Here is a 230,686-nt window from a genome sequence, read left to right on the forward strand (position 1 = left end):
GCCGCAAGATCCGTCACACCATCCCCGAACCACGCGATCAACGCGCCCACCGCCGCCGGCGCGGCTCGGCCGGAGGACGACCCACCGGCTTCGACACCGAACGCTACAAGGGCAGAAACGTCGTCGAACGGGCGATCAACCGGCTGAAGAACTTCCGGGCGGTGGCCACACGCTATGACAAACGCGCCTACATCTTCCTCGGCACCGTCACCCTGGCCGCCCTGGCCATCTGGCTCCGAACTTGATCTAAGAAACAGCTCTTAGGCCAGGGTGTACTCCCACCCCGGCTGCCACGCGAACGGAGCATCGACCAGCTCCGCCAACTCCGCCCCCTGGAGCAGGTTCTGCAGCGCCCACCGATTGGCCGAGTGCGAGATGACCAGCACCGAACACCCCTGCCACTTCTCCATCACCTCCTCAAGGAACGCCGCGGTCTCGGCCACCACCTGCCGATAGCTCTGCCCCCCTGGCCACGGCACCTCGACGAACCGCCGCCGCAATCTCGCCACCTCACTGACCGGCCGCCCGTTGTAGATCCCGTAGTCGCACTCCCGCAACCTGGAGTCCAGCCGAATCGTCTGTTCGTCGCCGAACGCCACCTCCGCCGTCTGCACCGCCCGCCGCAGATCAGAGGCGTACACCACATCCACGTCCCGCCGCCGCACCCCCAACTCCACGGCCAGCTCTCGCCCGGCCTGGGACAACTCCCCTGGCAACCAGCCGGTGGCGATGCCCGTCTCGTTGTCGACCGTGAGGGAATGCGTCTCGTAGATCAGCCTGACCGCCATGCCACCGACGCTACCGGCCGATCAGTGCCGTTGGCGTACGCGCTGAGTGAACGAGGACGATCTATGCTGGCATGGTGGCTCAGGTGTGGAAGGATGCATGTTTGCAAGGGGCGGTAGCTCAGCCGGTCAGAGCATCGGACTCATAATCCGTGGGTCGTGGGTTCAAGTCCCACCCGCCCTACTTTCTAATGCCGCGTTCGACCTGGGGTTTCTCGGTTTCCACTGCCTCTGACCCCTGGTTGCTCGGTGGTCGCTCGTGCGTACGGATCGTGTATCGCGGTAGGTCGTTCAGGCGGCCTTCGTCAACTCAGACCCCAGTGATGAGCAACAGAAGATCAAGTCAGAAGGCCTGCTCATCATCGTTCGGCTTGGGCCTCCGTGCGACGGCCCATGCGGACAAAGCTCGGCTGCGGCGCGGGCCACCTCGGCATACGGTTCCGTCTCGCCGACCGTCGTGACCCGCTCCCCGTTTCCCACCCGCTCGGCGTGCCACATCTCGACGCCCTCCATGTCCGCCGAGACCATGGCCGGCTCCGGAGTCAGCCCTTTGCCCTGGGACACGGACAACGTGTAGCCGTTCGGGCAGATCGCCTGGAATGTGGACGCTTTCCTGCATTCTATTATTTGGCCAGACGGCGGCCCATTTATGCGCCCCCGCCACGGGAAAGAAACTCACTTCCATTTCTTGGAAGCAACATGCCGAGGTTCTGTCGCCGCGAGTGGTCACCGAACGTCGCCTGCGAACCTGGCCTGACCAGGTGCGCAACGATCCAACAACGAGTTCGCAACGACCTCCGGAGACTATCGAATTGTCGGCGCGATATCGCCACGACAACTCCCGTCCGAACATCTACACCGACGAGCTCTCAACGATTTCTGTGATCAACGTGAAAGAGAGGCAGTAACACCATGATGACAAAAGTCAGAAGTGGGATCGGACACCTCAGCGACCGGATGCTCGCGCGCATCGTCCCGCACAAGACCGCTGACGCGGTCGTCTGTGTCTGGGAAAACTGCTGCGTGTTCGGAGCGAACTGGGTGGCCTATCGCGGCACACGGCAGGTCGACCCGCTGCACGGCACAGGGTGCACCGCGTGCTACACCCGCTACATCGACAAGTGTTAATGACGCTGTGGTGCTCTCGCTAGGCGTCATCGCGGTGCCATGACATATCTGAGCTTCGCCGGCCACTGGTTGCTCGGGGTGGTCTTCGCGATCTCCGCGGTGAGCAAGTTGCGCGGCCGGGTGGCGTTCACAGAGTTCGTCGCCACCACGCGCAACCTGCTCCCGTCGCGGTGGCGCGCATTGAGCATGACGGTCAGTGCTGTCGTGGTCGTCCTTGAGGCGGCGGTTCCGGTGCTGCTCTCCGTTCCCGGATGGCGACCGGGCGGGCTCGGCTTGGCGATGATCCTGCTGGCCGGGTTCGGTGCCGGTATCGCGGCCGCGTTGCGTCGGGGTGAGCGTACCGCGTGCCGCTGCTTCGGGGTTTCGCGGGCGCCGCTCGGCATTCGGCACCTGGTCCGCAACAGTCTGCTCGCGGCTGTGGCGGTGCTCGCACTCGTCGGCGGGAACTCCCATCCCGCCGACGCGGCCGGCCTGGTCGTCGCAGGCGCGGCTGCCGGTGTTCTCGCCCTGCTGGTGATCCGCTTCGACGACGTGATCGGCTTGTTCGTACCCCCTTCCTCAACAAGGCGGAACCGATGGTTGTATTGGCTGCAGCGGTGACCCTGGTCGGCGCGCTGTGTCTGCTGAACCTGCTGCTGACTTTCGGTGTGATCCGGCGGCTGCGAGACCACACCGAGACACTGACCAACCTCATGCGATACGGCGGCGGCGCCGCGACCGATATTCCCGTCGTCGGCGCGGCGGTCGGCGAGTTCACCGCCTCCACCGTGGACGGTGACCCGGTGTCGACCGACCTGCTTACCGGCACCACGGCAGTGGTGTTCCTCTCCTCGGAGTGCACGACCTGCCGCGCCCAACTGCCGAGCCTGGCGGTATGGGCCGGCGAGCGCGACCGGGAGCGGGTGCTGGTCGTGATCGATACGACCGCTTCCGACGGCGCTGATCTCGTCGCGGCGTTGACGAACGTGGCCAGGGTGGTGCGCGATCCGGCCGGTGGGCCGGTATGCGAAGCGTTCGGGGTGAGCGCGTTTCCTGCGGCTTGCGTGGTCACCGACGGCGTGGTGGTCGCGACGGCGCCAGACTTCTCCCGGCTGCCGGCACTGGTGTGACCACCGTGTCTCGGATGGCCACGCTGATCTGGCGGTCGGCCCCCCTGCACATCGTGGCGTACCTGGCGGTGAGCGTGGCGGTCGCGCTCTCTTCGGTCACCGTGGCCTGGCTGACGAGGTCGGCGCTGGACCAGCTGGTGTCGCGCGGTCCGCTCGGCGTACTCGTTGGGCTGGCGAGTGGTATCGCGGTGTGGGGGATGGTCGGCGCGCTCAGCCCCCAGCTCGGCCAGTTCCTGCGCGCGGAGCTGGACCGCCGCGTCGGGCTGCGCGCCAAGGACAGCTTGTACGCCGCCGTCGAACGGTTCGACGGCATCGGGCGGTTCGAGGACCCGACGTTCCTGGACCGGCTGCGGATGGCCGACATGAGCGTGACGAGTTCGGGTCAGCTGGTCGACTCGACGTTCCTTGTCGTCCGGAGTGTGCTGACGCTGCTGGGTTTCCTCGGTTCGCTGGCCGTCATCAGCCCGTGGTTCACCGTGGTGGTGCTGACCGCGACCGTTCCCGCATTCGTCGTCGAGCTGCGGCTGGCCCGGCAACGTACCGCGATGATGTGGAATATCAGCCCGGTTCAGCGCCGTGAACTGTTCTACGCGGGGCTGCTCGGCACCGTGCAGGCCGCCAAGGAGATCCGGCTGCTGGGGCTCGGTGCTTTTCTGCGCGAGCGGATGCTCGACGAGGTGCGGCGAGGGAATGCCGCCCGCCGTCGGATGGACCGCAGCGAGCTGCTGCGGCAAGGTGGATTGATCGCGCTCGCCGGCCTCGTCGCGGGCGGCGGCCTGGTCTGGGTGATCATGTCCGCTGGGCGGGGCACCCTGTCCGTCGGTGACGTCTCGATGTTCGTCGCGGCCACCGGCGGGGTGCAGGCGGCAGCGGCCGGACTGGTCGGCGCGACCGCCGGTCTGCGTCAGCAGATGCTGCTGTTCCGGCACTACCACGCGGTGGTGACCGCCGGGCCTGACTTGCGGGTCCCGGCGCGACTCCGCGAGCTTCCAGCACTGCGCCGCGGTATCGAGCTGCGCGACGTGTGGTTCCGCTACGCCGACGAGCACCCATGGGTCCTGCGCGGCGTGAACCTGTTCCTGCCCCACGGGGCGACGGTCGCGGTGGTGGGACGCAACGGCGGAGGCAAGAGCACGATCGTGAAGCTGCTGTGCCGCTTCTATGACCCGACCCGCGGTGAGATCCGGTGGGACGGCGTGGACATCCGCGACGTGCCGGTCGACGAGCTGCGGGCCCGGCTGGGGGCGGTGTTCCAGGACTTCATGGCCTACGAGTTCAGCGCGAGCGACAACATCGCGGTCGGCGATCTGCCCGCGCTCGACGACCACGATCGGATCGAACTGGCAGCCCGGGAGGCAGGGGTGCACGACACCCTCGCCGCGCTGCCCCGCGGCTACGACACCCTGCTGACCAGAGCCTTCCGCAGCCAATCCGAATCAGACGAACCACAGGCCGGAGTGGCGCTCTCTGGCGGCCAGTGGCAGCGGGTGGCACTGGCCAGAGCCTTCCTGAGAAGAGACCGCGACCTGGTCATCCTGGATGAGCCGAGTGCCGGCCTGGACGCCGAGGCTGAGCATGAGGTGCACACCCGGCTCCGGAAGCTCCGGGCGGGCCGCACGAGTCTGCTGATCTCCCACCGGCTCGGCACCATCCGGGACGCGGATCACATCGCCGTACTCGCCGACGGGGTAATCATCGAACAGGGCACTCACAGCGAACTCATGGCGGTGGACGGCGCCTACACCCACCTGTTCACCCTCCAAGCCGCCGGCTACGCCGACGCAAATGAGCCATCGTCTGCCTCCGGATGCACCAGGACCGCGGGCCCATGATCGCTACGGCCCTCCCCGTGCTGCTCTGTCTGCTGCTCGCGACCGGGGCTCTCTGGTTACGCCGACGGTACGCGGTGATCACTGTGCGGGGCGAGAGCATGAGCCCCACCTACCGGCCCGGGGATCGCCTGCTGCTGCGCCGGAACACCGCGATACGCGCTGGACAATGCGTGGTGTTCGCCGGCCGGCAGTCGGCGACGACCGGACGCCCAGGTGGATGGATCCTCAAGCGAGTCATCGCGGTGCCCGGTGATCCAGTACCCCGCGAACAGGTACCCGCATTGAGAGAGGTGCGCGAGCAGCGCGTGCCGCCCAGCCAACTCGTGGTGATGGGCGACAACGCGGTCCACTCGACCGACTCGCGGCACCTCGGTTACATCGCCGCGGACCGAGTTCTCGGCATCGTGCTACGGCGGCTCTGACGCCGTCTACCTCCACGTGAATCGGGGAGCGGCCGGAAAAAGAATGGCGAAGAACGAAGCCCGCGCGAATGCCCACATGACGACGCGGTGGTTCTCACTATTTCACGTGCAGGTGTGACGCAGCATGCTCCACTCCATCAACTGGGCCTTTTGCGACCTCCGGTGAAAATACTTTCCAGCAAGAGGAGATCAGATGAGAAAAGGGTTCGTGACGCTGCTCACGGCCGTGGCGGCGATCGCGACGAGCGTCGTCGTCGCTCAACCGGCCTTAGCCGCCGGCCCCCGCCCCGATTTCCGCGCGCCGTGGCCGTGCGGCCAGGTGCGGGACTACTACCACCACTCCGGCGAGGTCGCCAACGCGATCGACTTCAACATCGCGGGCAGCGGCGACCTGGGCACCCCGGCCCTGGCGTCGGCGCCGGGTACGGTGATCGACACCGTGACCGGAGATCCGGGGTACGGCAACTACGTCCGTGTCGATCACGGCGGCGGCTGGACGAGCCTGGTCGCCCACCTGGACCGGATCACGGTGTCCAGGGGGGCGTGGGTCAACGCGGGCCAGGAACTCGGCAAGGTCGGTACGACCGGCAATTCCACCGGCCCGCACCTGCATTACGAGCAGGAGGCCGACGGCGTGAACCAGCCGGTCATCGTCGATGGCGTGGCGATGAACTACGACGGCCAGACGCGCCGTCACACGAGCGGCAACTGCGGCGGCGGTGGTGGTGGCTCGTTGATGCTTGGTGGTTCGCCTGCCGATTTCAATGGTGACGGTAAGGAGGACATCGTCACCTTCACCCACAACGCGAGCGGCGATGTCTACGTGGCCCTGTCCACCGGCAGCGGTTTCGCCGGCACGTCGGTGAAGTGGCACGACTACTTCTCCATCGGTGGTGAGACACCACTGACCGGTGATTTCAACGGTGACGGGAAAGACGACATCGTCACCTTCACCCACGGCGCGGCGGCCGACGTCTACGTCGCCCTGTCGGACGGCACCAAATTCGGCACGTCGGCGAAATGGCATGACTGGTTCGCCCCCACCGGCGAGATCCCGGCGGTCGGCGACTTCAACGGCGACGGAAAAGACGACATCGCCACCTTCACCCACAACGCCACCGCCGACGTCTACGTCGCCCTGTCCACCGGCACCGGCTTCACCGGCACATCGGTGAAATGGCACGACTTCTTCGCGCCGGCCGGCGAATTCCCCGCCGTCGGCGACGTGAACGGCGACGGAAAAGACGACATCATCGTCTTCACCCAAGGCAGCAGCGGCGACGTCTACTGGGCGCAATCGACCGGCAACAGCTTCCAAACCTCCGCCAAGGTACACGACTGGTTCGCCCCCGCCGGCGAACTACCACGAGTCGGCGACTTCAACGGCGACGGAAAAGACGACATCGCCACCTTCACCAACAGCGCCACCGCCGACGACGCCTACGTAGCCCTGTCCACCGGCACCGGCTTCGGCCCCGGAACCAAATGGAACGACCACTTCGTCCTGCCCGGCGAATTCCCCTACACCGGCGACTACAACGGCGACGGAAAAGACGACATCGTCACCTTCACCCTCGGAAAGACCAACGACGTCTACGTCGGAATCTCCAACACCACCTCATTCGGCACCGGCACCAAATGGCACGACTTCTTCGGCCTCCCCGGCGAGATCACCCTCTGATGGCACAGCATTTCAAGGCGCTGGTGCTGCTGATGAGCACGCTGACCGCGTTGTTCATCGCGGCGCCGGCGCCGGCCACAGCGGCCGCTGCCGACAAGGGGCCGATCGGGTGGGACGTCTTCCGCAGGCTGGACCGGCTGCCGTACCTCAGCCCCGGAACCGACACGCGGCAGTTCTCCAGCTTCGACCGGGCGGGCGGCAACCCCGACGACGGATTCACCGGGCAGTACTCCTGCTTGCGGACCACCGGCACCGGCTGCGTGATAGCCGAGGACAGCGGGCCAGGTGAGATCTCGTCGATCTGGTTCACCAGGGACGGCGGCGACGTCACGGCGACCGGGACGATCACCATCGAACTGGACGGCGCCGTCGTCGTCAACGCGTCCTTGCAGGCTCTGGTCAACGGCCAGGTCGGCGGGCCGTTCGTGTACCCGCTGGTGGCCAACGCGAACCAAAGCTCGGGCGGCGTCTACATCAAGGTGCCGATGCCGTACCGGGAGTCCATGCGAATCACCACGCGCAACAACCCGTTCTTCCATCACGTGACGTACCGGCATTTCGCCGACGCCGAAGGCGTGAAGCGCTTCGACGCCAACGAGAACGCCACCGACGTCGTCAACCTGGTCAAGGCGTCCGGAACCAAGGACCCCAAGCCGGCGCAGCCCGGCGCTACCACCGTCGGCCAGAAGAGCACCCTGACGGCAGGGCAGCAACTGCAAATGGCGCAGATCACCGGGTCAGGCAGCATTTCGGCGCTGCGCATCCGGATTCCCGACGCGCAGGCCTCCGACGACACGCTCGCCGAACTGCGACTGCGGATCGACTTCGACGGCCGTAACACCGTCGATTCGCCGGTCGGCGAATTCTTCGGCGGCGGGCTCGGGGAGAGCGCGGTGCGGTCGCTGCTGTTCGCCATGGATACGTCGGCGGGCGGCTGGTACACCACCTGGTGGCCGATGCCGTACCGCACCGAGGCCAGGGTCAGCCTGGTCAACGGCACCGGACGGCCGCTGAGCGACCTGGAGGTGCAGGTCACCTCCGCGCCCGACGCCACCTGGTCCGACGCGTTCGAGGGTGGAAAGGCGGGCTATTTCACCACCGAATCACGGCGCGGCGACGTCACACCCGATGCCGACTGGCTTTTCGCCGATCGGACCGGGCGCGGCAAGTTCGTCGGCGTCTCGCACACCATGGAGAGCCGCGTTACCACGACGCGCGCATACCTGGAAGGAGACGAACGCGTCTACGTCGACGGCTCCCTCAGCCCACGCATCCACGGGACGGGAACCGAGGACTTCTACGAGTCGGGCTGGTACTTCAACCGGCAGCAGTTCACCAATCCGCTGAACGGCAACACGGCGCACGAGAAGAACGGCGGCGGCTGCCTCTACGAATGCGACGCCGCGTACCGGCTGATGCTGTCGGACGGGGTCGACTATTCAACCGCGCTGCGTTTCGGCATCGAACACGGCCCACAGAACGAGACGGCGGCCGTCTACGGCTCCACCGCCTTCCTGTACGCGCAGCCGACCTTCGGGGCGCACCGCACCAGCGTCCTGGACCTCGGCGACGCCGCCGCCAGGGCGAACCACGACTACAAGGAGACGGGCGCGGCGACCCAGGCCACGCTGACCTCCCTCTACGAGGGAGATGAGGACCCCCTGACCGTACGGGACGTCGTCCGCTCGACGGCGAGCCCGGTGTCGTTCCTGCTCGCCGTCGACCGCGACAACAACGGCGTGCTGCTGCGGCGCATCAACGACCAGGCCGTCGCATACCAGGCGGCCCGAGTGCTGGTCGACGGCATGGACGTCGGGCTGTGGCAGCAGCCGCTGTCCAACGGTATACAGCGATGGCTGGCCGACACGTTCCCGCTTCCGGCCAGCGTGACCGCCAACAAGAGCGCGATCCGGGTGGAACTGCGCCCGGTGCCCGGTTCCCCGCAGTGGACGGCGAGCCGCTACACCGCAGACAGTCTCCTCCCGGCGCAGCACATCGACGCGCGGGCCCCTTCGTCGTCCACCGGGCCGTCGCTGGTCGGCGGCGCCGAGCACGCGCTGCACCTCACGTGGCGCGAGCCCGATGACGACCTGGGAATACGCGAGTACCGCGTGTACGGGTCCACGACGCCCGGCACCCAGACCACCCGGCTCGGCACGACGCGCGGCCTGGGCTTCACCCATCGCGCCCTCGCCCCCGGGCAGACCTGGTACTACCGGGTCCAGGCCGTGGACCTGTCGGGGCGTACGGCCGACATCGGCTCGACGGTCTCCGGCCGTACGGGCAGACCGACCCGCACGGACGTCGACAACGACGGCAGGGACGACGTCGTGACGTTCACCAGGGGTCCGACCGCCGACGTGTACGTCTCGACGTCCGACGGCGCGAAGTTCGTCCAGAACGCCTGGAAGTGGAATGACTGGTTCGCCGCTGGCCAGGAGATCCCGCTGACCGGCGACTTCGACGGCGACGGCCGCGACGACATCGCCACGTTCACCAGGGGCGACAGCGCCGACGTGTACGTGGCGCTGTCCACTGGCACCGGGTACGGGACGGGCGTGAAGTGGCACGACTACTTCGCGGCCGGCACCGAGATCCCGCTGACCGGCGACTTCGACGGCGACGGCCGCGACGACATCGCCACGTTCACCAGGGGCGACTCCGGTGACGTGTGGGTGGCGCTGTCCACGGGGTCCGGGTTCGCCGGCTCCCGCAAGTGGCACGACCACTTCGGGCTCGGCACCGAGATCCCGCTGACCGGCGACTTCGACGGCGACGGCCGCGACGACATCGCCACGTTCACGCGGGGTGACAGAGCCGATGTGTACGTGGCGCTGTCCAGCGGGAGCGTGTTCCGGCAGGACGGCTGGCTCTGGCACCAGAACTTCGCCGTCGGGAACGAGACCCCCGCCGTGGGCGATTTCGACGGCGACGGGCGCGACGACATCGTGACGGTCACCGGCGGGAGCGCCGCCGACGTGTACGTGTCGCTGTCCGACGGTGGGAGGTTCGTCCAGAACGCCTGGAAGTGGCATGACGGCTTCGCCAGTGGCGACCAGGTGCCGGGCGTGGGCGACTTCAACGGCGACGGCAAGGCCGACGTGGTCTCCTTCACCCGGGGAAGCGCGGGCGACGTGTTCGTGACGACGTCCGACGGCGGACGATTCCTGCCGACGGTGGCGAAGTGGCACGACAACTTCGCCATCGGGACGGAATGGCCGCGTCCCAGCCAGCTGATGAACTGAGCAACCAAGATCCAACCCGTAAAGCGGTAGGAGCAGGGAGTCGCCCCGCACCCGCCAGGTGTGGGGCGACCCGCGCGAAGGCGACGCCGTCGTAGGGCTGCGCCCGCTCCGCTCGAACGGTCCTGCGCCCAGCACGAGAGTCGCCGCCACCCCGCGTCCAACGGCGATCCCGCCCGCTGCCAGTACCGGCACAGGAGTGACGAGATCCACCACCGCGGGCACGAGGCTGAGGCGAGCGCCGTTCGCGGTGGGGTGTGGTCAGACGGCTCGGGCTCGCGCTCGCACGGGCTCGACATGCCTGGCCGGCGTTGTGAGATCGTCGTGGGTTCGTCGCAGGTGCTGGACTCGTTCACTGCGCCGTCGGCGCTACCGATCCAGGTGATCGTGGATCTTGGGGCGGATCCGGTCGGCGTCGGCGTGGCCGAGCTGGTCGAAGATCTCCAGCGCGCACCGCCAGGCGTGGCCGGCCGGCTGGTCGTGGCCGGCGGCGTGGTGGGCGTCGCCGAGGCGTACGAGGGTGGCGGCCTCGTTGTAGCGGTCGGCGACCTCGCGGAACAGGTTCAGGGCCTGCTCGTAACAGGCGGCGGCTTGGGCGTGATGGCCGAGGTGCAGGTGCGCGTGTCCGAGGCTGTCCCAGGTGGTGGCCTGACCATGCTGATGGCCGAGTTCGCGGTGCAGGTCGAGGGCTCGCTGGCAGTGGATCAGGGCCTGATCGTGGTGGCCCAGCAGGGTGTGGTACCAGCCGATCGCGTTGAGCGCGTGCGCGAGTCCGGCTCGATGGCCGGCTTGCTGGTAGAGTTCGCGGGCCTGTTCGGCATGGCCGAGCGCCTCTTGATAACCCTGGTGGGTCTCCAGGAGCGAGGCGACGCCGCGGTGGGCGTTGGCCAGGCCGACCCGATCACCAAGCGCGCCGAACAGGGTGAGCGTCTGCTCGACGTGGGCGCGGACCTTGTCATGGCGGCCCAGCCGGGTGTAGACGCGTACGAGCCCTTCGTGGGCGTGGGCCTGGCCGAGCCGATCCCCGAGCCGCTGCGCGGCGGCCAGCGCGGTCTGCTGGGTGGAGAGAAGTTCCGGCCAGTGTCCTTGATGGTCGAAATAGGTGACCAAGGCCCAGGCCAGCTGCCAGGTGAGGGTGCCGAATCCCAGGTCGGCGGCCTGGCGCACGGCCGCGATCAGCACCGCGTGCTCGGCGGTGAACCAGGCCATCGCCTGCTGCGGATCCGTCAGGACCGTCGGACGCACTCCCTCACGGGGCGCGGACAAGGTGATCGGATGGCGGTGCGGATACAGCAGCAGCATGGCGGCGTGCGCGGTCTGCACATAATGATCCAGTACGCGATGCGACCCGGCACGCCGGACGGTCTGCGTATCGCGCGTGAGGGCCTGCTCCGCGGCGTAGGCACGCAGCAGGTCATGGAAGGTGTAGCGTCGCGGCCGGTGCTCGATGAGCAGGTGCGCCCGCGTCAGCTCGGTCAACAGCCGTCGCGCCTGAGCACGGTCCAGGGCGGCCATGCTGGCCGCCGCCTCCTCGTCGGCGTCTGGTCCGGGGTGTATGCCCAATAATCGAAACAGTCTGGCCGCCGGCGCGGACAAGGTGCGATAGGACCAGGAGAATACCGCCTTGAGGTCGGCGGCCGGCTCTCCCGCGTCCAGTGCGTCCAGCCGGGCCGAGTCCCTGCCCAGGTTCTCGGCCAGGGCCCGCAGCGGGAAGTCCGGGCGGATCTTCGCCCGGGCCGCGATGATGCTCAGCGCGAGCGGCAGCCCCGCGCACAGCTCCAGCAGGCCGGCCACCGCCGCAGGCTCGGCCGCGGCCCGCCGGCTGCCCACATGCCGGGTGAACAGCCGTCGCGCCTCGACCTGACCGAGAGGAGGCAACGTGATCGGGCAGGCACCGTGACCGGCCATCAGGCCGGCCAGCTCGTGGCGGCTGGTCACCAGCACGAAGCAGGACGGGTTCCCCGGCAACAGGGGCGCCACCTGCGTCGTGTCGCGGGCATTGTCCAAAACGATCAGCATGCGCCTGCCCGACACCAGACTGCGGTACAGCGCGACCTGCGCGTCCAGCGTCGGCGGGATCGCCGCCGGATCGACGCCCAGGGCGCCCAGCAAGGTTCGTACCGCCACCACCGCCGACATCGGCGCGTCGCAGGGGTCGAAGCCACGCAGGTTCACGTACAACTGCCCGTCGGCGAACGCGTCCGCGTTCCGGTGCGCCCAATGCAGCGCGAGCCAGGTCTTGCCGATGCCCCCGCAGCCGCCGACCGCGACGATTCGCACCGTGCCCGTTGTCAGCTGAACGTTCAGCGCGTCATCGAGCTCGGCCAACTCCCGGGCGCGGCCGACGAAAAGCGGCGGCGCCGCCGGCAATGTCCGCGGCACCAGGGCCACGTCCACCGGCGTCGGCGGTGTGCGCGGCACCGAGGCGACGTCGCGCGCCATCGATGGCGTGCGCGATGCCGCGCCTACGTCGGCCGTCGCGGGCACTCGGACCGGGGCGAGCGCGGGATCGGCGCTCAGAATCTGCTGATGGAGCCGCTGGAGGGTAGCGCCGGGGTCGGTCCCCAGGGCCTCGGCCAACCCGCGCCGGACCCGCGTGTAGCACGCCAAAGCGTCGGCTTGGCGACCGCTACGATACAGCGCGATCATGAGCTGACCGGCCAGCCGTTCGTCCAGCGGATGCACCGCCGCCAGCGCCGCGAGGTCGGCGAGCAACGTGGCGTCCTCGCCCCGCCGGAGCCGGAGGTCCTGACAGTCGAGCTGCGCGGCGAACCGCTCGGCCTGCAGCGTGTGCCGCAGCGCCGTCAACCAGGGGGTGTCCAGGTCAGCGAACGCCTCGCCGCGCCACAACGCCAGCGCCCGCTCGTACAGTCCTACTGGCTCCACGCCGTCCCGGCCGCCCCGCGCCTGCGCCAGTAGCCGGTGGAACAGATGCAGATCCACGGCCGCCTCGTCGACCTCAAGCAGATAGCCGCCGGAACGACGCCGGATGCCCCACTCCTCGACCACCGGCACCGCGGCCCGCAACCGCGACAGATAGCTGCGCAATGTACCCGCGGCCTGCGGCGGCCGGTCCTCGCCCCAGACCCGCTCGGCGAGTCGATCCATGGAGACCGGGTGATTCGCCTCCACCAGCAGCGCTGTCAGCACATACCGCTGCCGCGTCGGCCCGACATCGACCGGCTTGCCGTCCACCCGCGCGCAAACTTCGCCCAACAGCCGGAACTCGACTCGCATAGCCCTCCCTCAACCGGGCCGTACGATAACTAGAGTTGACTCTACAAAAGAGGGTCCAGGCCGCCTGAGACTTCAACAAAGCTCAAACTGATCGCGGCGCGGCAGAGCATGGAGGAGACCATCGTCCGCGCAGACGCCGCCGCGCGGGGACGGCTGACCGGCGACCTGGTGGCAGTCGAAATTCACTGACCCCGGTCATCCACGACCGTGGACCATGTCCCCGGTCCTGAGGGCACCGCATTGCGCGCCGAGCAGAGACGCATAACCGAGCTTCCGAACGGGACACGCGCGTAGACCGGGCCGGAGACTCCGGGAAGGGGGTCCCGTCGCGTTGCTCCTGGGGAAGCTCTCGGTCTCGCCGTTTCCGGGGCACGGTCGATCGCGGTGGGATCGTCCAGCCCGGGGGGAGACCCCGGGCTGACCTGGCATCAGCTGGCGGGGGTGTGGCCCTCGCCGGTTCTGGTGGCCTTCTTGGTGGCAGGGGTTGCCGCGTTGCCGGTCCTCATCGTCGGCACGCTCTTGGCGAACGTCTCGGTCGCGTAAGCGGCGCCGTCCGCGAGCTGGTCGAGGAGGGTCGTGTTGACGTTGTCGTACGTGTCACAGGCCAGGTGGTAGCAGGGGTCATAGGGCACCTCGTACACAGGACGCCGAAAGCGTCATGGACGCCTCTCGGGGCGCTTGGTTGACATTAATCACAGGGTGAAATGTCCAGTTTTGCGTGACAAGTCCAGTAATGGGGCGGCAGAATGCGGGACCACCAGTCTCCCCCGCCACTGAAGGAACCCATGCGTAGACCCCTGGGAGTACTCGCCGCCGTCGCCAGCCTCGCCGCCTGCACCCCGTCCGCCGATCAGCCGCCGGGCGGAGCGGCCGGAGCGGTGCCCGAGGTGACCGCGTCGGCCTCGACGCCCGCACAGACCGGAGCGCCGGTTCGACGGCCGGCCCCTGAATCGGACGAGTGCCGGGTGAGCGTGGTCAGGCCGGACATCTCCGCGCTCAGGATCCGGACCTCGGCCGCCCGCCGTGGCTGTGTGCACCCCGCGCTGCTGCGCATCCAGGTCAAGCGCGCCGTCCCCGGCGCCGATCCGGTCGTCAAGAGCGGCGCCACCAGGAAGAGCCGCATCGCTCTGCGACTGCCCTGCAAACCGGGTACGTACTACGCGGTCGCCACCGACTACCGGGGCGGCACAGCCAGGTCCAACGCCGTACGGCTGACGTGCGTCACGCCCGCCCCCACGGCGCGGAAGACGGAGACGCCGTCGACTCCTGAGAGGAAGGCGTCCGTCACGTCCGTCGGCACGGCGCTGGAGAACGAGGTCGTCCGGCTGACCAACGCCGAGCGGGCCAAGGGTGGCTGCGACCCGCTCAAGCACGACGCGCGGCTGCGCAAGGCCGCGTTCGGGCACTCGGCCGACATGGCGAAGAAAGACTACTTCGACCACGACTCTCAGGACGGCCGCGACATGGTCGACCGCATGCGCGCAGCCGGCTTCACCGGCTCGGCCTGGGCCGAGAACATCGCCATGGGCCAGCGGTCGGCGGCCGAGGTGGTCCGGACCTGGATGAACAGCGACGGCCACCGGCAGAACATCATGAACTGCTCGTACACCCTCATCGGGGTGGGCGCGGCCAAGGACGCGCAGGGACAGCTCTACTGGACGCAGGACTTCGCCGCCCGCTGACCCCACGACGGCCGCAGCCGCCACCTTGATCACGCTCTCGGTCTCGCCGTTTCCGGGGCACGGTCGATCGCGGTGGGATCGTCCAGCCCGGGGGGAGACCCCGGGCTGACCTGGCATCAGCTGGCGGGGGTGTGGCCCTCGCCGGTTCTGGTGGCCTTCTTGGTGGCAGGGGTTGCCGCGTTGCCGGTCCTCATCGTCGGCACGCTCTTGGCGAACGTCTCGGTCGCGTAAGCGGCGCCGTCCGCGAGCTGGTCGAGGAGGGTCGTGTTGACGTTGTCGTAGGTGTCGCAGGCCTGGTGGTAGCAGGGGTCATAGGGCTTCCCGGCCGTGCCGCCGAAGACGGCGGCCTCCTCGGCCGTCTTGACGGTGTCGGTGCGCGTCACTCACCGGCGAGGCCTCCGGTCTCCAGCAGCCGCCCGCCGGACAGCTCCAGCCGGCGGTCCACCTTGATCTCCGCGAGGAACCGCTCGTCGTGGCTGACCACCACGAACGCCCCCTCGTACGCGCCGAGCGCGCTCTCCAACTGCCCCACGCTGACCAGGTCGAGGTTGTTGGTGGGCTCGTCGAGCAGCAGGAGCTGAGGCGCCGGCTCGGCGCACAGCGCGCAGGCGAGCGTGGCGCGCAACCGTTCTCCGCCCGACAGCACCCCGACAGGCAGGTGGGCGCGGGTGCCCCGGAAGAGGAAGCGGGCCAGCAGGTTCATCCGCTCCGCCGCCGGCATGCCGGGGGCGAACGCGGCCAGGTTCTCCGCCACGGTGCGCCCGACGTCGAGCAGGTCCAGCCGCTGCGACAGGTAGGCCACCCGGCCTCCGGCCCGCCTGGTCGTGCCGTCGTCGGGCTCCAGGTCGCCGCTGATCAGGCGGAGCAGGGTGGACTTGCCCGCGCCGTTGGGGCCGGTCAGCGCGATGCGCTCGGGTCCGCGGATCGTCAGGTCGAGGCCCGGCTCGGCGAACAGGTCGCGGGCCCGCAGGTGTTCGCCGAGGAAGACCGTGCGCCCGGCGGGGACGTTGGTCCCGGGCAGGTTCAGCACGATCTTCTGGTCGTCACGCAGGGCGCGCTCCGCCTCGTCGAGCCGGGCCCTGGCATCGCCGACGCGTGCGGCGTGCGTCTGACCCGCCCGGCCGGCGGACTCCTGGGCGCCGCGTTTCATGTTCCCGGCGAAGATCCGCGGCAGGCCGGCGTTCTTGAGGTTGCGCGCGGCGTTGCTCGCCCGGCGCTCGGCCCGCTCACGAGCCTGCTGCAGCTCCCGCTTCTCGCGCTTGAGCTCCTGCTCGGCGCTGCGCACGTTCCGCTGGGCGGCCTCCTGCTCGGTGCGTACGGCCTCCTCGTACGCGGTGAAGTCGCCGCCGTAGAAGCGGACCTCGCCCCGGTCCAGCTCGGCGATGCGGTCCATGCGGTCGAGCAGGGCCCGGTCGTGACTGACCACGAGCAGGCAGCCGTTCCAGTCGCCGAGCACGTCGTAGAGGCCGCGGCGCGCGTCGAGGTCGAGATTGTTCGTCGGCTCGTCGAGCAGCAGGACGCCGGGCCGTTTGAGGAGCTGCGCGGCCAGGCCGAGCGAGACGACCTGTCCCCCGCTCAGCGTACGCAGCGTGCGCGCGAACTCGAGGTCGCCGAGCCCGAGCCGGTCGAGCTGAGCCCGGGTGCGCTCCTCGATGTCCCAGTCGTTGCCGATGGTGGTGAAGTGCTCCTCGCTCGCGTCCCCGGACTCGATGGCGTCCAGCGCGGCGATCACGGGAGCGATGCCCAGGACCTCGGCCACGGTCAGCTCGCCGGCCAGCGGCAGGCTCTGCGGCAGGTAGCCGAGCGCGCCGTCGACGGACACACTGCCGCCGCCGGGCTGGTACTCGCCGGCGATCAGCTTGAGCAGCGTGCTCTTGCCCGCGCCGTTCGGGGCGACCAGGCCCGTACGGCCGGCGCCCACGGTGAAGGAGAGCTCGCTGAAGACGGGGGTGTCGTCAGGCCAGGAGAAGGACAGGTTGGCACAGATGATGAACGCATCGGACATGCGAGATACCTCGTACGTACGTGATCCGGGGCGCGCCGAAGCCGCCCGGCAAAGGGACAGGGATTCGGGAAACGACGACCGAGGCCACATCGGCGGCGATCATGAGCGCCCGCCGGGGCCGGTCAACCTCCGGTCTCACCCGGAGATGTCGTCGTCGCCTGCCATGTCTGGTCTCCTAGCTCTGATCACGAACTTTCCACACGATAGCAGCCGTCCGCCGCCCAACGGCAAGGACGATCTTGAGATGCCGTCACCAGCATGGCCGCGCTCGACTCCGAGCTGCCGGCCGAGCTGGGGCACCCGAAGGCATCGTTTGACCCGCCCGTCAGGCGCCGGCCAGCACTCTGCGGAGCTTGTTCCGCGAGTTGACGTCGAGCTTGGTGAACACCTTGCCCAGGTGCCATTCGACCGTGCGAGGGCTGATGAACAGCTCGGCGCCGATCTCGGAGTTCGTCTTTCCGTCGGCGGCGAGCCGGGCGATCTGGGCTTCCTGCGCTGTGAGGTCCTGACGGAGCTCGACCGCGCGCTGGCGCACCGACTCGCCGGTGGCAAGGAGTTCGCGACGGGCGCGCTCGGCGAAGGCATGGGCGCCGAAACGGTGCAGCATCTCATAGGCGGTTCGCAGTTGTTCGCGCGCGTCGAGGCGCCGGTTCTCGCGGCGAAGCCACTCGCCGTACACCAGGTGGGTGCGAGCGAGGTGAACGGCGATCCGGCTGCGTTTGAGGTGCTCGATGGCCTCGCGGTAGAGCACGTCGGCGGCCCGGCCCTCGCTGAGCAGCGCTCTCGATCGGGCCAGAACGCCGAGTGCCCAGTCCGTGCCGCCGGCGCCGGCTCGTTCCTCGATCTGTCGCAGGGCAGCCTCGGCCGCCTCGGGGACATCGCAGCGGGCGGCCGCCTCGACGAGCTCGACGAGAGCGAAACCGTAGACTCCCAGATCCTCGTGCTCACACGCCCGTTCCGCGCTGGCCAGGGCGGCCTGGTACTGACCGAGGCCGTTGTTCAGCACCGCGATCAGGTAGGCGCCCAAACCGATCGCTCGCCCCTCACCCCAGGAGGCCGCGTCTCGGGCGTTGGCCTGGATCAGCGCCGCCGCCTGGGCATCCTCGCCACGCCAGGCGACGAGCAGGAGCGAAGAGTAACCGAGCGGCGAGTTGCGGGTCGCCTCCGTGATCGCGTCGGACTCCTCGATCAATGCCGAGGCCACGTCGAACTCTCCGGCGTGCACGTGCACGGAAGCGCGGTAGGTGAGGGCCAGGGGAAGGAAATTGAGCGCGCCGGCCTCGCGAGCCGTCCGGACCGCGTGCGTGGTCAGTTCATGCCATGTCTCGTCGTCCCACATGTCGGCGGCGACCAGCCAGGTCAGCCAGAGCCAGCGCATGATGTCGTCCCCGTTGCGTCCGGCGTCCCGCCGAAACGCCCGCAGAGCGCGCTTCAACAGCGGCGCACCCTCGACGTAGCCCTCGGCGAACCACGTCGCCAGGCCATCGAGAAGTACGTCCGCCGGCCGTGGTGGTCGCGGTCCCCGCGGTGCGGCGCGGGCGGCCTCGGCCACCTGCCGCACTCCGCCGCGTCCGTTGAGGCGGCCGGCGAAGATCGCCGCTCCGACCGCTTCGAGGTACGCCTCACGCGCCTGCCCGTCGTCGACCCGTTCCAGTCGGCCGGCCGCGTCGAGCAGGAGCGGCAGAGCATCGCCGCCGCGTCTGCGCGCGAAGACGATCTGGGCGCGGAGCCGGGCCAGCCGCCCGCGCCGGAGCTCGTCCAACGGACCCATCTCCGCGGCGGCGAGGAGCTCGAGCGCCGCATCCGGGGCGCCGGCCTCGAAGGTGGCCTGCGCCGCGGCCACCGCCCTCGCTCCGCGTATGGCCGGATCAGGCGTCAGCTCGGTCGCCCGCTTCAGGAACGCGGCCGCCGCCGCGATACCGCCGCGCGCCTGGGCCCGGTCGGCTGAGCGCTCCAGTTCGCCGGCCACGGCCTCGTCGGGTTCGACCGCCGCGTGGGCGCGATGCCAGGCTCGGCGATCCGGGTCGGACGCGGGATCGGTTGCCTCGGCCAGCGCACGATGGACGTCCTGGCGCTCTCCAGGATCCGCCGCGCGATAAGCGGCCGAACGTACCAGCGGATGACGGAACCGCACCGGTGTGCCGAACTCGATCAGCCCCGCCGCCTGGGCCACCGCCGCGGCGTCCGCCCCGATGTCGAGCCGCTCGGCCACCCGCCTCAGCAACGACACGTCCCCCACCGGCTCGGCGGCCGCCGCCAGCAGGAGCCGTTGCGTCGCACCCGGAAGCGACCCGATACGCCGCAGGAAACTCTGCTCGATCTGACTCGCCAGGGGCCGCGCGTCAGGACGCCCGAACCCACCGGCCAGCTCCGCCACCGTCAACCCCCGCGGCAACTCCAGCAGGGCCAGGGGATTACCGCGGGTCTCGGCGACGATTCGGTCTCTGACCCGCTCGTCCAGCCGCCCGGGGACCACCGAATCCAGGAGCGCGCGCGCATCGTCGTCGCGCAGGCCCCGGATCACGAGCTCCGGCAGCCCCAGCAACTGATCATCGCCTTGACCGAGCGGCGACGCACGCGCGGCGAACACCACCGCCACCCGCTCCGCGAGCAGCCGGCGCGCGACGAAGGCCAGCGTCTGCGCGGAGACCCGATCGAGCCACTGAGCGTCGTCCACCACGCAGAGGAGCGGCTGCTCCTCCGCCGCCTCGGCCAACAGGCTGAGCACCGCCAACCCGACCAGGAAACGGTCCGGAGCGCTCCCCGCGCTCAGGCCGAACGCGATGGCCAAGGCATCACGCTGCGGGCCGGGGAGACGATCGAGCTGCCCCATCTTCGGCCCGCACAGCTGGTGCAACCCGGCGAACGCCAGCTCCATCTCGGACTCGACACCGGCAGCCCGCAGGATCTGGTATCCCTTAGCGCTCCCCACCAGGTACTCCACCAAGGCGGACTTGCCGACTCCCGCCTCGCCGCGCAGCACCAGTACCTGACTCTGACCCGCCTTGGCGCTCGCGACCAACCGATCCAGCGCTTCACACTCGCCACGCCTGCCACGCAGACCGCGCCGAGGAGCGCTGCTCGACATTCACCACCACCATGCAGGTCAAGTGGGACAGACCCTGGTCGATTAGGGTCAGCCCAATTATGCCCTGCGAGGGGACGGTCCGGACAATTCGCCTAGGTGGCCCATCCCCGTTGGGGGCGGATCGAAAGATGGCCCTTGGCGAGCAGGTCGATGAGACGCGCCATGTCGCCGGCTCGCGCCGCACCGAGAAAGGCGTCGAACAGCCCATCTCGCTCCGCTGGATCGACCGGATTGCGCGGTCGTTCGGCGAGATGCTTGCGCGCCCGGCGCGCCAGTTGCCGCGCGTTGGCTTCGCTGAGCTCGAGTACTTCGGCGATCTCGCGGAACGGATAGTCGAACGCCTCGCGAAGCACGTAAACGGCGCGTTCGACGGGGGACAGCCGTTCCATCAGGAGCTGTACCGCGAGCTCGACCCCCTCACCGCGTTCTGCTTCCAGCACGGGATCGAGGGATGCGAGATCACGCTTCGGTGGCCATCCCCCGACACTGACCTCGCGACGAGCGCGGGCCGAGGTCGCCGCGTTGAGCGCCAGCCGCGTCGTGATGGTCACGAGGAACGCGACCCGATTCTGGACCCGCGCTCGGTCCGCGCCCTGCCAGCGGACCCACACGTCCTGAACGACGTCCTCGGCGTCGGCCGCACGACCCAGCAGCTGGTACGCGATCCCGAACAGTCGAGAACGGAGGTTTTCGAAGTCCGCCGCCGACGAGCCTGATTCCGACACGACATCGACGCTGCACGAGCGCATGACGATCTTCCCCCCTCACGGTGGCCTGGACCGCCGGGACCGGCTCCTCGTTCTCCAGGCCCGGCTCAGTGACATAGCCACCCTCGCCCGGCTCGGGTGCCGATCGCGCCCGTAGAACGCCCGGTCATATCCCTGGCCGGTGCACGGGGACGGCGACCTGCGGCGCGTTGTCACAAATCGGCGTGCTGCCCTGTCTTCAGGCAGGAGGGACTCACGGAGCGACAGGAGCGGGACCTTGCCACCAGCCAGCAGCACCATCCGGATCCGGGTCCGGATGAGCGCTCGTGCCATCGATGAGCCGCATCGCGTCTCCAGCCCGCTGGAGCTCCTGTTCGACCTCACCTTCGTGGTCGCGGTCGCGGCCGTCACCGCGCAGCTCGCGCACGGCATCGCCGATGGTCATGGCCTGGCCGGGCTGGTCCCGTTCTTGCAGGTGTTCTTCGCGATCTGGTGGGCGTGGATGAACTTCACCTGGTTCGCCTCGTCCTACGACACCGACGATGTCGCCTACCGGCTGCTGACCATGGTGCAGATGGCCGGTGTGCTGGTGCTCGCCGCCGGTGTGCCCGCCGCGGCCGGGCACTCCGACTACAGGTTCATCGCCCTGGGCTACCTGATCATGAGGGTCGGGCTCGTCACCCAGTGGTTGCGGGCCGGTATCGAAGACCCGGCGCGCCGCCGCACCGCACTGCGCTACGCCGCCGGCATCAGCATCGCGCAGCTGGGCTGGGTGCTGTGGCTGGTCCTCGTGGAGGCAGGCATCCTGCCCTCGGCCTTCCAGCTGCCGTTCTTCCTCTGCCTGGTCATCGGGGAACTCGCGGTGCCCCGGTGGGCGGAGCGGGCCAGGGCCACCAACTGGCATCCGCATCACATCGCCGAGCGTTACGGCCTGTTCACGATCATTCTGCTCGGTGAAAGTGTCCTGGCCGCGAGCAGAGGAGTCGAGGGAGCGCTCGAAGCGGGTGAGATCAGCGGTCCCTTCCTCGTGATCGCCGGCTCCGGTCTCGTCCTGTTGTTCGCCCTTTGGTGGCTGTACTTCCTCGTGGAGGCGGGGGAAGGTCTCAGTGACCGCCGTCATCGGTCGTACCTGTGGGGGTACGGCCACTATGGCATCTTCGCGGCCCTGGCGGCGCTGGGCGCCGGGCTCGAAGTGGCGGTGGAGCAGACCGGGCACGACGTCGCGGCATCACCGCTGGCGCTCGGCTACGCGGTAGCCATCCCGGTCGGGGTGTGTCTCGCTCTGCTGTGGGCGGTCCACGCGCTGGTCGCCGCGGCGCCCGTCATCTTTCCCGCCGCTGCTCTGAGCTGCGCCGCAGTCGTCCTGCTGCTCCCGCTCGCGGCGCCCTGGATCGGGGTGGCCGCCGTGGTCGCGCTGATCGCGGCCGGCTGCGTCGTGCTGGTAGCGGTCACGATCTGGGGCGCGGCCGCTGGGGGCCGCACCGGAAGCGCGCTGTCATGGCCCGGAACCCCCGCAAGGTAGACCGCCGTTCCCGACGGGATACGCGGACATCGAGTCACAAACCACACCGCTACCCGGTCTTGTTTTCAGGAATCGTTTTCTTCGACGTGGTCAGAGGAGCACCATGCACGCGCCAGAGCACCGGATCGCAACATCAGTCCTGGTCATCGGCACGGGAGGAGCCGGGCTGCGAGCCGCCATCGAACTCGCCGAGCGCGGCGTCGACGTCCTCGCCGTGGGCAAGCGGCCGAAGACGGACGCGCACACCTCGCTCGCGGCCGGTGGCATCAATGCGGCGCTCGCCACGATGGACCCCGAGGACAGCTGGCAACAGCACGCGGCGGACACCCTCAAAGAGAGCTACCTCCTGGCCAACCCGCACACGGTGCGAATTGTCGCCGAGGGGGCCGCGCAGGGTATCGAAGACCTCCAGCGCTGGGGCATGCCGTTCGCCCGCGAGCAGGACGGGCGGATCTCGCAGCGCTTCTTCGGCGCCCACACCTACCGGCGCACCGCCTTCGCCGGCGACTACACCGGGCTGGAGATCCAGCGCACCCTGATCAACCGGGCGGCGCAACTGGAGGTCCCCGTCCTCGACACCGTGTACATCACGCGCCTCCTCGTCCGCGACAACGCGGTCTTCGGCGCGTACGGGTTCGACCTGACCGACGGCAGCCGCTATGTCATCCATGCCGACGCGGTGATCCTGGCCGCCGGCGGCCACACCCGGATCTGGCGGCGTACCTCCTCCCGGCGTGACGAGAACACCGGCGACTCCTTCCGCCTCGCCGTCCTGGCCGGCTGTCGCATCCGCGACGCCGAGCTGGTGCAGTTCCACCCGTCCGGTCTCATCGCACCCGAAAACGCGGCGGGCACCCTGGTGTCCGAAGCGGCCCGGGGCGAGGGCGGAATCCTGCGCAACCAGCTCGGCGAGCGCTTCATGTCACGGTACGACCCTGAACGGATGGAGTTGTCCACGCGCGACCGCGTCTCACTGGCCGCCTATACCGAGATCAAAGAAGGCCGCGGCACTCCGAACGGCGGCGTCTGGCTGGACGTGTCCCACCTGCCGCGCGAGACGATCATGACGCGGTTGCCGCGGGTGTACCAGACGCTCCTGGAACTGCAGATGCTCGACATCACCAAGGAGCCGATCGAGATCGCCCCGACAGCGCACTACTCGATGGGCGGAGTCTGGGTGCGGCCGGAGGACCACAGCACGGGCGTCGACGGCCTTTACGCGATCGGAGAGGCGGCCAGCGGCCTGCACGGCGCCAACCGCCTCGGCGGCAACTCCCTCATCGAACTGCTCGTCTTCGGCCGCATCGTCGGACAGGCGGCGGCCGAGTATTCCGCGGCCCTCGACGCCCAGCGCCGCTCGGCCGAGGCACTCGACGCGGCGCGGGCGGAGGTGGACGAACTCCTCGCCACCGACGGCCCCGAGAACGTGCGCTCACTGCAGCGCTCCCTCCGCGACATCATGACCGAGTACGCCGGCGTGGTGCGCGACGAGAGCGGCCTGCGCAAAGGCCTCGCCGAACTCACCGCGGTACGGGCGCGCATCGCCGACGTCGGCGTGCACCCGGACCTCGCCGGTTTCCAGGACCTGGCCCACGCCTTCGACCTGAAGTCCGCGGCGCTGGCCGCCCGGGCGACGATCGAGACCGCACTGGAGCGCCGCGAGACCCGCGGCTGCCACAACCGCTCCGACTATCCCGAGCTCGACCCCGCGCTGCAGGTCAACCTCGTGTGGTCCGGTCCCGGATCGGTGGAGAAGGAGGCCATCCCGCCGATTCCCGGCGAGATCGCGGCGCTCATGCGCGAGGTCTCGACCGTCGGAAAACTCGTCGAGTAGATCGGCGACCGGAGATCGGCCGGCTTGTCAGCGGCCGGTGGATCCGTCGATCCGCTCGCGGAGGATGTCGGCGTGGCCGGCGTGCCGGCCGGTCTCCTCGATCATGTGCACCAGGACCCAGCGCATCGATGGTGCCGGACCTGGGCGCGAGGGTCGCGGGGCGGGCAGGGTCAGGTCTGGGCAGGCGTCGATGACCTGGTTCGCTCGCTCGACGGTCTTCCGGTAGTCGGCGAGCACGCCGTCGATGGTGTCCTCCGCGGACGGCCGCATGGTCGCGCCCCAGTCGCCGGCGTCCTCACCGAGGAAGTAGAACCGTTCGACGTACGCCAGATGCTTGAGCAGTCCGAGAAGGTTGGTGCCCGAGGGCACGCCGCCCGTTCGGACCTGCGGTTCCGGCACGCCCGTGACCTTGTCCGCGATCGAGTTCCGCAGATAGTCGAGGAAGCCCCGCAGGGTGGCCTTCTCGTCAGCGCCGGTCCGCGGAGGCTTGGTGTCCTTCGCCCTCGTCCTGGATGGGTTCTCTGGCATCGGGTCACTCCGGTCCGGCGGATCGCTGGATGAGCAGGACATTGTCGATGACCGTCGCGGTCTCACCAGCGGGTCCGGTGGCCTGGCGGCGGGGCATGTCGGCGCGCAGAACGGGCCAGTGCGCGGGGTCGAGATCGAGTTCGGCGGCGATCTCGGTGGGTGTGGGGTAGCGGATGTCGGGGTCCTGGTTCCACGACCAGGGCGCGGTGGAGCCGTGGTCGACGATCAGCAGCAGACCGCCGGGGCGCAGGGCCCGTGCGGCGGTGCGCAGGACTCGGCCGCGGAGCAGCGGGAACGGGGTCTGGAAGTACTGGGCGGAGACGAGATCGAACTCTCCGTCCGGGAAGGTTCGGGCCAGATCGTGCTGTTCGGTGGCGACCCGGTCCGCGACGCCGAGTTCACGGGCGCGTTCCCGCACCCGTTCGACGGCGGTGGTGGAGATGTCCACCGCCGTGACGTGCCAGCCTCGCCGGGCGAGCCAGATGGCGTCGCCGCCGGCGCCGCAGCCCAGATCCAGGGCGGCGCCGGGACGCAGTGGAGCGGCGGTCTCGGCGAGCAGCGCGTTCACGTGTGCGTCCCAGGTACGCCGGGTGCGGTAGTGCCGTTCCCAGAACAGTTCGGCGTCCTCGGTGGGTAGTCGGGCGGAATCCATCTGCGTTGTCCCTTCGACGCCGGTGATGTGCGAAGAGCATCGCCGCCGCGGTTTCCCCCTTGCAAGAAAAGTTGCGGATCCGCATTATCGGGGGCATGGATCACCCCGAAGAAGATGTCCTGGCCGGAGTCGGGCCGCGGCTGCGTGCCCTGCGCCGGGCGCGGAGCGCCACGCTGGCGGCGCTGGCAACCGAGACCGGCCTCACGGCGAGCACCTTGTCCCGTCTCGAGAACGGCAAGCTCCGCCCCACGCTGGAGCAGCTCCTGCCGCTGGCCCGGGCGCACGGCGTCCCGCTCGATGATCTCGTCGCGGCGCCGCCCACCGGCGACCCGCGCATCCACCTGCGGCCAGTGCGGCGAGCCGGGCTGGTGATGGTGCCGCTGACCAGGCGGGCCGGTGGCATCCAGGCCTACAAGGTGATCTATCCACCCGCCGGCCGAGCGCCGGCGATGCGCATGCGGACCCACGAGGGATACGAGTGGTTCTACGTCCTCAACGGACATGTCAGGTTCGTGCTCGGCGAGCAGGAGTTCCGGCTCGGCGCCGGCGAGGCCGCGGAGTTCGACACCCGCGTACCGCACTGGATCGGCAGCGCCGACAACCAGCCCGCGGAGCTGCTCACCCTGTTCGGCGCGCAGGGAGAGCGCGCCCATCTGGCACCGTCCAAGCGCTGAAGCACCCTCGGAGGTTCAGACGCGCACCACCGCCGTGCGGGCGTGGCCGCGGCTGCCGCCGACCTCCACCTTGATCGCGCGCTTGGACTTACGCACGCCGCGGTCGCTCTCCTTGATTGATTTCACCGGCCAGGGCAGTTTGATCTTCACCTCGTCGGCGGTCCTGGACGGGTCGGAGACCGCGAGCCGTACCCCCTTGTGGTCGCGGCGGACCAGCAGCGTGCAAGGGCCGTCGGCGGTGAGCGGTCCGTAGGCGGTCTCGACGGTCCCCGCGCGCCAGAAGACGGCGGCGAGCAGGTCGTCGCGGGAAATGGCCTGGACCACTCGGGAGTTGGCGAGGACCTCGACCCGCCCGCCGTAAGCCGCGGTCTGCGCGATGGAGGCGTCGGGCAGCACGGCATAGGCATAGCGCGCCTTGCGCGGATCGACGCCGTGGTCGATGACGATCGTCGTGTAGTGCCTGGTGACGGGGGTCTGGTCGCCTCCGGTGGTGGCGCCCTTGTCGATGTCCCGCCAGCGGCCGGTGCGCTGCTCGCGGATCACCTTCGCGTCGGCGCCGTCGAGCAGCGCGTAACCGGCCGCACCGGACAGGTGGATCCAGCCGTCGCCCCGGGTCAGCGGCGGATGCCGGTCGTGGGTGTTGCGGTTCTCCACGATGGTCTCGATGCGGCGGCCATCGGAGGCGGCGATGCCGGCGCCGAGCGCGATCACCGCGTCATCGAGGAGGAACCACGCCTTCTTGGCCCGTAACGAGGAGCCGTCGGCGATCAGCTTCATGGCCGCCACGCCGTACTCGCCGTCGAGTGCCACACCGCCCGCCCACGGGGTGGGTGGCAGGCGGCGCTTGCCGTACGGGAGATCGGCGCGTCCGCGGGTGTCAACCGTCGTGCCCGGCAGCCGGTACGGGTCGATGGTGGGCCACAGCTCATCGTTCCAGTGGGTGAGATCGCCGGTGTAGAGATAGGTCATGCCGTCACCGGTGTACCAGCCGTGCAGGTTCTCCTGGTTCATGGCCTCGGCCGCGCCGATGCGCTCCGAGCTCATCGCGATCGCGCAGGCCCAGGTGGGACGGCGGTGCACGACGCGGTCCATGTCGGCGAAGACGTACGTGCCCGTCATGCGCGGGCCGACCGGCACCGACGGGTCCTCCAGCAGGGCCTTGGCCCCCGCGATGCTCGCCAGTGGTGCGAGCGTGCCGACGGGGCCGACCTGGTTGCGGATGAGCCAGCCCTTCACCATCGGTCGCCAGCGCCGGGCATGGCGCTCGGGCGCCGTCTCCAGCAAGGTGAGGATGGACTCGACCGCCTTCTGCCCCGAGTGGTAGTCGCGGTGGCCCTGCACCGAGATCTGCCGGCCGCGTACGCAGTCCATCATCAGCCCGTCGAAGATGAACGGCACGAACGAGCGATCCACGATGTCGTAGACGTTCCCGATTCCGGTGATCTCCCACGGTGACCTCGCGAGCACGGCGATCAGCTTGGCCACGCTCTCCAGGTAGTCCACGCCGTAGCTGCCGGTGTAGGCGTACACGTCGTGCTGGATGAACGACCCGTCACGGTAGAAGCCGTCGCCTGGGCCCCTGGTCGGCCGCAGCAGGTCGGAGACCGCGTCCCGGGCCCGCTTGATCAGGCGTGCGTCGTGGGTGAGTAATCCGCGGATCGCCACCGCCGTGGCCTTGCCCGCCCGGTTGGCGCCGGTCTCGACGACGCCGGGGTGGCTGACGCGGCGCTCCGGGTCGGGGCACCAGCGGTGCAAGGGGCGCAGCCAGCGCTCCAGGTGGTCCTTGGGCAGGCCGTCGTACAGCAGGGCGCAGGTGTCGGTCAGCGCGCGGGGGACGCCGATCTCCCACCAGTACCAGTTGCTGTCCCGCCGCTTGAGCCCCTCGTGGTAGGCGTGCTCGTACAGGAAGTCCAGCGCCATGACCGCGGTCTCGGCGACCTGACCGTCCCGGTGCATGACGGTGCCCGGCGTGGCCCAGCCCAGCGCCAGCGTGCGCATGCGGTTGTAGGCGCGGTTGAAGTTGCCCGTCCGGGGGTCGTCGAGCGGCAGGTCGGGCCACAGGCTCGGGCGGCCGGGGGTGGGCTTCAGCTTGCGCAGCACCGCGTTGGCCGAGCCCTCGACCGCCCGCGTCTTGTCGGGGTAGGCGGCGTCGTACGACCCGCCGGCCAGCAGGCTCACCCACCGTTCACGCGCGGCGTCGAACGCGGCGGCGCCGACCGCCTCTGCCGGTCTCTCCCACACGGCCAGGCCGGCCACGGCCGCGGCACCCAGCAGAGCGGACCGCCGACTGAGGGGGTGGATCATTGCGGCCTTTCCGACAGTCGGGCAAATAACATACGAAAAGATCCTAATCGTCGATGACCAGTCCCTTCGCTTCGAGGACGGCGGCGAGGTCGCTGACCTCGATGACGCTCTTTCCGGCACGGTAGGCGGCGATGTACCCGGCCTCGGCGTCGACGCGCTCCTGCGACTTCCGCACCACTTCGCCCACGTCTTCGCGCCGGACGACCACGACGCCGTCGGCGTCACCTCGCACCACGTCGCCAGGACGGACGATCTCGCCGCCGATCAGCACGGGCTCCGCCATGGGACCGACGGTCTCCTTGACCGTGCCCTTGATGGAGACGCTGAAGGAGAACACCGGGAAGCCGAGTTCGCGCAGTTCCCGGGTGTCGCGGACGCCCGTGTCGGTGATCAGCCCGCCCAGGCCCTTGGCCACGCAGGCGTTGGCCAGTACGTCGCCGAAGGAGCCGGCCTCCGCATATTCGCCGGCGGACACCACGACGACATCGCCGGGCTGAGCGTGCGCGATGGCGACCTGGAGCATGATGTTGTCCCGGGGGGCGCAGCGCACGGTGAAGGCGGGTCCGCACAGCGACATGGCGTCGTCGACCGGCTTGATCGTGGAGCTCAGGGCGCCGAGCCGGCCCTGCGCCTCGTGAATGGTGGCCGACGAATACGCGCTCAGCCGCTCGACCAGCGCCGGATCGGGGCGGTCGAACTTCGTGTTGACACGCAGCATGAGTCTCCTACTCCAAGATCAGGAAAGGTCGGCGCAGGCGCGGGCGATGCGCTCGCAGCCCTCGGTCAGGACGGAGCTCGACGTCGCGAAGGAGACGCGGAAGTAGCCTGGCGCTCCGTAGGCGGATCCGTGGATCACCGCCACCTGCTGCGACTCCAGCAGATAGCGGGCGAACTCCTCGTCCGTACGGATCTCTTCGCCGGCCGGGGTCCGGCCGCCGAGCAGCGCGGCGCATCCCACGAGCACGTAGAAGCCGCCGCTCGGCGCGGTGCAGGTCAGGCCGGGGACGCCGGTCAGCATCTTGACCGTCTCGTCCCGCCGGGCCCGGTAGACGGCGACGCAGTCACCGATGAAGCTCTGGTCGCCGGTGAGCGCGGCGGTGGCGGCCGCCTGGCTGATCGACGAGGGGCACGAGGAGATCTGCGACTGCAGCTTGTTGACCGCCCCGACCAGCTCCGCCGGACCCACGCCGTAGCCGATCCGCCAGCCGGTCATGGCATACGTCTTGGAGACGCCGTTCGTGAGGAACACCTGGTCCGCCAGGCGCGGTTCGACCGCGGCCAGGGTGCTGGGCAGCTCCGGCTCATACGAGATCTCGTCGTAGATCTCGTCGGTCAGCACCATGACGTGCGGGTGGGCGAGCAGCACGTCGGCGAGCGCGCGGAGTTCGTCCGTGGTGTAGGCGGCGCCCGTGGGGTTGTTCGGGGCGTTGAGGATGACCCAGCGGGTCGCGTCGGTGATCGCGGATTCCAGCCGTCGCGGCGTCAGCTTGAAGCCGTCGGCCTCCGGGCACGGGACCACGACGGGTGTGCCGTCGTTGGCCAGCACCATGTCCGGGTAGGAGACCCAGTACGGTGCCGGGACGATGACCTCGTCCCCCGCGTCCAGCGTGGCCGCCAGGGCGAGGAAGATGATCTGCTTCGCCCCGCCGCCCACGGTGATCCGGTCGGTGGGGTAACGCAGTCCGTGCCGCCGGGCGAGCTTGTCGGCGATGGCCGCCCTGAGCTGCGGGGTTCCGTTGACGGGGGTGTACTTGGTCTCGCCCCGCGCGATCGCCTCGATCGCGGCGGCCTTGACGTGGTCGGGGGTGTCGAAGTCGGGCTCGCCCACCGTGAGGTCGAGGATCTCGTGGCCCTGCGCCTTGAGTTCGCGTACGCGCTGGGCCGCGGCCGTGCTGGGCGAGGGTTTGATGCGGTTCACCCGCTGCGCCAGTGCCATGTCAGTCGGCCCGCCTTTCGAAGTTGAGGCCGCCGGGCACCTGGAAGGTCGGCATGATCTCCAGGTGCCCGATGTTCACATGGCGGGGCGAGCCGATGGCGTAGTCGATCGCGTCGGCGATGTCCTCCGGCTTGAGCGACTCGTACCCGTCGTAGTACAGGCGCTGGGCCGCTTCCATGTCGCCGAGCAGCCGGCCGAAGATCTCCGTCTCCACCCGGCCGGGGCAGATCTCGGTGACCCGGATCCGGCGGCCGTACCCGTCGACGCGGAGCTGACGGGACAGGGTGTGCACGGCCGCCTTCGTGGCGTGGTAGATCGTGTTGCCGCCGAAGTTGTAGACGGCGGCGATCGAGCTGATGTTGATGATGTGGCCGAGATCGCGTTCCACCATGCCCGGCATGATCAGGCGTACGAGGTGCAGCACCGCCTGGATGTTGACCGCCACCTGCTCGTCGATGGCGAACTCGTCGGCCGACAGGATGTTCCCCGGGCGGGAGACCCCCGCGTTGTTGACGAGGACGTCGACGTCGATCCCCCGCAGAGCCTCGGTCAGTGCGGCGGTGTCCGTGATGTCGACGGCGTGCGGCGTGCATCCCGTACGCCGGGCCAGGTCGCCGAGCCGCTCGGCGTCGCGGGCCACGGCGTGGACGTCGAGCCCCCGCTTCGCCAGGCGCTCGACGACCACCGCCCCGATTCCGGTGGAGGCGCCGGTCACCAGAGCGGTCTTGTAGTCCGAGAAGGGCATGTGAATCTCTCCGCGTGAGGATGAGTGGTGCGGTGGGGTGCTACGCGTCGCGCAGCGGCTGGTGTGCCCTGTCCTTCACCCGGGACACGGCGATGAGCGTGCCGAGCGCGGTGAGGACCGCGTAGAAGGCGGGCATGCCGGTGTTGCCGGTCTTGGCGATGAGGAAGGTCATCAGCAGCGGCGCGGTGCCGCCGAAGAGTGCGGCCGAGACGTTGTACCCGAGCCCGTAGGCGGAGTAGCGCACCCGGGTCGGGAAGAGTTCGACGAGCAGGATGTGGATGACGCCCGTGTGGCCCGCGAAGATGATCGCCATGACGCACGCGCCCAGGATGGCGAGCGGCATGCTGCCGGTGCCGATGAGCAGATAGCAGGGGATCCCGGCGATCGCCATGGCGATGGCGGCACCCGCGAGGACCCGCTTGCGCCCGACCCGGTCGGACAGCCGGCCCATGTAGGGGATGGCGACGCAGATGGCCACCAGGCTGGTCGCGGTGACGAGCAGGGCCTGCACCTTGCTGAAGTGCAGCTGGGCGTTCATGAACGTCGGCATGTAGGTGAACAGCACGTAGTAACCGGAGCCATTCATCAGCGGGATGAACAGGGCGAGCAGCATCGCGCGGCGGTGCTCGGCGGAGGAGAAGGCCTCCTTAAGCGGGTTCTTCGCCAGGTTGCCGCTCTCCTGGAGACGGGTGAAGTTCGGGGTGTCGCTGATGCGCTTGCGGATGTAGATGCCGGTGATACCGAGCGGGATGGCCAGCAGGAACGGGATCCGCCAGCCGTACGCCTCCATGCGGTCCGGGCCGAGGCCGCTGGTCAGGGCGGCGGCGATCAGCGTGCCGGTGAGCAGGGAGAGGAAGGAGGCGATCTGGGCGTAGCTGGTGTAGAGGCCGCGCTTGCCCTCGGGCGCGTGCTCGGCGAGGAAGCTCATCGCGCCGGACGCCTCGCCACCGACCGAGAAGCCCTGCATGACGCGCATCAGGATGAGCAGGGCGGGTGCCGCGATGCCGACGCTCGCGTAGGTCGGCAGCAGGCCGATGGCCGCCGTCGCGACGCTGATCAGCAGGATGACGAAGACGAGCATCCGCTGCCGTCCGATGCGGTCGCCGAGGTGACCGCAGATGATGCCGCCGAGGGGCCGGAAGAAGAACGAGACGGCATACCCGAGGAAGACGAGCTGGATGGCGTTGGCCGAGTCCGGGAAGAAGACGGTGCCCAGAGTGCCGGCCATGAAGCCGAAGATGCCGTTGTCGTAGAGCTCGGCGAAGATCCCGATGCACCCCGCCAGGGTGACCTTACGGGCGGTTTTCGGATCGACGGTGTTGGGTGTCGGTTGTGCGGCCACGGTGGCCATGGCTGTCTCCTTCACTCGCTTACTGGGTGGGGGGTGAGTGCGTCGAACACCGTGCGTACGCGAGTGCGCAGGGAGTCTATGTCGGCGCGTTGTGACCGGTACGCGGCCACGGCCTCGGCCACCGTCCGGCGCCGGAACCGGACGGACTGACCGGGGCGGGCCTGCCCCAGTGCGGACAGGCCGGTCGAGGTGACGACCGCGAGGACGGGATAGCCGGCGGTGACGCCACGGCCGCGGTGCAGGACGAGCAGTTCGTCCCCGGCCGGCACCTCGACCGCGCCGACGGGCACGCCACGGGAGAGCACCTCACCGGTCGCCGTCCGGCGCGGCACGTCGCCGCGCATCCGCAGGCCGATGTGGTTGCTCTGGGGGGTGACGGTGAACTCCGACCGGAACAGCCGCTCCGCGGTGTCACCGAACTCCGCCAGGTCCGGGCCGTCGGTGACGTCGATCGTCCACGGTTCGCCGAAGCGCGGTACGGAAGCGTTCAACCGGAACAGCGGAATGTCGGAGAACGGGTGATCGACCGGCGGAAAGGGCGTACGAATGGCGAGCTGATCGCCGTCCCGCAGCGTGCGCCCGAACCCGAGGATCGTGTCGGGAGCGCAACTGCCCAGCAGGGACGGCGACTCCACCGAGCCGTGCACGGCGAGGTAGACGCGCAGACCCTGCCTGATGCGCGTGACGCGGATCGTTTCGCCCGCCCGGACCACGACCGGTTCCCACCGGGGACGCGGAACGTCATCGACGGTGATCTCGGCGGGAGCGCCGGTCACCGCGATGAGCACCTCGGCCGAGGGCGTGCAGGCGAAGCCCAGTGCCGTGATCTCCAGCAGTGGCGCACCTTCGTCGTTGCCGGTCAGAACGTTGGCGACGCGGGCGGAGTACTGGTCCAGAGCGCCGTTGACCGGCAGGCCGTAGCGGGAGCGGCCGAGCCGCCCGAGGTCCTGCACCACCGAGAGTCCGGCGCGGTGGACGGTGAGCGTGTCAGCCACGGGCCACCGCCTCAGCCGCGAGCATCGCGCCGTCGTGGTCGGACCACTCCTCGGGAGTGATCGATACGAACCGGAAGATGTCACCGGGCCGGTACGGAGTCAGCGGCTCGGAGTCGAGATCGAGGACACGCAGCGGGGTGCGCCCCAGCAGCGGCCACCCGCCCGGTGAACGCATGGGGCAGATCACGGCCTGCCGGCCCGCGACGGCGATCGACCCGGGCGGGACGCTGGTACGCGGAGAGGCCAGCCTCGGGACCGGTTTCGGGAACGCGGGGCCGTCCATCATCGGGGCTCCCACCGGTGCGCCGAGGCAGCGCACCATCAGGTCCCGGGCGGTGTGCAGGTCGACGACCTCCCGCTCGGTCAGCCCCAGCTGCTCCGCCACCACGGGCAGGTCGGGTCCGTACTCACCGCCGTACACCACCGGGACCGTGAACCGCCTGGGCGAGGGCGCCGGGGCCGGGCTCTCGGCGAGCCGCCCGGCCGCGCCCCGCAGGGCGCGGTGAACCGTGTCGTGATCCGTGGCGGAGCAGTCGAACTCGACGAGCAACGAGTCGTAGGTGGGAACAACGCCGTGCACCCCGTGGAGCCGGACCGCCTCGATCGCGTCGGCCAGGGCGTGCACGACCCGCCAGGCACCGCCGCCGGTGGCCTTGACCACGACGGCCGAGTCGCCGCAGTCCGCGATGTGGATGCCGTGGTCCATCTCAGCCGCCGTACCTGGCGTCGAGCACGTCTACCAGCGGGGCGATCGTCACGCCCGCCGCGATGAGTTCCTTGCGGATGAGGTGGGCGAGCGCGATGGCGCCGGGGGTGTCGCTGTGCAGCAGGACGGTGTCGCAATGGACGGGGATGTCCCGGCCGCCGACGCTGCGGATCACGCCTTCGGTCACCAGCCGGACCGTCCGCTCACTGATCTCTCGCTCGTCATGGATGACCGCGCCGGGTTCGCTCCTCGGCACCAGGGTGCCGTCGTCGAGGTAGGCCCGGTCGGCGATCCCGACGATGCCGACCCGCAGGCCACGGGCGCGGGCGGCGTCGGCGAGCTCCCCGTCCTGCGCCAGGACGATCAGCGAGGGGTCGAGGGAGGCGACCGCGTCGGCCACGGCGGCCGCGTAGTCCTGCCTGGTCGCGACCAGGTTGCCGAGCCGGCCGTGCGGTGCCACGTGGTGTACGCGGGTGCCGTGCGCGGCGGCGAACGCCTGCAGAGCTCCCACCTGGTACAGCACATCGGTACGGACCTCGTCCGGTGCCAGCTCCATCGCGCGGCGGCCGAACCCGACCAGGTCGGGAAAGCTGGGGTGCGCGCCGACGGCGACACCGCGTTCGACGCAGTGGCGTACGGTGGCGTCCATGATCCGCGGGTCGCCCGCGTGGAAGCCGCACGCGACGTTGGCCGAGGTGAGGACATCCAGCAGCGCCTCGTCGTCACCCATGGTGTAGGCGCCGAATCCCTCACCGAGATCGGCCACCAGATCGACCGTGTGTGCCATGTCGTCCTCCGCTCAAGAGGTCAGAAGGGGCGCGAAGCGCGATTGAGCTCGGCTGCGAAGATCCCGCCGGGGGTTGCCGGTCAGGCCCGAATTACCGTTTGGGTGACCGTAATCCGGGGAGATGGGCACATCAAATACACATTGCGTGTGACGTGATAGGTCCCCGCTATGACCGCGCACCTGCTCCGGCTCTGTGCCCGGCCCGTACGATGAGCCCCTGGCAAAGGCTGGAGGTAGCCGATGGACACCAGGCGTCTCTACTCGTTCGTCAAGGTCGTCGACGCCGGGAGCATCACGCGCGCCGCCGACATCCTGCATATCGCGCAGCCCGCGCTGAGCCAGCAGATCTCCATGCTGGAGAGCCAGTTCAAGCAGCAACTGCTGATCAGGAGCAAGCGCGGGGTGGCGCCGACCGAGGCCGGACGCGCCCTCTACCGCCACGCCCAGCTGATCCTGCGCCAGCTCGAACACGCGCAGGCGGCGATCGACGTATCCGGCCGGGCGCCCGCCGGAGGCGTCTCGGTCGGGCTGGCTCCGTACAGCACGGGCGCGGCACTGGCCCTGCCGCTGCTGCGGGCCGTGCGGGAGCGCTACCCCGACATCCTGCTGCACATCAACGAGAACTTCGGCGGCGTCATCAGCGAAGCGATCATGACGGGCCGCATGGACATGGCGTTCATCTACGACGCCGGGCCCATCCGCGGGGTCCAGTTCGAGCCGATGCGCACCGAGGATCTCTACCTGGTCGCCGCCCCGGGAACCGGCCTGGCGTCAGAGACGGACGACGTCTCCATCGCGGAGCTGGCCGATGTGGGCCTGCTGCTGCCGAGCCGCATTCACACCATCCGCCAGGTCGTGGACGCCGCCTTCCGCCATGCCTCACTCGAACCGAAGGTCGTCGGCGAGATCGAGTCGGTGCTGACCCTGGTCAGCGCCATCAGCGCCGGTCTGGGTGCCACGGTGCTGCCCTGGTCGGCGGCGCAGGCCATCCTCGACGTACGGAATCTGGTGGTGCGGCGGATCGTCAACCCCACGATCGAGGTCAAGCTCTCGCTGTGCACGTCCCACCATCAACCGCTGTCGGAGCCCGCCCTCGCGGTACACGATCTCTTTCACGAGCTGATCCTCGAATTCGGCAAGAATTCGGGTGGCCGATGACGTCACACACACTAGGTATTGGTCAAACCCGATGAGCTCTGACTAGCGTTCTCACGGCCCGACAAGTGGATGAAAGCGGTACCAGCGTGACAAGCAGCCCATTGTTCGACATCGAGGGACGCATCGCGCTGATCACCGGCTCCAGCCGGGGCATCGGCCGTGCGCTGGCCCAAGGGCTGCTGGAGGCCGGGTGCACAGTGGTGCTCAACGGCCGTGACGAGGCGGTCCTCGCGCGGACCCACGCCGAACTGGCCCCGGCCGGAAAGGTCTTCGCCCGAGCTTTCGACGTGACCGACTCCGCGGCCGTGGCCGCCAATGTCGCCGCGATCGAGGACGAGGTGGGACCGATCGACATCCTGGTCAACAACACCGGGACGCAACACCGCGCGCCGCTGGTGGACTTCCCCGACGAGGACTGGCACCGGCTGATCGGCACCAACCTCACCAGCGCCTTCCTGATGGGCCGGGAGGTCGCCCGCCGGATGGTCCCGCGCCGCCGCGGCAAGATCATCAACATCTGCTCGGTGCAGAGCGAGACGGTACGGCCCGGCATCGCCCCCTACGCGGCCACCAAGGGCGGGCTGAAGCTGCTGACCAAGGGCATGTGCGCGGACCTCGGCCCGTCAGGCATCCAGGTCAACGGCCTGGGACCGGGATATTTCGCGACCGAACTCACCGAGGCGCTCGTCGCGGACGAGGAGTTCAGCGCATGGGTGCGGGGGCGCACCCCGGCCGGCCGGTGGGGCCAGGTCTCCGACCTGATCGGTGCCTTGATCTTCCTGGCGTCACCCGCGTCCGACTTCGTCAGCGGGCAAGTGTTGTACGTCGACGGCGGAATGCTGTCCGTTCTGTGAGGGAGCACATATGCGTGCCTGCGTCGTCCACAAGGCGGGCGATCTCCGGGTCGAGGAGTGGGACCCCGGCCTTCCCCGCTCCGGGGAGGCGCTCGTGGCCGCGACCCTCGGCGGCATCTGCGGCTCGGACCTGCACTACTACCATCGCGGCTCGGTCGGTGACTTCCAGGTCCGCGAGCCCCTGGTGCTCGGCCATGAGGTCGTCGGCCGGGTCCACGCGCTCGGCCCCGGTACGGACGGCCCGGCCGCCGGCACACCGGTGGCGATCCACCCGGCCACCCCGTGCGGCGCGTGCCCGGAGTGCGCGGGCGGCCGGCGGAACGTGTGCGGTCAGGCCCGCTACCTCGGCAGCGCCGCCCGGATGCCGCACGTCCAGGGTGGTTTCGCCCAGCGGCTGATCGTACCCGCCGATCAGGTACGAGCGCTGCCTGCCGGGCTCGACCCGCGCCGGGCCGTGCTGGCCGAGCCGCTGTCCGTCGCTCTGCACGCGGTCCGCCGCGCCGGGGAGGTGGCCGGGAAGCGCGTGCTGGTCACGGGCGCCGGTCCCATCGGCGCCCTGGTGGTCGCCGCGTTGCGGCACGCGGGCGCCGCCGAGGTGACCGTCAGCGATCTGCTGGACGCGCCCCTGGACATCGCCAGGAGGGTCGGCGCCACAGCCACCGTCCGGGCCGACCAGCCCGACGACCCGGCGTGGCCGGACAACGTCGACGTCGCCATCGAGGCGTCCGGCTCCGGGGCGGGCCTCGGCACCTGCGTCCAGCGGGTACGTCGCGGCGGCACGGTCGTCCTGCTCGGCCTGCTCCCACCTGGCGAGACCGGCTTCCTCGGCAATGTGGTGGTCACCCGGGAGATCACCATGCGGGGTGCCTTCCGCTTCGACCACGAATTCGACGACGCGCTGTCGCTGCTGGCCGCGGGCTTGGACGTCCAGCCGGTGATCAGCCACACCCTCCCGCTGGCCCGGGCGGTCGAAGCGTTCGACCTGGCCGGCGATCGCGCCGTGGCGTCGAAGGTCCTGCTCGATCTGGGCGGCGAATGACCGGAACCGCCTCGCCCCGCTCTCAAGGGGTGGGGCCGGACCGAACCCCGGTGCGAGCGGCGCGGTATTCCTCCACAACCAGGTCGGTGAGTTCCTTCACGGAGGTCCGGGCGGTGGGTTTGTCGAAGGTGATGCTGCCGTGCTGGAGGAGGTTGACCCGGTCGCAGACCTCCAGGACCTGGGCGTAGTTGTGGGCGATGATCATTATGGAGACTTCGCCGCGGGATTTGAGATCGCGGACCAGGTCGAGGATCTGAACGCCCTCTTTCGCACCCATCGCGGCCAGCGGCTCGTCCAGCAGGAGGATCTTGGAGCGGGAGTAGACGGAGCGGGCCACGGCGATGGCCTGGCGTTGACCGCCCGACAGTTTGGCTACTTCCACATCCACCGACGGGATGTTGACGCCCATGTCGTTGAGGTGTTCGCGAGCCAGGCTGCGCATTTTGCGGTTGTTCAGCAGACAGCCGAAGATCACCGGCTCGCGGTTGAGGAACATGTTGTGGTAGACGCTCAGTTCGTTGATCAACGCCAAGTCCTGGTAGACGGTGTCGATGCCGAGTGAGCGGGCGTGGTCGACGGATTTGAAGGACACCTCCTCGCCGTCGAGCAGGATGCGGCCGGCGTCGGGCTGGTGGAAGCCGCAGATGATCTTCATGAGGGTGGACTTGCCGGCGCCGTTGTCGCCGATCAGGCCGAGTACCTCGCCCCTGGTCAGGTGGATGTTGACGTCGCGCAGCGCGGTCACCGTGCCGAAGCGCTTGGAGACGTGCTCCACGCGCAGGACGTCGACGGCACCAGTGGAGTCGGCGTTCGGAGAGGTCACGTCGTCTTGCCCGCCCTTCTCAGTCGGCTCAGGTACACGTTGGCGATCATCGCCAGGAGGATGGCGCCGCCGAGGATCAGGAAATACGGGTTGGCGGAGATGCCGATCAGGTTGAAGCCGTTCTGGAGCTCGGCCAGCACCAGCGCGCCCAGGGCACCGCCGATGATCGTCCCGGAGCCGCCGGCCAGGGCCGTGCCGCCGATGACCGCCGCCGAGACCGCGGTGAACATCAGGCCGGTGCCGCCACCGAGGTTGGGGTCGATCGTGTGAATCCGGAAGGCTTCCAATATCCCGGCAAGAGCCCCCAAAGTGCCCGCAATCATGAAATTTCCGACCTTGATGCGCCCTGTTCGGACGCCCGCCTCCTGCGCCCCCAGCAGGTTCCCGCCCACGGCGATCGTGTGCAGCCCCCACCGCGTACGCGTGAACAGCACGTGGAAGAACGCCACGATCACCAGAGCCCACACGAGATGCGCCCAGTTGGCCGCCCCCAGCCACTGCCCGATCCGGTTGTCCACCGACGCGGGAATCTCGGCCGGATAGGCGCCGGACGTGGTCAGCACGATCCCGGTCACCAGGTAGAAGGTGCCCAGCGTGGTGATGAACGAGGGCACTTTCAGCACGACCGTGACCAACCCGTTCCCCAGCCCGATAACCGTCCCGGTCAGCAGGGCGAGCAGAATCGCCGGGACACCTGGAACCCCCCAGTAGTCGATCGCGTAGTGCATCATGAACGGCGCCAGCGCCGCCACCACCCCGACCGACAGATCGATCTCGCCGCTGACCAGCAGCAGCACGATGCCGCAGGCGACGATGGCGCTCGGCGCGGCCGCCTGGGTGATGTTGACCATGTTGTCGCCGGTCAGGAACGCCTCGGAGGCCGAGGCGAAGTAGGCCCCCAGCGCCAGCGCCACGACCAGCACGCTCGCCTCGCGCCGCCGCAGGAACTCGTCCCTGATCCGCAGCAGGATCCGGTTCGCGCCGCGCCGCGCCCCGTTCCCCGTGGGCCGTCCGGCCACCTCCGCGGGCGCCGGCGACTCGCGGATACCATCGCTGATGTCGGGCACCTCGCCCTCCTCCACATGGATTGACTGGGTGTACGACTTGCGCCCCGCGCGTTCCCCGGACGCAAGCCGTACGTCTCAACTCCCGATCAACGCCTCTAGGAGGCGTGAGCGATGGCGCCGGACCGTTCGACCAGCTTCTGGGCGGTGTCCGAGCCCTCGAAGCGGGTTTTGGTGGTCTGGTACGGCCCCACGGTGTCCTTGGTCACGAAGAGCAGACCGGTGTTGGTCTCCGACGGGAACAGCAGCCCGCCGGAGAGCTTGTACAGGTAGAGGTAGAGCACCGGCAGGAATCCCTGCAGGTACGGCTGCTGGTCGATGGTGTAGTCCAGATCGCCGTTCTTGATGGCCGTCAGCGTCTCGGGCACCAGGTCGAAGCCGCCGGCCACCTTGAGCTTCTTCGATCGCATGTTGTACTTCTTGACGACCTGCCCGATCGACTGCGTCGATCCGGCGTCGACGGCGAGCATCCCGGCCAGGTTCGGGTGCCCCTGGGCATACGCGTCGATGATCGACAGCCCCTTGGTGATGTCGGCGTTCGTCCCGACCGACTCGAACGTGATCGCCTTGCCCGAGTCCTTGACCGCCTGGGCGGCGCCGTCGATCCTGGGCTGGATGTTCAGGGCGCCCGGGGTGGCGATGAACCCCACCACGTCGCCGGAGTCCACCTGCTGAAGGGCCCGCTGGCCCAGGGCGTAGCCGGATTCGTAGAGCCCCTGCCCGATGTACGCCAGCCGGCTGGTCCCCTTGTCGTCACGGGCGCCGTCGGCGTTGTAGGACACCACCGGGATACCCGCGTCCAGGGCACGGTTCACCGGCTCCTTGAAGGCCGCCTTGTCCACGACCGCCAGCCCCAGCCCATCGGCCTTGGCCGAGATGGCGGTGTTGGTCGCGTTGACCATCTCGGCCACGATCGAGTCCTTCGACCCGGTCCACTGGAACTCGGTGCCGAGCAGCGCGCACGCGTCCTGGGCGCCGTACTGGGTGGGGGTGAAGAACGGGTTGGTGGTGACGTGGCAGACGAAGACGAACTTCCACTTGGGCGTGGACGGGAAGTCCCCGGCCCCGGCCGCCGCCGCGGTGCCGCCTGAGGCGGCGGGCCTGTTCCCGCCCGAGTCACTGGTGCACGCGCTGAGCAGCGCGGCCGCGGCGGCCGAGGCGCTGACCAGGCCCGCCCCGGACAGGAGGCGACGGCGCGCGACCCGGTTCAGGTTGAGTGTGTCGAGGGCCTCCTCGACCTTCGGATGGATGTCTTTCATGATCCTGCCTCATGAGATCGGCGGGGGATTTCACGCAGTTGTCACACCGTGGAGAACGCGTAGATCGTCGTGGTCCGGTAGACCTCGCCCGGCCGCAGGACGGTCGAGGGGAAGTTCTCGTGGTTGGGCGAGTCCGGGAAGTGCTGCGACTCCAGAGCGAAGCCGGACCGCTTCGGGTAGAGGCGGCCGCTGGTGCCGCGCAGCGTGCCGTCCAGGAAGTTGCCCGAGTAGAACTGCAGGCCCGGCTGGTCGGTGATGACCTCGAGCACGCGCCCGCTGTCCGGCTCGACGACCCTGGCGGCCAGTTTGAGGCCCCGCCCGTGGCTCTGGAGGACGTAGTTGTGGTCGTACCCGCCGCCTCGCACGATCTGCTGGTTCTCGCTGTCGATGCGGTCGCCGATGGCGGTGGGCCGGCGGAAGTCCAGCGGTGTCCCGCCCAGCCGGGCGATCTTTCCGGTGGGGATGAGCGTCTTGTCGACCGGCGTGTAGCGGGAGGCGTTGATCTGCAGCTCGTGGCCGAGGATCGTGCCGTTGCCCTCACCGCGCAGGTTGAAGTACGCGTGGTTGGTGAGGTTGACGATCGTGGGCCTGCTGGTGGTGGCTCGGTAGTCCATCCGGAGCTGGTTGTCGTCGGTCAACGTGTAGACGACCTTGGTACGCAGCGTCCCCGGGTAGCCCTCCTCACCGTTCGGGCTGGTGTAGGTCAGCACGAGCCCCACGCTGTTGTGCCGCTTGACCGGGTGGGCCTGCCAGACCTGCTTGTCGAAACCCTTGTTGCCGCCATGCAGGTGGTTGGGGCCGTCGTTGGTGGCCAGCCGGTACGTCTTGCCGTCCAGGGTGAACCGCCCCTTGGCGACGCGGTTGGCGTACCGGCCGGTGATGGACCCGAAATACGGGCTCTTCTTCACGTAGTCGGACAGGTTGTCGAATCCGAGCGTCACGTCGGCGAACTTGCCCCCGCTGTCGGGGACCTCGATCGACTGAAGAATGCCGCCGTAGGTGAGGATCTTCACCCGCATCCCGTTGGAGTTCCGCAGTGTGTAGATGTCGATCTTCTTGCCGTTGGGCAGGATCCCGAACCGCTTCTTGGTGATGCTCGGCCCGCCGCCGGCGGCCTGCGCCGGGGGCACGGCCGCCAGGCTCATTCCCAGGGCGAGAACGGCCACGAGGACGACCCTGACGGTGGTGGCGAGTCTGTTTCGGATGCGGGCGCTACTGGGCATGGACGATCTCCCTTCAGCTGCGCTGATCTCCGTCATCGTCGGTAAGTCGCGAACCCCAGGCGCCCCAGAATGCTGCGGGTCATATGTCACCTGACGAATGGCCGTGGTTGCGTTAACAGTCCGCCCGGCAAGCGTGGGAATTGCGTGGTGCTACAGCAATGCGCAGAACTGAGAGGCCGCCAGAGGGGAGGCGCAATATGACCACACCTGGCTCCACCAGTGAGCCGGTGACTCCCGAATCACAAAATGAAAACGATTTAATGCAATCGTATTCATGGTTACGTTCCCATCAGCAGGGGGTCGTGTCAACACCGGTCCACTCCGAAGAGAGGAGCCTGGCACATGAGGACCCATCCCAGGTGGCCTGTCCGGGCGGCCGCGGCGGTGCCATTGCTCGCGGCCACCGCCTGCGGCCAGGAGGAGCCTTCGCCCTGCTCTACACCGCGCTCATAACTCCGTTCCTCATCATCGGCGGCTATCTGCTGGCACTGCTCACCGCCAGGAACACCGCCCTGCGCCGGGTCACCCGGACGGTGGTCTTCATCCCGGTCGTAATCGGTCTCGGAGTGTCGAGCCTGCTCTGGTACTGGCTTTTCAGCACCGATTTCGGTCTGGCGAACCGGGCGCTGCTCGATCTGGGGATCATCGACAAGCCCGTGCTGTGGCTGGGCGTGGACGCCGGCGTCTCCAACTTCGCGATCAGCGCCTCCGTGGTCTGGAAGGTGATCGGCTTCGGGATGATCCTTTTCGTCGCCGCGATCCAAGCCGTACCGACGGACGTGGTCGAAGCCGCCCTCGTCGACGGGGCGAGCCCCCGTCTGATGAGCGGAGCCGTCAAATAAGCGTTGGCATGATCGGTTTCAGCTCAGCGCCGGAGGTGCGGTCGAGTCCCGCACTATCAATTCCGGCTGGAAAATCTCAAGAGCCGGCAGGCGCTGGGCGTCGGCCGGTTCCCGGGCCAGCCTGACCGCCTGCGTAACGGCGTAGCCGACGATCTCCGATATCGGCATCCGCACGGTGGTCAGGGCCGGCACGGTATGCGCCGCGATGACGATGTCGTCGAAGCCGACGACCGACAGGCAATCCGGCACTGTCACGCCCAAGCTGTGCGCGGCGTGCAGCACGCCCACGGCCACCACATCGGTCGAGGCGGCGATCGCCGTGGGCGGGTCGGGCCGGTCCATCAGGCGCCGCAGCGCGGCATCGCCGCCGGCCAAGGTGCTGGGGCTGCGCTCGGCATAGCCCGGCGGCACGGCGCCGAATCGATCACGCATGAAATCGAGGTAGGCATCCTCCCGCGCCCGATATTCATTGGGAAGCTCAGCGTTGATGTAGGCGATCCTCTTGTGTCCCAGTGACACCAGATGGCGCAGGCCGGCCCGGATGCCGGCCCGGTCGTCGGCGTCAACGGTCGGGAACTCGTGCGGGCTCGTGCCCGGCCAGAGCGCGACCACCGGCACGATCGAGTTGCGCAGGTCGGCAAGGAACCGCGGATGCTGCTGCATGTCACCGAGCAGCACCACCGCATCGGTGTGCCGGGTCTCCAGCACGGTGGTCAGCGAGAGCGCCTCATCGCCCGCCCGGCCCGGCACGTGGCCCAGAACAACGTTGTAGCCGTGCGCCATCGACTCGACCACGAGCGCCTCGATCGCCCCGGCGAAGAAGAGATCACTGAAGTCGCGCACCACCGCACCGATGAGGTTCGTCGAGGCGCCGCGCAGCCCGCGAGCCAGCGGGTTGGGCCGATAGCCCAGCTCCCGGGCGGTCCGCAGCACCCGCTGGCGAGTCTCCTCCGCGATGGGCACGGCGGTGGGCGCGCCACTGAGGACACGGGACACGGTGCTCTGCGAGACGGCAGCCACAGCGGCGATGTCCCGCATGGTAGGCACTGACCGCCTGGCCGACCGGTCTTTAGACATCCAGCCGAGACTATCGCATCACGATGCAGGCATACGATTTCGCCCACCTAGGAGGCAGTCTTGCCATGAGCGACAACACGTACAACCTTTTGCACGGCCACGAACAAGTGCTCCGCGGGATTTCCAGATTCTGGCGTCGAGCCACCCAAGCTGCCTTAGCACGTGCGAGCTCGACCGCGCGGCTGCCGGAACTCTGGCGGGCATGAGGGACATCATCCTGATAATCGCCAAGTGTCCTGACAACAGGTGGAAGCCCAGCTTCAGCGGATATGTTCCGGGCTTTCGCCTTGTCGCGGTCGAAAATGACTCGACGCGGCGACACTGACGGCATCGACCCCGGCCTGCGGCTCGGCTGGATCGTGGTCGTCGCCGACTGCCTGGTCACGGCCACGCTGGTCAACAACCTCCGGTCGCGCATACTGAACGCCCGACTCGTCGAGTACAGCCGGAAGGCGCGGGCACCGAGGCCGGCGACGTCAAATGATGCGGGCACCCTGAGCCCCGAGGAGGCGAGAGCGTAGGGGACCTGACCAGTCGCGGATGTCGTCGGATTTCTGACCGGCCGTCAAATTCACATCAACAGCGGAGTGGATTCACCGGGTGGAGCAGGCGATGAGCTCAATGGTGGGAGAATTCTTCGACAGATCGCTTCCCTCGTGAATTTTATTTCTATTTTATACTCACCATTCATCCAATCGCAAAAGCAATACGCCAGGCGTACCTGTTCGTTCACGCCGAAGGCCACCGGAGCGATCGAGCTGCAACCTCGCCAGCACATATTCCCAGGCCAGAGCCATCTCGCCGGTTAAATGATCTTCCTTTTGAAGTGTGTTACGCAGTTGTTATCAGGCTTCCCCTTGCCCCCGGGTTGCAGACTATTCACTATTCGACTTTGGGCCACGAAAATCTTTTGTTCGGTACGGCCCGCGTGGGGGGAAGCACATGCGCGAAGGCAGGACTACGTCATTATGGATGCGGCTGTTAGCCGCGCTCGCAGCGCTTGTCGTGGTGGTGCCGATGGGTGGAGTGGCCGTCGCCACGCCCACCATCGCACCCGGCGCGTTCATGCAGATTGTGGCGCATGAGGACGACGACATCTTGTTCATGAACCCCGATATCGACGACTCGATCCAGTCGGGGGCGGCGAACGTCACGGTCTTCCTGACCGCGGGGCAGGTCACTGGAGACGGTGATACCGACGAGCAGCGGGCCCGTAATCGGCAGCGCGGCATGCTGGACGCCTACGCCCGGATGACGGGGGTGCCGGACGTGAATCCGGCCGCCCAGGAGGAGTGGACCGGGGTGGCCTGGACGATCGCGAATCGGCAGGTCGAGCGGTACACGCTCACGGATCATCCGCAGATCCAGCTGGTGTTCATGAACATGCGGGACAACGAGATCGGCTGGTTCAACTGGGTGGACGACTTCGTCGATCACACGATCATCCCCGAGGACGGCCTGGTGAGCGAGTCGTACACGTACGAGCGCGCTGACGTGATCGCCGTCCTGGCGGGGTTGATGAACCACTACCAGCCCAACGTCCTGCGCGCCCAAGACCCCATCGTCGACAACCGCTACGACCCGGGCCACGGCGACCATGTGGCCGCGGGACGGTTGGCCGGGGACGCGGCCCAGGCGTCAGGCTTGCCGATTCTGCTGGTGAACTACCGCGACTACAACATCGCCGACGCGCCGATGAACCTGACGACCGCGATCAGCGCCCGCAAGAGCGCGATCATCGATCACTACATCCAATACGACCACGCGTTCGACCCGAACGTGTGGCCTACCCGGATGTACTACCGCTGGGCCAGGGGAACCCATTGGGCGGGCCGGAACGCTGATGGCCGACCCCAGATCTTCGTGGTGCGCAACGGTGTGGTGAACACCTACGGGCAGACCCTGCTGGGAGCGTGGGACGGCCCGCACGTGCTGGCCGGCGCGGGCGGCGCCCTGGCGCCCGCGATCAGCGTGGGCAAGCAGGCCGACGGCCGCCTGGCGATCTTCGCCAGGCGAATGACCGACCACCACATCGTCACCATGTCCCAGACCGCGGCCAACGGCGCCTGGACAGGGAGTTGGACCGACCTTGGCAATCCCCACACGGACTGGGAGATCCAAGAGCAGATCGGCCTGCCCGTGGTCGCCTCCAACGCCAACGGCCGGATGCAGCTGTTCGTCAAGAACGGCAACGGCGGGGTCAGCAGCCGCGTCCAGACCGCGGCCAACGGCGGCTGGGGCGCGTGGCAGAACCGGGGCGGCACTGACGTGCAGGACGGCCTCACCGCCGTTACCACGCCACTGGGTCTCATTGAGGTGTTCGCCAGTTCCAGGACTCGACTGCTGCGCTGGTATCAGTCCACACCCAATGGCAGTTTCACTTTCGCCACCACCGTCCCGTCGATGACCCCGGCCAGCCCGCCCTCGATCGCTCTGTCCCAGGACGGGCGTCTCCACGTGGCCTACCGCCGCGCCGGCACCGCTGAGATGGTCGTCAGCTACCAGCTCGTCGCCGGTGGCCCCTGGAGCACCACGCCTGCTGTGATCGGGGGACACGCGGGGGTTGGTGAGCCCGCTCTCGTCACCACCCCGGCTGGTCCGGACGCGCGGATCCTGATGTTCGAGCGCAACGCCGGGACCGGGGTCAGCATGACCAAGCAGTTGACCGCGAACGGCAGCGGTTATGGCGCGTGGGCCGACCTCAGCGGAACCATTGTCGATTACCCTGCGGCCACTCTTGATGCGAGTGGGGCTGCCGTGATGTTCGCCATCGGCACCGATGGCGTTGTTCATGCCCGCAGGCAATCGGCGCCGGGAGCCGACAGTCCGTTCGGGGACTGGGAGGCTCTGCCCTGATTCACCTGGGGTTGCAGTGATCCTGTCGACGTTCTGGGAGGAGCTGTACTGGATCCGGCCGTGGACCTCCGCGGCCGGATCCAGCTAGCGGCAGACGCGGGCCCGCTCGATGTTCGCCGGCAGCACCGGCTTGCCGTCCACCGGCGGCGCCGGATCCCCGGGTGTCGGCTGGATGCCACCCGCGGCGATCCGGTCCAGCACGGCCAGCCCGGCGGCGTCCACGGTGCCGAAGATGGTGTAGCCCGGCCGCAGCCCTGAATCCCCGTACACCAGGAAAAACTGGCTCCCGTTCGTGTCCGGCCCCGCGTTCGCCATGGCCAGCACACCGCGCGCGTACGTCTTCCGCTCTCCCGTCGGATCCCCCGGCCACGGCGGCAGGTCGGTGGGCAGCTCGTCCTTGTACCGGTAGCCAGGCCCACCCTCGCCGGTGAAGCTGGGGTCGCCGCACTGCAGCACCTTCAACCGGTCGTAGGCGGTCAGCCGATGGCAGGAGGTCACGTCGTAGAACCGGTGCCGGATCAGGTGGACGAAGCTCTGCACGGTGCACGGCGCCTTGGCCGGGTCGAGGGTGAGCCCGATGTCGCCGTGGTTCGTCTTCAGCACGGCGGAGACGGGCCGGGTGGGCGTGCGGCGCGGGTCGGGCGGCAGCGGCACCTCGCGCACGGCGGGGTCGTCGGGCGTCTCGGTGTACTGGCACGGGCCCTTGGTCACCTTCGGCGGCCGGGCCCCGTTCGTGGTCGGGGCCGCGGCCGTCGTGGGCTCGTCCGGCTCCGCGGACGCGGGCGGCGCGAACGCCACCAGGCAACTCGCCGCCACCGCCAGTGGTAACCATGCTCTACGGATCATGACACCCGTTTAGTCGATCTCGACCGTCACGTCAACCATCGGTGAGCGCGGATTGTCCGGAAGTACCGGTCACTTGCCGCGCATCACCGCCGGCTCGTGTCGGCGCAGCATGCGGGCCACCAGGAAGGCGAAGACGATCGCGAGGACGGCCAGGACGCTCATGTCCAGGAACCAGGTGCCGAAGTCCTGGCTCCACAAGGGGTCCGGCGGATCCTGGACGTGCGGGATGAGCTGGCCCACGTCGAGCGTGCCCGCCAGCGCCGCCAGCGCCCAGCGAGCCGGTACGAGCCAGGAGATCTGCTCCATCACCGGCTTGCCGTCCAGGTGTACCAGCGCCCCGCAGAAGACGAGCTGGATCAGTGTGACGAGCACGAGCAGCGGCATGGTCATCTCGCTGGTCTTGGCCAGCGCGGAGATGAGCAGGCCCACGGTCATCGCGGTGAACGACAGCAGCGCGACGGCGAGCGACAGCTCGGTCAACGGCGCGGTGAACACCCCCTTGTCGTACGTTTCGACGTTCAGCATCGCCACGTAGGTCAGCACGATGCCCTGTGCCACGGTGATCAGGCCGAGCACGAGCAGCTTGGAGCAGAGATAGGCCGATCTGGACAACCCGACCGCCCGTTCTCGCTGGTAGATGGCGCGTTCCTTGACCAGTTCGCGCACCGCGTTCGCGGCGCCGGTCAGGCAGCCGCCGATGCACAGGATCAGCAGCAGGTTCGCCGCGTTGCCGTTGCTGTTCGGGGGTCCCTTCAGGTCGCCGGTCGGGACGACGCGGGCCAGCAGGCCCATGATGATCGGCAGGGCGATGGTGATGCCGAGGAACAACCGGTCCGCCACGATGCTCCGGCAGTAGCGGCGCACCAGCGTGCTGAGCTGCTCCGGCCAGCTCTGCGGTTTCGGCGGGAGCTCGCGCTGCGCGGCGGGTCGCGCCGAGACCGGCGCGATCAGGTCGGCCGCGATGTACTTCCGGTGCAGCGGAGATCGCGCGTACTCGCCGGCCCAGTCCCTGGCCTGGTCGTCGAACGCCAGGAACACATCCGCCCAGTCGGTGAAGCCGAGGAACGGCAGCGCCTCGTCAGGCGGCCCGAAGTAGGCGATCTTCCCGCCCGGCGCCATCACCAGGAGCCGGTCGCAGATGTCCAGATTGGCGACGCTGTGCGTGACGACGGCGACGGTACGGCCGTCGTCGGCCAGGCCCCGCAGCATCTGCATCACCGACTTGTCCAGCCCCGGGTCCAGGCCGGAGGTCGGCTCGTCGAGGAACAGCAGGGACGGCTTGGTCAGCAGCTCCAGGGCGACGCTGACGCGCTTGCGCTGTCCGCCGGACAGCGAGGAGATGCGGTTGTACTTGCGGTTGTCCAGCCCGAGCTGCCGCAGCACCTCGTCGACCCGCGCCTTCCGCTCGTGCTGCCGGGTGTCGTCGGGGAAGCGCAGCTCCGCGGCGTAGATGAGGGCGCGGCGCACGGTGAGCTGGCTGTGCAGGATGTCGTCCTGCGGCACGAGGCCGACCCGCGAGCGCAGTTCGGCGTAGTCGCGGTAGAGATCGCGTCCGTCGTAGGTGACGACGCCCTGGTCGGCCGGGCGCAACCCGGTGAGTGCGCGCAGCAGGGTGGACTTGCCCGAGCCGCTGGGGCCGACGATCGCCAGCAGGCACTTCTCGCCCACCGGGAACGACACATGGTCCAGGAGCACCTTGCCGCCTCCCACGGTGACGGTGAGGTCGTGCGCCTGGAGGCAGACCTCGCCCGTATCGGCGTACTCCATGAGCGTGTCGCCCACGAGCTGGAACGTCGACGGCCCGATGCCGATGAGATCGTCCGGGGAGATCTGGGCGCGCCGCACGCGCCGGCCGTTGACATAGGTGCCCATGCCGCTGCCCACGTCGACGATCTCGTGGACGCCGCCGGTGATCCGGAGCTCGGCATGTCGCCGGGACACCCGCAGATCGGTGACGACCATGTCGTTGTCCGGCGCCCGGCCGATGCGCACGACCTGCGCGCCGCCGACGTTCCTGACGGCGGCCGGCTGACGCCACTGCCCGGTGCGCGGGAAGCGGACTGTGGGCGTCGCCGGCAGTTCCGGAGCGCGGAAGCCGATGAGTTCGCCCTCCGCCGGGTCTCCGAGGTGGATCCTGGTTCCCGGTCCGACGACGACCCGCTGGACGCGGTGGCCGTTCTCGTACGTGCCGTTGCTGCTGCCCGCGTCCTCCAGGATCCACTGTCCGCCCTCGAACCGCAGCACGGCGTGCGTACGCGAGACGCGCTCGGCGCTGACGACGATGTCCGCCCCCGGGTCGCGGCCCAGCCGGTACGAACGGCCCGGATCGAGGGTCACCGACATGCCAGGGCCTTCGATGACAAGCTGCGTCACGAGACCGCCTTTCTCTTGGAGGGCCTACGCCGGCGTGACCGTCCCGAAACCGGTGCCGGCTTGCCGCAGCAAGTCCGCCAGCTCGGTTCGGGAGGTGATGCCCAGCTTGGGGAAGGCACGGTAGAGGTGGTAGCCGACGGTCCGCGGGCTGAGGAAGAGCTTGGCGGCGATGTCCCGGTTGGACGACCCCTGCGCGGCGAGGGACACCACGTGCCGCTCCTGCGGCGTCAGCCCGCGCAGCGCCTCCGGCAGCGGCTCCGCCGGGCTCGCCTCCCCCGTCGCGCTCAGCTCGGCCGCGGCGCGCTCCGCCCAGGGGGTGCTGCCGAGCTGCTCGAACGCGGCCCGCGCGGCACGCAGATGAGAGCGGGCCTCGGACCTGCGCCTGATCCGGCGGAGCCACTGCCCGTACGCGAGCTCGGTCCTGGCCCGCTGGAAGGAGGAGGCCGGGGACGGGCCGTGCAGATCGAGCGCGCCGGTGAAGAGCGGCTCCGCCTCGCCGTCCGGCGCGACCAGCGCCCGGCACCGCAGCGCCACCGCGCCCACCCAGCGCTGGCGCGTGTCGCCCGCCCATCGCTCCAGCAGGGCGAGCGGCTCGACGGCGGCGCCGGGCAGGTCGGCCTGGACGGCCGCGTCGACCAGGTCGGCCGCGCAGTGGACCGCCACCACCGGGTGGTGCGCGGGGCCGGCGACCACGCGCGCGAGGTGGTCCACGGCGGCGCCCGCCCGGCCCCGCCCCAGCTCCAGCAGGCCGAGCGCCCAGGTGGCCAGCGCCGCGCTGGCCGGCGCGTCGTGGTCGGCGCAGTAGGCCAGGCTCGACTCGGCGTAGGCCCGGCAGCGCTTCTCGTCGCCGCTCAACGCGGCGATCAGCGCGACCAGGCCGCTCAGGTGCCCGACCCGGTGGGTCTGGCCGAGGTCACCGGCGAGCTTCAGCCCCTCGGTGGCCTGCCTGAGCGCTTCGGCCTTGCGGCCGCTCAGCAGGAGGGCCTGGGCCTGGAGTTGCAGGGCGTACGGCAGGAGCCCCAGCAGGTCCTGGTGGCGGCAGTCGGTCACGAGCGTGGAGGTCAGCCGCAGCGCCGAGCCGGCGTCGGCGGCCATCAGCCCCAAAGAGGTGGCGGTTATGGCTTGCTGGGTGGCCAACGCGGGCGTCTGCTCGACCAGCTCGCCGATGGCGGCGAAGCCGCTGAACGGGTCACCGGCCATGATCTTCGCCAGCGTGGGCAACGATCGGGCCAGCGGAGCCGACCATGAGGGCTGGGCTCCTGACCGCGCGACCTGCGAAGGGGCTCGCGACGCCGCCGGTGCCGTGTCCGGCACCGGACCCGCCGGATCCTCGACCGCGCTGCCGGACGCCCAGACGGCGGCGGCGATCTGGGCGGCGAGCCCCTCGTCGCCGCTGTAGCCGAACAGCCGGATCGCGTCGGCGATCATCACGATGGCCATGGCGTGGTCGTCGTCGCCGATCCTGGCCGCCGCGTCGAGCAGCATCTGCGCGGCCTTGGTCGGCGAGCCGATCTCGGACTCCACGGTGGCCAGCACGCGGGCGGCCGAGGCCAGCGTCGAGGGTTCGGCGCTCAGCTCGCTCGCGCGGGTCGCCAGGTCCGTCGCGCGGCGGAGCTGGCCGGCGTCGCACGCGGCGACCGCGGCGGCCGCATAGCGCCGGGCGCGCGGCTGGGGGTCGGCGGTCAGTTCGGCCGCGCGTTCCAGCGCCGACGACGTCCCGATGGCCGCCAGCTCGCGCGCGATCTCCTCGTCCGGCCCCAGTATGGCAGCGGCGGCGAGATGCCAGACTCGCCGCTCGGGCGACACCTCGGCCAGGGCCCGGTGCGCGGCGATGCGGGCCGAGACCGGCGCGGACTGGTAGGCGGCGACCAGGATCAGCAGGTGGCGAGGGGTGAGCCCGGCCTGCCGCACCTCGACGAGCTGGGCGGTCTCGGCGGGCTCCAGATCAGCCGGGGTCGCTCCGGCGGCAGCGAAGAGCTCGGAGTGCGGGGCCGGAATCGCCCTTGTGGCGGCGAAAGACTCGGAGTGGGATGCCGGGATCGCCTCGGCGGCGTAAGGCGCGGAGTGAGGGGTCGGGATCGCCTCGGTGGCGGCGAGCAGTTCGGGCAGGGAGGCCGCGGGGTCGGTGGCGGCCAGCAGGAGGAGGAAGCGGGTCCGCTCGGGCAGGGCGCGTAAGCGCTCGCCGTACAACTGATCGGCCCGCCGCGAACGCCCGGGCCAGCCGGTATAGAGGCCCAGCGGCGACAGCCCGCCCTCGACCTGCGCGGGGCTGAGCCCCGCGGCCAGCTCGCACAGGGACAGCGGATTGCCGCGGGCGTCACCGACGATCCGCTCACGCACCTGCGGGACGATGCCCGGCCTGCGCTCGGCGACGATGTCCAGCGCCGCCTGCCGGTCGACACCGGGCAGGTCCAGCTCGTCGATCCCCCGCAGCGCGGGCAGGTCGCCCTCGCCGGCCACCAGGATCACCACGCGCGCGGCGGCGAGGCGGCGGACGCAGAAGGACAGGACCGCCAGGCTCTCCCGGTCCAGCCAGTGCGCGTCGTCGATCAGGCAGAGCACGGGCCCTCGCCCCGCCAGGTGACGCAGGAGGTTCCAGACCGGAAGGTACGGCCAGGCATCGGGGCCACGCGGTTCCGGCTCGCCCAGGTGGTCGAGGACGTCGCGCTGCTGGGCGGGCAGGTGTTTCCAGCGCGGGCGGGTGGTCGCCAGCAGCATGTGCAGGCCGCCGTACGGGAGGTGAGACTCTTCGGGGGTACCGGAGGCGCGGAGTACGATTTGATCACTCGCGAGCTCGGCGGCGAAGGCGAGCAACGCGCTCTTGCCCGCCCCGGCTTCCCCGCGCACCATCAGGGCGCCGCTCTCACCAGCGAGAAGTCGCATGATCCTGGCCTGCTCCGCGATGCGCCCGTGCAGCACGAGGCGAGAGTACCGGACTTGTAGTGGATCTCATACCTAACCGGGAAGGTTCGGACGACCTAGATCCACGTCCCCCGTACAGATGTGGGGCGGACAGGTGGCGATTACGGTCGCCGCCGGAGGTCTGCATGAGGAACCGTTGGGCTACCCGTCTTTGCGCTGCACTGACAGTGAGCACCCTTGTCATCAGCGTCGCAGCTCAGGGAGCCTCAGCGGCTCCCAAGGAGCCCACGCTTCCCGAGCAGCGGCTCGGCTCGGCGGCGAACCGTGCCCACCAGGTGGCGGCGGACGCGACCCAGGCGCGGACCGAGCCGGCGAAGCGGGCCGCCGCCAAGCCGCCCAAGGGGACCGTGCCCCAGGAGGCCCCGAAGACGCCCAAGCCTGTCTCCCGGCTGTCCAACAAACCACAGCGGGTGGGCGCGGCGACCGGCAAGCCGGGCAACGGGGAAGTTCACGGGTTCGACGCCAAGCAGAGCCAGGTGGTGCCCAGGCTGGGCGACGCGACGTCGAAGGTCTTCCAGAACCCTGATCAGACCTACACCGTACGCACCTACTCCAGGCCGGTGCGATATCAGACGGCCACCGGCGAGTGGAAGGACATCGACCTCAACCTGACCGGCGCGGCCGGGCGCTGGCGGCAGGCGGCCAACGACGTCGGAGTCGAGGTGGCCGACGACGCCGCCGACTCCAGGCTCCAGTCGATCACCTTGGACGAGGGGCACAGCCTGTCTTTCGCCCTCCAAGGAGCAAAAAGCACCAAAGCCAATATTTCTGGAAATATCGCGAAATACAGCGAGGTGCTGCCGGGGACCGACGTCGAGGTCGAGGCCACCTGGAACGGGATCAAGGAGTCGCTCGTCCTGACCTCGCGCCAGGCCGCGACGGGCCCCTGGGACTTCCCCTTCCAGGCCAAGGGTCTGACGCCGCGCAGCTCGCCGCAGGGTGTGGAGTTCGTCGACGAGCATGGCGCCGTCCGCATCACCGTCCCCGCCGGATTCATGCGCGACGCCGCGGGCGCCCGCTCCGACGCGGTCCATTACGCCCTCGTCGGCAACGTCCTGCGGGTCAGCGCCGACGAGAAGTGGCTGCACGCCGAGAAGCGCGCGTTCCCGGTGGTCATCGACCCTTCCTCCTACGTACGCACCACCAGCGGCGCCGCCTCCGACACCTACGTCGACAACCACTCGGGCGCCAACCACTCCGGCAGCGACCAGCTCCTGGTCGGCTCCCAGGACGGCACCAAGCGCAACAACTCCTACATCAACTTCAACCTCGCCTCCCAGATCCCGCACGCCTACGTGACCGGCGCCGCGCTCTTCCTCTACAACACCCTGTCGAACTCCTGCTCGGCCAACCCGGTCACGGTGAAGGAGATCACCAGCAGCTGGAACGTCGGCACGATCGCCTCCTATCCCGGCGTGACCCTCGGCGACACCTGGGGCTCGGCCAGCTTCAGCGGCGGTGTCACCTGCGGCGGCGCCGGCTGGGCGTGGATCGGGATCAACAGCGCGGGCCTGTCCGCCCTGTCGGACTGGGCCAACGGCGCGGGTAACAACGGCCTGGCGCTGACCGCCGACAGCTTCAAGGAGTTCGCCAGCGCCAACTCGGCCAACCCGCCGTACCTCCAGGTGGATTACAGCCCCTGGCGGGCGCTCTACGTGATCGGCTCCGACGCCACGATCGACCCGCCGGTGACGGCCACCACCGCCGGCAAGCTCCCCGTCACGGTGATCAACAATGGGATGAACTCCTGGTCCCCCGGCTCGGTCAAGCTGGGCTACAAGCTGTACACCACCGGCGGCACCTTCGTGGGCAGCTCCACCGCGGCCGCGAGCCTGCCCGCCACGATCGCCAACAACGGCTCGGCGAAGGTGAGCGCCACGATCGACTCGCTCAACCCGGGCTCGTACCAGATCTGCTGGGACATGGTGGCGAACGGGCAGTTCTTCTCCGACTGGGGTGTGCCCGTCTGGTGCGTCAGCCTGACCGTGGTCAACATCCCGCCCCAGATCGACTCGATGTGGCCGGGCAGCGGGTACGTGGAGTCCACGCTGACGCCGGAGTTCACGGTCACCGGCCATGACCAGGACGAGTGGCCCGGCGGCTCGCTGAACTTCATCTTCAACGTCTGCCTGCTCTCCGACACCAACACGTGCCCCGCGGCCGGCTTGGTGAAGGGCGACTCCAACACCGGTGAGCAGAGCGCGAGCTGGACGGTGCCGCAGGGCAAGCTCAAGTGGGGCGAGCGGTACGTGTGGCAGGCCCTGGTCACCGACGGCAAGACCTCCAGCCCGGCGACGGGGTGGAGCACGTTCAGCACGGTCGTGCCGCAGCCCCTGGTCTCCTCACACGTCTCCGACAGCGCGGGCACGGCCGCCGTCAAGGGCGTCGACCCGCTGACCGGCCAGTACGCGGCCACCACCACGGACGCCAGCCTGACCACCGCCGGTCCCGCGCTGGCGATCACCCGCTCGTACAGCAGCCTGAACTCCCGGACGGGGATGTTCGGCGTGGGCTGGACCACCGCGTACGACATGAAGATCGTCACCGACGCGGACTGGACGGGCAACGTCGTCGTCACCTACCCCGACGGGCGGCAGGCGCGCTTCGGCCGCAACCCCGACGGCACGTTCGCGCCGCCCGAGGGCCGGTCGGTGAGCCTGGTGAAGACCGACGCGGCCTGGTTCCTGCGCGACAAGTCCGGCGGCGCGTACGTGTTCGACCCGAGCGGCCGGTTGACCGCGATCTACGACGACGACCTGCACGGCGAGTTCCTCACCTACAACGGCGACGGCACCCTCGCCAAGGTCGTGAACAAGCTCAGCGGCCGCGGCCTCTACTTCACCTGGAACAGCGGGGTGGTGACCTCGGTCGCCACCGATCCCGCCCAGGGAGCGCCCGCGTGGACCTACGGCTACGGTTACGGCCTGCTCGCCCAGGTCTGCCCGCCGGGGACGACGACGGCCTGCACGAAATACACCTACAAAATGGTGTCGCACTACCGGACGGCCGTCGTGGACGCCGCCCCCGCGATGTACTACCGGCTCCACCAGGGCGCGACCAACGAGACCCACGAGTTCATCGGCCAGGACGACGCGGAGGCGGTCAACCTGGCCTACGGAGCGGCGGGCGCCCCGGCCGGGGCCACGGACGGCTCGGCGACGTTCAACGGCACGAGCTCGTACCTGCGCATGCCGTACAACATCACCGACGACACCACCTACGCGGCGGTCGGGATGTGGTTCAAGACCACCAAGGCCGGCGTGCTGTACGGCGCCCAGATGAACACGCTGGAGGACTCACGGGGCCCGCTCCCCTGGGGCTTCCTGCCGATGCTCTACGTCGGGACCGACGGGAAGCTGCACGGCCAGCTGTCCGACGACGGCAGCTGCGGATCGATGAGCTCGACCACGGCGGTGAACGACGGGGCCTGGCACCACGTGGTGCTGACCTCGAGCGGCACCTGGCAGGGCCTGTACGTGGACGGGACGATCGTCGACGACCGGTCCAAGCAGATCGTGCCGACCCGCCTGCCGTACGCCAGCGTCGGAGCGGGCTACATCAACACCTCGGGCTGGTGCCCCGCCGCGCCCGCCGACACGCGCGGCCACTTCACCGGCCAGATCGACGACCCCGCCTTCTACACCCACCCGCTCGGCCCCACGGCCGTCACCGCCCAGTACAAGGCCGGGCAGTACACGGGCGTGCTGGAGACGGTCAAGCTGCCCTCGGGCAAGCTGCAGGCCACGCTCGCCTACGACGCCCAGAGCGACCGCGTCGCCTCGGTGACCGACGCCAACGGCGGGCTCTGGCGGGTCTACCCCGCCCAGACGCAGGGCTCCACCGAGTACTACCCCAACGCGGTCCTGAGCGCCCGGCCGCGCGAGTACTACCGCCTCGCCGAGTACTCCGGCACGCGGGCGGCCAGCGCGGCCTACGGCGACGGACGTGACACCGACGCGACCTACCACAACGTCACCCTGAACCAGAGCGCGCCCATCGTCCTGGCCACCGGCGGCGACACGGCCGCCGGGTTCAACGGCACCAGCTCCTACCTGGAGCTCCCCGACGGCGAGATCAAGGGCGGCGGCGACCTGTCGGCCGAGCTGTGGTTCAAGACCGCCAAGCCGGGTGTGCTGCTCGCCTACCAGGCCCAGGCCATCACCGACCCGGCCGGGCCGCAGGCGAACTACACACCCGCGCTGTACATCGGGACGGACGGCAAGCTGCGCGGCCAGTTCTGGGACGGCGCCGCGGTCGCGCCGATCACCACGAGCACGGCCGTGACCGACGCGAGCTGGCACCACGTCGCCCTGACGGCCTCGGGCGGCACCCAGTGGCTCTGGCTGGACGGTGCCGTGGTCGGGACCAGGTCCAAGGGGCCGGTGTCCACGGTCGCGCAGAACCATGTCTACGTCGGCGCCGGCTTCATCGCGGGCAACTGGCCCGCCAAGCCCTCGGACACCCTGGGTCACTTCACCGGCACCATCGACGAGGTGGCGCTCTACTGGAACAGCCTGCACACGGACGCGATCCAGACGCACTACAACGACGTCGCGACGTTCGGCATCCCCGCCACCACCGTGCTCGCCGCCGATCCGGGCGGCAAGGCGATGGTCTACACCTTCGACCCCCGGCACGGCGGCCGCCCGACCTCACTGTACGACGCGACGGGCGGCACCACCCGCTACGGCTACGACCTCAACGGCAACCTGGCCTCGGTGACCGACCCGGACGGGCACACCACCCAGCTCTTCAACGACGACCGGGGCAACCCGGTCATGAAGGTGACCTGCCGGGGACCGCGCTCCTGCCAGACCTCCTACTTCACCTACTACCTGGACACCGGCAACCCGCTGAACCCCCGCAACGACAAGCTGACCGGCACGTTCGACGCCCGGGCCACCAGCACGGCCGACACGGACCACCGCACCAGCTACACCTACGACATCTCCGGCGACCTGCTCAGCGTCACCACACCTCCCGTGGGCGGATCCGCCACCGGCCGCACCACCAAGTACGCCTACACCGACGGCACCGAGGCCGCCGTGGACGGCGGCACCGTCCCGGACTCGCTGCTCGCCTCCGTGACCACCTCCGGCGGCAAGACCACCCGGTTCTCCTACCGCCAGAACGGCGACCTCGCCCAGATGGTGGACCCGGCGGGGCTCACCACGAAGTACGACTACGACAGCGCCGGCCGGCCCACCGCCGTGTCCCAGGTCTCCGACACGTTCCCGAACGGCGTCACCACCTCGATGGGCTACGACGCCCTCAACCACCTCACCGCCACCGTCGGCCCCCAGACCACGGACGTGATCAGCGGCGTCAAGCACCTCCCGTGGGTCATCTACACCTACGACGTCGACGGCAACGTCACCCAGGTCGACCGGATGGACCCCACCGGCAAGGACCCCACCCGCACCACCACCTACACCTACGACTCCGCCGCCCGCGTCTCGTCCGTCAAGGACGCCGCCGGTAACACCACCACCTACGGGTACGACGTCTACGGCAACCTCAACCGCACCGTGGACGCCACCGGCGCCGATTATCGGAGCGTCTACGGACCGACCGGACTGCTGCTGACCACCAGCCTCGCCAACTGGGTGGGCGACCCGCTGAACAGCGACTCCCCCAAGGAGCTGGTCCTCGAATCCCGCGCCTACGACCCGGCCGGACGCCTGGCCACGGTCACCGACGCCATGGGCCGTACCACCCGCAACCACTACTACGACGACAACCTGCTCGAATCGGTCTGGGCCGAGGGCTTCCGCAACGCCGACGGATCCACCCGGGACATCCCGCTCCAGCAGAGCACCTACGACAGCGCGGGCAACCTCATCCAGAGCGTCACCGGCAACGGCAAGAGCACGACCGCCTACACCGTGGACGCCGCCAACCGGACCACGGCGGCTCTGCTGGACCCCGCCGGCCTGAAGCGCAAGACCACGTACGGCTACGACGATGACGACCACGTGGTCTCCCTGGTCCAGGCGCAGGACAGCGGCTACACCTGGACCGCGTTCGACCTCGACGCGCTGGGCCGGCCCCTGGCCCAGAAGGTCTGGGACGGCGACAAATGGCTCACCACGTCCTGGACCAGGGACCAGCGGGGCCTGCCTCGGACGATGACCGACCCCCGTGGCGCGGTGACCGACTACACCCACGACGAGGCGGGCCGGCTCACCATGACCAAGGCGCCGACGGTGGCCGTCGAGCACCTGGGCAGCACGCCGTTCAACGTCAGGCCGCAGACGCGGGCCGGCTACAACAGCTTCGGCGACGTCGTGACGAGCGAGGACGCCGAGGGCTACCGGACCACGTTCGCCTACGACGCCATGAGCCGGCCGCTCAACGTCACCCTGCCCTCCTACCAGCAGGTCGGCACCGGTGCCACGGTGGCCGCGGGGTCCACCGCGACGTACGACGCGCTGGGCCGCGTGACGAGCTCCGTGGACGCGCTCGGCCACGGCGACACCTACACCTACGACCAACTGGGCAACGTGGTCGCCACGACCGACGCGGCGGGCAAGCAGTCGCGCTCGGGCTTCGACGTGGCCGGGGAATGGCTCTGGACCCGGGACCAGGCGGGACGGCTCACCGGGGCGACGTACGACGACCTGGGCCGCCGGATCTCCGAAACCGCCGTCGACCGCACACCCACCGCGGCCGGGTACACCACCGCCTACGACTACGACGACGCGGGGAACCTGACCTACGTCGCCACGCCGTCGGGCGCGCGCAGCCAGTTCGGCTACAACGCGGCGGGCGAGGTCGTGGTCGACGTCGACCCGCTCAACCAGGGCCACTGGTACACCCGTGACCACGCCGGCCGGGTGACCAAGGTCTCCAACCCGGACGGCACCAGCAGCACGGTCACCTTCGACGGTGCCGGCCGGGCGACCGCGATGGCCGATCTCGACGCGTCGGGCAAGCAGCTACGGCCGATGACGATCGGCTACGACGCGGGGAGCAACCCGGTCACCGTCAACAAGGCCGGGGGCGGGGTCACCACCTACGACTACGACGCGCTGAACCGGCTGACCGGCCAGCACGAGAAGACCACGTCGACGCACACCGTCAACACGACATTCGGCTACGACGCGGTCGGCAACACCACCCGCTTCACCGACGGCAACGGTAACGCGACCACGTACGGCTACAACCCATGGAACCTCCCGGTGACGATGCTCGTCCCGGCGACCACGGCCTACCCAGCCGTCGCCGACCGCCAGACGATCACCGACTACGACGCGGCCGGTCGCCCCGTCCAGGTCAAAAAGCCGGGTGGGGTCACCGTCGCCCGTACCTTCGACGCGCTGAACCAGCTCACCGCGGAGACCGGCGCGGGCGCCGAGACCGCGACGACCGCCCACAGCTTCGGCTACGACGCCGTGGGCCGGCAGACCTCGGCCGGGGGCGACACCTTCGGCTACGACGATCGCGATCATCTCGTCAGCACGGCGGGGCCGTCCGGCACGGCGTCCTTCACCTACGACGCGGACGGCCGTATGAAGACCCGCACCGACAAGGCGGGCACGGCCACCTACGACTACGACGCGGGGAGCCGCCTCACCACGGTCCGGGACCCGCTCACCGGCGGGACCTCGACCTACTCCTACGACTCGATGAACCAGCTCAAGGCCGTGGACTACGGCGGCGCCAAGCGTTCCTTCGACTACGACGCGTCGCACCGGCCCACCGCCGACACGCTCAAGAACAACGCGGGCGCGGTGCTGGCCGCCATCGCCTACGGCTACGACGACGCCGACCGGCTCACCAGCAAGACCACGACCGGAACGGCGGGCGCCGCGGCCAACACCTACGGCTACGACCTGGCGGGCCGGCTGACGTCGTGGAACTCGGTCGCCTACGAGTACGACGACGCGGGCAACCGGACCAAGGCGGGAACGGCCGCCGCCGTCTACGACGCGCGCAACCAGCTCGTCTCCGACGGGTCGGCCGGCTACGCCTACTCGGCGCGCGGCACCCTGAGATCCAGGACGCCGACCGGCGGGAGCGCGAGCGCGACGAGCTACGACGCGTTCGACCGGATGATCAGCGACGGTGCCACGACCTACGCCTACGACGGGCTGGACCGGCTCGCCTCCACCGCGGGCCGCACGTTCAGCTACTCCGGCCTGGGCAACACCCCGGCCGCGGCGGGTACCGAGCTCTACGGCAGGGATCCGGCGGGCAACGTCGTCTCCGTCGCGGGCCTGTACGCCTACACCGACCGGCACGGCGACCTCACCGCCACCTTCACCGGCGCGGGTGTGCTGACCGACTCGGTGGCCTACGACCCCTACGGGAAGGTCGTCGCCAGCGCGGGCACCAAGCGCGGCGTCGGCTACCAGGGCGGCTGGACGGACCCGACCAGCGGCAAGGTCAACATGGCCGCCCGCTGGTACGACCCCGGAACCGGCGCGTTCCCCAGCAGGGACACGCTCGAGGTGGATCCGATGCCGTCGGTGAAGGGCAACCGCTTCACCTACGCCGACGGCGACCCGCTCAACCGGGTCGACCCGACCGGCCACTTCGGCTGCCCCGCCTTCGTCTGCGGCACCGCCAAGAACGTGATCAAGGTCGTCAAGATCGACATCGCCAAGCCGATCCTGACCGCGGCCGACTTCGTCCTCACCGGTGGCGGGGCGGCCGGCGCGGCCGCGCGCGGCTCACGGTTCTGCGGTCCGCTCTGGCTCGGCTGCCTCGCGGCGGTCGGCGTCGCCGGCGGCCTGGGCTACCTGGCTGGGAAGTGGTGGCAGAACCACTGGTGGAAGGGCTGGCCGGACGGCAGCGGACCGTCCATCGACTACCCGGGCGGCTCCTCGCCCGGCAAGGGCAAGTCCGACGGCACGCCCGGCGACGGCGACCCCGGCACCACGCCCGGCAAGGGCACGAAGACCCCGCCCAAGGCGGACCCGCCGCCGCCTCCGCCGCCCACGCCCCAGGAGCTCGCCGACATCGCCGCGAAGACGCGCGCGACCAGGCCGGGCCCGATCGACCATGACCAGCTCCCCGGCCCGGCGGGCATCTCGCTGGCCGACGCGCTCGACAAGGGGCTCAATCACCGGGTCGACAACGCCATCGACAAGATCCTGGACAAGGTCGGCGTGGCCTTCACGCCGATCGAGGCCGGAGCGGGCGACGGGCAGCCCAACGGCGGCCTCGACCCGGCCCCGCACGTCATCGGCCAATGCTCAGGGGTGTTCGGCGCGGACGCGATGCAGGACTGCCGCGTCGATCCGGGCCCGGGCGTCCCGCCGGATCCGACGGTGCAGCTGAACCCCTGCCGTGGCGTGACGGGCGCCGGCGCCGCCTGCTCCTCCGAGGAAGGGCTGCCCCTGGAGGACGCGGGGTACGGCGGCGACGATGGTGCGGGCGCGCGGGGGCTGTTCGTCGGCGGTGACTCCGTCAAGCTGGCCCGCGCCAGGGATGCCAGAAGGCCGCACTGGAGCGAGAAGCTCCCGATGAACATGGACACGGTCCGGCGGGTGGCCCAGACCTGGGACATCCGGATCGACGACCTGCGCATCAGGATCGACAAGAGCATCGACGGGCAGGCCGGGGTGACCTATCCCGATCAGACGGTCAAGCTGCGGCGAGCGGCCTTCCGCAGCGAGGAACTGCTGGCCCGCACCCTCGCCCACGAGCGGTTCCACGTGGAGGAGCTGCGCGGGGGCCTCCCCTACCCGACGACCAACGAAGAGGCGGACCCGTACGAAGACCGGGCCTATGCCTTCGAGGACGATTGGTGGGACAACCATCCGCGTAACCGGTGACTCATGGGGTCGGGCGGCTCGTTCGGCGAGCCGCCCGGGCATCGATCGCGGTATATGTACGTAGAGCCGGAAGACGACCGAGGTGGCCCATTGTCGAACACTCAGGACGAGGCACTCCGATGGGAGAGCTGGCTTCAGGCCTATGTGCGGGCCCGTGACGAGCTGCCCGGACCGATCTCCGGGCATTGCCCGAACTGCGGGCGAGCCTGCCTCCGCCTGGTGTACCGGCTCCGGATCCCCCACCTGCTCATCGGTGACGCCCACTTCTGGTGTGACCACTGCCTGCAGGGCCCTTATCTCGGCCGCGTCGAGATCCCCGAAGCCGCGGCGGCGGCCGCGGACGAGCAGGAGTACCAGCGGCTGAAGCCCACGATCCCGAACTACGAGCTCGTCCCGCCCGCGGGCTTGTAGACCAGGTACAGCACGCCTGTCGTGAACGTCTCGGACTTGATCAGCTCCAGCGGGACCGGGTTCTCCCCCTCGTCGAACAGCCGCTCGCCCTTGCGGATGGCGATGGGGTGCACCAGCAGGTGCAGTTCGTCCAGCAGACCCGTGGCCAGCAGCTCGCGGACCACCGAGATCGAGCCGCTCACGGCGATGGGGCCGCCCGGCTCCTTCTTCAGCGCGCTCACGGCCTCGACCAGGTCGCCCGGCAGGAGTTCGGAGTTCCGCCAGGTGAACTCCAGGGGCTGGCGGGACACGACGATCTTCCGCGCGTCGCCGAGCGTCTTCGCGAAGTCGGCGTCCTCGCCGCCCGCGGCTTCCCGCTCCGGCCACGCTCCGGCGAAGCTGTCATAGGTCTTGCGCCCCAGGAGCAGGGTGTCGGACATCTGCGCCCCCACGGCGGCGCCCATCTCATCGTTGAAGTACGGAAAGTGCCAGTCCGCAGGGTTCTCGACAACCCCGTCGAGCGAGATGAACAGGCTCGCGGCGATCTTTCGCATGATGCTGCTCCTCGGTAAGGCGCGGGGGCCGTCCGGCCCCGCCGTTCTGATGTGCCTAAAGCGTCGCAGCACCTGCTTACGGATCTCTTAAGGTCTCCCTCTGGGCCGGGCGGGACGGCGCCCGCCCGGCCTGTCCTCAGTTGAGGGTGACGCGGTCGCCCTGCGGCGCGTGGATCGGCGAGTGCGCGACGAGGTACGTCGCCAGGGCCCCTGTGTCGTCCGGCCCGGCGGTGTACACGTTCGTACTCCAGTTCCAGGCCGGGAACCCCTCCTGGCCGGCCGCCAGGTTGTAGTTCGCGGCGATCCTGAGGACCTGGTCGTCGGCGACCTGAGCGCCGTTCAGCGTGAGCTCGGTGACCACCCCGCCGGTCAGCGTGTAGCGGATTGAGGCCGAAGGGGTCAGCACGCCGGCCGTCGGGCTCGCGTGGCCGAGCAGCGTCTTGAGCTGTGCGCCGGTCATCGCGTAGACGTTGATGGCCAGTCCGGCGGGTTGCACGTTCCAGACTTCGCCGAAGTCGATGGGACCCGCCGGCAGGTCCCAGCGGATCGCCCGTCTGCTGACCAGGGCGGCCTGCGCGCCGGACAGGGACTTGACCGACTCCAGTTGCGCGTCGGCGATCAGCTCCGCCAGCGGGCCGCCCATAGCGGTCCTGGAGATGTCCTCCTCGGCGACGCCGAACGTGGGGTCACCGACGGGGTTGCCGCACTTGAAGTAGTAGATGACGTTGGACGTCAGCGGGTCCGGCTGGTCGATCTCGATCTGGATCGAGGTCTTGGCCGACTCCCAGTCGTACTCCCAGTCGAGCGTCTCCAGCACGGTCGTGTAGACGCCACCGTGGCCGGCCGGCACCTCGACGGTCTTCCACTCCTCGGTGCCGACGAGGCGGTACCTGATGGTCTGAGCGCCTTCGGGCAGCCCTTCGAAGAAGCCGTGGACCTTGATGGTCACCGGACACTTCGACGCGGTGGTCCGCTCGAAGGCGAGGGTGAGTTTGCCCACGGCGTTCTGCGCGTCATCCGCCACAGAGACGGCGTTGGAGAGGGCTGGTCGCGGAACCGCCTGCGCTTCTGAGGCGAGGACACCGGACGCCACGGCGACGATGGCCACCGGCGCCGGTAACGAAGGACGGGGTACAGCTCAGGAGCTCATGGGCTGGGCCGTGCACCTACCGGAACCTCAACAGCGGCAAGTGCCTGGACATCTCGAACGGGTCGGCGGGGGCTCGGCGGGTCCGCAGGCTAAGGGACGCGGCCGACGCCGCCCAGGATGCCGCCCTTCTCCATCCCGGGGACGATGAACGGGTCGTCGTTGCGCCAGTTCTGCACCGGTACGAGGCCGGGTTCGAGCAGCTCCAGCCCGTCGAAGTACGTGCGCACCATCTCGTAGTCCCGCAGGTGCAGCGCGCCGGAGGTCGTACGCCGGTAGACGTCCTCGGTCTCGCTCCTCCGGTCGGGGATGCTCTGGCCCTTCTCCACGTACGCGTGGGTGATGATCAGCTGACTCCCCGGCACCAGCGGCTCGCGCAGGGCCTGGACGATGCCGGCCACCTCGTCGTCGTCGCTGAAGTAGTGGAACAGCGCCACGACCAGCACCGCCACGGGCTGGCTGAAGTCGAGGTGCTGGGCGGCGGCGGTCAGGAGCCCCTTGGGGTCGTGCGCGTCGCCGTCGATGATCACCGTGTCGGGGTTGTCGGCCAGCAGCGCCCGGGCGTGGACCAGCACGATCGAGTCGTTGTCCGAGTAGACGACCTTGGCGTCGGGGATGATCCGGTGCGCGACCTGGTGCACGTTGTCCTGCGTGGGCAGGCCGGTGCCGATGTCGAGGAACTGCCGCACGCCGGCCCTGGCCGCCGCCTCCACCGCGCGGACCAGGAAGTCGCGGTTCGCCCGGGCCATTTCCCGTACGTTCGCGCCGCCCTGGCTGCTCAGCTCGACGATCTTCTCGGCGGCCTCGCGGTCGGCGGGGAAGTTGTCCTTCCCGCCCAGGAAATAGTCGTACATTCGGGCGACGGTGGGGACAGTCGGATCGATCTTCCCCGGAGGTCGCTCACGCTCGGTCACGCCACACCCTTCCTCACCTTTGACCGCATCTTATGGGTAATCGGTAGGTCTGTGATCGGGATCCGCCAGATGCCCTGTATTTACCGAGGAATCGTTCCGGCCGCTGGACAGCAGGGGTCCACGTGCGGGTCAGCCTGCATCGGCCGACCGTGCACCTCCGGTAACAGAGCGTGTGGTCTATGCGGAACGCGCGGCGCCGTTCTTCGCGGGCGAGTCGGCGGCGGCTCGTTCGAAGGAAGGCTCTGGCGGGGTCAGCTCGGGCGTGGCGGAGTCCGTCACGGCCGGCCGCTCTTCGGCCTTCGGCTCCGCGGAACTGACAGCCCCCGCTGCCGGGGCGCTTGTCGCGGAGCGCTCGAAGAAACGCAGCAACTCCACGGGCAGCGGCATGACCAGGGTGGAGGTCTTCTCGGCGGCCACCTCCACGACGGTCTGCAGCAGCCGCAGCTGAAGCGCGCCGGGGGCCTCGGTCATGATGGCCGCCGCGTCGGCGAGCTTCCGCGAGGCCTGGAACTCCCCGTCCGCGGTGATCACCCGGGCCCTGCGCTCGCGCTCGGCCTCCGCCTGGCGGGCGATGGACCGCTTCATGCCCTCGGGCAGATGGACATCCTTGATCTCCACGCGGTCCATGTGGATGCCCCAGCCGAGCGCGGGGCTGTCGATCATCAGCGCGAGGCCCCTGTTCAGCTCCTCACGGTTGGAGAGCAGGTCGTCGAGATCGCTCTTGCCGATGATCGAGCGCAGTGAGGTCTGCGCCACCTGCTCGATCGCGAACAGGTAGTCCTGCACCGCGATGGCCGCCCGCAGCGGCTCCTCGACCCGGAAGTAGGCGACGGCGTCGACCTGGACGGAGACGTTGTCACGGGTGATGCCCTCCTGCGTGGGCACCGGCATCGTGACGATCTGTACGTTCACCTTCCTCATGCGATCCACGACCGGAATGAGGAGGGTGAACCCTGGCTGGCGGACCTCCCGCTGGACCCTGCCGAAGCGGAAGACCACACCGCGCTCTACCTGGTTGACGATCCTGATGCTGCTGACCGCCAGCCAGACCGTCAGCATGACGATCAGCCCGAGCACGATATTGATGATCATGGCGTGCCCCTTCCAGTTCAAGGCTAGATCCGGGTACACACCTGCCAGGTAAGGAATGCGTCAAGTCCTGGTCAGCGGCGTCGGCGCCGTCATGCGCCCGGGGCTCGGTAGTCCACCTCCTGCCGCGCCGCCTCGTCGATCTCCTCCGGGGTCAGCAGGACGACCGTCTTCGTCCGTGCTCCTCCGGCCGCCGTCACCGCGAGGCCTATGGCGGCCGAGGCCGCGTTGTTGGGCAGGTCCCCGATGATGTAGACGTCGTTCTCGCCGAAGGCGAAGTACATCTGCTCGACCCGGCCGCCGACGCTCTCCAGCATGCGCTCCACCACCCGGCATCGTGCGGTGCCTCCATCGCGAAGCACCCCCTTGATGCCGTCCACCGAATAGCTCGCCTGAATCAGGTATTTGGGCATGGTCGAACTCCCCTTCACGTGGCGCCGCCCTCACGAGAACGGCGGTGAATACGATCTCGTGGGCGAAGTTCTCGGTTTCGGGTGTCGGCAATCCCAGCCGGTGTACTGATTTCCGTCTGGAAGCTCAAGCGGCGAAAATCGGGTGTAACGCGCCACGCCACCACCTAAGGTCATGACCGTGACCAAGCTCAACCAGATCCTCGCGGTCGAGAAGGGCGTCAAGGCCAGCACGCAGCGTGCGGTGTCCGACGCCTACCACACCGTCCAGAAGGCGCCGCTCCTGTCCGGCCTCTCGCGTACCTACCAGCCGATCGACGACGAGGGCGAGCAACTGCCGCCGGAGTCGACGCGCGTGCAGGTGAAGACCGAGCAGGTCATCGCCGACGTGGCCGCGGCACTGACCAGGCTGTTCGACGTGACCGCGACGAAGGACTGGACGAACGCGCTCGCCAAGGCCGACGTGGTCGTCGACGGCCGGACGATCGTCTCGGGGGTGCCGGTCACGTACCTGCTGTTCCTGGAGAAGCAGCTCGTCGACCTGCACACGTTCATCTCGAAGCTGCCGACGCTCGACTCGGCCGAGACGTGGACGTTCGACGACAACGCCGAGACGTGGCGCACCGAGCCGGTCAAGACGACCCGCACCAAGAAGGTGCCGCGCAACCATGTCCTGGCCGAGGCGACGGACAAGCATCCGGCGCAGGTCCAGGTGTTCACCGAGGACGTCGTGGTCGGCTACTGGACGAAGACCACCTTCTCCGGCGCGCTGCCGGGCCGCCGCGTGAACGAACTGCTGGCCCGCGTGCAGAAGCTTCAGGACGCGGTGAAGTACGCCCGCGAAGAGGCCAACGCGACTGCCGTCGAGGACCAGGAGGTCGGCGACGCGGTGTTCCGTTACCTGTTCGCCTAACCTAGAGACTCCCCGTTGAGCGCGGGGTGCGCGAAAGCGCGAAGCTGAAGCTCAGATTGAAACTGACGAACGGCCCCAGCGGAGGTTCGAATCCTCCCCGCGGTACGAGCCGCGGTAGCCCAGTTGGCAGAGGCAGCCGATCAGACTCAGATTCTCGCTCTAGGCTCAGCATCGCCGTCGGCGCCAGATCAACCGAGGATGGACTGTGATTGTTGAGATGCCGGTTCGAATCCGGCCCGCCGCTCTTCATGCGGCGGTTGCTCAATGGCAGAGCGCACGTCGTCAGGACTGATCCGCCCTCTTAAACGCCGCTGGCGCCTTACATGGCGGCACAAGACAGGCCCCCCGGCTTGGGTAGTCCGGGGGGCCGCTGCCTGTCCAAGGTGCTGGCGCTCCACATCCTCGCTGATTACTATGCGTAGTGGAAAGGCTGCGTAGAGTAGTAGGAGGTTCCGTGAAGCGTCTCATCGCCACTCTCACCACCGCCACCATGGGCGTCGCGCTCGCCATCTGCCTGACCACCCCAGCCGCCGCCGAGCTCAGCAAGCGGCAAACCCTCAGCGAGCCACCCGGGCCTTCGTCGACACGTCTCATCGATTTCGAAGAGGCGCGGGTCATACCCGGGATCATCCCCAACACCTTCATCCTGGTCGTCCGTGGCGAGAAGCCCTATCTCAACATGCGGGTCGAGCTGGTGCCGCTGCGTTACGTCCACCGGCCCGACTACTGGGGCATCGAAGTGACCGGCAGACTCCCCGGCGGCATCGGCCTGCCGGTCACCACCCCGTACACGGCGTCGCTGCCGCTCGACGGCATCCTCGGCTACCGGGGCATCGAAGTCATCGGGGCGACCTCCAGCAAGAGGATCGACGTGCCCTCGACCTGACGGCTATGCGAGAGACGCCCCGTCCCCTTCGAAGGTGGACGGGGCGTCTTCGCGAAGCGCCGCTATTTGCTGACCTCGACCAGGTTGACGATGGCCACCGCGGCGCGGAAGTACTTGTTGCGGCCGAGATCGCCGATGGTCTTGATGTTGAACGCCTTGGCCAGCGACTCGGCGTCAGCGTCGCTCACACCGGCGAGCGCGCTGACCGGGGCGGTAGGAAGCTTGTCCAGGGCGTACTCCTCGAATGCCTTGTCGAGCAGCTTGTCGAGATTGGCGGTAATCGTCATGGCGCACCTCCGTGTGGTGATCGGATAGCGGGTCGCTAACCCCCACCGGGAGGTTTTCAGCCTTGTCGTGATCCGCCCCGGATCGACCCGGCTCCTTTCCGGGTCATGAGGCTGGCTTGCCGAATCGCTTTCCTACCAGTCGCCCTTGTAGAGCTGGCCGCGGATCGCGCCGCCGGGGAACTTGGCGGTGTGCAGGTTCACGTACCAGTTCTTCGGGTTCTTCCAGATGCGCTGGGCCACCGCGGTAGAGGTGGTCACGCTGCCGGCGACGCCGTTGACGCTGGGCGGCAGGCCCTTTTCGGCGGCGAAGAAGGGCACGACCACCGGCCCGTTCTTGCCCTTCGGGGCGCGGTGGATGTGCGAGCCGATCGGCGGCTCGATATCCCCCCATGAGGAGGCGAACCACACCCGGTTGCCCTCCGGCTGCACCAGCCAGCCGGCGAACCCGTTGTGGTCACCGACCTTCATGCCGGGCGCCGGCACCTCCTGACGCCCGTTGGCCCGCGCGGTGAGCGTGGTGCCGAACCCGTGCGACAGCACCGACTCCAGCTCCACCGGGCGGATCCGGTACAGCTGAGCCCGTACCGCGCCGCCGCCGAACTCGGCGTTGTGCAGGTTGGCGTACCAGTTGCCGGGGTTGTTGACGATGCGGCCGAGCAGGTTGAGGTCCTTGACCAGGACCGTGCCCTTGACCGCATGGAGCGAGGCGGGCATCGCCTCGCCGAAGAACGGGACCCTGACGTCGCCGTTCTCGCCCTGCTTGCCCTTGTGGATGTGGAACCCGCTGGGCGCGTCCACCTTCTGCCACCGGACGGCGTAGTCGACCCGGTTGCCATGGATCCGGAACACCGCGAGGGCGTTGCCGTCCACGTCACCTACCTTCATCCCCGCGGCCGGCACCTCGTTCGCGCCCTTGAGCGACGCGGCCAGGTAGATGGGGGTGCTGGCCTGCGCGGCGATGGGGCTGAGCGAGGTGGCGACCAGGGTGAGGGCGGCGGTCAGGCCAGGGATAACGAGGGGGCGCATGTTCATGATTACCCTTTCAGTTCTCTCTGGCCTGGTACGGCTGCCTTCCTTGCGGGGTTCAAACCACCTTGATTACTCGATGGCGCCGGACTGGGTGAGCAGGTTCTGATACCAGGTCTCGTAGGGGCGGTTGGTGGCCGGATAGTTGGCCGGCGGGGTGGTGGCGTCGCTCGCCGAGTCGAAGTCCCAGCCGCGTACGAGCCGACCCGCCTGTCGTGCCGCGGTGATGAACGAGGACTCGGTGGCGGGCGCCGCGTAGAACAGCGCGCCCTGCTGGAGCTCCGCGCTGTCGCCTTGCTGGTACTCGTCGAAGGCGACCTGCTGGTAGCGGATGCGGTCGCCGTTGGACCGGTCGGTGTCCAGCCGCAGGGTCTGGGCCGAGGTGGGGCCGTCGGCGCCGGTCCACACGTGTACGCGCGACGTGCCACTGGTCGAGGTGGTCTTGTCGTAGCGGGCGTCGGAGGTCTTGGCGTTGCCGCTCCACGAGACCGTCCCCGCGCCGGCGTTGAGCACGCCGTTCCAGTTCCAGTTCTGGGAGTTGCTCTGGCTGCGGTGTATCTCGCGCAACTGGGTGCCGGCCGCGTCGGTGAACCTGACCGTCGGCAGGACGCCGTTGTCGTACTGATGGCTGGACGACCAGGTGATTTCGCCGTCGGCACCGAGGTGGCCGACGCGGTACCACAGCGTGGTCGCGCTCTGGGACTGGTGGACCTCGACCAGGTCGCCGTTGTCGTTCAGGGTGACGGCCGGTGTGACGCCGTTGTCGTACTTGCCGTGGCGTAACCACGTCACGCGGCCGTCGGCACCGTACGTGCCGGTCCAGTACCAGAGCGCGCCGGAGCCCGAGTCGTGCACCTCCACGACCTGGCCGCGGCCGTTGATCGCGACGGCCGGGTTGGCGCCGACGTCACGCTTGTACTGGGTGCGGGTCTCGCCGTTGCCGGAGATCACCGCGAGCACCCGGCCGCGCAGCGTGTCGACCGTCGGCGGACTCGCCGGGTAGTCCTTGGCCTGCAACAGCCGGGAGCCGAAGACGGAGGTGAGTTCCTGGTTGAGCGCGGCCGGCTCGCCGGCGGCGAAGGAGGGGTTGTCGGTCAGGTTGTCCTTGACATCGAGCGCGACGACGATCGGTGCGGCGGCGGGATGCTGCGCGGACCAGGTGTTGATCACGCTGAGCCAGTCGCGCAGGAGGTTCGACGCGGGGTTTCCGGTGTGGTCCACCTGGTTGCCGGGCGAGTCATGGCCGATGGCGTAGTCGTGCGAGGTGGCGTAACCGTTGTCGTGTATGTCGAGTTCGATGAAGCGGATGCCGTGGTCGAGCTGGTAGGTGATCGAGTTCTTGGCGCCGTCGACGTTGCCCGAGTAGCTGTTGTGCGTGGCGCGGAAGATGGCCGAGGGTAACGGCGGATCCGCCGCCGCCTCGGCGTTTCCGCTGATCAGCAGCGTGGAGGCGGCGACGGCAAGTAAGGGGAGAACCGTTCTTGGTCGGGGCATTCTCTGATCTTCACACCGGGGGTGATCCCCGACAACACGATCACATACTTTGGGCCCGTGGCTCCGCGCCGCCTTCGTCGAGGCGTAGGAAGGTCGCACCCGCGGCGGCCGCGCGGGCTCCGAGGACGTGCCCGTCGCACATCCTCGTCTCCGTCCCGGCCCGGTCGATCACCTTCCACGCCACCGGCTCCTGGCACGGCCGGCCGCGCCGGTCGTGGTTCCAGGTGCGCCGGCACACCCGGCACGTGGAGACGCCGGCCGTGGAGGAGAGGGTGTTGCCGTGCTCGGGGCAGATGCCCCACGGCAGGCCGCACGGCTGGGCCTGGAGCCTGGCCAGGTCCTCGGCCGCGCGCTCCAGATCCTCGGCGCCTCGGGCCAGCCAGTTCGCGGCCTGCCCGGCCGCCACAAGGGGGTCGCGTTCCGGCGATCCGATCGGGGCGCTGTCGCAGAGCGCCCGGACCTCGGCGGCGAGCGCCTCGGCGCGGCTCGCGAAGGCGCTCAGGTGCGCGGGGGTGACGGTCATGCGGGCTTCCATCTCGCGAAGGACGACGGCTGGTTGCTGATCTGCACCCTACGTCCGCGAGGGCCTCGGGGTTACGAAGGTTGGCAGCCGGTGGCCGACAGGCTGCTGTTCCACGGAAGAGCCGTGCGGCACGTGTACCCGCCCGCCGCGGCGCCCGACCGGATGGTGACCGTCACGTCGAAGTAGCCCGAGCCGCTGCAGCCCCAGGCGGTCAGGGCATACTCGGCTCCGTCCTGGCTCCGCTCACCGAAGAAACAGTCGTGCGAGCCGTCCGCGTGCGCGGGCGTCGCGAGTAAGGGTGCCGCCAGCAGCGCTGTGGCGAGAGCGGCGAGGAGGCGTCTGATGGACATGTCTCGACGGTATGAGCTGGGAGCGACGTCCCATAGATGCCGTTTGTCACCACTGCCGGTGTGATTCCCACACGGCGCATCCGGGTCAGAGCAGGTGTTGCTTGATCAAGGCGGCCACCTGTCCGGCCTCCGATGAGGAGGTGGCCTCCAGGATCGCGAGCGAGCGCCGCCAGGCGTCCACGGCCGCGGGCAGGTCTCCGGCCTCGCGGTGCACGTCACCGAGGGCGCGCAGGGCGAGGCCGTGGCGGCGTGGGGCGGGGATGGCCTGGCAGATCTCTATGACCTCCGTCAACGTCGCGACGGCCTCGTCGAATCGGCCCTGCAGGCGCCGGAGCTCGGCCCGGGCGAACAGGACGCGGGCCCGGCCCAGGCTCTCTCCGACGTTGTCGTAGATGGCCAGGGCCCGCTGCAGAAGACGTTCCGCGTCGACGAGGTCGTGCTGGGCGAGTCTGGCCGACGCCAGCCCCAGAGTCGCGTACGCGGTCCCCCTGGGGAAGCCGAGCGTGTCGAAGTAGGACATCGCCTGGCTGAAACCGGCCTCCGCGGCGGCGGAATCGCCTCGCGCAAGCTCGATCTCGCCGAGAATGATCCTGGCGAACTCCCGCGAACGGACGTCGCCGGTGTCGTCGGCCAGCCGCACCGCCCGCCGGAGGTACGGGCCGGCGAGGTCGTAGCGCCCCTGGTTGAAGTGGATGTGGCCGATGCCCCGCATGATGGCGATCTCCGTGCCGTGGTCGCCGGCCCGCGCCACACCTTCCGTCGCCTGCTCGTACAACTCCAGGGCCTGGGCGTAGCGGCCTTCTAGACGATGGAGCTCGGCCAGGTTGACCAGGACCAGGGCATGGCCGTGCCGGTCCTCGGCCTTCTCGAACAGCCCGAGGGCCTCCTCCAGCGCCTCGCCACTGCGCTGCATGTCGTCGCGGGCGAGGAACAGTCCCGCCAGGCCGTTGAGTACGGTCGCCTGGCCCCGTACGTTGCCCGAGGTCCGGGCGCAGAGCAGGGCCGTCTCGTGCGTCGCGCGCCATTCGTCGTAGAAGCTGCGGGTCTCGAAGAGGTGCATGGCGCTGGAGGCGAGTTCCCAGCAGAGTTCGTCCGCTCCCAGCGCCGCGCTCTGGCCGACCGCGGTGACGATGCCCGCCCGCTCGGCTTCCACCCAGGCGAGCGGGTCGCGTACATGGCGTTCGACGATCTCCGGGTCAGGCGACCAGAGCGGGCTGCGGCCGTACGGCAGGCGGTAGTGGCCGCCGCACAGCCGGACGTGCGCCTGGCGGGTCAGGGCGAGCCAGGCGCTCAAAGCACGTCGAAGCGCGGCGATCCGTTCGTTGTCGGACTCCTCGGCCTCGGCGCATTCTCGCGCGTACGCACGCGTCAGGTCGTGGAAGCGGAACCGCGCCTGCCCGGACGGGTCGTGACCCGCGACGTCGAGGAGGCGGACGTCGACCAGTTGCTCGATCAGATCCTCGGCCTCGGCGTGCGGCATGTCGAGCAGGGCGGCGGCCGTCCAGGCGGCGAAGTCCTGCGCTTCCAGCAGCCCGAGCAGGCGGAACAGCCGTCGCGCCGGAGAGGTCAGGCCCTGATAGCCCACGGCGAGGCTGGCCCGCACCGCCTGGGAGCCGTGGGAGAGCTGGCGCAGGCGGCTGCGCGTGTCGCTCAGCCTGGTGACCAGCTGGTCCAGGCCCCAGTGCGGGCGGGCGGCGAGCTTGGCTCCGGCGATGCGTACGGCAAGGGGCAGGCCACCGCACAACTGGACGAGCGTGTCGGCGTCGCCGGACGCTTCGGCGGCCCGATCGGCGCCGATGAGGTGCCGCAGGAGTTCGAGCGCCTCGCCGGAGGGCATCATCGGCAGATCGATCATGCGCGCCGCGGGCAGCCCCGTCAGCCGGTGCCTGCTGGTGATGAGGACCGCGCACCCCGGCGTGCCGGGCAGCAGCGGGTAGAGCTGGCCCTCGTCCGCCGCGTCGTCCAGCACCACCAGGTAGCGCCCGTTCGCCAGCTTGCCGCGGTACAGCTCCGCCCGCTGGTCCAGTCCCGCGGGGACGGTGGCGCTGTCGACCTCGAGCGCGCGCAGGAACCGGCCCAGCGCCTCCTCCGGGTCTGTGGGGCGGTTCTCCCCGCCGCGCAGGTTGATGTACAACTGCCCGTCGGGAAAGTCGTGCCGGGCGTGGTGGGCGATGTGGATGGCCAGGGCGGTCTTACCCACGCCCCCTTGGCCGGAGATGACGCAGAGGGGCACCGTCAGCGTCGGCGGGATCCGCGCGGGTTCGGCCCCCGCCGGCTCGGAGGTCGTCGCCCTCTGGCGGGCCGGGCCGAGCGTCTCGAGCGCCGTGGCCAGCTCTCCTTGCCTGCCGACGAAGTCGGCGATGTCCGGAGGTAGCTGACAGATGCCCCTCGCCCGCGGTTCGGGCGCGACAGGCGGCAGGCCGCCGCCAAGGATCATGGACTGCAGGTCTTGCAGGTCCTTGCTCGGTTCGACGCCGAGCTCCTCCACGAGCACGTCGCGGGCGCGCCGGTAGGTGTCGAGCGCCTTGTCCCGCTGCCCCGCGCGCGCGTGTGCCAGCATGAGCAGATACCAGGCCTTCTCCCGTAAGGGCTGCTCAGCCAGCAGGTGGTGGAGATCGTCGATGATCTCTTTGTGGGCGCCGAGGACGAGTTTCACTTCCGCGTAGTCGAGCAGTGTCTCCGTGCGGCGCTCCTCCACCTCGGCGACGCGGGCGAGCAGGTCGCCCCCCAGGGGAGTGCCCTCGGCGGGCTGGCCGCGCCACAGCGCCAGCGCCCGCTCGAACCGCTCAGCCGCGGCCCCGGCCTCGCCCCTCTCGGCCTCCAGCCGAGCCTGTCGCACCTCCTGGTCGAAGATGAGCAGGTCGACCTCGTCCGCACCGGCTTGCAGCAGGTAGCCGGATCCTTTGGTGAGGAGGCGGGTGCCCGCCGGCAACGCCTTTCTCAGCCGGGCGACGTAGGTCTGAAGGTTGGAGACCGCGGAGTGGGGGGCGTTCTCCCACAGCGCGGCGATCAGCCGGTCCCTGGACACCGTGGTGTTGACATTGAGCAGCAGGCTGGCCAGGACCACGCTCGGCTTGCCGCTCAGCTCGATGGATTGCCGACCGTCCAGGCGAACGCATACCGGCCCCAAGATGCCGAAGAACACCGCCGCCAAATCGCGCTCCCTCCTGTGATCAGTGGGTCGATCGATGGCTCCTGGGGTCATTGTTGATCAGGCGAGGCCCTCAGTCGAGAGTCTGACCTGGCTGCGGCGGGGGCGCACGACCGACGGGCCCAGCGGGGAGCGGATTATGCGGGGCGCCACAATGCGACGCGGAAAGGCGTCTTCCATGGCGTCGGCGCGGCGCGGAAGGCTTGCCGAAAATCGCGCTTCGGCCGCTTCGACATTATCGGCCGTACGATGTAGAGAGCGCGCACATAGGGATGACTGCCTGCGCAAATGCCTTTATATGACATAGCGCCGAATATCGGCTTGAGCATTTATCCAGGCTCTACAGCAAGCTGACGAACACCTGTGGTGAAGCCGAGCTCGATAAAGGCGGCCCATCCGTCAGAGTGGCAGGGGGATTCGCTCGACGAACCAGTACAGGCTGACCGCCACGATGGGGACCGACATCGCGGCCAGCGCCCAGCGGGCGGCGGAGGTGCGGCGAAGGAGCACCAGCAGCGGGAAGAGCACGGCGATGATCGCGAGTTGGGCGGCCTCGATGCCGAGGTTGAAGCTCAGCAGTGACAGGAGCAGCTCCCACGAGCCGCCCTGGTCGATGTCGAGCGCGCCGGCGAAGCCGAGCCCGTGCACCAGGCCGAAGGCGAAGACGATGGGCAGGCGCCACTTGCCCAGCCGGTCTTCCGCACGGCCGAGCAGGTTGGCGAGCGCCACGACGATGATCGAGCCCGCGATGATCGGCTCGACGATCGCGCTGGGAACGTCCACGATGCCCATCGCCGCCAGGAGGAACGTGATGCTGTGGGCGGCGGTGAAGGCGGAGGCGGTGACGATGACATCGCGCAGGCGGCGCGCGCCGATGAGCAGGGCGAGCAGGAAGAGGACGTGGTCGAGGCCGAACAGCAGATGTTCGGCGCCGAGCAGGAAGAACTCGCCGATCTGGCTGGACGCCTTGTGCTCGCCGACCCGCACCGTGGGGGCTGTGGCGTCCAGGACGGCGGAGCCCTTCTCCCCGTCGAGGTCGTACCGGACGATGGTCTTCGTGCTGTGGACGAAGGACTCCGAGTCGGGGAAGAGCGCGCTGGAGATCGCGTGGGCTCCCCCGCTCTCGCCCCGGCAGGCGTAGGTGAGGGTGACCACGGCGAAGGCCACCTTGCCGCGCGGGCGCACGTCCGCGTCGCCCACCGGCGTGGGCGCGCACGGTTTGTCGCCGTACGCCACGGCGAAGCGGCCCGTGACGTATGTGGTCACGGCGTCTCGGTTGATCTTGAGCTGGCGGAGCTGCTCGGTCCGTTCCTTCGCGTCATAGGCCTCGTCGTAGAGCCAGGCCGACTTCATCAGCAGGTCGTACTCGAGGTCGAGGACGACCTTGACGTTCGTGCCCGTGCCGGTCACCTCGGCCTGGGCGGTGGTGGTGACGTCGTGCGCCGCCGCCGGAGCGGGAAGCACCAGATCCGTCAGCACGCCGCCGAGGATGGCGGCGAGGAGCACCGCGGACAGCCAGCGCATGTCTAGTCTCCAGATCGGGGTGGAGGCCGCCCCGGACCGAGGTCCGGGGCGGAGCCGGCTCAGCGGTTGTTGAACCAGTGGTACATGGGCGAGTCGGCGTCCCACTTGCCGGGGCGGCCGTGCTCGTCCTTCGTGACGAAGACGCTCGGCTCGGAGGCGGTCACACCGCCGCCGGCGGAACGCGCCACGACGAACCAGGCGTAGGCCGTGTCGTCCTTGAGGCGGTTCCAGGTGACCGAGGCGACCTGGCCCGAGGTGACCGTGCTCTTGCCGATGATCCGGCTGGGCTTGTAGAGCGCCAGGGAGTCGGTCTGGAAGCTCGTCGTGCGGGAGGTGAGGTCGACCGGCAGCACCATGTTGTCCTCGCGGCCGTTGTAGCGGCGCAGCGGATCGAACTCGGTGGCGCCGAAGTCGTTGAGCAGCGGAGAGTAGGCGTCAATGCTCAGCTCCGCCCGCTTGACGTTGAACTGCAGCAGCCGGAAGAAGCTCGCACCGAACTGGAGCTGGTCGTCCGGCTTGTACCCGCCGATCTCGGTGAGCCCGAGCCGGTCGGCCGAGACCGTGTAGAACTGGTAGTCCGCCAGCAGCTCGACGACGCCGTTGCCGACCTGGCCGACCTTCGGCTTCACGTTGGTGCCCACGCCGTGCTCGTGACCGGCGAGGATGAGGAAGACGTTCGGGTTCTTCTCGACCACCGTCTTGTACAGCATCGAGCCGTCGGGTGCGGAGAATCCGGCGCCGCGCCCGTCGGGGTTGGTGCTCGGCACAAGGTAGTCGTGCGAGAGCAGGATGCCGTTGCGGTCGGGGAACTTCTTGAAGATGGAGTCGGCCCATTCGGCCTCCTCCCTCGTCACGCCGAACGACAGACCGACCACGACGAAGTCCAGCCCGCCGGCGGAGAACAGGTCGTAGTGGTTCTGGTTGTCGCCCTCCTTCCACGGGCCGCCGTACTTGGCGTGCTGCCAGCCCTGTGAGGCGTCCTGGTAACGGCTGGGGCCGTAGTACTTGTTGTAGATCGCCTCCGGCCCCTCCTCGGTGCCCGACTGGTTGTCGTGGTTGCCGGCGATCACGCCGTTCGGGATGTTGGCCTCGTCCAGCACGCGCTGCTGCTTCGACGACACCTCGAACTCGCCGGTGATCTGCTTCTGTGTGGCCTCGTCGGCGGGCTTGCGGATGTTGTTCTCGATGATGTCGCCGGTGTGCGCGACGTAGGAGATCTTGCGCTGGTCCTTGTTCGCCTTGATCCAGTCGACGACGCCGGAGTAGGCGGACTCCCACACCGCGCGTTCCTCGGGCGTCTCCTGCTCCACCGCGCCCTCGGAGATGTACTGGGTGTCGGTGTAGTGGACGATCGAGAAGTCGTACGAGGCGGGGTCGTCGAAGTGGTTCGGGTCACCGGGATCGACGTCGTCGGCGAACGGGTCCTCACCCGTCACCAGGACGTGCACCTGCCGCTTGTCGATGTACTTCTCGTCGACCACGGCCGTCAGGGCGGTCTTGCCCTGGGCTGCGCCGCGGGCGCTCGTCAGGAGGTCCCACGCCTTGTCCTTGGTGTTCCACACCCGCAGCGACACCAGACGCTCGGGGTCGATGGCGCCCTCCCAGCGCAGGACCGGGGCTTCCACGTGCCCCTCCACCTTGACGTCGTACCGCTGATAGGTGATGTCCTGGCCGGCGAGCGCGTCGAGCGTCTTGCCGTCGGCCGGGTCGAGCCCGTCGGCCTTGACGCGCTTCTCACCCGGAACCTGCAAGGTCGTGGGGAGGGACTTGGCCGTACCCTGGTACACCTCGTTCGGAGTGAGGATCTCGGCCTGCGAGAACGTCGCCGTCACCTTGCCGCCATCCGGCTCGGCGACCTTCGCCGAGAGCTTGACGGGATCGGACACATCGACGGCCCCCAGTGCCGGGGTCAGCTCGGCGGGTACGTCCGGGATGCCCGCGGACTCGAACACGATCTCGCGGGTCGCGGTGTTGCCGAGCCCGTCGGCCCCGGTCACGGCCAGCGTGTGCTTGCCGGCTCGAAGGCCCGGTCCCACCTTGGTGCCCAGCTCGATCGGCTGGCCGTCGAGCTTGACGTCCGGCCCTGACACGACGCCCGAGGCGTCCTCGAGCTTGACGTCCAGCACGACCGAGGCGGAGATCTTCTCGTTCGCGGCCGGGACGCTCTTGCCGACCTTCGGCGCCGAGTTGTCGGTGACCAGGAGCCGTGTGGCGACCTCGCCCGCCGCCGACGTCGCGGACAGCGTGTGCTTGCCGTCCTTGATGGCGGTGGTGTCGAGGTCGGCGCGCAGGCCGCGGGCCGGGGCGTCCACGAGGAATTCGAGGTCGATCTCGGTCAGCGGGTTCACGGTGTCGCCGCAGTTGCCGTCGCCCATGCCGTACGAGGTCTTGAGCATCTGACCGGCCGCCGTGCCCGCCGCCGGGGTGAGGGCGATGTTGGAGATCGCGAAGTCGTCGCGGTTGTTGCCGCACGACGTCGGGAAGGTGCCGGCCACGAAGTCGATCGTGTTCCAGCCGGGCACCAGGAACTCGTTCGGGATCGTGAAGTCGACGCGGCGGCTGACGAAGTCACCGTCGAGCACGACCTTCTGGCCGTTGACGAGCACGTAGTTCTGGTAGCGCGCCTCGATCGAGTTGGTACCCACGTTGAAGCTGAGCGTCGCGTTGCCCGAGCCGAGCGTCTCCATGACGTGCACCGGCGGAGCGTCGATCTTGTAGCGCAGCTCGGCCTCGCGCAGCGCGGTCTGGCTGCTGCCGCAGGTGCCGTCGCCCATCTCGTACGACGGCTTGATGTCCTGGCCGGTCACGGTGCCGCCGTCCAGGGCGAGGGCGAGGTTGGCGATGACGAAGTCGTCGCGGTTGTTGCCGCAGGTCTCCTTGAAGTCTCCGGTGACCACCTTGATCACGTTGTCGCCGGGCACCAGGAACCGGGCCGGGACCGCGATGGTCACCCGCCGGCTCACCCAGGAGCCGCCCAGGTCGATGCGCTTGCCGTTGACGAGCAGGAAGTTGTCGAACTTGTCGTCGATCGAGTCCGCGCCCACGTCGAAGCTGAGCTGCGCGGCGCCGTTGCCGAGCGTGGCCTTCGTGACGGGCTCGGCGCCGTCGACGGTGAGGGACTTGACCCCGTCCCCGGCGCCGGCCGGGACGGTGGCGAAGACCGATTTGGTGCCCGCCACGAGCGTGCCGTCCGTGGGCAGCAGGCGCGGCGCGCCGGCCGGGGCGTTGTTCACGCTCACGGTGTTCTTGACCTTCGCGCCGGCCGCGGTCGTGGCGGTGATGGTGTGCTCACCGTTGGCCAGCTTGGTCGTGTCCACGTCCGTGGCGAGGCCGGTGGTGCCCTGCGGGTCGGACTGGACGAAGAACTTGAGCGTGGCGCGCTTCAGCAGCGAGGTGTTCGTACCGCAACTGCCGTCGCCGAAGGAGAGGGTGTAGGGGTTGTCCTCGCCGTCGGCGACCTCACCGAGCAGCGCGAGACCCACGTCGGACAGCACGAAGTCGTCGTAGTTGACGCCGCACGAGGACTGGACCGTCCCGACCACGATCTCGACGGTGTTCTCGCCCTTGACGAGCTGCTCGTTGGGGATGTCGATGGTGGCCCGGGTGTTCACGTAGTCGCCGATGTCGGTGCGGTGAGCGCCGTTGACGAGCACGTAGCTGTGGTACTGCGCCTCCGTGGAGTTCGAGCCGACGTCGAAGCTGAGCTTGGAGACGCCCACGGTACGGGTGGCGTCGAGCGCGGTGCCGTCGATGTCGAGTTTCGTGACGCTGTCACCGGCCGTGGACGGGACCGCCGCGACCTTCACCTTGCCCTCAAGGTAGGAACCGCTGACGGGGGTGAGCGTCGGAGGGGTCGACGGGCTCTGGGAGGTGGTGGGCGTCGGGCTGGGCCGTCCCCGCTCTTGCTGCGCCGGGTCGGGATCGGCGTACGCCGAGGTGACAAGACTGCTCATGAGCAGGGCCACGACCGTGCCGATCGCGGCGAGCCGCCATCGGCGCCCTAAACCACCCCGTGATTTATGTGCTGCTGACCGCATCAGGTGCAGTCCCTTCTTTCCTTACGTGCCCTTGCGGCGAACACTTTCGAGCGCACCCGTGAACGGTGCGCATGGAGGGGCTGAAGAGAAAGCAAACGATCAAATGATTCTGCTCATCTGTTACGAGATAGGAGCAAACGGGTCACAAGACCGAACATCCTTACAGAACGGCCAGACAAGGACGAGACAAGCTCTTCGGAAATACATCCGATGTATGATCGACGGTCGCCCGCACAAGGCCATTGACAGGCCCAGCCTTCTATGGGATCACAGTCAAAAGATCCCATCTTTGAGGAGTGCCATGCGTCAGGACCTCGCCAAGCTGAGCCGCCGATCACTCGTCGGGGGCGCGGTGGCGGCCATCGCCGCGCCCGCGCTCGCGAGCGGCGCCGTGGCGGGGGCCGAACCCGCCCGTGCGGCGACGGGCCGCCCTTTGGACGCGTCCACCGCGCTGCTGGACCAGTGGGCGCAGGCGCCCGGATCCCACCCCCTGATACCCGACATATCCCGCGCGGGCTACCGCCTGGGCAGCCGTCCGCCGCGTCTGGACGTGGTGACCCGGGTGACCGACCACGGCGCCCGCGCGGACGGGACGACGGACTGCGCACCGGCGTTCAACGCGGCGCTGCGCGCGGCCGGGGAGCGGGGCGGCGGCGTGGTGCTGGTGCCCCGCGGCACCTATCTGCTGTCGTCGCCGGTCTTCGTGCACTGGTCCAACGTCGTCCTGCGCGGTGCTGGGCGCGACGCCACCGTGCTGCGTTTCAGCCGGACGCTGGACGACGGTTACCGGCCGGCCCGGCAGTCCAACGGCAACAGCCGCTGGTCGTGGACCGGCGGGCAGATCTGGTTCATGGCGGCCGAGCGGCGGGCCCGGTCGGAGGCCGAGGACTTCGCCGGCACCGAGGGCTGGCTGCTGGGAGACACCCTCGCGGAGGCCGGCGCCGCCTCCCGTGGCCAGTGGACGCTCCCGGTCTCCGGCACCAGCCGGCTGCGCGCGGGCGACATGGTGGTGCTCGAGTGCGACAACCCGCCGGACGCGAGCTTGCTGACGCATCTGGCCGGCGACATCCCCGGTGCCCGGTCCTCCTCCTACGACTGGCCGCGCCGGGCGCCGCAACTCGTCACCGGCTCCGGCGGCCAGTACGTTCAGTACGCCACGCTCCAGTGGCCCGTCCGCGTCGAGGCGATCCTCGGCGACCGGCTGGTCGTCCTGGCCCAGCCGCTCAAGTACGACCTGCGTCCCGGCTGGCCGGCGCGGCTGCGCGCGATCGGACCGACCATCCACGACAGCGGCGTCGAGCAGCTGACCGTCCGCAACGAACTGGTCGCGATGACCGCGCACAACAGACATCCCGGCTCGAACGGTGTGTGCTTCCAGGCCGTGCACGACTGCTGGGCGAGCGAGGTACGCGTGGAGAACTGCGACCTCGGCTTCGGCTTCACCTCCGCCAAGTCGACCACCCTCTCCAAGGTCACCGTGGGCGGCCGGTCCGCTCACCACAGCTTCGCCTGCCGGATGCAGTCGCATGACAACCTCGTCGACGACTTCGAGATCGAGGCGTTCACCGTGCCGGTGCCCTCCGGCGCCGTCCACCACGGCCTCAATGTGGAGGGCCTGTCCTCGGGCAACGTCTGGCGGCGCGGCCGGATGGCCGAGGGCACCTTCGACACCCACCGGGCGCTGCCGTACGAGAACGCCCGGACCAACATCACCCTGGTGAACAACGGCCGCGTCGGCGGCTCGGCCGCGTCCGGCCCGCTGTTCGGGGCCCGGATCGCGCACTGGAACGTCCGGGTCACCGGCGGCAGCGCGTACGCCCTGACGATCGCCGACGTGGCCCCCCGCAGCGTGACCGTCGGCATCCAGGGCACCGACGGCACCGCCAGCGAGCTCACCCCGGACTTCACCGGCGACCTGGAGAGCCTCCTCGTCCAACAGGGCACCCCGCCCCGCGTCACCGACCTGTACGCCGCCCAGCGCGACCGCACGGACTGACCGGCGATCGCGCGTTAGGTGCTCGTGAACGGCTCATGCCCTCGCCGAGGGTGAGATCAGCACGCGGAGGAGGTCAGCACGCTGACGAGTCGGCCGCCGTGCCTTCGGCGCAGGCGCTCGCCACCAGCCTGGTGCGCAGGGCGGACAGGGTCGGCGCCGTACCCGCAGTGGGCGTGGCAGTCGCCGTGGGGGCGGTCTCCGGCTCTCCTGCGGGCACGGAGGTGGCCGTCGCGTCCGGCTTGCCCGTGGGCTGGGGGCAGAGGTCGTCGTCGCAGGTGGACGTGGGAGTCGGCTCGGTCTCGTCCTCGGGTACGTATTGCGCGGGGTCGGTGACCGGGCGGCCGATGAGCTGCCGGCGCGCGGCCAGGTTGTGGACGTACATGACGCCCGTGCCGGCCGTGCCGATGGAGTCCTTGAGCTCGGCCAGTGTCGAGGTGGCGGGATGCTCGACCTGCAGTCTGATCTTCCCGTCGGCATAACCTTGGCCGAGCTGCCCGGCCAGGACCTTGTCCACGCGCACGACCAGACTGGCGTACCGGATGGCGGCATCCTCGCTGTCGTAGGCGACGATCGCGGAGGAGCCGTCGGAGTCGTCGGAGGCGAACGCGATGCCCGGCTCGATGTCCACGATCGTGCCCTGGACGAGGGCGGCGGCGGCCTTGAAGGCGGCCGAGTCCGAGGCGCCGGGGGTGACGTCGGCCAGCGAGGCGCATGGTCACCACGCTCCGTTGATGTGCGAGCGGTCGTGGCTGCTGTAGGTGGCGGTGGTGGACGTGCCGGCCTTCATGCATGAGGTGAGGTTCGTGTGGCCCAGTCCGATGCTGTGCCCGATCTCGTGGCAGGCGGTCTTCCTGCGGACGGTCGTGTTCGTCATGTCGGCCAGGTCGAAGCGGAGCTCGGCCCGGTCACAGGTGTATTCGCCGCCTATCTGGGCCAGCACCCGGACGCACGGTGTGGGTGCCGGCGGTGCTGTCGTAGCCTCCGATGCGCAGATCGGTCTGGTAGTCCAGGTTGGCCATGCCGTAGTCGGCCGCGTACAGCATGTTGGTGGTGAGGGTGGAGGCGTTCCAGTAGACGTCGCGGTTGTCCGTCTTGGGGCAGCACCAGGTGGGGTGCCAGGCGTAGAAGCCGAAGGTGTTGGCAGTCGCGGGAATGGCCATGGTGACCGCGGCCGAGGCGGTCGTGACCACCGCGAAGAGTAAGGCGAGAGCTGACTTGCGCATGGATGATCACTTTGGGATCGACGCGCGGCGGTAGGTGGAAATTTACCCCAACCGTAGACGTACGCGAGGCGACGACTCGGCTCCGCTTGAACGGCACAGACAGCACGGCAATGATCGAATCCGGCAGTGCGCCCCGGAACTGTGCGAAGGAGACTCATGGACCCCCAGCAAACGCCCGGCACATTAGCAGCCCCGCCGCGCTCGCCGTGGCTGACGATCGTCATCGTCTACCTCGGCGGGGTCGTCGCGGCGATGAGCCTCGGCAAGTTCGCCTCGGTGGGGCCGGTGGTGGCGGCCGAGCTCGGGCTGTCGCTGTCGCGACTGGGCTGGGTGATCTCGGCGGTCGTCGGCGTGGGCGCCGCCGTCGGCCTGCCCGCCGGTTATCTGGTCCGCCGCTTCGGCGCGGAGCGGTCGCTGGTCACCGGCCTGATCCTGATCGCGGCGGCGAGCGCGGTCAGCGTGGCCACCAGTGACTTCGCCTGGTTGCTGGCCGTCCGGGGCGTCGAGGGCATCGGCTACCTGCTGGTCACCATCTCCTGCCCGGCGCTGATCCTCCGGCTGGCCCGCGAGCGGGATCGCGGCATGGCGCTGTCGTTCTGGGCCACGTTCGTCCCGATGGGAATCGGCGCGAGCACGCTCGCGGGGGGCGCGATGGGCTCCGCCCTGGGCTGGCGCGGCTGGATCGGGCTGCTCGCCGGTCTGACGTTCGTGATGGCGCTGGTGGTCTGGGTACGGCTGCCGCGCGGGGCCGGGCGGCAGCCGGCGGCCGGGCCGGTCCCCCGCGCCGGGGCGCTGGTGTGGCCGGCGGTGCTCGCCGCGGCCTTCTGCCTGGCCGCGTTGGTGACCATTCCGGTGATCGTCCTGCTGCCCACGCTCCTCATCGAGCAGCACGGCCGCTCGGCCACCGCCGCCGGCGCCGTGACCTCGGTGATCTCGCTGCTCAGCGTGTTCGGCGGGCTGGCCGTGGGAGTGCTGCTCCGCCGGGGCACGCCGGTCGGCGTCCTGGGGCTGGTCGGGGTGCTGACCGTACCGGCGGCCTGGCTGATGTACGGCGGCCCCGGCTCGGTGGCAGCCGTGCAGGCCGGCGCGGGGGTCGTCTCGATGGAGAACGGGTTCCTCGGCGCCCTCGTCTTCGCCGCTCTCCCGCTGGTGCTGGCGCGCCTTGACCACGCCGATGTCGGCAACGGCGTGGTCGCCCAGGCGGGCAGCCTCGGATCGCTGCTCGGTCCGCCGCTGTTCGGCCTGGTGGCCGGCGGGATGGGCTACCAGGCCCTGGTGCCGGTCATCGCCGTCGGGATCCTGGCCGCCGTCGGTCTGTTGCTGCTGGTCGGTGTACGAGTGGCCCGGCAGCCTTCCTAGCCTCTCCCTGGTTCGAGCACGGCGGCGGCGGTCTCCAGAGCGGCGAGGTGCTCGTCGACCGAGCGCAGTCCCGCCCGCATGGTGTCGATGGCCACGTGCGTGGCTCCGGACTCCCGCCACCGGTGGACTGACTTGTGCAGTTCGTCCGCACTGCCGTCCCAGCGGACCCGGCCTTCCATCCCGAGTGCGGCCGGGTCGCGCCCCGCCTGCGAGGCGGCCTCCTCGACCATGGCCTTGGCCTCATCGAGCTGAGGGCCCGGAGACATCTGCGGGAACCACCCGTCGGCCAGGCGTCCGGCACGGCGGTACGCCGCGGGCGACTGCCCGCCGAACCAGACGGGGATCGGCCGCTGCACGGGCAGGGGCGCCAGCCCCGCTCCCGTCACCCGGTCGAAGGTGCCCTCGAACGTGACCGAGGGCTCGGTCCACAGCCGGCGCATCAACTCCACCTGCTCCTCGACGCGCTTGCCCCGGGTGGTGAAGTCCTGGCCGAGGGCTTCGTACTCGACCCGGTTCCAGCCCAGTCCCACGCCCAGCCGGAACCGGCCGGTGGTCAGCAGGTCGACCTCCGCCGCCTGCTTGGCCACCAGGGCCGTCTGCCGCTGGGGCAGGATGATGATGCCGGTGACGAGCTCCAGCGAGGTCAGCGCGGCGAGGTATCCGAACAGGACCATCGGCTCGTGGAACGTGGTCCGCACGTCATAGGGGCCGTCCCAGCCCCGGTGGACCGCCGGGTCGGCGCCGACGACGTGGTCGAAGGCCATCACGTGCCGGAACCCGAGTTCCTCGACCCGCTGCCCGTAGGCGCGTACGGCGCCCGCGTCCGCGCCGATCTCGGTCTGAGGAAAGACGACACCGATCCGCATGCATGGCTCCCGTCAAGTTCCGGCGACTCCCGGACATCATCCCGTACCCGGGCACCCGATCAGCGGCACAGGCCGGCCAGCCGGCGGATGTCGGCACGGACCGCCCGCCGCAGCAGCCACCCCAGAACCGGCTCCAGCAGCCTCTCGGCGGCGGGGCGCGGGGCGACGCGGCTACCCGACCTTGCGCAGCACCACGCCGAGCAAGCGGTCCGTCGTCAGATAGCCGGAATGGCGAGAGTCATGTGAGTGGTCCGCGTTGTCCCCCAGCACGACCAGGTGGCCGGCCGGCACGCGGGTTCCTGGCGCGGTTCGCAGCGCGGGCACGGTGTCCCTCGGTATTGGGTCACCCGGTAGGGCCGCGACTCGCTTGATGATCAGGTATGGCCCGCTCATGGGCGCGTCCGGCTGGGTGTGACCCGGCTCGGTGAGCACCACGACCTGCCCGGTGCGCAGTGAACGGGGTGGCGTCCGCCGAAGGACCAGGCGCTCGCCCGGACGATACGTCGGCAGCATGCTCTCCCCACGGACGGTCACCACCATGTACCGCCTGCGCAGCCGGACGACGGCGAGCACACCGGCGACGGTGACGAGCACGGCGATCGCGCCGATCATCGCGCCGCTCCGGTCGGGTGGACCTCGTCCCGGTAACCGGTGGCCTGCCGGGTGAACAGCCGCGCGTACGTGCCGCCGTCCGCCAGCAGTTCGGCGTGCGTGCCCTCCTCGGTGACGACGCCGTCGGCCAGCACCACGATCCGGTCGGCGGCACGAACCGCGCCGAGCCGATGGGAGATCACCACGCTGGTACGCCCGGACCGCAGGCTCGCGAGCCGGCTGTGCACCTCGTACTCGGCTTCGGGATCGAGGCCCGAGCTGGGCTCGTCGAGGATCATCAGGTCCCGGTCACGGCGCAGGAACGCCCGCGCGAGCGCCACCCGCTGCCACTGCCCGCCGGACAGCAGCACGCCCTCCGCCTCCTCGCCCTCCTCGTCCAGGGTGAATCCACGGCTCAGCAGCGTGCGATAGCCGTACGGCAGAGCCGCGACGGTGTCGTGGACGCCGGCGTCCTGCGCCGCCCGCTCGACCCGCGCCTGGTCCTGGGTGGCGGCCTGGTCGCCCAAGGCGATGTTGTCGGCCGCGGTCAGCTCGTACGTCACGAAGTCCTGGAAGACCGCGCCGATCCGGGCGCGCAGCGTCTCCGGCGCCACGTCGCGGAGGTCCACGCCGTCCCACAGGATCGCGCCGCGGGTCGGGTCGTAGAACCGGCACAACAACTTCACCAGCGTGCTCTTGCCGCCGCCGTTACGGCCGACGAGCGCGACCGTACGGCCGTGCGGGATGAACAGGTCGACACCGCGCAGTACCCAGGGATGATCCTCGCCGTACCTGAACCAGACGTCGCGCAGCTCGATGCCCCGGCGCAGTGGTGCGAGCGGCGCCGGCCGGAGCGGCGCCGGCAGGTCGGGGCCCGCGGTCACGATGGTGACGTGATGGTGGAACGTCAGCAGCTGTTCGTAGGCCATCACGCCGGCCGACACCATGACGTTCAGCGCGGACTGCACACCGGCGACGGCCGCCACGAACATCGACACGTCACCCACGCTGAGCTGCCCACGGCCCGCCGCGAGGATCGTCCAGACCAGCCCCGCCCCGGCCACGATCGCCGACGTGGCCGACAGGCTCGCCTGGACGAAGAACTCCCGCCGATCCATCCGGCGGCGCGCGGCGTTGGCGGTCCGCAGCTCGGCCAGCATGCGCAGGCGCAGGAAGGCGCCGAGGTCGAAGAGGCGGATCTCCTTGGCGGCGTCCGCGGTCGACATCAGCTGGGCGTAGAACAGCTCCCGGCGTTCGGCCGGCCCGATCCGCCACAGCATCGCGACCCGCTGCCGGGACAGCCGCAGCTCGATGAACAGCGCCGGTACGGCCGACAGCAGGACCAGGACGGTGAAGGCGGGACTGATCAGCGCCAGGGAGCCGACGAACCCGGCGACGGTCATCGCGCTGCGCGCGGCGGAGGCCGCGGTGTCCACCAGCCTGCCCGGGTTGGTCGCGCTCTGCTGGGCCAGACGCAGCCGGTCGAGGAAGGCGGGGCTCTCGAACGGGGCCAGTCCCGTGAAGCGGGTCACCGCCGCGAACAGTTCGTCCTTGGAACGCAGCGCGGTCCGGCGGTCCACCTCGGCGCGCAGGTACTGCGCCGCGTGCGTGGCCGCCACCGCGGCCGTCGTCACGGCGGCGATCGTCACCGCCAGGCCGAGCAGGATGGTGGTCCGGCCCTGCGCCAGGCCGTCAAGCACGGCCTTCGTCAGCCAGGCCAGGGCGATCGGGGTGGCGGCGCCCACGAGCGTGACCGCCAGGTATCCGAGCAGGTGGACCGGCGCCGAGCGCCACACCATCCCGGCGGCGCGTACCGCGCATCCCGCCAGGACCCGGGGCGTCGGTGACGTCTCCGGACCGCGGCTGGTCACGCCGGCGACCCGGCCGGCAGCCGAGAGATCCGGGACGCCGTCGCGAGCAGTCTGCCGCCCGCGGCCACCTGGAAGAAGCTCGGGAACGACTGAACCTGGAACGCGCCCGCGACCTGCGAGAACGCATCCCCGGTGATCACCTGCGCGACGGGTGACAAGGTCGTGACGAGCTGCTCGGGATCACCCGACCGGTCGTCGACCACGGCCAGCACCCGTGACCGGTCCTGGCCCGCCGCCCAGGAGGCCAGCTCGGGAAGCTGCTCGTGGCAGCCCTTGCAGTCGGGCGACAGGAACGTGACGACCGTCCCCTCAGCCAGCAGGTCCCGCGTCACGCCGGTTCCGTCCATGGTCGTCGCGTCGAAATCGCCGACGACCTCACCGACGGCCAGTCCTCCGCCGCCGCCCGCTCCGGCCAGGGCGCCCGTGCCGACGACTTCGTACAGCGCGTCGATCAGCTTCGTCTGCTCCCGGATCCGCCGGACCACGCCGAGGGTCAGCAGCAGGTCCACCAGGCAAAGGATGCCGACAAGGGCCACGATGGCGATCAGGTAAGGCACAGGACATCTCCGTGTCGAAAGCTCATGAGGGTGTGCCCGGCCGCGGCCGACCACCGCCGGGCACCGTGAAACTGCTATCTGGTCCAGCGGTTACGAGCAGGCGATGGAGCTCTTGCAGCCGCCGCACGACACGTGGCCGTTCGGGTAGTAGCAGCAGTACTTCGCGGTGAACGCCGGGAACTTGCAGCACTCATAGCCGCAGTCGGTAGCCCGGGCCACGGTGTGCGGGGCGATGAGCTCAAGGAGCCGATCGGCCATTCTGGTCACGACGCGCATGGAACCTCCCAATAAGCGATCCCGGGCGGGCCGAGTCCCGCCCGGAGCGGCCGGGTACGGCCAACCTGCCGCCGTCCCGCTGCCGCACGTCGCAGCCTGCACCGGAGGGTTGAGCGATTTCTCAATGATTTCTTAACGGCCTATCCCCGCTGGTCGGAGTCCTGGCCGTCGGGCTGGTCGGCGGCGGCGATGCGGTCGCGCACCTTGCCGGCCTTGGCGTCGCCGAGAGCGTCGTAGCACTCCGCCGCCCGCTTCCAGGCGTCGAGCGCGGCCGCGGTGTCACCCGCCAGCAGGTGCGTCTCGCCCAGCCGGACCAGCGTCTCGGCGGCCGGGTGCAGGTCGTCGCAGCCGCGCAGCAACTCCACCGCCCGCTCGTACGCCGCCACCGCCTGCGCGAAGTCGCCTTTGACCTCCAGCACGGTGGCGATGCTGTCCCAGGCGTGCCCCTCGCCCTGGGCGTACCCGAACTCGGCCAGGATGCGCTGCGCCCGGCGGCAGTCGGCCAGCGCCTGGTCGTGCTCGCCGACCTGGGCTCGCCACCAGCCCGTGTTGTTCAACGCCCGCGCCTCACCGATGACGTCGCCGCCCTGCCGGAACAGCTCCTGCGCGCGCAGCGTGTGCTCCAGCACCTCGCTGGGTCGCACCCGGTTCAGCGAGACGGTCAGGCCCAGGTGGACGTGCGCCTCCAGAACCGGCTCGTCCAGGTCCTGATACAGCTCGAGCGCCTGATGGAAGTGCTCGACCGCCTCCAGGTCGCGGCCGAGCCTGACATGGGCGCGGGCGATGCTGTTGTGGCAGCGGGCCTGGGCCGCCCGGTCGCCGAGCCGCCTGGTCGCCTCCAACGCCACCCCCTGAACGTGCAGGATCTGCTCCCATGGACCGCGGCGCTGCATGAACTCGGCGAACGCCCACGCCAGCTGCCACGCGTGCCGGTCCAGCCCGGCCGCGGTCGCCTCCGCCAGCAACCCCGGCAGCGCCACCGACTCGTCGGCGTACCAGCGCAGGGCCTCCGCCTGCCCGGCGAAGGGCTCCAGCACGGCACCTCGCGCCCGCGGTTCCAGCTTCAGCTTCTCGCGGTGCGGGTAACAGATCTCGCTCGCGGCGCACGCCGAATGCAGGTAGTAGTCCAGCAGCCGCCGCGTGGCCGCACGCCGTACCGTCCGGCTGTCGGCGGTTCGCTCCTGCTCCAGCGCGTACACGCGTAGCAGGTCGTGCAGCCGCAGGCGGCCGGGGGCGCGGAGGCTGACCAGGTTGGCGCGGTCGAGCTGCGCGGCCAGTTCCCGGGTGCGGTCCACCGGCAGAGCGGCCAGGCTCGCCGCCGCCGCGAGCGGCAGGTGCGGCCCGGGGTGTCGCCCGAGGCGCCGGAACAGCCGGATCGCGGGCTCGGGCAGGTCCCGATACGAGCGCCCGAACACTCCGCGCAGGTCCACCGCCGGGTCGCTGTGGGCGAACGGCTCCAGATCCGCGTCGGCCCGCGCGAGGTCGGCGGCGACCTCCGCCAGCGGCAGATCGGTCCGCCGCACCAGCTGCGCCGCGACGATCGCCAGGGCCAGCGGCAGCCGGCCGCACCGGCGGATGATCAGCTCGGCGGCTTCGGGCTCCGCCGCCAGCCGCGGCTCGCCCAGCCGCGCCGCCAGGAGGCGGTAGGCGTCTTCATCGGGCAGGACGTCCAGGCACACCAGGGAGGCACCCGCGGTGACCGCGAGGCCGGACAGCTCGGATCGGCTGGTGATCAGCGTCAGGCACCCCGGCGCGGCGGCCAGCAGCGGGCGTACCTGTTCGGCGCCGCGGGCGTCGTCCAGGACGACGAGGACCCGCCGGGAGGCCAGCATGCTGCGGTAGAGCCCGATCCGGGCCTCGGCGCCCGAGGGCACCTGGGCTTCCGGGACCGCGAGCGCGCTGAGGAACCGGGGCAGGACCATGGCCGCGTCGGCCGGGTCGACCGTGCTGAGATCGGCGTACAGCTGCCCGTCGGGGAAGCGGTCGCGATTCAGGTGCGCCCAGCGCAGCGCGAGCGACGACTTGCCCACGCCGGGCGGTCCCGAGATCGCGCAGACCGCCGCGGTCTCCGGCCGGTCGCCGGTCGCGATCGCGGCCAGGCGTTCCAGCTCAGGCGCCCGTCCGACGAAGCCCCTCAGGTCGACCGGTAGCTGGGCCGGGACCACCTGTCCGGTCTCGGCCGCGTCGCCGGACCGCAGCAGCGTCCGATGGACGCGCCGCAGCTCCGTACCCGGCTCGACGCCCAGCTCGTCGGCGAGCGTCCGGCGTACCTGCGCGAAGTGCGCCAGCGCGTCGGCGGTCCGCCCCCACGCGTGCAACGCCTCGATCAGCGCGGCCGCCAGGAGCTCGTCCAGCGGGTACTCATCGGCCAGCGGCGACAGTGCCGCCACCGCGGCCGCGGCGTCACGACCGGTCATCGTCCGCGCCCACCGCAGCATGCTCTCTTTACGTTCGTCGCGCAGACGGTGGCGGGCCCGCTCGGCCCATTCACCGGGCAACCCCGTCAGCGGGTCGCCGCGCCACAACGCGAGAGCATCACCCAGCAACGGCGCCGGATCCGGCTCGGCCATCGCCTGGTAGGCGAGACTCCGGAACCGCGACACGTCCACCGCGGACTCGTCCACGTCGAGCAGATAACCCCCGAGCCGATGGACGACGGCGCCGTCACCCGCCAGTACGTCACGGCGGATGCGGGTGATGATCGTGTACAGGGTGCGCCGCGCGCCGGGCGGAACCTGCTCGCCCCAGACCCGGGCGAGGAGCGTCTCGACGGACACGACCCGGCGAACCTCCCAGGCCAGCGCGGCGAGTGCGAGCGCGACCTGCGGCGGCCGTACGGGCCGGGTCTGGCCCGAACGCTCCACCTCGATGGTTCCGAGCAGCCGAATCAGCACGACGGTTTCTCCCTGCTTGCAGATCTTCGAGGGTAACCAACCGTTATGGCACCGGTACGCAGTACGCGGTAAGCAGCGCTCTTGCCGCATTCGCCCCACCGTGGCTAGGTTGTGATCATGCAGTACGTCGATGTGGCGAGCAGACTGCTGCTGCTCACGATGTTCGCGCTCGCCCTGGTGAGCAAGATTTCGAGCCGCCGGGCCTGGGGCGAATTCGTCGAGTCGACCAGAGCGATGGCGGTAGTCGGCGACTCGCAGGTCGTGGCGGTGGCGGTGGCCACGGCGGCGGCCGAGGGTGCGGTCATCGTGCTGGCCGCCGTTCCGCTCCGCTGGGCCGGATCCGTGGCGTTCATCATCGCCGCCGGGCTGCTCGGGTGTCTCACCGTCGCGGTCGGCCTGGTCGTCCGGCGGGGGAAGTCCGTCACCTGCCGCTGCTTCGGCGCCTCCCAGACGCCGTTGGGCGTACCGCACGTGGTCCGCAACGTTCTTCTCGTCGTGATCGCCCTGCTCGGGCTGGCCGGATCGTTGGTGAACGGCCCCTTCGACCCGTTCCTCACCGCGATCGTCGGCGTCTTCGGCGCCGTTCTGGGGTTGCTCGTCTCCCGCTGGGACGATCTCGTCTCGTTGCTGGCAGCACCTTGAGGTAAGCGCCGGTCATAGGGCTGGTCGAGCACTCGTCTCCCGGTGTTGAGCCCTCTCTGGTTCTCCTCCGTCCGATGCTTATAACGGAGCGGCATTGATCTTCGTGACGCTCCGGGAGACACCTTGATCACCCAAGTAGGACGAATAGCCGCCGGCATGGGCCTGCTCGCCGCCCTGTGCGTGCCAGGGCAGGCCGTCGCCGAGCCTGAACCGCCCTTGGCAGCGACGGCGCCGCCGGTGCTGGACCTGGTGCTGGACGGCGATTCGCTCTCCCTGCGGGACTCCTTCGCGATCCTCGAAGGCCGTCCCGTCGTCGCGCGGCTCGCGGCGCAGGCGTGGGCGAACATGAACGAGACGCGGGCCGGCGCGCTGGCGGCCCTGGACGACCAGCGGGTGTACGGGTGGAACCAGGCGCTCGGGCCGCTGAAGGACCGTCCGCTGACGCCCGAGCAGGCGGAGCAGTTCCAGCGCAACGTGCTGCGCTCCCACGCCGCGGGCGTCGGTGAGCCGCTGCCCGACAACGTGGTCAGGCTGGCCCTGATCCTCAAGGCGAACCAGATGGCCAGAGGCACGGTCGGCGTACGCCCCGAGGTGCCCCAGCGGCTGCTGGACATGGTCAACGCCGGGGTCCTACCGCGAATGCCGCAGATCGGCTCGCTGGGCACCGGAGACCTGCAGCCGCAGGCGGCGGCGGGACTGGCGGCGATCGGCGAGGACGCGCCGGTGCGCTACCGGGGTGAGGAGGGACCCGCCTCCGAGCTGCTGCCGAAGGCCGGGCTGGCCGCCGGCTTCACCTTGCAGGCCGGGGAAGCGCTGCCGATCATCAGCGGCAGCACCGTCCTGGCCGCCACGCTGATGGACGCCGTACACCGGGCCACCGTACTCGCCGACCAGGCTGAGGGCGCTTTCGCGCTGTTCATGGAGGCGACCAGGGCCGAACAGGGATCGCTGGACGCGCGTACCCACCAAGAACGCCGCATCCCCGAGCAGAACGCGATCGCCGCGCGGCTGCGCGCGATGGTGGCGGGCTCGGGCTGGATGACGGAGGAGGGCCGCAAGCGCCTCGATCCGGCGAACTACCACCCGCGCGTCCAGGACGCGGTGTCGGTGCGGGCGGCGCCGCACATCATGGCCGGGCTGCGGCACGTGCTCGCCGACACGCGCCGGACCCTGGTACGGGAGGCCAACGCTTCGACCTCCAACCCACTGATCTTCAAGCGCGACCAGGGGCCGGGGTACGAGTTCGTGATGGGCGGCAACTGGGACGGCTCCGTCATGGGGCATCTCGCCGACACCGTGAACGCGGAGATCACCGACCTCGGGGTGCTGTCGCAGGAGTTGTCGGGGCGGCTGCTGTCCCCCAGGTGGAGCTACGACCTGCCGGCCAACCTCGCCGGTGGGACGGTCGGCCTGAACTCCGGAATGGTGCAGGTGCAGACGGTGGCCGCCGCGCTGATCCCGGAGATGCAGGCCAGGGCCACACCCGCGGGCACCCTGTCCCGGCCGGTGAAGGACGGGCAGGAGGATCACAACACGATGGCGATGGCCTCGGTCCGGCACCTGCACGAGAACCTCGACCGGCTGGAGATCGTGCTGGCGGTCCAGTACCTGATGTCCGCTCAGGGAATCGACCTCATCGCGCGGAAGATGGCGGGCTTGCCGCTCGGCGCCGGCACGCGGACCCTGCTGGCGGAGCTCAGGGGGTACATCACGCCGCTGGACGAGGACCGCTATCTCACTCCCGACCTGGAGCGGGCCATCTGGCTGGTGCACAACCGGCACCTGGTGCCGTCCGTCGCGGGGTGACGCGGGTGGCGTGACCGTCGAGTGGCCGCGGCCAGGGAGTCGCGGGGTGACGCGGGTGGTGTGGCCGCGGCTAGGGGGTCGCGGGCGTCAGTGGTGGAGCCGCGTTCCGCGCTCTGTCCAGTGCCTGGTCGGGCCACCACTGGCCGGCGGCCGGGGTGACGATGCCGTACGCCGGGTCCGCCGGTCCCGGGGTGCCGCGGGTGCACTGGCCGTTGGAGAATCCCGGGCTGTTGAGCCACAGCAGCGCGTCGGCCAGCGGCCGCCCGGTGCCGGCGGTCGGCCGTGCCCCGGTGCCCCTGCCCGGAGGGTTGCACCATTCGTCCGGCACCGGGAACCGCCCGGCCGGTGGCTGCCACTCGCCCGTGCCGTTCCGGCTGGTGTCGACGACGAAGTGCGGCAGGCCGGGCGTGTCGTCCGGTACGGCGGCGAGAGCCGCGTCGGCGCACGAGGCCGTACGCGACACCGTTCTCAGAAGGACGCACCTGGACAGCTTCGCGGCGTAGGCGAGCGAGCGATCGGTCGGGCGGTAGCCGACGATGTTGACGTAGAAGCCATCCGCGCGGGCCGCCCCCGCGTTGACCAGCCGGTCGGCGATCTGCGTGAACCCGGGCCACCCCGCCAGCCCGCCGTCGAGGTAGACGGCGGTGTCGGCCAGGCCCGTGAGGGTCTCCACGGCGTAGGACAGATCGCCGTACCGCTGGACGGCGGCGGCCTCCCCGCCCCGCGGGCATTCCGGGCCGCCGGGTATCCGCGCCAGGCCGCTGGGCTCCAGGGCGACGACCGCGGGCCGGTTCCCGATGCCCTCGGCCACGGCGTCGATCCATGCCCGGTAGGTCTCGGTGTTCGGGGCGCCGCCGTTCCAGCAGTCACGTCCCGGGATGTTGTTGGTGACGAACACCGGAACGGTCCGCTGCCGGTCCGCCTGGGTGACGATCTCACGCACCGTACGGGAGACGTCGGCGGGCGAGCCGCCGGCGAGCCAGATGGCCTGGGGGACCTCCGACATGGCGCGCATGAGAGCGGCGTCGGCCGTCCTGCCCTGGGCCGACCAGGTCCGGGCCTGCCGGGCCGCTTCGGTGTCCGGCTGCGTGTAGAACCGTACGCCGTCGGCGCGCAGCGGGTTCTCGCCGGGGAGCTTCCGCCGGCGCGTCCCGGCGTCCGCCGCGACGGCGGAGGTCCCGGGGGTCCGCGTGGACTGGCCCGGAAGGCCGCGGTCGGCGGTCGCCTGGATGGCGAGGATGGTGCCCGCCGCCAGGGCGAGCGCGGCGCCGGCCCACACCCAACGCCTGGACGTGGCCCGACGTCGTCGCCGACCCCTGCCCGGCGCGGCGACGCGACCCGGCTCGGGAGCGGTCGGCTGGCCCTTGGAATCGGTGCGAGAGACCTTGCTCCCGACCGCTCCGGACGAAGCGCGCGCGGGCTCGGACTCACGCGCCTCAGGCGGAGTCCCCCCGGCCCGAGTCGGCACAAAGGCGGGCGCAGCGTCCCCAGCCAAGGCGCCCAAGGGGTCGGCCCCGCGCACCTCGGGCGGAGTGTCCTCGGCCCGAGGCGGGACGGAGGGGGGTGGAAGGCGTTCCGTTGTGCCCCCGGCGAGGGCGTCCACGATCTCCGCGGCCGTCGGGCGGGCCGTCGGGTCCTTGCTCAGCGCACGCCGCACCAGGTCGCCGAGGACGCCGTCCAACTGAGGGAGGACGGGGTCGTCGTGGATCACCCGGTACAGGACCCCGTGACTCGCTCCGGTGCCGAAAGGCGGCTGACCGCAGGCCGCGAAGACCACCACACCACCCCACGAGAAGACGTCGGAGGCGGGCGTCGCCGACCCGCGGGCCTGTTCCGGAGACATGTACGCCGGCGTGCCCATCGCGGTGACGGAGAGCGTGGTGGAGTCGGCCGAGAAGGCCAGGCCGAAGTCGATGACCTTCGGGCCCACAGGGGACAGCAGCACGTTCGACGGTTTGAGGTCCCGGTGGACGACGCCCGACGCGTGGATCGCCCCCAGCGCGACCGCCGTGCTCATGGCGAGCCCCTCAAGCGCCGAGCCCGACATCGGGCCCCGCTCCATGACCGCGCGGTACAGCGTCGGCCCCGGCACGTACTCGGTCACGACGTACGCCGTCTCGCCGTCCACATCGGCCTCGAGCACGGGAGCCGTGGAGAAGCGGGCGACCCGCCGCGCGGTCGCGACCTCGCGGCGGAACCGGCGGCGGAACTCCGGGTCACCCGCGAGGTGCCGGTGGATGACCTTGATCGCCACCGGTCTCCGCGCACGGCCCTCCGCGAGGTAGACGATGCCCATCCCACCCTCGCCGAGCCGGCGGATGATGCGATGGCCGCCGACCCACCGGGGGTCGTCGCCGGTTCTCCTGTCCACCGCGTCGCCGTGCTTGGTGCCGTGTGCCATCGCCCGCCCATCTGGAAAGACGCCGGGGTCCTCCTGAGACCTGAACGCAACAGGACTTCGGCAAGAGGTACGGCTCCGGCGGCACCCGGGTTCAGGTGCCACCGGTAAGGGGCGTGGTCAGTCCACCTCGATCGGCAGCTCGTAGATCTCCGAGGTGGGGTGTCCGGCCTTCTCGTGCACCCGCTGCACCGCTTCCTTCGACGGTCCGGACGACAGGCAGAACACCTTGCCGGACTCGGGGTCGAGCCAGGCGCGCTCGAAGTGCACGCCCTCCTCACCTTCGACCGCGAGGTCGCGCTCGTGAGCCTCGCGCAGCTGCTCCTCGGTGACGCCGACGAACCCGCTGTGCACATCCATGAACTTCGCCATCGTGAACTCTCCCTCGGTCTCCCCTTCTCTGCTAGGAGGGCGTTCCATCCCGTTCCATCGCCGTCCGGTCCGGAGCGCGCAGGACACAGCGGACGAGGTGCTCCTCTCCGTACACAGGAACCTCGCCGCCGCACGCGTCGGTGGCGTACGGGCAACGGTTGCGGAACAGGCACCCGCCTGCGAGGGGTGGCCCGTTCCTGCGCTCCTGCCGGGGTGGCCGCTCGCCCTCGTGCGCCGCCCAGGGGTCGGGGGCGGCCTCGGCCAGCAGCCGGGTGTACGGGTGCTCCGGCGTGAGGATGACGTCGTCGGCCGGGCCGCGTTCGACGATCTGCCCCCGGTACATGACCATGATGTCGCGGGCGAAGTGCCGGGCGGTGGCCAGGTCGTGCGTGACGTAGAGGACGGCCAGGTCCTCCTCGCTCTTGAGCCGGTCGATCAGGTTGAGTATCTCCAGCCTGATCGACACGTCCAGCATCGAGACCGGCTCGTCGGCCAGCAGCACCTTGGGACGCGGGGCCAGCGCCCGGGCGATCGCCACCCGCTGCCGCTGGCCGCCGGACAGCTCGTGCGGATATCTGCGGGCGAACGCGGCGGGCAGGTTGACCCGTTCCAGAAGCTCCTCGGCCGTGCCCGGCGTCTTGTGGATCTCCAGGGGGCGGCGCAGGTGGTAGCCGATCGTGTGGGCCGGATTGAGCGACGCGAACGGGTCTTGGAAGACCATCTGTACGTCTTTGCGGTAGTTCGAGGTCGCCAGCAGGATCTCGCCGGAGGTGGGCGTGACGAGCCTGGCCAGCATGCGGGCGATCGTGGACTTGCCGCTGCCGCTCTCCCCCACCAGCGCGGTGGTCTCGCCGGAGCGCAGCTCGAAGGAGACGTCGTCGACCGCCCTGAGGCGCTCCTTCCGGTTCAGTTTGAAGGTCTTGCTCAGGTGGCTGACCGTCATCGACGTCACGGGGTCACCTCGTACTCGAAGCGGCGTTCTAGCAGGCGCCGGTCGGGGCGGGCGGGGTGCAGCCTGCGGTCGTACTGCAGGCAGGCCACGAAGGAGTCCTGGATCGAGTCGAGCTCGGGCTCGTACTTGTCGCAGCCCTCGAACGCGTACGGGCAGCGGGGGGCGAACGAGCAGCCCGTCACCTCCTTCGACAGGTCGGGCGGGCTGCCGGGGATGCCGTGCAGCGCCTGGCGTTCGCCGCGCAGGCTGGGGAAGGAGTTGAGCAGGCCCACCGTGTAGGGGTGGCGGGGCTGGAGGAGGGTGTCCTTGCTGGTGCCGTACTCGACGATGCGGCCGCCGTACATGATCGCGAGCTGGTCGCTGATCTCCAGCAGCAGCGACAGATCGTGGGTGATGAAGACGACGGCGAAGCCGAACATCTCCCGCAGCCGGTCGATCTCCTCCAGGATGTCGCGCTGCACCACCACGTCGAGCGCCGTGGTGGGCTCGTCCAGGACGACCACGTCGGGGTTGAGCGCCATCGCCATCGCGATCAGCACCCGCTGGCGCATGCCCCCCGACAGTTCGTGCGGGTAGGAGCCGATGCGTCCAGGGTCGATGCCGACCAGCTTCAGCAGTTCGCGGGAGCGCTCCTCCCGCTCGCGCTTGGACATCGACGGCTCGTGGGTGGTGAACACGTCGTGGAGCTGGCGCCGGACGCTGAGCACGGGATTGAGCGCGTTCATGGCGCTCTGGAACACCATGGCCACCCGCCGCCAGCGGAAGCGCCGCAGCGCCTCCCCCTCCAGGGCGAGCACGTCGATCGGGTCGCCGTCCTGGGGGTGGAAGACCACCTCGCCGGCGGTGGTCCTGCCGGGTGGCTGCAGCAGCCGGTTGATCGCGTACGCCAGCGTCGACTTGCCGCAGCCGCTCTCGCCCGCGATGCCGAGGACCTGGCCCCGGCCCAGCTCGAAGCTGATGTCGCGGACCGCGCGGGTCTGTCCGTAGGCCACGCTCAGGTTGCGTACGGACAGAACGGTGTCGTTCATGCGGCCGCCTTTCGCAGTCGCGGGTTCATCAGTTCGTCGATGCTGAAGTTGATCAGCGAGAGCCCGGTGCCGAGCGCGGCGATGCACAGCCCCGGCGGAACGAACCACCACCAGGCGCCCAGCGAGAGCGCGGAGCCGTTCTGGGCGAAGTAGAGCATCCCTCCCCAGGAGGTGACGGAGCCGCCACCCAGGCCGAGCGCGGACAGTCCCGACTCGGTGAGGATGGCCCCGATCACCGCCCAGACGAACCCGGAGGCGATGACGGGGGTGAGGTTCGGCAGGATGTGAAAAATCATGATCCGCCAGCCCGGCTCGCCGCTCACCCGTGCCGCGTCCACGTAATCGCGGTTGCGCAGCGACATGACCTGCGACCGGATGACCCGCGACGGGCCCGCCCAGCTGATCAGGGAGATGATCAGGGCGTAGGTGACCGGGCCGCTGTCCTCGACGTAGTCGGCGACCACGATCAGCAGCGGCAGCGTGGGGATGACCAGCGTGACGTTGCTGAGCAGGGAGAACGCCTCGTCCAGCCAGCCGCCGACATACCCGCCGACGACGCCGACGATCAGCGAGGCCGCCGTGGCCAGCACCCCGGCGACCAGGCCGATCAGCATCGACCCGCGTGTGGCGTGCAGCAGCTGGGCCAGCACGCTCTGCCCGGTGTCGGTCGAGCCGAGCCAGAGCTGCGCCGACGGCGAGTCGAGCCGTCCGGCCACCAGGGCCTCGGGGTCGCCGACCAGCAGGGGCCCGATGACGGCGAGCAGGGCGAAGAAGCCGACGATCGCCAGGCCGGTGACGAGCTTGCCCGATCTCGGCAGGCCGAGCAGCCGGTCCCGGGGAGCGGCCAGGCTTACAACGACGGTCACGGCCTCAGCCCGCCTTCCGCACTCGGGGGTCGATCAGCCCGTACAGCAGGTCGACCAGGAGGTTGGCGGCCAGCACGGCCGCCGAGATCATGAGGAAGAGGCCCTGCATGAGCGGGTAGTCGGCGCTGCCGACGGCCTGCAGCAGCGCGAATCCCACGCCGGGGTAGGAGAAGACCACCTCGGTGGCGACCTGGCCGCCGACGAAGAAGCCGAGCGTGATCGCGAACCCGGTCACGCTGGGCAGCACGGCGTTGCGGGCCGCGTACGCGATCATCACCCGGCGCGGGCGCAGCCCCTTCGCCCGCGCCATGACCACGTAGTCCTCGGCCATGGTCGAGACCATCATGTTGCGCATGCCCAGCAGCCACCCCGCGACCCCGGAGATCACCAGCGTGAGCGCGGGCAGCACACCGTGGTAGAGCACACTGCCGATGAACTCGCCGGTGAGGCCCATGCGCACGTGGGCGTAGTCGTAGGCGCCGTTGAGCGGGAACCAGCCGAGCCCCCCGCCCAGGAGGAAGAGCAGGAGCAGGGCCAGCCAGAAGTACGGGATCGCGGCCAGGAACGTCGTGGACGGGATGAGATTGTCCAGCCAGCTCCCCCGCCGCCACCCGGCCACCATGCCCAGCCCGACGCCCAGCGCCATCGTGATCAGCAGCGAGATCGAGACCAGCCCGAGCGTCCAGGGGATCGCCTGGCCGATCACGGTGGTCACCGGGGCCGGGTAGTAGGTGACGGAGGTGCCCAGGTCGCCGGTGGCCAGGTGGCGCAGGTAGGCGAGGTACTGGATCCACAGCGGGTCGTCGTTGACCCCGAACATGACCTCCAGGGTCCTGCGGAACTCCGGTGGCGGCGGTTGCCTGGTCTGGAAGCGCGCCAGGATGATGTCGACCGGGTTGCCCCTGATGAGGCGCGGGATGAGGAAGTTGATCGTCAGTGCCGCCCACAGCGCCACCGCGTAGAACCCGAGCTTGCGCCAGAGATATCCCATGTGACTACTGCGCCGGCTGGAGGTTCTTGGCCACGATGCCGTTGTCGGGGTGGGAGAACGGCAGGCCGAGCGCGTACGGGTTCTGCTCGGTGGGCCACCCGGTGACGTTGGTGGTCCGGAACTCCGCCAGGGAGCTGGACTGCTGCAGCGGGATGTAGGGCAGGTCGGCCACGACCGCGTCCTGGATGGCGTAGAGGGCCTGCTTGATCGTGTCCGCCTGCTCCGGCGGGGTGTTGGCGACGAGCTCCAGCGCCTCGTCCACGGCCGGGTTCTTGTAGCGGGCCATGTTCTGGTTGGCCGGGGGCACGCTCTTGCTGTTGAGGATGTTGTTGTACATCTGGAACGGGAGGGGGCCGCCCCAGGCGTTCCACAGCATCGCCTGGAAGTCGCCCTTCTGCTGGATGTCGACGAAGGCGTTGAAGGAGACCTCCTTCGCCTTGAACTCGATACCGACCTCCTTGAGCTGCTGCTTCATGACCTGAGCGGCGGAGATGTAGTCGGTCCAGCCGGTCACCAGGTGGCAGGTGATGGACAGGCGCTTGCCGTCCTTGGCGTAGTAGCCGTCGCCGCCCTTGGTGTAGCCGGCCGCCTCGAGGAGCTGGCGGGCCTTGTCCTGGTTGTACTCGAGCTTCAGCGAGGCGTACTTCGGCGAGACGTAGTCCTGGAAGAGCGGCAGCACCAGGCCCAGCGGGCTGACCGGCTTGCCGAGCCCGGCGAACGCCAGGTCGATGATCTTGTCGCGGTCGAGCGCGACGTTGACGGCCTGGCGTACGGCCAGGTCGTTCAGCGGCGCCTTGGTGAGGTTCGGGATCAGGTTGGTGATGTAGAGGTGGGCCTCGTTCTTGTACTGGTTGTGCTGCGGGTCCTTGGCCACGAACTGCTTGTCCGGCTCGGGCATGAACATCCCGGCCCAGTCGAGCTGCCCGGCGACCAGCGCCTGCATGGAGGCGTCGTTGTTGTTGTACGTCCAGAACCGCAGCCCAGCGATCTTGGGCTTGCCGGTGTCCCAGTGCAGCGGGTTCTTGAGGAAGGTGTAGCTCTGCGGTGTGAACTCGCCCACCATGAACGGCCCCGTGCCGACCGGCTTGGGGTTGGTCTCCTTGCTCGGCTTGTCGATCTTCTCCCAGATGTGCTTGGGCACCATGTAGGTGGGGGCGCCCGCGACGTCCGAGAGCTTGGTGTACATCCGCTCGGTGAAGGTGATCTTCACTTGGGTGGGACTGAGGACCTGCGCGTCCTTGATGTTGGTGCCGGCCGCGTTCAGGTCCTTCTTGTCCCGGCGGTAGAGGAAGTTGAACGCCACGTCCTCGGCGGTGAACGGCTTGCCGTCGCTCCACTTCACGCCCTCGCGGAGGGTGAAGGTGAGCGACCTGCCGTCGTCGCCGAACTCGTACTTGGTGGCCAGCAGCGGCTGGACGTCGCCGGACTTGGACTGGTTGAAGAACATCAGCGGCTCGTAGATCATCCCCCACGTGCCCATGAGGTTGGGGACGCCCTGGACCAGTGGGTTGAAGTTCTCGGTGAACTGGCCGGTCGCGGCGGCGACGTTCACCATCACGTCCTTGGCGGCGCCGCCCGGGGCCGACGCGGAGCTGGGCGCGGTGCTGCCGGCGGTCAGCGGCACCCCGCCGCCCGAACAGGCGGTGAGTACGGCAAGCGCGGCGCCTGCCATGATCTGCTTGACTCTCATCTACATCTCCATGTGGGGGGTATGGGCATTCACCCAGGTGATCGGCACACTCATTCCGATGTCGCGATTCAGCCGGAACCGATGGCTCTCGCCGGGCAGCAGCGTGATGAGCTGGTCGTCCACCTCGGCGTCGGGGTGGACCCGGTCGGGGAAGATCGCCAGGTCCCGGACCAGCGTGTGAGCGTCAACGGTGACGTCAAGCCCCTCGACCGTCACCGTGCACCGCCCCTCGGGCAGGTCGAGATCCTTGTCCGGCAGGAAGAACCAGAGCGCCCGGCGCTCCCCCGCGCGCACCGCGACCAGCTCTCTGGCGGGGTCGGCCGGTTCGCCCACGCCTAGGGGCACGGTGACCGCGCCGCGCGGCGGCACCTCGATGTCGAAGCTCTCGGCCTGGAGCTCAACGCCGTCCACGCCGAGCCGCGCGGCCACCGCCGTGCTCACCCACGGCTCGTCGGTGTCGTTGACGGCCACCAGGGCCAGGCCGCCGTCGCGCGGCTGCACGGTCAGCAGCCGCTCGGCGTAAGCCCGGCGCAGCGCGTGGAACAGCGGCTTCCTGCGCCCGTCGCCGTCGATCGCGGACCACGACGTGACCGGCCAGCAGTCGTTGAGCTGCCACACGATCGTGCCCGCGCAGTGCGGCCACAGGGACCTGAAGTGCTCCACGCCGAGCTGGATCGCCCTGGCCTGGTTGACCTGCGTCAGGTAGTGCCACTCGGCGAAGCTCGTGGGCGGCGGGAAGTGCGGCTTGAGCCCGGCGGCCAGTTTGAGCTCGCCGTCGATCGCCTTCTGGTGGTGCCGCATGCCGGGCGAGTCGGGCGTGAGCGGCTCGTCGCCGATGGCCCGCCTGATGGTCGCGTACGTGGCGGGCCCCTGGAAGCCGAACTCCGAGACGAACCGGGGCCGGTATTCGCGGTAGGCCGTGTAGTCGCGTTCGTTCCAGACATCCCAGATATGAATGTTGTGGTGGTCAGGGTCGTTGGGATGCAGGTCCATCGACCCCGAGTACGGGCTGCCCGGCCAGTACGGCCTGCCCGGGTCGAGCTCGGCCACGATGCCGGGCAGCAGGTCGAGGTAGTAGCCCCCGCCCCAGCTCCGCCCGGCCAGCTTCGCGCGCCAGCCCCAGTCGAACAGGCCCCAGATGTTCTCGTTGTTGCCGCACCACAGGGCCAGGCTCGGATGCGGCATGAGGCGGGTGACGTTCTCGCGGGCCTCGGCCTCGACCTCCGAACGCAGCGGCTCCTCCTCCGGATAGGCGGCGCAGGCGAACGCGAAGTCCTGCCAGACCAGCAGCCCCAGCTCGTCGCACAGGTCGTAGAAGTCGTCGCTCTCGTAGAGCCCGCCGCCCCAGACGCGCATCAGGTTGACGCCGGCCTCGCACGCCTGCGCGAGCCGCTCGGCGTAGCGGGCGCGGTCGATCCTGGCCGGGAAGCAGTCGTCGGGGATCCAGTTGACGCCCTTGGCGAAGATCGGGCGGCCGTTGACCTCGATCGTGAAGGCGCCGTCCGCCGTGTTCAGCTCGACGGTCCGGAACCCGATCTTCGACTGCCACGCATCGAGGTCGTCTCCGAGCGTCACGGTCAGCTCGTGCAGCGGCTGCGCGCCGTACCCACGAGGCCACCACAGCTCGGGTTGGGGGATTTCGAGCTCAAGCAGCGCTTTGTCCGCTGGGAGCGCTCCCATAACAGACCTGCCGCAGACACTGGCGGTGATCAGCAGGTTCTCCTGTACGGCCCGCTCGACCTCGACGTGCACGGCGACCCGGGCGACGCCGTCGGCGACGCTCACCACCGGCCGCACGGCGGCCAGCCGGGCACCGCTCCACTCGTGCAGCCCGATCGGCCGCCAGATGCCGGCCGTGACCAGCGTCGGCCCCCAGTCCCAGCCGAAGTCGCAGGCCATCTTCCTGATGAAGTTGAAGGGCTCCGCGTAGGTGCTCGGCCGGTCGCCGAGCTCCTCCTTCAGCCGCTCGGCGTACTCCCGCGCCGGCCGGAACGTGATCGCCAGCCGGTTGCCTCCGATGCGCAGCACGTGGCGGACGTCGAACCTGTAGGAGCGGTGCATATTGGCGGTCTCGCCCACGAGAACGCCGTTGAGCTCGATCTCGGCCACGGTGTCGAGCCCTTTGCAGACCAGGTCGGTGTGCTCGTGCTCGGTGCCGTCCCACGAGAACTCCGTCTCGTAACGCCACTCGGTACGGCCCACCCAGGCCACGCGGTTCTCGTTGTCGTCGAGGTAGGGATCCGGGATCAGCCCGGCGGCGAGCAGGTCGGTGTGCACGCAACCGGGGACCGTGGCCGGAGCCCGCACGTCGCCGCTCGCCGAGCGGACGGTCCAGGATTCATGCAGGGGGCGGAACGATGTCATCAACCCTCCGGGCTTGAGCAGCGGGGATTGGCTGACATGCCATCACTAAACCCGTTTAGTTGCAATGATTAGTCGGTGAGATTTCCGCTCGGTTACTGAACCGGGTCAGCGCAGGGGGCGGTGCTCCCCCTGTCCACCAGGCGCGGCTCGGCCTGCCGCGAGTCGCCGACCTCGCGGCCCTCGACCAGGTCGAGCAGCGACCTGGCGGCCTGGGCGCCGAACGCGGCGATGTCCCTGCTCACCGCCGTCAGGTGGGGCCGGGACAGCAGGCACAGGGCGGAGTCGTCCCAGGCCACGACGGACAGCTCGGCGGGCACCGAGATCCCCGCCTCGCGAGCGGCGGCGGTGCCCGCCACGGCCATCACATCGTTGTCGTACACGATGGCGGTCGGCCGCCCTGGCCCGCGCAGCAGGTCGAAGGTGATCCGCTCGGCGCTCTCGCCGCTGTAGTCGGCGTACACGGTGACGGCCGCCACCCCCAGCCTGGCGGCCGCCTCCCGCATCGCGCCGGTCCTGACGCGGGTGTGCCTGAGCTCCTCCTGCCCCGCGACCCTGGCGATCCTGCGGTGCCCCAGCGCGGCCAGGTGCTCCATCACGACGCCGATCGCGCCGGCGTCGTCACTCCAGACGGCGGGCAGCCGCCCCGTCCCCTCCGGTCCGCCGATGACCACGGCGGGCAGCTTCAGCTCCTCCAGCACGGCGATCCTGGCGTCCTCGGCCCTCAGATCGACGACGAACACCCCGGCCACCCGGTGCTGCGCCCACCATTTCCGATAAATCGCGATTTCGTGCTCGGGGTCCTCGGTCATCTGCAGCAGCAGTCCGACGGACGCCGCCGACAGCGTGGCCTCGATGCCGGAGATCAGCTGCATGAAGAACGGCTCCAGCCCCAGCGTGCGCGCCGGCCGGTCCACCACGAGACCCAGCACGTCGGGCCGCCCGTCGGACAGGGCCCGCGCCAGGCTGTTCGGCTGCCAGCCCAGCTCGGCGGCGATGGCCTGGATGCGGCGGCGGGTCGCGCTGGAGACGCCGGGACGGCCGTTCAACGCGAACGACACCGCACCCTTCGAGACACCGGCCCTGCGGGCGATGTCGTCGATCGTGGGTCGCTTCATACGGCCGCCCCTGAATTTACCGGTTCACTTTCGCCGCGCACGCGACCTTACGTGAATCCATCTCAATGAAGGTCGGCCGCTGGCGCAAGCCCTCGGAGGAGGTCGGCGGTGGCTCGGGTGATCGTCCATCATCGCGGCTCCGGGGCGGAGCGGCCTCACGACGGAGCGGCCTCACGACGGAGCGGCCTCACGACGGAGCGGCCTCACGACGGAGCGGCCTCACGACGGAGCGGCCTCACGACGGGGCGGCTTCAGGCGGGGCGAGGCCGGCGAGGGACTCGCGGACCCGGGCGGTCAGCTCCTCGTCGGAGAGGTCGCCGGGCTCGCGAAGGTCCGGGTCGGCCGTGTAGTCCTCCAGGGCGTAGAAGACGTCCAGCAGTGCCCGTTCCAGGCCGTCACGGACCCGATCTCCCTCCTCAAGGGAGCGTCGGCGGGCGGCCAGCCAGGCCGGCGCGAAGGATGCGGCGGGCAGGTCGCCGCACGCCAGTGCCCTCATAAGAGCCAGTTGCTCGGCCACCCCGGTGCCCGGAGCGACCTCGGCCGGCGTGGACGCCGACGGATGTCGCGGAGGGAACCGCGCGGCGATCGCCGCCAGCTCCGGCCGCGAGCCGGCCAGCCTTTTCGCGTATCTGGCGAACCTCACCCTGGCCTCGTCGATCCCGGTGTCCAGGCACGCCCGGACGAACCGGGCGTCCCCCGCGACCAGCGCGTATCCCTGCCCCGTGACGAGGACGGCGCCGGACAGCCCGGGAAGGGCGAGCAGGAGGCCGCTGTCGGACCGGGGCAGCCCGGCCAGCGGCACCCGCAGCTCAAGGACGCCTTCGGCGGCGTGCCGCGCGCCGACCTGTCCGGCGAGGACGTGGTCCACGCCGGACGCCCGGGCGCCGGCGGAGACCCGGCCCGCGAGCCGTTCGTCCGGCGGCCAGGACGCGGGCACCGGCACCACCGCCTTGGCGCCCTCGTCCAGCCACCGGCCGCCGAACCGGTGGGGGCCGTCGAGGAGCGCCTCGGCCAGCTCCCCACTCGTCGCGGGGTCGCCTCCGCCTGCCGTCAATACAGGTAACCCTTGTCTATGATGCCCGCGAGCTGCTTGCTTCCGAGGTTCCAGGCGGACCAGAACGACCCGTCCGCGTGGAGCATCACCATCTTGCCCGTACTGGGATCGATGAAGCCGACCGCCGTGCCCTGTCCCCGGTAGTTGAACCGGTAGATCTTGGTTCCCGGCGCGGCCATGTGGTCCCGCATGGCCTTCTCGAACGCCTGCATCGAGGCCTTGTTGCGGGTGCCCTTGATGCCGAAGTCGGCGGCGTGGGCGTCGAACTTCTTGCTCATCGTCTTCTGGCTGGTGAAGTTGGCCTTGCCGAGCCAGGACGCCTTCGGGCAGGCGCCGTTGTGGACCAGCAGGTTCGCCGCGCCGGCGGCCACATAGAACGTGTGCGTCCCGCCGACCGTGAGGTTGTGGACGCGGTCCCATCTGAAGAGCTTGCGGACCGCGCTGACCTGCACATAGGTGCCGGCGGAGGTCCGCAGCCACGTGCCGGGGACGAGGTCGCCGGCCTCGACCCATTCGCGGCGGTCCGGGACCCAGAACGGGTGCCCGTCGGTCGCGGTGACCGTGCCCCGTTCTCCATCCAGGTCCACGGTCAGCTCGACGAGGCTCTTCGACCCGAGGCCCTGGATGAGCGCGGTGACGGGCTCGCCGCGGGTGGCCCCGGTCGCCGGATCGGTCACCATGACCAGCTCGCCGACCCGCACCTCGCTGATCGGCTTGCGTGTCCCGTCCGCCATGAGGACCGGGGTGTCGCCGGTGAAGCTGTTGCCCACGCACTGCGCGACCTTGCCGAACTGGAACGCCTTGCCGAACATCCCGAGCCCGCAGCCGAGCAGCGCCTGCGTGCCGACGCTGCCCCACTCGACCTTGCGGCCGGACAGCCGCTGGGTCAGGTACTCCAGGCCGCCGCCGAACAGCGCGCCGCCCAGGCAGGCGGCCAGCATCGGGCTGTTGCCGCTCGGGTCGGTCGCGTTGACCGGGTCGCCGGCCGCGTAACCGTAGAGGTTGGCCCCGCCGTCGACGCCGACCGGGTCCTCGCTGATGAACCGGCCGAGCGTCGGGCTGTAGTAGCGGGCGCGGTAGAACAGCAGGCCGGTGCCGTCGTCCTCGCGGCCGGTGTACGTGAACCCGTTGCCGCCCGGATCACCGGTGGCCGTCGTGCCGCCGTTGGGGTCGTAGGAGTAGGCCGTCTTCAGGCTGCCGTCGTCGGCGCCGAGCGCCAGCGTGCTGCCCTGGAGGTCGGTGAGATAGGTCTGGGTGCCGGCCCCGCTGGTGCGGCCGAACCACTGGTCGATCGCGCCGGACATCAGCTCGGCCGTGACGTTGCCCGACGCGTCGGTCTCGGCGATGGGGTTGTCCCCGCCGGCCAGGTAGCCGGTCACGGCTCCGTTGACCGTGCGGCGGTCTCGCTGCCCCTCGGCGTCGTAACGGAACCCGGCGGTCAGGCCGGCCCGGCTGAGGCCCTTGAGCTGGCCTCGGGCGTTCCAGTCGTAGGTGGTGGTGCCGTCGCCGGTGAGGTTGCCGTCGGGGTCGTACGACAGCGTCTGCCCCGAACGGCTGGTCAGCCGGTTGGCCGCGTCGTAGACCATCCCGCTGACCGCCGCCGGCAGCGCGACCTTGGCGAACGAGCCGGTGACGTCGGCGATCTGGCCGAGCGGGTCGTAGCCGTAGGCCAGGCCGCCCTTGTCGGTCGTACCGTGGCGGTAGGTGATCCCGGTGACCCGGCCCGCGTCGTCGTAGCCGTAGTGCTGGCTCCAGCCGCCGGGCAGGTCGAGGCGGTCCTCCCGGCCCGCGTCGTCGTAGTGCGGGGCCACGGCCACGTTTCCGCGGGCGATCCGCTTGACCGCGCCGGTGTCGTCGTAGTCGTAGGTGACGGGCGCCCGGCCGAGGACGGTGACGCTGGTCCGCTGGTCCGCCGCGTCGTACCCGTAGTCGACCTGCCCGGCCGGGCGCGTGACCCGGGTGACCCGGTCGAGGTCGTCGTAGGTGAAGACCGTGTCGCCGCCGGCGGCCGTGTCGGCGATGCGCTTGAGCCGGTCGGCCTCGTCGTAGGTGAAGACCACGGTCGATTCGGCGGTGGTGCCGCTGACGCCGTAGTCGACCTGCTTGGTCCGGCCGAGGGCGTCGTAGGCGAACTTGGTGAGCTTGCCGTTGCGGCTGGTCGTGGTGGCGACCTGCCCGGCCTTGTCGTAGGTCGTGATCGTCGATCGGCCGAGCGGATCGGTGACCTTGGTGACCCGGTCCGAGGCGTCGTACTCCCAGGACATCGAGTTGTTGCGCGGATCGGTGAGCTTGGTGCGGTTGCCGTTCTCGTCGTAGCCGAAGGCGAACGTCCGGCCCAGCGGGTCCGTCACGGAGCCGATCTGGTTGCGGGCGTCATAGGCGATCGTCGAGACGGCTCCGGCCGGGTCGGTGGTCTGGGTGATCCGGCCGGCGTTGTCGGTGAAGAAGCGGGAGACGCGGCCTGTCGGATCGGTGGAGGTCTTCAGGTCGCCGAGGCTGTAGGTGTTGGTGGTGACCTTGCCGGCCGCGTCGGTGACGGTGAGCACCTGGCCCGCGGAGTTGTAGCGGGTCTTGCTGACCCGGCCCAGCGGGTCGGTCTCGGTGAGGAGGTTGCCCTTGTCGTCGTACTCGTACGTGGTGGTCTTGCCCAGCTCGTCGGTGACGGCCGAGGGCAGGTCGAAGGGCCCGCCGTAGACGGTCTTCACGCCCTTCGCCTCGGCCGGGGTGCCCGACAGCCGGGTGGACTGGGTGAGCCGGCCTTCGCCGTCGTAGGACATGGACGTGGTCCGGCCCGTGGAGTCGGTCATCGAGTCGATCCGCTGGCCGGTGCCGCGGGTGAAGGTCGTCGTGCTCGCCTCGGGCGTGCCGTACGCCTCGGTCTGGCTGGTCGCCGCGCCGGCCGCGTTGAAGGTGACCCGTTGCACCGCGCCGTTCGGCTGGGTGACCCGGGTCTCGGTGATCTTCCCGGCGGTGTCGGTGACGTAGTCGAACGTGTAGATCTGCCCGTCCGTCAGCGTCTGCTTGGCCACACGGCCCGCGGCGTCGTACTCGTTGGTCAGGTAGGTGATGCCCCGGGTGTCGGTCGCGGTGAACATGCGGCCGGCGGAGTCGTAGGTGTACCTCATGACCTTGCCGCCGGTGTCGGTGACCGTCTCCAGCCGGCCGCCGGCGTTGTACGTGTAGCCCACCGTGCGGCCGATGTTGTCGCGCAGCCCGGTGACGCGGTTGTTCGCGTTGTACGCCAGCTTGATCCACTTGCCGTTGGGCGAGGTGATCTGGACGAGGTTGAGCTGGCCGTCGCGGGTCAAGGTGATCGTGTTGTCGTTGCGGTCCCTGATCTCCGCCAGCGGCTGGTACTGCGGGAAGTAGTACCGCATGCCGTCGCGCCGCCACAGTTCCCAGCCGTCGCGCGTGTTGTCGCGTCTGATGGTCGAGCCTCGGTACTCGCCGGGAGTGTTCACGGCGGCGAAGACCGCGTCCCCGAAGCCCGTTCCTGGAGAGGTCCGGACGTAGTGGATGATCGCGCCGCCCGGAATGTAGAGGTCGACCTCCTGGTACTGCTGCTCCGAGTGCAGGAAGGCGTTGTAGGCCCCGATCTGCCCGATCCCGAAGTCACGGTTGGCGGTGTCGCCCTGGTAGAGCGTGCGGGTGACCTCGATCGGCAGCACGTCGTCGACGGCGAGGTCGGTGCGCGAGTCCATGAGCTGACCGGTGGACAGTTGCACCGGGTCGCCGTTGATCCAGTCCCAGACGTCCTTGAACCAGCCCTGCAGCCACTTCGGCAGCGACGCGGTGTTGAACATCCCGCCGTAGAACGACCACACCTTGGTGCCGGGATCCGGTACGACCTGCGTCGCGTCGGCACTCACCTTGCCGTGACCGTAGACGTGCCAGCCCTGCCGCTCCGGGTCGTAGTTCCAGAAGTCCACGGTCTGGCCCGGCGGCAGCTTGGTGTAGTTCGGGTAGACGACGCGGGCGCCGTCGGGGAAGACGAAGGTGCCGCCGGGCTGCACGGTGAAGTAGACGGGCACGATGCCGTTCGGCGGCAGCGGGAAGGGCGGCCGGTCGATCGGGATCGGCGTGATGCCCAGCTCGGTGATGACCTTGCCGAACTTGTCGCGGATCACCGACCCCGCCGGGATGCGTACCTCCAGGCCGGGGATCTTCGGCGTGGTGAGCACGACCTCCTTGGTGGCCGGCGAGTCGAACTTCACCATGTACTGGGTGTCGAGCCGCTGCATCCAGATGGTGTACGGGAGCACGGTGGTCCGCCCGGCGGCCAGGTCCACCTTGACCGAGTAGAAGCCGTAGCGGTGGCCCTTCGTGCTGGCCGCGGCACCGTCGACGTCGAGCGTCGAGGTTCCGGCGGGCAGACCGGTGAGCAGGAAGCGGCCCTTGCCGTCGGTGGTCCCCTTGACCCGGCCGACGGTCAGCGCGACCTTCGGCAGCGGCTTGCCGTCGATCGTCCGGATCACGCCGGACAGTGCCGTGACCCCGGTGGAAGCCAGCGCCGGCTCGATCGTCGCGGGCTCGGCCCGCCGGATGTTCCAGTCGACGCCTTGCAGGTTGCCCTTGTCGGGCTTCCAGTCCCCCTCGCCGTACGGCGTCTCACCGGCGAAGGTGGCGGGCCGGATCGGCGCGGTCGCCGACGGGGTCGGGGACGGCGAGGCGGCCGGACCCGAGGTCGCGTTCGTGGCGGCGGGCGCCGGCGGCGCGAGCGTGGTCCTGGTGGCGAGCGCGAGGCCGACCTGCCCGGTCAGGCCCTTGGTCGGGTCGACCACGACCGTGTACGCCCCGGCCGCGGGAAGGTCCGCGACGTTGACGGTCGTGTTGGCGGACATGTAGGTGTTGCTGAGCTGGGTCCCGTCAGGCTTGATGACGGCCACGTAGATCGGCCCGGTGAAGCTCGGCACCCCGGTGACGGCGAGCTTGACCTTCTGGGCGGCGGTGCCGGTGAAGGTGTAGGCCGCGTCCTGCCCGGCGCGGGCGATCGTGGCGTTGACGACGGCGCCGCCCAGGGTGAGCGAGCCGGCCGCGATCCGGTTGGAGAGCGTGGCCGTGACCGACCCCGTTCCCGCCTTCGTCGGGTCGATCACAACCTGGTACGTCCCGGTCTGCGGGAGTTTGGCAATGTCGATCTCGTCGGCCGTCGCGGCCGAGATATAGGTGTTCTTCACCACGACCGTGCCGTCCGGCGCCAGCACGTTGACGTACATCGGCTGGTTGACGGTGTTGGGGGTGAGGCCGATGCCGACGGCGCCGTCCGCCGTCCCGGCGAAGGTCAGGACCGCGTCCTGACCGGCGCGCGAGATCGCCGCCGCCACTCCGGCGCCGGTGGGCGTCAGCGTCCCGGTGAGCGGCTCGGACAGCGTGGCGGTGATCGAGCCGGTGACCGCCTGGGTGGGGTCGATCACCACTCGGTACGTACCGGTCTGCGGAAGTTTGACGATGTCGATCTCGTCAGCCGCCGCAGCCGAGACGTAGAAGTTCTTCACCGTGACCGTGCCGTCCGGCGCCAGCACGTTGACGTACACGGCCTTGGCCAGCGTGTTCGCCGTCAACCCCAGGCTCACGGCGCGGTCCGCCGTCCCGGCGAAGGTCAGGACCGCGTCCTGACCGGCGCGCGAGAGCGCCGACGTCACCCCGGCGCCGGTGGGCGTCAGCGTCCCGGTGAGCGGCTCGGACAGCGTGGCCGTGATCGAGCCGGTGGCCGCGTCATTGGGATCGATCACCACCCGGTACGTACCGGTCTGCGGAAGTTTCTCGATGTCGATCTCGTCGGCGGCCGCGGCGGACACGTAGAAGTTCTTCACCGTGACCGTGCCGTCCGGCGCCAGCACGTTGACGTACGCCGACTTGGTCAGCGTGTTCGCCGTCAACCCCAGGCTCACGGGGCGGTCCGCCGTCCCGGCGAAGGTGAGGATGGCGTCCTGACCGGGCCGCGGGATCGGCAGCACCGCGGCCGCGCCCGTCGCCGTGATCTGGCCGCCGGACACCGGGCTCGACAGCGTCACCGTGACCGAGCCGGTGCTCGCCTGGTCCGGGTCGATCAGCACCTGGTAGGTGCCGGTCTGCGACAGCTTGGCGATGTCGATCTCACCGGAGGTCGTCGAGGACAGGAACTGGTTGTCCACGACGACGGTCCCGTCCGGCGCCACCACGTCCAGGTAGATCGTCTTGCCGAAGGTGTTGGCGGTGAGACCGAGGCTCACCGCGGCGTCGGCGGTGCCCGCGAAGGTCAATCCCGCGTCCTGGCCCGGCCGGGCGATCGTCACGACCGACCCGGCCTCCGTCGCCGACAGCACGCCGCTGGCCACCGGTAGGGAGAGCGTCGCCGTGACCGAGCCGGTACCGCCCAAGTTGGCATCGACGACGACCCGGTAGGTGCCGGACGCCGGCAGCTTCGGAATGTCGATCTCCCCCGACGCGCCGGCGGCGAAGATCCGGCTGTCGACCACCTTCGTGCCGTCGGGGGCCGTCACGTTGACGATCCACAACTTGTCGATCGTGGTGCCGGTGAATCCCAGGCTCACGGCGGCGTCCGCGGCCCCGGTGAAAGTGAACGCCACGTCCTGGCCCGGCCGGGCGATCGTCGCGGTCGATCCCGCGGCCGTGGCCGACAGCGGGCCGCCGGACACCGGGGACGACAGCGTCGCCGTGACCGAGCCGGTCGCGGCGGAGGCGGGATCGATGACGACCCGGTAAGTGCCGGATATCGGCAGCTTCGGAAGATCGAGGTCACCTGACGTGCCGGCGGAGTAATTGTAGTTGTCGACCACCGTGCCGTTCGGCCCCACCACGTCGACGTTCCAGTACTTGTCGATCGTGCTACCGGTGAATCCCACGCTCACGGCGGCGTCCGCGGCTCCGACGAAGGTGAAGACCGCGCGCTGGCCCGGCCGGGCGATCGTCGCGGTCGATCCCGCGGCCGTGGCCGACAGCAGGCCGCCGGACACCGGGAACGACAGCGTCACCGTGACCTGACCTGTCGCCGTCGCCGTGCTCGGATCGAGCAGGAGCTGGTAGGTCCGCCCTTCGGCGAGACCGCTGAGGTGCAGTGATCCACTGCTGCTGGCGACGGTGACGTTCTGGATTCTGGTGCCCGCGTAGTTGTAGACGGTCGCGTTGATCGTGCCCAGCGTGCTCCCCGTCAGCCCGACGTCGACCTCACCTGACGCCGGCGCGTCGAACACGACGAGCGCGGACTTGCCCGCGCTGGAGATGAGGACGGGCTGCGCCTCGCCGCCGACCTGCAGGCGGGTCGTGTTCTCGATGGTGGCCGGGTCCACCGCGGTCAGGGGGACGATGAAGTCCGCGGCTGAGGTCGCCTCTCCGGCGGGGGTCGCGACCAACACCTTGCCGGAGCTCGCGCCGTTGGGAACCACGAACGTCAGCTGCGTGGCCGTGGCCGCCGTCACCTCGGCGCGCAACCCGTTGATGCTGACGATGTTGTCCGACAGCGCGCTCGCGAAGCCGGATCCGGTGATGGTGACCGCGGTGGTCGGCGGACCGGTCTGCGGAGTGACCGCGGTGAGGGCGGGTCCAGGACCGGCCACGGTGAACGTCCCGGCCTGCGCGGTGGTGCCGCCGACGGTGACGGCGACCGCACCGGTGGTCACGCTCGCCGGCACCGTCACCGTGAGCGAGGTGGCGGTGGCGGCGGTCACGGTGGCGGCGGCGCCGTTGAACGAGACGGCGTTGCCCGACGGAGTGGCGGAGAAGCCGGTGCCGGAGAGGCGCACGGTCGATCCGGGCCGGCCGGCGACCGGGACGACGCTCATCACCGAGAGCTGCGTCGCGGGGTACCGCTCGATGCCGGTCAGGTTGCCGGCCGGGTCGTAGCTGTACTTGGCGGCCTCGCCGCCGGGGTGCGTGACGCCGGTCAACATGCCCGCCGCGTCATAGGCGTAGACGGCGGGACCCGCCGCGTCCGCGACGGCCGCCGTGGCCTTGACACTCGCCGGTGGTGGCCGGTCGTGATCGGGAAGTGCCGCGGGTAAGACGGTTCGGGAGCTCTGAGCCAGTACGGGAAGTGGCGAAAAGACGACACTAAGCCCGAGCAGTATCGCCAAGAGCTTTCCACGGACGAAACCCGACATATGGCACTCCCCCGCGACAATGCCCAAGGGAAGTCGGAATTATCCCGACTGTCCGCTTTATATAGGCTTTACTCGGCGATTGGGAACACTAAGCCGGACGATCACTGAAAACAAGACTGATTATTTACAGCGTCTCAGTTCGGCAACAGATCTTGACCCGATCGGCAACCTGATGTTTTGTGTCCTGTCGAACAGTACGGAGAACCTGTGACACCACGCCGGTCGGCAGCCCAGACGTCATCCACCGACCCCGGAGTCACCACCCGGCGCGGCGCCATGGCCCTCGCCGGCTTCGCGGCCGTCTGCGCGATGACCGCCGCCGACTCCGGCGACGAGCCGGCGTTCGAGGCCGCCGACGTCGCTCCGCTGCCCGCCGTGCTCCTGCCCCCCGCTTCGCACGTCGTCCTCACCGCGCTCGACGTACCGTCCGGCGCCGATGCCGTACGCTCCCTCGACGCGCTGGCCCGGCTGGCCCGCGAGCCCGGCGGCGGAACACAGGCGGCCATCGCCCTCGGTGCGTCGTGGTTCGACAAGGCCGGCCTGGCGGCGGCTCGGCCCGTCGCGCTGACGCCGATGCCCGCCTTCGTCGGAGACGTGCTCGACCCCGCCCTGGTCCACGGCGACCTGCTCCTTCAGGTCAGTGCCGGCACCGCCGAGCTGGCCAGGCAGGTGAGCGGCTCGTTGCTGCGAGCCGTGCCCGGAGTTCGAGTCCGATGGGAGAAGCAGGGCTTCCGGGCGGGCGGCCAGTTGAGCGAAGGGCGGGCCCTGGCCCGCAACCTGTTCGGTTTCATGGAGGGCCACGGCAACCCCTCCTACCGGAGCAGCCCCGGCGCGGCGGAGGTGGCCCGCGTGGCGGCCGGCTCGGGCGAACCGCGATGGGCGGTGGGCGGCAGCTACCAGGTCGTCCGCATCATCCGTTTCGCCACCCGGCTCTGGGACCTCGAACCCGTGCCCGTACAGGAGCGGGTCATGGGACGCCGCCGCGACGGAACGTGGCTGGACGGCACCCACTCCACCGGCAGACCCGTGTTCGACGCCGACCCGGAGGGCCGGATCACTCCCCTGGACGCCCACACCCGCCGCGCCAACCCAGGCACCTCAGGGGTCGCCGCCCCCAGGATGCTCCGGCGGGGCTACTCCTACCATGACGGCCCCGAGGACCAGGGCATGCTGTTCGTGGCCTTCCAGGGCGATCTTGAGCAGGGGTTCGCCGGGGTCCAGCGCCGGCTGGCCGGGCAGACGCTCGACAGGTACACGCTCACGGTCGGCGGCGGATACTACTTCCTGCTCGACCTCTCCCGTGGGCCGGCGAATATCGCGGTGTGATCGGCGGCTTTTTCACTATCGGCTATTGAGCAGTTACTCAAACAGGTCCCTTTACTTGATGACGCGGCCGACGAGTTTCCCGCCGTCGAACGGGACGGCCAGGCAATACGCCGTTCTGTACCTCGGCCAGTCCGCCTCTGCCGGAACGATTACGGTCGCACCGGCCTCACCTATTCTCGACTCCACGTACCGCATCTTCGGCCCGCACCCCATCGCGGCCAGCCCCACCACTTCGCCGGAGCCCGGCCACGGGCCGTTCGGAATGACGTAGGTGGTGGCGAACTCCGCCGCATGCGGCACCGAACAAGGCACCACCGTCACCATGGCGTTTTCGGGCATGGGCTCGATGCAGTCGCCGGGACGCAGTTCGGTGGCGTGATACCGCTGCCCGGCAACGGCAGGGGCGGCGGTGCAGCCGAGGAGCGCGCTCACCAGGCACGCGCCCGCGAGCAAGGGACGGATCATGAGGCTGGATGGTGCCAGGTTGAGATCACGCAACAGTTTCGGGCAGCGCTGGTCCGGCGATCGTCACTGTGGGTGAAAAGCCAACGGTGACGATCACCAACCGTGTGCTGACACGCTGTCAACACGCCATTTGGCCGTATTCTTCGCATCTGGAGCTTGAAGTGCATGTGCCCCATCGGCATAGTGGACGCACCACAGGCGTACGTACCAGTCGTGGCAGGCAACCTGGGGGGCCACCACCAGTTCACGACGGCTAAGCGGCGCACACCACGCGCGGAATTGGACATGATGGATGAGCTCGCCCCCGCCGATCCGTACCAAGCTGCTCAGGATCCTCCTGCTTCCGCTGGTCTCCATGATCGCCCTGTGGGGGTTCATCGCCTACTCCAGCGTGGACGAGATCTCGTCGATCTCCCAGACGCAGGACCGGTGGGAGGCCATCGGGTCGCCGGTGCTGGAGTTGATCATCGAGTTACAGCAGGAGCGCCAGCTTTCGGCGGCGGCACCGCGCAGCACCGGGTCGTACGCGCCACTGGCCGAGCAGCGGCCGATCACCGACAGCAAGGCCGACCGCCTGCGCGAGGTCATCGGATCCGTTGACGTCGGGCCGGAAGGCGAGACCCCGGCCGAGGTGCAGGCGCTGGTGAAGGCGCTCGACGGCCTCCAGTCGCTGCGCGCGTCCGCGGACGACGGCGCGTTGTCCCCGCGGCTGAAGGTCATCAACGCGTACAACGACCTGATCGACGTCGCCTACCGGCAGTTCAGCGACCGCGACGCGTTGAGCGGCCTCTCCTCCGCCCGTGCGGTGCGTGGCATGGCGGCCTACAGCGCCACGTCGGAGTACCTGGGCCGGGAGCACGCCGTGCTCACCAACACGATCGTGCACCACAAGATGACCCCCACCGACCGGGCCTCGTTCGTCGAAGCGATGACCAGCCGCAGGATCTTCTTCGCCAACGCCGCACGCGACGCGGGTCCCGCCCTGAAGGCGAGCTACGACAGGCTGGTCGACAGCGCCCCGTACAAGCGGCTGGAGGCGGTGGAGGACCGGCTGTTCGTGTGGGACACCAACGGATCACCGCCGGTGGAGCCGGCCGAGTGGAAGAGCGACGCCGAGTCCCTCCTCAGCGTGATCAACCGGGACACGCACACGGAGCTGGGCCGCACCTCGATCGAGTCCGAGGACCTGAAGGCCGGAGCCTACTGGCGGATCGGGCTGGTCCTGGTCCTGGGCCTGCTGGCGGTCGTCGGGTCGGTGGCGCTGTCCTTCCGGTTCGGCCGTTCGCTGATCTCCGAGCTCAAGCGGCTGCAGTCGTCCGCGGTGGAGCTGGCCGAGGAGCGGCTGCCCCGGCTGGTCGAGCGGCTGCGCCGCGGCGACGACGTGGATCCGGCCACCGAGGCGCCCGGCTTGGACCCGGCGCACACCGCCGAGGTCGATCGCGTGGTGAACGCGTTCGCCGCCGTACGCCGCACGGCGGTCGAGGCCGCGGTGGGCCAGGCGACCCTGCGCAAGGGCGTCGCCCAGGTCTTCCTCAACCTGGCCTGGCGCAACCAGGCGCTGCTCCACCGCCAGCTCGCGCTGCTCGACACCATGGAGCGCCGGATCGAGGAGCCGGAGGTCCTGGAGGACCTGTTCAAGCTCGACCACCTGACCACCCGCATGCGGCGGCACGCGGAGAACCTGATCATCCTGTCCGACTCCGCCCCCGCGCGCCGCTGGCGCGACCCCGTGTCGCTGTTCGACGTCGTACGCGCCGCGGTGCTGGAGGTCGAGGACTACACCCGCGTCACGATCGCGCCGATGCCGAACGCCCCGATGCTGGTCGGCGCCGCGGTCACCGACGTGATCCACCTGATCGCCGAGCTGGTGGAGAACGCCGCCGTCTTCTCCCCGCCCGACACGACCGTGCACATCCGCAGCATGACGGCGGCGAACGGCTTCGCGCTCGAGGTGGAGGACCGGGGCCTGGGGTTGAACCAGGCCACCCTCGACGAGCTCAACGCCCGGCTGGCCGACCCGCCGGAGTTCGACCTGGCCGACAGCGACCGGCTCGGCCTGTTCGTGGTCTCCAGGCTCGCGGTCCGGCACAGCATCAAGATCGCGCTGCGCCGCTCGCCGTACGACGGGACCACGGCGATCGTGCTGCTGCCCACCGCCCTGCTCGCCCTCTCCGAGCCCCCGGCCGTCACCGCGGCGACGCAGACCGCGACGCACACGGCGGAACGCACCACGGGCCGCGCGGGCAGGCCCATGCGCGCGCTCGGCACGGGGCCCGCCGACAGCCGACCCCGTGTGGTGTCCGTGGCCCCGGAGCCCTTGCCCGATGTCGCTCCGGACGCCTTCCCGAGCGTCGCTCCGGACCCACTCCCCAGCGTCGCGCCGGACCCCTTCCCGAGTTTCCCCTCGGATGCCTTCCCGAGCCTCGACCCGGAGCCCTTCTCGGCCCGCGGGCCGGAGGCCGCGAACGGCCGGGAGTTCCCGGGCGCCGACGGGGACGCGGGCGGCCTGGGCGGCCTCCCGGACTGGCCCGTGGATGACTCGGAGCCCGAGCGGGTGGCCTGGTTCGAGGCCACCCCCGCACCGCCAAGGCAGACCCCGCCGGCCGGAACCGGCCCGGCGAACGGACCGATGACCGACCCGGCGAACGGACCGGTGAGCCCCTCAGCGAACGAGGCCGGAAACGGGTCCGTCGCCGAGCCGAGGACCGGCCCCGTCACGCGACGGGTGCCCGGCGCCTCCATCCCCGGTCCGTCCGTCGAGTGGAGCGTCACCGTACCGGCCCAGGATGCCGACGAAGACCTCGACGGGTTGCCGATGCGCGTGCCGCAGGCGAATATGGCTCCGCAACTACGTGCCGCCAAGCGCGCGGACCGGAGCTCCGTCTCGGTGCGCTCGCCGGAGGAGCTCTCACAGCTCATGTCGTCCATGCAGCGCGGCTGGCAGGAAGGCCGCAGCCAAACGGAGCAGGGACAAGACGTATGGAATCGAAAGGACGACCATCCCGATGCCCGACCCCAGAAGTGAACTGAGCTGGCTGCTCGACGACCTCACCCAGCGAGTCCCCGGCATCCGGCACGCCATCGTGCTGTCCGCCGACGGGCTGGCCATGGGCGGCTCCCGGGAGCTGACCCGGGAGGACTCCGAGCACCTGTCCGCCATCTCCGCCGGCAGCCACAGCCTCGCCATGGGCGCGGGACGGCACTTCGGTCTGGGCGGCGTACGTCAGACGATCATCGAGATGGAGGGTGGCTTCCTGTTCGTCACCGCCGCCGGCCAGGGCGCCCGGCTGGCCGTGATCGCCTCGGGCGACGCCGAGCTGGGCATGGTCACCTACGAGATGGCGCTCATGGTCAAGCGGGTCGGCGAGCACCTCTCCTCCCAGCCGAGGGGAGCGGCACCGGCACCCGCCTGGAACGGCGCCAGACCGTGACCGGGGAGGATCCCGGGCCGCTGATCCGGCTGTTCGGGCTGACCGGCGGCAGGGCGCGCCCGCGGGGCGAGACGTTCGACCTGGTGGCCATCGTCACCACGGTCGGCGGCTCCCACGCGCACGTGGACCTGATCCCGGAGCATCACACCGTGCTGTCGGTGTGCCGCAGGCCCACGCCCGTGGCGGATGTCGCGGCGCACCTCAAGCTGCCACTCAACATCACCCGGGTGATCCTGAGTGACCTGCGGCGAGAGGGCCTGGTCACCATCGAACGCCCGCGTCCGGCGGCGCAGACCATCGACGAACGCATCTACAGGGAAGTGCTGCATGGACTACGCAGCCTCTGAGCCGGGGGCGACCTCGGTCGCCTCGGCCTTGGCACTCAAGATCCTCATCGCGGGCGGCTTCGGCGTCGGCAAGACGACCATGGTCGGCACGATCAGCGAGATCCGGCCGCTGCACACCGAGGAGCTGCTGAGCGAGCGGAGCATGGGGGTGGACGACACCTCGGGCGTGGAGTCCAAGACCACCACCACGGTGGCGCTGGATTTCGGCCGCATCACCATCCGCGACGGGCTGTGGCTGTACCTGTTCGGCACCCCCGGGCAGGACCGGTTCTGGTTCATGTGGGATGAGCTGTCCGTCGGCGCGCTCGGCGCCGTCGTGCTGGCCGACACCCGCCGCCTGCAGGACTGCTTTCCGGCGGTGGACTACTTCGAGCAGCGCGGCATCCCGTTCGTGGTCTGCGTGAACTGCTTCGACGGCGCCCGCCGCCACGACCCGGCCAAGGTACGGCGGGCGCTCGGGCTCAGCGAGACCATCCCGATCGTGCTGTGCGACGTGCGCGAGCGCGACTCGGTCAAGGACGTGCTCACCACACTGGTCATGTACGCGGTGGAAGGCGCCTCCGCGTCGCCGAATTGAGTATGGGGGTGCTCATGCCCTCCCCCCTCCCCGCTCCCACGATCGAGGTGATCGATCGACTCTGGGGGGAGACGACATGGGCGACCCATCGATGCCGTACAGCCGGCGCGCCGTCCTGCACGCGGGCGCCGCGCTGGGCGCGCTCATCGGCCTGGACAGGGGCGGGATGGTGCCGGCGGCGGGGTTCGCCGAGCGCCTCGCCGCCGGTACGACGCGAGCCGCCGGCCCGTTCGCCTGGGTGGCGCGGCACAACCTGACCGCGGCGCAGTACCAGGCGGAGTTCGACCGGCTGAACGGCCAGGGCTACCGGCTCACGCACGTGGACGGCTATGAGGCGGGCGGGCAGGCCCTGTACGCGGCCATCTGGGAACGCATGCCAGGACCGCCGCTGGTCGCGCGCCACGGCCTCACCGGGGCGCAGTACCAGGCCGAGTTCGACCGGCTGACCGGCCAGGGCTACCGCCCGGCGCACGTGGTCGGTTACCAGGTCGGCGGGCAGGCCCTGTTCGCCGCCATCTGGGAGCAGACCGGCGGCCCGCCATGGGTGGCCCGCCACAACCTCACCGCCGCCCAGTACCAAGCCGAATTCGACCGATTGACCGGCCAGGGCTACCGCCCCGTGCAGGTGGACGGTTACCAGGTCGGCGGGCAGGCCCTGTTCGCCGCCATCTGGGAGCAGACCGGCGGCCCGCCATGGGTGGCCCGCCACAACCTCACCGCCGCCCAGTACCAAGCCGAATTCGACCGGCTGAACGGTCAGGGCTACCGCCCCATGCGCGTCAGCGGCTACACCGTGGGCGGCACCGATCTGTACGCGGCGATCTGGGCACGCGGCGCCGGCCCGCGCTGGTCGGCCCGTCACGGCCTCAGCTCCGCCGACTACCAGCTCGCCTTCGACGCGCACCAGAGCCAGGGCTTCCGGCCCGCGCGGGTGAGCGGTTACGGCAGTGGCACGCCCCGGTTCGCGGCGATCTGGTGGAACCAGGCACCGGCCGCCGGCGACTTCGCCCCCGTCGACGCGGTCGTCAACCGCTACCTGACCAGTGCCGGCGTCGCGGGCATCTCGCTCGCGATCGCCCGCCGCGGCGCGCTCGTCTTCGCCCGGGGGTACGGCCGGGCCAACCGGGAGACCGGCGAGCAGCTCACCGAACGACACCTGCTCCGCGTCGCCAGCGTCTCCAAGCCGATCACGTCGGTCGCGATCATGCGGCTCGTCGAGGCCGGGCGGCTGAGGCTCGGGCAACGGGTGTTCGGCACCGGCGGCGTCCTCGGCACCCGCTACGGCACCCAGCCGTACGGCACGGGCATCGAGGCCATCACCATCCAGCACCTCCTTCAGCACACCGCCGGCGGCTGGACCAACGACGGCAACGACCCGATGTTCACCAACCCCGGCATGAACCACGCGCAGCTGATCGGCTGGGTGCTCGACAACCGGCCCTTGCAGCACACCCCGGGCACCACCTACCTGTACTCCAACTTCGGCTACTGCGTGCTCGGCCGGGTCATCGAACAGGTCACCGGGCAGGCGTACGCCGATCACGTACGCCAGAACGTGCTCGCGCCCAGCGGGATCACCAACATGCACCTCGCCGGCGACACCCGCGCCGAGCGACGCTCCGACGAGGTGGTCTACTACGGCGCCGACGACCCGTACGGCATGCGCGTACGGCGGATGGACTCCCACGGCGGCTGGCTCGCCTCGCCCACGGACCTCCTGCGGTTCGCGGTGCGGGCCGACGGGTTCGCCACGGCGCCCGACCTGCTGCGCAGGGACACGATCAGCACGATGACCACACCGTCGGCGGCGAACTCCGGATACGCCTGCGGCTGGGCCGTCAACTCCAGCGACAACTGGTGGCACACGGGACACCTGCCCGGCACCGAGGCCGTGCTCGTGCGTACTGGGAACGAGTTCTGCTGGGCGGCGGTGGCCAACGGCAACGGCGTCGACCTCGACGCGATGATGTGGGACGTCTACCGGGCGGTCGCCGCCTGGCCGGCGCACGACCTGTTCTAGAGGCCGGGTTACTGCTTATCCTGGCTCTTCGCACCACGACATCGAGATGATCGAAGGTGGGCCGTGGGCCCGCGTCCCCTGGATCCGGACGAGCCTGAGCGGATAGGCGACTACCGGCTGACCGGCGTGCTCGGCCAGGGCGGGCAAGGGGTGGTCTACCTCGGAGAGGCGCCGTCGGCGGGCCGCGTCGCGATCAAGGTGTTGCACCACAGCGCCTCGATGGACGCCGAGAGCCGCCGGCGGTTCCTGCGCGAGGCGGACACCGCCCGGCGGGTCGCCCCCTTCTGCACCGCGCGGGTGCTGGACGTGGGGGACGTCCACGGCCGCCCCTACGTCGTCAGCGAGTACATCCCCGGCGGGTCCCTGGCCGAGGCGGTCGCCACCGACGGCCCGCGGACCGGTAGCGGGCTGCACCGTCTGGCGGTCGCCACGCTGACGGCTCTGACCGCGATCCACCGGGCCGGGATCGTGCACCGCGACTTCAAGCCCGGCAACGTGATCCTGGGTCCCGAGGGGCCGGTGGTCATCGACTTCGGCATCGCCCGCGCCCTGGACCACACCACCATCGAGTCCGGCGTGGTGGGCACCCCCGCCTACATCGCCCCGGAGCAGTTCGCCGGGCAACCGCCCAGCCGGGCGTCGGACGTGTTCAGCTGGGCGTGCACGATGGCGTTCGCGGCGACGGGGCGTCTAGCCTTCGGCGGCGCGACGATTCCCGCGCTCCTGTACTCCATCTCCACCCGCGACCCCGACCTGGCCGGTGTGCCCGGCGACCTCCGCCCGCTGCTCGCGGCCTGCCTGAGCAAGGACCCCGCCGCCCGGCCCACGGCCGCCGACCTCCTGCGCGACCTCACCGGGAGCGACCCGCAGAGCCGGCACACCGCCGCCGACTTGCTTCGCGAGCACGCCGGCAGCGACCCGCGCACCTCGGCGGACGCCCAGCCGCCCTTATCGGCGGGGCCGGATCCGTCCACCGCGATCCCCCCGACGTCGCGCGCCGCCATACAGAAGACCACCCCGGGAAGGACGCGGTCACGGCGGTGGATCCTGGGTGTCGCGGCCGGTCTGGCGGCGGTGCTCGTCGCGGGCGTGATCCTCGTGCCGAAGTTCAGCTCGCACGAGGCGCCGGCGAACGGCCCGCTGCTCTACGCCGACGACTTCAGCGACCGGGGCAACTGGGACGGCTACACCTTCAACCCCACCGCCGAAGGCGACAACCGGACCGTGCACGGGTACGAGATCGACCGCGGTGTCTACTCCCTCTTCGCCGACAAGGGCTACCCGAACAACCCCGCCCTCTCCCCCGTGCCGGCCAAGAACCCGGCCTCGCCGGCCGCGGTCGAACGCGACGTGCTGATCGGCGCGACGGCCGAGGTGCGGGCGGGCTCGACGGGCCGGGCGAGCTTCGGGCTCCTGTGCCGATGGGACGAAGAGGTACCCAACGGGTACGCGTTCCTGCTCGGCCTCGACGGCACCGCGCGCGTCGTCAGGAACGCCCAGGGCACCAATCTCGACGTGACGCCTCCCGTACAGGCCGGGGCGCCGGCCGCCGGGCGGCAGGTCCGCATCCAGGCCGCCTGCCGGCAGTCCGGCACCGGAACCCACCTGACGCTCTGGATCGACGGAACCCAGACGATCGACGTCGTCGACTCTCAGACGCTGCCGGACAGCTCGATCAGTCAGGCGGGCGTGGTCGCGCGGGTGCCGGAGGCCGGCGGCGGTGTCATCACCGTGTCGTTCGACGACTTCAGCGTCCATCGGGCGCAGTGACGCACCCGTTCAGCGTCCATCGGGCACAGTTAGCGCTGGTCAGGCGGTCACCGCGGTCACCGCCTCCGCCCAGATCGCGCCGGCCTCCTTCACCTGCTCGGAGTTGACGACCAGCGCGGGGATGAACCGGACGACCTCTCCCCAGGCGCCGCAGGTCAGCAGCAGCAGGCCCCGCTTTGCGGCCTCCTGCTGGGCCGCGGCGGCGGTGGCGCCGTCCGGGTCTCCGTTCGCGTCGCGGAACTCGTTGCCCAGCATCAGGCCCAGGCCGCGTACGTCGGTGATGTTCTTGTGCCGGGACGCCACGTCCTGCAGCGCCGCGCGGAGTTCGGCGCCGCGGTCGGCCGAGTTCTGGACGAGTCCTTCGCTCAGGATCACGTCGAGGGTGGCGATGGCCGCGGCGCAGGCCACCGCGTTCGCGCCGTAGGTGCCGCCCTGCGATCCGGGCCAGGCCTTCTCCATGAGATCCGCGCGGGCGGCGATCGCCGACAGCGGGAACCCGGAGGCCAGGCCCTTGGCGGTGATCAGGATGTCGGCGCGGGCGGCGAAATGGTCGCCGCCCCAGAACTTGCCGGTGCGCCCCCAACCGGTCTGCACCTCGTCGAGGACCAGCAGGATCCCGTGCCGGTCGGCGCGCTCGCGCAGGCCGGCCAGGAACCGGGTGTTGGCCGGCACGTAGCCGCCCTCCCCCAGCACCGGCTCGACGAAGAAGGCGGCGGTCTCGGCCGGCGTCGTCACGGTCTGAAGGAGGTAGTCCAGCTCGCGCAGGGCGAAGTCGGTGGCTTCCTCCTCGTTCCATCCGTAGTGGGTGGGGTTCGGGAAGGGCGCGATGACGACGCCGCCCATGATGGGGCTGAAGCCGGCGCGGAACTTGGTTCCTGAGGTGGTCATCGAGGCGGCCGCGACGGTCCGGCCGTGGAAGCCGCCGTGGAAGACGACGACGTTCGGGCGGGCGGTCGACTGGCGGGCCAGGCGGAGGGCCGCCTCCACCCCTTCGGAGCCGGAATTGGCGAAGAACATGCGGTCGAGGCCGGTGGGCAGCACCTCGCCGAGCCGGTCGACCAGGTCGAGCAGCGGGCGGTGCATGACCGTCGTGTACTGGGCGTGGATGAGGGTCGCGACCTGGCGTTGGGCCGCCTCGACCACGCGCGGGTGGCAGTGCCCCGTGCTGGTGACGCCGATGCCGGCGGTGAAGTCGAGATAGCGGCGGCCGTCCTCGTCGTAGAGGTGCACGCCTTCGCCGCGGGCGGCGATGACTCCGGTTGCCTGCTTGAGGATCGAAGAGAGTTCTGCCACGAGTACCCCTCTGGTAGATTGTCGACAATCAAACTGGTAGATAACTTACAACGGCTCGCGGGCCGCGTCAGCCCCCGGAGCGGCGCCGGCGCCCAGCGGCCTCTGTCGGAAGGGACGAGAAATGACTGATCAGGCCCGTGAGCGCTCAGTCGTCGAGGCGGCTCCGAAGCAGCTCTTCATCAACGGCAAGTGGACTGACGCGTCGTCAGGAGCCACCTTCGACGTACTGGATCCCTCCACGGGCAAGGTGCTGTGCGCCGTTGCAGACGCGTCGCCCGAAGACGGGATGGCCGCCCTCGAAGCCGCCGCCGCGGCGCAGACCGCGTTCGCCGCCACCCCGCCACGGGCGCGGGCCGACATGCTCATGCGCGCCTTTCACCTGCTGCACGAGCGCATTGACACCCTCGCCCTGCTCATGACGCTGGAGATGGGCAAGCCCCTGGCGGAGTCACGAGGCGAGATCGCCTACGCCGCGGAGTTCTTCCGCCACTTCGCCGAAGAGGCCGTCCGCGTCAACGGCGGCTACCAGGTCGCACCGGCCGGCGGCGCCCGTTTCCTGGTGACCAAGCAGCCCGTCGGGCCGTCACTGCTGATCACGCCGTGGAACTTCCCCATGGCCATGGGCACCCGCAAGATCGGTCCCGCGATCGCCGCCGGCTGCACCAGTGTCATCAAGCCGGCCGCGCAGACCCCGCTGTCCATGCTGGCCCTGGCCGAGATCCTGGCCGAAGCCGGTGTGCCCGAGGGCGTGGTCAATGTCGTGACCACGGACAACGCGGGCGCGGTCATGGAGCCGCTGATCCGCTCCGGCGTGGCGCGCAAGCTGTCGTTCACGGGTTCCACCGCCGTGGGCCGCCGGCTGCTCGAGCAGTGCGCCGACAAGGTGCTGCGCACCTCGATGGAGCTCGGTGGCAACGCCGCGTTCATCGTCTTCCCCGACGCCGACCTCGACGCTGCCGTCGACGGGGCGATCGCCGCGAAGATGCGCAACTCCGGCGAGGCCTGCACCGCCGCGAACCGCATGTACGTCCACACCGACGTCATCGACGCCTTCGGTACGAAACTGGCCGAGAAGATGGCCGCCCTGCCCGTCGGGCGCGGTGTCGACGACGGCGTCCGCGTCGGCCCGCTCATCGACGCCGCCGCGCAACGGAAGGTGCAGCAACTGGTGACCGACGCCGTCGAGCGTGGCGCCAAGGTGCTCACCGGCGGAGAGACCGGGAACGAGCCCGGCTTCTTCTACCCGCCGACGGTTCTGACCGGCGTGCCCGAGTCGGCCCGGATGCGGCACGAGGAGATCTTCGGCCCGGTCGCGCCGCTGACGCCGTTCACCAGCGAGGAAGAGGTCGTGGCGGCCGCCAACGACACCGAGTACGGCCTGGTCAACTACCTGTTCACCAACGACCTGTCGCGCGCGCTGCGCGTCGCGGAGGCGCTGGAGACGGGCATGGTCGGCATCAACCAGGGCGTGGTGTCCAACCCCGCCGCGCCGTTCGGCGGGGTCAAGGCCTCGGGGCTCGGCCGCGAGGGCGGGCCGACCGGTATCGAGGAGTTCCTGGAGACCAAGTACATCGGCATCGCCCTCGCCTGACCGGTCTTGGGCGGCGGACCCCGCCACCCAAGGCCAGGTGGCGACCCCCGCCACCCGAGCCCAGGTGGCGACCCCCGCCACCCGAGCCCAGGTGGCGGACTCCCGCGATCCGCGGCTAGGTGGCGGCTCCCCGCGACCCGAGGCGGACCACCGCGTCGCGCATGTGCTCGATGAGCAGGCGGTCAACGAGTTCGGCATCGCCGGCGATGAACGCGTCGGCGATCTCGTTGTGCTCGGGGACGCGGTCGTCGGGCGCGGGGTAGGTCTCCTGCAGCGCGGTCACGCACATGCGGGTCTCGGTCAGCAGCGTGTGGTGCATACGGGACAGCCGAGGGCTCTGGGCCATCCGGACGAGCTCCTCGTGGAACTCCAGGTCCGCGGCGCCGATCTTCTCTCCGTCCAGCCGGTCGGAGGCCTTCTCCATCTTCTTGATGATCGCCGACAGTCGCTTACCCGCGTCGACGGGATCGCGGCGGAAGATCTCGGCGGCGGCGGCGCGCTCGACGGCGGTGCGTGCCACGTAGATGTCGTAGACGTCGTCATCGGTCAGCTCGATGACGAACAGACCGCGGTTGCGGATCGAGATCAGCAACCCCTCCTGCGTCAGGCGCTGCATGGCCTCCCGCAGCGGGCCACGGCTCACGCCGAGCTCGCGGGCCAGGTCGGCCTCGCCCAGCTGGGTGCCCGGCTGGAGCTCCCCGTGGGCGATGGCCTCACGGAGCTTGCGGGCGATGATGCTCGGCGTGGACTCGCGGTCCACGGGTCCGATGAACCTGCCCAGGGTGGTCATGCTGGTCTCCGATTCGGCTGCGACAGTGCGGCGCGGAGAGCCCGGCGTGCGTGTCGATTGTGGATTGTTCATCATCGTGATGCGGGAATCAACTGATGCCATGTCCGTGTCACCGGCGGAAGAGGGAACCCATGCCGTCGAGGCGCGTGCTCCCTCCCCCGATCCGGAGTCCTTCCCATACCGTGACCTGGTTGGCGGTGAGGACCGGCTTGCCGACGGCGCTTTCGAGGTCGTCCAGCCAGGCCAGCGAGTGCATCGCGGTGTCGGGGACCAGCACGGCCTCCGCATCGTCGACGTCACCGGAGCGCACCATGTCCGCCACCTGCTCCTTGCCGAGGGTGCCGACCTCGGCCGCCGTGAAGATGCCGTGGCTGCCCAGCGCCGCGACCTCGACCCCGCCGCGCCGCAGGAATTCCACGAAGTGCGTCGCGACGTCCTGCGGGTAGGACGCCGCGACAGCGACGCGGCTCAGGCCGAGCGCGTGCACCGCCTCGACGAAGGCGATCGAGGTCGATGAGACGGGCAGCCCCATGATCTTCGCCACCCCGTCCACCTGCTCGCGGGCGCCGTCCCAGCCGAACACGAAGCTGCCCGAGGTGCACGCCCACATCACGGCGTCCGGAGCGTGCCCGACCAGTTGCCGGGCGCCTTCGGCCAGGCGCTCGGGGCTGCCGAGGTCCAGCAGCGCGTCGACCCGGTGGGCGTCCTCACCGACCGACGTGTGCACCAGCGGCAGGCGCACGGCGCCGCCCAGCCGTCGCTCGAGGGCGGGGAAATCGTCCTCGGCGCCGAAGCCTGGGTACAGCAGACCGACGGTCGTATGACGGAGTTTTTCGTTCACGGATGACCTTTCGGCTGAGCGGTAATGCCGAGCAGAGCATGTATCGCGAGTGTTTCGAGCGCGTTCCAATATCCCGAGGGATCAATAAGATTGTTGACAATGCTACACCAGCTGATTAGCTTCGGTCAGCAACAAAGAGGCCTCGCGCCGTACCTGGCGAATCCCGGCTTCCCAACGCTGTCCCCCAGGACGGCCGCGACGATATCGGAGTCGACATGACCTACGACCCCTCGCGGAGAGCCCTCCTTCGCGGCCTCGGCGCCGCCGCGATGGCCGCGCCGCTGACCGGATTCCTGGCCGGCTGCAGCCGGACCGAGATCCCCGGCTCCGCGAGCGCCACACAGGACCTGCTCGCGACCGGGCGAAAGCAAGGCTTTCTCCGCGTGGGCATCGCGAACGAGCCGCCGTACACGCAGGTCACCGCGGACGGAAACGTCACGGGCGCCGAGCCGGACGTGTTCCGGGCCGTGTGCAAGCGGCTGGGCATCAACGACGTCCAGGGAGTCATCACTCCGTACGCGTCGATGATCCCCGGCCTGAAGGCCAACCGATGGGACGCCATCGCGGCGGGCCTGTTCATGAAGCAGTCACGCTGCGCCGAGGTGCTCTATTCGGAGCCGGTCATCGTGTCGACGGAGTCCTTCGGGGTCAAGCCCGGCAACCCGAAGAAGATCACCACCGTCGCCGGCGTGCTCGCGAACGCGGACCTGAAGATCGCGGTGCTGCCCGGCGGGTTCGAGGACGGGATACTCAAGACGGCCAAGGTGCCCGACGGGCAGCTGGTCAAGGTGGACGACGGGCGCAGCGGCATCGAGGCGCTGCGGGCCGGACGAGCCGACGCCTTCTTCCTGCCGACCCTCTCGCTGAAGGCCCTGCAGGAGAAGGACAAGGACTTCGAGGTCACCGAGCCGGTGGGTGACGCGCCACGGACCGGGTCCGGAGCGGCCTTCCGCCCCACGGACAAGACGTTCCTGGCCGAGTACAACAAGGAGCTCGCCGCGTTCAAGGCGACCAGCGAGTTCGCCGCGATCCTCACCAAGTGGGGCTTCGACGCGCAGATCACCAAGGGCGTCACAGCCGCCGAGCTGTGCAAGAACGCCGGCTGACCCGAGTGGGCCACCCCAGCCTCACCCCTACGGCCCAGGAGATCGACGACCCATGTCCGATGTGATCACCTACGCGCCGCTGCTGCTGCAGGGGCTGCTCATCACGCTGCTCGTCACCGTTCTCGGCGCCATCCTCACGGTGGTGACGGCGTTCACGGCGGGTCTCGCCCGCCTGTCGCAGCACTGGTGGCTTCGGTGGCCGGCCGGCGTCTTCGTCGAGGTCTTCCGCGGCACCTCTCTGCTGGTCCAGATGTTCTGGTTCTTCTTCGCGCTGCCCTTCTTCGGCTTCCAGCTCGCCCCGCTCACCGCGGCGGTGCTGGCGCTGGGGTTCAACGAAGGGGCCTACGGGGCCGAGATCGTACGTGGCACGATCAGCTCACGCGCCGCCGGGCAGAACGAGGCGTGCATAGCCCTCGGAATGGGCCGGGCGCTGCGGATGCGACGGGTGCTGATACCCCAGTCCATCCCGGCCATGTTGCCGCCGTTCTGCAACGTGATGGTCGATCTGCTGAAGAACACCTCACTGGTCTCGCTCGTCACGGTCGCGGATCTCACCTTCCGCGGGCAGATGGTACGCAACACCACCGGGCAGACGACGGCCGTGTTCCTCACGATCCTCGTGCTGTACTTCTTGCTCTCGACCCTGATCTCCCAGCTGATGAAGTGGCTGGAGCGGCGATTCGCCCTGGACCGCCAGTCCAAGTCGCGCCGGGATCAGCCGGGTCCGCTCGTGAAGGCAGGGATGCCCGTATGATCTGGGACTCCAAATTCGCGCTGTCGATCCTGCCGGATCTGCTTCAGGGACTGTGGGTGACCGTCCAGATCACCCTCGCCGGCACGGTCATCGCGATGCTCCTCGGCCTGGTGGTCGCGGTCATCCGGTTCTCGCGCCTGCCGGTCCTGTCAAAGCTGTTCGACTTCTACGTCCAGTTCGTGCGGGGAACGCCGCTGCTGATCCAGGCGTACTGCGCGTTCTTCATCCTGCCCAACTACGGCCTGAGCTTCAGTCCGATGGCCACCGGCATCGTCGTGATCGGCATCAACTACAGCGCCTACACGGCCGAGGTCTACCGCTCCGGAATCCACGACGTGCCGCCCGGGCAGTGGGAGGCGGCGAAGGCGCTCAATCTGCCCATCGGTGCCACCTGGACCCGGATCGTCCTTCCGCAGGCCGTCCGGTCGGTGATCCCCATCCTGGGCAACTACCTCATCCAGATGTTCAAGGACTCGGCCGTGCTGTCCGCCATCACCGTGTTCGAACTGCTGGCCCACGCTCAGGCGATCGGATCGAACAACTTCCGCTACCTCGAGCCGCTGACCATCGCGGGTCTGCTCTTCCTCCTGGTCAGCTACCCGGCCTCTCAGATGGTCCGGAGATTGGAGCGTCGACTTGCCCCCTCACATTGACACCGAGTCTGCCCCCGTACCCGAATCGACGCCCGCGGCGGACCGCGAGGTCATGATCTCCTTCGACGACGTCAGCAAGCGGTGGGGCGACAATGAGGTGCTCCGCTCGCTGAACTTCGACGTCAAGTCGGGCGAGAAGGTGTCCATCATCGGGCCGTCCGGATCGGGCAAGACCACGATCCTGCGGATCCTGATGACCCTGGAGACCCCCGACACGGGACTCGTGACGGTCAACGGCGAAACCCTGTGGGACGTCAAGCCCGGCTCGCGGCCCAAGGAGACCAAGCAGATGCGGGCGACCCGCCGGCACGTCGGCATGGTGTTCCAGCAGTTCAACCTCTTCCCGCACATGACCGCCCTGGAGAACGTCCTCGAGGCGCCCACCCGGGTGCTCAAGCTGGACAAGGAGGAGGCCCGTCAGCGCTCGGTCGAACTGCTGGAGATGGTGGGCCTGTCGAAGCACCTCGACCACAAGCCGCCGAAGCTGTCCGGCGGGCAGCAGCAGCGGGTGGCCATCGCCCGCGCGCTGGCGATGCGGCCCAAGGTGATGCTCTTCGACGAGCCCACATCGGCCCTCGACCCCGAGCTGATCGGCGAGGTGCTCAACGTCATCCGGGAGCTCGCCGTGAGCACCGACATGACGATGCTCATGGTGACCCACGAGATGCGCTTCGCCGAGGAGATCTCGGATCGCGTCGTGATGTTCGACCATGGTTCCGTGGTCGAACAGGGTCCGCCCGGAGAGATCTTCAAGGCGCCGAAGGAAGATCGCACCAAGAGCTTCCTGCACGCCGTCCTGAGCCATTGACCCGCCACTCGACGGCTTTCGACGTCGAGTCGCTGGCCACGCGGCTGACGTCCGTCCTGCGGGGGACGGCCCGCCACGACCCCGGGACCAAGGCCCTGTACAGCACGGACGCCTCCAACTACCGGCTGGTGCCCGACCTGGTCGTCGTGCCCGCCGACGTCGACGACCTCGTGGCCGCCGTGTGCATCGCGGCCGAGGTGGGCGCGCCCGTGGTGGTCCGCGGCGGCGGTACGTCCATGGCCGGCAACGCCCTCGGCGGCGTGGTCATCGACGTCTCCCGCCACGTCAACAGGATCCTCGATCTCGACCCCGCCAGTCGCACCGCCGTGGTCGAACCGGGTGTCGTACTCACCGACCTGACCGCGGCGGCGGCCCGCCATGGCCTCACCTTCGGCGCCGATCCCTCCTCGGCCAGCCGGGCGACCCTCGGCGGGATGATCGCCAACAACGCCTGCGGCGCCCACTCGGTGGCCTGGGGGACCACCGCGGACAACCTCATGGGTCTTGAGGCACTGCTCGCGGACGGCTCCCGGCTGGACCTCACGGTGCCGGCCGCCGATGCCGACACCCGGCGACGGATGGCCGAGCTGGCCGCCCGGCCGGGCCGCGAAGGCGAGCTCCACCGCGCGATGCAGGAGTTGGCCCAGCGGAACGCCCTCGCGATCGGCCGGCGCTTCTCCGGTCTCAAACGCCGCATCTCCGGGTACGCGCTGGACCGGCTGCTGCCCGAGCACGGCTACGACGTCGCCCGGTTCCTCTGTGGCACCGAGGGCACCCTGGCGACCACCCTGCGGGCGACCGTCGGCCTGGTACCGCTGCCCGCCGCCAAGGCCCTGCTGGTGCTGGGCTTCCCCGACTCGTTCAGCGCCGCCGAATGCGTGCCCCACGTGCTCCCCCACCGGCCACTGACCATGGAATCGATCAATGACGCGCTGGTACGGCGCCTGCCCGGCCAGGTCAGGAACGACGCGGTCGCGGCGGGCCTGCCGGAGGGCAGCGCCTGGCTGCTCATCGAGGTAGCGGGCGACGACGCCGAGCAGGCCGCCCGTGCGGGCCGCGCGATCGTCGCCGACCTCGACGGCGCGGGCATCCCGGTGACGTCGGCGCTGGTCACCGACCCGCGGGCACAGGGCGTGCTGTGGCGGTGCCGGCGCGACGGCACCGGCCTCGCCACCCGCCGGGCCGACGGCGCGGAGGCCTGGGGCGGCTGGGAGGACGCCGCGGTCCCGCCGGACCGGCTCGCGACGTACCTGCGCGAGCTCGACGAGCTGATGGCGGCCCACGACCTGTCGGGCGCCTCGTACGGGCACTTCGGCGAGGGTTGCATGCACATGCGCATCGACTTCGACCTGATGAGCCGGGCCGGTCTGGCCACCTTCCGCTCGTTCGTCGAGCAGGCCACCGACCTCGTCGTACGCCTGGGCGGCTCGGTCTCCGGCGAACACGGCGACGGACGAGCGCGTTCCGAACTGCTGACCCGCATGTACGGCACCGACATCATGGGCCTGTTCCGCGAGGTCAAGCAGCTCTGGGATCCCTCCGGGGCACTGAACCCGGACGTCATCGCCGACCCCGCGCCGATCGACGCGAACATCCGGCATGCCGGAGCGGCCGACCCCAAGCGTTTGCTTACGGTCTTCGCCTACCCGCAGGACGCCGGCAGCTTCGCGCAGGCACAGCGCCGCTGCGTCGGGGTGGGCAAGTGCCGGGAGTCCTCGGGCGGTGTGATGTGCCCCAGCTACCAGGTCACCCGCGAAGAACAGCACTCCACGCGGGGCCGGGCCCACCTGCTGTGGGAGATGCTCCGGGGTGAGGTCATCACCGACGGGTGGCGCTCCACCGAGGTCCGCGACGCCCTCGACCTGTGCCTGTCGTGCAAGGGATGCCTGTCCGACTGCCCCGTCAACGTCGACATGGCCACCTACAAGGCCGAGTTCCAGTACCACCACTACCGGCATCGGCTCCGGCCGCTGTCGCACTACTCGATGGGCTGGCTGCCGCTGTGGTCGCGCCTGGCGGGGCGCATGCCGAGGGTGGTCAACCGGGTGACGTCGTCCGGTCTCGCGGGCCTGCTCAAGCGGATCGGCGGGATCGCGCCCGAACGGGCCATCCCGCGCTTCGCCGACCAGCCGTTGACGGCGTGGTTCCGCCAGCGCAGCCGACCGGCCGGCGCCAGCAGCAGCAGCGGCACGCGTGGCAAGGTCGTGCTGTGGCCCGACTCCTTCACCACCTACCTCTCCCCCGAGGTCGGCCGGGCCGCGGTCCGGGTGCTGGAGGCGGCGGGGTTCGAGGTGGTGCTGCCGCGCGGCCAGGTGTGCTGCGGGCTGACCTGGATCTCGACCGGGCAGCTCGGGGTCGCCAAGCGGGTGCTGCGCCACTCTCTCGGTCTGCTCGACGACTACCTGCGGGCGGGTGTGCCCGTCGTCGGGCTGGAGCCGAGTTGCACGGCCGTCTTCCGGCACGAGGCCGTCGATCTGCTGCCCGGTGACGAGCGGGCCGAACGGGCCAAGCGGCTCACCCACACCCTGGCCGAACTGCTGGCCGCGTACGCACCGGACTGGCGACCGCCCGACGTGGGCGGGAAGGCACTGGTGCAGCGGCACTGCCACCAGCATTCGGTCATGGGCTTCGAGGCGGACTCCGCGCTGATGCGGGCGGCGGGCATCGATGCCGAGGCCCCGGACTCCGGCTGTTGCGGCCTCGCCGGAAATTTCGGGTTCGAGCGGGGTCATTATGAGGTGTCGCGGGCGGCCGGCGAGCGGGTGTTGCTACCCGCCGTACGCGCGGCGGACCCTGAGACGGCGATCGTCGCGGACGGCTTCAGCTGCCGTACGCAGATCGGTCAGGGCACCGACCGGACCGCGCTACACCTGGCACAGGTACTCGCGGCGGCCTTGGACACCGGTGCCGCCCGCGAAGGCGGCCCCGGCTCAGTCGGTGAGTAGCCGCATCGCGCACAGTGCGTAGGTGCGAGCCGCGACCAGGAGCTCTTCGAGGCTGACCGACTCGTCGGCCCGGTGCGCCTGCTCGGCGACCGAGCCGGGGCCGAGCACGATCACCGGGACCCCCGCGTCTCGGGCGATGAATCCGCCGTCGCACGCGGCGGTCCATCCCGCCAGCGGCAGATCGGGCCCGCCGGCGTCGCTCACCGCCCGCCTGGCCGTGGCGACCAGCCGATCGTCCGGCGCCGTCTCGAACCCGGGCATCTGCATCGTCATGGTGACCTCGACGCCCAGCCCACGCTCGTCCAGGCGCAGGGCCTCGATCCGGCCGGTCGTCTCGGCCAGCACGGTCTCCCCCTTCTCCTCGGGCAGCAGGCGCCGGTCGGCGGTGATCAGGCACTCGGCCGGGACGGTGGACGTACCGGTGCCGCCGGCGATCTGACCGACGCTCCACGTGGCGGCCCCGACCAGCGGGTGCCGCGCGTCCGACAGCTCACCGTGCCAGCGTTCGAGCTCGGTCACCACCGCGGCGGCGCCGTAGATGGCGTTGAGCCCGTCGGAGGGCTTGCCGGAGTGGGCCGCCCGCCCGGTGACCGCGATCTCGACGTACGAGTCGCCGCGCGCCGCGATGATCGTCTGCAGGTCGGTCGGCTCCGCCACGACGCACCCGGCGAAGCCGGAACGGTCACCGTCGGCGAGATAGGCCCGGATGCCCTTGCCGGTCTCCTCCTCGTCGACCACTGCGGCCAGCTCGACCGGACCGGTGAGGCCGACACCGGCCCGGCGCAGCGCGGACAGCGCCACCACACACGCGGCAAGGCCGCCCTTCATGTCCGCCGAGCCGCGCCCGAACAGCCGTCCGTCGCGGACCTGGCCGCCGAAGGGGGGCACGGTCCAGTTGTCGCCAACGGGCACCACGTCGGTGTGCCCGAGCAGCAGCAACCCGGGCCCGGATCCCCCGGCGAGGACCGCCGACACGTTGGACCGGCCGGGCTCCACCTCGGTGGTCGTCACCGCCAGACCGCGCGCCTCGCAGGCGGCGGCGAGCACGTCCACGGTCGGCCCCTCCTCGCCGGGCGGGTTCTGCCCCACCGCCCGGACCAGGTCCACCGCGAGCTCGCGGATCTCGTCGAGCGTGATCAGGTCGAGGACCGCGTGTTCGGCCGCGGTGATCGCTTCCCGGTCAGCCACGCTGAGCCCCCGTCGTCACCAGGTCGATCGCGCGGCGCAACCGGCGTACACCCTCCAGGGTGCGCTCCGGGGTGGTCGACGCGAAGCACAGCCGCAGGGCGTTGCGGAATCGGCCGCTGGGCGAGAAGGCCGAGCCGGGGATGAAGGCGACCCCTTCGGCCAGCCCCACCTCGAACAGCTCCTGCGCGTCGACCTCCTCCGGCAGCGTCACCCACAGGAAGAAGCCGCCGTCCGGGCTGGTCCATCGCGCGATGTCGCCGAGGTGCTCGGTGAGCGCCCGCTGCATCCCGATCTTGCGGCGCAGGTACTCCACGCGCAGGCCGCTCAGGTGCTCGGTGAGGTGACCGTCCTCCAGGAACCGGGCCACCAGGAGCTGCGCGGGCAGGTTGGCGCAGGTGTCCATGGCCTGTTTGGCGTTGATCAGCAACTGGCCGAGCTCGGGGGCCGCGTCGACCCAGCCCACCCGCAGACCCGGCGCCAGCACCTTCGAGAAGGTACGCACCGAGAACACGTTCGCGCCCCCCTCACCCAGCTCGCGCAGGCTGGGCAGGTCCTCGCCGGCGAAGCGCAACCAGCCGTACGGGTCGTCGTCGATGACGATCGCCCCCCAAGCGCGGGCCAGCTCGATGAGCGCGAGCCGCCGCGCGAGCGACATGGTGGTGCCGGAGGGGTTCTGGAAGTTCGGGATCGTGTAGATCGCCTTCGGCAGGCGGCCGGCCCGCTCGACGAGCTCCGGCAGGGCCTCGACGACCAGCCCGTCGTCGTCGACGGGCGCTTCGAGCACCTCTCCGCCGTACGACATGACGGTGGCACTGCCGTTGGTGTAGGTCGGCGACTCGACGACGACCAGGTCGCCGGGGTCGACGAAGAGTTTGCAGGCCAGGTCGATGCCCTGCATCCCGCCGCTGGTGATGGTCAGCCGGTCGGGGGTCGTCGCCTCACCGGTGCCCGACAGCATGCCGAGCACCGCCTCCCGCAGCCGGGGGTCGCCCTCGGTCGCGGCGTAGTCGTAGGCGTGTGCCGAGCCCAGTTCGGCGGCGCCGATCGCGGCCAGGAGCCGCGTGGGGACCGCTTCGGCGGCGGGGCTGCCCATCGCGAAGCGGACGATGTCGTGCGACTGCTTCTGCAGCAGCGACGTGCTCGAGTCGATGACCGACCCGACCAGTCCTGCGGCCCGTGCCGCGAGCGGCACCTGCGTGGCGGTCCGTGTCATCGTGTTCACCGTCCGATCGTGAGGTTCTGGGTGAGGTCGGTCAGCCGCTCGACCCCGTCGGCGGTCAGCGCGACGGGTTCGGACAGCTCGTATCCCCAGTCGTCCATCCACATGCCGAGGATGACGTGGAAGCACATACCGGCCTTGAGCACGGTGTGCTCGTCGGGCCGCAGGCTGATGGTGCGCTCGCCCCAGTCCGGCGGGTATCCCAGACCGATGGAGTAGCCGATCCGGGATTCCTTGGTCAGGCCGTGCGCGCTGATGACGGCGTTCCACGCGGCGTGGATCTCGTGGGCGGTCCGTCCGGGGCGGAGCGTGGCCAGCACCTCGGCCATGCCGTCGCGGACGATCGCCGCGGTGTCGGCGAGCCGGCGGGGCGGCTCGCCGAGCATGATGGTGCGGGCCAGCGGCGCGTGGTAGCGCCGGTACACGCCCGCGAGCTCGATCGTCGTGGCCTCACCGACGCGGAACTCCTCCTCGGTCCAGGTCAGGTGCGGGGTGCCGGCTCCCTTGCCGGTGGGCAGCATCGGCACGAGCGCCGGGTAGTCGCCGCCGTGCTCAGCCGTGCCGCGCGCCTGAGCCGCGGCGATCTCGGCGACGACGTCACACTGGCGTCGTCCCGGGGCCACGGCCGCCAGCGCCACCTCCATGACCTGCTGCGCGATCGACCCGGCGATCCGCAGCTGGGCGAGCTCGTGGTCGGACTTGACCACGCGCACCCAGTTGACCAGCTCCTGGCTGTCTTCGAGCCGGACGTGCGGGAGACCCGCCCGCAGCGCGAGGTAGCCGCGGGCCGTGAAGAACGCGGAGTCGCCCTCGATTCCCACGCACCTGTCCGGGCCGGGCTCGATCAGACCGCGTTCGCGGACGCGTTCGGCGATCCAGTCGTAGGGGTGCACCTTCGGGCGGTGGACCAGTTCCTCCGGGTAGCCCTCGATCTGCTCCGGCGGCAGCCAGGCGGTGAAACCGGCGCCGGCGGCGTCCATCGCGCGGGCGAACAGCACCGGCGGACCACTGGCCGGCACCACCAGGCACTGCGGCGTATAGAAGGACCAGGCGTTGTAGCCGGTGAGGTAGTACATGTTGGCCGGATCGGTCACCAGCAGGGCGGCGAACGAGCGCTCCGCCATGCCCTCCTGTACGCGGGCGAGCCGTTGCGCGTACTCGGCGGCATCCGGGCCGAGGGAAGACTGCTGCACTAGCAAAACCTCATTTCAGTGGTCACCGAGGAGACGCTGCCCCGGCCCTGTCGCCCGGCGGCCGATGGCCCGCAGCGCCGCCCACATGGTCGCCTGGTTCGCGCTGATCACCGGCTTGCCGAGCCGCGCTTCAAGCGGGGCGATGACGTCATAGGTCGGCAGATTGGTGCACGAGATCACAATCGCGTCGGCCTCGGCGTGGTCGGCCTGAGCGACGAGTTCGGCGGTGCGCGCGTAAGGGACCTTCCAGATGTCGGCGCTCAGCCCCAGGTGGGAGCTGCCGACGACGTCCACGCCGGCCTCCCGCAGGAACAGCCCCAGCCGCTCGGTCACGTCCGGGTCGTACGGGGTGGCGATCGCCACGCGCTCGGCGGCCAGCTGCCTCAGGGCCGCCAGCAGGGCGCCGGACGTCGTGACCGCCGCAGGGGCCCCGGCCGCGCACATCGCCTCGACCAGTTGCCGCTCTCCCCGTACGCCGCGCACGAAACTGCCCGACGTACAGCCGTAGGCGTACACCTCGGGCGAGACCGTGATCAGGTCCCGGGTGCAACGGCTGACGACCTCGGCGTCACCGACGTGCTCCGCCATCTCCACCGTCACCGGCAGCGGCGAGAACGGGGTGCGGGTGAAGAACAGCGCCACGTCGTCGGGCGTCCAGCGCCACAGCTCCCGATCCAGCGCCATGTCGTATGGGACGATCACGCCGACGCCGGTCTGGACCGGCGGTCCGGGCGGTGCGGTGCTCGTGTTCGTGGTCATGGACAGGTCTCCTGCGATCGTGGGGGCCGGCCCCGTGCGAGTGTGGAGCCGTGTCGCCATCATGCAGGATCGATGCATTGTTGACAATCATACGTAGCTCTCCTACGTTGGGCCGCGGCCCAGGTGGCGAGCGAACGGGGAGGCGCCCATGGCAGAATCCGACGGCAAGCCGATCATCGCCGTGCTCTGCGCGGCCGGGGGCCCGCCTCCCCCGCACATGCGCGCCATCGAGGAGCGTGCGACAGTCCGCTACTGCGACGCCGACGGCCTGGCCGCCGCCGTGGCGGACGCGGACGCCCTCTTCCTGTGGGACTTCTTCTCCAGCGCCGTACGCCAGATCTGGGAGCACGCCGGGGCACTGCGGTGGATCCACGTGGCCGCGGCCGGCGTGGACAAGCTCCTCTTCGATGAGCTCAACGACTCCGACGTCATCGTCACCAACGCACGTGGCGTCTTCGACCGGCCCATCGCCGAGTTCGTGCTCGGCTCGGTGCTCGCCTTCGCCAAGGACCTGCACCGCAGCCACGATCTGCAGCTCGCCCGTACGTGGAAGCACCGGGAGACCCTGCCGGTGGCCGGCACCACGGCGTTGATCGTGGGCACCGGCGCCATCGGGCGCGAGACCGCCCGGCTGCTCCGCGCCGTCGGCATGGACGTACGGGGGGCCGGCCGCACCGCGCGGGCCGACGACCCCGACTTCGGCACCGTAGTCGCCAGCGGCGAACTGGCCGCGCACGTCGGCTGGGCCGACCACGTCATCATGGTCGCGCCCCTGACCGAGGCGACCCGGGGGCTCATCGACGCTACCGTGCTGGCCGCGATGAAGCCCACCGCCCACCTGATCAACGTCGGGCGCGGCCCCTGCGTCGTCGAGGACGACCTGGTCGCGGCCCTGGCGGGCGGGCAGATCGCGGGGGCGTCGTTGGACGTGTTCGCGACCGAGCCGCTGCCGGCGAACCATCCGCTGTGGAGCGCGCCCGGCGTGGTCGTGTCCGCGCACATGTCCGGTGACACCGTCGGCTGGCTCGACACGCTGGCCCGGCAGTTCACCGACAACGCCGTCCGCTGGCTCGACGGCGAGGAGCTCGTCAACGTCGTCGACAAGCGGCTCGGATTCGTACCCGCCCACCCCCAACCGAGCCACGCGCAGCCGAGCCGCCCGTAGCCGCGTCCCGTAGACGAGTAGGGAGCCCTGATGACCGACCTGACCCGGCTGAGCGCCACCGAACTGATCGCCGGCTACCGCGACCGCAGCGTGTCCCCGGTGGAGGCCACCCGCGCCGCGCTCGCCGCGATCGAGGCCACCAACGACGACGTGAACGCCTTCGTCCTGGTCGACGCCGAGGCCGCGCTGGCCGCCGCGGCGGAGTCCGAGGCCCGCTGGCGCGAGGGCCGCACCCATGGACCCGGCGACGGCGTACCCACCTCGATCAAGGACATCCTGTACACCCGCGGCTGGCCGACCCTGCGCGGCACCAACCTCATCGACGAGCAGGGACCGTGGCCGGAGGACGCCCCGGCCGTGGCCCGGCTGCGCGAGACCGGAGCCGTGCTGCTGGGCAAGACCACCACGCCCGAGTTCGGGTGGAAGGGCGTCACCGACTCCCCGCGACACGGCGCCACCGGAAATCCGTGGAACCCCGAGCTGACCGCCGGCGGATCGAGCGGCGGCAGCGCGGCGGCGGTCGCGCTGGGCATGGGGGCCTGGTCGGTCGGCACCGACGGCGGCGGATCGGTGCGCATCCCCGCCGCGTTCACCGGAACGGTCACCATCAAACCGACGTACGGCCTCATCCCGATGTGGCCCGCCAGCCCGTTCGGCACCCTGTCACACGGCGGGCCCATGACCCGCACCGTCACCGACACCGCCCTGATGCTCGACATACTCACCGGTTTCGACGCACGCGACTGGTCGGCCCTGCCCACCCCGGCGACCTCGTTCCGCGACGGACTCGACGACGGCGTCCGCGGCCTGCGCGTCGCGTTCTCCCCCACGCTCGGGTACGTGCGCAACGACCCCGAGGTCGAGGCCGCCGTCCGTACCGCCGCGGCCGTGCTGGCCGAGGCGGGGGCCGAGGTCGAGGAGGTCGATCCCGGCTTCGCCGACCCCGTCGAGGCCTTCCACGTCCTGTGGTTCACCGGCGCGGCCAAGGTCGTCGACGCCTATGGCCCCGGCGCCCTGGAGCGGGTCGACCCCGGGCTGCGCCGCGGCGTCATGCGCGCCCTGGCCGCGAGCGCCGCGGACTATCTCGACGCCACGGCGGTGCGGATGGACCTCGGGGTACGGATGGGGCGCTTCCACCAGACGTACGACCTGCTGCTGACGCCGACCCTGCCGATCACCGCGTTCCCCAAGGGAATGGACGCGCCGAAGGGCTGGCACTCCGAGGACTGGACCAGCTGGACCCCGTACACGTACCCGTTCAACATGACCCAGCAGCCCGCCGCGAGCGTGCCCTGCGGATTCACCTCCGCCGGGCTGCCCGTCGGCCTGCAGATCGTCGGCCCCCGGCACGCCGACGCGCTCGTGCTGCGGGCCGCCCGCTCCTATGAGGCGGCCACCGACTGGACCTCCACGCGGCCGCCGCTCGCCCGCCCCTAACCATTGAGGAGACTCCCCATGGCTCGCTACATCACGGTCACGCTGGAATCGCGCGGCGTTTCCTGCACCGCCCGGCTGCTCGACGACGAGGCGCCGCGCACCGCGGCCGCCGTCTGGGACGCGCTGCCGCTGTCCGGTCAGGTCTTCCACGGGAAGTACGCCCGTAACGAGATCTACAACCTCGTGCCGGCGTTCGCGGCGGTCGAGCCCGGGAAGGAGAACACCACGGTCACTCCCATTCCCGGCGATCTCTGCTATTTCGCGTTCGACGCCAATGATCTCGCCACTCCCTCGCACGGCTACGAGAGCGGTGGCGGTCCCAAGGACCTGTCCCACATCATCGATCTGGCGCTGTTCTACGGGCGCAACAACCTGCTGCTCAACGGTGACCAGGGCTGGGTGCCAGGCAACGTCTTCGGCACCGTCGTCGAGGGGCTCGCGGAGATGGCCGTCGCTTGCCAGGACATCTGGATGTCCGGCGCCCGGGGTGAGACGCTGACGTTCGCGCGCTCCCACGAGGACTGACGAAGGCAGGGCGTCACTGGCTGACCGCTCGCTTGTACAGGCGAGTGGCCAGCGGGACGAACACCACCAGTATCAGCACCGACCAGCCCACCGATACCGGCACCGCGTGCTGGAGCGGCCACGCGTCGGGCACCGGCCTGAGCGGCGTGGTGTTGCCGAACAGCTCGCGCGCCGCCTGGACGAACGTCGAGACCGGGTTCCATTCGGCGACGGGCTTGAGCGGGCCGGGCAGCCGCGCGCTGTCGACGAAGGCGTTGGACAGGAAGACCAGCGGGAACGACACGAGGGTGGCGATGTTGTTGAACACCTCGGGCGTGCGCAGGGCCAGCGCGACCGTCGCCGTCACCCAGGAGAAGGCGTACGAGAAGAACAGCAGCAGCAGGAACCCCCCGGCCGCCTCCAGCGGCGACGTGTGGACGCGCCAGCCGACCAGCAGCCCCACCAGCGCCATCACGACGATGCTCGTGATGTTCATGAGCATGTCGCAGAGCGTCTGCCCGACCAGCACCGCCGTCGGCGCCATCGGCAGCGTGCGGAACCGGTCGAAGATGCCCTTCTGCAGGTCCTGGGTGAGCGTATAGCCGGTGATCTGCGCGCTGGTCACGATCGTCTGGACGAAGATCCCCGGCAGCAGGTACTCCTGGTAGGAGATGCCGGGCAGGTCGATCATGCTGCCGAACACGTACGCGAACAGCAGCACGAACACGATCGGGAGGATGATCACACCGCCGAGCAGGTCGGGGGCTCGCCTGATCTTGAGCGCGTTGCGCTTGCTGATCGTCATGCCGTCGGCGACCGCCATCTGAAGGGCGTTCATCGGACCGTCTCCTTGGTGTCGTCGGTGGCGGCCTGGTGGCCGGTGAGGCTCAGGAAGACCTCGTCCAGGGTCGGCCGCCGCAGCCCGGCGTCGCGTACGGCGACGCCCTCGGCGGCCAGGCGGCCCAGGGCGGTGGTGAGCGAGGCGGCGCCACCCGCCACCGGGATGGTGACGCGCAGGGCGGTGGGGTCGGTCCAGACCTCGGCGACGGCCAGCGGCGCCAGGACCCGGTGTACGGTCTCCAGCTCGGCGTGACTGGTCACCGAGAGTTCGATCCGGTCGCCGCCGACCTGGTCCTTGAGCTCGTTGGCGGTGCCGAGCGCGATGACCCGTCCGTGGTCGACCACCGCGATCCGGTCGGCGAGCCGGTCGGCCTCCTCCAGATACTGGGTGGTGAGCAGGACCGTCGTGCCGCCGGCGACCAGGTCGGCGATGACCTCCCACAAGCTCACCCTGGCGCGGGGGTCCAGGCCGGTCGTCGGCTCGTCCAGGAACAGCACCGGCGGATCGGCCACCAGCGCTCCGGCCAGGTCGAGCCTTCGCCGCATGCCGCCGGAGTAGCCCTGCACCGGGCGGTCACCCGCCTCCGACAGGTCGAAGCGGTCCAGCAGCTCTCTGGCGCGCTGTTTGCTGCGTTTGGTGCCCAGGTGGTAGAGACGGCCGACCATCTCCAGGTTCTCCGCGCCGGTGAGGTGCTCGTCCACCGCCGCGTACTGCCCGGACGCCCCGATATGAGAGCGCAGCCGCTGCGCGTCGGCCACCACGTCCAATCCGGCGACCGTGGCATGTCCGGCGTCCGGCTTCAGCAGCGTGGTCAGGATCCGCGCTGTCGTCGTCTTGCCGGCGCCGTTCGGGCCGAGTAATCCGAACACCGTTCCTTCCGGGACCGACAGATCGATCCCGTCCAGGGCGACCACGTCGCCGTATCTCTTGACCAGGCCTTCGGCCACGATCGCTGGGGGCATGAGATCTTCTCCTCTTGATGTTCTGTTTCACGAACGGTGGATCACGATGTCGCCGTAGGCGGTGTGGGCCCGCACCTCGACGGTCTCGTCGGACTGGCCGGGGCCGGAGCAGTCGTCCAGGGAGACGTCCACGCTGCCGTACTGCGAGCTCACGTCAAGCCAGGCGGCGGTGCCCTCCCGGATCCCGAGTTCGAGCCGGCCGCCGGCGGTCTCCATGACGACCGCGCCGGACACCACCTCGCCGATCCGGACACTGCCGTACGCGGTCTTGGCGGCGACTCCAGCCAGGGCGCGGTCTACGGTGATGTCGCCGTACGCGGTCTTCAGCCGGAGCTCGCCGGTGACCGAGCCGAGCCTGAGGTCGCCGTTGGAGGTCCTGACCACCGCCGTGCCGTCGATCTCGCCGATCCGGATGTCGCCGTTGGAACTGGTGATGTCGGCGTGCCCGACCGACCGGGTCACCGAGATGTCACCGGACCCCGTCTTCAACTGCAGCCGGCCGGCCTCCTCAAGCCGGATGTCGCCGTAGGAGGCGGCGAACTTCACCTCGCCGAGGCGGCCCCTGCACTGGAAATCCGCCGCCGCGTTCGCTTCGACGCGGGAGCCGGACGGCAGGTCGATCGTCACGTCGACCGAGCCGCCCCAGCCGAGCAGCGAACGGGCCCAGGTTCTGGGCGCCTCGACCAGCTTGTCGATCGAGTCGCCCCACCCGGAGGGCGGAGCGGGCCGGTTCTTGTCCGCCTTCACGAGCAGCCGGCCGCCGGCGTACTCGACCTGGATCTGCTCGGCGGCGTGCCGGTCGGTCTCGCTGAACTCGTCGCCGGGGCGTACGTCGACGACGGTGTCGGTGCGATCGCTCGCGTTGATCCGGACTTTGGCGGCTGCGAGATCGATCATTACGGAGATGGGCTCGGGGGTGGCGAACGTTGGCATGACGGTCCCCTCATGGGTTCGGCGGGCGTTCCGGCTGTCGTTGGATGCTGTCTTTGGGTGCGGCGAACGTCCTGGCTGCCGGACGGCGTGGCCTTGGATCCGGCTAGCGGACCCAGCCGCTGTGGCTTCGCAGGGTCCGCGGGGCCGCGCGCCGGCCTCCGCCGTCGGGTTCGAGCGCCGCGGAGACGGCGCGGACGAGCCAGGTGTTGACCGAGAGCCCGTCTCGGCCGGCCGCCTCCTCGATGCGCGGCTTGAGCTGCTCGGGAACGCGGAGCGAGATCCGCGACGTCCCGCCCTCGTCGACGTCCTGCGGCCTGGCACCCCGCTCGGCTGCCCCGGCATGCCCCGGCTCCCCGAACGGCTGACCGATCGGTGGTGGCGTCACGACGAAGCCGGGATCGGGTCCGCGCAGGCGTACCTCGACCGAACCCGGTGCGAGGTCGCGGGTGATCTCGTCCGCGGCGGCGGAGAGCGCCTCCAGCAGGGCGAGCCGGGTGGCCGGCTCCAGCGTCAGGGCGAGACGCTCGGCGAGCACGCGAGCGTCCTCACCGCCTGCCTCGGCGGCGATCGTGAGTTCACGGCGGAGCTGGTCGACATACGGCGCGAGATCCATGACACAACTATGGCGTCATAATGGCGTCATTGCAAGCCCAAGATGCCCCGACTTGACGCCACCTAGGCATCACGGCCAGAAAGCGCAGGCGGTACGGCACACCGCTCGGCCGCTCAGGTGCCAGCCGGAGGACCGGCGAGGGGGCCGGTGTGGCCGGGAAGGGCCATGGCGCAACCGGGGCGCGCGGCAAGGAAGTCGGCGTAGCCAAGAAGGTCCATAGCGTGGACGGGGTGCGCAGGGAGGGGTCGGCGTGGTCGAGGGCGGGCAACTCCCGACCGGTCCTCGCGAGGTCGTCGCGAAATGCCGCTATACCCGTTTGCGTATGCCTTGAGGAAGATTCATAGCGCCGTACGTACCTCCTGACGGCAGATTCCGGTTTCGGGAGGTATGTAATGCACCGCAGAGTCGCCCTGCTCTCCGCCGTCGCACTGACCGTGGCAGGTGCCCTGGTCCCCGCAGGTGCCGCCCAGGCCAGTGGTGGCAGGATCAGCGCGGACCCCACGCCCGTCAGGTGGTCCGCCACGGACTCCTGGTCGGAGCGCAGGACCGTCCTGCAGTACTGGACACAGCAGCGCATGATGGCGGCGCAGCCGCTGGACGACCCCACGCCGCGACGCTCCAACGGGTCGGGCTCGCCGACCCAGGGCACGCCGTGGGCCACGCGAGGCGCCTCCACCACCACGACCCAGCGCACCCCGTGGACCACCCGGGTCGCCACGGCCGATGCCACCCAGGGCACCCCATTGAGGGTCCAGGGCGTCTCGGCCCAGGAGCAGGCCCGGGTGCCCAACAGCCCCGGCCTCCGGTGGACCGACGGCGGTGCCGTCGTGCGTACCACCGGACGCGTCTTCTTCACCACCGCCAACGGCGGCAACGCCTCCTGTTCCGGCTCGGCGGTGACCAGCGCCAACGAGAGCGTCGTGATCACCGCCGGGCACTGCGTGAAGGAGGGCGGTGCCTTTCACCGGAACTGGGTGTTCATCCCGGCCTTCGACAACGGCCGGCGCCCGTTCGGCACGTGGGTGGCCAGCAGGCTGCTGACCACGCAGCAGTGGAACGCTCGCGAGGACATCAACTTCGACGTGGCCGCCGCCGTGGTCGCGCCGCTCCAGGGCCGGACGCTGACCGACGTCGTGGGCGGGCAGGGGGTGGCGTTCAACCAGCCCAGGCAGCGGCAGATGTTCTCGTTCGGCTACCCGGCGGCGCCGCCCTTCGACGGGTCGAAGCTGGTCTACTGCAGCGGGCGCGCGTTCAACGACACCGTGATGACCAGGGACCAGGGGCTGCGCTGCAACATGACTGGCGGGGCGAGCGGCGGGCCGTGGTTCCAGGGGTTCAACGAGTCCACCGGGCTCGGGTGGCTGAACTCGGTCAACAGCTTCAAGTACGACTTCGCCCCCGATTTCATGTTCGGCCCCTTCTTCGGGAACGAGGCGATGGCCGTCTACCAGGCCGCGCAGAACACCAACGCCCCCTGAGCCTCCCTCTGCCGGTGACCGCGATCCCCGGCCTGGGTCCGCTTCAGATCCGGCCGGCGGTCCTTGGGCCGCTCACCTCAATGAGCCGGGCTCTCCAGTCGCGGTCGGCGGGCCCAGATGAGTGATCCCCTCTTGGTCACCCGCAACGGGGTGGTCACGCGGTGCGCGGCGTCGCGCGCCGCCGGCTCGGTCAGGCCGCGGCCCCTGAGGTAGAGGGTGACGGCCTCCCGGTCGGGCAGATGCAGCAGCGGTTCGTCCCAGGAGGTCACCGCCACCACGTCCAGGACCTCGCCGACGACGGCGGGCGCCGCCTCCGCGTCGAAGCTCAACGGCTGCCCCCAATCCGGCAGGATCGACGACAGCTCGGGGTCGTTGTGCCGGCTCGGCGCCGAGACCGCCAGCAGCCCTCCGGGCCTCAGCACCCGGCGGACCTCGGCCAGCACCCGCGCGGGCTCGGCGAAGTGGTACAGCATCCACAACGCGGCCGCGCCGCCGAAGACGCCGTCGGTGAACGGGAGCGTCAACGCGTCGGCTCGCACCGCGGGCCGGGGCGCCTGTACGATGTGCGCCGCGGCGTCGAGCACGACCGTGGGCACCCCGGCGTCGGCCAGCAGCCGTCCCAGCACGCCGGTGCCGCCACCGACGTCCAGCACCGGACGGACCCCCTCCGCCGCCAAGCGGGCCGCTACCAGGGGATGGATGTCTCTTGGCGTCGCCTGCCGGTTCGCCACGAAACGGCCCGGATCATCGTCATAGTCAACGGGCAGCGCCCTGCGGCGCGATTCGGCCATGCAGCCACGATGCCGACCGAACCCAGCGCCCCGCCACCCGTTTTACCCGCACGGACCCACGCCGCACGAGCGCACCCCGGCGGGGAGTTGCAACGGGACTGCAACGGCGATCGGGACCATCTGAGCATCGGGTGGGCGGCGGACGCTGCCCCGGATGCGAGGAGTGATGTCATGTTTACTGCGATTCTCACGAGGGTGCGCGGGCTGTGGGTGGCCCTGGTCGCGGGTGTGGCTCTGATCGTCGGCGTCGGGCTGGCGGCCCCGGCGAACGCCGCGGTGCCGCCTGAGGTGATCATCGCCGACACGTTCGCCACCAGGACGGTGACGGCCGACACCTTTGCCGACTACCTGTTCAACGTGCCGGCCGGCAATTGGACGGCTGAGGCGACCCTCACGGCCCGCAACAACACCGCCACAGCGGCGGCCCTGGCCTGCTCATTCCTGATCATCAGCGAGAGCAGCACCAACAACACCAGTGTCGTCGCCACGGTCGGCCCCAACGGCCAGCTCGCGAGCCTGTCGACGGGCACCGCCCGTGCCGTGGCGACCACCGGGGTGGTTCGGCTACGGTGCGCCGCGACTACGGCCACCACCAACATGTCGGTGTTCAACGTGAACATCATGGCGACCCGGGTCAACGCGATTACCCGGGTGAATCTCGGTTGAGCGACTGAAGCACCGAAAGGGGTCGCAGGCCGCGGCCCCTTTCAGCGGGCCGGGGGCTACAGGTCGGTGGCGATGATCTTCTCGATGTTCCGTTCGGCGAGTGCCGTGATGGTGACGAACGGGTTCACGCTGGTGTTGCCGGGGATCAGTGAGCCGTCGATGACGTACAGGCCCGGGTAGCCGGCCAGGCGGCCGTAGTTGTCGGTGGCCTTGTTCAGGACCGCGCCCCCGAGCGGGTGGTACGTGAGGTGGTCGCCCCAGATCTTGTAGATGCCGAAGAGGTCGGTCCGGTAGATCGTCCCCTCCGTCGAGTTGATCTTGTCGAAGATCGTCTTGGCCATGTCGATGGCCGGTTGCTTCCAGGCGGTCTGCCAGTTCAGGTCGACCTGTCCCGTCGTGGCGTTCCAGGAGAACTGGGCGCGGTTCGGGTTCTTGGTGATCGACAGATAGAACGAGGCGAAGGTCTCGATCCCGGTGGGCAGTGGTGCGACTTCGGCGAACGCGCCACCGGCCGCCCAGTTGTCGATGCCGGCGCAGGGAATGGTCGACTGGTTGCTGCCGGTCGGATCCCACAGGTGGTTGGCGCGGCCGCACATGACGTTGCCGTTGTCGCCCCAGCCCTTGCCGACCTCGGCGTTCAGGTTGGGCAGCGCTCCGGTGGCCTTCAGCTTGACCAGCAGCTTGCTGGTGCCGACGCTGCCGGCGGCGAAGAACACCCGGTCGGCGGTCACGGTCTTGGTGGCCGTGGTGTCGCCGGTGGTGTTGATCTGCTGGATGACGACCGTGTAGCCGCCACCGGCCGCCGGGGCGACCGAGGTGACCTTGTGCAGCGGCGAGATGGTGACCCTGCCGGTGGCCTTGGCCTGGGCGATGTAGGTCTTCTGCAGGGACTTCTTGCCGTGGTTGTTGCCGTAGAGGATCTCGCCGGCCAGGGCCGACTTGGTGGCGGTTCCGGCCGCCTCCTGCTCCATGTAGTTCCAGTCGTACACGTCGGGCACGAAGACGAACGGGAAGCCGGAGCGCTGGGCGTGCTTACGGCCGACCCTGGCGAACTGGTACCAGTCGGTGGAGTCGAACCAGGCCGATCTGATCGTGCCGACCCCGAGCCCGGCGTTGGCGCGCGGGTAGTAGGTGCTGTACATCTCGTCGGCGTTGACCGACGGGAGGACGGCGGCGAAGTTCTCCCGCTTGGGGGTGACCGCCATGCCGCCGTTGACCAGCGAACCGCCGCCGACGCCGCGACCCTGGTAGACGGTGATGCCGCTGAACTCCTCGGCGTCCAGGACCCCGGTGTAGCGGGAGATGTCGCGGTCGATCGGGAAGCCGAGGAAGTAGTTGAGGGGCGCCTTGGTCCTGGTGCGCAACCAGTAGGACCGGTTGTCCGGCGAGAGCGTGCTGCAGAAGATCTTGCCGTCGGAGCCGGGGGTGTCCCAGGCCATGCCCATCTCGATCATGTGTACGTCGACGCCCGCCTGGGCGAGACGGAGCGCGGCGACGGAACCGCCGTATCCGGTCCCGATCACCAGGGCCGCGACGTGAGCCCCGTTGCCGATCGGGCCGGCTGCCGCCCGGGCCGCGGTGGGGTGGGCTGTGAGGGCCAGGGCGCCCACGGTTCCCGCGATGAATCCGCGGCGCGAGACACCTTTGGAACCGGTACCGCGCGGGGTGTTGTCACTCATCCGATGGTCCTTACTCTCGGTGGGATGAGAACAGGTCCTGCATGTTGCTCGCGCCTTTGTGTTGGTCAGGAGGCCCGCTTGGGGGCGGGCGATGGGCCGCTGGGCAGTCTGCACACGGTGTCGAGGCCCAGGACGTGGTTGAGCCGGCCGAACGCCAGCCAGGAGCCGATGCTCATGCTCAGCTCGACGATCTCCAACTGGCTGTAGTGCGCGGTCATCCGCGTCCAGAACTCGTCGTCGAGGCCGTGGTGATCCAGGGCGTACCGCTCGGCGTACTCGGCGGCCAGCCGGGTGCGATCGTCGAAGGCGTCGGTGGTGCGCCATCGCGTGACCGCGTCGGCGAACTCCTCCTCGACCTTCTGCCCGTCCCGTTCGGTACGCCAGTCGAGGCAGAAGGCGCAGCCGTTGATCTGCGCGATCCGCAGCCGGGCGGCCTCGAACTCACGGAGCCCGAGGGTCGTGTGGGCGTACACCGACAGGGAGAAGTGCGAGGCGGCGATCCCGATGCCGGGCACCATCTCACCCCACACGTACTCGATCGCGTCCTTTCCCTCGGGGATGTCGAGGTTCATAGGTGTTTCCTCCGGAGTTTTCCGATCGCGGGGCGCAAGGGGACGTCGAGCGCGTCGTAAAGGCCGGGTTCGGCGTCCACGAGCCAGTCGATGGCGTTCACCAGGCGGCCGACCGCGGTGGCGTTCCCGCCCGCGGCCCGGTTGCCGTCCTCGTCGGTGGCCTCGACCGTGACCTCGATGCGCGGGCGGCCCTCGATGATCACCCGGTGCGCGCCCTGGCCGTCGGGCGGGGTCGGCCAGTCCGGCGCGCAGGACGGGTGGATGCGGGTGACGTGCTCGATGACGATGCGGGGCTCGCCCTCGACGACGCCCTGCACCTCGAACCGCACCGCGCCCTGGGTGCCCGCCTCGAACTCGCCCATCGTCTCGGTGCCCACCGTCGCGTCGAGCGGGCGCCGGTCCACGGTCTCGCGGATCTCGTCGAGTTCGACGCCGAGGGCTCTGGCCATCAGCCGTATCTGACCGCCCCACACCATGGTCGGGACCGTCGGCGCGATCATCGGCGGCTCATAGTCCATCGGCTGGCCCATGCCGACCAGGTACCGGACCGAGTCGGGCTGGTCGTAGGTGGAGTAGTCGAAGATCTCCTGGCAGCGGACCACGTCCACGGTGCCGCCGAGTCCGCTGATCAGCAGGGGCAGCACGTCGTTGCCCCAGCCCGGGTCGACGCCGGAGACGAACAGCGAGCCGCCGCCGTCCGCGATGGCGGCCAGCACCGGCTCGCGCAGTTCCGGCGGGGCGTTGCGCTGGTCGTAGAGCGCGTACAACGAGGGGGTGACGACCACGGCTCCGGCGCGAATCGCCCTGATGATGTCGGCGAGGGCCTCATCAGGACGGATGTCGCCGGACGCCGCGTAGACGACGGCGCGGGGACCGGTGGCCAGCACCGCGTCGACGTCGTCGGTCGCCGCGATCCCCAGATCGGCGCCGAGTCCGGCGAGCGCGCCGGCGTCGCGGCCGACCTTACCGGGGTCATGGACGAGTACGGCCGCGAGCCGCAACGCCGGGTGGGCCTCGACGGCACGGATGGCCGCGCGGCCGACGTTGCCGGTGCCCCAGACGATCGTGGACAACATGATCGGAGCGTAGCAAGCGCTTGGTTAGGTGCATAGGGTCATCACGACCCCGCTGATGGCGATGTGAGGGCCGCCCTGGCCATGGCCTTCACCCTGCTCGCGGCGAAACTCCGGCACCGTAATAGTAGCGAGATACGCGAAATAACGGACATCTGTTCAATGCCTGGAGGATTTATTTCGACATTTCCCGCTGCCGGATGAATTTTCCGGCTGGTGAACCATGGTCGTTGTTGTCCCGTACCTCAGGAAAACCGGGCTTTCCGGTTCACGTTCCGAACCCGAGAGGAGTTCCGCGTATGGCGAATGCCTCGGGGAGCAGACCATTCAGGCCATGGTTGGCCGTTGTTTCCGCCGTCGGAGGTATCACTCTCGTCCTTGCGGGGTCCCCCGCAGCAGGGCAGTCGATAACCTTGACGAGCATGTCCGCCCGCGCGGACACGATCAGCTGCCCAAGTGTGGCGGACAAACTTCCGGAGATTCCGGCAGCGGCGCAAGCTGAGGTCGACCGCAACCTCGCCCTGCTGAACACCCAGATCGCCGAAGCGAACAAACGGCTGGTCACCTCGGCCGGAGAGGGCGGCCCGAACTTCGTACAGAACGCCATCCTCGGCCCGCTGTCCGACAAGCGGACGGCCACGATCAACCGCATCGCCACGGCCATCGGCCGAGTGGCGGCACGCCCCGAACTCCAGGTGGCCTCTCTGTCCACCTGCAAGCTCGGCGGCGGCGCCACTGCCACCGAAGCCCCGGCGCCTGAGGCCTCCGCCTCGGCGACACCGGGGACCTCTGATGCGCCGGCGCCCGAGGGCACAGCCAAGACGATCACCTGCCCGAGCGTCGCGGACAAACTTCCGGAGATCCCCGCAGCAGCCAAGGCCGAAATCGACCGCAACCTCGCCCTGCTCGACACCCAGATCGCCGAAGCCAACAAACGCCTGGTCACCTCAGCCGGAGAGGGCGGCCCCAACTTCATCCAGAACGCCATCCTCGGCCCCCTGGCCGACAAACGAACCGCCACCATCAACCGCATGGCCACCGCCATCGGCCGGGTAGCGGCACGCCCCAACCTCCAGGTTGAGGCCCTGTCCACCTGCAAGCTCGGCAGCGGCGGCGCCACTGCCACCGCCGCCCCCGAGTCCCCCACTTCTCCTCCGTCCGATGACGGAACCACCGCACCTCCCAGCACCGGCAGCAAGACGATCACCTGCCCGAGCGTCGCGGACAAACTTCCGGAGATCCCCGCAGCGGCCAAGGCCGAAATCGACCGCAACCTCGCCCTGCTCGACACCCAGATCGCCGAAGCCAACAAACGCCTGGTCACCTCAGCCGGTGAAGGCGGCCCCAACTTCATCCAGAACGCCATCCTCGGCCCCCTGGCCGACAAACGAACCGCCACCATCAACCGCATGGCCACCGCCATCGGCCGGGTAGCGGCACGCCCCAACCTCCAGGTTGAGGCCCTGTCCACCTGCAAGCTGAGCGCCGCCGCCGCCAAGTCTTCGGCCGCCGCCAAGAGCGCCGGTCCGTCGGCCGACGACTTCATCGACATCCAGGCGGTCTCCCCCGTGCAGCAGCCGAAGCTGACCGCGTCCAGCGGCACCTTCGTCTCCAGGTGCGGTACGGGCCAGGAGGGCCACACCAACTCCGACAACGTCATCATCGCTCCGGGCGTGTCCAACGGCGCCCAGCACGTGAACAACTACGTGGGTAACGAGTCCACCGACGCCTTCTCCACCAACGAGAGCCTGGCCGCCGCGGACACCACCTGCCGCTTCAGCGCCGACCAGTCGAGCTACTTCTGGCCGGCCCTGCAGGTGCTCACGGGGGGCAAGAGCACATCCGTGCTGCCCACCGCGGTGCAGTTGCAGTTCCGCGGCAATGCCACGTCGCGGGTCACGGCGGCGCCCCGCTTCCTCAGGCTGGTCACCGGCGACGCGATGGCAGTGACCAACAGCGCGGCCGACGCCCCGGCCGACACCTCGACGGACGCCCCCACTGACGTCCCGACCGACGCCCCGAGCGATCTCCCGACGGACGTTCCGAGCGACCTGCCGACCGACGTTCCGACCGACCTCCCGACTGACGTCGCAACCGACGTCCCGGCCGATACCTCGACTGACGCCCCGACCGATGCCCCAGCCGATGCCCCGGCCGCCAGCGCGGACAACGCCCGGCCGACGTTCAGCTGCACCGGCTTCACCGACAGGCTGACCGACAAGTATCCGATCTGCCCGGACGGCAGCGCTGTCGTCCGCATCCTCGACATGCCCAGTTGCTGGGACGGCCAGAACCTCGACAGCGCCGACCACCGTACCCACGTCGTCTTCCCCGACGAGAACGGTGCCTGCCCGAGCGGGACCAAGGCCGTACCGCAGCTACGCATGACGCTGGTCTACGGCAACGTGCCCAACACCCAGCCCGAAGGTACGAACGTCCCGTTCGCGCTGGACGGGGTCGCCAGCGAGCAGCAGAGCCCGAACACCGACCACGCCGGCGCCATCGAGGTGATGTCCAAGCAGCTCATGAAGACCGTCGTCCGTTGCATCAACACCGGCAGGAGGTGCTGACAGCCGGAAGACAAACAGAAAGGGCCACCCGAGTGATTCGGGTGGCCCTTTCTGTCAGCCGATCAGCGTCCGCTGCTGACCGCGTGATACTGCAGGTCCTGCACCACGGGTGCGGCCACCACGGTCCAGGGCGAGGTGACGGTGGCCGTCGTCGTCCCGGACCGGACCACGGAGACCTTGTTGGTGCCGTTGGCCAGCGGGTAGAGCTGGGCCTGCAGGCCCGCCTTGGCCGAGTAGGTCTTGGCCGTGCCGCCGATGGTGGCGTTCACCGTCGCGGCGCCCGTGAGGAACGACAGGATCTCGACGTCGTCCCTGGGCGTGCTGGTGCCCGAGCGCGGCGCCATCAGCTTCGTCTGGCCGCCCGTGGGCTTGGCCGCGGCGAGCTGGGTGCGGTGCGTCAGGTAGACCGTGTCCCGGACGATCGCCGGGGCCTTGCCGGTTTTCAGCCACGTCAGGTAGTAGGACGAGATGTCCAGGTAGGCCGAGTCGTTGTGCGGGGACGGGGTGAACTGGGTGCCTTCGGAGAAGTCGTTCCAGGTGGTGAGCTGGACCCAGTCCGCGCTGTTGTTGATCGAGCCTTCCCACGTGGTCCTGAGGTTCTGGGTGTTCAGGGCCTCGTCGTAGATGCTCTGGTTCGGGCGCTCGTCCTGGACGGAGACCGGCTGCATCCAGATCTTGCCGAGGTCGTGCGCCTTCTTGATGTTGCTCGCGATGCCCGTCTGCCCGGCCGGGCTGCGGTTGCCCCAGTTGGAGAAGCCGTAGCTGATGGAGGCGAAGGCCGAGGCGTTGGCGGAGAAGTTCAGGAACGTCGGCACGAGGGCGACCTTGATGCCGTACTTGGTGTTCATGACGTCGATGAGGTCCGCCCACCAGGCCGCGGTCTTGGCCTCGGCCTTGAACGGCGACACGACGACGCGCCCGTCGGGCAGGCGGTAGCTCGACTTCGAGGCGGCCAGCTCGGCGAGGGAGGCGGCGAGCGTCGCAGCGTCGGCCGACAGCGAGGTCATGTCGGGCATCGGGACGATGGTGAAGCCGCTGTCGACCGCCTCGGCCGCCTTCACGAGCAGCTTGAGCCGGGTCCAGTTGGCGCTGCTCAGCGAGAGCATGTCCACGGTGAACCCGTCGATGCCCGCCGCGGCGGCCGTCTTGACCTCGGTCTCCATGTCCTGAAGCTGGTAGTCGCCGGAGAGCGCCGCGCGCGGCTTCGGGCGGTCGCGCAGCAGCCCGCCGTAGGCGGCGTGCTTACCGCTCTCGCCGGCCGGGTTGAGGTAGTTCTTGGCGTAGTAGTCGACGCTGCCCTCCTTGTTGTCCAAGGAGATGGGGTACGGCGTGAAGTAGTGCGCGAACACCTTCTTGGCGGAGGCGCGCAGCGTGCTCTTGGCCGGCAGGTCGAACGGCAGGGGGCCGGTGGCCGCGGAAGTCGGCGTGGGAGTGGGGGCGGTGGCCGTCGTGTACGTCACCACCAGGCGGGGGCCCTTGCCCGTGGTCGAGTGGGACGAGTGCAGCACGCCCTGCGCGCCGGCCGTCGACGAGAGCCCGAAGGCGTAGGTGCCGTTACCCGTGTAGGCGGAGGTGACGTCGAGCTTCTTGGTCTCGTCCTTGACCAGGCCCTTCGCGGTGGCGATGGCCGTGCCGAAGACCGGTTTGTTGGCCCAGTTCGCCGTGGCCGCGGCCCAGCTTCCGGTGACCTTGCTCGCGGAGATCGTCGTGTCGGTGGTCCGGGCGGCGGTCACCTCCAGCGAGAGTTTGACGTTCTTGGCCCCTGAGGGCACGCCGCTGACGGTGAACGAAGCCAGCGCGCGGCGCTCCGCATCGGCTTTGCCGTCACACGTCGCCGCACAGACCGAGAGCCAGGTGTAGCTCTCGTGCGTACGGGTGGGGGCGTCCTGGCTGAGATAGGTGTCCTTGGCCGTCTCGACGGTGATGGGCGACGCGACGGCGGCCGTCCCGGTCACGGCCCCGGCGGCGGTGGCACCCGACATGGCCAGAAGCAGGACGCCTACCGATAAGGCGACCCCTCTTCCCAGCCTGACCTGCGAAATCATGCTTGTTGCCCTCGATTGTCTCTTGTCCTACGCAATCGGGGATCATCCTGTCAGCCGGAAGTACAGATAAAGCACATGTCCTAACCTCGCAACCTGCATAGTTCGACCGCATAGTGGCAGAAAACGGATATGACCGCTGGACCAGGCGACTACCCCGAGGACTCCCGGTATCTGCCGATCGGAGAGCACGGGTTGATCGGTGACCTGCGCACGGTCGCGCTCGTGGGCACCAACGGCACGATCGACTGGTACTGCTGCCCGAGCTTCGACGCCCCCAGCGTGTTCGCCTCGATCCTGGACGCCGACAAAGGCGGCTCGTTCGAGCTGTTCGCCGACACCCCGGCGAAGACCAAGCAGTTCTACTTCCCGGACACCACTGTCCTGATCACCCGCTTCTTCGCCGTCGACGGGGTGGGTGAGATCCAGGACTTCATGCCGATCGTGGGCGACTCCGGCGAGGCCGATCGGCACCGGCTGATCCGCCGGGTCGCCTGCGTCCGCGGCACTCTGCCGTTCCGCGCCCGGGTGGCCCCCCGTTTCGACTACGCCCGGCAATCCCACACGGTCCGCCAGCAGGGCGGCTTGACGATTTTCGAGTCGGCGTGCCTCTCACTCAACCTGTCCGCCAGCGTGCCCGTCGACACCGACGGGCGCGACGCCTGGGCACGGTTCGAGCTCCAGGAGGGCGAGAGCGCGGTGTTCTCCCTCGACCGGATCGGCGACGGGGTTCCGCCACGAGGCTGCCCGATGGCGGAGGCGGAGGCGCAGTTCGCCGAGACGGTACGGTTCTGGCGGAACTGGCTGTCCGCCTCCCGCTACCGGGGCCGGTGGCGGGAGGTCGTCCACCGTTCGGCCCTCACGCTGAAGCTGCTCACCTACGCGCCGACCGGCGGGATCGTCGCCGCGGCCACGACCAGCCTTCCCGAGCGGTTGAAGGGCAGCCGTAATTGGGACTACCGCTACGTGTGGGTCCGCGACGCGGCCTTCTGCGTGTACGCCCTGCTCAGGCTCGGCTTCACCGAGGAGGCCGAGGCCTTCATGGGCTTCCTGTCCACGCACGTCCGCTCCGACGGCGACCGCCGCACCGGCCCGCTGCAGATCATGTACGGCATCGACGGCCGCAGCGACCTGCCGGAGAGCGAGCTGAGTCACCTGGAGGGCTACCGGGCATCGGCCCCGGTACGCGTGGGGAACGCCGCCGTCAGCCAGCTCCAGCTGGACATCTACGGAGCGCTCCTCGACTCCATCTACCTCTACAACAAGTGGGGCACCCCGATCTCCAGCGACCGCTGGGAGCAGGTGTGCACGCTGGTGGAATGGGTCTGCGAGAACTGGGACCAACCCGACGAAGGCATCTGGGAGACCCGCGGCGGGCGCAAGAACTTCGTCTACTCACGGCTGATGTGCTGGGTGGCCATCGAACGCGCCATGCGCATGGCCTCCCATCGGGGGCTGCCCGCCGACATACGGCGCTGGCGGCAGGCCCGCGACGCGATCTACCACGACATCATGAAACGCGGCTGGTCGACCACGCTGCAGGCGTTCGTCCAGCACTTCGACGAGGACGTCCTGGACGCGTCGATCCTGATGATGCCGCTGGCCAAGTTCGTCTCGCCCACCGACCCCAAGTGGCTGTCCACCCTCGACGCCCTCAGCCGCGAGCTGGTCTCCGACTCGCTGGTCTATCGCTACGATCCCGAGGCCAGCCCGGACGGGCTGGAAGGCCAGGAAGGCACGTTCTCGATCTGCTCGTTCTGGTACGTCGAAGCCCTGGCCCGCGCCGGTCGCCTCGACGAGGCCCGCCTGGCCTTCGAGAAAATGCTCACCTACGCCAACCACCTGGGGCTGTACGCCGAGGAGATCGACCACACCGGCGAGCAGCTCGGCAACTTCCCGCAGGCCTTCACCCACCTCGCCCTCATCAGCGCCGCCTTCAACCTCGACCACGCGCTCGGCTAGGCCACCTCGTCGTACTCGACCGCGTAGTCGTGCTGTGAGCGATCCTTCAGCGCGAGCGCGGCGACGAGGCTGATCAGCGCGCAGATCGCCATGTAGACGGCGATGGCGAACGAGCTCTTGTAGGTGGTGTACAGCCAGACGGCGATCAGGGGCGCGGGCCCGCCCGCCGTCACCGAGGCCAGCTGGTAGCCGAGCGAGGCGCCGCTGTAGCGCAGCCGGCCGGTGAAGCTCTCGGCGATGAAGGTGGCCTGGGGGCCGTACTGGATGTCGTGGATGGGCGCGGCCAGCACGATGGCCAGGAAGACCAGCGCGGGGACGCGGGTGTCCAGCAGGGGCCAGTAGATGAAGGACCAGACCACCATGGCCGCGGCGCCCACGCTGTACAGCCGTCTGCGGTTCACGAGGTCGGAGATGTACCCCCAGAACGGCACGGTGAACAGGGAGACGATCCCCGCCACGATGACGTACAGGTAGACGTCACTCGCCGCGAAGCCCAGCGTCTTGGTGGCGTAGGTCAGGATGAAGACGGTGAAGATGTAGAACGGCGCCTGCTGCCCGGTGCGGAGCAACGCGCTCAGCACGATCTCCCGCCAGTTCCTGACGATGACCTCGCGTACGGGGACGCGCTCGACCTTGTTCTCCGCCAGGAGCTTGGCGAAGACGGGCGTCTCCAGGATGCCGAGCCTGATGTAGAGGCCGACGGCGGCCATCACGATGCTGAGCAGGAACGGAATGCGCCAGCCCCAGTAGGGGTCGAGCGGCTGGAACACCTGCAGGGCCGTGTAGCCGAGCACGAGGCCGACGGGGACGCCGAACTGCGGCCAGCTGCCGAGGAAGCCGCGCCGGCCGCCGCGCGACTTGCCCCACTCGGTGGCGAGCAGGACTGACCCGCCCCATTCGCCGCCGACGCTGATGCCCTGGAGCAGGCGCAGGACGGTCAGCAGGATGCCGCCCCAGATCCCGATCTGGGCGTAGGTGGGCACCAGGCCCACGAGCGCGGTGGAGATGCCCATGGTCAGCAGGGTGATGATCAGGGTGGCCTTACGGCCGATGCGGTCGCCGTAGTGGCCGAAGATCGCCGCACCGATCGGGCGGGCGGCGAAGCCGCCGAAGTAGGTGGCGAGGGCGAGCAGGAGTCCCGTCGTCGGTTCGCTTGTCGGGAAATACAGCTTCGCGAAGATGGTGCTGGCGGCGAAGCCGTACAGGAAGAAGTCGTACCATTCGATCGAGGTCCCCACTGCGGAGGCGATCACCGCCCGGACCAGTTGCCTTCTGTCGTGCTCGCCTGTCGCGTCGGGTCGCCGCTCCTCAACCATCTACCGCACCTCCGGTAGCGTCGCACGTTTCCCGTGACGCTACATGATCCGTCACCGAAGGTCACCAGGCTGCAGTTTCGGGGCCTTCGATGGGGTAGGTGGGTGCTCGCCGACCTGTCTGTAGTCGAGGAGCACGGTGATGGCGAGCCACGTGGAAATCGAACGCAAGTACGACGTCGACGGGGACGTCGAGATCGGAGACCTCACCGGCCCGGACGGCGAGATGACGGCGGACGAGCCGGAGACGTGGCGGCTGGTTGCGGAGTACGTCGACACTGCGGCCCTGACCCTCGCCACCCACGGCATCACCCTGCGCCGTCGCCAGGGCGGCGAGGACGCCGGGTGGCATCTCAAGCTGCCGATGGCCAAGGGGGCCAGGCGGGAGGTCCACGCGCCGCTCGGCGCCGACGTCCATCACGTGCCCGTCCAGCTGGCCGAACTCGTCGCGGCCCACGTACGCGGACACGAACTCGTCCCGGTCGTCACCTTGGAGACCACCCGCACGGTGCGGCGGCTGCACGACGACGGCGGCAAGGTCGTGGCCGAGGTGGCCGACGACCAGGTGGTGGGCCGCCGCCTGGACCGGGACCGCCGGCCGGCGTCGTGGCGCGAGATCGAGGTCGAGCTGGTCGAGGGGTCCACCGGCGTACTGGACGCCGTCGAGCGCAGACTGCGTGCGGCCGGGGCGACGCCGTCCCCGTCGGTGTCCAAGCTGGCGCGCGTGCTGGGCGACGACCTGCCTCCGGCCGCGGACCGGGGTTCGGGGCGGAGCGCCGGCGCCGCCCTGGCCGCGTACCTGCGGCGGCAGCGCGAGCGCATGCTCGGCTACGATCCGCTGGTCCGGCTGGCCGATCACGACGACGACTCGGTGCACAAGATGCGCGTGGCGGTACGGCGCATGCGCAGTGTGCTGCGTACCCACTCCCGGCTGTTGGACGGCGACCGGGTCGCCCCGCTGGAGGCGGAGCTGAGATGGCTGGCCGGTGAGCTGGGCACGGTGCGCGATCTCGAAGTGCTCACCGCCCGGTTCGACCAGCGACTGGCCGGGCAGCCCCAGGACGGCGGCCTCGGGAACGCGCGCTGGCCCGGCCTGCTGGCCACGCGAGAACGCAAGGCCCGGCAGACGCTCAGGCAGACGCTGAGTGCGCCGCGTTACTTCACCCTGCTGGCCGCCGTCGACGACTTCATCGCCGACCCGCCCTTCCAGGACCGGGCCGGGCGCAAGGCGAGCCGCCAGACGCCCCGCCTGGTGGCCAGGAGCTGGCGCAAGGTGCTCACCAGGTACACCGAGGCCCAGAGACTGCCCGAGGGCGCCGAGCGCGACAGGGCCCTGCATTCCACCCGCAAGGCCGCCAAACGCGCCCGCTACACCGCCGAGGCCGCGACCCCGGTGCTCGGCAAGCCCGCCAAGAAGCTCGCCAAGCAGGCCGAACGGCTGCAGGAGACCCTCGGCCGCCGCCAGGACGCGCTGGTCGCCCAGCAGGAGCTCACCCAGCTCGCCACCCGTCCGGGCCTGCGGGTGGCCGACGCCTTCACCCTCGGCCTGCTGCTCGCCGACGAACGCCACGCGGCCGACGCGGCACTACGCGACCTCGCGCCGGTCTGGAAGAAGGCCGCCAAGCCCCGGCTCCTGAACGCGCTCAACGCCTGATCCGGGCGGCCGTCGCGGTCAGGCGGGGTCAGGCGGGGTCGGTGTTGGCCTTGATCGCGAGGCTGACCAGCGCCACCAGGAGATCGAGGTCGGCGCGCGTGTCGAGCCGGAGGGCGATCCATCCGTCCTGTGCGGCGAGGTGAACGTGCGCGGAGGAGGCGAGCGCCTCGTGCAGGCGTTCGACGACGGGCCGGGTCAAGTGGAGGCGGGCGGTGTCGCGGCCGGTCAGCCGGAGGATCTCGATGTCGCCCACGGTGAAGACGACGGCGTCGGGAGCGTGTGCCATGGCCAGGACGGACCAGGTGGCGAACTCGGTTTTGGCTCGTTCCATGTAGGACGTCGGGCCGCCACCGGGTGCGCTCAAGGGGACCGCCATGCGACCCATACTGAGTGCCCGTTACCCATGTGACGCCTGCCGTTCTTTAACCGTTATGGTGCTCTGACACTCCCGCGACCCTTCTGACCGTTATATGATCAAAGGTCCTTTTATAAGGATATTGGAGCGTACCAGCCACCGCGACGGCGGGAGGGGGCGGGCCGGGCCCGCCCCCTCGTCGTCATCGAGCGTGCAGGCGGAAGGGCAGGCGGACGGTGATGAACTCGTCGTTGTCCGGCTGACCCGCCGTCCGTCCGGACGAGAACGGGAAGTTGTTGTCGTTGAGGATGCCGAGTGTGCGGTCGTCGAGGATCACGACGTCCTCGATGGTCTGGAACGGGAAGCGGAAGGTCTCCCCGAACCCGCCCAGCCCCTTGGGGTTGGCCAGGTCCAGCAGGTCGGCGGCGAGGGTCTTGTCCAGCGCGCCGTCGTGGTCGCGGTCGCGCTTGTCGGCCAGGTAGACGCGCTTGAGCGCGGCGGCGTCGCCCTGGTTGTTGTCCCGCTCGATGATCAGGAACCGGTTCTCGTCCACCGCGATGGCATCGCCGATCGCGTTGGCGGGGCTGTCCAGCTTGTACGTCCAGCGCTTGCTGGTGTACGCCCGCCCGCGGACGTCGAACTCGTTCAGCCGCAGCGTTCCCGCCGGGTCTCCGCTGACCGTGCCCTCCAGCAGCGGGTAGAGCCACCGCCCGTCGGCCGAGCGGGCCATGCCCTCGAAGCCCTTGCTGCCGGCCAGGTTCGGCGTCGCGCCGTTGAGCGTCGGGTTCTCCGGCGCCTTGACGCCGGGCAGCTCGATCGGCGCCTCCAGCAGCGTCCCGGTGGCGGAGAAGTGCAGTAGGAACGGGCCGAACTCATCGCCGATCCAGTACGTGCCGTCCGCCGACCTGACGATCGACTCCACGTCGAAGTCGGCACCGGTGAGCTTCCGGTCCGCCCTGGTCAGCGGCCAGGACACCCGGCCGCGCGGGTCGGACAGGTTGAACCCGCCCAGCACCTGGACGGTGCCCGCCTTGAAGTCCGGCTTGATCCGGTGCACCCGCAGCAGGAAGTCGGCGCTGTTGTTCTTGGCTCCGTACCCGTTGTCGGACAGCACGTCGAAGCTGCCGTCGCCGCGCCGGACGATGCCGCTGAAGCCCTGGACGGCTGGCCGGCGAAGGGCGGGGTGACGCCGTTGATCGGGGTGGTGCCGAGCTGAGCGCCGGAGGGCTCGCTGCCGGGCACGAAGGTCTGCGCCGGGAGCGCGGCGAATCCGGTCAGCGTGGCGGCGCCCACCGCCAGGGAGATGCGTTTCATGCCCGGCACGCTAGGAGTGTCACATGTCGTGTTTCCAAACGCAGCGCGTACGAGTCGTTCATCTTCGGACGATCTTCCCAGGTCGGGTCTGCCGCTTTCTTCATCCAGCGTTCACCATAGGTGCGGAGTGCGGGGTGCCGGCCTTTCCCCTGAGGCAGTTGGGTCGGCTCCTGCAGACGTTCGACGCTGGAGGAGATGTCCCATGTCCGCACCTGTTTCCCGCCGTTCCTTCATCAGCCGCGGCACCGCCGGCGGCCTCGGCATCGCGTTCGCCGGCAGCATTGAGGCGATCGCCGGGCCCCCCGCGTTCGCGGCCACGCGGCCCCCGCTCGGCTACGGCCCGCTGGTCGCCGATCCGGCCGGGATACTGGCCCTGCCCGCCGGGTTCTCGTACCGGATCGTCGCGGAGGCGGGGGTGACGCTGCTGGAGAGCGGCGAGCCCACGCCGAGTGACGCGGACGGGACCGCGAGCTTCTCCCATGGCCGGGGCGCCACGCTGGTCAACAACCATGAGATCGGCGGCAGCGAGCCGTACCGGGTGCCCGCCCTGCCCGGTCTCACCTACGACCCGGGCGCGGGCGGCGGCACCACGAACATCGACGTGGACGCGCACGGCGAGCGGATCCGCGAGTACGTCAGCCTGGCCGGCACGCACAACAACTGCGCGGGCGGCAAGACGCCCTGGAGCACCTGGCTGACCTGCGAGGAGACCGAGCAGCGGGCCGGTGGCGCCTTCCAGAAGGACCACGGGTACGTCTTCGAGGTCGACCCGTTCGACCGCAAGGCCAACCAGGACCCGGTGCCGCTGAAGTTCCTCGGCCGCTACTCGCACGAGGCCGTCGCCGTCGACCCGCGCACGTCGGCGATCTACCTGACCGAGGACGCCGGCGGCCCGAGCGGGCTGTACTACCGCTGGACGCCGCCGAGCGGCTTCCGCGGCGGCAGGGGCGCCCTGCGGAAGCTGGCGCTGTCCGACGGCGGCGACACCGCGGGCAAGCTGGAGGCGATGAGCTGCTCCCACGACGGCACGCACGTCGCCGACCTGTCGGAGGCCACCACTCCCGGCACCCGCTACCGGGTCCGGTGGGTGGAGGTGCCCGACCGTGACGCGCGCACCCAGTCGGTCCGCGTGCAGCTCACCAACGACCAGGTCACCCGCAGCCGCAAGCTGGAGGGCGCCTGGTGGGCGGACGGCGGCGCGTACTTCGTCGCCAGCTTCGCCCGCCACACCGACGGCAGCGTCAACGAGCACGACGGCCAGGTGTGGTTCTACGACCCGCGCCACGAGACGGTCACGCTGAAGACCCTGTTCGGCGTCAACCCCGACCCCACCCAGGACACGAACTACGACGGGCCGGACAACATCACCGTCTCCCCGTACGGCGGAGTGATCCTCGCGGAGGACGGAGAGGGCATCCAGCACCTGGTCGGCGTCACCGACAAGGGCAAGGCGTACCCGATGGCGCGCAACGACCACAACGACAGCGAGTTCACCGGCCCCACCTTCAGCGCGGACGGCCGGATCCTGTTCGCCAACATCCAGACCCCCGGGCACGTCTTCGCGATCACCGGCCCCTGGCGCCGCCCCGCCAACACCGACAGCTGATATTCACGGCGCCGTATCGGATAACGGTTGAGGAACACAGGATGGCGGTGCGGTGTGCCGTGGAGCAGCATTAGGGGGTATGGCAGGAATTTCCGTCAGGCGACAGTCGAGCCTTCGTCACGGGCCTTTTGTGGCCCGGGCGATGGCCGAATTGCGTTCCTGGCCGGCGCTGGCGCTGAGCGACACACGGCGAGGCGTCGCCTTCACGGACGAAAATCGTCCGCCTGACCGGCGAGGACGAGGTATGCCTACGCCTGACCGCTCCGGCGATCAGCCGGTTGCAGCCGCATCTGCGTGACTGTGACCAGGTACAGAGCTGCTCCGACCGCGCCTGGGTGGCCGTCCACGTCGACGCCGAGCTCGACCTGGACCTGCTGCTCGCCCTGACCAGCGTGGCCATCAAGGCGCACACACCATAAAGCCACCAAAAATGACCGAGAGGTTAACCGCGGGGAAACGGCGGGCAACCCCTGGTGTCATTTATCCGGTTTCCGCTGGGAGTTCACTGCCGGTTCATTCTGTGCGCCTAACGTGCTGAAAACGTCGAAACGATGAGGACAGCGACATGGAGCACGTGACGTTCCTGGTCGTCGTGGTGATCATCGTGGACGACAAGCTGGTGACCCCGCCGATGGTGTTCGCCGGGCTGATCGGCGCGATCCTGTGGAACCTGCTCACCTGGCTGTTCGGGCTGCCGTCCAGTTCCTCGCACGCGCTGTTCGGCGGTTTGATCGGCGCGGTCTGGGTCGGGGCCGGGATGCGGGGCGTGCACTTCGACACGGTGCTGCAGAAGATCCTCATTCCGGCTCCGGCCCGCCGATCTGGGTGATCGCCGCCGCCGGGGTGACCATCGGCCTGGGCACGTACCTGGGCGGCTGGCGGATCATCCGCACCGTGGGCAAGGGCATCACCGAGATCGAGTCGCCGCAGGGCTTCGCCGCCGAGGCGAGCGCGACCACCGTCATCCTCGCCTCCTCCCACCTGGGCTTCGCGCTGTCCACCACGCAGGTGGTCTCCGGCGCGATCCTCGGCACCGGACTCGGCCGCCGCCTGGCCCAGGTGCGCTGGGGCGTGGCCGGCCGGATGGCACTCGCCTGGCTGCTCACGCTGCCCGCGGCGGCCGTCCTGTGCTTCGCCGCCTGCGCCGCGGTGGTCGGCTACGGCATCTACCTGATCGTCCCGCAGTTCCACTGACCGTCACTACCAAGCGGCTCCGAGCGCCCCTTCCGCAGATCCGCCGGTCTCAGGCTGTGACAACGGCGAGCGGTGCATACAGGCAGGTCAGGAGTTTGAAGCGGGTGGAGTTGGCCATGTTGAGCGTAGGGGGGCCGGTGAGGGGGACCGATGGCTGTGACGACACTGACGCAGGAGACACTGACCGGTCTTTCCGAGCAGGTGGCGGTCCCCTCCTATGACCGGTCGCTGCTCACGGCGGGCATCGTCCACTTCGGGGTAGGGGGATTCCACCGCGCGCACCAGGCGATGTACCTCGACCGGCTGATGAACGAGGGCAAGGCGTTGGACTGGGCGGTCTGCGGGGTCGGGGTCCTGCCCGGCGACGCGCGGATGCGCGACGTGCTGACCGCGCAGGACGGCCTCTACACGCTCGTGCTGAAGCACCCTGACGGGACCCGCGAGGCCCGTGTCATCGGGTCGATCATCGACTATCTCTTCGCCCCCGACGATCCGGAGGCGGTCATCGAGAAGATGGCCGAGCCCGCCGTACGCATCGTGTCGCTCACCGTCACCGAGGGGGGCTACAACATCCACCCCGTCACCGGTGAGTTCGACGCGGAGACACCGGCCATCCGCGCGGATCTGGCACCCGGAGCGCGCCCAGCCACGGTGTTCGGCCTGGTCACCGAGGCGCTGCGGCGTCGGCGGGATCGGGGGGTGCCGCCGTTCACGGTCATGTCGTGCGACAACATCCAGGGCAACGGCGACGTCGCCCGCCGCACCTTCACGGCCTTCGCCCGGCTCGCCGATCCCGAGCTCGCCGCCTGGATGGAGCGCGAGGTCGCCTTCCCCAACTCCATGGTCGACCGCATCACCCCGGCCACCACCGACGAGGACCGCGAGGCCGTGGCCCGGCGGTTCGGGGTGCGGGACGAGTGGCCGGTCATCTGTGAGCCGTTCACGCAGTGGGTGCTGGAGGAGCACTTCCCCGGTGGGCGGCCGCCGTTCGAAGAGGTGGGGGTCCAGGTCGTCGCGGATGTCGAGCCGTACGAGCTGATGAAGCTGCGCCTGCTCAACGCCGGGCACCAGGCGCTGGCCTACTTCGGTTTCCTCAGCGGATACCACTACGTCCACGAGGCGGCCGCCGACCCGGCGATCGCGGCGTTCGTGCTCGCCTACATGGACGTCGAGGCCACTCCCACGCTGCGCCCGGTGCCCGGCGTCGATCTGGACGTCTACAAGCGGACCCTGATCGAGCGCTTCTCCAATCCCGAGGTACGCGACACGGTCGCGCGGTTGTGCGCCGAGTCGTCGGACCGGATCCCGAAGTGGCTGCTTCCGGTCGTACGCGAGCAGCTTGCCCGGGGCGGGGAGGTCGGTCGCTCGGCCGCCGTGGTGGCGAGCTGGGCGCGTTATGCCGAGGGCGTCGACGAATCGGGGGCGCCCATCGCGATCGTCGACCGGCTGAAGGACCGGTTGACGGCCATCGCGGGCACGCAGCGCCGGGAGCCCACGGCGTTCATCGCGAATCGGGAGCTCTTCGGAGATCTGGTCGACGACGAGCGGTTCGTGGAGCCGTACCTGAACGCGCTGGAATCGCTGCACACCAAGGGCGCCCGCGCCACGGTGCGGGAGCTCGCGGAGCACCGCACTTGACCATTTTACTTAACCCACTAAAAGCCAAAATATTCTATAGTCCCGGCGAAAATCTCACATACACCATTTAAAGCAATATCGATTAGGGATAAACATGGTCTTATCGCCCTTTTCTAATGCAGTACCGGGGGTGAAGTGGCCGTGAACTGTCCAGCTCAGCCGAGCCGACGCGACATTCTTCGCGGAGCCTTGGCCGCCGGGGCAGCGGTGACCGTCGGCGGAAGTCTGAGTTCGTGTGGATCTCGCGGTGATGTGACCCGAGCCGCCACCAGCGACCAGTGGCGCCAGTTCCAGGGCGCCACCCTGAACTTCATCTCCGAGAACACCGCCCCGACCGCCGCCATCGCCGCGAACACCAAGCCGTTCACCGATCTGACGGGGATCGACGTCAGGATCGTGACACTCGAGCTGACCGCCCTGGTCCAGCGGGTCGCCCTGGACCTGGCCTCGGGCCGGGCCCAGTACCAGGTGATCTACGCCGACCCCTACCAGGTGCTCGCGCCGTACCAGCGGGGGCTGGTGGACCTGCGCACGTTGGAGGCGGATCCGAACCTGCCCAAGCTGCCCGGCGGGGTCGGGGACTTCATCCCCGTCCAGATGGACGCCGCGGGACGGTTCGTCGATCCCACGGCGTACTACGCCCTGCCGTACGACGCGCCGACGATGATCTGGCAGTACCGGCAGGACCTGTTCGCCAAGTACCACGACCGCATGGCCAACGACCTGGGGTTCGACCCCACTCCCGGCGGCGACCGGACCTGGGAGGAGTACTTCCGGATCGCCCAGTGGTTCAACAAGAACGCGACCTCGGACGTCAAGTACGGCACCGGCCACCAGGCCAGGCAGCACGACTCCCTGATGAACGACTTCAGCAACGTGCTGTGGTCCTACGGCGGCGCCTACTTCGACAACGGCAAGGAAGTGGGCCGTCTGGGCGCGCGGGATCCCGGACCGTGCCGGCTCGACTCCGACGCCGCCATCGCGGGCGCGGAGTTCTACAACCGGCTGCTCTCCATCGCCGACCCCGCCTCCAAGACGTGGGACTGGGACGGCGTCGGCGCCGCCTTCCGCTCGGGCCGGCTGGCGATGTGCCCGAACTGGCATGAGTTCGCGGCCAGCAACGAGCTGGTGATGCCCGGCAAGGCCGGCTACGCGGTGCTGCCCAAGGGCCCGGTCGCCACGGCCAACATGTACGGCGGCACGGGGGTCGGCATCAGCGCGAACACCATGCCCAACGAGCGCGGCGCCGCCTGGCTCTTCCTCGTGTGGGCCACCTCCCCCGAGACGCAACTGGCCAACCTCAAGAGCAAGGCCGGTGGCGGCACCCCCACGCGTACCTCCGTGTACGAGATGCCGGAAGTGCGGGCAGCCGAGAAGCGGCCGTCGCCGATGCCCAACATGCTCACGGCCGCCGCGGTACGGGAGGCCTGGACGCCCGAGCGGATCGGCCTGCGGCCCAAGATCCCGATGTGGAACGAGTGCAACACCGCGATCTTCACCCAGCTGTCCACGATGCTCAGCGGGGCCGAGACACCCGCGAACGCGATGCGTTCGATCAAGTCGCGGGTGGACCAGATCGTGGCGCGAGGGTGGGTGGCCTAGATGACGCACGCGGCGCAGACCTCGGCGGTACGCGGAACGGCCACGCCCAAGAGCAGCCCTCGCAAGGAGCCGCGGATCGGCTTCGAAGGCATGATGATGGCTCCCGGCCTGCTGCTGCTGGCCGCGCTGTCGATCGTGCCGTTCATCGCCCTGATCGCGATGAGCTTCTCCCGCGTCCGGCTGCTGGGCGGAGTACGGCTCGACCTGGTGGGCCTGAGCAACTGGGCGCGCTTCTTCACCGACGCGGACATGTGGATGTCCTGGCTGCGGACGATCATCTTCTTCGTGCTCACCGTCGGGCTGGAGATGGTCCTGGGCATAGGCATCGCGCTGTGCCTGTTCCGGGTGCTGCGCGGCCGCAACATCCTGCTCGCCCTGCTGCTGCTGCCGATGTTCGCCGCACCGTCGATCGTCGGCCTGCTGGGCCGCTACCTCACCGACTCCACCTTCGGGCTCTACGCCTGGGTGCTGCGCGGGTTCGGCTACAGCGGCGACATCCTCGGCGCCCCGCTCAGCGCCTTCGCCGCCGTCGTCCTCATGGACGTGTGGGAGTGGACCCCGCTGATCGCCCTGATCACCCTCGCCGGGCTGTCCAGCGTGCCACAGTCGGTACGGGAGGCCGCCGCCGTCGACGGCGCCCGGGGATGGATGACGCTGCGCTACATCCTCTTCCCGGCGATCTCCAACGTGCTGCTGGTCGCGCTGCTCATCCGCTCGATGGACGCCATCCGCTACTTCGACATCATCTGGGTCACCACCAACGGCGGCCCGGCGGACGCGACCAAGATCGTACCCATCCGGCTGTACGAGACCGCGTTCCGCTTCTTCGACCTGGGCTACGCCGCCGCCATCGGCCTGGCGATGCTGGCCTTCTCGATCTTCATCGCCCGCACGTTCGTGCGGCTGCTGGATGTGCGGGGGTTGACCCGATGAGCACCTCGATGACGCCTCCGTCGTCCCCACCTCTGCAAACCGTTCCCGGTGGGGCCGCGCCGCGGGAGCCGGTCACCGCCGCCCCGCGCGGAGAGGCGCAGTCGCCGCTGGAGGCGAGCAGCCGTCGTTCGCGGTGGATGGTGACGCTGCTCATCGTGGTGGCGCTGCTCTGGACGCTGGTCCCCCTGGTGTGGATGCTGATGTCGTCGTTCAAGAGCGCCCGGGACGTGACCGCGGCCACGCCGCAGTTCTTCTTCGCGCCGACTCTGGACAACTACCGCAACCTGTTCAGCGGGGCCAACAACCTCGGGCCGTACATCGTGCACAGCGTGCTCGCCGCCGGCATCTCCGCGCTGCTCGCGGTCGGCCTGGGCGCGCTGGCCGGGTACGGGCTGGCGCGCACCCACATGCGCGGGAAGAAGCACCTGGCGTTCTGGATCATCTCCACGCGTATGGCGCCCATCGCGGCGGTCGTGGTGCCGCTGTTCCTCATCTTCCGCGGGCTCGGCCTGATCGACTCGATTCCGGGGCTGATCCTGGCCTACCTGACCTTCAACCTGCCCTTCGCGATCTGGCTGATGAGCGCGTTCTTCGCCGAGGTGCCATCCTCGCTGGAGGAGTCGGCGCTGGTCGCCGGCTGCTCCCGCTGGCAGGCCTTCTGGATGGTGATCCTGCCGCTGACCAAGTCGGGGCTGGTCACCACGTTCATCCTGTGCCTGGTCTTCGCCTGGAACGACTACGCGTTCGCCGTGGTCTTCTCCGGGCCGAACTCCCAGACGCTGCCCATCGCCGCCTCCCAGCTGGTCACCCAGACGGGCATCGACTGGGGCCAGCTCACCGCGATCGGCACGATCGTGGTCGTGCCGATGATGCTCGCCGGGCTCGCCGTGCGCCGCTGGCTGGTCACCGGACTCACCCTCGGCGCCATCACCGGGGAGTAGGTGGGCCATGCGCGCGGCCGTACTGCAGGGTGTCGGCAAGATCCAGCTGGAGGAGCGGCCACGGCCCGAGCCCGGCCCCCGGGAGGTGCTGGTGCGGGTCGCCTCGGTCGGGACGTGCGGCTCGGACGTGCACTACTACGAACACGGCCGCATCGGCGACTTCGTGGTGGACTCGCCGCTGGTGCTGGGCCACGAGCCGTCGGGCACCGTGGTCGTCACCGGGCCCGGGGTCAGCCGTCATCGGGTGGGCCAGCGCGTCTCCGTGGAGCCCGGGGTGCCCGACTTCACCTGCCGGCAGTGCCGGGCCGGCCGCTACAACCTCTGCCCGAGCATGCGCTTCTTCGGCACCCCGCCGATCGACGGCGCCTTCTGCGAGTACGTCGTCACCCACGAGGAGTTCGCCCACCCCGTCCCCGACACGCTGTCCGATGACGCCGCCGCCCTGATCGAGCCGCTCTCGGTGGGCGTGTGGGCCTGCCGGAAGGCCCGGGTCGAGCCGGGCACCCGGGTGCTGGTCACCGGCGCCGGCCCGGTCGGGCTGCTGTGCATGCAGACCGCCCTCGCCTTCGGCGCGACCGACGTGCTGATCACCGACGTGAACTCCGTCCGGCTCGGGGTCGCCCGCGACCTGGGCGCGAGCGAGACCCTCGACGTAGGCGAGACCCGCCTGTCCGAAGCCGGGTTCGAACCCGATGTGCTGCTCGAATGCTCCGGTCATCCGGCCGCGATCGGGGAGGCCATCCGCGCGGTGGGACGGGCCGGGCGCGTCGTCCTCATCGGCATGGGCGGGGACGAGATCCCGCTGCCGCTCTCCCACGTACAGACCCGCGAGCTCGAGGTGACGGGCACGTTCCGCTATGCCGGCACCTGGCCGGCGGCCATCGCCCTGGCCGCCGCCGGCCGCGTCCAGCTGGACGCGCTGGTAACCGGCCACTTCGGCCTGGCCGACGTCGAACAGGCACTCACCGCCGGCACCCGTGATCCCAAGCTGGTCAAGGCCGTCGTCCGGCCGCAGGAGTGAGGGTGCGTCCTAAGGAGAGATCATGTCCAGAGTCCTGTACGAAGAGGCGACCCGCGTCTATCCCGGATCCGACCGGCCCGCGGTCGACGCGCTCGACCTCGACATCCATGACGGTGAGTTCCTGGTCCTCGTCGGCCCGTCGGGCTGCGGGAAGTCCACCTCCCTGCGCATGCTCGCGGGGCTGGAAAGGGTGGACGGCGGGCGCATCGCCATCGGTGAGCGCGACGTCACCCACCTGGCGCCGCGTGATCGGGACATCGCCATGGTGTTCCAGAACTATGCCCTGTATCCGCACATGTCGGTGGCCGACAACATGGGCTTCGCCCTTCGGGTGATGAAGACGCCCAAGAACGAGATCGACCGCCGGGTCCGTGAGGCCGCCCACCTGCTGGACCTGGACGAGTTCCTGGACCGCAAACCCAAGGCGCTCTCCGGCGGGCAGCGGCAACGCGTGGCCATGGGCCGGGCGATCGTCCGCGAGCCGAAGGTGTTCCTCATGGACGAGCCTTTGTCCAACCTGGACGCCAAACTGCGCGTACAGACCCGCACGCAGATCGCCGCCCTGCAGCGCAGGCTCGGCGTGACGACGGTCTACGTGACCCACGACCAGGTCGAGGCCATGACCATGGGCGACCGGGTGGCCGTGCTCAAGGACGGGGTTCTCCAGCAGGTGGACACGCCGCTCCGGCTCTACCAGCACCCGGCCAACGTCTTCGTCGCCGGCTTCATCGGCTCCCCGTCGATGAACCTCTCGGAGTACCCGGTCGAAGGCGGCGAAGCGGTCCTCAACGACACGCGGGTGCCGCTGAGCCGCGAGACGCTCAACGCGCTCAAGGACGAAGGCGCGGACCGCGTCATCCTGGGCTTCCGGCCCGAGAGCGTCGAGGTGGTGGGCGAGGGCACGCAGGGGAGCTTCCCGGTCACCGTCACCGTCGTGGAGGAACTCGGCTCCGACGCCTTCCTCTACGGCCAGTACGCCGACACGACCGATCCGGCCCGCCTCGAACAGACCGTCATCGCCCGCGTCGACCCCAACCGGCCGCCGGCCAAGGGCGAACGGGTCCGGCTGCGCATCCTGCCGGGCAAGGAGCGGCTCTTCTCGGCGGTCACCGGCCAGCGGCTGCCCGCCTGACGAGATCTCATTTCCTTCCGGACCGCTGATCGGGAGCGCCCGGCACCGGGGCGGCCGGGTCGGATCCGAGGGCGACGATCCGATTGCGCCCGTCGACGTGGACGACGGACGGGACGTACGACTTGACCTCGCTCTCGTCCACCTGCCGGTAGGACATGATGATGACCAGGTCATCCGGTGACACGAGGTGCGCGGCCGCGCCGTTGATCCCGATCACGCCCGAACCCGCCGGCCCTTCTATGACATAGGTCGTCAGCCGGGACCCGTTGGTGATGTCGACGACGTCGACCCGCTCACCCTCGACGAGGTCGGCCGCGTCCATGAGGACTCTGTCGATCGTGATCGAGCCGACGTAGTGCAGGTCGGCCTGGGTCACGGTGGCCCTGTGGATCTTTCCGCCGAGCAGGGTGCGCTGCATGTCCATGCCCTCCAAGGGGTGGGTAAAAGTTAGGTAATGCTATCCTAAGTTCACCCGTCGACTCCCGCCTGTGCGACCCCCCGGCCAGCGGCCACCGAGACGCCGGAGGGCACAGAGACAAGGAACTCAGATGACTCCTCCCGGCACCGTCCGTCCCTCGCGCGTCGCGGCGATCGCCGTGGCCTGCGCCCTCGTGGTGGGTGCGCTGGTCTCGTGTTCGAGCCCCGCGCAGGCCCCGAAGACCACGGCGGCGGCCGATCCGGCCTTCCCCGTCGCCATCGACCACAAGTTCGGGTCCACCACGATCAAGTCGAGGCCCACCCGGGTGGTCACCGTCGGGTGGAACGACCAGGACTTCGCCCTCGCCCTCGGCGTGGTGCCGGTGAGCACGCGGCAGTGGTTCGACGAGTACCTCACCTACCCGTGGGTCAAGACGGCGCTGGGCGGTAAGCCGCTGCCCACGTTCTCGGCGGAGATCAACTTCGAGGCCATCATCAAGCAGCGGCCCGACCTGATCATCGCGATCTACGAGACGATCAACAAGCAGACGTACGACAAGCTCTCGCAGATCGCCCCGACGGTCGTCCAGTCCAGCAAGTACCCGGACGAGCAGACCCCGTGGGACGTCCAGACGCTCACCACGGGCAAGGCGCTGGGCCGGTCCGCGCAGGCGCAGGCGCTCGTCGACAAGGTCAACGGCAAGATCGCCGAGGCGAAGCAGGCGCATCCCGAGTTCGCCGGGAAGGTCCTCGTGGTGGACTACGGCCCCGAGAACGGACAGCACTACCTGATCCCCGGCCGCGACCCGCGCCGCGCGCTGTTCGACGCGCTCGGCTTCGCCGCCCAGAGCCAGAACGGCGACATCAGCGAGGAGCGGCTGGACCTGCTCGACCGGGACGTGCTGTTCGTCAACGGCTCGACCAAGGCGAAGATGGCCTCGTCGCCGGTCTTCTCCCGCCTGAAGGTGGTCAAGACCGACCGAACCATTTACACGGACTTCTCCACCCCGCTCGGTGGCGCACTGTCGTACAGCGGCCCGGACGCCCTGCTGTACGCGCTCGACGTGCTCGTGCCCCAGCTGGCGAACGCGGCCGACATGAAGCCGTCGACCCCGGTCACCGACCTGTCCTGACCTTCTGCTTTCACCGGGCAAGGTGCTGGCCGACAAGCGGGCCGAGGATCTCCAGAGTGCGGGTGTCCAGTAGTTCGGAATGCCCGCACTCGATGGCGAACGTCCACAGCTCGCCCCCGACGTACCGGCTCCACTGGTCGGAGGCCGTCCCCGTGAACCCCTGCTCGGGCACGGTCGCGTCGACGAAGATCACGTCTCCGGGGAAGACGCCGTACTCGGCCCGCGCCATCATGCGGTCGCTGGCCAGGTAGTTCTCGACTACCTGCGCGATCTGCGCGTCCTCCAGCGCGGCGACGCCGCCGCCCAGCTCGCGGACGAGCCCGACCGCGTCGGCGATGGACAACGTGTCGCGCCGCTCCTCCGGCACCTGGCAGCCCATCTCGATCAGCAGATCGGCGATCGCCGCGGGCCGGTCCCATGCTCCAGCGGGCCTCTCGGTGAGATCCCTTCGCGTGTCGAGCATGCCGAGGAACGTGACCTCACGTCCGTCGGCTATCAGCCGAATCGCCACCTGATGCGCCACCGCGCCCCCGAACGACCAGCCGAGCAGTCCGACCGGCCCTTCGGGGGCGGTCCGGCCGATCAGGTCGGCGTACTCGCCGGCCAGCGCGCTGATCGTGACGGGCAGGTCGGTGGTACGGCTCAGCAGGGGCGATTGCAGGCCGTAGAGCGGGACGTCCTGCGGCAGGTAGCGCTTGAGCCCGGCGAACTGCCAGCTCAGGCCGCTGGCCGGCGGCAGACAGAAGAGCGGCGTGCCCTCGCCGCCTGCCCCCAGGACCAGCAAGGGGGCCATCGCATCGTTGGCGGACGCGGCATCGCCGAGCCGGTGGGCGAGGGCGGCGGCCGTGGGGGCTGTGAACAGGTCCGCGATCGGGAGGGCGACGCCGAGGTCCCGGCGCAGGGCCGCGGCGAGCCGTACCAGCAGCAGCGAGTGCCCGCCGAGGACGAAGAAGTCGTCGTCCACGCCGACCGAGTCGAGCCCCAGCACCTCCGCGATGACGGCGCAGACGGCCGCCTCGGTACGCGACCGCGGCTCTGTACGGGTGGCCAACCGGGCGAAGTCGACGTCCGGCAGTGCCGAGCGATCCACCTTGCCGTTCGGTGTGAGGGGCAACTCGTCGAGGACCGTCACGACCGCGGGCACCATGTACGCCGGCAGACGCTGGGCAAGGTAGTCCCGGAACTGGAGCGACGACACGACGTCACCGTCCCGCATCGGGGATGCGGTGTTGTCCGGGGTGACGTACGCGAGGATGTGGGTCTCGCCGCGCGAGTCCTGTCGCGCGACCACCGCGACCTGCCGGGCAGCGGGATGCTGGGCCGCGACCGACTCGATCTCGCCCAGCTCGATGCGGAAGCCGCGCACCTTGACCTGGTGGTCCGAGCGGCCGAGGAACTCCAGCGAGCCGTCAGAGGTCCAGCGAGCGAGGTCCCCGGTGCGATAGAGCCGGGCGCCATCGCCGAACGGATCGGCGACGAACCGGGCTGCGGTGAGGCCGTGACGTCCCAGGTAGCCGCGGGTGACCTGCGCCCCGCCGAGGTACAGCTCGCCGATGGCACCGGGAGGAACCGGGCACAGCGCCGCGTCCAGGAGGTGAGCCGTGGTGCCGGGCAGGGGGCGACCGATCGTGGGACGGTCGCGCCAGCCGTCGTTCACAGGGGCGGCTGTGGCCCAGACCGTCGCCTCCGTGGGACCGTACAGGTTCGTTACGCTCTGAGCCCTTTCCGCCAGCTCCCCCGCGAGCGTGGTCGGCAGCGCTTCGCCGCCGACCAGCGCTCGCACGCCGCTGAGGTCGGTGTCCGGCGACTGTGCCAGCGCCGACCACAGCGACGGGGTCGCCTGCATGACTGTGACGCGTTCGGCCGCCGCCAGCGCGGCGAGGAGCCTCGGGTCGCGTACCTGCTCCTCCGTGGCCATCACCACGCACCCACCGGCGCGTAGTGGCGCCATCAGTTCGAGTACGGAGATGTCGAAGGAAAGGGTGGTGACGGCGAGCAGCCGGTCGGACTCGCCGATCGGGACGGCTGCGGCCACGGCGGCGAGGAAGGTCTCCAGGTCGCGATGGGTGACCACGACGCCCTTGGGCCTGCCGGTGGATCCCGAGGTGTAGATGACGTACGCTGCGGAGTCCGGGTCACGCGGAGCTCTGCGGAAGGCGTGCGTGGGTGTGCCGCCGACGCCAATCGGGTCCGGAACACTCGGAGCCCCGTGGCGGGGACGGGCAGGTGTGCCGTCGATGTCCGTGCGGTTCGGATCGCTCGGAGCCGCGTGCCGGAGGTGTCCGAGCGAGCTGTCGAAGTCGATGAGTGTCGTGCCGTGGGGTATCGCGGGGAACAGTTGCCCCGATCGCTCGTCGGCGACCACAACGGCGGGCCGGGCGTCGTCGATCATGAATCGCAGCCGCTCGGCCGGGAACGCGGGATCGAGCGGCAGGTACGCCGCTCCCGCCTTGGCGACGCCCAGCACCGCCACCAGCAGGTCGGCCGAGCGCGGCAGGGCGAGCCCGACCAGGCTCTCCGGACCGGCGCCGAGGTCGGCGAGCCTGGCGGCGAACGCGTTGGAGGCCGCGTCGAGCTCGGCGTAGCTCATCGTCCGGCCGCCGGACACGCAGGCGTCCACGTCGGGTGCCGCCTTCGCCCGCGCGGAGAACCGCACGTCCCAGGGCAGGTCATCGGGTGCCTCGGTGGAGGGCCGCACGTCCCAAGGGAGGTCATCGGGTGCCACCGGCCCGCCGGACCGCCACCGGGAGAGGTCGTCGAGGTCGCCCGCGGCGAGTACCGGGATCGTGCCGGTCGGCTGTTCCGGCCGGACCGCGAGCTCGCCGAGCAGCACGATGAGGCGGTCGAGCAGGCGCCGCGCGGTGCCGTCGTGGAAGCGTGCGGCGTCGTACTCCAGGATGATGTCGACCGGCTGTCGCGGGCCGGCGTCTACGAAGGTGAAGTTCAGGTCGACTTTCGGGTCGGAGAGGTACGCGGGCGTGTCGCCCGTGGGCAGGCCCAGGGCGGTGTCGTGGCCGGTCTGCCGGTGCAGGAAACCGATCATCACCTGGAACAGCGGGTTGCGTCCGTGTTCGCGTACCGGATTGACCACCTCGACGACCTGCTGGAAGGGCACGTTGGCGTGCTCGAACGCGGCCAGGTCGGTCTCGCGTACCCGGCGCAACAGCTCGGTGAAGGACGGCGAGCCGGAAAGGTCGGCGCGCAGGACGACGGTGTTGACGAAGAAGCCGACCAGGTCGTTCAGCACCGCGTCGGCGCGGCCCGAGGTCGGGCTGCCGATCGGGACGTCAGTGCCAGCGCCGAGGCGGTGCAGCAAGGTGGCGAGTGCGGCGTGCAGCACCATGAACAGGCTCGCCGACTCGGCCCTGCCCAGCTCCCGCAGCGGGTCGATCAGCTCCGGCGAGAGCGGCACGGACACTTGACCGGCCCGGCGGACGTCACGAGTCTGATCGGCTCGACGAGCGTCACGAGTCTGATCGGCTCGACGAGCGTCACGAGCCTGGTCGGCTCGGCGGGCGTCGCGGGCCTGCCGGGGCCGGTCGGCCGGGAGGGGGATCTCGTCCGGTAGGCCGCGCAGGTGCTCCTGCCAGTAGGTCCGTTCGGTGGCGTGCCTGCTGGCCGGGTTCGCGGGGTCGCCGAGCAGTTCGCGCTGCCAGAGGGTGTAGTCCGCGTACTGCACCGGCAGCGGCTCCCAGCGTGGGGCGTGACCGGCCTGCCGGGCGGCGTAAGCGGTGTCGAGGTCGCGCAGCAGCGGCCGGTCGGACCACTCGTCCATCGCGATGTGGTGCAGGATCAGGGCCAGCACGCTGTCCCCGGTGTCCTGCTCTTGGATCAGGGTGACCCGCAACGGTGGGTCCGCGGCCAGGTCGAAGGGGCGGGCCACCGCCGCCGACACCGCGTTCCCGGTCTCGGCGGCCGGGCGGTCCACGACCGTGACGGAGATCGGGGACGGGTCGAGTACGTCCTGGACCGGCTGGTCGTCGATGACCGTGACCAGCGTCCGCAGCACCTCGTGCCGCGCCACCACGTCGCCGAGCGCGGCCCGGAGGGCGTCGTGGTCGACGGAGCCGCGGAGGCGGACGAGCAGCGGGTAGTTGTACGCCGTCGAGGTGGGGTCCAGTTGCTGGAGCAGCCAGAGCCGTTCCTGCGCCGCCGACAGGGGCGGGCGCTCGATCCGCGGGCGGGAGACGAGCTCGGGAGGTGTGGTCCCGGCTCGGTCGGCGAGACGGGCGGCCAGGCGCGCGGGCGTGCGCGTGTCGAACAGGTCGCGCAACGACAGCTCGACGCCCAAACCCGCCCGCACCAGCCCGAACAGCTGGATGGCGAGCAGAGAGTGCCCACCCCGATCGAAGAAGTCGTCCTCGGCCCCAAAACCGCCGAGACCACCCGGTTCTCCGACGCCGAGTACCTCGCCGAACAGCTCGCACAGCCGCCGTTCCAGCTCCCCCGCCGGCGCCCTCGAACTCGACGGCAGCGACCGCGGCGCCGGCAGCGCGGCGGTGTCCAGCTTGCCGTTGATGGTCAGCGGCAGCGCCTCCACGACCGCGAAGGCCGACGGCACCATGTACCCGGGCAGCAGCGACTTCAACTCGCGATGGACGGCCACCAGCAGGGAGTCCTCATCACCGGGCTCCTCAGGAACGACATAGGCCACCAGCAATTTGCCGCCCGACGGACCAGGAACGGCGAGCACCGCGCTCTGGTGCACGCTCGGCCGGGCCGTCACGACGGCCTCGACCTCCGCCGGTTCCACCCGATAACCGCGGATCTTGACCTGATCGTCAGTGCGGCCCAGGAAGTCGAGGTTCCCGTCGGCACCGGCTCGCACCAGGTCGCCGGTACGGTACATCCGCCCACCGGACACGTACGGATCCGCCACGAATCGCGAGGCGGTCAACCCGAACCGGTCGAGATATCCACGCGCCAGCCCCGCCCCGCTGATGTAGAGCTCGCCGGGCACGCCCGCGGGCACCGGCCGGAGGGCGGCGTCCAGTACGTAGCCGCGGGTGTTCCAAATGGGCCGCCCGACCGTGGTGCCCGCGCTGTCCTCGGTGCCCGCGCCGAGGGTGTTGATCGTGTACTCGGTCGGACCGTACAGGTTGTAGCCATCCACCCCCTCGGCCTCGCGCAGCGCGGTCCACAGCGTCTGCGGCACCGCCTCGCCGCCGAGGAGCACCAGAGCCGGACGGTACGAACCGGGCGGCCCCCCGAACCGCGCGCCGTCGAGCAGCCCCTGGTCGAGCAGGTGCTGGGCGTAGGTCGGTGTCACGTTCACGACGTCGACGCGGTGCCGGTCGCAGTAGGCGACGAGCGCGCGGGCGTCACGGCGCAGCTCCTCGTCGCAGATGTGTACGTGATGGCCTTCGACCAGCCACAGCAGTTCCTCCCACGACATGTCGAAGGAGAACGAGACCGTGTGGGCGATCGTGAGGATCCGGTTCCCGGCGGCGGCGATCGTGGGGGCGAAGATGGCCTCGCGATGGTTGAGCTGCATGTTGGTCAGCCCCCGGTACGGCGTGACCACGCCCTTGGGCCGTCCCGTGGAGCCGGAGGTGTAGATGACGTACGCCGGGTGGTCGAGCCGTCCCGGCCTGCCGGGGGCGAATTCGCCCAGTTCGCGGCCCTCGATCGGCTCCGACGATCCGGTACGCGCGGCGGCGCCGTCCAGGCACAGCACCGGCACCGGGTGAGAGGCGAGCCGAGGGGCCACCGCCTCGGTGGTGACCAGCAGGACCGGCCCCGCGTCGGCCAGCATCGCCAGCAGGCGGTCGTCGGGATGGTCCAGTTCGAGGGGCAGGTAGGCGGCTCCGGTACGGAGGACCGCGAACAGCGCGGCCACCATGTCGATGGATCGGGGCACGGCCAGCGCGATGATCCGCTCGGGGCCCGCGCCCCGGTCGAGCAGCAGGCGGGCGAGCTGGTTCACGCGCGCGTCGAGTTCGGCGTAGGTCAGTGTCCGCGTGCCGGAGGTGAGGGCCGCGGCGTCCGGTGTCCGCCGGGCCTGGGCGCCCATCAGCTCCGCGATCGTCTCGGCGCCGATGGGATGGGTGACCGCGTCCCATCCGGCCTCAAGCTCCGCGAGCTCGTACGGGAGCAGGACGGGAACATCGGCGACCGTCGCGGCGGGCTGCTCCGAGAGGTGGAGCAGCACCTGCTCCAGCCGGGACAGCAGCGCCCGCGCCTGTTCCGGCGCGACCACGTCGGCACGGAACTCCAGCCGCACCGCCAGCCGCGCCCCCGGCGTGGCCACCCAGGTGAGCGGGTAGTGCGTCGCGTCCACGCTCTCCACGCCGACGATGCCGTGTTCCTCCTCCAGATCGGTGAAGGTGTCGTCGTCGAGGAAGTTCTGCAGGACGTACAGGCTGTCGAAGAGCTGGTCGCGGCCCGCCGCGCGCTGGATGTCGCCCAGGCCGAGGTACTCGTGCGGCATCATCTCCACGCGGTCGGCCTGCACGCGCCGCATGACCTCCAGCACGGGTTCGGCCGGGGTCAGGCGTACGTGGACGGGAACGGTGTTGAGGAAGACCCCGATCACCGCGTCGATGCCGTCCAGCTCGGTCGGCCGTCCGGCGACGGTCGTACCGAACACGGCCTCCTGCCGTCCCGAGGCATGGCTCAGCACCATCGCCAGCGCCGTGCTGAGCATCGCGTTGAGTGTCACCCCAGCGCGACGCGCCTGCTCGGCGACGCGACCGGTCTGCTCCCGGCTCAGCCGGAACGACAGGCTGGTCGCCAGCACCGGCGCGGTCCCCGCCGCCGCTGGGAACAGGATGGTCGGCTCCTCCAGCCCGGCGAGCGCCCGCCCCCAGGCCCGCGCCGACGCGTCCGCGTCCTGCCGGGCCAGCCAGGCAAGATAGTCGGTGAACGTCGCCGCCTCCGCACCGGGCGACGGCCGTCCCGCCGCGCGACCTGCCGCTGTCTCCGCGTCAGACGAGGACGGTCCGACCGTGCGGCCTGTTGCCGTCTCCGCGTCTGGCCGCTGGGCGGGGTGGCCGTCGCGGGCAAGGGCGTACTCGCCGAACAGTTCGCGCAGGACCAGCTCCCGCGACCACCCGTCCCACAGCAGCAGGTGGTACGTGAGCAGCAGCCGATCGCGCCCGCCGGGCAGGCGGACCACGCTCAGGCGGCACAGCGGCGGCCGGGCCAGCTCGAACGGCCGGCGACGGTCCTCCTCCATCAGCGCCCGGAGCCGATGGTCGTCCTTCTCGTCTGACAGGTCCACCACGTCGACCGAGCTGTCCAGGCCGGTGCCGACCAGGGCTACGGGCCGGGTCGTGCCCTCGGCGGTGAAGCCGAGCCGCATGGCCGCGTGACGATCGAGCACGGCGGCGTACGCGTGGCGGAGGGCTTCGACATCAAGCCGTCCGGCGAAGTCGAACGCGTTCTGCGCCACGTACACGTCGGCGTCGCCCGCGTAGCCCGCCTGGAAGTACAGGCCCTCCTGGAGCGGCGACAAGGGCCAGATGTCCTGTACGGCGACCGGGGCCGCGGCGAGCACCCGGTCGACCTCATCGGGGGTGAGGGTGGGGTGGTTCAGCGCGGTGGAGCCGCTCAGCGCAGTGGGGTCGCTCAGCGCAGTGGGGTCGCTCAGCGAGCCGGGCCGGGCCGAGTGGTCCGCTCCACGTTCGCGGCCATGGCCAGGCGACGCGGCGGCCAGCTCGCGCGCGGCCGCGGCCCAGGCGTCGGCGAGCGCGTCCACGTCGTTCGCGCCGAGGCCGCCGTCCGCATAGGTGAACACGGCGTGCAGCTCGGGCCCCGCCGCCATGTCGTGGCAGGCGACGTTGATCTCCAGCAGGTACGGCGTGCCCAGGTCCGGGTCCGGGTGCACCCGCAGCGCCTCCGCCTCGGGCGCCGTGTCCCAGTCGCCGGATCGCCCGGCGGGGAATCGGCCGAGGTAGTTGAACAGCAGCTGGGGTGTTCCCAGCCGGGCGAGCGCGGGGGCGGTGCGCGCGTTGCAGTAACGCAACTGCCCGTACCCGAGCCCACCGTCCGGAACGGCCCGCAGCACTTGGCACACGTCGCCGAGCACGGCGGTGACCGCACCGGAGACGGCGGGCAGCCGCACGGGGGCGATGGCGGTGAACCACCCCACGGTCCTGGACAGGTCCTCACCGTCCGCGACCTCTTCGCGCCCGTGCCGTTCCAGGTCGATCACCAGCGGCGCCGCAGGGTCACCGCCACGCGCCACCCGCCAGCGCGAGACCGCGACATGCAACGCGGCAACGAGCACATCGGTCACGTCGGCCACTGGAGCGGCTGGCCCAGCCGACGCGGTCGCCGACACAGCCGTCCCAGCCGACGCGGTCATCGGCACGGCTGTGAGCAGCGGGCCGGTCACCTCGGCGGGCAGGCGTACGACGTGGTCGCGGGTTCGGCCTGCGGTCAGGCCGATGGTCGGGGTCACCGGGTCGAGTTCGGCGCCCGGAGCCAGGGTGGTCGTCCAATGGTCGAACTCGGCGAGCCTGGCCGCCTGGGTGGCGTTCTCGGTGATGGACCGGGCGAAGGCGCGCAGGGACGTGCCGACCGGTTCGAGCCGCACCTGTTGCCCGGTGCTCACGGCTTCCCACGCCTGTCGCAGGTCGTCGACCAGGATCCGCCACGAGACCCCGTCGACCACCAGGTGATGCGCGACGAGCAGCAGCCTGCCCTGCTGCTCGGGCCCCCGGTCGAACCACACCGCCTGCAACACATCGCCGTTGTCGGGATCCAGCCGGTCGGCGGCGGCGTCGGACTCGGCGGCGATCAAGGCGCGCAGGGCGTCCTCGTCGAGACCCACCGCATCGACCGAGGTCACGGCGGGATCGGGAACGTCGGCGGCCGGACGGGCCTCCAGGGACCACAGCAACGGAGACGGCCGGTTCAGCCGCAGCCGGAGCGCGTCGTGCCGCCCGACCAGCGCGCGGATCAGCGTGACGACCTGCTCGTGGGTGGCGCCCTGCGGGGTGAGCAGCAGCTCGGACTGGTTCAGCCGGGAGATCCGCCCGCCCAGCTCGGCCAACCGGTGCACGATCGGCATCAGCATGACCTCGCCGACCCCATCGGACACGGCCTCATCCGGCTCCCGGTCAGGTCCGGCGGCCGACTCCCGGCCAGTTCCGGTGTCCGCGTCGGAGGGCCCGATCGCGTCGGCGAGCGCGGCCGGCGTGCGGTGGATGAACACGTCCCTCGGGGACAGTCGCAATGACCGGCGCCGGGCCAGGTTGACGAGCTGGATCGCGATGATGCTGTCGCCGCCGAGCACGAAGAAGTCGTCCTCAGGCCCGACGTCGTCCAGACGCAGCACCTCCGCGTACAGCGCCCGCAGAACGACCACAGGCGACGCTCCCCCAGCAGAGACCTCGACCTGGGCGACCGGGAGTCGGCCGGCAACCACCGCCCGCGTGGTCTGCGGAACGGGCAGGGCCTCGCGGTCAAGCTCACCGGTATCCAAGGTCGCCGATACGGGCAGGGTGGGCTCGCCGACAACCACCGCCCGAGCGGTCGCCGGAGCGGGCAAGGCGTCGCGGTCGAGTTTGCCGTTGACCGTCAGTGGCAGCGCGGAGAGTGACACGAACGTCGCCGGAATCATGTAGAAAGGCAGCCTCTCAGCCAGCCGGGCATGGGCCTCGGCGGCACCGACGCGCACCCCGTCCCGCGCGACCAGGTACGCCACGAGCCGCCGCCGGCCGGGCTCGTCCTCGCGCACGATGACGGCGGCGTTCACGACTCCGTCCAGTGTCAGCAGCGCGGACTCGATCTCGCCGAGTTCGATGCGGTACCCCCGTACCTTCACCTGCTGGTCGGACCGGCCCAGGTAGACCAGGTCGCCGTCGGGAGTCCACCGCGCGAGGTCGCCGGTGCGGTAGAGCCGCCCGCCGGAGGCGTCGGCGACGAACCGTTCGGCGGTCAGGCCGGGGCGGTCGAGGTACCCGCGGGCCAGCTGGTCACCCGCGACGTAGATCTCGCCGGTGACGCCCGGCGGGACCGGCTGGAGACGGCGGTCGAGCACGTGTACGCCGAGGCCGGGCAGCGGCCCGCCGATGACGCTGTCGCCGTTCGCGTCGTCCGAGGTCAGAGCCCGGAACGACACGTGCACGCAGGTCTCGGTGATGCCGTACATGTTCACCAGCAGCGGTGCTTGGCGGTCGTACCACGGGGCCAGGCGGGCGAGGTCCAGCGCCTCGCCGCCGAAGATCACGTACCGGAGGGCGAGCTCGCCCGGCCGCCCGCGTTCGGCCTCGATCAGCGGGTAGAACGCGGACGGGGTCTGGTTCAGCACGGTCACGCGCTCGCGTTCCAGCAGGTCCAGGAAGCGTCGCGGGTCGCGCGCCACATCGTGGGCGACGACCACCAGGCGCCCGCCGTACAGCAGCGCGCCCCACAGCTCCCACACCGAGAAGTCGAACGCGTACGAGTGGAACATGGTCCACACATCGTCCGGACCGAACTCGAAAAGCTCCTCAGCCGCCGCGAACAGCGACAGCACATTGCGATGGGTCACCGTCACGCCCTTGGGCCGCCCCGTCGAACCCGAGGTGTAGATGACATACGCCGCGTTGTCCGCGCTCAGCGGTACCGGCCGCGGCGGGGCGGTGGAGTGGCCCGCGATGACCTCCGGGTCGTCCAGCAGCATGACCGGCACCGTGGCAGGGGGCAGCGAGCCCAGCGTCGCGCTGTCGGTCAGCAGGCGTACGGGGTTCGAGTCGGCGAGGATGTATGCGAGCCGTGCGGCCGGGGCGCCGATGTCCAGCGGTACGTAGCAGCCGCCCGCCTTGACGATCGCGAGCAGCGCCACGACGAGGTCGGCCGAGCGCGGCAACGCGACGGCGACCCGCGACTCCGGCCGTACTCCTCCGGCGATCAGCGCGCGGGCCATCCGGTTGGCGGCCGCGTCCAGTTCGGCGTGCGTGAGCGAAACATCGCCCGAGGTGACGGCGATGGAGTCCGGCCGGACCGGGGCGGCGGCGTACGCGCCCGCGAGCGTCGCACCGTCCTCCACCCGTGCCACAGCCGCCCCGGACGACACCACTGAAGCGACCGGCAGGTCAGGGGCCGTGGCCAGTTGGTCGAGCACGCGCGCCACCTGGTCCAGCAGCCGCCGGGCCGCCCGCTCCCCGACCAGCTCGACGTCGTACTTGATCTCCAGCGTCAGCCGCTCACCGGGAAAGGCCACCAGCGACACCGGATAGTGCGGCGAATCCGTCCCGGTGAAGCCCCGCACGCTCAGCCCATCCCGGCTACCGTCCCGCACAGCGGGGAAGTTCTCCACCACGACCATCGTGTCGAAGAACTCCCGGACACCAGCGACGGCGGCGAGCTCGCCGAGCCCCACCTGCTGCACGTCGAGCAGGTCCGTCTGCTGCTCCTGCAGCTGCGCGAGCACCTCGTGCAGCGAGTCCCCGGGACTCCAGGACATGGGCACCGGAATGGTGTTGATCAACAGACCGACGATCGACTCGACGCCGGGCAGCTCCCCGCCCCGTCCCGACACCGTGGAGCCGAAGACCACCCGCTCCTGCCCGAGCAGGCCGCCGAGCAGCAGACCCCAGGCGCCGTGCACGAACGTACTGAGGGTCACCCCCTGCTCGCGAGCGGCCTCGACCAGGGCGGCCGTGCGCTCGGCGGGCAGCGCGACGTGGACGCTGTCATGCCGGGAGACCTTCTCGACAGCGCTGCCGAACAGGCGGGTGGCCGAGCCGATGCCGGACAGCGCGCGGGCCCACACGCCGCGAGCGTGTGCCCGGTCCAGGCCGGCCACCGCCTCGACGTGGTCGCGGAACGTCACCGCCGGAGCGGGCAGCTCGTACCCGGCTCCGGACCGGCCCCGCTCGTAGGACTCGATCACGTCCCCGAACATCAGCGGGTACGACCACCCGTCGGCGAGGATGTGGTGCATGGTCTCCACCAGCCGGTGGTCGGTCCGGCTGAGCGAGACCAGGGCATACCGCAGCAGGGGCGCGGTTGCCAGGTCGAAGGGCTCGGCCAGCTCGGCGGCCGTGACCTCGGCCAGCCGTTCGCGCGCCGCCTCATCGCCGAGACCGGTCAGGTCCACCTCGTGCCACGGTACGTCCACCCCGTCGGCGATCACCTGGACCACCCGGCCGTCGGCCAGCTCACGGAAGCAGGCGCGCAGGGCGTCGTGACGGTGGACCACCGCCTCCACGGCGCGGCGGAGCGCCGCCGGATCGACCGGGCCGGACAGCTCGGCCACCTGCTGCACCACGTACGTGTCGGTGTGGTCCTCGGCGAAGGACGCGTGGAAGTACATGCCCTGCTGCAACGGCAGCAGCGGGAGCACGTCCCGCACCCCGGACGGCGCGAGCCGGTCCACGTCCCCCTGGGTCAGCTCGACCAGCGGGAAGTCGGAAGGGGTACGCCCGGCGAGCTCGGCACAGCGGGTCAGCGCGGTCAGCGCGGCCATCCACAGCTCGGCCAGCCGACCCACCTCATCGGCCGTCATGACGCCGGACGGCCAGGACAGCGTGGCCGAGAACACCGTGCCCGCCCGCCCGTCCCGGGCCAGCGCGTTGATCTCCAGCCCCATCGCGGGGTTGCTCGGGTGGACGCCTTCGCGCAGCGCGCCCGCCGCCGCCCAGTCCCCGCCCTCGTCGGCGGCGAACCGCCCCAGGTAGTTGAACAGGATCTGCGGCGGCTCGCCCCGCAGGTCCGCCTCGCCGTCGAGGTAGCGCAGGATCCCGTACCCAAGCCCTTGCCGGGGCACGGCGCGGAGCTGCTCCTTGACCCGCTTGGCCGCCGCCGCGAGGGCGGCGCCCGCCTCGGTGACCTCGGCCCAGCGCAGCGGTCCCGGGTCGAGGCATACGGGGTAGATGGCGGTGAACCAGCCGACCGTGCGGGAAAGGTCCACGTTGTCGAGAGCGTCACGGCCGTGGCTCTCCAGGCTGAGGACCACGGCGCTCGCGCCGCGCCGCCACTCGGCGAGTGCGGTGGCGAAGCCGGTCAGCAGGACGTCGTTGACGCCGCCGTGCATCGCGGCGGGCACGGCCGACAACAGGGCCGTGCTCACCTCGGCGGGCAGCGAGACCGTCAGCGATTCCACGGTGGCGGCCGTGTCGATCACCGGGTCGAGCGGGCGCGTGCCCAACCAGGGGTCCTCGGTGGCGAGGACGGCCCGCCAGTGGTCGAGCTCGTCGCGGAACGTACCCCGCTCGGTCGCCTCCTCGACCAGCTTCGACCAGGTACGGAAGGAGGTCGGCACCTCGTCGGGCACCGGCTCGCGGCCCGCCCGTACCTCCGCCCAGGCCCGCGCGAGGTCGTCGGCGAGCACCCGCCAGGAGACGCCGTCGATCACCAGGTGGTGGATGATCAGCAGCAGCCGGCCGGGCCCGGACTCGCCGGCGAACCACACCGCCCGCAGCATGACCCCGCGCTCGGGGTCGAGGCCGTCGGCAGCCCGCCCGGTGACCTCCTCCACGTCGGCCGAGCCGTCCACCCTGGTGAGCGCGTCCGCCGCGCGGAACGCCGCCGGCGGCGGCACCGACAGCGCCCATGCGGCGCCGTCGCGATCGAGCCGGGCCCGCAGCAGATCGTGGCGTTCGCCGACGGCCTGGAGCACCCGCTCCAGTTGCTCGTGGGTCATGCCGGCCGGGGTGCGGAGGATCATCGACTGGTAGAAGCGCTCCAGCGGCGTACCCGCCCGCATCGTCTCGGCCAGCATCGGGGTGAGCGCGACCGTACCCTCGCCGCTGTCCCGCGGTCCGCTCAGGCGGGCCTGGGGCGCGGCGGCGGCCAGCGCCCGCACGGTGCGGCGGCGGAAGACGTCGCGCGGAGTGAGGTGCAGGCCCGCCTTGCGTGCGCGGCCGGTCACGGCGATCGAGGAGATGCTGTCGCCGCCGAGGGCGAAGAAGTCGTCGTCGATGCCGACCCCGGCGAGGCCGAGCACCTCCGCGTAGATGGCGCACAGGGTTCGCTCGCGGTCGTCGCGCGGACCGTCGCCGCCGCTGACGGGTGCCACGGGCTCGGGCAGCGCGGCGACGTCGAGCTTGCCGTTGACCGTCAGCGGCAGCTCGCCGACTATGCCGTACAGCGCGGGGACCATGTAGCCGGGCAGCCGCTCGGCCAGCGCGGCCCGCAGGTCCGCGACGAGGGCGCTCTGGTCGGCCCCCTCCGCCGGCACCACGTACGCGACCAGCTTCTTCAGCCCGGTCACCGCCGAGTCGGTACGGGCGATGACCGCGGCCTGCCGGACCTGCGGCAACGCGGTCAGGGCCGACTCCACCTCGCCGAGCTCGACCCGGTAGCCGCGGATCTTCACCTGGTCGTCGACGCGGCCGAGGAAGTCGAGGTTGCCGTCGCGGCGCTGCCGTACGAGGTCCCCGGTCCGGTACATGCGGCCGCCGGGCACGAACGGGTCCGCCACGAACCGCGACGCGGTCAGGTCCGGCGCGTGCAGATAGCCGTGCGCGAGCCCCGCGCCCGCCACGTAGAGCTCGCCGAGCACTCCCGGATGGACAGGGCGCAGCCAGGCGTCGAGCACGTACGCGCGGGTGTTCCAGATCGGGCGGCCCACGGTCGGCGTGGCGCTGTCGCCGGTGCCCGCGCCCAGCGTGTTGATCGTGTACTCGGTCGGGCCGTACAGGTTGTAACCCTCGGCGCCGCCGGGCTCGCTCAGCCGGTTCCAGACGGCTTCGCTGACCGCCTCGCCGCCGAGCAGCACCAGGCGGGGCGGATGCCCGTCCCGGTCGAGCAGCCCCTCCTCGAACAGGTGGTGGGCGTACGTCGGGGTCACGTTGATCACGTCGATGCGGTTCGCGCGGCAGTAGGCGGCCAGGGCGGCGGCGTCCCGGCGCAGTTCCTCGTCGCAGATGTGCACCTCGTGGCCCTCGACGAGCCACAGCAGCTCCTCCCACGACATGTCGAAGGAGAACGACACCGTGTGTGCGATGCGCAGCCGGTCCCGCCCGGTGCTCCGAGCGCGGGCGACGACCGGGTCGAAGATCTCGGCCCGGTGGTTGAGCTGCATGTTGGTCAGGCCGCGGTACGGCGTGACCACGCCCTTGGGGCGGCCGGTGGAGCCGGAGGTGTAGATGACGTACGCCGGATGCTCCAGCCTGCCCGGCACCGTGGCGGCGAACGCTCCCAGCTCCGCGTCACTCAGCGGATGCGCGGGCAGCGTGTCGTCGGGCACCAGGCATTCCCCGCCCAGCCGCCGCTGCGCCTCGGCCAGCGGTGTGGCCGTGTCGGCGCAGACCAGCAGCACCGGCCGCGCGTCGTCGAGCATGTCGGCGAGCCGGTTCACGGGGTGGTCGAGCTCGAGCGGCAGGTAGGCGGCGCCGGTACGCAGGACGGCGAAGAGCGCGACCACCATCTCGACGCCGCGCGGCAGGCCGAGCGCCACGATCCGGCCCGGTCCCGCGCCCTTGGCCAGCAGCAGCCGGGCGCAGCCGTTGATCCGGCCGTCCAGCTCGGCGTAGGTCAGCGACAGCTCCCCGAACACCAGGGCGATCTCGTCCGGACAGCCCTTGGCCCGCTCGGCCAGGAGGTCGGCGATGGTGGCCGAGCCGATCGGATGCTCCGTGGCCGCCCACTGCCCGGCCAGTTCGGCGTGCTCCTCGTCGAGCAGCGGGTCGAGCGCGCCCGCCTGGACCGACAGGCCGCCGGCGAGCGACTCCAGCAGCCGCCTGAAGCGCCGGACCAGCCTCCGCGCGTCCTGCTCCGCCACCACGTCCGGCCGGTATTCGAGCTTGATCCGCAGGTTGGCGCCGGGGGTCAGCACCCAGGTGAACGGGTAGTGGGTGGTGTCGACGTACTCCACTCCGACGATGCCCTGCTCGCGTTCCAGCTCGGTGAAGGTCGTGTCGGACAGGAAGTTCTGCAGGACGTACAGCGTGTCGAAGAGCTGCTCGTGTCCGGCGGCCCGCTGGATGTCGCCGAGTCCCAGGTACTCGTGCGGCGCGAGCCCGATGCGGTCCTCCTGCGCCCGGCGCGCCAGCTCGATCACCGTCATGTCGGGCGAGGCGGCCACCCGGGCCGGGACGGTGTTGAGGAACAGGCCGATCACGTCCTCGATCCCCGGCAACTGGGTGGGCCGGCCCGCGACCGTCGTACCGAACACGACGTCGGTCCGCCCGGTCTCATAGCCGAGGAGCAGGCCGAGCGCGGCGGTCAGCAGCGAGTTGAGCGTGACCCCGCCGCGCCTGGCCTGCTCCCCCAGCCGGGTGGTCACCTCGGCCGGGAGCGCCGCCAGGACGCGTTCCGACGGGATCGGCTCCCGGCCGGCCGCCTCCGGGACCAGGATGGTCGGCTCGGAGACGTCGGCGAGCGCGGCTGCCCAGGCGGCGGTGGAGGCGTCGCGGTCGCGGGCGGCGATCCAGGCGAGGTGGTCGGTGAACGCCGCCCGCGCCGGCGGCAACGCGCCGCGTTCCCCTCGAGAGTCGTAGAGCGCGAACAGCTCGCGCAGCACCAGCTCGCGCGACCAGCCGTCCCAGAGCAGGAAGTGCGCGGTCAGCAGCAGCCGGTCCCGGCCGCCGGGAAGGCGTACGACGGTCAGCCGGGCCAGGGGCGGCCGGGTGAGATCGAACGGTTCCTCCCGGTCGGAGCGCATCAGCTCCGCGAGCGCGTCCCCGGAGCCGGTGGACAGGTCCACGACCGCGACCTCGGCCGGGACCTCGGCGCCGATGTACTGCACGACGCCTGGGACGCCGTCACCGGTGAACCCGGCGCGCAGCGTGGGATGGCGTCGCAGCAGCGCCGCGAACGCCGTGGTCATGGCCTCGGCGTCGAGACGGCGGTCGAAGTCGAACACGTTCTGCGCGATGTAGGTGCCGGCGCCCTCGGAGAAGGCCGCCTGGTAGTAGACGCCCTCCTGGAGGGGGGACACCGCCCAGATGTCGGCCACCGGAACCGGGCTGACCGCCACGACGTGGTCGATCTCCGCCTGGGTCAGCGACACGGTCGTCAGCTCGGCGGGTCGCAGCCGGGGCGCCGGCTCGGCGACTCGCAGCGGTGCCGTCGGCTCGCCGCCTGCCAGGTGGGCCTCGATGGCGGAGGGGGTACGCATGCGGAAGATGTCCTCGGTGGTCAGTTCGATCCCGTCCTTGGCGAGCAGGCTGACGACGCGGATGGCCTGGATGCTGTCGCCTCCGGCCGTGAAGAAGTCGTCGTGGACACCGATGCCGTCGTGACCGTCGCGGCTGTCGCGGCTGTCGCGGCTGTCGCGGCCGAGCACCGTGCCGAAGTGGGCGCAGATCAGCGCCTCCCTTGGGGTGCGCGGGCGTCCGCCCCTGGCGGTCGGCTCGGGGGCGGGAAGCGCCCGGCGGTCTCGTTTGCCGTTGGGGAGCATTGGCAGGTGGTCCAGGATGGTTATCGTGGCGGGGACCAGGTACGGGGGTAGTTCGGCGCGTAGCGTCGCGCGGAGGGCGTTGGGGTCGATCTCCTCGCCGGGGGCGGCCACCACATAGGCGTGCAGAGAACGCGTGCCGCCGGTGTCTCCGCCCGTTGCGCGTACGGCGACCACGGCGTCCGTCACACCCGCGCGGCGCATCAGGGCGGCCTCCAGCTCGCCCGGCTCCACGCGGTGACCGTTGATCTTCACCTGGTCGTCGGCCCGGCCGAGGAACTCGACCCGCCCGTCTGCTGTCCACCGGCCGAGGTCTCCGGTGCGGTAGAGCCGGGCGCCGTCGGTGTACGGGTCGGCCACGAATCGGGTGGCCGTCGCACCGCCCTGGCCCAGGTAGCCGAGGGCGAGCTGGGCGCCACCGACGTAGATCTCCCCGACCGCGCCGGGCGGGACGAGGTCAAGGGCGGCATCCAGCAGATGGATCCGCGCCCCGGGCACCGGCGTCCCCAACGTCACCGGCCCCGCCGTGCCCACCTCACCCTGCAACACGTCACCCGCCACCTCCGATGATCCGTAGGAGTTGACGATCCGGGCACCGGGGGACGCCTGCCGGAGCGCGGTCACGCAGGCCTGGGCCAGCGGTTCCCCGCTGCAGATCCAGCGGCTGAGCGTCGCGAGCCGTTCCGGTTCCGTGTCCGCCAGCGCGCCGGCCAGACTGGGCACGGCGAGCAACTGGGTCGCCCCGGACCGCTCGACGAGCCCGGCCAGCGCGGCGCCGTCGGTGGCCTCCGTGGCGTCGGCGATGACCGTCGTCGCCCCCGCGACCAGACCCCCGAGCAGCTCCGTGGTGCCGTCGACAAAGCTCAGCGAGCTCTTCGCCACCCGAACATCGGCCACCCACTCCCGCGCGGCCCAGCCCAGCCGATTGGCAAGCGCCTCCTGCGTCCCGACGACCGCCTTCGGCCGCCCCGTCGAGCCGGAGGTGTAAACAACGGACACCGCATCCAGGGGGCCTGTTCCGGTCCCGACCGACACCACGTCCTGCGGAGTCCCGGTCCCGACCGACACCGCAACGTGCGGGTTCGTCCCAGTCCCGACCGACCTCGCATCCAGCGGGCCTGTTTGCGTTCCGTCGCCGTTGGTGTCCGTGTCGGCCGCCGCCCGTACGGTGAGCGTCGGCAGGTCGTGCGGCGGCAGCGACCTGGCGCTCGCGTCGTCGGTCAGCACGCACACCGGCCGCGCGTCCCCGAGCATGAACTCGATCCGGGCCGCCGGATAGCCGGGATCGACCGGCAGGTAGGCGGCCCCAGCACGCATGACGGCGAGCAGGGCCACGGCCATGTCCGCCGAGCGGCTCGTCGCCACCGCGACGATGTCACCACGGCGCACACCCGCCCGGGTCAGTGCCATGCCCACCCGTCCGGCGCGATCGTCCAGCTCAGCGTAGGTGAGCGCGAGGTCGCCGCAGACGACGGCCGTACGCGCCGGGTGCCGGGCCACCTGCCCCGCGAACAGGTCCACAACCGTGGCGCCGGGCCGCCGCGCCGGGGCACCGGAACCGGCGGCCATCAGCCACTCGCGCTCCTCCCCGGTCACCAACTCGACCAGGTCGCAGGCCTGTTCGGCGTCCTCGGCGATGGCGGCAAGCACCATCTCGTACTGGCGGGCCAGCCGGGCCGCGACACTCGTACCGACTACCCGCCGATCGTGGGTCAGCGTGACGGCGATCCGCGCGCCCGGCTTGGCCATCAGCGTCACCGGGTAGTGAGGCGCCTCAACCGTGTGCACGGCGGCGATCTGGATCTCCCCTGCCGGGGTGGGCGGCGCCGGGTAGTTCTCGATGACCACGAGCGTGTCGAACAGCTCAGGCACACCCAGCCGCCGCTGCAGCCGGGCCAGCGAGACGTGCTCGTGCTCCACCACCTCGCGCCGGTCGCGGGCGAAGCGCCGTACCACGGTGGCTAGCGACTCGGCGGGACTCCACCGTACCCGCGCGGGAACCGTGTTGATCAGCAGACCGACCATGGAGTCGATACCCGCCACATCGGCAGCCCCACGCCCGGAGACGGTCGAACCGAACGTCACGTCGGACCGACCTGCCAGCCGTCCGACGAGAATGCCCCAAGCGGCGCCGATGACCGCCCCGACCGTCAGCCCGTGCTCCCGCGCCCACGCGCTCACCCGGTCGCTGACCTCCTCGGACAGCTCCCGATCGACGCGCCCGAACCCACCGACCGCCTGCCCGGCGACCTCTTCGGGAATGCCGAGTGCATCAGCGAGCCCGGTCTCGTCCGGAACGCCGAGCGCGCCAGCGAGCCCGGTCTCGTCGGGAACGCCGAGCGCATCAGCGAGCCTGGTCGGCTCGTGCACGTCCGCCAGGGCGTCCGCCCACGCCTCGGTCGCCACGTCGGGGTCCTGTGCCGCCAGCATCCGCAGGAACTCCCGGTAATGGGGCGGCGCGGGCAGCGCCTCGGCCCGTCCCCCGGCCTCGTAGAACGCCAGCAGGTCGCGCAGGAGCAGCGGCACCGACCAGCCGTCAGCGAGGATGTGGTGCACGGTGTGGATCAGCACATGCCGCCGCTCACCCAGCCTGAGCAGCGCGTACCTCATGGACGGAGGCCGAGCCAGATCGAACGGCAAGGACCGCTCCGCCTCCGCGACGGCGGCCACCCACGAGGCGGCACCCTCCGCGCCGAACCCGCCGAGATCCTCCACCCGCCACGGCACCGGCGGACGGCCCGCGATCACGGACACGACCTGCCCGTCGCCGACAGTGCGGAACGCCGCGCCCAGGTTGGGGTACCTGTCGATCAGCCGGTCCGCGGCCAGCCGTAACCGGTCGCCGTCCAGCGGGCCGGTGAGCTCGATGATCTGCTGGACGACGTACGGGTCAGTGTCGCGGGCGAAGGTGGCATGGAAGTAGAGGCCGGTCTGCAGCGGTGACAGGGGAAGCACCTCCCGGAGTTCCGGTGCCGCGGCCTCGATGGCGGCCACGTCGCTCGGCTCCAGGGCGACAAGGGGGAAGTCCGACGGGGTGTGTCCGGCGACCGTCTCGCTCGTGGCGATGCCGGTGAGCACCTGGGTCCACAGCTCGGCCAGCGCCCGCACCCGGCCGCCGTCGAGCACACCGCCAGGCCAGCTGAACCTCGTCTCCAGCACCGGCCCGTCGGCCGTGTCCACGGCGACCGAGTTGATCTCCAGCACACGCGGCAGCGGCATGCGCGGGTCACGCCGCTCGACGACGATCTCGCCGCTACCGCCGCCACCATCACCGCCGTCGCCATCCGCACCGCCGTCGCCAACGGCCGTCCACTCCTCGGTAGAACCGGCCGCGAACCGCCCGAGGTAGTGGAACAGCACGTGCGGCGCGACGGCCAGGTCAGGACGGGACTCGCCACCGAGGTAACGCAAGGCACCGTAGCTCAACCCCCGCCGGGGCACCGCCCGGAGTTGCTCCTTGACCGCCTTCACCGCGTCTCCGAGGGCGGCATCGCCCGGCCCCGGATCGAGTACGGCCGGGAAGAGCGTGGTGAACCAGCCGAAGGTACGGGAGAGGTCGACGTCGCCGACCGCGTCTTCCTCCCGGCCGTGTCCCTCCAGTTCCAGCAGCACCTCGGACCCCGCGTCGGGGCAGTGGCCGGCCCGCCACCGGCCCAGGGCGATCGCCGCCGCCGCGACCAGGACGTCGTTCACACCGCCGTGAATGGACGCGGGCACCGCGCCGAGCAGACGGGCGGCAACGGGCGACGGGAGCGCGACCGTCAGCGACTCCTCGGCCGCCACCACGTCGCGGCGCGGGTCCAGAGGCCGCTCCCCCAGCATCGGGTCGGGGGTGGCCGCCGCCCGCAGCCAGTACGCCTCGTCGGCGGCGAACGCGCCCGCGCGGGTACGGTCGCGCAGCAGTGTCGCCCACTGTCTGAACGAAGTGGGTACGCCGGGCAGCGACACCGCCCGCCCATCGCGAACCGCCGCCCATGCCTGTCCGAGATCCTCCAGGAGCACCCGGAGCGACACCCCGTCCACGATCACGTGATGGATCACCACCACGAGCCGGCCCTGCGCGTGCGCCCCGGCGTCCAGCCACACCAGCTCGACCATCCGTCCACCGGCCGGGTCAAGCCGTCGCGCCGCCGCCGTGACCTCCCTGGCGGCGACCGCCTCCACCGCCGCGGCGTCGCTGGTGGTCACGTCTACGCGAGTGATTACCTGGGCCGCTCGTGGCGAGCCCACCGGCTGGATCGACAGGGTCCAGGGGGCCGCGCCGTCGATCCGTGCCCGCAGCAGGTCGTGGGTGGCGAGTACGGCGTCGACGACGTGTTCGAGCTGGTCGGCGGTCATACCGGCAGGCGTGTGGACTGTCATCGACTGGATGAACCCGTCCATCGACGGGCCGGTGGCCTGGAGCCACTCGGTGATCGGGGTCGGGGGCACCTCGCCGACCGCGCCGGTGGCGGGGCCGGCGGTCGTGGTGACCTCGGTTACCGTGGCGGCCAGCGCGGCTGGGGTGGGATGGGCGAACAGGTCGCGCGCCCGCACCACGAGTCCCGCGTGCCGCGCCTGCCGGACCACGCCGATGGCGACGATGCTGTCACCGCCCAAAGCGAAGAAGTCCTCCTCCGCCCCCACCTCCTCGATGCCGAGCACCCGCGCGAAGATCTCGCACAGGGCACGTTCCCCGCCCCTGGCTCCACCCGGCAGAGCGCGGCCGTCCGTCTTGGACGCCGACACAGGGCGGCGGTGCGCTTGGGGTTCTGGGAGTGCGCGGCGGTCCACCTTGCCGTTGGCCGTGAGCGGGAAGCGGTCCAGGACGACGAAGGCGCTCGGCACCATGTACTCGGGCAGCCGGTCGGCGCACCAGCGCCGTAGTTCCCCGGCCGGGAGGTCGTCGTGGGAGGTCACGTAGCCGATGAGGTGTCGCGCGCCCGCCGCGTTCGTGCCCACGGTGACGGTCGCCTGGCGGACCCGCGGGTGCGTGGCGAGCGCCGCTTCCACTTCCTCCGGCTCCAGCCGCATGCCGCGGATCTTCACCTGGTTGTCCGCCCGCCCCACGAACTCCAGCGAGCCGTCGGCGTTCCAGCGCGCGAGGTCGCCGGTGCGGTACATCCGGGACCCGCCGTCACCGAACGGGTTGGCCACGAAACGGGAGCCCGTCAGCGCGGGGGCGTTGATGTATCCGCGCCCGAGCAGGAACCCCGCGGCGTACAGCTCGCCGGCCTCGCCCACAGGCAGCGGCTCCAGCCGGTCGTCGAGGACGTAGAGCTGGGTGTGCGGGTTCGGGCGGCCGATCGACGTCGCGATGCGTTCGGCGGTGTCGCGGTAGATGACGTGTGAGACGCCGATGGTCGCCTCGGCCGGGCCGTACCCGTGGTAGAGGGTCGTGGACAGCCGGCTCCGGAACCGGTCGAACAGCTCGGGGGTGAGCACCTCGCCACCGCACCAGACGTGCTTCAGCCCGGACAGCAGCGAGGTTCCTTGGGCCATCTCCAGAAGCGTGTCGAGCATCGACGACACCAAGTAGACGAACGTCACCCGCTCCCGCGCGATCAGGTCGAGCAGGTACTGGGGATCGCGTTCGCCGCCGGGCTCGGCGACCACCACGTAGCCGCCGGAGACGAGCGGAAGCAGGATCTCGTTGACCGAGATGTCGAACGACAGCGGCGCCTTGAACAGCGACGCGTCACCGGCCCCGAACCCGAGGATCTCCTCGACCTGCCACAGCAGCCGGGTGCTGATCGCCTCGTGCCGGATCATCGCGCCCTTGGGCTTGCCCGTGGAGCCGGAGGTGAACATCACGTACGCGAGCCGTCCCCCGCTGATGGGCGGCAGCGACGGCGGCTCGGCCGGCTCGTGACCGTAGTGCCAGGTGCCGAGGTCCACCTCCACGACGCAGTCACCGGTCTCCGCGCCGGGGGCGGCGATGACCAGGCCCGCGCCCGCCTCGGCCCGTACCTGGGCTCGGCGGTCCGCCGGCCAGGACGGCTCGACCGGTACGAAGGCGCCGCCCGCGACCATGACCGCCAGCACGGCGACGACCAGTTCGGCGGAGCGGGGAGTGGAGACGGCGACGACGTCTTCCGCCCGCAGGCCGCGTCCGCGCAGGTGGCGCGCGAGCTGGAAGACGTGCGTGCCCAGCTCGGCGTACGTCAGGCGGGCGCCGGGTGCCACGACCGCGAGGGCCTGCGGGGTCCGGCGTACCTGCGCGATGAACAGGTCGGCGACCGTGGTGATCGTCTCAGGTGTGGTCGCGTTGTTCCACCTGCGCAATGCCTCAAGTCGCTCCGCGATGCCGTCCTGACGTCCTGGGTTCACGGTATTCGCCACGTAACTTAGGTTAGCCTAGCCTTACTTGATGGGGAAGTGGGGGTACGCGTCTCCCAGGCCCGCCACAGTTCGGCGTACCGGCCGCCGGCGGCGACCAGCTCGTGATGCGGCCCTTCCTCGAGGACCCGGCCGTGTTCGAGGACGATCACCCGGTCGGCCGAGGCCGCCTGGGTGAGACGGTGGGCGACGATCAGGGTGGTCCGTCCCCGGGTCGCCGCGGCGGCGGATTCCTCGATGTCACGGGCGCCCAGGCTGCCCGCCTCCGCCGTGGCCTCGTCGAGGACGGCGATCGCGGGGTCCACGAGGACCAGCCGGGCGAGCGCGAGCTGCTGGGCCTGGGCCGCGGTGAGCTCGTGACCGCCTTCGCCGACCACCGTGTCGAGGCCGTCGGGGAGGCCCTGGGCCCAGTCGAGGGCGCCGACGGTGGCCAGCGCCCGGGTGGCCTCGTCCGGGGAGGCTCCCGGCCGGGCCAGGCGCAGGTCCTCGATCAGCGGCCCGGCGAAGACGTGTGTCTCCTGGGTGACGATCGCCACCCGCTCGCGCAGGTCGGCCGGAGCGAGCTCCGCCAGCGGCACGCCGCCGACCCGCGCCTCGCCGTGACCGGGGCGCAGGATCCCGGCCGCGATCGCCGCGAGGGTGGACTTGCCCGCCCCCGTCGATCCGACCAGCGCCACCCGCGCGCCCGCCGCGACCCGGACGCTCACACCATCGAGCACATCGACCTGACCGTCATAGCTGAAGCGCACGCCGGACAACTCCAACGAACCGTCCACCGGCAGACGCGGCTCACCGGACAATTCCGGCGAGCCGTCCGCCGGCACGGGCGGCTCTCCGTCCAGGTCGCCGCCGGTGGCCGGGCGCGGTGTCGGGGTGAGCTCGACCACCCCGACGAGGCGGGCCAGGCTCGCGCCCGCCGCCTGTACCTCGTCGAAGGTGAACAGCAGCATCCCGATCGGGTTGAACAGGCGGTGGAAGAGGACCGCCGCCGCCGCGCTCTCGCCGACCGTGACCGACCCGCCACGCACCAGCAGGAACCCCGCTATCAGGATCGCGGCCAGGCCGAAGAACTCCGCCCGGTTGACCCGCCCGACAAAGCGGGTGAACAGCCTGAAGACCGACACCGAGATGTCCCGAGCCCGCCCGGAGGCGATCCCGATGTCGTGCAGGCGGGCCTGTTCCAGGCGGTAGGCGTGCACCGTACGGACGCCCTGCATGTTCTCGACCAAAAGCTGCGAGGAGTCCGCCACCGCCCGCCGCTCCCTGGCGTACTGGGGCGCCGCCTTCGGCAGGTACCACCGCAGAGCCATCGCGTACAACGGCACCGCGACCGCGCCGGCCAGCCCCAGCCGCCAGTCGATCCCGGCCATCGCCGCGACGCTCAGGACGCCCAGCAGGAACGCCGAGATCATCGTGGGGATCACGTCGGAGGCGGCCTTGCCGATCGACGCGGCGTCCGTGCCCACCCGCGAGAGCAGGTCGCCCTTGCCGGTACGCTCGAGCGTCGTGGCCGGCAAGGTCAGTGCCCGGGCCACGGTCGCCTCCCGCAGCACCGCGAGGATCTGCCCGCACAACCTGCCGATCAGGTACGTGGCCAGGCCGGTGGTCACGCCCCCGACCACGGCGGCGACAGTGATCACGATCGTGATGGGCACGATCGCGGAGCCAGGGGCGTGCTCCCGCACCCGGTCCACGAGCGCGCCCAGCGCGTAGGCCGGGACCACGGAGGCGACCGCCCCCACCAGGCCCACCAGCAGCGCGAAGGTGAGGTTCAGCCACCGGCCGCGCAGCTCCCGCCACAGCCACGACCACGTCAGTCGCGCGCCCGCGATCGGCAGCAGCTCACGGTCAGACGCTTCGGCGATCGACGGCGCCTCGCGGTCGAGCGAGCCGGCTGTCGGGAGCGGCCCACGGTCAGGCGCTCCGGTGATCGGCTCGCGGTCGAGTTCCGCGGCCGGGTTGTCGCCGTCTGGTCCGGTCATCTCAGTACCGCCCGGTTGTAGTTCCTGTCTGTCGCGGCCAGTTCGGCGTGGGCTCCTTCGGCGACCACCCGGCCGTCGTCGATGACGACGACCCGGTCCGTGACGGCCAGCATCGCGGGGCTGCTCGTGATCACGACGGTGGTGAACGGCCCTGTCTCGTCCGGTGGGTGCCGCAGCGCCCGTACGCCTTGGGCGATCGCGTGTTCGGTGACGGCGTCGACGGCCGTCGTCGGGTCGTGCAGGACGAGGATCGGTGGCCGGGCCATCAGCGCCCGGGCGAGGGCGACCCGTTGCCTCTGCCCGCCCGACAGGCTGGCACCCCGCTCGGTGACGAGGTGCTCCAGACCGTCGGGATGCGCGGAGAGCACCTGATCGGCCGCCGACGCGGCCAGGACCCCGGCCAGCACTTCCGCCGGACTTCCCGCCTGGCGCTCCGGCGGGTCCTCGGTCGGGTCCATCGGCGGTGCGCCGGCGGTGACGTTGTCTCTGATCGTGCCCGTGAACAGGTCCGTGTGGTGGGGTTCGACCAGCATCGTCCGGCGGAGCTGCGCCAGCCGGACGCGGGCCAGTTGCCGGTCGCCGACCAGGATCTGGCCGTCGTACTCCGCCGGCGCCACCCGCCCCGAGAGGATCTTGACCAGCGCCTCCCCGTCGGCGGCGCGGTGTGCCACCACGCCCACGAACTCGCCGGGACGCACGATCAGGTCCACCCCGTCGAGCGTGCCGTATTTGAGCGCGCGCACCTCCAGCTCGGGCGCTCCGTCGGGGGCGAGTTCCTCGACGCCCTCGGGCACCAGCGGGTCCGCGTCCAGGACGACGGCCACCCGATCGGCCGACGCCCGCGCCTCGGCGACCCAGCTCGGGACGATGGCCAGCAGCCCAATCGGCTCCATCAGGAACTGGGCGAGCCCGATGACGGTGATGAGCTCCCCGGCGCTGATCCGCCCGTTCAGCGCGAACCAGCCGGCCAGGATCGCGATGCCGCAGGCCAGCAGCGCCCCACAGACCGTCGAGGCGGCCACGTACACGCCCTGGGTGCGGGCCGCCCGGACGATGGCCCGCAGCGAACGCCCACTGACCTCCCGGTAACGCTGGGCGGCCGCCTCCTCGGCGCCGATGCCGCGCAGCGGGCGCAGGCCGCTGACCAGGTCGGTCGCCAGTGACGTGGCCTCGGCCGCGCGTTCCTGCTGCTCGGCCACCCGCTTGGTGATCAGCGGCGTACCCGCCTGCAGCGCGAGGAGCACCACGGGCGTTCCGACGAGGACGGCCAGCCCGAGCCGGACGTCGATCACGAGCAGCGCGACGGCGCTCACCACGGTGGCCGTCACCGCACCGGCGACGCGTGGTACATAGTCCAGCAGGTACGAGGTGTTGTCCGTGTCGGTGGTCGAGACGGTGAGCAGGTCGCCGGCCCGCTGGTCGGTACGGATGCCACGCGGATGCATGATCTTCGTGGCGACCTCGACCCGGAGCGTGTGGGCCTCCACCGCGATGGCGAGCATGAGCTGCCGGGCACCGAACCGGTACACCGTCGTCAGCACGCCGAACAGCACCCCCAGCGCCGCCACCCAGAGCACCAGGGCGCCGCCGTCGCCGGGGCCGATGGCCCGGTCGACGATGACCCCGATGAAGATCGGCACGAGTGACTCGCACACCTGGTGAAGGCTGATGAGACCGGTTCCCAGGCCCAGCCGCCGCCGGTTGCGGGTCACCGTACGCAGAAGGATGCGCCACCCCGTCCAGGGCCGCGCTGCCGCTGACGCGCTCAGCTGTCGTTCACCTGCACCGAAGCGGGGCCCGAAGCACGGGCCGAAGCATGGGCCATGCTTTCGCGCAGGCTCTTGGGACGCAGGTCCGTCCAGTTCTGGTCGACATAGTCGAGGCACTCCTGCCGCTTGCCCTGCCCGCCTTCACCGAAGACGATCCGCCAGCCGGCGGGCACCTCCTTGAAGGTCGGCCACAGGGAGTGCTGCTCCTCGTCGTTCACCAGGACGTAGAAGGTGCCGTTCTCGTCGTCGAAGGGGTTGTCGGACACTGTGCCTCCTCGGCATCGGGGATGGGTTGGGATCGCGGGATGACCAGGGGTGTGTGCGTCTCCGGGTCGTCGATGATCCGGCAGGGCAGGCCGAACACGTCCTCGATCAGCTCGGCGGTGATGATCGCCTTGGGGTCGCCTCGCGCCACGATCGAGCCCGCCTTCATGGCGATGATGTGGTCGGCGTACCGGCAGGCCTGGTTGAGGTCGTGCAGGACGGCCACGGTGGTGTTGCGGTGTTCGCGGTTCAGGCGCCGGCACAGTTCGAGCAGCTCGATCTGGTGGCCGATGTCGAGGAACGTGGTGGGCTCGTCGAGCAGCACGATCGGGGTCTGCTGGGCGAGCACCATCGCGACCCAGACCCGCTGGCGCTGCCCGCCGGACAGCGTGTCCACCAGCCGGCCCGACAGGTCGAGCACGCCGGTCGCCGTCATCGCGGCCACCACGGCGGCCTCGTCCTCGGCCGACCACTGCCTGATCAGCTTCTGGTAGGGGTACCGGCCGCGGGCCACCAGGTCGGCCGCGGTGATGCCGTCGGGCGCGATCGACGACTGCGGCAGCAGACCGAGCCGCCGGGCGACCTCCTTGGCCGGATAGGCGTGGATGTCCTTGCCGTCCAGCACCACCTGCCCGGCGTCCGGCTTGAGCAGCCGTGACAGCGCCCTGAGCAGCGTGGACTTGCCACACGCGTTCGGCCCGACGATCACGGTGAACCGCCCGTCGGGCACGTCCACGCTCAGGTGTTCGCTGATCGGCCGCCGGCCGTACCCCACGGTGATGTCCCGGGCGCTCAAGCGCGCCTCTGTGCTCGGCGTAAGCGCCGGTGTGCTCGGCGTGAGCGGTGTGCTCGGCATGACTCGCCTCCTCATCGGCTGCGCGCGTGCCTGGCCAGCAGCCATGCGAAGTAGACGCCACCCAGCGACACCGTGACGATGCCGACCGGGAGCTGGATGGGGGCGAAGGCCCGCTGCGCGAGCCAGTCGCTCGTGGCCAGCAGCAGCGCGCCCGTGACCGCGGACGGCACCAGCGCGATGCCGGCCGTACGCGTCAGCAGGCGGGCGAGCTGCGGGACGGCCAGCGCGACGAACGAGATCGGCCCGGCGGCCGCCGTCGCCACCGCCGTCAGCGCCACCCCGATGACGAGGTACACCAGGCGGGACCGCTCCGCGCGGACGCCGAGCGCCGCGGCGGCGTCGTCCCCCATCGCCAGCAGGGACAGGCGCGGCCCGAGTGCCATCAGGAGCGCGGTCAGCACCGCGACCGAGACGGCCACGGGCAGGACCTGGTCCCAGCCCAGGGTGTTCAGGCTGCCCTGTCCCCAGATCGCGGCCGCGACGGCGGTCTGCAGGTTCACCTTGATGACGAACCACTGGTTGGCCGCGCCGAGGACCGCGCCGACCGCGATCCCCACGATGATCAGCCGGAACCCCTGCACACCCTTCCGGTACGCCAGCAGGTAGACCACCGCGGCGGCGAGCAGGCCGCCTGCCAGCGCGCCCGCGGCCGTCTGGTAGTAGTCGCGGCCCACGAACATCATCGTGACGAGCACCCCGGTGTACGCCCCGGTGTTGAACCCGATCACGTCGGGGCTGCCCAGCGGATTACGCATCAACGACTGGAACACGGCACCGCTGAGCCCCAGGGCCGTCCCGATGATCAGGGACAGCAGCACCCGTGGCAGCCGCCACTCCACGACCACCAGCCGGGCGGGGCCCTGTTCACCGCCCAGCAGGACGCGGACCACCTCCCCCACGGGCACCTCGAACTCACCGGTGCCAAGTGCCAGCACGCCCACCGCGAGGGCGGCCACGCCCAGCACCGCGCAGATGATCCCGGTACGCACGCCGAGCCGCAGGGACAGCGCCGCGCCGCGCACGACCACGACCCGCCTGCCGAAGTCCAACCCGGTCATGGCCCGCTCACCGTTCTGCGGCGGATCAGCCAGATCAGCACCGGGGCGCCCACGAACGCCGTCACGATCCCCACCTGCAGCTCGGCCGGCCGGATCACCACCCGGCCGACGACGTCGGCGGCGAGCAGCAGAATCGGCGCGCAGACCACCGTGTAGGCGAAGATCCAGCGCTGGTCCGGCCCGACGATCCAGCGAGCGGCATGCGGCACCATCAGCCCCACGAACCCGATCGGCCCGACCGCCGCGGTCGCCGCGCCCGCCAGCAGGGTCACCGAGAGCATGGACAGGGCCCGTGCCCGGCCGATGTTCGTGCCCAGCGACCGGGCGAGATCGTCCCCCAGGGCGATGGCGTTGAGCGAACGCGCGACAACCAGCGCCAGGACCAGCCCCGCCACGACGAACGGCGCCACGGCTCCCGCGATCGACAGCGGCCGGCCCGTCAGGGTGCCGACGTCCCAGAACCGCAGGTAGTCGAACGCCCGCGGCTTCAGCAGCCGGATCCCGGCCGAGACGCCCTCCATGACCGCGCCGAGCGCCACCCCGGCGAGCGTCAGCTGGACCGGCGTCGCGCCCCTGCGCCCCGCCGAGCCCAGGGCGTACACCAGGACCATGGCCACGGCGCTCCCGAGGAAGGCGAACCACACGTACGACCAGATGCCGCTGAGCCCCAGCACCCCGATCGCGAAGACCACGAACAGGCCCGCGCCCGCGTTGATGCCGAGGATCTGGGTGTCGGCCAGCGGGTTCCGGGTCACGGCCTGGAGGACCGCGCCCGAGATGCCCAGCGCCGCGCCGACGAGCAGGCCCAGCGCGGTCCTGGGGACGCGCAGCTCGCGTACGAGTGCCTGGTCGTCGGTGTTGGTGAAGTGGGCGAAGGCGTTCCAGACCGTGGCCGGCGCGATGTTCTTGGTGCCGATCACGATGCTCAGGACGCAGGCGGCGGCCAGCAGCGCCACGCACACCGCCAGCCACGCGCTCCGGCCCGTGTTGGTCGCGGCGACGCCGCCGGTCACCGCCTGCTCCGCCTGTCCCGGACGTAAGCGCAGGGCTACCACTAGCTCGTGGCTCGTGCGCGACTGGCGAGCAGGGAGTCGCGGATCTCGCCGGCGCGGACGGCCGTTGTGGACAGCAGCGTGGAGGTGATGCCGTGGGTGTGCTCGCTGGCCCCCTGTACGTAGATGCCCGCGGACACGTGCCAGGGCACCTCGACCCGGTAGTCGCGGCCGATCCGTACCTCGTCCTCCTCGTCCCGCAGGCAGAGCTTGGCCGTCTCGCCGAGCACGGTGCCGAGGTCCTGGGGGCGGTAGCCGGTGGCGTGCACCAGGATGTCCGTGGCCAGCACCTCCCGCTCGCCGGTGGGCAGGTACTCCACCGTGACGTCCAGGCGGTCGCCGGCGACGCTGACGTCCCTGATGCGGGAGACCTTGAGGATGCGCAGGCGTTCGTTGCCCTGGACCTTCTCGCGGTACATGGTCGCGTACAGGGACTCGATGAGGTCCATGTCGACCACCGAGTAGTTGGTGCCGCGGTGGTATTCGTAGAGCGCCTGCTTGACCGGGGCCGGGGCCTGGAAGAAGGTGTCGACGGCTTCGGGGTCGAAGATCCGGTTCGCGAAGGGGCTGTCGTCGGCGGGGGTGTAGCCGTACTTGGCGAACACCGCGCACACCTCGGCCCCGGTGAAGGTCCGGTGGAGATAGTCGGCCGTCTCGGCCGCGCTCTGCCCGGCCCCGAGCACCAGGATCCGGCGCACCGGGACACCGGCCTCGGTGAGGGCGGCCACCCGCGGGATCAGCTCGCTGTTGTGCCACACCCGGTCCGACAGGGCGGCGCCCGGCGGCAGGTGCGGTTCGAGGCCGGTGGCGACGCAGATGTTGCGGGTGCGGCGGACGATGACGCGATCCGGGTCGGCGGGGTCGCGGCTGATCACGTCGAACAGGCGGACCTCGCCGTCCTCGGTGACGACCGGCTCGATGGACACGACCTCGGCGGAGTACTCGACCACGTCCCGCATCCGGGCCGCGGCCCACTCGAAGTAGCCGTGGAAGTCGATTCTTAACGGGAACAGCGTCTTGTGGTTGAGAAAGTCCACCAGCCTGCCGCGCTCCTTCAGGTAGCACAGGAAGCTGAAGTCGCTCGCCGGGTCACGCATGGTGACCAGGTCCTTCAGGAACGACACCTGCATGGTGGCGTCGTCGAGCAGCATCCCCCGGTGCCAGCCGAAGGCGGGCTGCTTCTCCAGGAACCCGGCGCGGAGCCGCTCCGCTTCCGGAACCCGTGCGTTGTGCTCGTCGACGGCTATGGCCAGCGCCAGGTTCGACGGCCCGAAACCTACGCCCAGGATGTCGTAGATGCTGTCCGGTCCACTCGGCAGTGTGTCCACCGCGGCATCGCCTCCCTCATCGTGGTCATAGTAGATAAGGTTAGGCTAACCTTTCAATAATCATGAAGGAGAGGGTGCGATCATGCGAGTGGTCATGTTCGGGTACCAGACCTGGGGTCATCGGACGCTGCGTGCCCTGCTCGACTCCGGGCATGACGTGATCCTCGCCGTCACCCATCCCAAGAGTGAGCACGCGTACGAGAAGATCTGGGACGACTCGGTCGCGGAGCTCGCGGCCGAGCATGACGTACCGGTGCTGCTGCGCAACCGGCCCGACGACGCCGGGCTCCTTCAGACGCTCAAGGACGCCGCGCCGGACATCATCGTCGCCAACAACTGGCGGACCTGGCTGCCGCCGGAGATCTTCGACCTGCCGCCGCACGGCACGCTCAACGTCCACGATTCGCTGCTTCCGGCGTACGCGGGCTTCTCCCCGCTGATCTGGGCGTTGATCAACGGAGAGAAGGAGGTCGGCGTCACCGCGCACCGCATGAACGCCGAGCTGGACGCGGGCGACATCCTGCTGCAACGGGCCGTGCCCGTGCAGGACGGCGACACCGCGACCGACCTCTTCCACCGGACGGTGGACCTGATCGAGCCGATCGTGCGGGAGTCGCTGGACCTGATCGCCTCCGGTCAGGCGCGGTGGGTCCCCCAGGACCGCGCCGAAGCCAGCTTCTTCCACAAACGGTCGGTCGAAGACGGCCGGATCGACTGGAACTGGCCGGCCGAGGACCTGGAGCGGCTGATCCGCGCCCAGTCGGACCCGTACCCGAACGCCTTCACCCACCATCGCGGTGAGCGGATCGAGATCCTGTCGGCCGCGGTGTCGCAGGCCCGCTACGGCGGCACCCCAGGACGGATCTTCATCCGGGAGGGGGACGGCGTGGCCATCGTCTCCGGCTCGGACGCCCGCAAGGGGCAGCGGCGCGGGCTGGTGGTGAGACGGTTGCGGACGCCGGACGGCGTCGAGCACGCGGCCACCGACTACTTCCGCACCATGGGTGGCTATCTCGGGTAGTCGCTCAGGCGAGAACGACTGGGCCGGGGTCCTCCCAGGGGACCGGGTCGGCCGCCTGGTATCGGGCCCGGGACACGGCCAGGCGGTCCCAGTTGTTCATCTCACCGTCGCGGATGGCCAGGAAGTCCCCGTACAGGTCGTCATACAGAGCGGACCGCCGCGCGTCGGGCTCGAAGACGTCGCGCGGCACCACGTGCCGTTCCACCGCGGCCCGCACGGAGGGCACGGCGCCGGAGGCGACGAGCGCGGTGACGAACGCCCCCTTGGCCCCGATCTCGGAGTCGGCGGACCGCATCGTGGGCACGCCGGTGATGTCGGCGAGCAACTGGCACCAGAAGTCACTGTTCGCCCCGCCACCCGTGATCCGCAGCTCCGTGGCGCGGGTGCCCGAGAACTCCAGGCATTCGCGCACGACATAGCTCATCCCTTCCAGCATGGCGCGGGCGATATGGGACCTGGTGTGCTCGAAGGAGAGCCCGCTCATCGAGCCGCGGGCCCGGGTGTCCCGGAACGGGGCGCGCTCGCCCGCGGGACTGAGGTACGGGTGGAAGAAGATGCCGCCCGCGCCGGGATCGGTGGTCTGCGCGAGGTCGGAGATCCAGTTGGGCTTGTCCAGGCCGATGAGCTTCATCCCCCAGCCGATGGCCTCCACCCCGGCCATGGCGGCGAGGGAGCGCAGGTATCCGCCCGGCGCTCCGGAGGGCAGGGTCATCCCGGCCGGCGTGCCAGAGGTGTCGACCGCGGCGACGGGTGTCCCGGTGGACAGGGTGGTCCCGAGGATCGTGCAGGTCTGTCCCGGTGTGACGGCCCCGATGCCGAGCGCCGTGGCCGGGATGTCGAACGGCGCCATGACCACCGGCAGCCCGGCCGGGAGCCGCAGCTCCGCCGCCGCCTGGGCCTGCAGCTCGCCGATCCGGTCGCCGTCGCCGCGGACGCCGGGCAGGAGGCGTTCGGCCCAAGGCATGCCGAGGAGGTCGAGAACCTCGGGCGAGTAGGTACGCCCGCGGATGTCGAGGAACGGCGAGGCGGCGTCGGACTCCTCGACCGCGTACTCGCCGGTGAGCCGCAGGAACAGCCAGCCGCCGCAGTACAGCGCCTTGTGAGACCCGTCGAGCCGCTGCCGGTCGTTGGCCCGCAACCACTTCAGGATGGCACCGGACGTGCCGGCGAAGCCGTAGTTGCCGTTGATCCGGAAGGCGTCGTCGAGCACCCCGCCGGCCTCCCAGCGGTCGATGATGTCACCGGCCCGCCCGTCGTTCCACAGAATGGCCGGCCCCGTGGGGCGGCCGTCGGGTCCCACCAGCCAGCATCCGTCCCCCTGCCCGGTGAACGCGAGCATCCGCACCGGCTCGCGGCAACCGTGGACGACGGACCGGACGGTGTACACGACCGCGTCCCAGACGCCGTACATGTCCTGCTCGCTGAAGCCCGGGGAAGGTCGCCGGACCTGCGTCGCCTGGCGGGCGACCTGCAGCTCGCGGCCCTCGTCGTCGAACATCACGGCCTTGACCATGGTGGTGCCCGCGTCGACGCACAGGATGGCCATGCTTCTCGCTCCTTCGTGACCGCGCCAATCTCCGGGGAGGGATCCCTAGCTCGCGGTGCGTTCCTCGTAGCGGGTGATGACCACGACCTTCTCATTCGACGGGGAGGAGCTGTCGAACTCGTAGCCGAGCCACTCCTTGACCAGGCGGCGGGCCAGCTCGGGCCCGATCACGCGCTGGCCGAGCGTGAGCACCTGGCAGTCGTTGGACAGGATCGACCGCTCGGCGCTGAAGGAGTCGTGAGCGACCGTGGCGCGCACGCCGGGCACCTTGTTGGCGCTGATGGCCATGCCGATGCCGGTGCCGCAGATCAGCACACCCCTGTCGATCTCCCCCGCCGCGACGAGCTCGGCGAGCCTGATCCCGACCTCGCCGTAGGACTCGCTCTCCGGATCCGACGCGGGGACACCGAGGTCGCGGACCGACTCCACGCGGTCGTCGGCCCGCAGGTCCGCGAGGATCATCTCCTTGTAGGCGAGCCCGGCGACGTCACAACCGATCGCCATCCGCCAGCGCTTGGAAACCATGGACAGTCGTCTCCTTCGTACGTTCCTTCAGTCGGGCCTTCGGGCGGCGTCAGCCGCGGTGCCGGGCGAGTACGTCGCCGACGGCTGTGAGGATGAGGCCCATAGAGGTCGCGCCGGCGTCCGGGGACCCGACACTGCGTTTGGCCAGGGGCCGGGCCCGGCCGATCCTGGGCACGAGCCGCGAGGTGGCGGCGGCCGCCTCGACCGCGGACCGGGCCGCGGCGGCCCAGGCGTCGGCGAGCGCGGCGCCCGCGGCGAGGTTGGCGTCGAGGGCGTCGACGAACGGGAAGAGCGCGTCGAGCATGGTCTTGTCGCCGAGTTCGGCGCCGCCGAAATCCTTCATCGCCGCCGCGCCCCGCCGCACGGCCCGCGCGAGCCGGGCCGGGTCGACGGGCTCGACGTCGCCGAGGGACTCCCCGATCGTGCGCAGGAACAGGCTCCACAGCACCCCGGAGGTGCCACCTGCCCGGTCACCGAAGGCGCTCGCGGCGGCGGCGAGCACGGTCTCGACGCCTCCCCTGGCCGCCTCGGCGGCTGACTGGGCGGCGCGCGACCCGCGAACCATGCCGGAGCCATGGTCGCCGTCGCCGGCGACCGCGTCGATCCGCGCCAGTTCGTCCTCGTGCTCGACCACGACGGCGGTCATCGCGCGGAGCGCGTCCCGGACGACGGCGGCGGCGCACTCCGACTCGGGGCCGGCCTGCTCGGCGGCGCCCGCCACGGCGGCCTGTCCCGGGGGCACGTAGCGTTCGAAGGTCTCGCTGCGTTCCAAGACCTCGGCGCGTTCGAAGGCGTGGACACCGCCCCGGCGGAAGGCGGGTGTCTGTGCCGGGGCCCGCCAGAGCTCGTCCAGCTCGTCGTCCAGCCAGGTGATCGAGAGCGAGCAGCCCGCCATGTCCAGGCTCGTGACCAGCTCGCCGACCTCCGGCATGACCGGCTCGACGCCGGCGTCGGCGAGCAGCGGCCACACGTTGCTCCAGAGCAGGAACAGCTCCTCGTACTTGGTGGCCCCGAGGCCGTTGAGGAGCACGGCGGCGCGACGGGCGCCCGCCGGACGTTCGGCGAGGAGCGGCTCCACCAGCGCGGCGGCGATCTTCGACGCGGGCATCCAGGCATCGGATCGGACGCCGGGCTCGCCGTGGATGCCCAGCCCGAAGTCCATCGTCCGCTCGGCCACGGCGAACAGCGGGCCGGACTGCCCCGGGAACGTACAGCCGGCGAAGGCGACACCGAACGAGAACGTACGGGCGTTGGCCGCGCGCATGATCCGCTCCACCGTGTCGAGATCGTCGCCGCGCTCCGCGGCGGCACCTCCGGCCTTGTAGACGGTGAACGTGCCGGCGATGCCGCGCCGCTTGTCCATCTCGGCGGCGGTGGCGGAGGCGATGTCGTCGGTCACGTACACGATGCGGACGTCGACGCCCTCCGCGCGCAGGCGATCGGCGGCGGCGGCGAAGTTCAGCCGGTCACCGGCGTAGTTGCCGAAGGCCAGAACCAGTCCGGCGCCGCCGTGCGCGGCGCGCGCGACCCGGTAGACCTGCTCGGCCGAGGGCGAGGTGAAGACGTCACCGAGCACGGCTCCGTCGGCGAACCCGACGCCGGTCACCCCCGAGTAGGACGGATAATGACCCGATCCACCGCCGACGACCAGGCTGACCTTGCCCGCGCGCGGGCCGCCGGACCGGATGAAACCGGAGGCTCCGGGCACCTGGCGGACGTAGTCCGGGTAGGCGAGGGCGAACCCGTTGATGACCTCGTTCTTGAAGTCGGCGGGATCGTTGAAGATCTTGGTCACGGGCGTACTCCCTCCGGCAGCTGCGCGAGGATGAACTCACGCGCATCGACGTGATCGGCGGCAAGGTGGTCCGCCAGCGCCGCCGCATCCGGTTTGGGCGGGTAGGTGGCGTTCGGAATCCCGACGACGAGCAGGCCGGCGGCGTACGCGGCCCGGATGCCGTTGCTGGAGTCCTCCACGGCGAGGCCGTTGCCGGGGCTGATCCCGAGCAGGGCGACGGCCTCGAGGTAGACGTCGGGACTCGGCTTGCCGCGAGGCACCTCCTCACTCGACACGGTGGCGGTGAACAGGCCGGCCAGGTCGTGATGGTGGAGCACCGCGTCGATGGCCCGGCGGGCGGCCGACGAGGCCAGCGCGATGGGGACGCGGGCGCTCACGCTGGTGACCAGCTCTTTCGCGCCGGGGAGAAGTTCGGCCTCACCGCGCCGGATGCGGCTGACCAGCCCGTCCACGCAGTAGTCGCGGGCCACGTCCGCGTCGCCGGGGGCGCCGACGTGGTGGGCGAGGTAGCCGGCCCACTCGATCGAGCTCATGCCCTGGACGGCCAGGGTGTCGGACAGCTCCCACGGGCGCCCTCGAGATTCGGAGAAGTCGCGCCAGACCTCCTCCCAGAGGTGCTCGCTCTCGATGATCACACCATCCAGATCGAAGACGACCCCCTCGATGGTCTGGGCGTGGGTCATGAGGCCACCTCCACGGTCGCTCCGGCCGCCTCAAGGGCTTCGAGCGCCTGCGGGCTCGCCTCGGAGTCGGTGATCACTAGATCGAAGACGGACAGGGGAGCCAGCCCGTGCAGCGCGGTCTTGTCCAGCTTGCTGCTGTCCACCAGCAGGTAGCGCACGGAGGCGGACCCGATCATCGCCCGCTTGAACGCCACGATGCGCTCCTCCTGGTGGTAGGCGTGACCGGCCGCGACGGCCGAGGTGGACATGAACAGCACGTCGGCGTGAATGGCCTTGATGACCTCGATGGCGTGCATGCCCTGGAAGGAGTCGTGCAGTGGGTCATAGTCGCCGCCGATCCCGATGACGCGGATGTCCGGCAGGGCGGTCAGCTCCTTGAGCGCGGCCATGAAGTTCGTGGCGACGTGCAGCGGCGCGTACTCCGCGAGGCCGGGGACCATGTGCAGGACAGTCGTCGAGTCGTCGAGCATCACGGACATGCCGGGTTCGACGTGGCGCAGCGCCGCCTGGGCGATCCGGCGCTTGTGCTCGATGGCGGTCGCGTGCCGGAACGCCACGCGGGCCTCGAACACCCCGCTCGGCAGGGCGGTCGCGACGCCGCGCGCCTTGCGCAGGACGCCCTGCCGCTCGAGCTCGTCGAGGTCACGGTGAATCGTCATGACGCTGACGCCGAACATCTCCGCGAGTTCCTGCGCCGTCATCGACCCCTCCCCCAGGATGAGGTCGGCGATCTGGTTCTGACGAGCCTTGTTCTTTCGCACGGGGGCTCTTTCGGCGTCGGGGACAGTTTCAAGATTCGTCATAGTCGATCACCGTCGGCCACGCGAAGCCGGGGGTCTCTGACGATCTCGCGGGCGGCCACGGCCGACTCGTCGTCGGGGAGCCGCTGGGCGGCCAGTTCCGCCTCGAGCCGGGCGAGGTAGAAGCCGAGCTCCTTCCGCACCCGCTCGGCATCCCAGCCGAGCGCCGTGCCGATCACCGGGGCGACCGCGCGCGCGGCGGCGGCACCCCGATCGTGCGTCTCGATCGCGATGTGGGTACGGCGGGTCAGAACGTCGTCGAGGTGGAGCGCGCCCTCGTGCGTCACGGCGTAGACCGCCTCGGCGAGCAGGTAGTCCGGCGCGCCGTCGATGGGCCGCCCGAGTTCGGGCCGTTCGACGATCATGGCGATCAGGTCCTCGGTCAGCGAGCCGTAGCGACCGAGGAGGTGATCGGTCTGCTCCGGGGTGAGACCCACGGACGCGGCGAGGCCGGCCGCGCGCGCCCTGGTCTCGGCGTAGCCGAGGGCGCCGATCAGGGGGACGCTCTGGGTCCGCGACGAGGGCGTCTCGCGGCCGAGTCCCTTCACCGCCTCGTCGATCGCGTCCTTGGCCATGATCCGGTAAGTGGTGTACTTGCCGCCCGCGATCGTGGTGAACCCCGGGACGGAGGTCTCCACCGCGTGCTCCCGGCTGAGCCTGCTGGTCGTGCCGGCCTCGCCGTGGATGAGGGGGCGGAGCCCGGCGAAGACGCCGTCGACGTCGTCCCGGCCGAGCTCGGTCTCCAGCACGGCGTTCACGTTGCGCAGCAGGTAGTCGATGTCGGTCGAGGTCGCCGCCGGATGGTCGAGCCCGGCCGTCCACGCCGTGTCCGTGGTGCCGATCAGCCAATGGCGGCCCCAGCTCCGTACGAACAGGACGCTGTCCTCGGCGCGGACGAAGAGCGAGACGTCGCTGCGGATCCGCTCCCGCGGCACCATGATGTGGACGCCCTTGGACGCTTTCACGCTGAAGCCGGGCCTGCCTCCCGCGAGCCTGGCCAGCCCGTCCGTCCAGACGCCTGCGGCGTTGACCACGTGCCTGGCGCGGATGGTGAAGGTCTCTCCGGTCTCCAGGTCCTGTGCCTCCGCGCCGTGGACGGCGCCACCGGACCTGGTCAGCCCGACGACCTTGACGGCGGAGGCGACCTCCGCGCCGTGAGCCGCCGCGGTGCGGACGAGTTCCAGGGTGTGGCGCGAGTCGTCGACCTGGGTGTCGTAGAACGTGATCGCGCCGATCAGCCCGCTCTGCTTGACACCGGGCGCGAGGCGCCGCACCGCGCCGCGGGACAGGTGCCGGTGGCGGGGAACGGCGCCGGCGCCGCCCAGGGTGTCGTAGAGCAGGAGGCCCGCGCCCACGTAGGCGCGCTCCCAGAGCCGCCGGCGGAGCGGGTAGAGGAAGCGGATGGGCTTCACGAGGTGCGGCGCGATGTCCTTCAGGAGCAGCCTGCGCTCGCGCAGCGACTCGCGGACGAGGCCGAAGTCGAACCGCTCGAGGTAGCGGAGGCCGCCGTGAATGAGCTTGCCCGATCGGCTGGACGTGCCGGCCGCGTAGTCACGCATCTCGACGAGGGCGACGGCCAGCCCGCGGGTGGCCGCGTCCAGGGCGGCCCCGGCTCCGGTGACGCCGCCGCCTATGACGAGGACGTCGTACTCCGTGCGGGCGAGTCGGGCCAGCGCTTCCGCGCGCCCCGCCGGGCTGAGCTGGCCGTTCGGCATGCGCTATCGGGCCCTTTCTGGCAGATGGTAGGGATGCTGGGTTCCAGGCTCGTCATACGCCCGGGGAGCGGGTGCCCGCTCCCCGGCCGGGATTACCCCCGCTCACTTGTCCATGACGAACGGCGCCTGGTACTTGTCGACGTTGTCCTTGGTGATGAGCACGCAGTCGATGCTCTGCTTCTCGTCGGCGACGCCGGTCTTGCCGCTCTTGAGGTACTCGACGGCCTGGGCGACGGCGTTCGTCGTCCCCTGGACGATGGGCTGGAGCACCGTGGCCACCATGGTCCCGGAGCGCACCGCCTCGACCGCGTCGGCGTTCCCGTCGAAGCCGAGCACCTTCACCTTGTTGATCTTCTTGGCGTCGGTGAGGGCCTCGATCGCGCCGAGGGCCATCTCGTCGTTGCCGGCGATGACGCCGGTGATGTCCGGGTGGGCGGCCAGGAGGCCCTCCATCTTGTCCTTGCCCTGGGCGCGGTCCCAGTTCGCGGTCTCCTGGCCGACCTTCTTGAGGTCGGGGTAGGCGGAGATGACGGCCGCGTAACCGTCGGAGCGCACCTTGGCGTTGTTGTCGGTCGGGTTGCCGAACAGCTCGACGTACTTGCCCTTGCCGTCCATCGCCTTCACCCAGGCCTCGGCTCCGATCGTGGCGCCCTGGGCGTTGTTGGAGATGATCTGCGACTTGGCGATCCCCTGCTTGGAGATCTCGGCGTTCACCAGCAGCACCGGGATGCCGGCGTCGGTCGCCTTCTGGACGGCGGCCACGGACTCGTCGGCACCGGCCGGGTCGAGGATGATGGCCTTGACCTTGTTGCTGATGGCGGTGTCGATCAGCTGGTTCTGCTTGTCGGGATCGGCCCCGTGGGCGTTGACCGTGGCCTGGAAGCCGGCCTTCTCGATCTCGGCCTTGGCGGTGTTCGCCTCCGCCTGCCAGTAGGAGTTGGCCAGGTCCACCGTGATGACGGCGATGGTGCCGCCCTGGGCTGCGGCGGCCGAGGCGGGTGCGGCGCTCTTGGCGGAGCTCGAGGCGGAATCGGAGCCTGAGGAGCCGCAGGCGGCGAGGCCGAGTGCCATCACACCCGTCGCTGCCATGGCGGCGATCTTTCGGAACATGTGGAGCCTTTCGCGAACACTGGTAGTGCAGACGGCGCGCAGCGGGCCGTCCGGGGTACGTCGGGTCACACCGGGGCGGTCATGCGCTCCGACGGCTTGGGGGGTGACAGCGCGGCCTTGGCGGACCGGCGCTTCTGGAGGGTCTGCTGGAGCTGGTCCAGCGCGACCGCGATGATGATCACGGCGCCCTTGATGATCTGCTGCCAGAACTGGGAGACCCCGACGAGGACGAGGCCGTCCACGAGGAAGCCGATGACGAAGGCGCCGATGAGGGTCCCGCGGATCGTGCCGCGGCCGCCCGAGAGCGCGGCGCCGCCGATCACCACGGCGGCGATGGCGTTGAGCTCGAAGAACTCGCCTGCCGCCGGGGTGGCCGAGGACAGATCGGCCGTCAGGAGCAGGCCGACGGCCGCCGCGCACAGCCCGGACAGGAGGTAGATGCGGGTCTTCACCTTTTTGACCGGGACGCCGGACAGCTCGGCCGCGCGCTCGTTCCCGCCGGTCGCGTAGAGCCAGCGGCCGAACGGGCTCTTGCTGAGCACCACCGCGAACACCGCGGCGAACAGGATCATCGCCCAGACCGGCATGGGCAGTCCGAGAGGCGAGCTCTTGAGGAAGGTGAGGAAGCCGGTGTTACCCAGGCCCGCCTGCCCGCCGAGCTTGGAGAACGGGGTGCCGTTCGTGATCAGGAGCGCGACGCCGCGGGCGACGTACAGCATGCCGAGCGTCGCGATGAACGGCGCGACCTTGAGCCTGGTCACCACCAGCCCGTTGACCCACCCGGCGAGGGTCCCGACGCCGAGGGAGACGACGATCACGACCCAGACGGCGGGGTAGACGAAGAGGTCGAGGCTGTTGAGCTTGAGTCCTTCGAGCAGCATGCCGGCGATGACGCCGGACAGGCCGACGATCGAGCCGACCGACAGGTCGATGCCGCCGTTGAGGATCACCAGGAGCATCCCGATCGCCAGGATCGCGTTCATCGCGACGTGCCGGGTCATGACGATGAGGTTGTCGGCGCTGAGGAAGTTGGGCGACAGCAGTGAGAAGACGACCACGATGAGGAGCAGCGCGAGCAGCGCCCGCCCCTCGATCATCAGGGCCCTGGTGTTGATCTTGCGGAGGGCGCGCGGCGCCGTCGCGTTCACGGCGGCCTGGCTCAACTCACTCACTGGCGGTTCCCATCGGCTGGATGCCGACCTCGGATTCTCCGGAGGCGGCCATGATCTCTTCACGTGAGGCTGTGCGCGGGTCGAACTCCCGGACGACGCGGCCCTTGGACATCACGACGATGCGATGCGACGCGGTGATCGCCTCGCCGATCTCACTGGTCACGTAGAGGACCGCGAGGCCCTTGCGCGCCTCGCGGAAGAGCAGGGAGAAGATCTCGCCCTTGGCGCCGACGTCGATGCCGCGGGTCGGCTCGTCGAGAAGGAGCACCTTCGGGCCGGTGAGCAGCATCTTGCCGATCACCACCTTCTGCTGGTTCCCACCGCTCAGCGACGTGATCGGCGCGGCGGGACCGGCGGTCTTCACCCGGACCTCGGAGATCCCGTCCCGGATCCGGGCGGCCTCGCGTCCACGGGAGATGAAGCTGGAGACGACGAAGGATCGTGTCATCTCCAGCAGGCTCGACAGGGACAGGTTCTGGCCGACGGACATCGACTGGACCAGCCCGTCACGCTGCCGGTCCTCGGGGACGAGGCCGATACCGAGGTCGATCCGCTCCGCGATGGACGTGCCGGAGAGGTCCCGGCCACCGAGCTCCACCCGGCCGGAGGCGATCCCCCCACGGCCGGCCAGAGCCTCGACCAGCTCGGTCCGGCCGGCGCCCATGAGCCCGTACAGGCAGACGATCTCGCCGTACCTGACGTCCAGCGAGACGTCGTTGACGGCGAGGCGGCCCTCCCCGGTGGCGTCGACGACCTTGAGGTTGCGGATGCTCAGCGCGACGTCACCGCGGTCCCGCTCCGCGTCGCGGAAGTCGTACTCGGCGGCTCGCCCGACCATCTTGCCGACCACCCAGGACAGGTCGATATTGGCCGCGTCCTCGGTGGCCACCAGCTCGCCGTCGCGGAACACGACCGCGTGATCGGAGATCTCGATCGCCTCCTCCAGGTGGTGGGAGATGTAGACGATCGCGACCCCGTTGCCGGTGAGGTCCTTAATGACCTTGAAGAGGACCTCGGCCTCCGGGGCGCTGAGCGCGGAGGTGGGCTCGTCCATGATCAGGATGCGGGCGTCGAGCGCCAGGGCGCGGGCGATCTCGACGATCTGCTGCTGCCCGATGCGGAGGTCGGCGACGAGGGTGTTGGGGTCGATGTCCTCCTCGAGCCGCTCCATGAGCCGCTGCACGACCTTGCGCTCACCGCGGTAGTCCACCGTGCCGAACAGGCCCCTGTGCTCCCGGCCGATGAAGATGTTGTCGCGCACGCTCATGTTCGGGCAGAGGTTGAGCTCCTGATGGATGATCGAGATGCCCTGCTCGACCGCCTGGTTGGGCGAGCTCAGCTCGATCCGCTTCCCATCGAGTTCGAGGTGTCCCGAGGTCGGGGATTCGACGCCGGCGATGATCTTCATCAGCGTCGACTTGCCAGCCCCGTTCTCGCCGAACAGGACGGTGACCTTGCCCCGGTGCACCTCGAAGTTGACCCCCTTGAGGGCCTGCGTCGCGCCGTAGTGCTTGGTGATGTCCACTGCCCGCAGGACGACGTCGGACCGGTCGGGGCTCGCGGCTTCGCGGAACATCAGCCCGCCACCTCGATCTTGACCGGAGTGACGAGGTAACTGCCCTCCGGGCCGGTGTTGGTGACGTAGACGGCGACCACCGACGCCTTCGCGCCCCGCGCCGCGGCGACGTCGACCTTGCCGGCGACGTCCGCGAGCATCCTGGTCTTCAGCTCGTTGGCGACCTGCTGATAGTCGGTCTGGTTCTGGAAGTCCTTGAACTTGAGGGTGCCGGGGACGTCGCGCAGGGCCGTGCCATTGGCGGCCTGGCCCACCGCGACGCGGACCACGCTGCCTTTGGGCAGCCCCGCCACGTCGACGGTGAGAAGACCCGCTTCGGCTTCGGTGATCTTGCCGGTGAAGCGCACCGGGATCGCGTACTTGTCGGTGCCCGCGATGTTGCCGTACTTCTTGCCGGCGGCCTCGGGGTCGGCGGCGACCGCGGTGGCGACCTCCTTGAGGTCCACGGCCTTCGCCTCAACGGCGCTCACGATCTTGGGGTACTGGGCGGCGGCGAAGTCCTTGGCGTTGAACTCCGCGGGGTTGAGCGCGGTGACCTCTTTCCCGGACAGGAACCTGGTGTCCATGGCCATGGCGACCAGGACGGCCACGATCACGACAGGCCAGACGAGGCGCGCGAGCAGGCGAGGCGGGCGGGCGGCGGCTGCGGTGCTCATCGGACTCGGGGACTCCTTTCCGGGAACGCACAGGTGAGAGGCGACACGGGGGGCGAGATGCGGGGTGCCTGTCACGCGTTCATGGGAACGTAACAGAACATAACGTTATCTATCAAGATTTTTTTGTTATGTACGCCAACGGATCTCTAGAAACTGTGACTCAGGTCACATCATGCTAGATTTATCACGCGGCTCGCGATAGTGTCCTCGCGATTTCATGTTAGAAATAACGCCGCGTATCTCATACAGACATGAGATGATCCCTCAGGAATGTGATGAGCAGCTCCCGACACCGCTCCCTCCAGCGCCTTCAGCACGAGTTCGACCTGCTCGTCATCGGTGGCGGTGTGAACGGGCTGGGCATAGCGTGGGACGCGGCCGAGCGCGGCCTGTCGGTGCTGGTGATCGACAAGGGAGACTGGGGAAGCGGCACGTCGTCGTGGTCGTCGCGCATGATCCACGGCGGGCTCAAATACCTGGACAAGCTCGAGGTGGGACTCGTCCGCGAGTCACTGCGGGACCGGGAGTGGCTGCTGCGCCGCGCGCCACACCTCGTCGCGCCGCTCCGGTTCGCGCTTCCGTTCTATCGGAACAACGCGCACCACCGCTTCGCGTTGCGCGCGGGGATGGTGCTCTACGACGCCCTCTCCTTCGACAAGTCGCTGCCGATCCACCGCACCTACGGGCGCAGGAAGACCACGGCCCTGCTGCCCGGCCTGTCACGGGACGGCCTCCAGGGCTCGGCGGTCTACTACGACGCGCAGGTGGAGTACGCCGAGCGGCTCTCCGTCGAGATCATGCTCGCCGCGCGGGCGGCCGGGGCCACCACGCTCAACTACGCCGCGTCCACCCGGTTGCGGGTCGAGCACGGCCGCGTGGTCGGGGCGTCGGTTCGCGACGTGATCACCGGCACGGTGCACGAGGTGGCGGCGCGTTTCACCGTCAACGTGGCGGGGCCGTGGGCCGACTCCGTCCTGTCCGGTTCGCTACCCGCGCCCGAGCGGCTGATCGGCGGCACCAAGGGCACGCATCTTGTCGTGGAGCCGTTCCCCGGCTCGCCCGGCTGCGCGATGTACTACGAGGCGCTCAGCGACGGCCGCCCCCTCATGGTGATCCCCTGGCTCGGCAGATACCTCATCGGGAGCACGGACGAGCGGTTCGAGGGCGACCCCGGCACGGTCGGGGCCGACCGGGGGGAGATCGACTACATCCTCGCCGAGACCAACCGCCTCTTCCCCGCCGCGAACCTGAGCGAGGACAGCATCCTGTACACCTACACAGGAGTCAGGCCCCTTCCCTTCGCGGCGAGCGGCGACCCCGGAGACATCACGCGCAAGCACATCCTGCACGACCACAGGCCGGGGCTCGACGGGCTGCTCTCGATCGTCGGCGGCAAGCTGACCACCTTCCGTACGCTCGCCGAGCACGCCGTGGACGAGGTGAGCGGCCGTCTGAGCAGGAGGACGGCGTCGCGGACCCGCGGGCTCGACCTCCCCGGCAGCCCACCCGAGGGATCAGAAGAGTTCGGGCGCGCGTTCGAGCGGGAGAGTGAGCTCCCGGCCGCCGAGGCACGCCGGCTGGCGCGCGTGTACGGCGCCCGCGCCCGCCGGGTCGCCGCCCTGATCGCCTCGTCCGATGCCCTCTCCCAGACCGTCGTCCCCTCGATCGGGCTGCGGGCCGGCGAGGTCGTCTTCACGATCAGGGAAGAGGAGGCCGTCAGCCTCGCCGACGTGCTCGCCCGCCGAACCATGATCGGCCTGGAGCCCGACCTCGGCCAGGGAGCCATGGACGCGGTGGCCACCGTCTGCGCCGCCGAACTCGGCTGGGACGACGCGGAGACCGCCCGGCAGAAGGCCACCTACCTGGCCTACCTCCGGAGGTTCCGCGAACTCGAGCCGCGGTCCGTGGTCTAGATGGGACCCTGCCTCCTCGGCGTCGACGCCGGATCCACCGTCACCAAGGCCGTGCTCTTCGACGAGACCGGCCGTGAGATCGGCCAGGCCGCGCAGCGGGTGCCGCACAGCTACCCGCGCCCCCACCACGTCGAGCGCGACCAGGACGAACTGTGGGAGGTGACCTGCTCGGTCATCCGGGAGGTCGTCGACACGACCGGCGTCCGGCCCTCGGAGGTCGCGGGCGTCGCGGTCACCTCCCACGGGGACGGGATCTACCTGGTCGACGAGCGAGGCAGGCCGACCCGGCCGGGCATCCTCTCCCTCGACACCCGCGCGGCGGGCCTGGTCGCGGACTGGGAGCGCACCGGCCACTGTGGCGCGGTCCTCCCGCTCAGCGGGCAGAAGCCCTGGCCGGGCTCACCGGTCTCGGTGCTCGCCTGGCTGCTGCGCAACGAACCGGACGTCATGGCCCGGACGGCCTACGCGCTGCCGGGCAAGGACGTCATCAAACAGCGACTCACCGGCGTCTTCTCCACCGACCCGACGGAGTCGAGCCTGTCCTTCACCAACGTGTACTCGCAGGAGTACGACCGCGAGACGCTGCGCGTCTTCGGGGTCGAGGAGCTGTTCCGACTGCTGCCGCAGGTGATCCCCTCCCATGAGGTCGCGGGTGAGGTCACCGGCGCGGCGGCGGAGCGGTGCGGCCTCCTCCCGGGCACGCCGGTCGCCTCGGGGGCGCACGACGTCGACTGCGGGGCCATCGGCATGGGTACGGTGCTCCCCGGCCAGCTCGCGATGATCGCGGGCACTTTCAGCATCAACGAGGTCATCTCCGACGCGGCCCGGGTGGACGAGCGGTGGAACGCCCGCGCGTTCGTCGTACCGGGCCAGTGGATGAACATGTCGCTCTCCCCGTCGAGCGCGGCCAATCTCGAGTGGTTCGCCACCCGGCTCGCCGCCACCGACATGCGGGCGGGAAGCGCCGTCGGCCGGCCGTTCGGCTTCGTGGAGGAGGATCTCCGCGCGATCGAGTCGACCCCCAGCGACCTGGTCTACCTCCCCTTCCTCTACGGCTCCCCCTACCCGGTGGACGCGAGTGCGGCCTTCGTCGGACTGCGCGGGTGGCACGAGCGCGGCCACCTGCTCCGCGCGGTGATGGAAGGGGTGGTCTTCAACCACCGCCACCACGTCGACGCGCTGCGGGACGGGTTCGACGTCACCGACATCCGGCTCACCGGCGGGGCCGCCAACAGCGCGCGGTGGGTGCGGATGTTCGCCGACACCTTGGCCGCGCCGGTGGGCGTGAGCACCGTGCGGGAGGCGGGCGCGCTCGGCTCGGCCATGCTCGCCGGCATCGCGGCCGGCCTCTACGCCGACCTGCCGCAGGCCGCCGCGGCGGTCGGCACGGAGCCCGTGATCTGCGAGCCAACTCCCGGCGGTGTGGCGCGGCAGGAGGAGAACTACCGGCGCCACCAGCGCGTCGTGAAGAAGATGACGGCCGTCTGGGCCGAGCTCGAGGAGAACCGATGACGTGGATCGGCACCAGCTGGAAGATGAACAAGACGCTGGCCGAGGCACGCGCGTTCGTCGACGGTCTCGTCGCCGCCCGGAGCGCGCTCGACGGGGTCCGGGCCTTCGTCATCCCGCCGCACACCGCCATCGCCGCCGTACGCGAGCGCCTGCCGTCCGACGTCCCCCTCCTCATCGGCGCCCAGAACGCGCATTGGGCACCCGCCGGGGCCTACACCGGCGAGGTGTCGATGGGGATGATCGCCGACGCGGGCGCGACGCTCGTCGAGATCGGCCACTCCGAACGCAGGGAGTGCTTCGGCGAGACCGACGAGACCGTGGCGCTCAAGGTCGAGGCCGCCGTCACGGCGGGTCTCACGCCACTGCTGTGCGTCGGCGAACCGGCCGGGGTACGCGCCGCCGGAGGGGAGAACGACTGGGTCGCCGGGCAGGTGAGCCGGGGGCTCTCCCGGATCGCCACGCATGACCGGCACCGGGTCGTCGTCGCCTATGAGCCCGTCTGGGCGATCGGCGACCTCGGCCGGGAGGCACTGCCGCACGAGATCGCCCCCGTCATGGCGATGCTGTCGGCCCGCTTCGGGCCCGATGGGGAGGCGCCCAGCGGGGTCGCGGCCGTTCTCTATGGGGGAAGCGTCAACCGGCTCAACGCGGCGGCGTTGCTCGGCGTACCCGGAACCGACGGCCTGTTCGTCGGCCGCGCCGCGTGGGACGTCGCGGAGTTCGTGGAGTTGGTGCGCATCGGGGCTCGGGCCGGTGCGGCGGGACGGCTGGATACGAGATAGTCGGAGGCGGGATATCCCGATCCGGCAGGAGGTGCGATGAAGGAACTGCCCGCGGAGGGCCGCCTGGATCGGCAGCGAGCGCGCCAGCGCGCGATCGCCGCGGACGTGATGGCGGATGGCTCGGTCCGCATCGAGGCACTCGTGGAGAAGCACGGGATCAGCCTGATGACCGCCCACCGCGACCTCGACGCGCTCGTCGCCCGGGGGATCGTCCGCAAGAGCCGGGGCGTGGTCACCGCCCTGCCGTCCAGCCTCGTCGAGGCCAGCGACCTGTTCCGGCGCGGCCGTCAGCAGGCCGAGAAGGCGGCACTCGCCCGAGCCGCCTGCGCGTGGATCGAGCCGGGACACTCCGTCATCCTCGACGACTCCACCACCACCTTGACCCTCGTCCCGCTGCTCCGCGACAAGGCGCCCCTGACGGTGATCACGAACTTCGTGCCCGTCATCGAGGACCTCACCGGCGAACCGGACCTCACGCTCATCGCGCTCGGCGGCCGCTTCCATCCCTGGGCCAACTCGTTCATGGGGCACATGACCGTCGCGGCGATCCGCCAGGTGCGCGCCGACATCGTCATCATGTCCACCTCTGCCATCACCGACGACATCTGCTTCCACCAGACCGAGGAGACGGTCGACACCAAGCGTGCCATGTTCGACTCGGCGGCCACCCGGCTGCTGATCGTCGACCACACGAAGTTCGACCGCCGGGCCCTGCACGCGCTCGCCCCGCTGACCGACTTCGACCAGGTCATCGTGGACTGGCGGACGCCGGCGGAGCACGTGGAGCGACTGCGGCGCAAGGGCGTGGACGTCACCGTGGCACCCGCGTCACGCGGTCATTGACGTCCTGGTTGTTGGTAAAGACATGCCTGAGTAGGCAGATATCCGTTTTTCAGATGGTCGGCTCTTAGAATGACGTGATCATCTGCCTGGCGGTCGCCAGGTTCTTCCCGGCTGATGGTGTCCGGATCGCACTACACCCATGCCAGTTGGAGGAGCCCTATGCGTACCGGTGTCTACCGTGCCCTCGCCGTGGTCACGGCACTCACCCTCGCCCCGGTCGCCGCCCACGCCGACCCCGCCCCCTCCGAGCGGGAGCTGATCGACTCCGTCTCCGTCCCGATGGTCAAGCAGCACCTGGGGGCGTTGCAGGCCATCGCCGAGGCCAACCACGGCACGCGCGCGGCGGGCACCGGCGGCCACGACGCGTCGCGCGACTACGTGGCCGCCAGGCTCAAGAAGGCCGGCTACAAGGTGACCATCCAGCCGTTCGACTTCCCCTACTACGAGGAGAAGTCCACCGCGCTGATGGAGCAGATCTCCCCCGACCCCGAGCTGTACGCCCCGACCCCGCCCGGCGGCTCCCCCCTCGGCGACTTCGCCACGATGAACTACACCGGAGCCGGTGACGTCACCGCGACCCTGCAGAATGTCGACCTGATCCTGCCGCCCGGCCCGACAGCGAACACCTCCACCTCCGGCTGCGAGGCCGCCGACTTCGCCGGGTTCACACCGGGCAACATCGCGCTGTTGCAGCGCGGCACCTGCACCTTCCTGGTCAAGGCGCAGAACGCCCAGGCGGCCGGCGCCGTGGCCGCGATCATCTTCAACGAGGGTCAACCGGGCCGGACCGCGACTCCGCAGGGCAACCTCAGCACACCCGTCTCCATCCCGGTCGTCGGCGCGAGCTTCGCGGTCGGCGAGGAACTGTCGTCCCCCGCGGGCACGGTGGTCCACCTCAGGACCGACACGATCAGCGAACTCCGCACCACCGACAACGTGCTCGCCGAGTCCACGTGGGGCGAGTCGAAGAAGGTCGTCATGTCCGGAGCGCATCTGGACTCCGTGCCGGCCGGACCGGGCATCAACGACAACGGCTCGGGCAGCGCCGCGCTCCTGGCCGTCGCCGAGGCGCTCGGCAAGGTCCCCACCAGGAACAAGCTCCGCTTCGCCTGGTGGAGCGCCGAAGAGCTGGGCCTGCTCGGCTCGACGTTCTACGTGCACAGCCTGAGCGCCGCCGCCCGGAACAAGATCAAGCTGTACCTCAACTACGACATGATCGCCTCACCGAACTACGTCTTCAACATCTATGACGGCGACGACTCGGACGCCACGGGCGCGCCGGCCGGCCCGCCCGGGTCGGACGAGATCGAGAAGCTCTTCGAGAAGTACTTCGACACGCTGAGGCAGAGCCACAGCGGCACCGACTTCGACGGCCGCTCCGACTACGGCCCGTTCATCGAGGCGGGCATCCCGTCCGGCGGCCTGTTCACCGGCGGCGAGGGCATCAAGACGGCCGAGGAGGCGGCCCTCTTCGGTGGTACGGCGGGCCAGCCCTATGACGCGTGCTACCACAAGGCCTGCGACACCGTGGCCAACATCAACGACCGGGCCCTCGCGTTGAACACCGGCGCCATCGCCACCGCCACCGTGGTCTACGCCTACAGCGGCGACCTTCCCGGCCCGGCCGCCGCCGCGAAAGCCGCGGTCGCCGCTGATGATGCTGAGCTTGTTGGCAGAGTCGCGCGATAAATCTGGGTCGAACCTCGATAAGGGCGCGGACGTACCCGTCCATAGGGGACGCTTGCCCAACTGAGGGATGCTCCCGACAAAGGAGGACGCGGTGCTGTTACCCGGGCGTCGGGCTCTCTTGTACGGAGGCCTGGCCATCGCGGTCGGCCTCCTGGCGCTGGCCGTCGCCCTGTGGATCGGCGGAGGCGGACCGCCGCCGCCGATCAAGGGGCTGCCGACTCCCGGCCCGTTGACCGTCTGGGGACTGTCGGTGACGCGACTGGCGCTGGACCTTTGCTCCATCGCCACGGTGGGAGCACTGGTCGCCGGAGTGGTCCTCGCCCCCCGCGACGCACCGGAGGCGAACGCCTGCGTACGCGCGGCCGGCTGGTGGGCGCTGGCCTGGGCGGTCTGCGCGCTGATGACCTACCTGCTGACGCTGTCGAACATCCTCAGCATGCCGGCGAACGAGGTCCTCGGCGACTTCACCCTGTTGAACTTCGGCACCACCCTCCCCCAGACGCAGGCCATGCTCGTCGTGACGTGCACGGCCACGGTCGTGGTGCTCGCCTCCTCCCGGATGAAAGAGGCCGGCCTGCCCCGGTGGACGGGGGTCGCCTTGCTGGTGACCGCCGGGTTCGGCCTGCTTCCTCCGGTCTACGTCGGCCACGCCGCGTCGGCCGGAGATCACGACATCGCGGTCTCCGCGCTCATGACGCATCTGCTCGCGGCGGCCGTCTGGGTCGGCGGGCTGGCGGCCGTGCTGGTCCACTTCCGGAATTCGGACCGGCTCGCGAGCGTCGTGGCCCGGTTCAGCACGCTGGCCCTGTGCTGCTTCGTCGCGGTGACGGTGTCCGGCGTGGCCGGGGCCTGGGTCCGGATGGACTCGGTGCCGCAACTGTGGACGACCCGGTACGGTCTGCTCGTCCTGGGCAAGGTGACGGCGCTGGTGGCCTTGGGCGTGTTCGGGATGATCCACCGCCGCCGCACCATCGCCGCGATCGCCGAACGTACGACACGAGGCACCTTCACCCGGCTGGCCGCCGGCGAGTTGATGGTGATGGCCGCGGCGACGGGACTGGCCGCCGGCCTGTCGCGCTCCGCGCCACCCGCCATCGGCGGCCACAACGACCTGCTGGGCTACGACCTGGCGCCCTACTCGATCGGCGCGCTGATCACCGAGATCCGGCTCAACCCGCTGGTCCTGCTCGCCCTGGCGCTTCCGGCCGCCGGTTATCTGGCCGGGGTGCGCAGGCTGGCCCGTACCGGCGACCCGTGGCCGGTGGGCCGTACGCTCGCCTGGTTCGCCGGGCTGGCGGTGCTGGCGGCGGTGCTCGTGGGCGGCGTGAGCGGCTACGCGCGGGCGATGCCGTCGGCGCACGCCCTGCAGTACACGGTGCTCAACGTCATCGGGCCGCTGCTGCTGGCCTTCGGGGCGCCGCTGACCCTGACCGCGCGGGCCATCACCCCCGGATCGCAGTACGGCGACCTCGCCTCGGCGCTCCTGCGCAGCCGCCTGGCCGCGCGGCTCACTCATCCGATCGCCGCCCTGGCCCTTTACGTGCTGCCGGTCGTCGTCCTGTACGGCACCGGCTGGCTGGCCTGGTCGACCGCCAACCAGGCGGTCCACCTGCTCACCCAGGTGCTGTTCTTCGGCACCGGGCTGCTGTCCTGCTGGCTGCTGGCCGGGGTCGATCCCCTGCCGCGGCCGATCACGCGGCGGGATCGCGCGTGGGTGCTCGCGGCTGTCGTCGCGGTACAGGTGGTGGTCGGCCTGTTCCTGCTGGCCGGGCCGGTGCTGGGCCAGGAGTGGTTCTCGCAGGTGGCTCCGCGCGGCGTGGCGAGTGTGGCGGCCGACCAGGGGCTGGCCGGCCTGGTGTACCTGGTCCTGCCTGTGCCGGCTCTCGCCGCGCTGGCCGTACGGCTGACCCGGTCGCGGAAGACCGCACTCAAGCTTGTCGCCCGCGTGGACGTGCCGGTGTGAGCTCTGTGAGCTGCGCGTTCATGGTGTGCGTGTTGACGCGAACGGGATGAAGGGATACGTTCCGGTAGATTTCACGATTGGCCAAGGGAAA

General features: G+C 70.1%; 160 protein-coding genes, 1 tRNA gene, 2 pseudogenes and 1 riboswitch (1 of these 164 cut by a window edge). Of the genes and pseudogenes, 66 read left to right on the forward strand and 97 right to left on the reverse strand.

Annotation, left to right across the window (positions count from 1 at the left end; all coding sequences use genetic code 11):
- Positions 1 to 245: pseudogene (locus ACGFNP_RS35830) on the forward strand (IS5/IS1182 family transposase); the annotation flags it as partial.
- 15 nt (positions 246 to 260) lie between these two features.
- On the opposite strand, the gene ACGFNP_RS35835 reads toward ACGFNP_RS35830, so the two are convergent.
- Positions 261 to 788, reverse strand: a complete 528-nt coding sequence (locus ACGFNP_RS35835) for a histidine phosphatase family protein (RefSeq protein ID WP_358318141.1) — start codon at positions 786 to 788, stop codon at positions 261 to 263.
- Positions 789 to 895: 107 nt separating this feature from the next.
- On the opposite strand from ACGFNP_RS35835, the gene ACGFNP_RS35840 reads away from it, so the two are divergent.
- The 8 genes from ACGFNP_RS35840 to ACGFNP_RS35875 all read left to right on the forward strand — a co-directional run bounded on the left by ACGFNP_RS35840 (position 896) and on the right by ACGFNP_RS35875 (position 10,202).
- Positions 896 to 969: transfer RNA gene (locus ACGFNP_RS35840), tRNA-Ile, on the forward strand.
- A gap of 728 nt (positions 970 to 1,697) precedes the next feature.
- Positions 1,698 to 1,913, forward strand: a complete 216-nt coding sequence (locus ACGFNP_RS35845; RefSeq protein WP_358318140.1) for a hypothetical protein — start codon at positions 1,698 to 1,700, stop codon at positions 1,911 to 1,913.
- A gap of 39 nt (positions 1,914 to 1,952) precedes the next feature.
- Positions 1,953 to 2,513 (forward strand): MauE/DoxX family redox-associated membrane protein, encoded by a 561-nt coding sequence (locus ACGFNP_RS35850; protein ID WP_358318139.1) that lies wholly within the window; start codon positions 1,953 to 1,955, stop codon positions 2,511 to 2,513.
- Positions 2,510 to 3,022 carry a hypothetical protein gene (locus ACGFNP_RS35855; RefSeq protein ID WP_358318138.1) on the forward strand — a complete coding sequence of 171 codons (513 nt, stop codon included), beginning with the start codon at positions 2,510 to 2,512 and terminating at the stop codon, positions 3,020 to 3,022. Before ACGFNP_RS35850 ends, ACGFNP_RS35855 begins: the two co-directional genes overlap by 4 nt.
- Before the next feature lie 14 nt (positions 3,023 to 3,036).
- Positions 3,037 to 4,854, forward strand: a complete 1,818-nt coding sequence (locus ACGFNP_RS35860; protein ID WP_358318137.1) for an ABC transporter ATP-binding protein — start codon at positions 3,037 to 3,039, stop codon at positions 4,852 to 4,854.
- Positions 4,851 to 5,276, forward strand: coding sequence for a S26 family signal peptidase (locus ACGFNP_RS35865; RefSeq protein ID WP_393326301.1), 426 nt, complete (start codon positions 4,851 to 4,853; stop codon positions 5,274 to 5,276). Before ACGFNP_RS35860 ends, ACGFNP_RS35865 begins: the two co-directional genes overlap by 4 nt.
- 193 nt (positions 5,277 to 5,469) lie before the next feature.
- Positions 5,470 to 6,957 (forward strand): FG-GAP-like repeat-containing protein, encoded by a 1,488-nt coding sequence (locus tag ACGFNP_RS35870; protein ID WP_393326303.1) that lies wholly within the window; start codon positions 5,470 to 5,472, stop codon positions 6,955 to 6,957.
- Positions 6,957 to 10,202 carry a DUF2961 domain-containing protein gene (locus ACGFNP_RS35875; protein ID WP_393326306.1) on the forward strand — a complete coding sequence of 1,082 codons (3,246 nt, stop codon included), beginning with the start codon at positions 6,957 to 6,959 and terminating at the stop codon, positions 10,200 to 10,202. The genes ACGFNP_RS35870 and ACGFNP_RS35875 overlap by 1 nt, the downstream gene beginning before the upstream one ends.
- 366 nt (positions 10,203 to 10,568) lie before the next feature.
- Here the strand turns inward: ACGFNP_RS35875 and ACGFNP_RS35880 are convergent, their stop codons facing one another.
- Positions 10,569 to 13,436 carry a BTAD domain-containing putative transcriptional regulator gene (locus tag ACGFNP_RS35880; RefSeq protein WP_393326309.1) on the reverse strand — a complete coding sequence of 956 codons (2,868 nt, stop codon included), beginning with the start codon at positions 13,434 to 13,436 and terminating at the stop codon, positions 10,569 to 10,571.
- Between the two features lie 428 nt (positions 13,437 to 13,864).
- Positions 13,865 to 14,068, reverse strand: a complete 204-nt coding sequence (locus tag ACGFNP_RS35885; RefSeq protein ID WP_358318132.1) for a hypothetical protein — start codon at positions 14,066 to 14,068, stop codon at positions 13,865 to 13,867.
- Positions 14,069 to 14,221: 153 nt separating this feature from the next.
- Between ACGFNP_RS35885 and ACGFNP_RS35890 the strand changes: the two genes are divergently transcribed.
- On the forward strand, positions 14,222 to 15,118 hold the full coding sequence (locus ACGFNP_RS35890) for a CAP domain-containing protein (protein WP_393326312.1): 897 nt from the start codon (positions 14,222 to 14,224) through the stop codon (positions 15,116 to 15,118).
- 284 nt (positions 15,119 to 15,402) lie between these two features.
- Here the strand turns inward: ACGFNP_RS35890 and ACGFNP_RS35895 are convergent.
- The 4 genes and pseudogenes from ACGFNP_RS35895 to ACGFNP_RS35910 form a co-directional block, all read right to left on the reverse strand.
- Positions 15,403 to 15,501, reverse strand: a pseudogene (locus ACGFNP_RS35895) (hypothetical protein); the annotation flags it as partial.
- On the reverse strand, positions 15,498 to 17,123 hold the full coding sequence (locus tag ACGFNP_RS35900) for an ABC-F family ATP-binding cassette domain-containing protein (protein ID WP_393326315.1): 1,626 nt from the start codon (positions 17,121 to 17,123) through the stop codon (positions 15,498 to 15,500). The gene ACGFNP_RS35900 and the pseudogene ACGFNP_RS35895, both read right to left, overlap by 4 nt.
- Positions 17,124 to 17,448: 325 nt before the next feature.
- Positions 17,449 to 20,211 carry an AAA family ATPase gene (locus tag ACGFNP_RS35905; protein WP_393326318.1) on the reverse strand — a complete coding sequence of 921 codons (2,763 nt, stop codon included), beginning with the start codon at positions 20,209 to 20,211 and terminating at the stop codon, positions 17,449 to 17,451.
- Between the two features lie 92 nt (positions 20,212 to 20,303).
- Positions 20,304 to 20,960: a sigma-70 family RNA polymerase sigma factor gene (locus tag ACGFNP_RS35910; protein WP_393326321.1), complete on the reverse strand. Its 657-nt coding sequence runs from the start codon at positions 20,958 to 20,960 to the stop codon at positions 20,304 to 20,306.
- A 274-nt stretch (positions 20,961 to 21,234) separates the two neighbouring features.
- On the opposite strand from ACGFNP_RS35910, the gene ACGFNP_RS35915 reads away from it, so the two are divergent.
- Entirely contained in the window at positions 21,235 to 22,440 is a 1,206-nt protein-coding gene (locus tag ACGFNP_RS35915) for a low temperature requirement protein A (protein ID WP_393326324.1), read from the forward strand.
- A gap of 103 nt (positions 22,441 to 22,543) precedes the next feature.
- Positions 22,544 to 24,274, forward strand: a complete 1,731-nt coding sequence (locus tag ACGFNP_RS35920) for an L-aspartate oxidase (protein WP_393326327.1) — start codon at positions 22,544 to 22,546, stop codon at positions 24,272 to 24,274.
- A gap of 27 nt (positions 24,275 to 24,301) precedes the next feature.
- Here the strand turns inward: ACGFNP_RS35920 and ACGFNP_RS35925 are convergent, their stop codons facing one another.
- On the reverse strand, positions 24,302 to 24,802 hold the full coding sequence (locus ACGFNP_RS35925; RefSeq protein WP_393326330.1) for a DinB family protein: 501 nt from the start codon (positions 24,800 to 24,802) through the stop codon (positions 24,302 to 24,304).
- 4 nt (positions 24,803 to 24,806) lie between these two features.
- A complete protein-coding gene (locus ACGFNP_RS35930; RefSeq protein WP_393326333.1) occupies positions 24,807 to 25,454 on the reverse strand; it encodes an SAM-dependent methyltransferase in 648 nt (215 codons plus the stop codon).
- A gap of 95 nt (positions 25,455 to 25,549) precedes the next feature.
- Between ACGFNP_RS35930 and ACGFNP_RS35935 the strand changes: the two genes are divergently transcribed.
- The gene (locus ACGFNP_RS35935; protein WP_393326336.1) at positions 25,550 to 26,128 is read left to right on the forward strand and encodes a helix-turn-helix domain-containing protein; all 579 of its coding nucleotides are present in this window, start codon (positions 25,550 to 25,552) and stop codon (positions 26,126 to 26,128) included.
- Positions 26,129 to 26,143: 15 nt separating this feature from the next.
- Here the strand turns inward: ACGFNP_RS35935 and ACGFNP_RS35940 are convergent, their stop codons facing one another.
- The 8 genes from ACGFNP_RS35940 to ACGFNP_RS35975 are packed head-to-tail and all read right to left on the reverse strand — an operon-like array spanning position 26,144 to position 34,952.
- Positions 26,144 to 28,432 carry a polysaccharide lyase 8 family protein gene (locus tag ACGFNP_RS35940; RefSeq protein WP_393326339.1) on the reverse strand — a complete coding sequence of 763 codons (2,289 nt, stop codon included), beginning with the start codon at positions 28,430 to 28,432 and terminating at the stop codon, positions 26,144 to 26,146.
- A 43-nt stretch (positions 28,433 to 28,475) separates the two neighbouring features.
- Positions 28,476 to 29,150 carry a 4-carboxy-4-hydroxy-2-oxoadipate aldolase/oxaloacetate decarboxylase gene (locus ACGFNP_RS35945; RefSeq protein ID WP_393326341.1) on the reverse strand — a complete coding sequence of 225 codons (675 nt, stop codon included), beginning with the start codon at positions 29,148 to 29,150 and terminating at the stop codon, positions 28,476 to 28,478.
- An 18-nt stretch (positions 29,151 to 29,168) separates the two neighbouring features.
- Entirely contained in the window at positions 29,169 to 30,368 is a 1,200-nt protein-coding gene (locus ACGFNP_RS35950) for an aspartate transaminase (RefSeq protein ID WP_393326344.1), read from the reverse strand.
- 1 nt (position 30,369) lies between these two features.
- Complete coding sequence (locus tag ACGFNP_RS35955) at positions 30,370 to 31,113, reverse strand: SDR family oxidoreductase (protein WP_358318118.1); 744 nt, start codon at positions 31,111 to 31,113, stop codon at positions 30,370 to 30,372.
- A 40-nt stretch (positions 31,114 to 31,153) separates the two neighbouring features.
- On the reverse strand, positions 31,154 to 32,464 hold the full coding sequence (locus ACGFNP_RS35960) for an MFS transporter (protein ID WP_358318117.1): 1,311 nt from the start codon (positions 32,462 to 32,464) through the stop codon (positions 31,154 to 31,156).
- Positions 32,465 to 32,475: 11 nt separating this feature from the next.
- Positions 32,476 to 33,459 carry a biotin-dependent carboxyltransferase family protein gene (locus tag ACGFNP_RS35965; protein WP_393326348.1) on the reverse strand — a complete coding sequence of 328 codons (984 nt, stop codon included), beginning with the start codon at positions 33,457 to 33,459 and terminating at the stop codon, positions 32,476 to 32,478.
- Positions 33,452 to 34,165, reverse strand: coding sequence for an allophanate hydrolase subunit 1 (locus tag ACGFNP_RS35970; RefSeq protein WP_393326350.1), 714 nt, complete (start codon positions 34,163 to 34,165; stop codon positions 33,452 to 33,454). Before ACGFNP_RS35970 ends, ACGFNP_RS35965 begins: the two co-directional genes overlap by 8 nt.
- Position 34,166: 1 nt before the next feature.
- Positions 34,167 to 34,952: a LamB/YcsF family protein gene (locus tag ACGFNP_RS35975; protein ID WP_393326352.1), complete on the reverse strand. Its 786-nt coding sequence runs from the start codon at positions 34,950 to 34,952 to the stop codon at positions 34,167 to 34,169.
- 240 nt (positions 34,953 to 35,192) lie between these two features.
- Between ACGFNP_RS35975 and nac the strand changes: the two genes are divergently transcribed.
- The 3 genes from nac (at position 35,193) to ACGFNP_RS35990 (ending at position 38,003) form a co-directional block, all read left to right on the forward strand.
- Positions 35,193 to 36,110: a nitrogen assimilation transcriptional regulator NAC gene (gene nac / locus ACGFNP_RS35980; protein ID WP_393326355.1), complete on the forward strand. Its 918-nt coding sequence runs from the start codon at positions 35,193 to 35,195 to the stop codon at positions 36,108 to 36,110.
- 86 nt (positions 36,111 to 36,196) lie between these two features.
- Positions 36,197 to 36,964: an SDR family oxidoreductase gene (locus ACGFNP_RS35985; RefSeq protein ID WP_393326357.1), complete on the forward strand. Its 768-nt coding sequence runs from the start codon at positions 36,197 to 36,199 to the stop codon at positions 36,962 to 36,964.
- 10 nt (positions 36,965 to 36,974) lie between these two features.
- Positions 36,975 to 38,003, forward strand: a complete 1,029-nt coding sequence (locus ACGFNP_RS35990; RefSeq protein WP_393326360.1) for an L-idonate 5-dehydrogenase — start codon at positions 36,975 to 36,977, stop codon at positions 38,001 to 38,003.
- A gap of 22 nt (positions 38,004 to 38,025) precedes the next feature.
- Here the strand turns inward: ACGFNP_RS35990 and ACGFNP_RS35995 are convergent, their stop codons facing one another.
- The 4 genes from ACGFNP_RS35995 to ACGFNP_RS36010 form a co-directional block, all read right to left on the reverse strand.
- The gene (locus tag ACGFNP_RS35995) at positions 38,026 to 38,826 is read right to left on the reverse strand and encodes an ATP-binding cassette domain-containing protein (RefSeq protein ID WP_358318110.1); all 801 of its coding nucleotides are present in this window, start codon (positions 38,824 to 38,826) and stop codon (positions 38,026 to 38,028) included.
- A complete protein-coding gene (locus tag ACGFNP_RS36000; protein WP_393326362.1) occupies positions 38,823 to 39,893 on the reverse strand; it encodes an ABC transporter permease in 1,071 nt (356 codons plus the stop codon). Before ACGFNP_RS36000 ends, ACGFNP_RS35995 begins: the two co-directional genes overlap by 4 nt.
- A 95-nt stretch (positions 39,894 to 39,988) precedes the next feature.
- Positions 39,989 to 41,149 carry a sugar ABC transporter substrate-binding protein gene (locus tag ACGFNP_RS36005; protein ID WP_393326365.1) on the reverse strand — a complete coding sequence of 387 codons (1,161 nt, stop codon included), beginning with the start codon at positions 41,147 to 41,149 and terminating at the stop codon, positions 39,989 to 39,991.
- Positions 41,150 to 41,190: 41 nt separating this feature from the next.
- Entirely contained in the window at positions 41,191 to 42,372 is a 1,182-nt protein-coding gene (locus ACGFNP_RS36010; RefSeq protein WP_358318107.1) for an aldose epimerase family protein, read from the reverse strand.
- A gap of 197 nt (positions 42,373 to 42,569) precedes the next feature.
- Between ACGFNP_RS36010 and ACGFNP_RS36015 the strand changes: the two genes are divergently transcribed.
- Positions 42,570 to 43,214, forward strand: a complete 645-nt coding sequence (locus ACGFNP_RS36015) for a carbohydrate ABC transporter permease (protein ID WP_393326368.1) — start codon at positions 42,570 to 42,572, stop codon at positions 43,212 to 43,214.
- A gap of 18 nt (positions 43,215 to 43,232) precedes the next feature.
- Here ACGFNP_RS36015 and ACGFNP_RS36020 read toward each other — a convergent pair whose 3' ends face one another.
- The gene (locus ACGFNP_RS36020; protein ID WP_358318105.1) at positions 43,233 to 44,252 is read right to left on the reverse strand and encodes a LacI family DNA-binding transcriptional regulator; all 1,020 of its coding nucleotides are present in this window, start codon (positions 44,250 to 44,252) and stop codon (positions 43,233 to 43,235) included.
- A 341-nt stretch (positions 44,253 to 44,593) separates the two neighbouring features.
- Between ACGFNP_RS36020 and ACGFNP_RS36025 the strand changes: the two genes are divergently transcribed.
- Complete coding sequence (locus ACGFNP_RS36025) at positions 44,594 to 44,812, forward strand: hypothetical protein (protein ID WP_358318104.1); 219 nt, start codon at positions 44,594 to 44,596, stop codon at positions 44,810 to 44,812.
- 421 nt (positions 44,813 to 45,233) lie between these two features.
- Positions 45,234 to 47,147, forward strand: a complete 1,914-nt coding sequence (locus ACGFNP_RS36030; RefSeq protein WP_393326372.1) for a PIG-L family deacetylase — start codon at positions 45,234 to 45,236, stop codon at positions 47,145 to 47,147.
- An 84-nt stretch (positions 47,148 to 47,231) separates the two neighbouring features.
- Here the strand turns inward: ACGFNP_RS36030 and ACGFNP_RS36035 are convergent, their stop codons facing one another.
- From ACGFNP_RS36035 to ACGFNP_RS36045, 3 genes are all read right to left on the reverse strand, one after another.
- Entirely contained in the window at positions 47,232 to 47,993 is a 762-nt protein-coding gene (locus tag ACGFNP_RS36035; RefSeq protein WP_393326374.1) for a peptidylprolyl isomerase, read from the reverse strand.
- A gap of 69 nt (positions 47,994 to 48,062) precedes the next feature.
- Positions 48,063 to 50,366, reverse strand: a complete 2,304-nt coding sequence (locus ACGFNP_RS36040) for an FHA domain-containing protein (RefSeq protein WP_393326376.1) — start codon at positions 50,364 to 50,366, stop codon at positions 48,063 to 48,065.
- 24 nt (positions 50,367 to 50,390) lie between these two features.
- A complete protein-coding gene (locus tag ACGFNP_RS36045; RefSeq protein ID WP_393326378.1) occupies positions 50,391 to 53,285 on the reverse strand; it encodes a LuxR C-terminal-related transcriptional regulator in 2,895 nt (964 codons plus the stop codon).
- Positions 53,286 to 53,455: 170 nt separating this feature from the next.
- On the opposite strand from ACGFNP_RS36045, the gene ACGFNP_RS36050 reads away from it, so the two are divergent.
- Together ACGFNP_RS36050 and ACGFNP_RS36055 are read left to right on the forward strand one after the other, a co-directional pair.
- Positions 53,456 to 63,070: a LamG-like jellyroll fold domain-containing protein gene (locus ACGFNP_RS36050; RefSeq protein WP_393326381.1), complete on the forward strand. Its 9,615-nt coding sequence runs from the start codon at positions 53,456 to 53,458 to the stop codon at positions 63,068 to 63,070.
- A gap of 90 nt (positions 63,071 to 63,160) precedes the next feature.
- Positions 63,161 to 63,481 (forward strand): hypothetical protein, encoded by a 321-nt coding sequence (locus ACGFNP_RS36055; RefSeq protein WP_358318098.1) that lies wholly within the window; start codon positions 63,161 to 63,163, stop codon positions 63,479 to 63,481.
- Here ACGFNP_RS36055 and ACGFNP_RS36060 read toward each other — a convergent pair.
- The 5 genes from ACGFNP_RS36060 to ACGFNP_RS36080 all read right to left on the reverse strand — a co-directional run bounded on the left by ACGFNP_RS36060 (position 63,451) and on the right by ACGFNP_RS36080 (position 67,577).
- Entirely contained in the window at positions 63,451 to 64,014 is a 564-nt protein-coding gene (locus ACGFNP_RS36060; protein ID WP_393326383.1) for a dihydrofolate reductase family protein, read from the reverse strand. The genes ACGFNP_RS36055 and ACGFNP_RS36060 overlap by 31 nt on opposite strands.
- Before the next feature lie 136 nt (positions 64,015 to 64,150).
- Complete coding sequence (locus tag ACGFNP_RS36065) at positions 64,151 to 65,038, reverse strand: 5'-nucleotidase C-terminal domain-containing protein (RefSeq protein ID WP_393326386.1); 888 nt, start codon at positions 65,036 to 65,038, stop codon at positions 64,151 to 64,153.
- Between the two features lie 215 nt (positions 65,039 to 65,253).
- The gene (locus ACGFNP_RS36070) at positions 65,254 to 66,075 is read right to left on the reverse strand and encodes an SAM-dependent methyltransferase (protein ID WP_358318095.1); all 822 of its coding nucleotides are present in this window, start codon (positions 66,073 to 66,075) and stop codon (positions 65,254 to 65,256) included.
- A 177-nt stretch (positions 66,076 to 66,252) separates the two neighbouring features.
- Entirely contained in the window at positions 66,253 to 67,167 is a 915-nt protein-coding gene (locus tag ACGFNP_RS36075; RefSeq protein ID WP_393326389.1) for an SPFH domain-containing protein, read from the reverse strand.
- An 89-nt stretch (positions 67,168 to 67,256) separates the two neighbouring features.
- Entirely contained in the window at positions 67,257 to 67,577 is a 321-nt protein-coding gene (locus ACGFNP_RS36080) for a GYD domain-containing protein (RefSeq protein WP_358318093.1), read from the reverse strand.
- A 172-nt stretch (positions 67,578 to 67,749) separates the two neighbouring features.
- Between ACGFNP_RS36080 and ACGFNP_RS36085 the strand changes: the two genes are divergently transcribed.
- Entirely contained in the window at positions 67,750 to 68,487 is a 738-nt protein-coding gene (locus ACGFNP_RS36085) for a hypothetical protein (RefSeq protein ID WP_393326392.1), read from the forward strand.
- A 454-nt stretch (positions 68,488 to 68,941) separates the two neighbouring features.
- A complete protein-coding gene (locus ACGFNP_RS36090) occupies positions 68,942 to 69,373 on the forward strand; it encodes a hypothetical protein (protein ID WP_393326395.1) in 432 nt (143 codons plus the stop codon).
- A gap of 62 nt (positions 69,374 to 69,435) precedes the next feature.
- Here ACGFNP_RS36090 and ACGFNP_RS36095 read toward each other — a convergent pair whose 3' ends face one another.
- From ACGFNP_RS36095 to ACGFNP_RS36130, 8 genes are all read right to left on the reverse strand, one after another.
- Positions 69,436 to 69,660: a hypothetical protein gene (locus ACGFNP_RS36095; RefSeq protein ID WP_219533331.1), complete on the reverse strand. Its 225-nt coding sequence runs from the start codon at positions 69,658 to 69,660 to the stop codon at positions 69,436 to 69,438.
- A 132-nt stretch (positions 69,661 to 69,792) separates the two neighbouring features.
- Complete coding sequence (locus tag ACGFNP_RS36100; protein ID WP_358318090.1) at positions 69,793 to 70,686, reverse strand: CHRD domain-containing protein; 894 nt, start codon at positions 70,684 to 70,686, stop codon at positions 69,793 to 69,795.
- Positions 70,687 to 70,758: 72 nt separating this feature from the next.
- Positions 70,759 to 72,180, reverse strand: a complete 1,422-nt coding sequence (locus ACGFNP_RS36105) for a hypothetical protein (protein WP_393326398.1) — start codon at positions 72,178 to 72,180, stop codon at positions 70,759 to 70,761.
- Positions 72,181 to 72,220: 40 nt separating this feature from the next.
- Entirely contained in the window at positions 72,221 to 72,703 is a 483-nt protein-coding gene (locus ACGFNP_RS36110; protein WP_393326401.1) for a hypothetical protein, read from the reverse strand.
- 71 nt (positions 72,704 to 72,774) lie between these two features.
- Positions 72,775 to 73,053, reverse strand: a complete 279-nt coding sequence (locus ACGFNP_RS36115) for a hypothetical protein (RefSeq protein ID WP_393326404.1) — start codon at positions 73,051 to 73,053, stop codon at positions 72,775 to 72,777.
- Between the two features lie 85 nt (positions 73,054 to 73,138).
- Positions 73,139 to 76,198 carry a BTAD domain-containing putative transcriptional regulator gene (locus tag ACGFNP_RS36120; protein ID WP_393327489.1) on the reverse strand — a complete coding sequence of 1,020 codons (3,060 nt, stop codon included), beginning with the start codon at positions 76,196 to 76,198 and terminating at the stop codon, positions 73,139 to 73,141.
- Positions 76,199 to 76,603: 405 nt separating this feature from the next.
- Entirely contained in the window at positions 76,604 to 77,728 is a 1,125-nt protein-coding gene (locus tag ACGFNP_RS36125; RefSeq protein ID WP_393326406.1) for a HupE/UreJ family protein, read from the reverse strand.
- Between the two features lie 59 nt (positions 77,729 to 77,787).
- On the reverse strand, positions 77,788 to 81,681 hold the full coding sequence (locus ACGFNP_RS36130) for a metallophosphoesterase (RefSeq protein ID WP_393326408.1): 3,894 nt from the start codon (positions 81,679 to 81,681) through the stop codon (positions 77,788 to 77,790).
- Positions 81,682 to 82,066: 385 nt separating this feature from the next.
- Between ACGFNP_RS36130 and ACGFNP_RS36135 the strand changes: the two genes are divergently transcribed.
- Positions 82,067 to 83,761, forward strand: coding sequence for a glycosyl hydrolase family 28-related protein (locus ACGFNP_RS36135; protein ID WP_393326410.1), 1,695 nt, complete (start codon positions 82,067 to 82,069; stop codon positions 83,759 to 83,761).
- Between the two features lie 73 nt (positions 83,762 to 83,834).
- On the opposite strand, the gene ACGFNP_RS36140 is transcribed toward ACGFNP_RS36135, so the two are convergent.
- The 3 genes from ACGFNP_RS36140 to ACGFNP_RS36150 form a co-directional block, all read right to left on the reverse strand.
- Complete coding sequence (locus tag ACGFNP_RS36140; protein ID WP_393326412.1) at positions 83,835 to 84,389, reverse strand: hypothetical protein; 555 nt, start codon at positions 84,387 to 84,389, stop codon at positions 83,835 to 83,837.
- An 87-nt stretch (positions 84,390 to 84,476) separates the two neighbouring features.
- The gene (locus ACGFNP_RS36145; RefSeq protein ID WP_393326415.1) at positions 84,477 to 84,701 is read right to left on the reverse strand and encodes a matrixin family metalloprotease; all 225 of its coding nucleotides are present in this window, start codon (positions 84,699 to 84,701) and stop codon (positions 84,477 to 84,479) included.
- On the reverse strand, positions 84,667 to 84,984 hold the full coding sequence (locus ACGFNP_RS36150; protein ID WP_358318081.1) for a hypothetical protein: 318 nt from the start codon (positions 84,982 to 84,984) through the stop codon (positions 84,667 to 84,669). Before ACGFNP_RS36150 ends, ACGFNP_RS36145 begins: the two co-directional genes overlap by 35 nt.
- A gap of 156 nt (positions 84,985 to 85,140) precedes the next feature.
- On the opposite strand from ACGFNP_RS36150, the gene ACGFNP_RS36155 reads away from it, so the two are divergent.
- Positions 85,141 to 86,343 (forward strand): CynX/NimT family MFS transporter, encoded by a 1,203-nt coding sequence (locus ACGFNP_RS36155; RefSeq protein WP_393326418.1) that lies wholly within the window; start codon positions 85,141 to 85,143, stop codon positions 86,341 to 86,343.
- Here the strand turns inward: ACGFNP_RS36155 and ACGFNP_RS36160 are convergent.
- From ACGFNP_RS36160 to ACGFNP_RS36185, 6 genes are all read right to left on the reverse strand, one after another.
- Entirely contained in the window at positions 86,340 to 87,209 is an 870-nt protein-coding gene (locus ACGFNP_RS36160; RefSeq protein ID WP_358318079.1) for an LLM class F420-dependent oxidoreductase, read from the reverse strand. The genes ACGFNP_RS36155 and ACGFNP_RS36160 overlap by 4 nt on opposite strands.
- Positions 87,210 to 87,380: 171 nt before the next feature.
- Positions 87,381 to 87,821, reverse strand: a complete 441-nt coding sequence (locus ACGFNP_RS36165; protein ID WP_393326421.1) for a S26 family signal peptidase — start codon at positions 87,819 to 87,821, stop codon at positions 87,381 to 87,383.
- Positions 87,818 to 89,671, reverse strand: coding sequence for an ABC transporter ATP-binding protein (locus tag ACGFNP_RS36170; protein WP_393326423.1), 1,854 nt, complete (start codon positions 89,669 to 89,671; stop codon positions 87,818 to 87,820). The genes ACGFNP_RS36165 and ACGFNP_RS36170 overlap by 4 nt, the downstream gene beginning before the upstream one ends.
- A complete protein-coding gene (locus ACGFNP_RS36175; RefSeq protein ID WP_358318076.1) occupies positions 89,668 to 90,228 on the reverse strand; it encodes a hypothetical protein in 561 nt (186 codons plus the stop codon). Before ACGFNP_RS36175 ends, ACGFNP_RS36170 begins: the two co-directional genes overlap by 4 nt.
- Before the next feature lie 90 nt (positions 90,229 to 90,318).
- Positions 90,319 to 90,504: a hypothetical protein gene (locus ACGFNP_RS36180; RefSeq protein ID WP_358318075.1), complete on the reverse strand. Its 186-nt coding sequence runs from the start codon at positions 90,502 to 90,504 to the stop codon at positions 90,319 to 90,321.
- 140 nt (positions 90,505 to 90,644) lie between these two features.
- Positions 90,645 to 93,398 carry a BTAD domain-containing putative transcriptional regulator gene (locus ACGFNP_RS36185; RefSeq protein ID WP_393326426.1) on the reverse strand — a complete coding sequence of 918 codons (2,754 nt, stop codon included), beginning with the start codon at positions 93,396 to 93,398 and terminating at the stop codon, positions 90,645 to 90,647.
- Between the two features lie 117 nt (positions 93,399 to 93,515).
- Between ACGFNP_RS36185 and ACGFNP_RS36190 the strand changes: the two genes are divergently transcribed.
- Together ACGFNP_RS36190 and hutH are read left to right on the forward strand one after the other, a co-directional pair.
- Complete coding sequence (locus tag ACGFNP_RS36190) at positions 93,516 to 94,040, forward strand: MauE/DoxX family redox-associated membrane protein (protein ID WP_358318073.1); 525 nt, start codon at positions 93,516 to 93,518, stop codon at positions 94,038 to 94,040.
- A gap of 123 nt (positions 94,041 to 94,163) precedes the next feature.
- Positions 94,164 to 95,846, forward strand: a complete 1,683-nt coding sequence (gene hutH, locus ACGFNP_RS36195; RefSeq protein WP_393326429.1) for a histidine ammonia-lyase — start codon at positions 94,164 to 94,166, stop codon at positions 95,844 to 95,846.
- Between the two features lie 70 nt (positions 95,847 to 95,916).
- On the opposite strand, the gene ACGFNP_RS36200 is transcribed toward hutH, so the two are convergent.
- From ACGFNP_RS36200 to ACGFNP_RS36250, 11 genes are all read right to left on the reverse strand, one after another.
- Entirely contained in the window at positions 95,917 to 98,247 is a 2,331-nt protein-coding gene (locus ACGFNP_RS36200) for a glycoside hydrolase family 6 protein (protein WP_393326432.1), read from the reverse strand.
- A gap of 117 nt (positions 98,248 to 98,364) precedes the next feature.
- Entirely contained in the window at positions 98,365 to 98,616 is a 252-nt protein-coding gene (locus ACGFNP_RS36205) for an SCO4226 family nickel-binding protein (protein ID WP_358318070.1), read from the reverse strand.
- 31 nt (positions 98,617 to 98,647) lie between these two features.
- A complete protein-coding gene (locus ACGFNP_RS36210) occupies positions 98,648 to 99,559 on the reverse strand; it encodes an oligopeptide/dipeptide ABC transporter ATP-binding protein (RefSeq protein WP_358318339.1) in 912 nt (303 codons plus the stop codon).
- Between the two features lie 5 nt (positions 99,560 to 99,564).
- Complete coding sequence (locus tag ACGFNP_RS36215) at positions 99,565 to 100,596, reverse strand: ABC transporter ATP-binding protein (protein WP_393326435.1); 1,032 nt, start codon at positions 100,594 to 100,596, stop codon at positions 99,565 to 99,567.
- Positions 100,593 to 101,462 carry an ABC transporter permease gene (locus ACGFNP_RS36220; RefSeq protein WP_358318068.1) on the reverse strand — a complete coding sequence of 290 codons (870 nt, stop codon included), beginning with the start codon at positions 101,460 to 101,462 and terminating at the stop codon, positions 100,593 to 100,595. The genes ACGFNP_RS36215 and ACGFNP_RS36220 overlap by 4 nt, the downstream gene beginning before the upstream one ends.
- A 4-nt stretch (positions 101,463 to 101,466) precedes the next feature.
- Complete coding sequence (locus tag ACGFNP_RS36225; protein WP_358318067.1) at positions 101,467 to 102,453, reverse strand: ABC transporter permease; 987 nt, start codon at positions 102,451 to 102,453, stop codon at positions 101,467 to 101,469.
- Between the two features lie 4 nt (positions 102,454 to 102,457).
- Positions 102,458 to 104,143: an ABC transporter substrate-binding protein gene (locus ACGFNP_RS36230; protein ID WP_358318066.1), complete on the reverse strand. Its 1,686-nt coding sequence runs from the start codon at positions 104,141 to 104,143 to the stop codon at positions 102,458 to 102,460.
- A complete protein-coding gene (locus ACGFNP_RS36235) occupies positions 104,144 to 106,507 on the reverse strand; it encodes a glycoside hydrolase family 2 protein (RefSeq protein ID WP_393326438.1) in 2,364 nt (787 codons plus the stop codon).
- 92 nt (positions 106,508 to 106,599) lie between these two features.
- Positions 106,600 to 107,622 (reverse strand): LacI family DNA-binding transcriptional regulator, encoded by a 1,023-nt coding sequence (locus ACGFNP_RS36240; protein WP_393326441.1) that lies wholly within the window; start codon positions 107,620 to 107,622, stop codon positions 106,600 to 106,602.
- A 235-nt stretch (positions 107,623 to 107,857) separates the two neighbouring features.
- A complete protein-coding gene (locus ACGFNP_RS36245; protein WP_393326443.1) occupies positions 107,858 to 108,676 on the reverse strand; it encodes a hypothetical protein in 819 nt (272 codons plus the stop codon).
- Positions 108,673 to 116,775: an RHS repeat-associated core domain-containing protein gene (locus ACGFNP_RS36250; protein WP_393326446.1), complete on the reverse strand. Its 8,103-nt coding sequence runs from the start codon at positions 116,773 to 116,775 to the stop codon at positions 108,673 to 108,675. Before ACGFNP_RS36250 ends, ACGFNP_RS36245 begins: the two co-directional genes overlap by 4 nt.
- 207 nt (positions 116,776 to 116,982) lie before the next feature.
- On the opposite strand from ACGFNP_RS36250, the gene ACGFNP_RS36255 reads away from it, so the two are divergent.
- Entirely contained in the window at positions 116,983 to 118,101 is a 1,119-nt protein-coding gene (locus tag ACGFNP_RS36255) for a Dyp-type peroxidase (RefSeq protein ID WP_393326449.1), read from the forward strand.
- Positions 118,102 to 118,152: 51 nt separating this feature from the next.
- Here ACGFNP_RS36255 and ACGFNP_RS36260 read toward each other — a convergent pair whose 3' ends face one another.
- Positions 118,153 to 118,566, reverse strand: coding sequence for a hypothetical protein (locus ACGFNP_RS36260; protein WP_393326452.1), 414 nt, complete (start codon positions 118,564 to 118,566; stop codon positions 118,153 to 118,155).
- Positions 118,567 to 118,858: 292 nt separating this feature from the next.
- Between ACGFNP_RS36260 and ACGFNP_RS36265 the strand changes: the two genes are divergently transcribed.
- The 6 genes from ACGFNP_RS36265 to ACGFNP_RS36290 all read left to right on the forward strand — a co-directional run bounded on the left by ACGFNP_RS36265 (position 118,859) and on the right by ACGFNP_RS36290 (position 126,711).
- Entirely contained in the window at positions 118,859 to 121,591 is a 2,733-nt protein-coding gene (locus ACGFNP_RS36265; RefSeq protein WP_393326454.1) for a nitrate- and nitrite sensing domain-containing protein, read from the forward strand.
- Positions 121,572 to 121,997, forward strand: a complete 426-nt coding sequence (locus ACGFNP_RS36270; RefSeq protein WP_358016687.1) for a roadblock/LC7 domain-containing protein — start codon at positions 121,572 to 121,574, stop codon at positions 121,995 to 121,997. The genes ACGFNP_RS36265 and ACGFNP_RS36270 overlap by 20 nt, the downstream gene beginning before the upstream one ends.
- Positions 121,994 to 122,344: a DUF742 domain-containing protein gene (locus tag ACGFNP_RS36275; protein WP_358318058.1), complete on the forward strand. Its 351-nt coding sequence runs from the start codon at positions 121,994 to 121,996 to the stop codon at positions 122,342 to 122,344. The genes ACGFNP_RS36270 and ACGFNP_RS36275 overlap by 4 nt, the downstream gene beginning before the upstream one ends.
- On the forward strand, positions 122,325 to 122,921 hold the full coding sequence (locus tag ACGFNP_RS36280) for an ATP/GTP-binding protein (RefSeq protein WP_393326458.1): 597 nt from the start codon (positions 122,325 to 122,327) through the stop codon (positions 122,919 to 122,921). The genes ACGFNP_RS36275 and ACGFNP_RS36280 overlap by 20 nt, the downstream gene beginning before the upstream one ends.
- 76 nt (positions 122,922 to 122,997) lie before the next feature.
- Positions 122,998 to 124,941 carry a serine hydrolase gene (locus ACGFNP_RS36285; RefSeq protein ID WP_393326460.1) on the forward strand — a complete coding sequence of 648 codons (1,944 nt, stop codon included), beginning with the start codon at positions 122,998 to 123,000 and terminating at the stop codon, positions 124,939 to 124,941.
- A 63-nt stretch (positions 124,942 to 125,004) separates the two neighbouring features.
- Positions 125,005 to 126,711 carry a serine/threonine-protein kinase gene (locus ACGFNP_RS36290; protein ID WP_393326463.1) on the forward strand — a complete coding sequence of 569 codons (1,707 nt, stop codon included), beginning with the start codon at positions 125,005 to 125,007 and terminating at the stop codon, positions 126,709 to 126,711.
- Between the two features lie 39 nt (positions 126,712 to 126,750).
- On the opposite strand, the gene ACGFNP_RS36295 is transcribed toward ACGFNP_RS36290, so the two are convergent.
- Positions 126,751 to 128,004, reverse strand: coding sequence for an aspartate aminotransferase family protein (locus tag ACGFNP_RS36295; protein ID WP_393326466.1), 1,254 nt, complete (start codon positions 128,002 to 128,004; stop codon positions 126,751 to 126,753).
- 121 nt (positions 128,005 to 128,125) lie between these two features.
- Here ACGFNP_RS36295 and ACGFNP_RS36300 point away from each other — a divergent pair, with 121 nt between their 5' ends.
- Positions 128,126 to 129,595, forward strand: coding sequence for an NAD-dependent succinate-semialdehyde dehydrogenase (locus ACGFNP_RS36300; protein WP_393326469.1), 1,470 nt, complete (start codon positions 128,126 to 128,128; stop codon positions 129,593 to 129,595).
- Positions 129,596 to 129,710: 115 nt separating this feature from the next.
- Here the strand turns inward: ACGFNP_RS36300 and ACGFNP_RS36305 are convergent, their stop codons facing one another.
- Both ACGFNP_RS36305 and ACGFNP_RS36310 read right to left on the reverse strand, forming a co-directional pair.
- Positions 129,711 to 130,385, reverse strand: a complete 675-nt coding sequence (locus tag ACGFNP_RS36305; RefSeq protein ID WP_358318052.1) for a GntR family transcriptional regulator — start codon at positions 130,383 to 130,385, stop codon at positions 129,711 to 129,713.
- A gap of 109 nt (positions 130,386 to 130,494) precedes the next feature.
- Entirely contained in the window at positions 130,495 to 131,226 is a 732-nt protein-coding gene (locus ACGFNP_RS36310; RefSeq protein ID WP_358318051.1) for a maleate cis-trans isomerase, read from the reverse strand.
- A gap of 215 nt (positions 131,227 to 131,441) precedes the next feature.
- On the opposite strand from ACGFNP_RS36310, the gene ehuB reads away from it, so the two are divergent.
- From ehuB to ACGFNP_RS36335, 5 genes are read left to right on the forward strand one after another with little or no spacing between them, the layout of a single operon-like run.
- Positions 131,442 to 132,332, forward strand: a complete 891-nt coding sequence (gene ehuB / locus ACGFNP_RS36315; RefSeq protein ID WP_393326473.1) for an ectoine/hydroxyectoine ABC transporter substrate-binding protein EhuB — start codon at positions 131,442 to 131,444, stop codon at positions 132,330 to 132,332.
- Positions 132,333 to 132,384: 52 nt separating this feature from the next.
- Positions 132,385 to 133,086 (forward strand): ectoine/hydroxyectoine ABC transporter permease subunit EhuC, encoded by a 702-nt coding sequence (gene ehuC / locus ACGFNP_RS36320; RefSeq protein WP_358318049.1) that lies wholly within the window; start codon positions 132,385 to 132,387, stop codon positions 133,084 to 133,086.
- A complete protein-coding gene (gene ehuD, locus ACGFNP_RS36325) occupies positions 133,083 to 133,739 on the forward strand; it encodes an ectoine/hydroxyectoine ABC transporter permease subunit EhuD (RefSeq protein ID WP_358318048.1) in 657 nt (218 codons plus the stop codon). The genes ehuC and ehuD overlap by 4 nt, the downstream gene beginning before the upstream one ends.
- Positions 133,723 to 134,547: an ectoine/hydroxyectoine ABC transporter ATP-binding protein EhuA gene (ehuA, locus tag ACGFNP_RS36330; protein ID WP_393326475.1), complete on the forward strand. Its 825-nt coding sequence runs from the start codon at positions 133,723 to 133,725 to the stop codon at positions 134,545 to 134,547. Before ehuD ends, ehuA begins: the two co-directional genes overlap by 17 nt.
- Positions 134,544 to 137,492 (forward strand): FAD-binding and (Fe-S)-binding domain-containing protein, encoded by a 2,949-nt coding sequence (locus ACGFNP_RS36335; protein WP_393326477.1) that lies wholly within the window; start codon positions 134,544 to 134,546, stop codon positions 137,490 to 137,492. Before ehuA ends, ACGFNP_RS36335 begins: the two co-directional genes overlap by 4 nt.
- On the opposite strand, the gene ACGFNP_RS36340 is transcribed toward ACGFNP_RS36335, so the two are convergent.
- From ACGFNP_RS36340 to ACGFNP_RS36355, 4 genes are read right to left on the reverse strand one after another with little or no spacing between them, the layout of a single operon-like run.
- Entirely contained in the window at positions 137,478 to 138,680 is a 1,203-nt protein-coding gene (locus ACGFNP_RS36340) for a M20 family metallopeptidase (RefSeq protein ID WP_393326480.1), read from the reverse strand. The two genes, ACGFNP_RS36335 and ACGFNP_RS36340, sit on opposite strands and share 15 nt — an antisense overlap.
- The gene (locus ACGFNP_RS36345; protein ID WP_393327492.1) at positions 138,673 to 139,893 is read right to left on the reverse strand and encodes a PLP-dependent aminotransferase family protein; all 1,221 of its coding nucleotides are present in this window, start codon (positions 139,891 to 139,893) and stop codon (positions 138,673 to 138,675) included. Before ACGFNP_RS36345 ends, ACGFNP_RS36340 begins: the two co-directional genes overlap by 8 nt.
- 5 nt (positions 139,894 to 139,898) lie before the next feature.
- Positions 139,899 to 141,092, reverse strand: coding sequence for a M24 family metallopeptidase (locus ACGFNP_RS36350; RefSeq protein WP_393326483.1), 1,194 nt, complete (start codon positions 141,090 to 141,092; stop codon positions 139,899 to 139,901).
- 15 nt (positions 141,093 to 141,107) lie between these two features.
- Positions 141,108 to 141,851, reverse strand: a complete 744-nt coding sequence (locus ACGFNP_RS36355; RefSeq protein ID WP_393326486.1) for an Asp/Glu/hydantoin racemase — start codon at positions 141,849 to 141,851, stop codon at positions 141,108 to 141,110.
- Positions 141,852 to 141,999: 148 nt separating this feature from the next.
- Between ACGFNP_RS36355 and ACGFNP_RS36360 the strand changes: the two genes are divergently transcribed.
- The 3 genes from ACGFNP_RS36360 to ACGFNP_RS36370 are packed head-to-tail and all read left to right on the forward strand — an operon-like array spanning position 142,000 to position 144,978.
- Positions 142,000 to 143,016: a D-2-hydroxyacid dehydrogenase gene (locus tag ACGFNP_RS36360; protein ID WP_393326489.1), complete on the forward strand. Its 1,017-nt coding sequence runs from the start codon at positions 142,000 to 142,002 to the stop codon at positions 143,014 to 143,016.
- Positions 143,017 to 143,046: 30 nt separating this feature from the next.
- Positions 143,047 to 144,453: an amidase gene (locus tag ACGFNP_RS36365; protein ID WP_393326492.1), complete on the forward strand. Its 1,407-nt coding sequence runs from the start codon at positions 143,047 to 143,049 to the stop codon at positions 144,451 to 144,453.
- 18 nt (positions 144,454 to 144,471) lie between these two features.
- Positions 144,472 to 144,978 (forward strand): DUF3830 family protein, encoded by a 507-nt coding sequence (locus ACGFNP_RS36370; protein ID WP_393326495.1) that lies wholly within the window; start codon positions 144,472 to 144,474, stop codon positions 144,976 to 144,978.
- A gap of 13 nt (positions 144,979 to 144,991) precedes the next feature.
- Here the strand turns inward: ACGFNP_RS36370 and ACGFNP_RS36375 are convergent, their stop codons facing one another.
- The 4 genes from ACGFNP_RS36375 to ACGFNP_RS36390 form a co-directional block, all read right to left on the reverse strand.
- Positions 144,992 to 145,795 (reverse strand): ABC transporter permease, encoded by an 804-nt coding sequence (locus tag ACGFNP_RS36375; protein ID WP_358318040.1) that lies wholly within the window; start codon positions 145,793 to 145,795, stop codon positions 144,992 to 144,994.
- Positions 145,792 to 146,760: an ATP-binding cassette domain-containing protein gene (locus ACGFNP_RS36380; protein WP_393326498.1), complete on the reverse strand. Its 969-nt coding sequence runs from the start codon at positions 146,758 to 146,760 to the stop codon at positions 145,792 to 145,794. Before ACGFNP_RS36380 ends, ACGFNP_RS36375 begins: the two co-directional genes overlap by 4 nt.
- Positions 146,761 to 146,787: 27 nt before the next feature.
- On the reverse strand, positions 146,788 to 147,693 hold the full coding sequence (locus ACGFNP_RS36385; protein ID WP_393326501.1) for a DUF4097 domain-containing protein: 906 nt from the start codon (positions 147,691 to 147,693) through the stop codon (positions 146,788 to 146,790).
- 103 nt (positions 147,694 to 147,796) lie between these two features.
- On the reverse strand, positions 147,797 to 148,306 hold the full coding sequence (locus ACGFNP_RS36390; protein WP_393326504.1) for a hypothetical protein: 510 nt from the start codon (positions 148,304 to 148,306) through the stop codon (positions 147,797 to 147,799).
- A 392-nt stretch (positions 148,307 to 148,698) separates the two neighbouring features.
- On the opposite strand from ACGFNP_RS36390, the gene ACGFNP_RS36395 reads away from it, so the two are divergent.
- Positions 148,699 to 149,784, forward strand: a complete 1,086-nt coding sequence (locus ACGFNP_RS36395; protein WP_393326507.1) for a trypsin-like serine peptidase — start codon at positions 148,699 to 148,701, stop codon at positions 149,782 to 149,784.
- Between the two features lie 77 nt (positions 149,785 to 149,861).
- On the opposite strand, the gene ACGFNP_RS36400 is transcribed toward ACGFNP_RS36395, so the two are convergent.
- Entirely contained in the window at positions 149,862 to 150,575 is a 714-nt protein-coding gene (locus tag ACGFNP_RS36400) for a class I SAM-dependent methyltransferase (RefSeq protein WP_393326509.1), read from the reverse strand.
- Positions 150,576 to 150,746: 171 nt separating this feature from the next.
- On the opposite strand from ACGFNP_RS36400, the gene ACGFNP_RS36405 reads away from it, so the two are divergent.
- Positions 150,747 to 151,241 (forward strand): hypothetical protein, encoded by a 495-nt coding sequence (locus ACGFNP_RS36405; RefSeq protein WP_358318034.1) that lies wholly within the window; start codon positions 150,747 to 150,749, stop codon positions 151,239 to 151,241.
- A gap of 56 nt (positions 151,242 to 151,297) precedes the next feature.
- Here ACGFNP_RS36405 and ACGFNP_RS36410 read toward each other — a convergent pair whose 3' ends face one another.
- From ACGFNP_RS36410 to ACGFNP_RS36420, 3 genes are all read right to left on the reverse strand, one after another.
- Positions 151,298 to 152,920 (reverse strand): GMC oxidoreductase, encoded by a 1,623-nt coding sequence (locus ACGFNP_RS36410; protein WP_358318033.1) that lies wholly within the window; start codon positions 152,918 to 152,920, stop codon positions 151,298 to 151,300.
- 65 nt (positions 152,921 to 152,985) lie between these two features.
- The gene (locus tag ACGFNP_RS36415; protein ID WP_358318032.1) at positions 152,986 to 153,492 is read right to left on the reverse strand and encodes a carboxymuconolactone decarboxylase family protein; all 507 of its coding nucleotides are present in this window, start codon (positions 153,490 to 153,492) and stop codon (positions 152,986 to 152,988) included.
- Positions 153,489 to 154,568 (reverse strand): dihydrodipicolinate reductase, encoded by a 1,080-nt coding sequence (locus tag ACGFNP_RS36420; RefSeq protein ID WP_358318031.1) that lies wholly within the window; start codon positions 154,566 to 154,568, stop codon positions 153,489 to 153,491. Before ACGFNP_RS36420 ends, ACGFNP_RS36415 begins: the two co-directional genes overlap by 4 nt.
- A gap of 419 nt (positions 154,569 to 154,987) precedes the next feature.
- On the opposite strand from ACGFNP_RS36420, the gene ACGFNP_RS36425 reads away from it, so the two are divergent.
- The gene (locus tag ACGFNP_RS36425; protein ID WP_393326514.1) at positions 154,988 to 157,135 is read left to right on the forward strand and encodes a DUF1996 domain-containing protein; all 2,148 of its coding nucleotides are present in this window, start codon (positions 154,988 to 154,990) and stop codon (positions 157,133 to 157,135) included.
- Between the two features lie 62 nt (positions 157,136 to 157,197).
- On the opposite strand, the gene ACGFNP_RS36430 is transcribed toward ACGFNP_RS36425, so the two are convergent.
- A complete protein-coding gene (locus tag ACGFNP_RS36430) occupies positions 157,198 to 159,117 on the reverse strand; it encodes an endo-1,3-alpha-glucanase family glycosylhydrolase (protein WP_393326517.1) in 1,920 nt (639 codons plus the stop codon).
- Between the two features lie 192 nt (positions 159,118 to 159,309).
- On the opposite strand from ACGFNP_RS36430, the gene ACGFNP_RS36435 reads away from it, so the two are divergent.
- Positions 159,310 to 161,139 carry a glycoside hydrolase family 15 protein gene (locus ACGFNP_RS36435; RefSeq protein ID WP_393326520.1) on the forward strand — a complete coding sequence of 610 codons (1,830 nt, stop codon included), beginning with the start codon at positions 159,310 to 159,312 and terminating at the stop codon, positions 161,137 to 161,139.
- Here the strand turns inward: ACGFNP_RS36435 and ACGFNP_RS36440 are convergent.
- Positions 161,136 to 162,455 carry an MFS transporter gene (locus ACGFNP_RS36440; protein WP_393326523.1) on the reverse strand — a complete coding sequence of 440 codons (1,320 nt, stop codon included), beginning with the start codon at positions 162,453 to 162,455 and terminating at the stop codon, positions 161,136 to 161,138. The genes ACGFNP_RS36435 and ACGFNP_RS36440 overlap by 4 nt on opposite strands.
- Before the next feature lie 139 nt (positions 162,456 to 162,594).
- Between ACGFNP_RS36440 and ACGFNP_RS36445 the strand changes: the two genes are divergently transcribed.
- Positions 162,595 to 164,106 (forward strand): CHAD domain-containing protein, encoded by a 1,512-nt coding sequence (locus ACGFNP_RS36445; protein ID WP_393326525.1) that lies wholly within the window; start codon positions 162,595 to 162,597, stop codon positions 164,104 to 164,106.
- A gap of 28 nt (positions 164,107 to 164,134) precedes the next feature.
- Here ACGFNP_RS36445 and ACGFNP_RS36450 read toward each other — a convergent pair whose 3' ends face one another.
- Both ACGFNP_RS36450 and ACGFNP_RS36455 read right to left on the reverse strand, forming a co-directional pair.
- Entirely contained in the window at positions 164,135 to 164,482 is a 348-nt protein-coding gene (locus tag ACGFNP_RS36450; RefSeq protein ID WP_358318025.1) for a luciferase family protein, read from the reverse strand.
- A 181-nt stretch (positions 164,483 to 164,663) separates the two neighbouring features.
- Entirely contained in the window at positions 164,664 to 165,575 is a 912-nt protein-coding gene (locus ACGFNP_RS36455; RefSeq protein ID WP_393326528.1) for an esterase-like activity of phytase family protein, read from the reverse strand.
- Between the two features lie 402 nt (positions 165,576 to 165,977).
- Between ACGFNP_RS36455 and ACGFNP_RS36460 the strand changes: the two genes are divergently transcribed.
- The 10 genes from ACGFNP_RS36460 to ACGFNP_RS36505 all read left to right on the forward strand — a co-directional run bounded on the left by ACGFNP_RS36460 (position 165,978) and on the right by ACGFNP_RS36505 (position 175,842).
- Entirely contained in the window at positions 165,978 to 167,381 is a 1,404-nt protein-coding gene (locus tag ACGFNP_RS36460) for an alkaline phosphatase PhoX (protein ID WP_393326531.1), read from the forward strand.
- A gap of 215 nt (positions 167,382 to 167,596) precedes the next feature.
- The gene (locus ACGFNP_RS36465) at positions 167,597 to 167,800 is read left to right on the forward strand and encodes a luciferase family protein (RefSeq protein ID WP_393327495.1); all 204 of its coding nucleotides are present in this window, start codon (positions 167,597 to 167,599) and stop codon (positions 167,798 to 167,800) included.
- A gap of 146 nt (positions 167,801 to 167,946) precedes the next feature.
- The gene (locus tag ACGFNP_RS36470; RefSeq protein WP_393326534.1) at positions 167,947 to 168,210 is read left to right on the forward strand and encodes an inorganic phosphate transporter; all 264 of its coding nucleotides are present in this window, start codon (positions 167,947 to 167,949) and stop codon (positions 168,208 to 168,210) included.
- Positions 168,207 to 168,575: an anion permease gene (locus tag ACGFNP_RS36475; protein WP_393326537.1), complete on the forward strand. Its 369-nt coding sequence runs from the start codon at positions 168,207 to 168,209 to the stop codon at positions 168,573 to 168,575. The genes ACGFNP_RS36470 and ACGFNP_RS36475 overlap by 4 nt, the downstream gene beginning before the upstream one ends.
- A gap of 150 nt (positions 168,576 to 168,725) precedes the next feature.
- Positions 168,726 to 170,213: a mannitol dehydrogenase family protein gene (locus tag ACGFNP_RS36480; protein ID WP_393326539.1), complete on the forward strand. Its 1,488-nt coding sequence runs from the start codon at positions 168,726 to 168,728 to the stop codon at positions 170,211 to 170,213.
- Between the two features lie 141 nt (positions 170,214 to 170,354).
- Positions 170,355 to 171,815 carry an extracellular solute-binding protein gene (locus ACGFNP_RS36485; RefSeq protein WP_393326542.1) on the forward strand — a complete coding sequence of 487 codons (1,461 nt, stop codon included), beginning with the start codon at positions 170,355 to 170,357 and terminating at the stop codon, positions 171,813 to 171,815.
- Positions 171,816 to 172,748: a sugar ABC transporter permease gene (locus tag ACGFNP_RS36490; protein WP_358318018.1), complete on the forward strand. Its 933-nt coding sequence runs from the start codon at positions 171,816 to 171,818 to the stop codon at positions 172,746 to 172,748. It abuts the gene before it with no gap.
- Positions 172,745 to 173,689 carry a carbohydrate ABC transporter permease gene (locus ACGFNP_RS36495; RefSeq protein WP_358318017.1) on the forward strand — a complete coding sequence of 315 codons (945 nt, stop codon included), beginning with the start codon at positions 172,745 to 172,747 and terminating at the stop codon, positions 173,687 to 173,689. The genes ACGFNP_RS36490 and ACGFNP_RS36495 overlap by 4 nt, the downstream gene beginning before the upstream one ends.
- 7 nt (positions 173,690 to 173,696) lie before the next feature.
- Positions 173,697 to 174,710, forward strand: coding sequence for an NAD(P)-dependent alcohol dehydrogenase (locus ACGFNP_RS36500; protein WP_358318016.1), 1,014 nt, complete (start codon positions 173,697 to 173,699; stop codon positions 174,708 to 174,710).
- 22 nt (positions 174,711 to 174,732) lie between these two features.
- Entirely contained in the window at positions 174,733 to 175,842 is a 1,110-nt protein-coding gene (locus ACGFNP_RS36505; protein ID WP_358318015.1) for a sn-glycerol-3-phosphate ABC transporter ATP-binding protein UgpC, read from the forward strand.
- Positions 175,843 to 175,849: 7 nt separating this feature from the next.
- Here the strand turns inward: ACGFNP_RS36505 and panD are convergent, their stop codons facing one another.
- On the reverse strand, positions 175,850 to 176,260 hold the full coding sequence (panD, locus tag ACGFNP_RS36510; protein WP_358318336.1) for an aspartate 1-decarboxylase: 411 nt from the start codon (positions 176,258 to 176,260) through the stop codon (positions 175,850 to 175,852).
- Positions 176,261 to 176,390: 130 nt separating this feature from the next.
- Here panD and ACGFNP_RS36515 point away from each other — a divergent pair, with 130 nt between their 5' ends.
- Positions 176,391 to 177,392: an ABC transporter substrate-binding protein gene (locus ACGFNP_RS36515; RefSeq protein WP_358318014.1), complete on the forward strand. Its 1,002-nt coding sequence runs from the start codon at positions 176,391 to 176,393 to the stop codon at positions 177,390 to 177,392.
- Positions 177,393 to 177,402: 10 nt separating this feature from the next.
- On the opposite strand, the gene ACGFNP_RS36520 is transcribed toward ACGFNP_RS36515, so the two are convergent.
- From ACGFNP_RS36520 to ACGFNP_RS36555, 8 genes are read right to left on the reverse strand one after another with little or no spacing between them, the layout of a single operon-like run.
- Positions 177,403 to 200,988: a non-ribosomal peptide synthase/polyketide synthase gene (locus ACGFNP_RS36520; protein ID WP_393326546.1), complete on the reverse strand. Its 23,586-nt coding sequence runs from the start codon at positions 200,986 to 200,988 to the stop codon at positions 177,403 to 177,405.
- 5 nt (positions 200,989 to 200,993) lie between these two features.
- Positions 200,994 to 202,967, reverse strand: coding sequence for an ABC transporter ATP-binding protein (locus ACGFNP_RS36525; protein WP_393326549.1), 1,974 nt, complete (start codon positions 202,965 to 202,967; stop codon positions 200,994 to 200,996).
- A complete protein-coding gene (locus tag ACGFNP_RS36530) occupies positions 202,964 to 204,679 on the reverse strand; it encodes an ABC transporter ATP-binding protein (protein WP_393326551.1) in 1,716 nt (571 codons plus the stop codon). The genes ACGFNP_RS36525 and ACGFNP_RS36530 overlap by 4 nt, the downstream gene beginning before the upstream one ends.
- Positions 204,680 to 204,732: 53 nt before the next feature.
- The gene (locus tag ACGFNP_RS36535; RefSeq protein WP_393326553.1) at positions 204,733 to 205,002 is read right to left on the reverse strand and encodes an MbtH family protein; all 270 of its coding nucleotides are present in this window, start codon (positions 205,000 to 205,002) and stop codon (positions 204,733 to 204,735) included.
- Positions 204,951 to 205,856: an ABC transporter ATP-binding protein gene (locus tag ACGFNP_RS36540; RefSeq protein WP_393326556.1), complete on the reverse strand. Its 906-nt coding sequence runs from the start codon at positions 205,854 to 205,856 to the stop codon at positions 204,951 to 204,953. The genes ACGFNP_RS36535 and ACGFNP_RS36540 overlap by 52 nt, the downstream gene beginning before the upstream one ends.
- A gap of 11 nt (positions 205,857 to 205,867) precedes the next feature.
- Positions 205,868 to 206,914 (reverse strand): FecCD family ABC transporter permease, encoded by a 1,047-nt coding sequence (locus ACGFNP_RS36545; protein ID WP_393326558.1) that lies wholly within the window; start codon positions 206,912 to 206,914, stop codon positions 205,868 to 205,870.
- Complete coding sequence (locus ACGFNP_RS36550; RefSeq protein WP_358318007.1) at positions 206,911 to 207,927, reverse strand: iron chelate uptake ABC transporter family permease subunit; 1,017 nt, start codon at positions 207,925 to 207,927, stop codon at positions 206,911 to 206,913. The genes ACGFNP_RS36545 and ACGFNP_RS36550 overlap by 4 nt, the downstream gene beginning before the upstream one ends.
- Before the next feature lie 41 nt (positions 207,928 to 207,968).
- Positions 207,969 to 209,294 (reverse strand): lysine N(6)-hydroxylase/L-ornithine N(5)-oxygenase family protein, encoded by a 1,326-nt coding sequence (locus ACGFNP_RS36555; RefSeq protein WP_393326561.1) that lies wholly within the window; start codon positions 209,292 to 209,294, stop codon positions 207,969 to 207,971.
- An 82-nt stretch (positions 209,295 to 209,376) separates the two neighbouring features.
- Here ACGFNP_RS36555 and ACGFNP_RS36560 point away from each other — a divergent pair, with 82 nt between their 5' ends.
- On the forward strand, positions 209,377 to 210,315 hold the full coding sequence (locus ACGFNP_RS36560) for a methionyl-tRNA formyltransferase (RefSeq protein ID WP_393326563.1): 939 nt from the start codon (positions 209,377 to 209,379) through the stop codon (positions 210,313 to 210,315).
- A gap of 4 nt (positions 210,316 to 210,319) precedes the next feature.
- Here ACGFNP_RS36560 and ACGFNP_RS36565 read toward each other — a convergent pair whose 3' ends face one another.
- The 10 genes from ACGFNP_RS36565 to ACGFNP_RS36610 all read right to left on the reverse strand — a co-directional run bounded on the left by ACGFNP_RS36565 (position 210,320) and on the right by ACGFNP_RS36610 (position 221,893).
- Positions 210,320 to 211,861: an FGGY family carbohydrate kinase gene (locus ACGFNP_RS36565; RefSeq protein ID WP_393326566.1), complete on the reverse strand. Its 1,542-nt coding sequence runs from the start codon at positions 211,859 to 211,861 to the stop codon at positions 210,320 to 210,322.
- Positions 211,862 to 211,906: 45 nt separating this feature from the next.
- Positions 211,907 to 212,386 (reverse strand): RpiB/LacA/LacB family sugar-phosphate isomerase, encoded by a 480-nt coding sequence (locus tag ACGFNP_RS36570; RefSeq protein WP_358016500.1) that lies wholly within the window; start codon positions 212,384 to 212,386, stop codon positions 211,907 to 211,909.
- Positions 212,387 to 212,435: 49 nt separating this feature from the next.
- Positions 212,436 to 214,181, reverse strand: coding sequence for a dihydroxyacetone kinase family protein (locus tag ACGFNP_RS36575; RefSeq protein ID WP_393326570.1), 1,746 nt, complete (start codon positions 214,179 to 214,181; stop codon positions 212,436 to 212,438).
- The gene (locus tag ACGFNP_RS36580) at positions 214,178 to 214,864 is read right to left on the reverse strand and encodes an HAD family hydrolase (RefSeq protein WP_393326573.1); all 687 of its coding nucleotides are present in this window, start codon (positions 214,862 to 214,864) and stop codon (positions 214,178 to 214,180) included. Before ACGFNP_RS36580 ends, ACGFNP_RS36575 begins: the two co-directional genes overlap by 4 nt.
- Positions 214,861 to 215,625, reverse strand: a complete 765-nt coding sequence (locus tag ACGFNP_RS36585; protein WP_358016491.1) for a DeoR/GlpR family DNA-binding transcription regulator — start codon at positions 215,623 to 215,625, stop codon at positions 214,861 to 214,863. The genes ACGFNP_RS36580 and ACGFNP_RS36585 overlap by 4 nt, the downstream gene beginning before the upstream one ends.
- Before the next feature lie 38 nt (positions 215,626 to 215,663).
- Positions 215,664 to 217,379, reverse strand: coding sequence for a glycerol-3-phosphate dehydrogenase/oxidase (locus ACGFNP_RS36590; protein WP_393326576.1), 1,716 nt, complete (start codon positions 217,377 to 217,379; stop codon positions 215,664 to 215,666).
- 102 nt (positions 217,380 to 217,481) lie between these two features.
- Entirely contained in the window at positions 217,482 to 218,468 is a 987-nt protein-coding gene (locus ACGFNP_RS36595) for a D-ribose ABC transporter substrate-binding protein (RefSeq protein WP_393326579.1), read from the reverse strand.
- 86 nt (positions 218,469 to 218,554) lie between these two features.
- Entirely contained in the window at positions 218,555 to 219,661 is a 1,107-nt protein-coding gene (locus ACGFNP_RS36600) for an ABC transporter permease (protein ID WP_358317999.1), read from the reverse strand.
- Complete coding sequence (locus tag ACGFNP_RS36605; RefSeq protein ID WP_358317998.1) at positions 219,654 to 221,237, reverse strand: sugar ABC transporter ATP-binding protein; 1,584 nt, start codon at positions 221,235 to 221,237, stop codon at positions 219,654 to 219,656. Before ACGFNP_RS36605 ends, ACGFNP_RS36600 begins: the two co-directional genes overlap by 8 nt.
- A complete protein-coding gene (locus ACGFNP_RS36610) occupies positions 221,237 to 221,893 on the reverse strand; it encodes a DUF2291 family protein (protein ID WP_358016476.1) in 657 nt (218 codons plus the stop codon). The genes ACGFNP_RS36605 and ACGFNP_RS36610 overlap by 1 nt, the downstream gene beginning before the upstream one ends.
- Before the next feature lie 275 nt (positions 221,894 to 222,168).
- Here ACGFNP_RS36610 and ACGFNP_RS36615 point away from each other — a divergent pair, with 275 nt between their 5' ends.
- The 6 genes from ACGFNP_RS36615 (at position 222,169) to ACGFNP_RS36640 (ending at position 230,595) form a co-directional block, all read left to right on the forward strand.
- Entirely contained in the window at positions 222,169 to 223,806 is a 1,638-nt protein-coding gene (locus ACGFNP_RS36615) for an FAD-dependent oxidoreductase (RefSeq protein WP_393326582.1), read from the forward strand.
- Positions 223,807 to 225,318: an FGGY-family carbohydrate kinase gene (locus tag ACGFNP_RS36620; protein ID WP_393326584.1), complete on the forward strand. Its 1,512-nt coding sequence runs from the start codon at positions 223,807 to 223,809 to the stop codon at positions 225,316 to 225,318.
- Entirely contained in the window at positions 225,315 to 226,100 is a 786-nt protein-coding gene (locus tag ACGFNP_RS36625) for a triose-phosphate isomerase (RefSeq protein WP_358317994.1), read from the forward strand. The genes ACGFNP_RS36620 and ACGFNP_RS36625 overlap by 4 nt, the downstream gene beginning before the upstream one ends.
- 36 nt (positions 226,101 to 226,136) lie before the next feature.
- Positions 226,137 to 226,943 carry a DeoR/GlpR family DNA-binding transcription regulator gene (locus ACGFNP_RS36630; RefSeq protein WP_358317993.1) on the forward strand — a complete coding sequence of 269 codons (807 nt, stop codon included), beginning with the start codon at positions 226,137 to 226,139 and terminating at the stop codon, positions 226,941 to 226,943.
- 159 nt (positions 226,944 to 227,102) lie between these two features.
- Positions 227,103 to 228,632 carry a M28 family peptidase gene (locus ACGFNP_RS36635; RefSeq protein ID WP_393326588.1) on the forward strand — a complete coding sequence of 510 codons (1,530 nt, stop codon included), beginning with the start codon at positions 227,103 to 227,105 and terminating at the stop codon, positions 228,630 to 228,632.
- 91 nt (positions 228,633 to 228,723) lie between these two features.
- Entirely contained in the window at positions 228,724 to 230,595 is a 1,872-nt protein-coding gene (locus ACGFNP_RS36640; RefSeq protein WP_393326591.1) for a cytochrome c oxidase assembly protein, read from the forward strand.
- Positions 230,596 to 230,653: 58 nt separating this feature from the next.
- A riboswitch (adenosylcobalamin (AdoCbl) riboswitch) is annotated at positions 230,654 to 230,686 on the forward strand (it continues 116 nt past the right edge of the window).

Origin of the sequence: Nonomuraea sp. NPDC049269 (assembly GCF_043197155.1) — a bacterium.
Taxonomy (GTDB): Bacteria; Actinomycetota; Actinomycetes; order Streptosporangiales; family Streptosporangiaceae; genus Nonomuraea.

What these genes read in the sequence shown, in the direction of transcription:
- ACGFNP_RS35835 (WP_358318141.1), bottom strand. Translation starts at nt 788, where the DNA reads ATGGCGGTCAGGCTGATCTACGAGACGCATTCCCTCACGGTCGACAAC.
- ACGFNP_RS35845 (WP_358318140.1), top strand. Translation starts at nt 1,698, where the DNA reads ATGATGACAAAAGTCAGAAGTGGGATCGGACACCTCAGCGACCGGATG.
- ACGFNP_RS35850 (WP_358318139.1), top strand. Translation starts at nt 1,953, where the DNA reads ATGACATATCTGAGCTTCGCCGGCCACTGGTTGCTCGGGGTGGTCTTC.
- ACGFNP_RS35860 (WP_358318137.1), top strand. Translation starts at nt 3,037, where the DNA reads ATGGCCACGCTGATCTGGCGGTCGGCCCCCCTGCACATCGTGGCGTAC.
- ACGFNP_RS35865 (WP_393326301.1), top strand. Translation starts at nt 4,851, where the DNA reads ATGATCGCTACGGCCCTCCCCGTGCTGCTCTGTCTGCTGCTCGCGACC.
- ACGFNP_RS35870 (WP_393326303.1), top strand. Translation starts at nt 5,470, where the DNA reads ATGAGAAAAGGGTTCGTGACGCTGCTCACGGCCGTGGCGGCGATCGCG.
- ACGFNP_RS35875 (WP_393326306.1), top strand. Translation starts at nt 6,957, where the DNA reads ATGGCACAGCATTTCAAGGCGCTGGTGCTGCTGATGAGCACGCTGACC.
- ACGFNP_RS35880 (WP_393326309.1), bottom strand. Translation starts at nt 13,436, where the DNA reads ATGCGAGTCGAGTTCCGGCTGTTGGGCGAAGTTTGCGCGCGGGTGGAC.
- ACGFNP_RS35890 (WP_393326312.1), top strand. Translation starts at nt 14,222, where the DNA reads ATGCGTAGACCCCTGGGAGTACTCGCCGCCGTCGCCAGCCTCGCCGCC.
- ACGFNP_RS35900 (WP_393326315.1), bottom strand. Translation starts at nt 17,123, where the DNA reads ATGTCCGATGCGTTCATCATCTGTGCCAACCTGTCCTTCTCCTGGCCT.
- ACGFNP_RS35905 (WP_393326318.1), bottom strand. Translation starts at nt 20,211, where the DNA reads ATGTCGAGCAGCGCTCCTCGGCGCGGTCTGCGTGGCAGGCGTGGCGAG.
- ACGFNP_RS35910 (WP_393326321.1), bottom strand. Translation starts at nt 20,960, where the DNA reads ATGCGCTCGTGCAGCGTCGATGTCGTGTCGGAATCAGGCTCGTCGGCG.
- ACGFNP_RS35915 (WP_393326324.1), top strand. Translation starts at nt 21,235, where the DNA reads ATGAGCGCTCGTGCCATCGATGAGCCGCATCGCGTCTCCAGCCCGCTG.
- ACGFNP_RS35920 (WP_393326327.1), top strand. Translation starts at nt 22,544, where the DNA reads ATGCACGCGCCAGAGCACCGGATCGCAACATCAGTCCTGGTCATCGGC.
- ACGFNP_RS35925 (WP_393326330.1), bottom strand. Translation starts at nt 24,802, where the DNA reads ATGCCAGAGAACCCATCCAGGACGAGGGCGAAGGACACCAAGCCTCCG.
- ACGFNP_RS35930 (WP_393326333.1), bottom strand. Translation starts at nt 25,454, where the DNA reads ATGGATTCCGCCCGACTACCCACCGAGGACGCCGAACTGTTCTGGGAA.
- ACGFNP_RS35935 (WP_393326336.1), top strand. Translation starts at nt 25,550, where the DNA reads ATGGATCACCCCGAAGAAGATGTCCTGGCCGGAGTCGGGCCGCGGCTG.
- ACGFNP_RS35940 (WP_393326339.1), bottom strand. Translation starts at nt 28,432, where the DNA reads ATGATCCACCCCCTCAGTCGGCGGTCCGCTCTGCTGGGTGCCGCGGCC.
- ACGFNP_RS35945 (WP_393326341.1), bottom strand. Translation starts at nt 29,150, where the DNA reads ATGCTGCGTGTCAACACGAAGTTCGACCGCCCCGATCCGGCGCTGGTC.
- ACGFNP_RS35950 (WP_393326344.1), bottom strand. Translation starts at nt 30,368, where the DNA reads ATGGCACTGGCGCAGCGGGTGAACCGCATCAAACCCTCGCCCAGCACG.
- ACGFNP_RS35955 (WP_358318118.1), bottom strand. Translation starts at nt 31,113, where the DNA reads ATGCCCTTCTCGGACTACAAGACCGCTCTGGTGACCGGCGCCTCCACC.
- ACGFNP_RS35960 (WP_358318117.1), bottom strand. Translation starts at nt 32,464, where the DNA reads ATGGCCACCGTGGCCGCACAACCGACACCCAACACCGTCGATCCGAAA.
- ACGFNP_RS35970 (WP_393326350.1), bottom strand. Translation starts at nt 34,165, where the DNA reads ATGGACCACGGCATCCACATCGCGGACTGCGGCGACTCGGCCGTCGTG.
- ACGFNP_RS35975 (WP_393326352.1), bottom strand. Translation starts at nt 34,952, where the DNA reads ATGGCACACACGGTCGATCTGGTGGCCGATCTCGGTGAGGGATTCGGC.
- nac (WP_393326355.1), top strand. Translation starts at nt 35,193, where the DNA reads ATGGACACCAGGCGTCTCTACTCGTTCGTCAAGGTCGTCGACGCCGGG.
- ACGFNP_RS35990 (WP_393326360.1), top strand. Translation starts at nt 36,975, where the DNA reads ATGCGTGCCTGCGTCGTCCACAAGGCGGGCGATCTCCGGGTCGAGGAG.
- ACGFNP_RS36005 (WP_393326365.1), bottom strand. Translation starts at nt 41,149, where the DNA reads ATGAAAGACATCCATCCGAAGGTCGAGGAGGCCCTCGACACACTCAAC.
- ACGFNP_RS36010 (WP_358318107.1), bottom strand. Translation starts at nt 42,372, where the DNA reads ATGCCCAGTAGCGCCCGCATCCGAAACAGACTCGCCACCACCGTCAGG.
- ACGFNP_RS36015 (WP_393326368.1), top strand. Translation starts at nt 42,570, where the DNA reads ATGACCACACCTGGCTCCACCAGTGAGCCGGTGACTCCCGAATCACAA.
- ACGFNP_RS36020 (WP_358318105.1), bottom strand. Translation starts at nt 44,252, where the DNA reads ATGCGGGACATCGCCGCTGTGGCTGCCGTCTCGCAGAGCACCGTGTCC.
- ACGFNP_RS36025 (WP_358318104.1), top strand. Translation starts at nt 44,594, where the DNA reads ATGACTCGACGCGGCGACACTGACGGCATCGACCCCGGCCTGCGGCTC.
- ACGFNP_RS36030 (WP_393326372.1), top strand. Translation starts at nt 45,234, where the DNA reads ATGCGCGAAGGCAGGACTACGTCATTATGGATGCGGCTGTTAGCCGCG.
- ACGFNP_RS36035 (WP_393326374.1), bottom strand. Translation starts at nt 47,993, where the DNA reads ATGATCCGTAGAGCATGGTTACCACTGGCGGTGGCGGCGAGTTGCCTG.
- ACGFNP_RS36060 (WP_393326383.1), bottom strand. Translation starts at nt 64,014, where the DNA reads ATGCGAAAGATCGCCGCGAGCCTGTTCATCTCGCTCGACGGGGTTGTC.
- ACGFNP_RS36075 (WP_393326389.1), bottom strand. Translation starts at nt 67,167, where the DNA reads ATGATCATCAATATCGTGCTCGGGCTGATCGTCATGCTGACGGTCTGG.
- ACGFNP_RS36080 (WP_358318093.1), bottom strand. Translation starts at nt 67,577, where the DNA reads ATGCCCAAATACCTGATTCAGGCGAGCTATTCGGTGGACGGCATCAAG.
- ACGFNP_RS36085 (WP_393326392.1), top strand. Translation starts at nt 67,750, where the DNA reads ATGACCGTGACCAAGCTCAACCAGATCCTCGCGGTCGAGAAGGGCGTC.
- ACGFNP_RS36095 (WP_219533331.1), bottom strand. Translation starts at nt 69,660, where the DNA reads ATGACGATTACCGCCAATCTCGACAAGCTGCTCGACAAGGCATTCGAG.
- ACGFNP_RS36100 (WP_358318090.1), bottom strand. Translation starts at nt 70,686, where the DNA reads ATGCGCCCCCTCGTTATCCCTGGCCTGACCGCCGCCCTCACCCTGGTC.
- ACGFNP_RS36105 (WP_393326398.1), bottom strand. Translation starts at nt 72,180, where the DNA reads ATGCCCCGACCAAGAACGGTTCTCCCCTTACTTGCCGTCGCCGCCTCC.
- ACGFNP_RS36110 (WP_393326401.1), bottom strand. Translation starts at nt 72,703, where the DNA reads ATGACCGTCACCCCCGCGCACCTGAGCGCCTTCGCGAGCCGCGCCGAG.
- ACGFNP_RS36115 (WP_393326404.1), bottom strand. Translation starts at nt 73,053, where the DNA reads ATGTCCATCAGACGCCTCCTCGCCGCTCTCGCCACAGCGCTGCTGGCG.
- ACGFNP_RS36125 (WP_393326406.1), bottom strand. Translation starts at nt 77,728, where the DNA reads ATGCGCTGGCTGTCCGCGGTGCTCCTCGCCGCCATCCTCGGCGGCGTG.
- ACGFNP_RS36130 (WP_393326408.1), bottom strand. Translation starts at nt 81,681, where the DNA reads ATGAGCAGTCTTGTCACCTCGGCGTACGCCGATCCCGACCCGGCGCAG.
- ACGFNP_RS36135 (WP_393326410.1), top strand. Translation starts at nt 82,067, where the DNA reads ATGCGTCAGGACCTCGCCAAGCTGAGCCGCCGATCACTCGTCGGGGGC.
- ACGFNP_RS36150 (WP_358318081.1), bottom strand. Translation starts at nt 84,984, where the DNA reads ATGCGCAAGTCAGCTCTCGCCTTACTCTTCGCGGTGGTCACGACCGCC.
- ACGFNP_RS36155 (WP_393326418.1), top strand. Translation starts at nt 85,141, where the DNA reads ATGGACCCCCAGCAAACGCCCGGCACATTAGCAGCCCCGCCGCGCTCG.
- ACGFNP_RS36160 (WP_358318079.1), bottom strand. Translation starts at nt 87,209, where the DNA reads ATGCGGATCGGTGTCGTCTTTCCTCAGACCGAGATCGGCGCGGACGCG.
- ACGFNP_RS36165 (WP_393326421.1), bottom strand. Translation starts at nt 87,821, where the DNA reads ATGATCGGCGCGATCGCCGTGCTCGTCACCGTCGCCGGTGTGCTCGCC.
- ACGFNP_RS36180 (WP_358318075.1), bottom strand. Translation starts at nt 90,504, where the DNA reads ATGCGCGTCGTGACCAGAATGGCCGATCGGCTCCTTGAGCTCATCGCC.
- ACGFNP_RS36190 (WP_358318073.1), top strand. Translation starts at nt 93,516, where the DNA reads ATGCAGTACGTCGATGTGGCGAGCAGACTGCTGCTGCTCACGATGTTC.
- ACGFNP_RS36200 (WP_393326432.1), bottom strand. Translation starts at nt 98,247, where the DNA reads ATGGCACACGGCACCAAGCACGGCGACGCGGTGGACAGGAGAACCGGC.
- ACGFNP_RS36205 (WP_358318070.1), bottom strand. Translation starts at nt 98,616, where the DNA reads ATGGCGAAGTTCATGGATGTGCACAGCGGGTTCGTCGGCGTCACCGAG.
- ACGFNP_RS36210 (WP_358318339.1), bottom strand. Translation starts at nt 99,559, where the DNA reads ATGACGGTCAGCCACCTGAGCAAGACCTTCAAACTGAACCGGAAGGAG.
- ACGFNP_RS36215 (WP_393326435.1), bottom strand. Translation starts at nt 100,596, where the DNA reads ATGAACGACACCGTTCTGTCCGTACGCAACCTGAGCGTGGCCTACGGA.
- ACGFNP_RS36225 (WP_358318067.1), bottom strand. Translation starts at nt 102,453, where the DNA reads ATGGGATATCTCTGGCGCAAGCTCGGGTTCTACGCGGTGGCGCTGTGG.
- ACGFNP_RS36230 (WP_358318066.1), bottom strand. Translation starts at nt 104,143, where the DNA reads ATGAGAGTCAAGCAGATCATGGCAGGCGCCGCGCTTGCCGTACTCACC.
- ACGFNP_RS36235 (WP_393326438.1), bottom strand. Translation starts at nt 106,507, where the DNA reads ATGACATCGTTCCGCCCCCTGCATGAATCCTGGACCGTCCGCTCGGCG.
- ACGFNP_RS36240 (WP_393326441.1), bottom strand. Translation starts at nt 107,622, where the DNA reads ATGAAGCGACCCACGATCGACGACATCGCCCGCAGGGCCGGTGTCTCG.
- ACGFNP_RS36250 (WP_393326446.1), bottom strand. Translation starts at nt 116,775, where the DNA reads ATGTCGGGTTTCGTCCGTGGAAAGCTCTTGGCGATACTGCTCGGGCTT.
- ACGFNP_RS36260 (WP_393326452.1), bottom strand. Translation starts at nt 118,566, where the DNA reads ATGATCCGTCCCTTGCTCGCGGGCGCGTGCCTGGTGAGCGCGCTCCTC.
- ACGFNP_RS36265 (WP_393326454.1), top strand. Translation starts at nt 118,859, where the DNA reads ATGAGCTCGCCCCCGCCGATCCGTACCAAGCTGCTCAGGATCCTCCTG.
- ACGFNP_RS36270 (WP_358016687.1), top strand. Translation starts at nt 121,572, where the DNA reads ATGCCCGACCCCAGAAGTGAACTGAGCTGGCTGCTCGACGACCTCACC.
- ACGFNP_RS36280 (WP_393326458.1), top strand. Translation starts at nt 122,325, where the DNA reads ATGGACTACGCAGCCTCTGAGCCGGGGGCGACCTCGGTCGCCTCGGCC.
- ACGFNP_RS36285 (WP_393326460.1), top strand. Translation starts at nt 122,998, where the DNA reads ATGGGCGACCCATCGATGCCGTACAGCCGGCGCGCCGTCCTGCACGCG.
- ACGFNP_RS36300 (WP_393326469.1), top strand. Translation starts at nt 128,126, where the DNA reads ATGACTGATCAGGCCCGTGAGCGCTCAGTCGTCGAGGCGGCTCCGAAG.
- ACGFNP_RS36305 (WP_358318052.1), bottom strand. Translation starts at nt 130,385, where the DNA reads ATGACCACCCTGGGCAGGTTCATCGGACCCGTGGACCGCGAGTCCACG.
- ehuB (WP_393326473.1), top strand. Translation starts at nt 131,442, where the DNA reads ATGACCTACGACCCCTCGCGGAGAGCCCTCCTTCGCGGCCTCGGCGCC.
- ehuC (WP_358318049.1), top strand. Translation starts at nt 132,385, where the DNA reads ATGTCCGATGTGATCACCTACGCGCCGCTGCTGCTGCAGGGGCTGCTC.
- ehuD (WP_358318048.1), top strand. Translation starts at nt 133,083, where the DNA reads ATGATCTGGGACTCCAAATTCGCGCTGTCGATCCTGCCGGATCTGCTT.
- ACGFNP_RS36345 (WP_393327492.1), bottom strand. Translation starts at nt 139,893, where the DNA reads ATGACACGGACCGCCACGCAGGTGCCGCTCGCGGCACGGGCCGCAGGA.
- ACGFNP_RS36355 (WP_393326486.1), bottom strand. Translation starts at nt 141,851, where the DNA reads ATGACCACGAACACGAGCACCGCACCGCCCGGACCGCCGGTCCAGACC.
- ACGFNP_RS36360 (WP_393326489.1), top strand. Translation starts at nt 142,000, where the DNA reads ATGGCAGAATCCGACGGCAAGCCGATCATCGCCGTGCTCTGCGCGGCC.
- ACGFNP_RS36365 (WP_393326492.1), top strand. Translation starts at nt 143,047, where the DNA reads ATGACCGACCTGACCCGGCTGAGCGCCACCGAACTGATCGCCGGCTAC.
- ACGFNP_RS36370 (WP_393326495.1), top strand. Translation starts at nt 144,472, where the DNA reads ATGGCTCGCTACATCACGGTCACGCTGGAATCGCGCGGCGTTTCCTGC.
- ACGFNP_RS36375 (WP_358318040.1), bottom strand. Translation starts at nt 145,795, where the DNA reads ATGAACGCCCTTCAGATGGCGGTCGCCGACGGCATGACGATCAGCAAG.
- ACGFNP_RS36380 (WP_393326498.1), bottom strand. Translation starts at nt 146,760, where the DNA reads ATGCCCCCAGCGATCGTGGCCGAAGGCCTGGTCAAGAGATACGGCGAC.
- ACGFNP_RS36385 (WP_393326501.1), bottom strand. Translation starts at nt 147,693, where the DNA reads ATGCCAACGTTCGCCACCCCCGAGCCCATCTCCGTAATGATCGATCTC.
- ACGFNP_RS36390 (WP_393326504.1), bottom strand. Translation starts at nt 148,306, where the DNA reads ATGGATCTCGCGCCGTATGTCGACCAGCTCCGCCGTGAACTCACGATC.
- ACGFNP_RS36395 (WP_393326507.1), top strand. Translation starts at nt 148,699, where the DNA reads ATGCACCGCAGAGTCGCCCTGCTCTCCGCCGTCGCACTGACCGTGGCA.
- ACGFNP_RS36400 (WP_393326509.1), bottom strand. Translation starts at nt 150,575, where the DNA reads ATGGCCGAATCGCGCCGCAGGGCGCTGCCCGTTGACTATGACGATGAT.
- ACGFNP_RS36405 (WP_358318034.1), top strand. Translation starts at nt 150,747, where the DNA reads ATGTTTACTGCGATTCTCACGAGGGTGCGCGGGCTGTGGGTGGCCCTG.
- ACGFNP_RS36410 (WP_358318033.1), bottom strand. Translation starts at nt 152,920, where the DNA reads ATGAGTGACAACACCCCGCGCGGTACCGGTTCCAAAGGTGTCTCGCGC.
- ACGFNP_RS36415 (WP_358318032.1), bottom strand. Translation starts at nt 153,492, where the DNA reads ATGAACCTCGACATCCCCGAGGGAAAGGACGCGATCGAGTACGTGTGG.
- ACGFNP_RS36420 (WP_358318031.1), bottom strand. Translation starts at nt 154,568, where the DNA reads ATGTTGTCCACGATCGTCTGGGGCACCGGCAACGTCGGCCGCGCGGCC.
- ACGFNP_RS36425 (WP_393326514.1), top strand. Translation starts at nt 154,988, where the DNA reads ATGTCCGCCCGCGCGGACACGATCAGCTGCCCAAGTGTGGCGGACAAA.
- ACGFNP_RS36430 (WP_393326517.1), bottom strand. Translation starts at nt 159,117, where the DNA reads ATGTCGGGTGCCACCGCCGCCGGGGCCGTGACCGGGACGGCCGCCGTC.
- ACGFNP_RS36435 (WP_393326520.1), top strand. Translation starts at nt 159,310, where the DNA reads ATGACCGCTGGACCAGGCGACTACCCCGAGGACTCCCGGTATCTGCCG.
- ACGFNP_RS36440 (WP_393326523.1), bottom strand. Translation starts at nt 162,455, where the DNA reads ATGGTTGAGGAGCGGCGACCCGACGCGACAGGCGAGCACGACAGAAGG.
- ACGFNP_RS36445 (WP_393326525.1), top strand. Translation starts at nt 162,595, where the DNA reads ATGGCGAGCCACGTGGAAATCGAACGCAAGTACGACGTCGACGGGGAC.
- ACGFNP_RS36450 (WP_358318025.1), bottom strand. Translation starts at nt 164,482, where the DNA reads ATGGCGGTCCCCTTGAGCGCACCCGGTGGCGGCCCGACGTCCTACATG.
- ACGFNP_RS36460 (WP_393326531.1), top strand. Translation starts at nt 165,978, where the DNA reads ATGTCCGCACCTGTTTCCCGCCGTTCCTTCATCAGCCGCGGCACCGCC.
- ACGFNP_RS36470 (WP_393326534.1), top strand. Translation starts at nt 167,947, where the DNA reads ATGGAGCACGTGACGTTCCTGGTCGTCGTGGTGATCATCGTGGACGAC.
- ACGFNP_RS36480 (WP_393326539.1), top strand. Translation starts at nt 168,726, where the DNA reads ATGGCTGTGACGACACTGACGCAGGAGACACTGACCGGTCTTTCCGAG.
- ACGFNP_RS36490 (WP_358318018.1), top strand. Translation starts at nt 171,816, where the DNA reads ATGACGCACGCGGCGCAGACCTCGGCGGTACGCGGAACGGCCACGCCC.
- ACGFNP_RS36495 (WP_358318017.1), top strand. Translation starts at nt 172,745, where the DNA reads ATGAGCACCTCGATGACGCCTCCGTCGTCCCCACCTCTGCAAACCGTT.
- ACGFNP_RS36500 (WP_358318016.1), top strand. Translation starts at nt 173,697, where the DNA reads ATGCGCGCGGCCGTACTGCAGGGTGTCGGCAAGATCCAGCTGGAGGAG.
- ACGFNP_RS36505 (WP_358318015.1), top strand. Translation starts at nt 174,733, where the DNA reads ATGTCCAGAGTCCTGTACGAAGAGGCGACCCGCGTCTATCCCGGATCC.
- panD (WP_358318336.1), bottom strand. Translation starts at nt 176,260, where the DNA reads ATGCAGCGCACCCTGCTCGGCGGAAAGATCCACAGGGCCACCGTGACC.
- ACGFNP_RS36515 (WP_358318014.1), top strand. Translation starts at nt 176,391, where the DNA reads ATGACTCCTCCCGGCACCGTCCGTCCCTCGCGCGTCGCGGCGATCGCC.
- ACGFNP_RS36525 (WP_393326549.1), bottom strand. Translation starts at nt 202,967, where the DNA reads ATGACCGGACCAGACGGCGACAACCCGGCCGCGGAACTCGACCGCGAG.
- ACGFNP_RS36540 (WP_393326556.1), bottom strand. Translation starts at nt 205,856, where the DNA reads ATGCCGAGCACACCGCTCACGCCGAGCACACCGGCGCTTACGCCGAGC.
- ACGFNP_RS36545 (WP_393326558.1), bottom strand. Translation starts at nt 206,914, where the DNA reads ATGACCGGGTTGGACTTCGGCAGGCGGGTCGTGGTCGTGCGCGGCGCG.
- ACGFNP_RS36560 (WP_393326563.1), top strand. Translation starts at nt 209,377, where the DNA reads ATGCGAGTGGTCATGTTCGGGTACCAGACCTGGGGTCATCGGACGCTG.
- ACGFNP_RS36565 (WP_393326566.1), bottom strand. Translation starts at nt 211,861, where the DNA reads ATGGCCATCCTGTGCGTCGACGCGGGCACCACCATGGTCAAGGCCGTG.
- ACGFNP_RS36570 (WP_358016500.1), bottom strand. Translation starts at nt 212,386, where the DNA reads ATGGTTTCCAAGCGCTGGCGGATGGCGATCGGTTGTGACGTCGCCGGG.
- ACGFNP_RS36580 (WP_393326573.1), bottom strand. Translation starts at nt 214,864, where the DNA reads ATGACCCACGCCCAGACCATCGAGGGGGTCGTCTTCGATCTGGATGGT.
- ACGFNP_RS36590 (WP_393326576.1), bottom strand. Translation starts at nt 217,379, where the DNA reads ATGCCGAACGGCCAGCTCAGCCCGGCGGGGCGCGCGGAAGCGCTGGCC.
- ACGFNP_RS36595 (WP_393326579.1), bottom strand. Translation starts at nt 218,468, where the DNA reads ATGGCAGCGACGGGTGTGATGGCACTCGGCCTCGCCGCCTGCGGCTCC.
- ACGFNP_RS36605 (WP_358317998.1), bottom strand. Translation starts at nt 221,237, where the DNA reads ATGTTCCGCGAAGCCGCGAGCCCCGACCGGTCCGACGTCGTCCTGCGG.
- ACGFNP_RS36610 (WP_358016476.1), bottom strand. Translation starts at nt 221,893, where the DNA reads ATGAGCACCGCAGCCGCCGCCCGCCCGCCTCGCCTGCTCGCGCGCCTC.
- ACGFNP_RS36615 (WP_393326582.1), top strand. Translation starts at nt 222,169, where the DNA reads ATGAGCAGCTCCCGACACCGCTCCCTCCAGCGCCTTCAGCACGAGTTC.
- ACGFNP_RS36620 (WP_393326584.1), top strand. Translation starts at nt 223,807, where the DNA reads ATGGGACCCTGCCTCCTCGGCGTCGACGCCGGATCCACCGTCACCAAG.
- ACGFNP_RS36625 (WP_358317994.1), top strand. Translation starts at nt 225,315, where the DNA reads ATGACGTGGATCGGCACCAGCTGGAAGATGAACAAGACGCTGGCCGAG.
- ACGFNP_RS36630 (WP_358317993.1), top strand. Translation starts at nt 226,137, where the DNA reads ATGAAGGAACTGCCCGCGGAGGGCCGCCTGGATCGGCAGCGAGCGCGC.
- ACGFNP_RS36635 (WP_393326588.1), top strand. Translation starts at nt 227,103, where the DNA reads ATGCGTACCGGTGTCTACCGTGCCCTCGCCGTGGTCACGGCACTCACC.